Raw genomic sequence first — 226297 nt, forward strand, 5'->3', positions numbered from 1 at the left:
CGGCCGCGAGGGCGGCGAGCCTGTAGAAGCCATGTGCCATCTTTGTGAAGGGCATCAGCAGGAAGAAGGCCAGCACCGCACCCAGATGGATCGCAAGAAGTGCCGGCATGGCCGCGGTCTGGCCCATCGCATAAAGCACCAGCCCGCTCAGGCCGACGAAGCCCAGCAGCCCGACAAAGGCGATCTCGCCGCCGAAGGCACCGCTCGCGCCAAGCTTGCGCTCGGAGCGCAGCTTGAGCCTGACCATCTCGAAACACCCAACCACCAGCAGCAGCCCGCCGGTCAGGCCCAGCAGTTTCGGCAGCGAAAACAGGCCGTAAGGCGCGGGCATGTTCAGCGCATAATGCATCACGGTGGCCACGCTGGTCGAGGCGAAGCACAGCAGGAAGCCGTACATCACCGCCTGGTGCACAGCGCGGCGGGCGTGGGTGAAACGGTCTTCGTCCTCGAAGTTGCAGCCGTCGCCGTGGCCGCCCTTGAGGTTCTTCATGTTGGCGGCCTCCCGGACCGCCTGCACCAGATGCGCCAGCTTCAAGGGGCGCGCCTCGACCCGGTGCCAGTAGCGTCTCAGGCTGACCCCGATGCTGAGCAGCGGGAACAGGAAGGCGGGCAGGAAGATGGCCACCATCGCGTTGTGCGAGAGCACCGCGTAGAAGCCTTCGCCGCCCTGGCTCGCCAGAGCCTTCGCCGCCCAGAACAGCAGCGCAAAGCCGATCGCCGTCGCAAGCGCGATCAGCAGGCCGTTCTTCTGGAAGGCCTTGCCCGCAGCCCTCGGGAAAGCAAGCTCTTCCCAGCTGTCCTGGCGCACGTTGGCCAGCGCCTGCGGCAGATTCAGGTCGAACTCGTGCGGGGCGGTATACTGGCAGGCGTAATAGCATCCCCGGCAGTTGTGGCACAGGTTGGCCAGCTGCGTCAGGTCGCCGTCGGAAAAGGCGCGTTCCGCGTGCAGCGCCGGGAAGACCGAGCAGTAGCCCTCGCAATAGCGGCAGGCGTTGCAGATTTCGGCCTGGCGGCGCGCCTCCTGGAGCAGATCAGTTTGCATTTGCATATGCCGCGGCCTCCTTGCCTGCGATGCGTCCGAAGACGGTGCCGATGGTCATGCCGAAACCGGCGAGGTAGCCTTGGCCGAGGATCGACCCGGCCATGGTTTCGCCCGCTGCCCAAAGGTTGGACACGGGGCGGTTGCCGATGGAGCATTGCGCATTCTCGTCGACCTTCAGCCCGAGATAGGTGAAGGTCACGCCGGTGCGCAGCGAGTAGCCGTAGAACGGCGCTTCGGTGATCGGACGGGCCCAGTTGGTTTTGGGCGGGGTGAGGCCAGTGGTGCTGACGCCGTCGAGTTCGGTGGGGTGGAAGTTCGAGGTGTCGCCGCAGGCCGCGTTGAACTCGGCCACGGTCTTCGCCAGCGCGTCGGCGGGCAGCCCCATCTTGCCGGCCAGCTCCTCGAGCGTGTCGGCCTTGATCGGCGGGAAGACCGAGGGCATGAACAGATTGAGCGACTTGGCGTCGATGATCACATAGCCCACCTGGTCCGGCTGGGCTGCGACGAGGCGCCCCCAGATCGCGTAACGTTTGGGCCAGACATCCTCGCCTTCGTCATAGAACCGCTGGGCGTCCTTGTTGACCACGATCGAGAAGGGCACGCAGTCAAGGCGGGTGACGATGCCGCCGTCGAACTTGGGCGCGCGCCCGTCGATGGCCACCGCGTGACATTGCGTCGGGTCGCCCACCTGCTCGATGTCCTGATCCAGCAGGTCGGCCAGCACGACGCCGCGATTGTAGCGGGTGCCGCGAATGAGGAAGTTCTTCGCCGCCGGGCCCCAGGCGCGGGCAAGCCAGTCGGTATCGGCCTGAAAGCCGCCCGAGGCCACGACGACCGATTTCGGCGTCAGGCGGTGGGTCTCGCCGCCCTGGCTGTACTCGACATATTCGATCCGCCCGTCGACCAGCTCCAGATGGGTGACGGCCGCCTCGTATTTCACCTCGACGCCAAGGGCCTTGGCGGTGCGGTAATAGGCGTTCACCAGGCTCTTGCCGCCGCCGAGGAAGAAGGCATTGGTGCGGGCCAGCGACAGCGTGCCCGACAGCGACGGCTGAAAGCGCACGCCATGCGCCTCCATCCAGGGCAGGCATTCCTCGGAGGTGCGGATCGCCAGCCGGGCGAGCCCTTCATTGGTCTTGCCGCCGGTGACCTTCAGCAGGTCGGCGAGGTATTCCTCTTCGGTATAGCTGTCGACCAGCGGCCCCAGGGGGCCGTGGTGCATGCACCGGAAGTTGCGCGTGTGGCGGGAATTGCCACCCCGATAGGGCTTCGGCGCAGTTTCCAGGATCAGGACGCGGGCACCCGCCTCTGCGGCGGTAATGGCCGCGCAGAGCGCCGCATTGCCGCCGCCGACGACGAGTATGTCGGGGCTTGAAACAGGGAGGGTCACAGGAGATCTCCGTCATATCCAGGGGAACGTGTCGGCAGGGCACGCAGGGCGCGGACGCGCACGCGCTGTGCCGCTTCGATATGGGCGCGCATGGCGGCTTCGGCGAGCGCGCCGTCCCGCGCTTTGATGGCGTCGAGCACGCCGAAATGTTCCTCGACCGCCTTCGCGGCGCGGTCCGGTTCGGTCAGCGTGGTCGGGCCGAGGATCATCAGCGCCTTTTGCAGAACGTGGATCGACCGGGCGAGGAACCGGTTCTTGGCCGCGTCCAGCAGCGCGGCATGGAACTGCCGGTTCAGCACAAAGGCATCCGGCGCGTCGCCAAGCTGCGCCATCTGCTGGTTCATGTCCGCCAGTTCTTCGATCTCGATGTCCGAAGCGGCCCGCGCGGCCAGCCGCGCGGCTGTCCCTTCGAGCACGGCGCGCATCTCGTAAAGCTCCATCACCTCGGCATAATCCAGCGTGCGGATACAGGCGCCCTGGCGGGGAACGTGGGTGACGACGCCATCCGCCTCGAGCTGGCGGATCGCCTCGCGGATCGGGGTGCGGGACATGCCGAGCCGTTCCGCAAGGTCGGTCTCGCGCAAGCGGTCGCCCGGGTTCAGACGCCCGTCGCGCAGTTCGGCAATCAGGCGCGCATAGGCCGCGTTGCCCTGCGGGGTGCTGTCATCTTCGGTCGTCACGCGATTCTCCGTTGCTATTGTATCCACGTGGATACAAGAGTATTCATGAAGGCGTCAAGGGAGGCAGGAGGCAGGTTTGCGCAAACATTTATTCACTCGAACGGCAGGGCAGCGGGGTCTGACATTCGCCCTCGCGGCGGCGGGGACGGGCCTGTTCTGGCTGCTCGGGCTGCCGCTGCCCTTCCTGTTCGGGCCGATGACGTTCTGCCTCGCGGGGGCGCTCGCGCATGTCCCGCTCAGAGGATTCGGGCAGGTGTCCGTCGCGGCGCGCACCATCCTCGGGGTGGCGGTCGGGGCGTCGATCACGCCGGCGGTCATCGCCGAGTTGCCGCGCATGGCGGCGTCCGTCGCGCTGATCCCGCTTTTCATCGCGGCCATCGCGCTGATCGGCGTGCCGTTCTTTCGCAGGCTCTGGGGCTTCGACGGACCCACCGCCTACTATGCGGCGATGCCGGGGGGGCTTCAGGATATGGTGATCTTCGGCACCGAGGCCGGAGCCAACCCCAGGGTGCTGTCGCTGGTGCACGCGACACGGGTGCTGATCATCGTGACGCTGGCGCCCTTCATCCTGGGCCATTTCTATGGCGCGCCGCTGACCAACCCGATCGGCAGTCCTGTCGCGGATCTGCCGTGGCACGAGCTGCTGATCATGGTCGCCGCCGCGTGGATCGGCTGGAAGGGCGGAGAGCGCATCGGCCTTTTCGGCGCGTCGATCCTGGGGCCGATGATCGTCACGGCGGCGCTGTCGCTGTCCGGGGTGATCCACTTCCGCCCGCCGGCCGAGGCGATCCTCGCGGCGCAGTTCTTCATCGGCTGCGGCATCGGGGTGCACTTTCTCGGCGTGACCCTGCGCGAGCTGACCCGTGTCGTGGCGGCGGGCATCGCCTATGTGGTGGTTCTGGCGGTGCTGGCGGCGGTGTTCTCGGGCATCGTCTCGTGGATGGGGCTGGGCGATCCGGTGGCCGCCTACCTGGCCTTCGCGCCGGGCGGTCAGGCCGAGATGACGGTCCTGGCCATCGTGACGGGCGCCGATCTGGGCTTTGTCATCACCCACCATCTGACGCGCATCGTCATCGTGATCGTCGGCGCCCCGATCGTGGCCGGGCTCATCGCCGGCAGACGGAAGGATTGACCATGTGGATCGGCGCACCCGAGGTGCAGGCGTCGCCCGCCACCGCCCGGCCGATCCGCCCGTAACCGCAAAGCCCCACCGCAAAGCCCCAGCGTCCGGCCGCGGAGCGTGCGCCCGACGCCTGTCTGCAACTTGCCCGCCGTGGCGCTGGCCATCTGCTGCGCTCGCTGGCGCATGGCGGCAAGGATCAGGGCAAAGGTCTGCTCTGCCGTGGCATTAGTCGCGCCGTGCGCGCCGGTGTTGGACCACAGCAGCACGCCCCCGTCGGTGCAGGCCGCGACATCCACATGCGGCCAGACGCTGCGCTGCGGGATCAGCCGCAGATCCGGCAGCCGCTATAGCAGGCCGGGCGTGAGGCGCGTGCGCTCGCGGAAGAGCACGACGCAATCGGCCCCGGCAAGACGCGCCGCAAGCGTCGCCTCGCCGGGGGCGGCATCGGTCCGGACCGTCTCCTGATGGCCGTCGAGCAGGCGGAAGCAGGGCACCCCGCGCAGCGTGTCGAACCAGTCGTCAGGGATAGGCACCGTCATGCAGCGGGCTCAGCCGTGCGGGGACAGCGCCTTGATCGCCCGGCTCACGCGGTCGTGCAGGATCGCACGGTCGGCCTCGGTGATCTGCTCGGAGGGGTTGGGCTGCGTAAGCTCCCTGCGGATCTCTTCCAGGTCGCGGCGCATCTGGGCCAGTTTCTCGAAAGCGTTCATGACGGGTTCCTCAATGGGACAGCAGGACGGGGATGTCGATCTGGGACAGCACCTCGGAGGTAACACCGCCCAGCAGATCCTCGCGGAACTTGGAATGTTCGAACGCCCCCAGAACCAGCAGCGACGGGCGGTGCTTCTTGCACCAGCTCAGCAAGGTGGGGGCCACGGGATGCGAGGTGGGCCATTCCTCGTGAACGGCGTCGACCCCGTGCCGGGAAAGGTGGGTCATCAGGTCCTCGATCGGCCAACTCGCTCGCGGCCCCACGGTCAGCACGCTGACCCGTCCTGCGTCCTCGAGCAGGCGCAGGCTGTCGGACAGGGCGCGCGCGGCGGCGCGCCCGCCGTCCCAGGCAAGGGCCGCGTGGGTCAGGCGGCCATCGCCCTCGTAGCCAGCCGGGACCACGATCACCGGGCGCCCCGACATCAGCGCGATGCGGTCGGGGTGCAGGGTCACGTGTTCGTCGTCGGTCTCCGCGTGGTTGCCGACAATGAGCATGTCGTAATGCCGGGCCGCCTCGGACAGAACGGTATCGACGCGCCCTTTCACCTCCCTCAGCTGAAGCGTGTTGGTCAGCCCCAGGGCAGTGCGTTCGGTTTCGAACGTGGCCTCGATCTCGCGCAGGACGTTGGCGCCGACCTCGTCGAGCAGCGCGCGCGCTTCCTTGGGAATCCAGCGCGAGCGCTTGTCGATGACATCGTGGGCGGTGTGCGCCAGCATCGCGGTGACATGCGCGCCGAGCCGGTCGGCCAGCACGGCGGCATAGCGCAGCGCGGCAACCGAGCCTTCGGAGCCGTTAAAGGCGACGAGCAGGTTCATCATCGGCATGTTACTGGCCTTTCCAGACAGAGGCGGGCACGTAGACATGCCCGTCCGCCAGCTTGCGCGCGGTGCGCAGCAGCCCGGCGGAATTGAGAGTGAAGTGGTTGTTCATCTCGAAATCCACCAGTACCTCGATGGTGCCGGAGGCGTGTTCCAAGACCACATTCGCCGGGCTTTCGGTGGGCCGCTCCAGCAGCCCGTCCGCGACCGTGCCCGGCGTCAGCGCGCAGGAGGCGAGGCATTGCGATCCCGTGACCGCCATCGACGGATGCGTGGTCCAGGGCATGAAATAGCGCGTGCAGATCGTGCCGCCGTCCCGCGCCGGGGCCAGCAGGCCGAACTTCGGCGTGACCGATTTCGACACGTCGCCCATGCCCATGGCGGCGCCCGCCTGAAGGCGCACCGCCTCCATGCGGGCGAAGAAATCGCGGTTCTCGTCCAGTTCCTGCACGGTCTCGTAGCCCGAGAGGCCGAAATCGGCGGCGCGGGCGATGACCATGGGCATCGCCACGTCCATGCAGGTGACGTCGATGCCGTCGAAGCGGTCGCGCAGGTTGCCGGTGGGCAGGAACGCCCCGGTCGAGGACCCGACCACGCCCATGAAGCTGAGCGCGATGGGGGCGGCGGTGCCCGGCACGCCGGCGATGGACGTGTCGCCGTCATAGCGCAGCGCGCCACCCGGGGTCTGCACCCGCGCCAGCACCCGCGCCCCGGTGTTCACGGCCCGGATGCGGATCTCGGTCTCGTCGCCGCTGGGGGTGACGAGACCCATCTCGATCGCCGCCGGGCCGACGCCCGACAGGATGTTGCCGCAGGTCGGCTTGAAGTCGACCAGCCGATCCTCGACCGAAACCTGGGCGAAGAAATAGTCGATGTCCGCCCAGTCGTCGTCGGAGCGCGACAGCATCGCGACCTTGGTGGTCACGGCGACACCGCCGCCGATGCCGTCGATGTTGATCGCGTGGCCCGCGCCAAGCGCCGCCATCAGCACCTCGGCCAGAGACTCGCGGTCCTCGGGCAGGTCGGCTCGATTGAAGTACGGCCCGCGAGAGGTGCCGCCGCGCATGAAGACAAAGGGAATGCCGGTCTGTGTCATGTCAGTGTCTCCGGACGGTCAGTGCAGCGGCCAGGGCAGATCGACCGCGTGCTGCAGAAGACCCGGCGGGAAGTCGCGGTTGAGGGCACCCGCCATCACGCACATCAGCGCGAGGCCGCAGGCCGTGAGGATCAGCGTCTTGGGCCAGGGGGCCTGGGCGCGCACCCTCAGGAAGATGACGAGGAAGCCCGCCAGCGCGAGGATGAAGCCGACGAAATACGTCGCCGCGATCAGACCCGCGAACCAGGCCAGCGTACCCCACAGCCCGTAGGGCGCATCGGCATCCTCGCCCGAGGATTCCTTGTCGGCGAAGATCGTGTCGCCCTCGGGGCGCAAGATCATCTGCACCAGCAGGATCAGCAGGGCGGCCAGCGTAATGCCTCCGATCACCAGCGGCACGATCTTGTCCGTCATGTTGTAATCGGGGATCGCGTTGGCGTTGATCAGAGCGGCCAGGACATAGGCCATGATGACCATCAGGAAGACAATCGGTGCGCGCTTGGAGCCCGACTGCACGTCGCCCTCGGCCATGATGGTCTTGGCCTGCCGAAGACCCAGCACCACCGAGACGACCGTGATGATCAGCAGGGCGATGACGATCGGCGAGAAGATGTAGTCCATCCCGTCCTCGAACGACTTCCGGAAGCGGAACGACGCGATCTGGAAGGCCTGGTTCGAGAATTTCTCGACCGGGTTGGACAGCACGAAGCCGATCAGGAAGGCCGGACGCGACCAGTCGAAGCGGCGCAGGAAGATGCCGATCAGGCCGATGGCGAAGAGGGCGAGGATGTCCTCGAAGTTCTGCCCCGACTGGAAGGCCGCGAAGGCGATCAGCATGAACAGGAACGGCGCGAGGTAGGTGAAGCGGATGGTGGTCAGCTTGGCGATGCCGCCCGAGACGCCGATGCACAGAAGCGTGCCGACGACATTGGCCAGCGCCAGCAGCCAGACGATGGAATAGGTGATGTCGAGGTTGTCACGCAGCATGGCGGGGCCGACCTCGATGTCGCCCGATCCCAGCAGGGCGATGGCACCGATGAAGATCGCCATCGAGCCCGAACCGGGAATGCCGAACAGCAGCGTCGGAACCAGCCCGCCGCCCTCCTTGGCGTTGTTCGAGCTTTCCGGCCCGATCACGCCGCGGATCTCGCCCTTGCCGAATTGCGACTTGTCCTTCGTGGTCTGGACAGCGTGGCCGTAGGCGATCCAGTCCACGACCGAGCCGCCGAGGCCGGGGATCACCCCCACCACGACGCCGATCAGCGAGCAGCGCACCGACAGCCACTTGTTGGCGAACCAATCGCGTACGCCGTCCATCCAGCCGGCCCCGAGGGCGGCATCCTTGGCGATGGAACGGTCCTGCCTCAGCAGGGACACGATCTCGGGCACGGCAAAGATACCCAGGCCCACGATCACCAGCTGCAGCCCGTCCGTCAGGTAGGGGAAGTCATAGCTGGCCATGCGCAACGAGCCGCCCGCATCGGCCACGCCGATGGTGCCGATCAGCATCCCGAGACCCGCCGCCGCGAGACCCTTCAGCGCAACGCGCCCTGCAAGCACGGCCACCATGGACAGGCCGAGGATCGAGATCATCAGCATTTCCGGCAGGCCGAAGGCCAGAACCAGAGGGCGCGCGACCACGATGAACAATGTCAGGAACACCGCGCCGACGAGACCGCCGAAAAGCGAGGCGGTGAAGGCCGCCGACAGCGCCCGCGCCGCCTGACCCTTGCGCGCCAGCGGAAAGCCGTCGAGCACGGTGGCCTGGGATGCGGACGAGCCCGGAATGCCCATGAGCACGGAAGAGAACGTGTCCGAGGTCGGCACCACGGCCACCATGCCGATCATCAGCGCAAGACCCAGTACGGGTTCCATGCCGAACATGAAGGGCAGCAGCAGCGACAGCCCGGCGATGCCGCCGAGGCCGGGGAAAACGCCGACCGCAAGCCCCATGACCACGCCCAGGACCAGATAGCCCAGGACCAAAGGTTGCAGGATAAGCGCCCATGCGTCGGCAAGCGCCGGCAGGGCGGTCGCGAAGAGATCCATCGCACCGTTCTTTCGGTTGAATGTTCAGAAAAGAAGAAAGGTTGCGGGCCCCCGGGGGAGGAGAAGAGGGCCCGCTGGCGCGTCGATTACTTGATCGTCACGCCGTAGGAGTCCTTGAGCCAGTCGATGACATAGGCCTTGGCCTCGGGGGTCACCGTGGTCGCCTCCTTGGTGGCCTTCGCCGCGCCCTCGCCGACGAACATCGGGTATTCACCGACTTCGTTCGACGAGATCTCGGCAAAGTCGGGGCGTGCGCGCACGGCTTCGAAGGCCGCGACATAGGTGTCGATCACGTCCTGCGGGCTGCCCTTGGGCAGGAAGGCGATCTTCTGCGACGGGTAGCCCGAGATGAAGAAGGCCTTCCACGCTTCCCAGGCCACGCCTTCGGTCTCGCAGCCATCGGTGGCGGCGCAGACCTCCTTGAAGGACGGCATGTCCGGGAAGGTAGGATCGCGCACGATGTTGCCATCCTCGTCCAGCGCGCCCCAGCTCATCATCGGCACGGCGGTTCCGGCCGCGACCAGATCGGCGGCGCCGGACAGGTAGCCGGACGAGGTCTGGTAGTCGATGGTCGCCTCGCCGCGCTCGAACATCAGGCGGCCGTCACCGCGGCCCTTGATGCCGAACACCGGCTCCACGTTCATGCCCAGCAGTTTCCATGCCAGCAGCGGCACCAGGTCGAGCCCGGTGGCCCCCTGCGAGCCGAAGATCAGGTCGACATCCTGAAGCCCGTTCGCCGAACCGTCGAACTTTGCCCCGTCTTCCGGGTTCAGGTAGGCGACGCCGCCGGTGCCGGTCGCCATGACCGGGATCCAGTCGTTGTAGTCGTAGCGCACGCGCGGATCGTCGAGCAGATAGGGGAACTGGGTCGAGCCGGACGAGCCGAACAGCATCGTGCCGTCCTTGTGCTCCTGCTCCTGGAACCAGTTGGCCCCTTTGGTCGATCCCGCACCGGGCATGAATTTCACCACGACGGTCGGGTTGCCGGGCAGCTCCTGGGACAGAAGCGGAGCGAAGAAGTTCGCCCACTTGGCCGATCCGCCGGTTTCCGAGAACGGGATCACCCATTCGATCGTCTTTCCGGAAAAGTCGACTTCGGCCAGCGCCGGGCCGCTCAGAAGGGCGAGGGCTGCAGCCGAGGCGGCAAGGGTCTTGATGGTCATTGGTATCCTCCCGTAGACCTTTTTACGCCGGACAGGCGCCCGACGCTGAAAGCGTTACTTGTGCAAGGGAATGATTCCCTCCTCCAACGGCAGCAACATGCTGTACAAACCTTGCGTGAAACTTGCGCATCCCGATAAAGGCATCTCATGCGAATTGCCGTCATCGAAGACAACGAGGCCCTGGCGCACGGGATCGCGTTCCGTTTGCGGGATCGTGGCCACTCCGTCGATCTGCTGAATGACGGCGCCGAGGCGGATGCCTTCCTTGCGCAGGAGGGGGCAGATCTGGTGGTACTTGATCTGAACCTGCCGCACATGGACGGCCTTGCCGTTCTGCGCGCCATGCGTCGCCGCGGCGACGGCACCCCGGTGATCCTTTTGACCGCGCGGTCCGAGACGGCGGAACGTGTGGCGGGGCTGGATGCGGGGGCGGACGATTACCTGACCAAGCCGTTCGAGATGGACGAGCTCGAGGCCCGCCTGCGCGCCATGGCCCGGCGCAAGGACCTGGAATTTGCGGCGCGCGAGAGGCTGGGGGCGCTGATCTTCGACCGCAACGCCCGGCAGCTCTTCCAGGACGGGACGCCGCTCGACATCCCCCGAAAGGAGATCGCGACGCTGGAATGCCTGCTGGAACGCAGCGGACGCATCGTGTCCAAGGCGCAGCTGATCAGCCATGTCTACGGCACGGGGTCGGACACCGACGAAACCGCGATCGAGCCGCATGTCTCGCGGCTGCGCAAGCGGCTCGAACCGTTCGGCATCCGGATCAAGACGGCGCGCGGGCTGGGTTACATGCTGGACGTCAATGTCGGCTAGTCGGCGCAGGACGACGCCGCGAAGGGCGATCTCGCTGCGGCTCAGGCTGTTCCTGGTGATCCTGCCGCCGTTGTTCGCCGTATCCATCCTGCTGGGGATCTGGCGGTTCCATGCCGCGCAGGAAACCTCTGAAGAACTGTTCGACCGCAGCCTCCTGGCCGCGGCGCTGGCCATTTCGCGGGACGTGGCGATTTCGGACGGCGATGCCCTGTCGCCCAGCACCCGCAGCTTCATCTCGGATGCCGGGGGCGGGGAAATCTTTTATCACGTCACCGGGCCGGGGGGGTATTACGTCACGGGCTATGCCTATCCTCCGCGCGCCGGCGCCGCCCTGCAAAGCGATCTTCCCAGCTACTATATGGCCGATTACCGGGGCGAAAAGATGCGCGTGCTGCGGATGACCGAGACCCGCACCATCGCCAACCTCTCGGGCGAAACCGTGGTGACCGTCTGGCAGCGCGTGAGCGACCGCCAGGGGTTCGCGCAGGAGCTGGCTCTGCGGGCCATCGGCCTGATGGCCGGGCTGATGGCGGCGCTGGCGCTGTTGATCTGGTTCGGGGTTCAGGTCGGGCTGCGGCCTCTCAACGACCTGCAGGAGGCGATCCGCAGACGCTCGCCGGACGATCTGGGCCGGATCCGGCGCCCGGTGCCCAAGGAGGTCGCAGGGGTGGTCGCCACGCTCAACCGCCTGTTCGGGCAGGTGCAGGACAGCATCGAGGCGCACCAGGTCTTCATCTCGGATGCCGCGCACCAGCTGCGCAATCCCGCGGCCGCCCTGATGGCGCTGGCAGAGACCCTTCCGGATGTCACCGACGAGACCGAGCGCGCCGCCCGGCAGGCAGAGCTGATCGCGGCGGCGCGTTCCTCGGCCCGTCTGACCAACCAGCTGCTCCAGCTCGAACGCCTGCGCTACGGCGACACCGACACATGGCAGCGGTTCGACCTGAACGATGTCATCGAAGAGGCGTGTCAGGCGCTGGCGCCCGCCGCCCTGATGCGCGACCTCGACTTTTCGCTGGAGCGCTCCGCCGAGCCTCTTCCGGTCGAGGCAGACCCGGTCCTGATCGGCGAGGCGATGACCAATCTCGTGGACAACGCGCTGCGCCATGGCGGCGACGGGATGACCCGGATCACCGTCAGGACCGCGCTGAGCGATGCGGGCGTCGCGGTCACCGTGCAGGACGACGGGATCGGCATTCCCGCAGACCAGTCAGAGGCCGCGTTCCGCCGGTTCTCGCAGCTACGCAACGGCGAGGGCACCGGCCTGGGCCTGTCCATCGTCGAACAGGTCGTGCGCAGACATCACGGCAGCGTGCAACTGCTGGAGTGCGACGCAGGCACGACCATCCGCATCGAATTGCCGCGAGCGTAACGGGCGCGGGTCCATTCTCAACGGCGCCTGATCGTGGAAACGGCGGTACAAGACTGGTCCGCAGCGGCGGCGGGATCAGCCTGCTTGCGATCGTGGTCAGGCCACAAGGTGTTCAGCGCTGCATCCCACCCCATCGCAGCGCCCGGCCGGCAGCCGCGATGGGGCTCAAGTGGCAGATCGGAGACACACCCGACTCGGACGGGGTGGATGCCCCCGCCCGACGGCATCTAGATGTGCCAAGAGGGTGATGCTGACGTCACCACAGGGAGAGGAGGCCTCCATGGATGAGACCAGAACCGTCGGCGTCGACCTGGCAAAGCAGGTCTTCCTGAGTCTTGGCGCGACGTCGGACGGGCGCGCGGGTTTCCGCAAGAAGCTGTCCGGGTCACAATCCGCGAAGGTCAGGTCAGCGCTGCCGCCCTGCATCGTGGCCGTGGAGGCCTGCGCGGCAGCGCACTATTCGGACCGGGAACTCGCCCGGCTCGGCGATGACATACGGCTCATCCCGCCCGTCTGTTTCAGACCCTTCGTGAGGCGTCGAAACTCCACCTCAGACCTGCCCCCCGATGGCCACGGGGGATCACCCCGTCAGCGGCGTCGAAATGACACCAGATCCTCGGACACGAACGATCGCTCCGGGTAAGGGCAACGCCAACGTCGAGCGCCCTGCCCTTCGCCCGGAAGAAGATTACCAGTACGTTGTCCGACACCTGAGGCGGCTCTGTCTTAACCGGATCGCGCGACTGGGAGCCGAGATCGAAAAGCTGGACAAGCGCATCATCGCCGCCACGAAGGAAAACGGGGTGGCCCGCAGGCGTCAGACCATGCCTGTGATCGGCCCGGTCTGCGCGATGGCGATTACCGGCTTCGCATCGGACATGCATGAGTTCCGACGAGAGCGCGACATGCCGGCCTTCGCGGCCGAGCGGATCATGGACGTGGAGATAGACGCCCGAGCCGGTGCCGCGAAGGGCGTTCCCTCTCCACTGCGGGAGGATCAGGGGGACGGTTACCGGGACACTCGTGCCGGGCGGATCGCGCTGGAAATCCCGAAGCTTGGAAAGGGGAGCTGACTGCCCAGCTTCCCGGCACCACGACGGACGGCTGAGAAGGCGCTGGTGGCGGTGATCCAGGAGGCCTGCGCCCACGGGGTCTTTCCGCCCTTTGTAGGCGATCTGGTGAAGGCGGTGGGGTGAGGAGGATCAGAGGATCGTCCGGTGGACGGTCCCCCCGACGAACGCGGCTTGTGGCAGAGCCAGGTCAGTCGCCTTTGTGGCGCAATCGACGAGCGGGTGAATGCACTCGTCTCCCGCCCGCCCGAAGGCGCCCGGCCCTGCCTCCGGCTCGACGCGACCTGCGTGGAACTGCGCAAGAGTGGGCGGATCATCACCCGCGCCGCGATCATGGCGGTAGCTGTGAACGGGGACGGCAAGCGCGAAGGTCTCGGCATCGCGACCGGCCCATCCGAAGCGTGCGAGGGGAAAACGGCCCCCGGACCGATTTCCTCGCGGCGTTGTTGCAGAACTCTGTCTGCGAAGGCCTCACATCGTGAATCCATGCGGTTAGACGAGGTGCATGAGCAAGCCTGCAGCCGCCCGATAGCGCATGACGAACTGGTCGAGCTACACGGCTTCGCTTCGCAATCGCGGGTCGCTACGGATCTGGCTGGACAAGGAGTTGACTTGGCTCGCGGCGCATGACGGCAACCCCGGCCGCCCCGCGTTGTTCTCGGATGCGGCGATCCGGTTTTGTCTGTCCACTGCCCGGCATCAGGTTTCTCGGCGATGGAGAGTGACAGGCGCGGCAATCAGGACGCTTGCGGATTCGCGCATCGCTGGTATGCAGGTCCGGCCATGCAGGTTTCGATGCGGTTCATCCCCTTCTGCGCGCTGATCGCGCTGCTGTTCGTCGCCCTCGCGACGTCAGGCTTCGCGCATCGTTTCGCATCTCCGGGAGAGCAGGCCGCGCTGGTCTACGCGCAGACCTTCGGGCTCGATGCGGAAGACATCTGCGGTGGAGCGGACATGGATGCGGGCAAGACCTGCGACGCCTGCCGCCTGCACGCGGCGATGAGCCTGCAGGAACCCTCCGTCACGCTGATCCTTGCCGAACTATCGCTCGATCCGGCCGAGTGGACGTCACCGCCGCCGGTGCTTCATGATGTTGCGGCGGTCCCGCTGCGTCCTTCGAGGGCACCTCCGGTCGCCTGACCCCGGCGGCAGGATGCGCTTCCGCGTCGCTGCCTGACGGTGTCCCCCAGCAAACCGGCTTTCGCGCCGGCTTCTGCAGTCGTCACCCCCCTTTTCCGCCTTGTCGCACCGCGCGTCCTGCACCGCGGGGCTCCAATCGACCGGCTCTGCCGGCCACTCCAGACGAGGACCGCCATGAAACGCGCCCTGACCCTGATCTTCCTTGCCCTGGCCACACCCCTGGCCGCTCATGACACCACTGCGGGAAGCCTGCACATCGACCATCCCTGGATACCGGTGCCGACCGCCACGGCGAAATCCGCCGCCGGTTACATGGTCATCACCAACCGAGGCCACGAGGCCGACGAACTGGTCGAAGTCCACTCCGCATTTGCCGATCAGACCATGCTGCACACCACCGAACATGCGGATGGCGTTGCGAAGATGACCCACATCATGAGCCTTCCCATCGCCCCGGGCGAAACCGTGACCCTGGAGCCCGATGGCCTGCATGTCATGTTCATGGGCCTTCAGGGCAAGACCGCCGAGGGCGACTTGATCCCGGCCACGCTGGTCTTCCGCAACGCGGGCGAGGTCGCGGTCGAGTTTGCCGTGGATGCAATGGACGATCATCCGGACCATTCCGGCCACTGATCCTTGCGGCTCCTCGGGATCATCACACGGGCGCTTTTGCTTCTGGCGCTGATCGGTACGGGCATCGTGCCGACCGGTTTCATGCGCGTGTCCGGTCCCGAGGGGATGCGCCTCGTGCTCTGCACCGGGGATGGCCCGCGGGAGATCTTCGTCGATGCCAGCGGTGCGCCAATCCCGGAGGAGGCCCCGGACGATGATCACCGGACGGCCTCCTGCATCCTGTCGGGGCTGGTGCCGCCCCTGTCTCCCGATCTCGTCGTCGCCCCGCCGGAGGAGACGGCACGCCGGCTCGTTCTCTGGCGCAGGGAACACCAGATCCTTGCCCGCGGCCCGCCCCTGCGCATCGCCGCAGCCCGCGCGCCGCCACGCCCTGTCTGACTTCGAAAGCTCTCGGCTCTTTCCGTCAGACAAGGACATCCCGTCATGACAACCTCCATCGACGCGGCAAGCACGCAGACGCGTGACCGCGCCTTTTATTTCGCCGCGTGGCGCTGGCATTTCTATGCCGGTCTCTACGTCATTCCCTTTCTTCTGATGCTGGCCGTGACTGGCTTCATCATGCTCTGGATCGCGTTTTTCCAGGGCATCGGCGACGAAAAGCGAAGCGTCGTTCCCGGCCACGCGCCGCTGCCCGTCAGCGCCCTGCAATCCGCTGCCGAGGCCGCCGTTCCGGGCAGCACCGCCAGCCAGTATGTCTCTCCCCTCAGCCCTGAACATGCCGCCGTCTTCCGGGTGAGCGCCGACGGCGTCGCCACCGGCGTCACCCTCGACCCATATACCGGAAAGGTGATGCACAGCTTCCCGTGGCGGGCGGGCTGGTACGATCTGGCCAATGACATCCACGGCACGCTGCTCATCGGCACCGCCGGAGACCTTCTGATCGAGGCCGCGGCCAGCCTCGGGCTGCTGCTGGTGATCACCGGGCTCTACCTGCACTGGCCCCGCAACGGATCGGGCCTGCGCGAGATGCTGGTGCCGGCGCTCAACAAGCGCGGGCGGGCGCTCTGGAAGTCCCTGCACGGGGTGACGGCCTTCTGGTTCTCGATCGTGCTGGTGCTCTTCCTGATCTCGGGGCTCAGCTGGGCCGGGATCTGGGGCGAGAAGATGGTACAGGCGTGGAACACCTTCCCGGCCGAGAAATGGGGCGCGCCGCTGTCGGACGAGACCCATGCCAGCATGAACCACGAAGGCTCCCACGAGGTGCCGTGGACGCTGGAACAGACGCCGCTGCCGCTCTCGGGCTCGCTTGCCGGGACGCAGGCCATCGCAGGGCCGGTGAGCATCGACAGCGTTGCCGCCTTTGCCGATGGGCTGGGCTTTGACCGGCGCTACAACCTGAACCTGCCCGACGGATCGACCGGCGTCTGGACGATCAGCCATGACAGCATGTCGAACGACGGACCGGACCCGTCGGCGGACCGGACGATCCATATCGACCGCTACACCGGCAACGTGCTCGCCGACGTGCGCTACGCCGAATATTCCACCTATGCCAAGGCGATGGCCTGGGGCATCGCGCTGCACGAAGGCGACCTCGGGCTGTGGAACTTCGCCCTGAACACCGCCTTCATCGCGGCGATGATCTTCGTCAGCGTCTCAGGGCTGGTGCTGTGGTGGAAACGTCGCCCTGCCGGGGCAGGACGGATCGCCGCGCCGCCGGTGCCTGCGGACATGCCGATGTGGAAAGGCGCGGTGCTGGTGGCGCTGGTGCTGGCGATGGCCTTCCCGATGGCAGGGGTGGCGCTGCTGTCGGTGATCGCCGTGGACCTGCTGGTGCTGTCCAACGCGCCGCGCCTCAAACGCGCATTGTCCTGAGGGGGTGCCCATGCAGATCGCACCGCATTCCCACGCGGGGGGGCATCCTCCGGCGACACGGCGCCTGCGCCCGGCGCTGTTCCAGGGGCTGACCACACCTGAGATGCGGCTTGTCCGCCGCGTCTTCACCGAAGACCTCTATGACGACGCTGAGGCGGTGCCCCGTGATCCGGCGCGGGCGCCCTTCGTGGGCCTTCTGCTGGACGGGTGCCTGCGCGAGGACGCCGTCTTGCAGGGCGGCGAACGTCTCTTTGCGCTGACCTTTCCCGGCGAGACGCTCTCGCCTCTCGGCCCGCGCCGACGCAGGGGGCGGCTCAGCGCCATCGGCGCGGTGCAGCTGCTGACCTGTGACCGGGACGGGTTCGAGCGGATCGCGCAGGAAGTGCCGCGCCTGCGGCTCAACCTGCTCGGGCTGGTGCAGGAGCATCTGACCGAAGCGCAACGCTGGCAGGTCCTGCTGGGCCGCAAAAGCGCATCCGAGCGGGTCGCCTCCATGCTGAACTGGTTTCACGCCCGGCAGGGCGCCCCCGCCGAGCTGCATCTGCCGGTGACCCGAACCGAACTGGGGCAGATGGCGGGCCTCACCATGGAAACCGTGTCGCGGCAGGTCCGCGCGCTCGAGAAAGCCGGCGTCATCGACCTGCCGCTGCCAAGCCGTGTCCGGGTGATCGACCCGGGCGCGCTGCACTCCCTGTCCGGCGATGCCCAACCTCAGCGCCTTCATTGATCAAAGGAAACACCATGAAACACCTGACCATTCCCGCCCTCGCCCTGCTGTCGCTGAGCGCGCCTGCCTGGGCCGAGATCACCATCACCGACCTGCGCGGCCGCGAGGTGACGCTCGAGGCCCCCGCGCAGGAAGTGCTGCTGGGCTTCTACTACGAGGATTTCCTTGCCGTGACGGGGACCGGCGCAGTGGACCGGATCGTCGGCCTGTCGCGCGGGCCCTGGGCCGAGTGGCGCCCGAAGCAGTGGGAGATCTACACCGCCGCCTTCCCGCAGCTGGCCGATCTGCCCGACGTCGGCGACACCGAAAGCAGCACCTTCTCCATCGAGACGGCGCTGGCGACGGACCCGGACCTCGTGATCCTCGCCGGCTGGCAATACGACTCCCTTGGCGAGTCGGCGCAGCAGTTCGACACGGCGGGCATCCCCGTTCTGGTACTCGACTACAACGCGCAGACGCTGGACGCGCATCTTGCCTCGACCCGCGCGCTGGGAAAGGCAATGGGCACCGAGGACCGGGCCGAGGCGCTCGCAACCCTCTATGAGGACATGACCGCCGACACCGCCGCCCGCGTCGAGACCGCGACAAGCGCCCCGAAGGTCTATGTCGAGCTGGCGCAGAAGGGCCCGGACGAGGTCGGCAACACCTACGCGGGCGGCATGTGGGGCGGCGTGATCGACCGGCTTGGCGGGACCAACATCGCCAATGGCCAGATCGAGAACTGGGGGCCGCTGTCGCCCGAATACGTGCTGGCCGAGGCGCCCGAGGTGATCTTCCTGTCGGGCTCCGAGTGGCTGAACCGGCCTGCCGCCGTGCCGCTGGGCTTTGCCGCCGACCCGGCGCTCGCGCAGGAGCGCATGGCCGCCTATCTCGCGCGTCCGGGCTGGTCCGATCTGCCCGCCGTGCAGGACGGCGAGGTCTACGGCATCTACCATGGCGGATCGCGCACCCTGTCGGACTTCGCCTACTTCCGCTTCATCGGCAAAGCGCTGCACCCCGAGGCGTTCGCTGACGTGGACCCGCAGGCAGAGCTGGCACAGTTCTACGCCGACTGGCTGCCGATCACGCTGGACGGCACCTTCATGATGCACGCGGAATGAGCCTTGTCGCGACGGAACGGAGCGGTTTCGGCCGCTCCGGCCTGACCCGGGCGGCGGCGGTGATGGCCGCCTTCGCCGTTCTGAGCGCGCTGATGGTGGCGGATCTCGTAACCGGTCCGGCGGGGCTGTCCCTGGACGAGGTGCTGCGCGGCTTGCAGGACGGTCCCGCCGGAAGTGACCGCCGTCTCGCCACGATCCTGTGGCACCTGCGCATGCCGCAGACTCTGATGGCGGCGCTGGTGGGCTCTGCGCTGGGGATCGCGGGGCTGCTGATGCAGACCATCCTCGCGAACCCTCTGGCCAGCCCCTACACGCTGGGGTTTTCCGCCGCGGCGGGCTTCGGCGCGGCGCTGGTGATCCTGTTCGGCACCGCGCTGCCGGTCGCCACCTGGATCGGCATTCCCGTCGCCGCCTTTGCCGCGACGCTCATCGCTGCCGGGTTGGTACAGCTGGTGGCGCGCTACCGGGGCGCCTCGCCCGAGATGCTGGTGCTGGCGGGCATCGCCGTGCTGTTCTTCTTCCAGTCGCTGCAATCGCTGCTGCAATTCATGGCCGCGCCCGAGGTGTTGCAACAGATCGTCTTCTGGCTCTTCGGCAGCCTGCTGAAGGCGACATGGACCAGCGTCAAGGTGCTCACGGCGATCCTGCTGCTGACGCTGCCCTTCGTGCTGCGCGAGGTCTGGAGCCTGACCGCGCTGCGCCTCGGGGATGGCAACGCGGCGAGCCTCGGGCTCGATGTCGCTGCGCTGCGCCGCCGGGTGCTGGTAATGGTGGCGCTGCTGACCGCAGGCGCGGTGAGCTTCACCGGCACCATCGGCTTTGTCGGGCTGATCGCGCCGCATGTGGGCCGGGCGCTGGTCGGCGAGGATCACCGTTTCGGCCTGCCGATGGCGGGGATCATGGGGTCCATCGTCCTCGTCGCGGCCTCGGTGACCGGCAAGATCCTGTCGCCCGGCGCGGTCATTCCCGTCGGCATCATCACCGCCGTCGCGGGCATACCCATGCTGCTGGGCGTCATCCTGATGAAAGGCCGGACATGATCCTCAGGGAGTTTCGCGTCTGGGCGGGCCGTCGCTGTCTGCTGGACATCCCCGGGCTCGAGTTGCCGTCACGCGGGCTCGTCGCTGTGATCGGACCGAACGGCGCCGGCAAGTCGACGCTGTTGAAGGCGCTGGCGGGGGTGATCCCGCATGACGGCGACAAGTTGCTGGACGAAGGCTGGCCGGTCCCTTCGAGGATCGGCTACCTGCCGCAGGATTTCACCGTCAGCGCCGCCATGACGGTTGCGGAATGCGTGCTTCTCGGTCGCCGCGAGAGGCTCGGCTGGTGGATCACCGCCCACGACAGGGCCGAGGTTGCCCGTGTCCTCGCCCGTATGGACTTGTCGGAGCTTGCGGGCGCGCGCATGGACCGCCTGTCCGGCGGTCAGCAACAGCGCGTCCTGCTGGCACAGCGGCTGCTGCGCGACCCACGCCTGCTGATCCTCGACGAGCCGACGAGTGCGCTCGACCTGCACCACCAACTCAAGGTGCTCTCGCATCTGCGGCAGCTTTCGAAGGAACGGCTGGTCATCGCCGCACTGCACGACCTGACGCTCGCGGGGCGCTTCGCCGAACGGATCGTGCTGATCGAGGGTGGCACCCTCGGCGTTGCGGGCGCGCCGGGAGACGTGCTGCAGTCGGTCCACCTCGACCACGTCTATTCGATCGACAGCCAGATCATGGCAGACCGCTGCGGCGCGCCCGTCGTGATCGCGCACCATGCGGAAGAGCACCAGCCAGTTCTGAGCGATCGGGGCGCAAAGCGGGGGACCGAACCGGTCAGAGAAGGCAGCCCGGACAGAACCTGAAGCCCGGAAGTCAGCCCTTGCCGCGGCTCAATTGGGCCTGGCTCCGGTCCTCCGCTGCGTCCGGTACGAAGGTCTGCCATGAGCCGGGAGTGCCTCTGCGCCCGGGACGAAAACGCGTATGGCGCTAATGCATCGCGGCATCTTCGTCGCGACGCATCTGCGCTGTCGCGTTCACTGGATGAGAAACGCGGTTGCCCATGCTCCGGCCAAGCGGCGCCGGGCCGTGGCCGCAATGCTGAAGACGATCTACGCGCAGGAAAACAAGGCGGATACCCAAGTCCGGTGGGAGGTTGTGGCCGACGCGCTGCGCGGGAAGCAGGCGAGGCTCGGCGCCCTGGACCTCTCCGAAGGTCGGCGCTCTTGCACCATCTCTCGGGGCACCTCCCCATGAGCGCAAGCGAACTCTCCATCGAGACCGACAGCCCTTGCAGGCAGAGAATCACTTAACTCGGTTGGGTTGTCGCTGGTGGTCCCGGGGAAAGGTGGCAGGCCGTCCTTTCAAAAGAGTTTTGGGCTCGGAAGTCAGCCTTATCGGGCAAATATTGAAGACTTGTCACGCTCGAAAGCGGGTGATTGATTTAATGGACGGATTGGTCTAATAAAGGGCATGACCACGACCGGCTCGCCCCTCACTTCCACCGACAAGCCCCGGCGCGGACGTCCGCGCGGTGCGCCGGAGGCGTCGGAGGCGCGGCAAAAGCTGATCCGCGCCGGGCTCGAGCACCTGACCGAAAAGGGCTACTCTGCGGTCGGCGTGGACGAGCTCCTCAAGGCCGCGGGCGTGCCGAAGGGCAGCTTCTATCACCACTTCAAGAGCAAGGCCGACTTTGGCCTCACGCTTGTCACTGCCTATAACGACTACTTCGTGGAGCTGCTCGACCGCGCCTTCCTCGATGAGGCGCGCGCGCCGCTCGACAGGCTCCGGGTCTTCACCGACGCGGCCGCGGAGGGAATGGCCCGACACGGCTTCCGCCGCGGCTGTCTCGTCGGCAATCTCGGGCAAGAGATGGGCGCGCTGCCGGATGACTTCCGCGCCGCCCTGACCGGCGTGCTCGAGGGCTGGCAGACCCGCACCACGCGCCTGCTGCGCGAGGCGCAGGCGCAGGGGCAAATCGGGCCGGACCTCGACCCGGAAGCCCTCGCAGAGACCTTCTGGATCGGCTGGGAGGGCGCGGTCCTGCGCGCCAAGCTCGAGCTGCGCCCCGAGCCGCTGCACCGCTTCGCCGCCACCTTCTTCTGTCTCATCGAAAACCGATCCCCCACGATCACCCAGAAAGCTGAAAGGACCCAACCATGAAGGCCATCCTGATCGAAAAGCCTGACGACACGCAGACCGTCTCGGTAAGCGAGGTCTCTGAGACGCAGCTGCCCGAGGGCGATGTGCTGGTCGACGTCGCCTACTCGACGCTGAACTACAAGGACGCGCTGGCGATCACCGGCGCCGCGCCGGTGGTGCGCAGCTTCCCGATGGTACCTGGCATCGACTTTACCGGCACCGTCGCCGAGAGCAGCCATCCCGATTTCAAGCCCGGCGACCGCGTCGTGCTGAACGGCTGGGGCGTGGGCGAGGTGCATTGGGGCGGTTTGGCCGAACGTGCCCGGGTCAAGGGCGACTGGCTGGTGCCGCTGCCCGAGGCAATCGACCTGCGGCAGGCGGCGGCGATCGGCACGGCGGGCTATACCGCGATGCTCTGCGTGCTGGCTCTGGAGCGGCAGGGGGTGACCCCCGACAAGGGCGAGATCGTCGTCAGCGGCGCCGCAGGGGGCGTCGGCAGCGTCGCCACGGCGCTTCTGGCAGCGAAGGGCTACGAAGTGGCGGCGGTCACCGGCCGTGCCTCCGAAGCGGACTACCTGCGCGGCCTTGGTGCCGCCTCGGTGATCGACCGCGCCGAGCTGACCGGCAAGACCCGTGCGCTGGCCAAGGAACGCTGGGCCGGGGGGATCGACGTGGCGGGCAGCACCGTTCTCGCCAACATGCTCTCGATGATGAAATACCGCGGTGTCGTCGCAGCCTGCGGGCTGGCGGCGGGCATGGACCTGCCGGCCTCGGTCGCGCCGTTCATCCTGCGCGGCGTGACGCTGGCCGGTGTGGACAGCGTGATGTGTCCCAAGCCCGACCGGCTCGAAGCATGGTCGCGCCTGTCCTCCGACCTCGACCTCGGCAAGCTTGAGGAGATGAGCACCGAGCTGCCTTTTGACAAGGTCGTTGAGACCGCGCAGAGGTTCCTCAAGGGGGAAGTCCGTGGGCGCATCATAGTTCCCGTAACCGCCTGATCCTTGCCGGGCGCAGGCTCAGATGAGGTATCTGGCTTGCGCCCGACTTCCAACGTCAGGCCCTAGACCGGATGACCGGGGTACCAGCTGACTGGGCTGGCGGTCTAGGGCCGAGCGTCGCGCCGCCCTGCTGCGCGGGCTGCCGCAGCTGGGGGCGCCGCTGCTGGTGTTTGTGCCAAGGTGCCGGGCATCGCCACCCCCACCGACACCGCCGGCATGGTGGTGCTCTACACCGCCGTGCCCGGCGCGCTGGTCTACCGCGAGCTGACGCCCCGCGCCGTCCTCGACGCCGCCATCGGCGCTGTGCTGACACCGGGCGCGATCATGATGACCGGCGCTACCAGCCAGGCCTTCTGCTCGCTGGTGATCATGGGCGGTGCCGGGCGAATGATCCAGGAGCTGCTGCTGTCGATCAGTCAGAACCGCTACGTGCTGCCGATGGTGATCAACGTCGCGCTGCTGATCCTCGGCACCTCGATGGACCCGCTGCCGGTGATGCTGATCCTGTCGGCAATCCTCTTCCCGCTGATGTCGGGGCTGGGGGTGGACCCGGAGCAACTTGGCGACGTCACGGTGTTCATTCCCGACCAACTCTTGCAAAACTGCAGGAGACGACCCCATGCGCCTGACCCACAGTCCCGCGGTCGCCGGCAAGTTCAACACGTGGCGCATTACGTGGTGACCGCCGATTTCGGGCTCGCGCTCGACAAGGAAGGGATTTCCGAAGCCGCCTGGGATGCGCTGCCCACCGAGCAGCAGGAGCTACTGCAGACCACCTTCGACGAGATGGAAGAGACCGCCTATTCCGCGGCCGGCAACTCGGGCAAGGAAAAGGACCTCGCCGCCCGGGCCGAGGCCAACGGCCCGGACCCGGTCATCGACTCGACGCCTCGTCGCTGGCGGAACGACTGGCGCCGCTGAACGCGCGGCTTGCCAACGAGGTCTTCCGTGACGGCGCCTGGGCGACGATCCAGTCGCCGGGCGCCGTCCGAGCCGTCCCCGCACCGACCCGACCAATCGCGGGGCCCCGTCACCCGCGCCCCGCCCGGCCTCAGCGCAGCGTCAGCACCGCGGCGGCGCCGTCCGAGAACCACGGATCCCCCGCCACCGATTGCCCGAGCCTCGGCTCCGAAAGCCGGATCCGGTCGGACCTCGCCACCTGCCCCGACGCCTCGAGATCCGCGACCAGCCCGTCGCGCTCTGCATCCACGTTGGGGTCGATGTGGTGCCGGAAACCCCACGCGCTCCAGCCGTCGAGCCCGTCGTCGTAACTTGCCGCGCCGACGAAAAGCCGCAATCCGTCCGCGCTGACGAAATCCGTCCGCCAGAGCCTTATGTGATGGCGCTTGCGCAGGGTCGCGTCCGGGGTCTGCTTCTGGAAGGCGACATCGTTGGGCTGGGTCTTCCAGAAATAGGGCGTCACCGGCGCGGTCGCGTCGGGCTGGTTGCTCCACGCGGCCAGTGCCGCCCGCCCGAGGCTCATGACGCCGGGCGCCGCCGCCCGTTTCCAGCCGACCTGCGCCAGCGCGTTCTCGACCGCGGCCTCGTCGCGCGCCAGCACGAGGACGTTGACCGGCTCCAGCGGCGTCCCCGCCACGGATTCCGTGCCGCCGGGAAGCGCCCCAGAGGCAACCAGCGCCTCGACCGTCCCGAAGACCGCGTCCGCCTCGCGCGTTGCCACGACGTTGCGCGCCTTGTCATAGGTCGCGACCTGCAACGCCGCGCCAGTCACGCAGAGCGCCGCCAGCGCCACCGCCGCACCCCGCACCAGCCCGGAGCGCTCGGGCCGGGGTGGCCGGGGCCGGCTGTCGAGCCACCATTCCGACGCCGCCACCCCGGCGAGCAGCCAGATCGCCCCCACAAGCCAGCCGTTCAGCACGTCCGACAGGTAGTGCTCGAGCAGGTAGACCCGGCTCAACCCGACGAAGAAGGCCAGCGTCGCGGCGCCCACAAGCGCTGCGGGCGCGCGCAGCACCCGGAGCCGCCAGAGGATGAAGAACAGGAAGCCGTAGAAGGCGACCGAAAGCGCCGCATGGCCCGAGGGGAAGCTGCCCGAGGTCTCGGCGAAGAAGCGGAGCTCGGGGCGGGTGCGGTGGAACAGCCGCTTGAGCAGGAACACCGAGCCGAGATCGCCCGCCAGCGCGACGCCAAGACCCAGCAGCAGGTCGGGGCGCCAGCGCACGAGCAGGATGGCGACCACCGCCACGCTCAGCAGCGTGACCACGCGCCAGTCCCCGAGCGCCGTAACGTGTCCCGCGAGACGCAGGACCTCGGGCGACCAGAAGGCGTGGATCAGCGCGGCGAGACGTGTGTCCACCTGCACGATAGGATCGGCCATGAGGAAGTCGAAGACCGACCCGAACCAGACCCAGAGGATATAGGCCGCGGCGCAGGCCAGCAGCGTCGCCGTGGCGCCCGAGAACCGGGTCCGGTCGAAGCGGTGCGACAGGAAGGCGGCGCTGCGCGGGTGGCTCTCGGCCCACTGCCGCACGTCGGGGTTGTCGCGGATCCCCTGCGCAACCGAGCGCAGCACCGAGACGAGGAAGGGCATCAGCCTCAGCACCCTCAGGAGCAGCCACCAGAGCAGCAGCAGCGCCGCCAGCACCGCGGCGGCGAAGAGCCCGAGCCGCGTCGCATAGGGACCGAGGCTGGTGGCGAAATGGCCGATGAGGACGCCGAGCCCGACATGCGCCAGCGCGTAGGGCACGCCGCTGATCGCGTTCCAGAGCAGGAACCGCCGGCGCGGCATCCCCGCCGCCGCCGCCGCCAGCGGCACCAGCCCCGAGACGGGACCGAGGAAGCGGCCCAGCACCAGCGCGAAACCGCCGTAGCGTTCGAAGAGGCGGATGGCGCGGCGATAGCTTGACGTGTCCTCGAGCGAGCGGCGTTTCGAGACCCGCGCCCGCAGGAGGCGCCCCAGCCGGTAGCTGATCTCGCCGCCCAGCACCGAGCCGATGGCCACGAACCAGACGAGGTCGAGGAAGTCCAGCGCGCCCTGCTGCACGAGGATCCCGCCGGCATCGACCACCAGCGTTCCGGGCAGGACGACGCCGGTCACGAAGACCGCCTCGAGCAGCGAGGCAAAGCCAATGATCCAGTAGGACCAGAGCCCGAAGCTCTCGAGAGACGGCAGGATCTGATCGAGCGAAAACACCATGCCGTAGCAGTACGATCATCCGCAGCCGGTGTCATGCCCCTCCGCGCAGCGCGGGCCGCTTCGGGGTCATCCGGACGGCGCAGGTTGCAGCGGGGTAACATGCTGAGCAAAGGGTGGCCCAGCAGCGCGGGTGCGGACCGCGACCGGGCACTCTGCGCGACGCGCGGAGCAAAGAGGCATGGCCGCCGCGGGTTGCCCTGCGCCGCGCGGACCGCGCAACATCAGGCGTGCGGCGGCAGCTCCACCCCGTCGCGGCGGGCGGCCATGTTGTCCTGGAAGCCGTACCAGCGCAGCACCAGCCCCGGCGCCATGGACATGTAGGCGGGTGCCGAATGCAGGCGCTCGACCGGCAACGGCAGGTCCTTCTCGGGCGTGCCCTCGGCCCAGTCCGCGAGGATGCCGCCAAGCATGGTGCCCGTGGGCACCCCCCGCCCCGAGAGCCCGGTGCAGGCCAGCACCCCCGGCCCCAGACCGTAGAGCCTCGGGATCGTGTGGCGCTGCATGTCGAGCTCGCCGGTCCAGTAGTAATCCCACGTCGTGGCCTCGGGCACCTGCGGATGCAGCCAGCGCAGCCGGTCCATCAGCATCTGGCGGGTGTACTCGAGGTCCCTGCCCCGGCGGCCGACCGGGAACATCGAGGCCACGATCCGGCCCTCGCGGTTGTACTTGTAGACGAAGATGTCGCCCCGACCGTCGTGCATCGTGCCGTCGAAGGGAATGACCTGCGCGCGCACGTCCTCGGGCAGCGGGCTGGTCGCCGCGAGGATGACCTTCTTGATCCGGAAGGTCTTGTCGAGTCCCTTCCAGCCGCCGTCGGTGTAGGCCCCGGTCGCCATGATGACCTTGTCGGCGACGACCTCGCCGCCGTCGGTCTTCACGTGCCAGCGCTGGCCCATCCTCTCGACCTTCGTGACCTTGGAGCGGGTGAAGATCCGGGCGCCCTCCTGAAGGGCGGCGCGGGCGAGGCCGCGGGAATAGCTCAGCGGGTTCAGGTGGCCGCCGGAGCGCAGCAGCCAGCCGCCGAAGAACCGTTCCGACCCGGTCAGCCGCTTCGCCTCTTCCGCGTCGACAAGCCCCGAGGGACAGCCGACCGAGGCGTAGCTCTCGGCCTTCTTGCGGATCCGGGCGATGCGCGACGGGCTCAGCGCGCCCTGGAAATAGCCGTTCTGCTTCCACTCGCAGGAGATCTGAAAGTCGCGGATGTACTCCGCCGCCATGTCGGCGCCGCTGGTCTGGCGGCGGATCAGGCGGTTGGCGCGCTCGGTCCCGAGGTGAGAGCGCAGATCGTCCAGCGTCAGGTAGGAGAAGGTCGGCGTGCAATGGCCCGCGTTGCGCCCGGAGCCACCGAAGCCCGCCTCCTGCGCCTCGAGCAGCACCACCTCGTGGCCGCGACGGCGCAGCTCGATGGCCGTGGTCAGCCCGCTGTAGCCGCCGCCCACCACGCAGATGTCGGTGCGCACCGTGCCCTCGAGCGGCCCGGTGTCCGGGGCGTCCACCGCCGTGGCATGCCACAGGGTTTCGTCGAACGGAGAGAACTTGGTCATGACATGCGCTTTCTGGCTTGGTCGGGCCGCGCTTCGGCGACGCCGGGAACGAGGGAGAGGTCGTCGCGGATGCAGGCGCTGAGATGCCCCGGCCCCCGCGGCCGCAGCACCGGGCGGGCCACGGCGCATTCCGCCTGCGCATGGGCGCAGCGGGTGCGGAAGACGCAGCCCGAGGGCGGCGCCAGCGGGCTCGGCGGTTCACCCTTCATGGCGATGCGTTGGCGGCGCGCGCCCACCGCCGGCTGCGGCGCGGCCGAGAGCAGCGTCTCGGTGTAGGGGTGCCGGGGCGAGGTGAAAAGCGCGCGGGTGGGCGCGATCTCCATCACCTGCCCGAGATACATCACCGCCACCCGGTCGGCGATGTGGCCCACCACCGCCAGGTCATGGGTGACGAACAGGATCGTCAGGCCCAGCGTCTCGCGGATCGAGGAGAAGAGGTTCAGCACCTGCGCCTGCACCGACACGTCGAGCGCCGAGACCGGCTCGTCGGCCACGATGAACTCGGGCTTGACCATCAGCGCCCGGGCGATGCCGATGCGCTGCCGCTGCCCGCCGGAGAACTCGTGCGGGTAGCGCGAGATCATCGAGCGCGGCAGGCCCACCCGTTCCAGCGTCTCCGCCGCCTCGTCGCGGCGCTGGCGCGCGCTGAGCGCGGGCTGGTGGAAGCGCAGGGGCATGGTCAGGCTGTCCTCGACCGTCATGCGCGGGTTGAGCGACGAGAACGGATCCTGGAACACCATCTGCATCCGGCGCCGGTACGGGTGCAGCGCCGTGTGCGAGCGCCCCGCCAGCTCGACCCCGTTGTAGAGCACCGAGCCCGAGGTCGGCTGCTCCATCATCATCAGCGTGCGGCCGAAGGTGGACTTGCCGGACCCGGACTCACCCACGAGACCCAGCACCTCGCCGCGCTGGATGCGCAGGTTGATGCCGTCCACCGCCCGGACCGTGGCGCTCGGCCGCCCGAGAAGGCCCTGCCGGATCGGGTAATGCTGCTTGAGGTCGATGGTTTCGATGAGAGTGGACATCAGGAGACCTCCGCCGGTTCGGCGCCGAACGCCGGCTCGTCCGAGCGGGCGCAGCGCACGAGATGCGCCCCCGCGCCATGCGCCGCGAGCTCGGGCAGCGCGCCATCGCAGATGCCCGGTCGCGCGTGCGGGCAGCGCGGGTGGAAGCTGCAGCCCGCGGGCAGGTTGTCGGGGCTCGGGACGAAACCCTCGATGGTGCCGAGCGGGCCGGTCTTCAGGCCCGCGTCCTCGAAGCGAGGCACCGAGGCCAGCAGGCCCCGGGTGTAGGGCATCCGCGGGTTCGACAGCACGTCGGCAAGGCTACCCTGTTCGACGATGCGGCCCGCGTACATCACCATCACGCGCTCGGCGATCTCGGCCACGACGCCGAAATCATGGGTGATGAACAGCATCGCCATGTTGGTGGCGCGCTGGATCTGCCGCAGCAGCTCGAGGATCTGCGCCTGCACCGTGACGTCGAGCGCGGTGGTCGGCTCGTCGGCGATCAGCAGGTCGGGCTCGAGCGCCAGCGCCATGGCGATCACCACCCGCTGCCGCATCCCGCCCGACATCTCGCCGGGATAGGCGTGCATGCGCCGCGCCGGGTCGGGGATACCCACCAGCGTCAGCAGCTCGATGACCCGGGCCCGGATGTCGGCCTTGCTCATCTTGCGGTGAAAGCGGATGGCCTCGGCGATCTGGTCGCCGACCCGGTGCACCGGGTTGAGCGAGGTCAGCGGCTCCTGGAAGATCATCGCGATCCTCGGCCCCCGGACCTGCGCCATGCGGCGCTCGGAGAGCTCGAGCAGGTTCACCCCGCCCATCGAGACGCTGCCCTCGATGGTGCAGCGCGGCGCCTCGGGCAGGAGCCGCATCAGCGCGAACGAGGTCACCGACTTGCCCGAACCGGACTCGCCGACCAGCGCCAGCGTCTCGCCGCCGCGGATGTCGAAATCGACGCCATGGACCACCTGCGTCTCGCGCCCGCCGCTGCGGAAGCGGATGCGCAGGTCGCGCACGGAAAGGACCGGATCCGTCATCGCCCGCCCTCCTATTGAACCGACCGGGCGTCGAGCGCGTCGCGCAGCCCGTCGCCGATGAAGTTGAAGGACGTCACCGCGAGGGTGATCGCGACGCCGGGCACGATGGCGAGCCAGGGCGCGCTGTCGAGATATTGCTGGGCGTTGTTGAGCATGTTGCCCCAGCTCGGCAGCGGCGGCTGGATGCCGTAGCCGAGGAACGAGATATAGGCCTCGAGCAGGATGGCACGCGCCACGGTCAGGGTCGCCGCCACGATGATCGGCCCGATGACGTTGGGCAGGATCTCGCGCCCCATGATCCACCAGTGCGGCGCGCCGACCATGCGTGCGGCGGCGGTGAAATCGCGCGAGGACTGGCCGCGGACCTCGGCCTCGACGATGCGCGCGACCTCCATCCACGAGGTGACGGCGATGATCAGCGTGATCATCGTGGGCGATGGCTTGAGGAAGGCCGCGAGCGTCAGCATCAGGAAAATCGACGGGAAGGACAGGAAGGCGTCGACGATGCGCATCAGGCCGATGCGGCTCCAGCCGCCGAAGTAGCCCGCCACCACGCCGATGACCGTGCCGATGAGCGTCGACAGCACCATCGCCGTGAACCCGACGGTGAGCGAGATCTGTCCGGCCGAGAACAGCCTTGCCGCGATGTCCCGGCCGAGCGGGTCGGTGCCGAGGATGTGGCTTCCGGTGAGCGGCGGCGAGAAGCGCGCGCGCAGGTCGATGTAGAGCTCGTCGTAGGGCAGCAGGTAGGGCCCGAAGAAGCAGGCGAGCGTCAGGAAGATGATGGTGAGCAGTCCGATCATGGCCAGCCGGTGGCGCATGAACTTGCGCACGCGGGGGCCGCGGAAGATGGCGAAGCGGGTCCTGGTCGCCGGGTCGGGGATTGCGGTCATTCGATCGCTCCTTTCGGTCAGCCGAGGCGGATGCGCGGATCGGCCAGCGCGACGCCGATATCCGCGAGGAAGTTGCCGATCACGGTCAGGATGGCCGAGAACATCAGCAGCCCCATGATCACCGGGTAGTCGTTGTAGCCGAGGCTATCGATGAAGAGCCGCCCGAGCCCCGGCCAGGTGAACACGGTCTCGGTGACCAGCGCGCCGCCGATGATGGTGGGCAGCTGCAGGCCGGCGAGCGTGATCATCGGGATCAGCGCGTTGCGCACGATGTGGGCCGAGACGATGCGCCAGCGCGGCAGGCCCTTGGCGCGGGCGGTGCGCACGTAGTCCTGGTCCATCACGTCGAGCGTCGAGGCGCGCATGTAGCGGCTCCAGATCGCCACGTTGACCAGCGCCAGCACGATGGAAGGCATGATCAGGTGAATGGCGTAGTCGGAAAAGCTCTGGTCGCCCACGGTGTACATGTTGCCGGCGGGCAGCCAGCCGAGCTCGAGCGAGAAGAAGAAGATCGCCACCAGTCCGAACCAGAAGGTCGGGATCGAGAGCGCGATCATCGCGCCCACCGTCGCCATGTAGTCGAAGACCGAGTAGCGCTTCAGGGCGCCCAGCACGCCGATCAGCGTGCCCAGGGCCACGGCGATGGCCGTCGAGGTGCCCATCAGCAGAAGCGTCGCCCACATGTGGCGCCACACGACGTCCAGCACGGGGCTCTGGTCGCGGTAGCTCTTGCCCCAGTCGCCCGAGACCATGTTGACCAGCCAGTCGAGGTACTGGACCGGGATCGGCCGGTCGAGCCCCATCTGGTGGGCGATGCGGTCGAGGTCCTGCTGGCTCATGCCGGGCGTCATTGCGTATTGCGAAAGCGGCCCGCCGGGCGCGAGGTTGATCACGGTGAACCCGATCATCGAGACGATCAGGATCAGCACGATCCCCTGCAGCGTGCGGTGGGTAAGGAAGCGGATCATGGCGCGGCCTCCGGTCGGAAGGTGAACGTCTGGCACTGCCCCGGAGCACGTGGCTCCGGGACCGCCGGTCGTCGTCGCGGGGTCAGGCGGTTACGCCCAGCTCCAGTCCTGCATGTTCCAGAAGGTGATCCGGACGTTGATGTTGGGCTCGTAGCCCTGAAGCCCCTCGAGATGGCCACGCACCTCGTTGCGCTGGAACAGCGGCAGGAAGGGCAGCTCCTCGCGGATCATCGACTGGATCTCGGCGTAGATCGGCTTGCGGGCCTCGGGCGATACGGTGGTCGCGCCCTTCTTCAGCAGCTCGTCGAGCTCGGGGATCGAGACCTGGAAGGTGTTCTGCCCTGCCCCGCCCTGCGCGTTGATCGAGTCCGTCGACATGTAGTTGGTGGTGTCCGGGTCCGGCCCGGTGAGGAAGATGATCCCCGCCACCGCCATGTCGAACTGCGACTGCATCCAGTGGTCGGCCCACATCACCGCCGGCGGCAGGTTCGAGATTTCCATCTCGATGCCCATCTCCTTCCAGCTCTGCTGCAGGAACTGCTGCATCTGCTCGCGCACGTGGTTGCCCGCGGTGGTCGAGCAGATGAAGCTCAGGCGCTGGCCGTCCTTCTCGCGGATGCCGTCGCCGCCGGGCACCCAGCCCGCCTCGTCGAGCAGTGCCTTGCCGGCCTCGGGGTCGTAGACATGCCCGGGCAGGTCCGGATTGTAGTAGAAGCTCTGCTGCGGCATGTAGGTTTCGGTCGGCGTCGGCAGACCGTAGTACAGCGCCTCGAGGATCGTCGTCTTGTCGACGCCGAGATAGAGCGCCTCGCGCACCGCCTTGTCCGCCAGCACCGGGTTGCCGAGGTTCAGCGACAGCGTCTCGACGGTGCCCACCGGCACCAGCTGCACGGTCTTGCCCTCCAGCGTCGAGGCCTCGGCATAGTGGTCGGGCGAGATGCCCTGCAGCGCGATCACGTCGATGTCGCCGGTCTTGAACTGGGTGTAGAGCACCGTGAGATCGGGCACGTACTTGACCACGATGCGCTCGATCGAGGCGCCGTCGCCGTGGTAGTCGGGGTACGCGACGAGTTGGATGTTGTCGCCCGGCGCGCGGCTGTCCCATTTGTAGGGCCCGGTGCCGATGGGGCTCTGGTTGAAGGGCGCCTCGTTCGGGTCCACGCCGTCGAAGGCGTGCTTGGGCACGATGAAGGTCCAGCTCAGGATCGCCATGTAGGGCGCGAAGGCCGAGGACATCTTCCACGTGAGCTCGGTGTCCGAGACCACGGTGATCTCTTCGATGAGCTCGTGCCCGGTGCGGCGGGCGGCGCGGAAATCGGGGTCCTTCTGCAGCTCGAGCGTGAATTTCACGTCCTCCGCCGTCAGCGGCGTGCCGTCGTGCCAGGTCACGCCCTCTTTCAGCGTGATCTTCCACTCGGTGCCGTCTTCCGAGATGCCGCCGTTCTCGATGCTGGGCACCTCGGTCACCAGCCGCGGCGCGAAGGAGCCGTCGGGCTCGACCGAGAACAGCGGGTCGAAGATCGCCCAGTGGATGCCCTCGTCCACCTCGATGTGCAGCAGGTGCGGGTTGAAGACGGTGGGCTCCTGGCTGATGCCCACGATCACCTGACCGGTGGCCTGCGCGCGGGCGGCACCCGGCAGGCCCGAAAGCCCGAGACCGGCGGCGGTCAGCATCGTCATCCCGAGGAAGCCGCGGCGCGACGGGTGGGTCAGGTCCTTGAACGGCGTATTGGTCATGCTTTCTACTCCTGTTGGCTGTTGGGTCGGTCTTGATGTGCTGCCAGCGCTTCTTGTGGCGCTTGGTCAGGGGCTCCCGCGCCCGGTCGTCCGGCCGCGAAGAAAGGGGTTCAGAACCCGTCGTCGGGTCGCAGCTTCGTTCCGTCGGAGAAGCGCGAGAACCGGAAGTGGTGCGGGTCGACGCAAGGCGCGCGGCCGGTGACCAGCTCGGACATCAGCCGCCCCGCGGCGGGACCGATGCCGAAGCCGTGCCCCGAGAAGCCCGAGGCCATGAAGAAGCCGGGCTGGCCGTCGACCGCCGAGATCACCGGCACCGCGTCGGGGGTGACGTCGATGTAGCCGGCCCAGGTCTGGGCGATCTTTGCCTTCTCGAAGACCGGGAAGTACTTCGCCGCCGCCTTGAGCGTCTTTTTGATGATGCGCGGATGCGGCTTGGGGTCGAGCACGCGGGTGTATTCGAACGGCGAGGCCTCGTCGTTGCGCCACTTGCGGGCATAGCCGGCCTCCTGTCCGAACCGGGGCCCGACGCGGAAGTTGAGGTCGCGCCACTGGTGCTGCAGCGCCGGGAGATAGCGCAGCGCAAGGCGGAAGCTGTCGGGCACGATGTCGACCACGTTGGTCGAGCCCGAGGCGATGGTGTAACCGCCGTCCTTGCGCCTGCGGAAGGCGTATTCGCTGGTCCAGTAGGCCGCCTCCGGCCCGCCCTCGAGCGGCTCGGTGCGCAGCACGGTGTTCATCACCTTGAGCTGCGGGAAGTCGATGCCGAGGTTGCCCGCGAACAGCCGCGACCACGCCCCGCCCGCCAGCACCACCGCGTCGCAGCCGATGCGGCCCCGCTCGGTCACCACGCCCGAGACCGCGCCGGCGCTGGTCTCGATGCCGCGCACCGCGGTCTCGGTAAGGATGGCGGCACCCCGGTCGCGCGCCGCCTCGGCGATGGCAGGCGCCGCGAGCTGCGGCTCGGCGCGCCCGTCGACCGAGGTGTAGAGCCCGCCCTTCACCGGCTCCTCGCAGCCGGGCATGACCTCGGCGAATTCGGCGCCCGAGACCATCCGGCTGTCGAGCTGGTAGGGCTTGAGATGCTCGGACCAGCGCTCGTAACGGGCCATATCCTCGTCGGTGCGGCACGAGAACATGATGCCCGTGCGTTTGTAGCCAAGCTCGCGCCCCGTGCGGTCGTTCATCCCCGGCCAGATGCGCAGCGCCTCGGCCATCAGCGGGATCTCGCGCGGATCGCGACGCGAGATCCGCACCCAGCCCCAGTTGCGCGAGCTCTGTTCCTGCCCGATGCCGCCCTTCTCGCAAAGCGCCACACGCAGCCCCTTTTCGCTGAGCTCCAGCGCCGTGGAGGTGCCGATGATCCCGCCGCCGATCACGACGACATCGACCTTGTCGGGCAGGGTTTCGTCCCCGTGGACCGGGGTTACGCGTGGACCGGGCATCAGTGGATTCCGTCAGGCTGGCAGTTGAAGGCGATTTCCGCCTGGCAAAGCGTGCCGGGCAGTTCGAGGGTGTTGAGCGTGAGCGTCGCGACATCCCCGACCTGGGTCATCGCCTCGGGCGGGAAGCCGCCGTTGGCGGCGGATTCGCCCATGTCCGTGCGCACGAGCCCCGGACAGATCGCCGTGGCGCGGATGCCGAGATCCCAGCCCTCGTGGCGCAGGGCGTGGGCCAGCCCCACGGCGGCGAACTTGGAAAACGAATAGAGCCCCGAGCGCTTGCTCTTGACCCGCTTGCCCGAGAGCGAGGCCATGACGATGATCCGTCCGTCGCCGGTCTCGGCCAGCGCGTCCCACGCGGCGGCGGCAAGGCGCCGGGGCGCGTGCACGTTGACCTCGAAGAGCCGCTGCACGGTGTCCTCGTCCTCGGTGACGATGCGGTCGTGCTCGAGGATGCCGGCGCAGGCGACCACGGCGTCGATGCGCCCGCGCCGCTCCAGCACGCCCTTTACCCAGTCCCGCTCGCCACCGGCCGCGGCATCGTAGGGCACCGCCTCCGCCGTCTCCGGGCTCAGCCCCGTCGGCAGCGCCGAGGCGTCGCGCAGCCCCAGAGAGACGAACCAGCCGCGCTTCGCGGCCTCGATGGCGATGGCGTGGCCGATCCCTCGGGATCCGCCGGTGAGCAGCATGGTCTTGGTCGTCATGTCTTCTTCCGTTTCCAATCGAGCCCGTTGTGGCGTTCGACATACGCCGCGGCGATCTTGCGAAGCAGCGCGACGGTCTGCGCGTGCTCCTTCTTCGACAGCATCCAGAACGCGTCCTCGGGTTCGCGCTCGACGATCTCGCGCACCCGGTCGAGCACCTCGCGCCCGGCCGCCGTGATGAAAAGCTGCTGGCGCCGCCGCACGTCCGGGTCGGGACGACGCTCGAGCAGCCCGTCCGCGATCAGCTTCTCGACGAGCCGGGTCATCGCCGGCGCGTCCTTGCCGGCGAAGCTCATGATTTCCGAGGCGGTGATGCCCGGCTGGTGCAGCACCATGAACAGGGTCGAGATCTTGCCCGTACCCCCCGCGACCGGAAGGCTCGCCAGCTTCTTCTCGAGATCGCGCGAGATCCACAGGTTCAGCACCCGGATGTAGTAGCTGACCGCGCCGGTCAGGCAGTCGAGCTCGATCTCGTCGAAACCGTCCTGCACGTCCGTCACTCCCCGGCCTCTGCCCCGCGTCTCTTCATTCATCTCTGGTCACTCCAAACAGTTGTCGATGACAATTGTGTCTGACAACCGTTAATGTCAAAACTTTTGCGAAAAACTCAGCTTCGGCGCGGAGTGTGTGTGTTTGGGGAAATTCCGGGCAACGGGCGTGACCGTTCGCCCAATGGTTGATCGAAACGGGCCCGAACGCCGTCTTTGCCAGCGTCCGGCCCATGGCGCGCGGTGCGCCGGTCCCGGCCCCTCGCCCGCCTCAAGCCCCCCGGCGGGACGAATCGTCGCGCACGCCGGAGCATCCGTGCCCCGCGCATGACGCCGCGGCAGACAGGCGCCCGGCCCCGGCGCCCGCGCTTGCCTGACCGGTCCCGGGCTGCTATCGCCTGCCCCCACGTCCGGTCGCAGCCTACCCGGATATCAAAACAAGGGCCCCAACATGAAAACACTCGTCATCTGCTCGGGCGGACTCGATTCCGTGTCGCTCGCGCATATCATCGCCGACCAGCAGCAGCTGACCCGGCTCGTCTCCTTCGACTACGGCCAGCGCCACCGCAAGGAACTCGACTTCGCCGCCGCCGCCGCGCGGCGCCTGAACGTCCCACACCACCTCATCGACATGCGCGGCATCGGCGCCTCCCTCTCCGGGTCGGCACTGACCGATGACATCGACGTCCCCGATGGCCACTACGCCGAGGAGACCATGCGCATCACCGTCGTGCCCAACCGCAACGCCATCATGCTGGCGATCGGCTTCGGGGTCGCAGCGGCCAATGGCGACGAGGCCGTCGCCACCGCGGTGCATGGCGGCGATCACTTCATCTATCCCGACTGCCGCCCGGCCTTCACGCAGGCCTTCGACGCGATGCAGCAGGCGGCGCTCGACGGCTATGCCTCGGTACGGCTGCACACGCCCTTCGTCGAGCGCAGCAAGGCCGACATCGTGCGCGCAGGCGCGGCCCACGGCACGCCCTTCGCCGAGACATGGTCCTGCTACAAGGGCGGCGAGCTGCATTGTGGCCGCTGCGGCACCTGCGTCGAACGGCGCGAGGCCTTCCACCTCGCCGGGGTCGGAGACCCCACGGCCTATGCCGACCCCGACTACTGGGCGCAGGCCGTGGCCGCGCGGGGGACCGCCTGATGTTCCGCATCCGCAAGGAGTTCCACTTCTCCGCCTCGCACCGGCTCGAGCACCTGCCGCCCGACCACCAGTGCGCGCGGCTGCACGGGCACAATTACGTCGTGGTGGTCGAGCTCTCCGCCGAGACGCTCAACACCGACGGCTTCGTGCGCGACTACCACGATCTCGCCGATCTCAAGACCTACATCGACGGGCAGTTCGACCATCGCCACCTGAACGACGTGCTCGAGGTGCCCTCGACCGCCGAGCACATGGCGCGGCACTTCTTCGACTGGTGCCGGGCCCGCTGGCCCGAGACCAGCGCCGTGCTGGTGAGCGAGACCCCCAAGACCTGGGCCGAGTACCGGCCATGAGCCTGCGCATCGCCGAGATCTTCGGGCCGACGATCCAGGGCGAAGGCGCCCTGATCGGCGAGCCCACCGTCTTTGTCCGCACCGGCGGCTGCGACTACCGCTGCAGCTGGTGCGACAGCCTGCACGCGGTCGAGAGCCGCTACCGCGACACATGGGCCGCGATGAGCGACGAGGCGGTCTGGGACGAGGTGCTGCGCCTCTCCGGGGGCCAGCCCCTGACAGTGTCGCTCAGCGGCGGCAATCCCGCGATCCAGGACTTCGCGCCGGTGATCGCGCGCGGACGGGCGGCGGGCTACCGCTTTGCCTGCGAGACGCAGGGCTCGGTCGCGCGGCCCTGGTTCGCCGAACTCGACACGCTGGTGCTCTCGCCGAAGCCCCCGTCGAGCGGCGAGACCGTCGACTGGGACGCCTTCGCCGCCTGCGTCCGCGCCGGCAGCGCCGCCCGCCAGACGGTGATGAAGATCGTCATCTTCGACGGCACCGACTACGCCTGGGCCAGGGACGCCCACGCCCGCCACCCGGAGCTTCCGCTCTATCTCCAGCCCGGCAACCCCGAGGTCGATCCCGAGACGCCCGTCGATCCGCAGGCGCTGGCGGACCGGCTCGGCTGGCTCGTCGAGCGCACCATGGCCGACACCTGGTTCACCCCCCGTATCCTGCCGCAGCTGCATGTCCTGATCTGGGGCAACAAGCGCGGCGTCTGACCGCAGGAGACCTGCATGACCGACAGCATCTACAGCAACCTCAGGCAACTCGGCGGCGAGACCCGCATCCCCGCCAGCCCCGAAGAGGCCGAGCTCGAACGCGTCGCCAACCCGCAGGCGGACGTGACCTACAACGTGCGCTTCACCGCGCCGGAGTTCACCTCGCTCTGCCCGATGACCGGCCAGCCCGACTTTGCGCATCTCGTCATCGACTACGCGCCGGGCAAGTGGCTGGTGGAATCGAAGTCGCTGAAGCTCTACCTCACCTCGTTCCGCAACCACGGCGCCTTCCACGAGGATTGCACGATCTCGATCGCGCGGCGGCTGGTCGGTTTCCTCGCGCCGCAATGGCTGCGCATCGGTGGCTACTGGTATCCGCGCGGCGGCATCCCGATCGACGTGTTCTGGCAGACAGGGCCGCTGCCCGAGGGGCTCTGGCTTCCCGACCAGGGCGTGCCGCCCTACCGCGGCCGGGGCTGAAAACGCAGACGACGGCACCCGCGGGGCGCCGTCGTCTTCTTGTTTACGTAAGCTCAGATTACGCGTCGTGGCGCCCGTGCCGGACCGGCGCCATGCAGCGCCAGATGCCATGCACGCGCCTGCTCTAGGGCACGGACAGGAACAGCGTCATCACCACGCCCCGATGCAGCGCCAGCATCGCGGGCGTCGCGCACAGCGCCAGAAGGAGGCCGGGTGAGCCCGGTGGCTATATCGGCACAGACCGCGGCATTGCCGCCGCCGCCACCAGCACCTCGGGGCTTCGGCCGGAAAGGCTCAGTCCACGGCCCCGTTCGGCACCAGCAGCACCCGGCCCCGCGCGCGACGCTCCAGCAGATCGTCGAGCGCGGTGGCGAACTCGGCCAGTGCGTAGGTCTTGCGCGGCCCAGGCAAGATGCGCCCCTCGGAGGCCAGCGCCAGGATCTCGCGGAAGGCGGCGTCGAGGATGTCGGGACGGCGCTTGCGGTAGTCGCTGACCTGCAGGCCGCTGACCTCGATGTTCTTGAGCATCAGGTAGTTGGCCTTGATGGTCGGGATGCGCCCGGCGGCAAACCCCACCACCACGACGCGCCCGCGCCAGGCCACCGCGCGCAGCGCCGCGTCGAAGATGTCGCCGCCCAGCGGATCGATCACCACGTCGGCGCCGCGGCCCCCGGTCTGGGCGTAGACCTGCTCGCGCAGGCTGTCGCGCAGGTTCGGCTGCGACAGGTCGACGATGGCGTCGGCGCCGTAGCGCTTCACCTCATCGGCCCGGTCGGGCGAGGAGACGGCGGCGAGCACCTTGGCGCCCTTGATCTTGGCAAGCTGCATCGCGGCGTTGCCCACGGCCCCGGTCGCGCCCAGCACCAGCACGGTGTCGCCGGGCTGCATCCGGCCCTGCTCGAAAAGCGCCGTCCACGCGGTGTCGAAGGCGAGCGACAGGACGCCGGCGTCCTCGCTGCTGACGTTCTCGGGCAACACATAGGCGTCCTTGGCGGGCACCAGCGCCGCCTCGGCATAGCCGCCGTGCTCGGCCATGGCGAGCACACGCTGCCCGACCTCGAAGCCCTCGACCCCTTCTCCGATGGCGACGATCTTGCCCGCGGGACCCTTGCCCGGGGTGAAGGGCCGCTCGGGCAGGAACTGGTACTTGCCGGTGAAGACGAGGCTGTCGACGAAATTGACCGGCGCCGCCTCGACCGCGATGAGAAGCTGGCCCGCGCCCGGCTCGGGCATGGGCAGGTCCTGGAGGGTGGCCTGCGAGGGCGCTCCGAAGTCTTCGATCACGACCGCTTTCATGGTCTCTCCTCGGGAATGGCAAAGGTGTTGCGGGACAGCGCGACAAGCCTGTCCCCGGCGAAGATCTCCACATCCACACGCGCGAGCGTCCGGCCCAGCTTGCGCAGGATACCGACAGCGCGCAGATCCACGCCCGGCGCGGCGCGCAGGTAGTCGACCCCCAGCGTCACCGTGGGTACGGGCGTGCCCGCGGCGCAGGCCGCCGCCGCGTGGGCGGTCAGGTCGCAGAGCGCCGCGACGATGCCGCCATGGATGAAGACCGGATCGGTCCCGCCAGCAAACTCGGGCCTGAACGGCAGCCGCACCTCGACCTCGGAGCCGTCGGCCCGGATCGCCTGCGGGCGCAGCCAGCCGTGCAGCGGCGGGCGGCGCATCTCTTCCTCGAGCCGGGCGAGATAATCGGCCATCAGGCGGGCGCCTTGAACCGGATCGGCTGCGGCACCAGCTTGCCCTGCTCGATGTCGGGCAGCAGCGCGCGCTTGAGCATCTTGCCCGAGGCCGAGAGCGGGATCTCGTCCACCTGCAGGAAGAACTCCGGCATGTCGTATTTCGACAGGCCCGTCTCGTCGAGGTGGCGCAGCACGTCCTGCGGATCGACCGCCACGCCGTTGCGCGGCATCACCACAAGGCAGACCTTCTCGCCCAGACGCTCGTCCTTCACGCCCACCGCGGCGGCGCGTGCCACGTCCGGGTGGCGGCTGGCCAGCGACTCGATCCGGGCGGGGTGGATGTTGTGGCCGCCGCGGATGATGATCTCCTTGAGGCGCCCGGTCAGGGTCAGGTAGCCGTGCTCGTCCATGCGCCCGAGGTCGCCTGTCATGAACCAGCCGTCCTTGTTGAACGCCTTCTCGGTCGCCGCCTGATCGTCGAAGTAGCCCATCATCAGGCTCGCGCCGCGGCCGCCGATATGCCCGACCTCGCCGGTGGCGAGCGGGCGGTCGGGATCGGCGGGGTCGAAGATCCTCACCTCGTAGCCCGGGCAGGCGCGGCCGCTGGTGCCGGTGATGCGCTCGGCGGGATCGTCGGGAAGCGTGTAGTGGTGCGAACAGGCCTCGGTCATGCCATAGCCGCTCTGGGCCTTGATGCCGTGGGCCGAGAGCCGCTCGACCACCCAGGACGGGGCAGCGGCACCGGAGATGCGGAAGCCCTGCAGCCCGGCCAGCGGCGTGCCGCCTGCCTCGGCTGCGGCGTCGAGCTCGATCAAAAGGTCCATGGCGTGGGCCGGCACCCCGAAGAGGAAGGTCGCGCCGACCTCTTCCAGCCGCTCGAGCAGGCTCTTGCCGCGCGGCATGTCGTGCACGATCAGCTCGCCCCCCGCCAGCAGCGTCAGGATCAGCGCGCCGAAGCCGAGGTTATGGCTGAGCGGCCCCATGGTGTAGGTCACCGTCTGGGGCCCGATGTTCCAGTCGCCGGCGATGGCGCGGGCGTTGGCGAGCAGCGTGTTGGACGAGTGCATCACACCCTTGGGCTCGCCCGTGGTGCCAGAGGTGAAGGCGAGGTAGACGATGTCGCAGCCGTTGCGCCCGGGCGGCTCGGCCTCGCCGGTGCCAAGCGCGGCCGCGAGATCCGCGACGCTGCGCGGCTTCGGCGCCTCGAGCGAGACGGTCAGCCTGAGGTCGGTGACCTCGGCGGCGGTCCTGGTGATGTCCAGCCGGTCGGCATCGGCGCCGAAGCCGGTCTCGGTGACCAGCGCGCTGGCGCGCATCCGCTTCACCAGCCCGGTGATCTCGCCCACCGTATGGTTGCGGTGCAGCGACGGGCAAAGCACGAAACCCTCGCGCGCGCAGGCCAGCAGCAGCACCGCCAGTTCGCAGCGGCTCGACATCCACGCGGCGACCCGGTCGCCCGGGCGCAGGCCCGCCGCCACCAGCCGCGCGGCAAAGCCGTCGGCCAGCGTCACCAGGTCACCATAGGCCAGCGCCAGCCCGGCGTCGCGGATGGCGATCTGCGCGGGCGCGCGCGCGGCCGAAGCGCGGGCGCAGTCATAGATGGTGTCGTCCGACCAGAACCCGGCCTCGGTGAAGGTGGCGACCATCTCGGGGGTCAGCCGCGTCAGCATATTCTGGAAAGCCCGGGTCATCTGGTCCTCTCTATCCATGGTCCTGTGCGCATCGCGACAGGCCATGCAGCGTCTTTTTCATTGGCGGGGCGCGTCTCGGAGGGCGTCCGGCTGTTCCATTTTTGGTATTCTACTCTTTTCTGGGTTTCAATAATAAAATAGCCAAGGGGTGACGAACCAAAATTGAAACAGTCGAGGTGCCCAATCATGCAGCTTTCCGAAGAATACACCCTCCCCGCCCCGCGCTCCGAAGTCTGGGCCGCACTCCATGACACCGACGTGCTGCGCGACTGCATCCCCGGCTGCACCGAGCTCGAGGCCGAGGGCGACGACACCTTCCATGCCAGCGTCACCACCAAGATCGGCCCGGTGAAGGCTACCTTCAAAGGCACTGTCACCATGAGCGAAGAGCAACCGCCCGAGAGCTTCGTGCTGAGCGGCGAGGGCAAGGGCGGCGTTGCGGGCTTTGCCAAGGGCCACGCCCGCATCTTCCTTGACGAACACCCCGAGGGCACGCTGCTGCGCTACGAGGTCGAGGTGAAGCTCGGCGGCAAGCTGGCGCAGCTGGGCTCGCGGCTCATCGCCTCGACCTCGCGCAAGCTCTCGGCGCAGTTCTTCGACAATTTCGCCGCGCGCTTCGAGACCGCCGAGGGCTGATCAGCCCTCGCGTAGCGCCTCGAGCTGCCGCGCGACATCGAGCAGAAGCGCGTCCTCGTTGGGGCGCGCCACCAGCTGCACCGAGAGCGGCAGCCCCGAGGGCGCATGGCCGAAGGGCACCGCGATCGAGGGGCAGCGCAGCGTGCTCCAGAGCTCCTGCAGGCGCGGATCGCCGGTCTTTTCCAGCCCGGACGGTGCCACGTCCGGCACTGTCGCCGTCAGCAGCACGCCCGCCTCGCCGAAAAGCGTGTCGACCGCGGCGCGCGCGACATCCAGCGCCCGGCGCGAGACCAGGTAAGTCTCGCCGTCGATGCTTTCGCCGCGGCTGAAGACCTCGCGCGATTCGGGGCGGATCCGGTCGAGCTCCGCCCCGAAGCAGGCGGTGTTTCCGCTGCGTTCAAAGGCATTTACGATGGCGCGGTGCTGCGTCAGCTCGGCAAACCCCGGCGCCAGCGGCAGGTCGATGACCTGCGCGCCCGCGCGCGACAACAGCTCCCGCGCCGCCTCTACCGCGCCGGCGCTGAGCGCGGACAGGGTGTCCCAAAGGTGGGTGCGGCAGAGCCCGATCACCGGCAGATCGCCGGTCGCGCCCGGCGCCGGCAGCCGCATCATCGCCGCATGGACCCAGGCCAGATCCTCGGCGCTGCGGGCGATGGCGCCCACCGTGTCGAAGGACTGCGCGGCGGGCAGCATCCCCGACACCGGCCAGGCACCGAAGGTCGGCTTGAACCCCGCGACGCCGCAGAAGGCCGCCGGGCGCAGCACCGATCCGCCGGTCTGGGTGCCAAGCGCGAAGACCGCCATGCCGGCCGCCACCGCGGCACCCGAGCCGCTCGACGAGCCGCCCGGCGTGCGCGCCGTGTCCAGCGGGTTGACCGTCGCCGCGGGCGCGGTACCGGCGAATTCCGCCGTCGCCGTCTTGCCCAGCACGATGGCGCCCTGCTGCTTCAGCATCGCCACGCTGCCCGCATCGAAGGGCGGCACTTGCCCCTTGTAGATCACGCTGCCCTGTTCGCAGGGCATGCCCGCCACGTCGAGCACGTCCTTCACCCCGAATGGAATGCCGCCGAGCAGCCCCGCCACCGGCGCGGTTGCCGCCGCCCGGGCACCGTCCGCGTCTACATGGACATAGGCCCCGATCTCGCCGTCGCGCTCGGCGATGCGCGCAAGATGGGCCTCGACCAGCGCCCCCTGCGTGACCTGCCCCGCGTCCAGAGCCTTGCGCAGCGTCGCGATCGAGCTGTTGAGCCAGTCCATGTCGGCCTCCATACCTTTTGTGTGCAAAATCCCACTTTTTTAACAGAACGGCAAGGCCGTCGCAGAACCGGGCCTTTTTCGTTGCCCCTGCGCGGAAACGGTGGTTCCGTTCCCAAAACTGGAGAAAGGGACCAGATGACGCTGCGATACGACGAAATCGGCCAGAGGCTGCGGGCATTTCGACTTGGCTCGGGGATGAGCGCCGAGGAAGTCGCCAATCGCATCGGAATCTCGCGCACCGCGGTCTACCGCTTCGAAAAGGGCGAAGTGGTCAAGATCGAGACCCTGATCGGGCTGGCGGAACTGCTGAACGTGTCGCTGCCCACCCTGCTCGGGGTCGAGATCGAGTACATCTCGTCCGCCGTCACCTATTTCGAACGTCTCCGCCAGCTCGAGACCGAGGCCAACCAGATCATCGTCCTGGCCGGTCCGATCTCGTACCTGCTGGCCTCGGACGACTTCCATGAATCGCTGGAACGGCTGCTCAAGGAGAGCGTCCCCGAGACCGCCGACCACCGCGACCAGACGCTTGCGGACATCGAGCGGATCATCGAGATCCTCAAGGAACGCAAGGCGAATTACCTGTCGCGGCGGCCCACCATCGTCAACCTGATGTCCGCCCACGATATCGTGCGCCTGCTGCGCTCGGGCTTCGTCGGACAGCCCTTCCTGCCGCCGGACGATCTCAGCGAACGCCGCGCCCGCGCCCGCCGCGAGGTGCAGCATTTCATCGACCTGATCGAGGGCGAGCCCATCGGCGTGCAGGTCGGTCTCGTTACCGGCACCCTGCCCCACAGCGCCTTCCAGATTTTCCGCAAGGGCGACGTGAAGACCCTGTCGATCAGCCCGTTCCGCCTTGGCGAGCAGCCCAACGTGCGGCTTGGCGTGGCGATGATCACCAACACCGACGAGGCCATCGCGCTGCACGAGCGCACCATCGACCAGATGTGGCGCGAGTCGCTGAAGGGCCGCGAGGCCGCCGATTACCTCCGCAAGCTGCTCGAAACCGTCGACCGCGAGAACGGTATCACCCCGGACGGGCAATAACCGCCCCCGACGCAACCGCCGCCCGCGCGCCCGCTTCCAAAACAGGCAGCGGGTGCCGCCGACCGCCATTCTCATTTTGAATTTTGTTCCATTTTTGGAATTTCCCTTGCGATTCGCGTCATTTTTAGGTCACGCTCGACCCAGGACGGAACAACGTCCGGGACCGGCAGCGTCATCGCCCGGTCACGTTCAACAAAAACCGAACAGGGTAGGACCATGAACATTCTCAAGATTTCGGCGGCAGCCGGCCTCGCTCTCGGGCTGGCGCTCCCCGCCCAGGCCCAGACGGTCAACGAGTCGGTCTGCGGCGCAAGCCCGGGCGGACTGTGGTCGCTGGTGGGCGCCGGTCTCGATGCGGCGGTCAAGGCCGAGGCGCCCGGCTCGACCATCACCTACCAGACCTCCTCGGGCGGTCTCGCCAACGTGGTGCAGGTGCAGACCGGCGCCTGCGCGCTCGGCATGGCCAACGACGGCGACCTCGCCTTTGCCAAGGCCGGCACCGACCCCTTCAAGGCGCCCGTCGAAGGCCTGACCGCGCTTGCCGTGCTCTATGACTGGGCGCCGGTGTGGTGGATCGCCCGCGCCGATTTCGCCGAGGAGTACGGGCTCGAAAGCCTCGCCGACCTCGCGGAGAAGAAGCCGCCGGTCCGCCTCGTGTTCAACCGCAAGGGCCTGCTGACCTCGGCCATCACCGAAGAGACGCTGGCCGCGCTCGGCGTCAGCATCGAGGACATCGAGGACTGGGGCGGCTCGGTGCAGTTCCAGGCCTCGGGCGAGCAGACCACGCTCATGCGCGACGGCCGCGTCGACCTGCTGGCCAACACGCTCTTCGAGGGCCACAGTTCGCTCACGCAGATGTCCGAGGCGACCCCGCTCAAGCTGCTCTCGGTGCCCGATGACGCGGCCGAGGCGGTGATCGAGAAGTTCTCGCTCAAGCCCTGGACGATTTCGGCCGACGCCAACCCCGGCGAGGGCGGCGACGTGAAGACGGTGACCACCTCGATCATCCTCTTCGCCACCGAGGAACTCGACGAAGAGACCGCCTATACCGTGACCAAGGCGATGCTCGACCATCCCGACGCCATGGCCGCCGTCTCTGCCGCCATGTCGCGCTTCACGCCCGAGGGCATGAAGGAACAGGCCGTCGTGCCGTTCCACCCGGGCGCCATCCGCGCCTATGAAGAAGCAGGCCTGATGTAAGGGCACGCGCGGGGCCGCCCACCGGCCCCGCCGACCTCTTCCGGATGCAAAGTGACCGCATGATCCAGCCCCCCTCCCCCACCTACGCGCAGCGCCTCGTCGGCGCAGCACTCGGCACCGGCCCGCGCCGGCGGCTCGACGGGCCGCTCGGCCACGCGATCAAGGGCTTTGCGGTCCTGACAGCGCTGTTCACCGTCTATGCCGCCACCATGTCCACCTGGGACGTGCTGGCCCGCACCATCGTCTTCCTGTCGATGATGCTGACGCTGCTGTTCCTGCTGGTGGGCGCCACGCCCGCTGCCCGCACCGACCGGCCCAGCATCCCCGACTTCATCCTCTCGGGCCTCAGCCTTGCCTGCCTCGTCTTCTTCAGCATCGAGATGCAGGCCATCGCCGAGCGCATCACGCTCTTCGATCCGCTGACGCCCGCCTACTGGATCTTCGGCTACGGCATCCTGCTGCTCTCGCTCGAGGCCGCCCGGCGGACCGTCGGCATGGGGCTTACGGGGATCGTGCTGATCTTCATGGCCTACAACCTCTGGGGACACAACTTCGAGGGCCCGCTGCGCCACGGCTATATCAGCTTCGCGCATTTCCTCGACATCACCGTCTTCACCACCGACGGCATCTTCGGCGCCCCGGTGCAGGTGACCGCGACCTACGCCTTCCTCTTCGTGCTCTTCGGCACGCTGCTGGAAAAAGCCGGCGGCGGGCAGTTCTTCTTCGGCCTCGCCGCGGCGCTCACCGGGAAGTACAACGGCGGGCCCGCAAAGGTCGCCGTCATGTCCTCGGGGCTCTTCGGCATGCTCTCGGGCAGCCCGACCGCCGACGTGGTCACCACCGGCTCGGTCACCATCCCGGTGATGCAGAAGCTCGGCTACTCGCCACGCCTTGCCGGCGCCATCGAGGTCGCGGCCTCGACCGGCGGCTCGATCCTGCCGCCCGTCATGGGCGCCGCGGTCTTCATCATGGCCGAGTTCACCGGCATCTCCTATCTCGAGATCGTCTTCGCGGCGCTGATCTCGGCCATCCTCTACTACGTCTCGGTGTTCCTGCAGGTCGACCTGCGCTCGCGCCGGATGGGGGCGGGCAACCTCAACCCCGACGAGCTGCCAAAGGCCCGACAGGTGCTGCGCGACGGCTGGCCCTTCATCGTGCCGCTCGTGGTGCTGACCGGCTCTCTGGTGATGCATTTCAGCCCGACCTACGTGGCGCTCTACGGCACCATCGCCCTGCTCGGCACCTGGATCTTCCGCTGGAAGAGCTTCTCGCTGAAGGCGCTCTACGAGGGCGTCGCCCAGACCACCATAAGCATGGTCGCGGTGACCGGCGCCTGTGCCGCCGCGGGCATGGTCATCGGCGGCATCACCATGACCGGCCTCGCCGGCAAGGTCTCGGAGCTGCTGGTGCTGATCGCGGGCTCGAACGACCTGCTGACGCTGGTCATCGCCGCCGCCATGACCATCCTGCTCGGCATGGGCATGCCCACCCCCGCAGCCTACGCGCTGGCCGCCGCCCTCGTGGCGCCGACGCTGGTCGGGGATTACGGCTACTCGCTGCTGCAGGCCCACATGTTCCTGCTCTACTTCGCGGTGCTCTCGGCGATGACGCCCCCGGTCGCCGTCGCTGCCTACGCCGCCGCCGCGATCGCCGACGCCAACCCGATCTCGATCGCGGGCATGGCCTGCAAGCTGGCCGTCGCCGCCTTCGTTCTGCCCTTCACCTTCATGTATGCGCCCGGCATTCTCCTGCAGGGCAGCATCCCGGCAATCGCCTTCGATGCGCTCCGCGTTCTGGTCGTCGTGCTGGCCATCGCCATCGCCTCGGAAGGCTACTGGCGCGGCCCGCTCGGGGCCCCGACCCGGCTGGCGCTCGCCATCGGAGCCTTGCTCATGATCTCGCCCAACCTCATCGCGCTGGCTGTCGGCGCCGTCCTCGTGGCCTTCGGGCTGTGGACGCTCCGCAGCAGCCGCGCGCCCCTCACGGAACTTCGCAAAGACCTCTGAACGTGCAAGACCAGACCACTCCCCCGCTGCCGCAGGACCACAACAAACCGCCGAGGAAATCGGCCTACATCGGCCGGGCCGTCACCCGGCTCGAGGACCGGCCGCTTGTCAGCGGCACCGGGCGCTTCGTGGGGGACATGGACATGCCCCACCAGCTCTGGGCCCGGGTCGTGCGCTCGGCCCATGCCACGGGGCGCATCACCGGCATCGACATCTCCGAGGCGCTCGAGATGCCGGGGGTGGTCGCGGTCTGGACCTCAAAGGACCTGGGCGACCTGCCCGACATCCCGTTCAGGGCCACCAGGATCGAGGGACTCGGACCCTACACCCAGCCCTGCCTTGCCAAGGGCCGGGTGCGCTACGTGGGCGAGCCCGTGGCCATCGTCTTCGCCGAGGATCCCTACCTCGCCGAGGACGCCGCCGAGACGGTCTTCGCCGACATTGACGAGGACGTGGATCCGATCCTCGACGCCCGCGCCGAGCCGGGCGAATTCGCCCCCGGCATCAGCACCGCGCCGCTGACCCTCACCAAGGGCTACGGCGACACCGAGGCCGCCTTTGCGGAGGCCGCGCATGTGGTCGAGCTCGACCTCGCCATCGGACGGCACTCGGGGATTCCGATGGAGACCCGCGGCGCGCTGGCGGCGTGGGACAAGGGGCGCGAACGGCTCGACCTCTGGGGCGCCACCAAGCGGCCGCACTGGAACCGCGACCGCCTCGCCGAGATGTTCGGCCTTTCCCCGAGCCAGGTCGCGCTGCACGAGCCGCATGTCGGCGGTGGCTTCGGCATCCGGGGCGAGCTCTACCCTGAGGACATCCTCGTCTGTCTCGCCGCCATGCGCCTCGAGCGGCCGGTGAAGTGGATCGAGGACCGGCGCGAGCACATGATGGCCGCCAACCAGTCGCGCGAGCAGCAGCACCTGATCCGCGCCGCGGTCGACGCCGAGGGCAGGCTCCTGGCCATCGACGAGACGCTGCACCACGATCAGGGCGCCTATGTCCGCACCCACGGCGCGCGGGTCGCGGACATGTCGATCGGTCTCCTGCTCGGGCCCTACCGCGTGCCCGCCTATGCGGCGCGCGCCCATTACCGGCTGACCGCCAAGACCCCCGCCGCCACCTACCGCGCGCCCTCGCGGTTCGAGAGCACCTTCGTGCGCGAGCGCCTGATCGACGCGATTGCCGCCAGGACCGGAATCGACGCGCTCGAGCTGCGCCGGCGCAACTTCATCGCCTCCGATGAGATGCCCTTCGACCGCCAGATGACGGCGCTTGAATCGGACGTGATCCTCGACAGCGGCGATTATGTCGGGCTGCTCGGCAAGGCCGAGGCCTTCTGCGGGCTCGACGCGCTGCGTACCGAGGCCGCCGGGCGGCGCGCCAGGGGCGAATGCGTCGGCGTGGGTCTTGCCTATTTCGTCGAGAAAAGCGGCCTCGGGCCCTCCGAGCTGGTGCGCCTGACCGTGCAGCCCGACGGCAGCATCGAGATCGTGACCGGCGCCGCCTCGCTCGGTCAGGGGATGGAGACCGCCGTCGCCCAGATCGCCGCCGACACGCTGGGCGCCGACTACCGCGCCTGCCGCGTCATCCATGGCGACACCGACCGCATCGCGCACGGCTGGGGCGCCCACGCCAGCCGCGTCACGGTGATGACCGGCGAGGCCACCCGCCGCGCCGCCGAGACCGTGCGCGAAAAGGCCCGCGAGATGGCCGCCGCCCTGCTCGATTGCGCCCCCGAGGGCATCGAGATCGACGGCGGCGTCGCCACCTGCCGCACCTCCGGCGCCAGCCTCACGCTGGCCGAGATCGCCGCCGCACTCGACCCCGTCTCGCCCAGGCGAGGCGACCGCGAGCCCGGCCTCGCCGCCGAGGCTTGGTACCACAACAAGCACATGAACTACCCCTACGGCGCCCATATCGCGCTGGTGGTCGTCGATGCCGAGACCGGGCGCACCAAGCTCGACCGCTACTGGATCAGCTACGACGTGGGCCGCGCCGTGAACCCGGCGATGATCGAGGGCCAGATCGTCGGCGGCCTCGCGCAGGGGCTCGGCGGCGCGCTGCTCGAGGAGTTCCGCTTCGACGATCAGGGCCAGCCGCTTTCGGTCACCTTCGCCGACTACCTGATGCCGACCTCGGCCGAGATGCCCGACTGCCAGGTGCAGATCCTGCAGGACGCGCCCTCGCCGCTGAACCCGCTCGGGGTCAAGGGCTCGGGCGAGGCGGGCGTGACCGGCTCGGGTGCCGCCATCGCCTCGGCCATCGACGACGCGCTGCAAAGGCCCGGGCTCGTCACCCGCCTGCCGGTGACGCCGCAATACCTCAAGGCGCGCATCGCCGAATACGACGCGGCGCGGGCGGAGGGTTCGGAATGACGCCCGACGACACCACCCTCGTCGGCCGCTCGGTGCCCCGGCGCGAGGACCGCGCGCTGGTCGCGGGCCAGGGGCGTTACCTCGACGACATCGCAAGCCCCGGCGGGCTGCACGCGGCCTTCCTGCGCAGCCCCTACGCCCACGCCACCATCGGCGGGGCCGATCTCGACGATATCCGCGCCATGCCCGGGGTCGTCGCCGTCTACACCGCGAAGGAGCTGGCCGCCCTGCTCCCCGGCGGGCAGCGGCTGGCGACGGGCCTGCCCTCCTCGTCCATCGCCTTCGCGCTCGACCGCCCGATCCTCCCCGAGGCAGAGGCCGTCTACGTGGGCGAGGCGCTCGCCATGGTCGTGGCCGTGACCCGCGCCGAGGCCGAGGACGCCGCCGAGGCCATCGACCTCGATCTCGACCCGCTCGACCCGGTGGCCGACCTCGAAAGCGCCGCGCGGGACGATGCGCCCAAGGCCCACGCCCACCTGCCGCACAACCGGCTTGCCAGCTTCGGCTTCGACTACGGCGACATCGGGGCGGCCTTCGACGGCGCCGCGCATGTGGTCTCGCGCCGGTTCCGCATCGACCGGGGCGGCGCGCATTCCATGGAAGGGCGCGGCGTGCTGGCGGCGCCCGACGCGATGACCGGGCGGCTCTCGGTCTGGTCCTCGACCCAGACCCCGCACGCGCTCAAGCGCCACATCTGCACGCTGCTCGCCCGCGACGAGGGTGACGTCGACGTCACCGCCCCCGACCTCGGCGGCGGCTTCGGTCCCAAGCTCGTCACCTACCCCGAGGAAATCGCCGTCGCCGCCGCGGCGCAGGCGCTCGGCCGCCCGGTGCGCTGGGTCGAGGACCGGCGCGAGCATTTCCTCGCCGCCTGCCAGGAGCGCGAGCAGCTCTGGACCGTCGAAATGGCCTTCGACGCCGGCGGCCGCATCCTCGGCCTGCGCGGCACGCTGCTGCACGACCACGGCGCGTGGACCGCGCGCGGGCTCAACGTGCCCTACGCCTCGGGCATGATGCTGCCGCTGATGTACGACGTGCCCGCCTATGACCTGAACATCGTCGTCACCGTCACCAACAAGACGCCCGTCACCCCGGTGCGCGGTGCCGGCCAGCCGCAGGCGACCTACGTGATGGAGCGCCTGCTCGACGCCGGCGCCCGCGTCTGCGGGCTCGACCGCGCCGAGATCCGCCGCCGCAACCTCGTGACACCGGACCGGATGCCCTGCCCGCGCCCGCTCAAGCTGCGCTCGGGCGAGCCCGTCGTGCTCGACAGCGGCGACTACCCCGAGACCCAGCGCAAGGCGCTCGACGGTATCGGCTGGGACGGGTTCGAAACCCGCCGCGCCGAGGCCCGCAGCCGCGGCAAGCGGCTTGGGGTCGGCCTTGCCAACTACGTCGAGGGCACCGGCCGCGGACCGTATGAAACGGTGAGCGTGCGCATCGCGCGCGACGGCCGCGTCAAGGTCAACACCGGCGCCGCCGCCATGGGACAGGGCGTCGGCACGGCGCTGGCGCAGATCGTCGCCGACCACCTCGGGCGCGCGCCCGCCACCATCGACCTGACGCTGGGCGACACACGCGAGCCCTACGGCTTCGGCGGCTTCAACAGCCGCCAGACCGTGGTCGCCGGCGCCTCTGCCGATGCCGCCGCACGGATCGTGCGCGGCAAGGTGCTGCAGGTCGCGTCGCACCTGCTCGGCCTGCCCGGGGACGCGCTCGACATCGAGGCCGACCGGGTGGTCGTGAGGGGCAGCAACAGCGGCCAGAGCCTGTCGCTTGCCGAGATCGCCACCGCCTCCGAGGGCCTGCCCGGCTACCGCCTGCCCGGGATCGAGACCCCTGGCCTGCAGGCCACCGAGCGCGTGCTGGTCGAGGGCATGGCCTTTGCCAACGGCGCGCTCGCCGCCGAGGTCGAGGTCGACGAGGCCACCGGCGCGGTGCGGGTGGCGAGGCTCTTCCTCGCCCATGACTGCGGCCGCATGGTCAACCCGCAGATGGTCGACGGCCAGATCATGGGCGGCCTCGCCCACGGACTCGGCAATGCGCTCTATGAGAAGATGAGCTTTGACGACGAGGCCCAGCCCCTGACCGGCAGCCTCGCCGACTACCTTCTGGTCAGCAGCGCCGAGATGCCGGTGATCGAGATCGCGCACAGCGAAAGCCTCAGCCCGCAGAACGCGCTCGGCGTAAAGGGCGTAGGCGAAAGCGGCGTGATCCCCACCGCCGCCGCCATCGCCTCGGCGGTGGAACACGCGCTCGAGGATCTCGGCGTCGAGATCGCCGAGGCCCCGCTGACGCCGCAGGCCCTGCATGCCGCGATCCGCGCGGCGAAGGCCGCGAAAGGAGACACGACATGACCATCCCCCGTCCGCAGGCGCTGCTCGACCAGCTTGTCACCGCCACGCGCATCCTCGTGCACGAGGGCGTCATGGATGTCTTCGGTCATGTCGCCCTGCGCGATCCCTCGGACCCGGGCGTGTTCTGGCTCGCCCGCGCCGGGGCGCCCGCGCGGCTGACCGCCGGTGACCTCCTGCCCTTCGACCTCGACGGCGCCCCGCTCGAACCCACCGATGCCGCGCTCTTCTCCGAGCGCTTCATCCACGCCGCCGTGTTCCGCGCCGATGCCACCGCGCAGGCCAGCGTCCACCACCATGCGGCCGCCCTCATGCCCTATTGCATGGGCGGCCGCCCGCTGGTGGCGCTCAGCCAGACCGGTGCCTGGATGGGTGCCGAGGTGCCGCTCTGGGACAGCCGCGCGTCCTTCGGCGACACCAACATGCTGGTGACCGACATGGCGCAGGCGACCGACCTCGCCGCCGCCCTCACCCCGGGCCGCATCGTGCTGATGCGCGGCCATGGCGTGCTGGTGACGGGCACGGGCCCCGAGGACGTGGTGTTCCGCTGCATCCACGCCTGCCGCGAGGCCGAAACCCTGACCGCGGCCCTGACCCTTGGCCCGGTGACCCCGCTGTCCGAGGGCGAGATCGCCCTTGCCGGAACCCCCGCCCCTGCGGCGGTCCGGCGCGGCTGGGACCACTGGACCGCCCGCCTTCCCGGCGACACGACCTATCGAAAAGGAGCGCAGTGATGAAACCCGCGCCGTTCACCTATTACCGACCGACCAGCCTCGGGGATGCCGCGCAGCGCCTGCGCGACGGCGCCGACGAGGGCGCGCTGGTCATCGCCGGCGGCCAGAGCCTCGTTCCCATGATGGCGCTCCGGGTGGCCTACGCGACCGAGCTCATCGACCTGAACGCGCTGGACGGGCTCGGCACGCCGCGGGTCGAGGGCGACAGCTTCGTGATCCCGACCCTCACCCGCCACGCCACCTTCCATGACACCGAAGCCGCGCCCGCGCCGCTCGGCGCGCTGCTGCACGGGGTGGCCGAGCACATCGCCCACTACCCGATCCGCCAGCGCGGCACCTTCGGCGGCTCGCTCAGCCACGCCGACCCCTCGTCGGAATGGTGCCTGGTGACCGCAACCCTGGACGGCACCATCCACCTGCTCTCGGCGGACGGGCCCCGCACCGTGGAGGCCGCCGACTGGAGCGATGGCCCCATGAGCACCACGCGCGAGCCCGACGAGATCCTCACCGAAGTGCACCTGCCGCTGCTGCCCGGGAACACGCTCTGGGGCTTCTACGAGTTCAACCGCCGCGCCGGCGACTTCGCGCTCGGCATGGCCCTCTGCGTGCTCGAGATGGACGGCGACAGCGTCGTCGCCGCCCGCATCGGCCTCGGCGGCATCGAGGACCACCCCCGCCGCATCCCCGAGGCCGAGGACGCACTCGTGGGCCAGCCCCTTGACGCGGCCAGCATCGGTGCCGCCGCCTCCGCCGCAATGCAGGCCGTCGACCCGATGGAAGACACCACAACCTCTGCCGGGTACCGCCGCGACCTGACCGGCACCGTGATCACCCGCGCGCTCGAGGCCGCCCGCAACCGGGCGCCCGCACCGGCCGAAACCGCCTGAGGACCCCGATATGTCAGACAAGACCGACATCACCCTGACCGTCAACGGAACCGAGCGCACGATCTCCTGCGTGCCGCGCAAGACCCTTGCCGATGCCCTGCGCGAGGATTGCCGCCTGACCGGCACCCACGTCGGCTGCGAGCACGGCGTGTGCGGCGCCTGCACCGTCATGGTCAACGGCGCGCCGGTGCGCTCGTGCCTGATGTTCGCCGTGCAGGCCGAGGGCGCCGAGGTGCGCACCGTCGAGGGGCTCGCCCCCGAGGGCGGGCTCTCCGAACTGCAGCAGGCCTTCATCGACAACCACGCACTGCAATGCGGCTTCTGCACGCCGGGCTTCCTCATGCTGATCACCGGCGCGCTCGAGAAGGACCCCGGGATGAGCGACGAAGACCTGACCGAGGTGCTCTCGTCCAACCTCTGCCGCTGCACCGGCTACCGCAACATCGTGCGCGCCGCGCTGGCGGCCGCACCCGCCATCCGCGCCCGGGCCAGGGAGGCCGCCGCATGAGCCTGATCACCCTCAAGACCCACGACCGCTACGACTACAGCCCCCTGCCCCAGCGCCCGGATTTCGCCTGGCCCGGGGGCAAGCGCCTGTCGGTGGCGATCTGCAACAACATCGAGGTGTTCAGCTTCCGCGACGGGCTCGGCAGCGACAGCGCCCAGGTCGGCGCGCCGCAGACCTCGCGAAACTACGCGTGGCGCGACTACGGCAACCGCGTCGGCCAGTGGTACCTCTTCGACCTGCTCGACGAGATGGGCCTGCCCGCCTCGCACAACTTCAACTCGCTGCTCTTCGATCACTGCCCGGCCATCGCCGACCGCATGATCGCCCGCGGCGACGAGTTCATCGGCCACGGCCGCAGCAACGCCGAACGGCAGGACGTGCTGCCCCCCGCCGAGGAAGAGGCGCTGATCCGCGAAGCCTACGACGCGATCACGGCCTATACCGGCAAGGCCCCCGCGGGCTGGCTCGGGCCCTATCTGGCGCAGACCGACATCACGCTCGACCTGCTGCGCGAGGTGGGCTTCTCCTACGTGCTCGACTGGCCGGCGGACGACCAGCCGTTCTGGATGCGCACCCGCACACGGCCGATCCTCTCGGTGCCCTACTCCATCGAGGTCAACGACAGCCCGGTCATGGCCTTCCGGCAGGAGGGCCCGGCGAGCTTTGAGCGCATGATGATCGACCAGTTCGACGAGATGCTTCTGCAAAGCGCCAGGTACCCGCTCTGCTACACCATCGTGCTGCACCCCTTCGTGATCGGCCACCCCTACCGCCTGCGTGCCCTGCGCCGGGCGCTCGCGCATATCATGGAACACCGCGACGACATCTGGATCACCACGCCGGGCGCCGTCGCCGAGCATTACGCAACCCTCTTCCCCGCAGGCTCCGCATGACCGGCAAGATTTGGGACGACTTCATCACCGAGCGTGACCGCAAGGTCTTTGCCGCGGCGGGTTACGGCGTGCGCGGCACCCTGCCCGCCCGCCCCGCGCTGCTGCTCGTGGGCTTCAACCAGGGCAACCTCGACACCATCCCCTCGGCGCAGGCGGCGCTCGACGCGGTGCGGCCGCTGGTGACCGCGGCCCGCGCGCAGGGCCTGCCGGTGATCCACGCCACCGGCGCCACCCGCCCCGACGCATGGGACCGCCCGCAGGAGGACGGCCGCGCGGCGGGTGCCGACCCGCTGGCCGAGACCGCCTTAGCAGAGGCGCTGCAACCCGCGCCCACCGACATCGTGATCCGCCGTCAGGCGCCGTCGGCCTTCTTCGACAGCGACCTCATGAGCCTGCTGAACCTGCTCGGCGCCGACGGCATCGTCATCGCGGGCGGCGCCACCGCCGGGGCCATGCGCGCCACGGTGATCGACGCGTTCAGCCTCAACCTGCGCGTCGCCATCGCCGAGGACGCCTGCTTCGACGCCTGGGAGGCCAGCCACGCCATGGCGCTCTGCGACCTGCAGGCGAAATACGCCGACCCGCTGAGCGCGGCCGGGCTCGCCGACTGGGTCGCCACCCTGCCCGGCGACATGTTCGCCCTGCCGAAGGGCTGCGCCGACAAGCGGCTCGACCTCATGCCCGCCTACGGAAAGATCCCCCGATGATCTGGGACGACTACCTCTCTGCCGCAGATCGCGACCGCCTTGCCACGACCGGGCTCACCGGGCCTGCGGGCCTTGGCCAGCGCCCCGCGCTTCTGGTCATCGACGTGTCCTGGGGCTTTGCGGGCGACCGGCCCGGCGAGGACATCCTCGACAGCATCCGCCGCTGGCCCAACTCCTGCGGGGCCGAGAGCTGGGACGCGGTCGACCGCATCGCCGCGCTCTGCACCGCCGCCCGCGCCCGCGGGATCCCGGTGCTCTACACCACCGGCCGCGCCCGCGGCGACGCCTGGGACGTGGGCAGCTGGTCGTGGAAGAACTCGCGCACCGGCGAGCAGGTGCCCGCGACGCCGCAGGACCGCGACGCCAACGAGATCGTCTCGGCGCTGACGCCCGAGGCGCGCGACCTGCTGGTCTACAAGCGCAAGCCCTCGGCCTTCTTCTCGGCCCCCACCGCCACCCATCTGCGCCGCCTCGGCTGCGACAGCGTGCTGCTGACCGGGACCACCACCTCGGGCTGTGTGCGGGCCAGCGCGGTCGACGCCTACAGCCACGGCTTCAAGGTCGCCGCCATCGAGGACGGCTGCTTCGACCGCGCCCAGTCGAGCCACGCGGTGGCGCTCTTCGATATCGCCATGCGCTACGGCGCGGTGATCGACAGCACCGCGGCGCTCGGCCACATGGCGGCGCTCGCGGCCCCCTCGGCCCCCGCCCTGCCGGGCTGACCACGACCCCCGCGACAAACGGAAACGGCGCCCGCGAGGGCGCCGTCTTTCGTTTTGCAGACGTGGTTTTCCGGTGCTGACCCTCAGCGGGTCAGCGACGGCAGGAAGGTCACCAGCGGCGGGAAGGCCGCCATGATCACCATGCCGAGGATGAAGATCCACACGAAGGGCCATGCCGAGCGGAAGATCGCGGTCATCGGCTCGTTCGGGGCAGACCCCTGCAACGCGAAGAGCACGTAGCCGAAGGGCGGCGTGATGCCCCCGACGGTGATGTTCACGAGGAAGATCAGCCAGAACCACAGCGGATCGAAGCCGTAATGCGCCACGATGGGCGAATAGATCGGCACAACGATCAGCATCAGCGCGGTCTGGTCGATGAACATGCACATGATGAAGGGGAAAGCCATCAGCACCAGCAGCATCGCCCAGCCCGGCAGGTCCATGGCGCTGATCATCGAGGTCATGGCCGAGATCCCGCCGCTCATCGCGAGCAGCTGGCTGAACATCTTCGACGACGCCATGATCAGCAGGATCATCGCCGAGATCCTGGTGGCCGAGAGCACCGACTCCTTCAGCACCGAGAAGCTCAGCCGCTCGTAAATCATCGTCGTCGCCAGCGCGCCCAGCACGCCGGTCGCCGCCGCCTCGGAGGGCGTGGCGATGCCGGCCATGATGAAGCCCATGATCGAGCCCACGATGATGGTGAAGGGCGCAAGCGACAGCAGCGCCTTCAGCACGTCGCCGGGGCCGCGCTCGGGCGGCACGTCCTCGGCGTCGGTGTCGAGCGACGGGTCGAGCCGGATGCGGATCAGGATGTAGGAGACGAAGAGCACCGCCAGCATCAGACCCGGCACGATGCCCCCCACCAGCATGTCGCCGATCGAGACCCCCGCCAGCGTGCCCACGATGATCGCCAGCAGCGACGGCGGGATGATCGGCGCCAGCGACGCGCCTGAGACGATGGCGCCCATGGCCAGCGTCGACGAGCCGCCGCGCTCCTTGATGCCCGGCAGCAGGGTCTTGCCCAGCATCGCCGCCACCCCCATGGCCGCGCCCGAGAGCGCGCCGAAGACGGTCGAGAGCACCACCGCCAGCACGAACTGGCGGCCGCGCACCCGGCCCACCAGCACCTCGATGGAGCGGAACATGACGGTCAGCGCCCGGCCCCGGAACAGCAGCTCTCCCAGCAGGATGAACAGCGGGATCGCGGTGAGCGATCCGGTGGTGGCGGTGTCGTAGATCGAGTTCGCCAGCAGCTTGAAGCCGTTGGCGCCGAGCAGCAGGAAAGTGCCGCCGACGTTGACGATCAGGAAGGTGACGAAGATCGGCAGCCCGGTGCCGAAGAGCAGCAGCAGCGCGCCGGTCAGCGCGAAGACGGCAGTGATCCCGGTGATCATTGCGCCCCCTCCGCGACCCTGTGGTCAGCCCGCACGAGCTGCGCCAGCAGCACCAGTCCCGACATCAGGAACCCGTAGGCGATGGGCGCCGCGACGATCCACTTGGGGATCGCGATGAGCGACATGGTGTCGATGCCGCGCTCGTAGTTGTAGAGCGTCTGCTGCAGCGCGAGCCAGCCCACCATCAAACAGACCACGGCCGAGATCAGCAGCCCGAGCCGCACCGCCATGGCCTCGATCCCGGCGGGCAGCCTGCCCTTGAACACCGTGACCGAGACATGCGCGCCGTCGCGCGTCAGCAGCGGCATGGCCAGGAAGACGGCGCCGCAGAGGAAGTACTTCACGAAGTCGCTTGCCCAGGCGGTCGGGGCGTTCAGCAGGTAGCGCATGAACACCTCGATCGAATAGCTGGCAAGGATCCCCACCACGCAGAGCGCCCCGGCCCAGGCGCCCAGCCCGACCACCAGGTCCAATGCGCGCCACGGCCCCGAGGGTCCGGGCGTTCGGGGTTCAGTCGTCATCTTGGGGCGCCTCCTTCGCGGGGTCCTTGGTCGTGTCATTGGCCCGCATAACCGGGAAAGGCCGCCCCCGGAGAGCTCCGGAAGCGGCAATGGGTCCCTCGGAGGATCCGGTTCAGAAGTTGATGCCCGCGTCGTCCACGGTGGCCTTCAGGGCCTCGACCGTGGCGCCGCCCTTCTCGATGCCAAGCGCCCAGACGCCCTCGGCCCAGTCGTGCTCCATGGTGGCGGCCGCATCGCCGCACATCTCGGTGGCTTCCATGCCGTTTTCCTCGAGCGCGGTCTGCTCGGCCGCGGCGACGTCGGCGAGCGTGTCGATGGAGCTCACCTCAAGCGCCTTGCCCTGCTCGAGCAGCAGCGCCTGCTCGGCCTCGTCGAGGCCGTTCCAGGTGTCGAGGTTCATCAGGATCATGTAGGTCGCGGTGCCAAAGGCGGGACGGAGGAAGTACTTCGCCACCTCGTACCAGCCATAGTCCAGCGCGCCGATCACCGGCCACGCCGCGCCGTCCACCACGCCCTTCTCCAGCGCCGAGTAGATCTCGGCCGGCGGCAGCACCACCGGCTGGCCGCCCAGCGACTGGATCAGCGAGGTGTAGGTCGCGCTGCCGCGGATCTTGAGGCCCGCGAAGTCGCAGCTTTCGCCGATCGGGTCGCGCAGGAAGACGTTGTAACCGTTCGGCAGGGTCGGCAGCGCGATGAGCTTGAGCCCGATCTCCTGATAGGCCGCGTCGACCGCATCCCATGCGCCCGAGTCGCGGCGCGCCGCCGGATCGGCCTGGATCGCGTCGGTCACCATGCCCACGGCGATCTCGTTCGAATGGTAGGCGCCCGAGGTGAAGAGCATGTCGAAGACGCCCGCCGCCACCGGCTGCAGTTGCTCGAAGGGCGGCACGGCTTCGGGGCCGGTCATCGCGATGGTGCTCTCGCCGCCCGAGGCCTCGGAGACCATCTCGGCGAAGACGTCGGCGACCTTGGGGACGATGGGATAGGAGCTGTCCCAGCTCGCGAGCATGCGGAAGTCCTCGGCCGCGGCGGCGGTCGCGAAGCTGCCGGCGGTGATGGCGACGGCGACGGAAGCCTTCAGCGACTTGTTGATTTTTGAGATCACGGGACGGATCCTCTCCATTTTGAAAATCTGTACCAATATTGGCACTACGAATCCGAACCGGGCAACAGTTCTGTGCCAAATCTCTGAAATTTCCCCCAACCGCGCTGAATTAATAGACATTCGCTCCGATCAACCCGCCGCGGCGCCCGCATAGCGTGCAGATATGTCCGGAAATCGGATCGGTAGCGCTGTCCCATTTTCTACACTAAAGGCGTCTGACCGGGACGGTGCCGGGCCGAACCGGCGCCCTCACGCGGCAACCGCCCGTGCCGGAGCCCGGGTGGCGAGATCGTCAGACCTCTGCCAGCTGCGCCGCGCAGGGGCACGAGCAGATGTCGCCGACCTCGGCACGGCCCACCCCGAGGGTCTCGCCCAGGGTCGTGCCCTCGCAGCCGGTCTGCACCAGCGCACGCGTGACGCAACGGCACCGGTCGGGACAAAAGAGGCGAGATTCCCGCCCTGAGAGCCGCCTGGCGGGGTGTTTCGGGCAGAAAACCACTTGCGCGACTCGTGGTTGGTCGGCAATAGTCACGAAAAACATCCGGAACACGCCAAAAACCGTGAACACGGATAACAAAATCCGGCGAGGCACCGGGACCAAGAGACAAGCCATCGGGGGACGTTCGTCACCACGGGGCCAGACAGTGAGCAGGATACCGCGCGAATGCAGGATATCACCGAAGACGAAGACCTGAATACGGTCATTCGTCAACATTCCGAACGGCTGACCGCGCAGCTCCATGCGCAGGCCGAGAGCCTGTTCCCGCCGGACGCCTCCAAGGAGATGCGCAAGTTCACCTCGGGCGAGGCCGCGGCCCTGCTCGGCGTCAACGATTCCTACCTGCGCAAGCTGCATCTCGACGGCAAGGGCCCCTCGCCCGAGCTCACCTCCGGCAACCGCCGGCATTATTCCGTCTACGACATCCACGAGCTCCGTACCCTGCTCGAGAAGACCGCCCGCAAGCCCGGCGACTATCTGCCCGGGCGGCGCCTCGCTCCGGAGGGCAGCGAGAACAAGTATCTCGACCACCTGCAGGTCATCGGCGTGATGAACTTCAAGGGCGGCTCGGGCAAGACCACGAGCTCGGCCCATCTCGCGCAGCGCCTTGCCCTGCTGGGCTACCGCGTGCTTGCCATCGACCTCGACCCGCAGGCCTCGCTCACCGCGCTGCACGGGGTCCAGCCCGAGTTCGACCTGCCCGACGGCGGCACGCTCTACGACGCCATCCGCTACGACGACCCGGTGCCGGTCACCGACGTCATCCGCCCGACCTACATTCCCGGCCTCGACCTCATCCCCGGCAACCTCGAGCTCATGGAATTCGAGCACGAGACCCCCCGCGCGCTGGCGCAGGGCAATGCCGGGCTGTTCTTCTTCCGGGTCAAGGACGTGCTCTCGCAGGTCGACGACCGTTACGACGTCGTGGTCATCGACTGCCCGCCGCAGCTGGGCTTCCTGACCATGTCGGCGCTCTCGGCCGCCACCGGCGTGCTGGTCACCATCCACCCCGAGATGCTCGACGTCATGTCGATGTCGCAGTTCCTGCGCATGACCGCCGACCTCATGGACGTGATCGCCGAATCCGGCGCCGACATGAAGCACGACTGGATGCGCTACCTGCTGACCCGCTACGAGCCCACCGACGCGCCCCAGAACCGCATCGTCGCCTTCCTGCGCACCATGTACGCCGAAAAGGTGCTGAACGCGCCGATGCTGAAATCCACCGCCATTTCCGACGCCGGCCTGACCAAGCAGACGCTCTACGAGGTCGACCGCAGCGCCTTCACCCGCGCCACCTACGACCGCGCTCTCGAAAGCCTCAACGCGGTCAACGACGAGATCGCCGCCCTGATCCAGAAGACATGGGGGCGCTGAGCGGGACCATGGGCGCGACGAAGAGGAGCCAGACGCGATGAGCGACACCCGCAAGAAACGCATGTCGATGCTCGACAGCCTCGCCGCCGCCGGAACCACCGGCGGCGCAGGCGCACCCATGATGGCCAGCAACCGCGCCCTGCGCTCGGCCCGCGACGCGGTCGACAGCCACCGCGTGTGGGAGCTCGACCCGGGACAGATCGACGACAACCGCACCCGCGACCGTCTCGACCCCTCCGACGTGGTCGACCTGCGCGACGCCATCGAGGCCAACGGCCAGACCGTGCCGATCCTGGTGCGCCGCAACCCCGAACAGGACGGGCGCTACCTGCTGGTCTACGGCCGCCGCCGGCTCGAGGCGATCCGCGGCTCGGACAAGGTCACCAAGGTGCGCGCGCTGGTCGCCTCGCTCGACGAGCGCGACGCGATGACCGCGCAGATCTCCGAGAACATGGCCCGGCGCGATCTCTCCTTCATCGAGAAGGCGCTTTTCGCCCGCGAGCTCGTCGACACCGGCTTCGGCAACCAGAGCCAGGTGGCCGAGGTGCTGACCGTGACCAAGTCCTCGATCTCCATGGCGCTGACCGTGGCCGAGCTGATCGGGCGCGATCTCGCGCTCGCCATCGGCGCCGCCCACGGCATCGGCCGCCCCCGGTGGGAGGCCATGGCCCGCGCCATCGAGGAGAACCGCGCCGACCGGGACGAGCTGGCCCGCATCGCCGAGGACGTCCACACCCAGGCGCAGGTCGCCATGGTCCGTGGCGAAGCGGTCCCCGAGGATGCCTCCGTCGCCGCCTTCGAGGCGGTGATGAAGCATCTCGCCCCCTCCCCTGCCCGCTCCGCGAGCGCCAAGACCCCTGTGGCGCCAAAGCCACGGCGGCAGGCGCTGGTGGTGGACGGTCGTAAGGCAGGTGTCCTGAAACGCACCGCCAAGGGGCTGGCCATCGACCTCGACGACCCCCGGTTCGCCGACTGGATCGAGTCCGAGGCACAGGCCGTCATCGCAGAGCTTCACGCGCGCTGGAAAACCCGCGCGGAAGATTGAGCAGTCAACGATAACAAAGAGATAGGAGGCACGAGCCCGACAAAGAAAGAGCCCCGCAAAGCTTACGCTCCACGAGACCCTGACTTGTTCTTAGCACCCTCAAGGTAGTGTCCGGAGCCTTTGACCGCAAGTCGAATTCGATTCGCGGCGCGGGATTTTTTTGTCTTCGTGAATGAAAACATGGGTTATCACCCCATCACGCCTTTTGGGCGAACGGCCAAGGCTGTCCTCACCTCATTGCAGGTCCGGCAGCCGGTCGCCGCTCCCCCCTGCCCGCTCGACAAATGGCAGATCCTGCGCGACCTCACCGCCGCCCGTGCCCGGTTCGGTCTCTCCGACCGCGACATCACGCTTCTGCAGGCGCTGCTGAGCTTCCATCCCGGCGCCCGGCTCGATGCCTCCGAGCCGCTGGTGGTCCACCCGTCGAACGAGACGATCTGTGCCCGCGCCAACGGCATGCCCTGCTCGACCATGCGCCGCCATCTGGCGCGGCTGGTCGAGGCAGGCCTTCTGGTCCGTCGCGACAGCCCCAACGGAAAGCGCTACGCCCGCCGCATCGCCGGGACCAAGATCGCCTTCGGCTTCGACCTGAGCCCCCTGCTCCACCGTGCCGCCGAGATCGCCGACGAGGCCGCTGCCGCCCGCGCCCTCGAGCAGCAGCGCAAGGCCCTCCGCGAGACCGCCAGCCTCCTGCGCCGGGATCTCGCCGCCCTGGTCGAGTTCGGTGCCGCCGAGCAATCCGACCCGCTCTGGGACGCCTTCTCCGACCTCGCCCGCCTCACCGCGCGCCAACTGCGCCGCAAGCTCGACCTCGACGCCCTGCGCGACATGGTGCTCGAACTCCACGACGCGGTGGCCCGCGCCACCGCTCTCTTCGCCTCTATTACACCTGAAATGAGCGGCAACGCCGCCCGGAATGAGCAGCACAAACAGAGTTCACATAAAGATAATTTAGATTCTGAACAGACCGCACGATGCGAAGATGCTTTCGTCACGGATGCGCTTTATTGCTCAACCGTCGAGGCGCTTGGCCTGCATGCTGAGAAAGCTGAGGGTGGCGTCAAGGCTGTACCTGTCAACGACGCTGAAGAAATTGATGACGTCGCAACAGCCGTTCACGAGACAAACGTCGAAAAGCGTGGAGCCTGTTCGGAGACAGGCACGCTCCAGAAGACCACCCCCATCGCTACGGGGAACGAAGGAATCGAAGCCGCTCAGGAGATCGCGTCGAAGCCGGCCGACAAGCGCACCGGCGCATCCACCCCTGACGCGCAGACAGCCGCGGAAAGCGGTGCGAAGACCGGTCGCTCCGAGGCCAGCGCGGCCGAGACCGAAGGCCATCAAGGACAAGCGATCAAACGCGCGGGCGCCAACGCTGAGGTCGCAGAGACGAATGCTCCCGTCGCTTTCGCGTCCGTGGCGTCGAATCTCGCAGCGTTGCGCCCGCTGGGAGCGGCCCTCGACGTGACCGGAACCGAGCCGGGCCACTCCTCAAAATCGTGCATCAAGTCCGATGGCCAAGACACCCGCGTGCCCGAAGCGACGGCCCCGTTGACCCCGTCCTCCACGGTCGACAACGCGGCGAAACGGCCAGCACCTCCGCCGCTGCGCCTCGTCCTTGGCACGTGTTCCGAGATCGCCGTCTTCACTCCGGATCCGATCCACGACTGGCCGGGCCTGATCCGGGCGGCCGACAAGATCCGCCCGATGACCGGAATCTCCGACTCGGCCTGGCAGGACGCGAAGTCCGCGATGGGCGCTGAACAAGCCTCTGCGACCCTCTGCGCCATGCTCCAGCGCTTCTCCGAGATCCGCAATCCCGGCGGCTACCTGCGCCACCTCGCGAAGAAGGCCCGCGAAGGAACCTTCTCGCCGACGCGCATGGTCATGGCCCTCGAACACCGCGCCGCCTGAGGAGTTCACAGCTGTGAACCGGCTGAGACCTCCTCGCGGCCTGGTCGTGGCCCTGGACGAGAGCCCGACCAGCCGTTCCTTCTGGACCGTGCCCCGGGCCCGGACGCTGAGCGGTCAGCTTTAAGGATGAAAAGGGCAGCCCTCTCGGCTTCCGGAGCAGACCGAAGGGGAATGCCCATGACGCCGAGTGCGATCACCTGAGCCCTGCGCAAATTCAAAGCCCGGTCGCCGTCGTCAGGTTGACCCGAAACCGATCCCTTCGTCGCTGATACCGGCGGGTCACCTCCACCGAAGCATGTCCCAGATGCGACTGCAACGACCGCTCATCGGTCTCCGCGAAGCTCGCCAGACCCGCCCGCAGACTGTGGCCCGAGAACAGCGCAAGCCGTTCCGCTTCGGGCAGGTCGCTCCGGATCCCGGCATCGAGCACCGTCCGCTTGATCAGCCGCGCCACGTGACGGTCATTGAGGCGTCGTCCCAGAGCCCGCGTCCCATCCCGAGAGGTCGCCACGAAGACAGGCCCCGAGTCGATCCGCGCGAAGTGCAGCCACTGCTCCAGCGCATGCACCGGACAGCTCCGGTCCGAGGACCCACGACCGACTTCGACCTCCCGCAGGCCGGTCCTGGTAGCGAGCAGCAGCAGCGCACCCGCCGGCATGATCTCGACCCAGCCACCGCTCTCCGGCGCGTCATCCCGGTGCCGGTCGAGGCCCACGATCTCGGACCGCCGCAGCCCTCCGGCGTAGCCCAGCAGCAGCATCGCCCGGTCGCGGAGGCCGCGCAGGTCGTGGGGCAGGGTGGCCACCATGGCAAGGATCTCCCCGGCCCGGATCGCCGTCTTTTGCGCCGGAGGCCGCGCGTGATGACGTCGTAGGTCGGCCAGCACAGAGATGATCTGGCGGTTCCTCCGATCCAGCTCCAGCCCGCGCTGCGCGTAGTTCCAGACGAGGCCGGAGAGACGGCGCTCGATGGTGGTCACGGCGAGGGGACGCCTGCCGGTGTGGTCATCTCCGTCAGCTAGCGAGGCCAGGTAGCGCCCCACGATCTCAGGGGCGGGGCAGGGGACGGAGCTCAGGGGATCGAGGCCGTGACGGCGGCACCAGCGGGTGAAGTCGGTCCAGTCCGTGCGGTAGGCGGCAAGGGTGTTGCCCGAGGCAGTCGCGGGATTGGCGCGCCGATCAGGGGCGTGCGTCCCGGCGCTTTGGGAGGGCAGGGACGTGTTGGATGCAGTCTCCGGGACCAAGGGTTGGGTGGCATCGCCCGGGGAGGGACTGTTCGGCTTGTCGGGGTCCTGGGCGGCCATGTTCCGGTAAATCCGCGTCATTCGAGATTGAGGGACAGCTTGATCCATTGTGTCTGATAATGCAAAATTATTGGACATGACTGCGCCATCAAAAGCGCGGCGCTTTTAGTGCTATTCTGTAGGTGAAAGCGCCGTCTTGGGGTCGGCTCACCGCCATGACCTTTGAGCCCGCCAGACTCCCCGACGACACCGACAGCCTACCGCAGCTGCCGGGGTGGGTCACCTCGGGCGCGGCGCTTCTGGTGGTCGACCAGCTGCTGGGCGATCCGGGGCAGGGGGTGCCGGTGCGGCTGCTGGCGAACCGGCTCGCGCTGAGCGCGGCCACGGCAACCTCGCGGATCGTTCTTGCGGCCTTCCGGGCCTCACCGTCGCGGCGCTGATCCTCGCGACGTGGGCCGGCCGGGGCCGGGCGCAGCGGTCGCTGGTATCGACGGGCTCCCCGGTCCCGGGGGCATCGCGGGTCAGGCGTCCGGCAGGTGGGACATGACGTGGTGGAACTTCTCGCCCTGCACGGCGACGTGGTCGCGGAGCAGTTCGGCGGCGCGGGGGGCGTCGCCGGCGGCGATGGCTTCGACGATGGCCTCGTGCTCGTCCATCGACTGCTTCAGGCGGCCGCGCAGGAACAGCTGCATCCGGCGGTAGGGCTTCAGCCGGCGGTGCAGGCGGGCGGCCTCCTGTTCTAGGAAGCGGTTGCCGGACTGGGCATAGAGCAGGTGATGGAAGACGCCGTTCTTCTGGTAGTAGAGATCGACGTCGTTGGCCTCGCGCGCGGCCCGGCATTCCGCGTTGATGGCCCGCAGTTCCGCGATGGCGGCATCGGTGGCGCGCCGGGCGGCGAGCCGGCCGCACACCGACTCGAGCTCTGCCATGACCTCGAACATCTCGAGGATCTCGACCGCCGAGCTGGTGCGGACGAAAACCCCGCGGCGGGGCTGCTGCACCACCAGTCCGGACTGCGCAAGCCTTTGGAATGCCTCGCGTATGGGCGTTCTGGAAACCCTGTGCTCTTCCGCCAGGCTGGCCTCGTCCAGCCGCGCCCCCGGGGCGAAGCGGCCGGTGAGGATCTGGTCCTCGAGGATCTGGGCGATCTGGTCGGACCGGCTGCGGTCGTCGCTGGGGTTCATATTCAGGGTCATGATTTTTGTATACGATAAGGTTGACAAGGTACGCAATCCCCTGCCTGATGGGCCACATTGGCGCCCGGAGGAGAAGCGGTGCCTTGGGAGGAAACATGATGACCAGACGTAGAATCGCGGCGAGCGCGCTCGCCGTTGTCGTCGCCATGGGGGCCGGTGGCGCCTGGGCGGAAACCCTGAAGCTGTCGCACCAGTGGTCCGAGGGCGACGTGCGCCACCAGGTGGCGCAGATGGTGGCCGACGAGGTGAAGGCGGCGGACGTGGATCTCGAGATCCAGATTTTCCCGAACCAGACCCTGTTCAAGGCGCGCGAGCAATACACGCCTCTGTCGCGCGGGCAGCTCGACATGACGATCTTCCCGCTGTCCTACGCGGGGGGCCAGCAGCCGGCCTACAACCTCACGCTCATGCCCGGGCTGGTGAAGAACCACGATCACGCCGCGCGCCTCTCGGCCGCGCCCTTCATGGAGAAAATCGAGGAGGTCATGGCCGGCGACGACGTGAAGACGCTGGTGCACGGCTATCTCGCCGGTGGCTTCGGGTCCAACAAGGGCTGCATCACCAAGCCCGAGGACGTGCAGGGCGTGACCATCCGTGCGGCCGGCAAGTCCTTCGAGGAGATGCTGGCCGGGGCAGGGGCCTCGATCAGCTCGATGGCCTCGTCCGAGATCTACTCGGCGCTGCAGACCGGGGTGCTCGACGCGACCAACACCTCGTCCGAGAGCTTCCTGAGCTATCGGCTCTACGAGCAGCTGAAGTGCTACACCCCGGCGGGCGACACGGCGCTGTGGTTCATGTACCAGCCGCTGCTCATCAACAAGACCACCTTCGACGAGCTGACGCCCGAGCAGCAGCAGGCGCTGACCGATGCCTCGGCCAAGGCCGAAGCCTGGTACCTGGAGCAGGCCAAGGCCGGCGACGAGGTGACCACCAAGGCGTTTGCCGACGCCGGTGTCGAGATCGCCGAGATGACGCCGGAGGATTTCGACGCCTGGCGTGAACTGGCCAAGGAGACCGCCTATCCGGCCTTTGCCGCGTCGCTCGACGGCGGGCAGGAGCTGCTCGACATGGCGCTGTCGGTCGAATGAGCAACGCGCCCGCCGCTTCCGCGACGGCGGGCGCCGATTACCGGCCGCCCGTCGCCCTTCGCGCCCTTGGCGCCGTCTCGACCCTGTTCGGGGTCATCGCCGCGCTGATGATCCTCGCCTCGGTGCTGATCACCTGCCACATGATCTTCGTGCGCGGGGTTCTGGGCCAGTCGACGATCTGGCAGACCGAGGCGGTGATCTACCTGATGATCGGCGCGACGCTGCTCGGCCTGCCCTACGTGCAGAAGCTGCGCGGCCACGTGGGCGTCGACCTGCTGCCGCACATGCTGCCGAGATCGCTGCGCCGGCCGCTTGCCGTGCTCGTCATGGTGGCGACGATCGTCATGGTCGCCGCGATGGTCTGGTACGGGTGGGAGATGTTCCACCAGGCCTGGCGGCGCGGCTGGAAATCCGAGTCGGTCTGGGCTTTCCCGCTCTGGATCACCTACCTGTCGGTGCCGCTCGGCTTCGGTCTCTACCTGCTGCAGCTGCTGGCGGATCTCTGGCTGGCCGTCTTCGGACCCGACACCACGCTTCCCGAACCCCATCCCGAACGGAGCCCTGACTGATGGATCCCCTGACGCTCGGTCTTCTGGTGGCGCTGGCCACCGTGATCGTCCTGTTTTCCGGCGTGTCCGTGGCCGTGGGCCTGCTGATCGTCGCGACCCTGTTCCTCTGGATCTTCGACGGCAGCCGCTCGCTCGAAGCCCTGCCGGAGCTCTTCTACGCGGAGCTCAACAGCTTCGCCCTGCTGTCGATCCCGATGTTCATCATCATGGGGGCCGCCATCGCCTCGACCCGCGCGGGGCCGGACCTCTACGAGGCGCTGGAGCGCTGGCTGACGAAGGTGCCGGGCGGGCTCGTGGTTTCGAACCTCGGCGCCTGCGCGCTCTTCGCGGCGATGTCGGGCTCGAGCCCGGCGACCTGCGCGGCGATCGGCAAGATGGGCATCCCCGAGATGCGCCGCCGGGGCTATCCCGCCGAGGTCGCCTCGGGGTCCATCGCCGCCGGCGGCACGCTGGGCATCCTGATCCCGCCCTCGGTCACGATGATCGTCTACGGCATCGCGACCGAGACCTCGATCGGGCGCCTGTTCCTCGCCGGTGTGATCCCCGGCATCCTGCTGACGCTGCTCTTCATCGCCTGGGCCATCTTCGACACCTGGCGCCGCGGGGCGGCCAGCGCGGCGCTGGTCTCGGCGCGCTACACCTGGCGGCAGCGCTTCGAGATCCTGCCGCGGGTGCTGCCCTTCCTCGCGATCATCGCCGGCGTGCTCTACGCGCTCTACGGCGGGGTGGCGACACCGTCCGAGACGGCGGCCGTGGGCGCGCTGCTCTGCATCGTCGCGGCGGTGCTGATATACCGGATGTACAGCCGCCGCGACCTGTGGGTCGTCCTGCGAGACAGCACCCGGGAAAGCGTGATGATCCTCTTCATCATCGGCGCGGCGGGGGTGTTCAGCTTCATGCTGTCGTCGCTCTTCGTCACCCAGTCGGTCGCGCAGTGGATCGCCGCGCTCGAGGTGAACCGCTGGGTGCTGATGGCGGTGATCAACGTGTTCCTGCTGGTGGCCGGGTTCTTCCTGCCGCCGGTCGCGGTGATCCTGATGTCGGCGCCGATCCTCCTGCCGATCATCACCGCGGCGGGGTTCGACCCCTACTGGTTCGCGGTGATCGTGACGATCAACATGGAGATCGGCCTGATCACGCCGCCGGTCGGCCTGAACCTCTACGTCATCAACGGCATCGCGCCGGACATCTCGCTGCGCCAGGTGCTGGTGGGCTCCATGCCCTTCGTGGGCTGCATGATCCTGGCCATCATCCTCATGTGCCTGTTCCCGGGGCTGGCCACATGGTTGCCCGACGCCGTCATGGGGGCCGCGCTATGAGCCTGCTGTCCGATGTCCTTGCGACGCTGTTCTCGCGCACCAACCGCAACCGGCTGCAGGCCGGCCCCGATGCCCGGAGCACCGAGGCGCTGATCGCGGACCTGCTGTCGGGCCGCGGCGAGATCTCGGGCATGACCACGGCGGCGCAGATCCTCGACCGCTATGACGAGCTCGACGACGCCGGCAAGCTCGCGTTCTTCGACCATCTGGCGGGGGATCTGGGGATCGACACCGATGCGGTCCGGAGCGCCCTCGACGCCTTCGAGATGGAGCAGAGCCAGTCGACCTACGGCGCCTTCCTGAGGGCCGCCGAGCCCCGGCGACAGGAGCTTGCGCGGCGGCTCAACCGGGTGCCGGGCGCGACGCCGCAGCTCGTGGCGATGCGCGGCGACCTGCTGCGGCTGATCCCGCGCAAGGATCCGCGGGCCCGGATCGACCTCGACTTCCAGCACCTCTTCGCCTCGTGGTTCAACCGGGGCTTCCTGGTGCTGCGCCGGATCAACTGGGAGAGCCCGGCCCATATCCTCGAGAGGATCATCGCCTACGAGGCGGTGCATGCGATCGATTCCTGGGAGGACCTGCGTCGCCGGGTCGAACCCTCGGACCGGCGCTGCTTTGCCTTCTTCCACCCGGCGATGCCGGACGAGCCGCTGGTGTTCGTCGAGGTGGCCCTGACCAAGGGCATTCCCAATTCGGTGCAGGGGCTGCTGAAGGACACGCGCGCATCGATGGAAGCGGTCGAGGCCGACACGGCGGTGTTCTACTCGATCTCGAACTGCCAGGCCGGGCTTGCCGGGATCTCGTTCGGCAACTCGCTGATCAAGCAGGTGACCGAGGATCTTTCGGCCGAGCTGCCCAACCTCAAGACCTTCGTAACCCTGTCGCCCATCCCGACCCTGACGCGGTGGATGGCCGAGCAGGGGATCGACCCGAACGGGCTGGACGACGACGGGCTGAAGGCGGCGGCGGCGCAGTTCCTGCTGACCGCCAAGCGCGACGACGGCATGCCCTACGACCCGGTGGCGCGTTTCCATCTCGGGAACGGGGCCTATGTCCATGCGGTGCACGCCGGGGCGGACATGTCGTCCAAGGGGCTGTCCGAAAGCGCCGGGGCGATGGTGAACTATCGCTACGAGGCCGAGAGTTTCGCCGAGAACCACGAACGGTTCGTCGGCCAGAAGGAAGTGGTGGCCAGCAAGGCGGTGCGCGCGCTGGTCAAGGCGCCGGTTGCGGCGTGAAGGGAGATATGACTTTGGCAAACCCGCTCTATGACCGTCTGATCGCGCCGCTCGACGGGCGCGCATCCGATTTCCTGATCCTGCCCGACGGGAGCACCCTCTCCGGGGACGCGTTCCACCGCCTTGCCGCGCAGCAGGCGGGCGCATTGGCCGAGGCGGGCCTTCGCCCCGGCGACCGGCTGGCGGTGCAGGTGGGCAAGTCGCCCGAGGCGCTGGCGCTCTATGCCGCCTGCGTGATGTCGGGCGTGGTCTTCCTGCCGCTCAACACCGGCTACAAGGCCGACGAGCTCGAGTACTTCATCTCCGACAGCGCGGCGAGCGCGGTGATCTGCGATCCCGCCGACGCCGATATCGTGCGCGGCATCGCGGGCTCGGCCCGGGTGCTGACGCTGGACGGGGCCGGGCAGGGGACCTTGTCGGACGCGGCCGCCGCCCAGCCCGAGCGCTTCGCGCCACTCGAGCGCTCGGGCGACGACCTCGCGGCGCTGCTCTACACCTCCGGCACGACCGGGCGTTCGAAGGGGGCGATGCTGAGCCAGTCGAACCTGCTCTCGAACGCGCTGACGCTGGTCGAGGAATGGCGCTTCACCGCCGATGACGTGCTGCTGCACGCGCTGCCGATCTTCCACACCCATGGCCTTTTCGTCGCCTCCAACGTGATGCTCGCCGCCGGAGGTGCGATGATCTTCCTGCCCAAATTCGACGTGGAGACGGTGCTGCGCTTCCTGCCCCGTGCGACCTCGATGATGGGGGTGCCGACCTTCTACACCCGGCTGCTCGACGATCCGCGCTTCGAGCGCGGGCTCTGCCGGGACATGCGGCTCTTCACCTCGGGCTCGGCGCCGCTGCTGGCCGAGACCCACCGCGCCTTCGAGGCCCGGACCGGGCACCGCATCCTCGAGCGCTACGGCATGACCGAGACCAACATGAACACCTCCAACCCCTATGACGGCGAGCGGCGCGCGGGCACCGTGGGTTACCCGCTGCCGGGCGTGGAGCTGAAGATCACCGACGCCGAGACCGGCGCCACCCTGCCGGACGGAGAGGCCGGGATCATCGAGGTCCGCGGGCCCAACGTGTTCCAGGGCTACTGGCAGATGCCCGAGAAGACCCGGGCCGAGCTGCGCGACGACGGGTTCTTCATCACCGGCGACATCGGGGTCATCGACCCGGACGGCTATGTCCAGATCGTCGGCCGCGCCAAGGACCTGATCATCTCGGGCGGCTACAACATTTATCCCAAGGAGGTCGAGCTGGTGCTCGACGACCAGCCCGCCGTGCTCGAAAGCGCGGTGATCGGCGTGCCCCACCCGGATTTCGGCGAAGGCGTGGTCGGGGTGCTCGTGGCAGAACCAGGCACCACGCCCGACCTGACCGCCATCCAGGCGGCGGTGGGCGAGAAGCTGGCGAAGTTCAAGCACCCCAAGCGGCTGGAGGTGGTCTCGGAACTGCCCCGGAACACCATGGGGAAGGTCCAGAAGAACATGCTGCGGGACCGCTTTGCGGAGGTGTTCAAGGGAAAGGGCTGAACGGCGCCCGGGAGGACGGTCACCTGCCGGAGCGCCGTTCCGGACGGGCCGGGTCCGGTCCGCCGTCGAAGATCACGCCCCGGACGCGCGCGCGGCCTCCCGGACGATGACGTCGGTCATCGGCTGCGACAGCATCGGTGCGAGGATCCCGGTCACCTCGGACCAGAAGGCATCGTCGCGGGCGACGGCGGGGGGGAGGATCTCGGTTCCGCGCAGGCCCGCCACGATGTCCGCCGCGTCCTGTCCCGCCGCGATGGCGTGGAGCCGGTCCGCGATGGGGTCGCGCAGGTCGTAGGGGGCGCAGTCATGCGTGCGGCCCGAGACGTGGCGCAGCCAGGCGGCGGCGGCGAAGGCGAAGGCGCGCACCGGCAGGTCGGCGCGCCGTGCGTCGGGGATGGCCGCGAAGATGCGCTGCGGCATCTTCTCGGAGCCGTCCATGGCGATCTGGAAGGTCTCGTGCGCGATGGCGGGGTTCTCGAACCGGCGCAGCAGCGCCTCGGCATAGGCGCCGGTGTCGATGCCCTCGATCGGGGGCAGCGTCGCGGCGGCGGCGGCGAGATGGCGGCGGACAAGTGTTGCGAGGGGGGCGTCGGCCATGACGTCGCGCACATAGGCGTCGCCCGCATGGAACCCGGCATAGGCCAGCATCGAATGGGTGCCGTTGAGCATCCGCAGCTTCATCGCCTCGAAGGCCGATACGTCATCGGTGAAGATCACGCCGGCGGCCTCCCAGTCCGGGCGGCCGAGCGGGAAGCTGTCTTCGACGACCCACTGGAAGAAGCGCTCGGTCTCGACCGCGGCAAGGTCGTCGCAGCCGAGGAGCGTCGCGGCCTCGGCGCGCGTGGCCCCGGTCGCGGCGGGGGTGATGCGGTCGACCATGGTCGAGGGGAAGGCGACCTCGCCGGCGATCCAGGCCGACAGCGCAGGATCGAGGCGGCGGGCGAAATCGACCACGGCGCCGCGCAGCAGCACGCCGTTTTCCGGCAGGTTGTCGCAGCAGAGCACGGTGAAGGGCGCGAAACCCGCCTCGTGGCGCCGGCGCAGCGCCTCGGTCAGCAGGCCGAGCACGCCCTGCGGCGCGCGGGGCGTGGCGAGGTCGGCCGCCACCGCCGGGTGCGACGGGTCGCAGCCCTGCGCGGCGCGGTCGAGCCCATAGGCCTTTTCGGTGACCGTGAGCGAGACGATCCGCGTCGCCTCTGACGCCATCGCGGCGAGCACCGGCTCGGGGTCGCCGGCGGAACAGACCGCATCGGCGACGGCGCCGACGACCCGGGCCGTGGTGCCCTCGGCGCCTTTCTCGATCAGCGTGTAGAGCCCGTTCTGGGGGTGCAGCTCGCCAGACGCCCTGGGCGAGCGCAGCGACACCCCGAGGATGCGCCAGTCGCCGCCCGAGGCCGCCAGCGCGAGATCGGTCAGCGCCGCCTGATGCGCCTTGTGAAAGGCGCCGAGGCCGAGATGCAGGATGCCGACCCCGTGCGCCGCCGGATCGTAGCCCGGGCGCAGACCGGCGGGCACCTGCCCGAGAGAGGTCAGCCGCATGTCAGGCCTCCGCGACGAGGGGGTGCTGGAAGGCGTGGTAGAGGCCGCGCAGCTCGGCCAGCCCCTTGAGGCGCCCGATGGCCGGGTAGCCGGGCTGGGCCTCGCGGCCGATGTCGTCGAGGATGTCCTGCCCGTGATCGGGGCGGAACGGGATCGACCAGTCGGCGCGGCCCTCGGCCTTGCGGCGGGCTTCCTCGGCGACGATGGCGCGCACCATGGCGACCATGTCGGTGTGACCGCTCAGGTGCTCGTCCTCGTAGAACGAGTTCATCACCGCATCGCCCTCGATGGCGACGTTGCGCAGGTGCAGGAAGTGTACCCGGTCGGCCAGCGCCCGGAAGATCGCGACGGTGTCGTTGTCGGGCCGTGCGCCGAGCGAGCCGGTGCAGAGCGTGACGCCGTTGGCGGGCGTGTCCACCGCGTCGAGGATCTTGCGGTAATGCGCCTCGGAGGACATGATCCGCGGCAGTCCGAGCAGCGGGAAGGGCGGGTCGTCCGGGTGGCAGCAGAGCCGCACGCCGAGCTCTTTGGCCAGCGGGGCGACCTCGGCGAGGAAGTCGATCATGTGCCCCTGCAGGCGTTCTTCCGAGATGCTGTCGTACTCGGCGAGATGCGCGCGCACGTCCTCGAGGGTGAATGTCTCGGCGGCCCCGGGCAGGCCGAAGACGACGTTGCCGGCGAGCTGCTCGCGGCGGGCGTCGTCCATCGCGGCGAAGCGCTCGGCCGCGGCAGAGACCACGTCATCGGGGAACTGCCCGGCGGCACCGGCGCGCTGCAGGATGTGGATGTCGAAGGCGGCGAAGTCGATCAGGTCGAAGCGCATGCAGCGCGCGCCGTTGGGCCGTTCCCAGGCGAGATCGGTGCGGGTCCAGTCGAGCACCGGCATGAAGTTGTAGCAGATCACCTCGATCCCGGCCTCGGAGAGGTGGCGCATCGAGATCTTCCAGTTCTCGATGTGGGTCTTCCAGTCGCCCTTCTGCTTCTTGATGTCCTCGGAGACCGGCAGCGATTCGACCACATCCCAGCTCAGGGTGGAGGGCCGGCCGTCCTTGCGGGTGCCGATCTCGCGCTGGCGTTGCGCGATCTCGTCGGGGGTCCAGACCACGCCCGTAGGCACATGGTGCAGCGCGGAAACCACGCCTTCGACGCCTGCCTGCATCATGTCGTCGATGCTCACACGGTCCCGCGGACCGAACCAACGCCAAGTCTGACGCATCGCTAATTCCTCCCTCGGAAGTCATGGCCGGAGCTCGGCCCGCCTTGCTGCCAATCCATAGCAGATCAGAATTCTGTTGACTAGTATGGTAGTATGCAGCACGGTGCGGTGGCAAGGGAGGACTGCAATGGGTATCGAGTCGCTCGACATCGGAAATCTGGACCTGTCGGCACCGGTCGGGCCGCAGCTCACCGCTGCCCTGCGCCAGTCCATCATCCGCAACCAGCTCAAGCCCGGCGTGCGTCTCTCCGAGGCCGAGATCGGCGCCCGTTTCGGCATCTCGCGTCAGCCCGTGCGCGAGGCCTTCATCAAGCTTGCCGAAGAGGGCCTGCTCGAGATCCGCCCGCAGCGCGGGTCGTTCGTGCGCAAGATTTCCCTCGAGGCGGTGATGGATGCGCGCTTCGTCCGCGAGGCGGTCGAGGCGGATATCGTCAAGGCCTGCGCCGCCGATCCCGCCCCCGGGCTGGTCGAGGAGCTGCGCGACCAGATCCAGGCGCAGCAGCGGCTCGTCGACGACCGCCCGGCGGCCTTCGTGCCGCTCGACGACATGTTCCACCGCACGCTGGCGCAGGCCGCCGGCCGGCCCAATGCCTGGGCGGTGATCGAGGGCATGAAGACACAGATGGACCGGGTCCGGCAGATGACGTCGATCAACTTCCCGCTGGCCCATCTCATCACGCAGCACAACGCGGTGGTCGACGCCATCGAGGCGCATGACCCGCAGGCTGCGGAACAGGCGATGCGCGGGCACCTGCAGATGATCCTGCAGGACCTGCCCGCGATCCGTGAAGACTTTCCCGACTATTTCGACCCCTCAGGGGAATAGTCGCGAAAACTCCAAGGCGAATGAAAGGGAGGAAACCATGTTCGTCACCAAGTCTCTCAAGACCCTCATGCTCACCGGGATCGCGACCGTCGCGCTGACCGCGTCGGCGATGGCCGCCGACATGACCCTCAAGCTCGGTCACCCGGCCAACGAGGACAACATCTGGCACAAGGCCTCGATGAAATTCGCCGAGGAGGTCGCCGCCCTGACCGACGGCCGGATCGAGGTTGAGGTCTATCCGAACGAGACGCTCGGCAAGGAGATGGACGTCATCAACGGCATGCAGCTCGGCACCGCGGACATGACCATCACCGGCGAGTCGCTGCAGAACTACGCGCCCATGGCGGCGCTGCTGGCGATCCCCTACGGCTACAAGACGCTCGAGGACATGGACGCGGTGGCCGGCGGCGAGCTTGGCGACAAGATCGAGCAGCAGATCATCGAGAAGGTCGGCATCCGCCCGATCGCCTATTTCGCCCGCGGCCCGCGCAACCTGACCTCGAACCGGCCGATCACCTCGCCCGACGACCTGAACGGGCTGAAGATGCGCGTGCCCAACGTGCCGCTGTTCCTCAACGTCTGGAAGGCGCTTGGCGCGAACCCGACGCCGATGGCCTTCTCCGAGGTCTTCACCTCGCTGCAGAACGGCACCATCGAGGCGCAGGAGAACCCGCTGGCGCTGATCAAGTCGGCCAACTTCAACGAGGTGCAGGACTACGTGAACCTGACCCAGCACGTGCGGTCGTGGATCTACCTGACGCTGTCGGACATGGCGTGGCAGCAGATGTCGGAAGAGGATCAGGCCGCGGTGATGGAAGCCGCCTCGCGGACACAGGCCTGGGAGCGTGAGCAGTTCCTCGCGGACGAGGAGCAGCTCCAGACGCAGCTCGAGGAGCTTGGCATGGAGTTCGTCGAGGTCGACAGCGCGGCCTTCGCCGCCGCCGCCAGGGAAGCGGTGCTGAGCTCGGTCGCCGAAGAGATCCGTCCCGACGTGGAGCAGCTCTTCGCCGAGTGACCGGCCGGGGATCCGTTCCCGATCTTCCGGCGGGCCCGCACCCTGTTGCAGGGCCCGCCTCCCCTCCGGTCCGGTGCTGCGCGCCGCGGCCACAGATCCCTCTCCCCCTCCCGACGAGGACGACCATGGAAAAGTTCACCGCGGTCCTGACCGTCATCGCCCGAGCCGCGACCGGCGTCTCCTTCATGGTCATCATCGTGGCCGTGGTGGTGCAGCTTCTGGGCCGTTCGGGCGTTATCAGCTCGGTCGTCTGGACCGAGGAGCTGACCCGCTTCGCGCTGCTCTACCTCGCCGCCTTCGGGGTCGGCCTGAGCTACCGCTCGGGCAACCTCGTCAACGTCGACATCGTCTGCGAGGCGCTGCCCGGGAAGCTGGCATGGCTGCTGCGGCTGCTCTGCGCCGTCATCACCTGCGCCTTCGGCCTCGTGCTGGTCAACGCGACCTGGCTCTACGTTTCGATCGGCGCGCGCCAGACCGCGCCCTCGCTGGGCGTGCGGATGGACTGGATCCACGCATCGGTGCTGGTGGCGCTGCTGTCGCTGAGCCTCTTTGCCGCGCTGCGCCTGGTCGGAATGCTCACCGGAACGACCGACGGCAAACCCGACCGTCTCGAAGAGGACGCCTGACATGGAACTCGCCATCCTTCTGACCTGCTTCCTCGCGGGTCTCGTCATCGGCCTGCCGGTCGCGGTGACGCTGGGCGTCTCGTCGCTCGCCTACCTGTCGTTCAAGGGCATGCCGCTCGTGGTGATTCCGCAGAAGATGTACGCCGGCATGGACACCTTCGTGCTGCTCTGCATCCCGGGCTTCATCCTTGCCGGCAACCTGATGAACGCCGGCGGCATCACCGGGCGCATCGTCCGCCTGGCGCAGGCCATGGTCGGCTGGATGCGCGGCGGGCTGGGCCTGACCAACGTCGCCGCCTCGATGCTGTTCGGCGGCATCTCGGGCACCGCCGCCGCCGACGCCGCCTCGATCGGGGGCATGATGATCCCCGGCATGAAGAAGGCCGGCTACCCGGCGGATTTCTCCGCCGCGATCACCGCTGCCTCCTCGACCGTGGGGCCGATCATCCCGCCCTCGGTGCCGATGATCATCGTGGGCACGCTGTCGGGCATCTCGGTCGGCAAGATGTTCATCGCCGGCGCGCTGCCGGGCATCCTGATGGGGGTGGCGATGATGATCACCGCCTGGATCATCGCCCGCCGCCGCAACTTCCCGCGCCAGCCGTGGCAGGGCTTCGGAGAACTCGGAAAGGCCTTCCTCGGCGCGTTCTGGGCCGTCGCCATGACCGCCTTCATCGTCGGCGGCCTGCTGATCGGCTTCGCCACCCCCACCGAGACCGCCGTGGTCGCCTCGATCTACGCCTTCGTCGTCGGCGCCTTCGTCTACCGCGGGCTCGAGCTGCGCGACGTGCCGCGCATCGTCATCGACAGCGCCGTTTCCGCCGCGGCCATCCTCGTGCTGGTGGGCCTCGCCAACGTGTTCGGCTGGATCCTCGTCTCCGAGCGCATCCCGCAGATGATCGCGGATTCGGTGCTCAGCGTCACCGACAACAAGTTCCTCGTCATCCTGCTGATCAACCTCGTGCTGCTCTTCGTCGGCATGTTCATGGAGACCATCGCCGCGCTGATCATCCTCTTCGGCCCGCTGCTGGCGCTGGCCACCGGGGTCGGGGTCGATCCGCTGCACTTCGCGGTCTTCGCGGTGCTCAACCTGATGATCGGCCTGACCACGCCGCCGGTCGGCGTCTGCCTGTTCATCTGCGCCGACATCGGCCGGGTGTCGCTGTGGCAGGTGACCCGCGCCATCGGGCCGTTCATCCTGACCAACATCATCGTGCTGCTGCTGGTGTCCTACATCCCGTTCTTCAGCACCTGGCTTCCATCGCTTCTCAGCAACTAGGACGGTTCCCATGACGATCCGCATCGCTCGCCTGCACGGCCGGAAGGACCTGCGCGTCGAAACCCTCGAAGACCCGACCGCCGGCCCCGGCGAGGTCATCGTCGCGATCGGCGCCGGAGGGATCTGCGGCTCCGACATCCACTACTACACCGATGGCGGCATCGGTACGATCCGGGTGCGCGAGCCGATCATCATCGGCCACGAGGCCGCCGGCACGGTGGTCAGGCTGGGCGAGGGCGTCGAGGGGCTTTCGGTGGGCGACCGGGTGGCGGTGAACCCGTCGCATCCCTGCGGCGCCTGCCGGTTCTGTCGCGAGGGCGCGCACCAGCACTGCATGAACATGCGCTTCAAGGGCTCGGCGATGTTCCTGCCGCACGAGCAGGGCTTCTTCCGCGACCGGATCGCCATCGGCGCCGCGCAGTGTCACCCGATCGCCGAGGGCGTGCCCATGGCCGAGGCGGCGCTGGCCGAGCCGCTGGCCGTCTGCTGCCGCGCCGTGACCCGGGCGATGCAGATCGCGGGCCCGCTCGAGGGCAAGCGCGTGCTGGTGACCGGCGCGGGCCCCATCGGCGCGCTCTGCGTGGCGCTGGCGAAGCATTTCGGCGCTGCCGAGATCGTGGTGACCGACCTGCAGGACGCGACGCTGGAGGTGGCGAAGGCAGCGGGCGCAACCCGTGCCATCAACGTCGCCACCGACGGCGGGGCGCTGACCGGGTACGAGGCCGACAAGGGGCAGTTCGACCTGTGCTTCGAATGCTCCGCCGCGGGCCCCGCGATCCGCTCGGCCATCGCCTGCACCCGCCCGCTGGGCACCATCGTGCAGGTGGGCGTGATGGGCGATACGCCGGTGCCGTTCAACATGCTGGTGGCCAAGGAGCTGAACCTCGTCGGCACCCACCGCTTCGATGCCGAGTTCGGGCAGGCCGTCGAGCTCATCAACAGCCGCACCCTCACCCTCGCACCGATCGTCACCCACAGCCTGCCGGTCGATCAGGTGCAGGCGGCGATGGATCTGGCGCTCGACCGGGGCAAGGCGGTGAAGGTGCAGGTGGTGTTCTGAAGGCGGCGCTGGCCGTCAGGGGCGGGCGGTGGCGTAGAGCTTCGCCTGACCGCTGATCCAGGTCCGGAAGGCCTTGATGACGGGAAGCTGCCACTGGTGTTCGCGACACAGCAGGTAGTAGGCCCCGGCGCTTGGCACCGGGTCGCCCTGAAGCGTGACGAGGCGGCCGGAGGCGAGGTCGTCCTCGACCAGGACCTTGGGCACGACGGCGATCCCGTCGCCACGGCGGGCGGCCTCGATCACCATGAAGTAATGGCCGAACCGCGGGCCCTCGTTGGCGACCTCGTGCGGGATGCCCGTGGCGCCGAGATAGTCCGCCCAGGCATTGGCGCGGGTGGCCATGTGCAGGAGCCGGCGCGTCAGCAGATCGGCGGGAGAATTCACCCCGCGCATCACCCTGGCGGTGCCGACGGGCACGAGTTCGTCCGCCATGAGACGGTGGGCGCGCCAGCCCTCCTGCCGCTCGGTCATCTTCAGGTCGATGCGCGCCGAATTCGCCGGGGCGTCGCCATCGCCGAGGGTGCCGACGCGGATCGCGAGGTCGGTATCCTCGCGCGAGAAATCCACGGCGCCGATGCCGGTCAGAAGGTGGACCTCGATTGCGGGGTTGGTCTGGGAGAAATCCTCGAGCCGGGGCATCAGCCAGTTCATCGCGAAGGTCGGCAGGGCGCTGATCGTCAGCACGCCGCCGGCGGTCCGGCGGTCGACCCGCCCGACGCTCTGCTCGAGCTGGTCCAGCGCGCTGCGCACCCCGCGGAACAGCACGTGCCCCTCGTGGGTGAGGTCGATGCGGCGCACGCTGCGGACGAAGAGCGCAACGCCGATCTCGGCTTCCAGCGCCCGCACGTGGCGCGAGATCGCGCCTTGCGTGACATTGAGTTCGGCGGCGGCTGCGGTGAAGCTCAGGGTGCGCGCAGAGGCTTCGAATGCCCTCAGGGCATTGAGGGAAGGAAGTCTGCGCCGCATCGGAAAGCCCCTGTCCACCGTTGGTTGGCGAACGCTACGGAGCGGCGGCGGAGAGCTCAAGGCGCGGGCGCGAAGTGCGTCGCGACGGGGGACGCGACGCTGAAGAAAGCGTCAGTGCGGTCCGGAGGGGACGCTCAGTAGCCGCGCGCGCCGTCGACGGCCTCGGGCAGGGTGCCGTCCCGGAAGTAGGCCGCGAGGTTGGCGGCGACGATGGCGCTGGCGGTGTCGCGGTTGGTGGGGGCGGCCACGTGGGGCAGCACGGTGACCGACGGGTGCGACCAAAGCGGATCGCCCTGCGGCAGGGGTTCGGTGTCGAAGACGTCGAGCACGGCGTGCGACAGCGCGCCTCGACCGAGTGCGTCTAGCAGGGCGGCGGTGTCGACGATGGGACCGCGTGCGACGTTGACGAGCGCGGCGCCGGGCTTGCAGTGCGCCAGCATCGGCGCATCCAGAAGGCCGCGCGTCGCGTCGGTCAGCGGCAGCAGCACGGTGACGATGTCGGCGCGGGCAAGCACCCCGGGCAGAGTCCCGGTGCCGCCGAAGGTCTCGACGCCGGCCACGGTCTTGCGGGTTCGCGACCAGCCCAGCACCTCGAATCCGACAGCCCGGAGCGCACGTGCCGCATGCTGTCCGAGATGCCCCATCCCGAGCACCGCCACGCAGCGCCGGGACGCTGCGACCTGCTCGAGCTGGCGCCACGTCTCCGCCCGCTGCTGGGCAAGATACTCGGGGATGCGGCGGTGGAGGTACAGCACGTGACCCAGCACGCCTTCGGACATGACCTGCGCGAGGTCGGGATCGACCAGCCGGACGATGCGGATCTGCGGGTCCAGCGTGCCGACCAGCCGCTCGACCCCAGCCCAGACGCTGTGCACCCACTCGAGCGCGGGAAACGCGGCAAGCGCGGCGGGCTCGGGGTTGGCGACGACGGCAACCCTCACGGCGGCGCGCTCGGCGGCATCAAGCTCCTCCGGCGCGCAGATCCGGTGTCCGGGCAGGGCGGCGCCGAGCGCCCGTCGCCAGTCGGCGGCGGGCTCGGCCGCAAGCGAGGTCACGAAGGGGACGGGCGTGCTCATGCTGCCCAGACGGCCTCTTCGCTGGCAAAGCCCTTGAGCTCGATGGGGTTGCCGGCGGGGTCGCGGAAGAACATCGTCCATTGCTCCCCCGGCTGGCCCTCGAAACGGACCGAGGGCGGGATGATGAATTCCGTCCCGGCCTCGGTCAGCCGTTCCGAAAGCTCGCGCCAGAGCGGCAGCGGAAGCACGGCGCCGAGATGCGGCATCGGCACCATGTGATCGCCGACCTTGCCGGTGGCGGCGTTCGCGAAGGGCGTGCCCCGGTGCAGCGAGACCTGGTGGCCGAAGAAGTCGTAGTCGATCCACGTCTCGGTGCTGCGGCCGCGCCTGCACCCCAGCGTCTCTTCGTAGAACTGCGCGGCGGCGTCGAGATCGTCGACATGATAGGCAAGGTGGAACAGGGGCTTGAAGGTCATGCGGGGCCTCTTTGGGTGAGTACGGGCAGGGCGGAGCCTACCATTTGACGAAACGGCGCTGCGCCAGTCGCATCAGCTGTTCCGCGATCAGCAGCACGAAGATGAACAGCATCAGCCACGCGAGCAGCAGCTGGATGTTGTAGATGTCATAGCCGGTCTTGACCTGCCAGCCGATGCCGTTCGGGAAGCCGAAGATCTCGGACAGGAAGGCGACCTTCCAGGCAAGGGTGAAGGCGACCCGGCCCGCCGCCAGCAGCGGCGGCATGAGGAAGGGCAGGTACATCCCGGTCACCCGTTCGCGCAGGCCGATCTTGAAGGAGTCTGCCATCTCGGTCAGCTCGTCCTCGAAATCGCCCATGGCGTCGCGGATGTAGGTGCCGACCACCGGCATCACCACGAGCCCGACCAGCACGATCACCGTGAGGTTGGTCCGCCCCAGCGAGATCAGGAACAGGAAGATCAGGATCAGCGTGGGTGTGAAGATCGAGATCTGCAGCAGCCACAGCGTCAGCTCGCGGAAGGTGCGCGACAGCGCCGCCGCGATGCCGTAGCCGGTGCCGAGCACCATGCCGAGGGCAAAGCCCGCGAGGGTGCGCCCCAGCGTCTCGCCAAGCGGGGCGAAGGCCTGTCCGCTGACGATGAGCTCTCCCAGCGTGGCGAAGACCAGCCACGGTGCGGGCAGCGCCCGCATGTCGACGATGATGGCGGCGGCGGCCCAGAGCGCGAGGAGGACCACGATGGAGGCGATCTGCGCCAATGCGGCGGAGGTGTCGAAGCGGACCATCTGCTTCAGAACCCGATGCCGGCGCGTTCGGCGAAGGCGTGGCGGAGTTCCTTTTCGACAGCGATCACCTCGTCGCTGTCCATCCGGCGCGGCCACGGCAGGTCGACCTTGCGGCGCAGGCAGATCTTGGACGGCGCCGGGGTCAGCATGATGATGTCGGTGGCAAGCTGCGCCGCCTCCGAGATGTCATGCGTGACGAAGACGATGGTCCGGCGCTCTTCCTCGGAGGTCCAGAGGTTGGTGAGGATCCGGCGCATCTCGGCGGCGGTGATCTCGTCGAGGTGGCTGAAGGGCTCGTCCATCAGCAGGATCTGCGGCTCGTTCACCCAGGCCCGCACGATGGAGGCGCGCTGGCGCATCCCGCCCGAAACCTGATGCGGGTAGAGGTGCTGCGCATCGCCAAGTCCCACGGCGCGGAAGTACTTGTCGATGAGGTCGCGCCACTTTTCCCGGGGCTGGACACCCAGACCGCGCAGGCCGAACTCGGCGTTCTCGGCCAGCGTCTTCCAGCGCAGCAGCCGCGGGCCCTGGAACACGTAGGCCATCTGCCGCGACAGGTCCGGCTCGGAGCGCAGGTCGGTGCCGTCGATGACGATGCCCCTGGCGGTGTTGGGCTTGAGCAGACCGTTGATGATGTTGAGCAGGGTGGACTTGCCGCAGCCGGAGGGGCCGAGCAGGACGGTGAAGCTGCCCTTCTCGATCTGCAGCGAGAAGTCCTCGTAGATCACCTTGCGCCCGTCGGGGCGGCTGGCGTCGGGGAAGGACAGGTCGATGTTGTCGAGGGATACCTTGGGGATCATTCAGCGATACCTTGCGTTGCGCGGGCTCATCGGGAGAGCTCGCTTTCCTGTCGGATCCGGCGCTGGAGCGGGCCGAAGACCAGCAGGTCGACCGCCATGCCGACGGCGGTGAGCAGGATGCCCCACGCCACGATGGGGGCCATGAACAGAGTGTCCGACCAGTAGGCCACGAGGATCCCGACGCCGTTCGGCAGGCCGATCACCTCGGCGATCAGCACGATGCGGATGCCATAGGCGAACGAGACGCGGGCGTTGGCCACCATGTAGGAGGCGATGGAGGGCAGGTAGAACCCGGTCAGGCGCTGCCAGCCCCGGACGTGGTAGCTGTCGCACATCTCGAGCAGGTCCTTCGAGATCGCCCGCACGCCCTCGGCGGTGCCGAGGAAGACCGGCGCGGTGAGCAGCAGCACGAGCGCCGAGACCGGCACGATGTTCTCGATGCCGAAGAGCACCAGCAGGATGAAGACCCAGACCACCGAGGGAACGGACATGGCGATCCACACCGGGTTGGCCATGAAGTCGAAGACCAGCCGCCTGCGCCCGGCCAGCACGCCGAGCAGCGTGCCGATGACGAAGGCGATGGACCAGGCGGTCAGAAGCCGCAGGAGGGTGGCACCGGCATGGGCATAGGTCGGGCCGAGCGGGCCGTCGTTCGACAGGATGCGCAGCAGTTCGGCCAGCACGTCCTGGGGTGGCGGGAACAGCCGGGGCTGGACGAGCACGAAGGTCGTGATCGTCCACCACAGACCGATGCCCACCACGACGGGCGCGGCATTGAGCATCAGTCTCCGGGAACGCGTGAGGTCGGTCATGTCGCGTGCCCGCTTGGTCCGGCCCGCCTCACTCGGACGCCGTCAGCGTGCCGGGCGCGAGGAAGGCGGCGTCCTGCTCGGGCAGTTCCTCGACGAACTGGCCGTCGGCGAGCAGGGTCATGATCGCACCGATCCACTCCTGCGTGTAGTCCTCTGAGCTGAGGTACCACTTGCCTTCCTCGATCAGGCTCAGCACCGAGTCCACGGTCTCGGGACCGGCGAGCCAGCCCGCGTCCTGTGCAAGCTGCTCGTACTCGCCGCCCGACGCGAAGGCCGAGGGGTTGGCCTCGATCCAGGCCGTGGCCTCGTCGAGACCGGCGACGACGGCGGCGGCGGTCTCGGGGTTCTCGTCGAGCCAGGTGCCGGTTGCCACGGCGCCATTGATCACCAGCGGCTGGCCGGTCGCGGCTTCCATGGCCTCGGTGAACGAGAACACCGTCCTGAACTCGGGAAGGGCGCGGGCGGCCGCCGACGATCCCGAGAACAGCAGTGCCGCATCGACGCGGCCCTGTTCGACCAGCGCCAGAAGCGCGCCGGAGGAGGCGGTCACCACGTCGAAATACTCGGTCGGGTCCTCGATGTCGTAGAAGGCGCGGGTAAAGGCGCGGAAGCTGGCCCAGGTGCCGGTGCCAAAGCCCGGGATGCCGAGCTGCTTGCCCTCGAGGCTCAGCACGTCGGGATATTGGTCCGCCTCCTCGGCGCGCACCACGATGCCGTTGTACATGTTCTGCGCACCGGCGGTCGAGAAGTAGCGGAAGTCCGAGCCCTCGGTGACGAACTGCACGGTCTCGATCGGCGACATCCAGGCAATGTCGGTGTCGCCGGCGACCAGAAGCGCCTGCACCTGGTCATAGCCCACCTTCGAGACCTCGACCTCGAGCGCGCCGAAAAAGCCGCGGTCGGCGGCGACGAAGGCGGGGATGGCGCTTGCCTCGACGGTCATCGAGACGGATTGCGCTGCCAGCGGCGATGCGCCGAGGGCAAGGAGCCCGGCAAGGGCGGTGGTTCCGGGGAAGAGGGGGGAGAAATGGGTCATGGTCTGGGGGTCCCTGTTGGTCTCAAGTCTTTGCTTGTTGTCCCTGATCGTGTTGCCCGCCGGGCGTCAGGTGCCCATGCGCAGCGGGGCGGTCATCTTGCGCAGCGTGGCGATCACCGACAGCGCGGTGATGCGGCCGGTCTTGGGGTTTTCGCTGGGCACGTTCTCGATCGACATGGAGAAGCTGGCGCTGTCGGCCACCACCTCGATGGCGTGGGTATTGCGGGTGAGGGCCGGATCGGCCCAGATCTCGATGGTGGTGCGGTCCGGGCCGATGCCCGAAAGCGCCAGCGCGGCGCCGACGTTGAGGTTTGCGGGAAAGCCCCGCGCGGCCTCGCGGGCGCTGCCGCTGAAAACACGGATCGGCGCGGTGGCGCTGGCGATGTCGATGCCGTGCTCGTCGAGGTAGGGCGCGCCCAGCAATCCGGTGACGGGCTTGCGGGTGATCATCCGGACCGACTCGATGCTGCCCTCGGCCGCGGCGGTGACCGCATCGAGCGCCAGCAGCGCGCCGGAGGGGGCGATGATCTGCCCGCCGTTCTCGGCCGCGAGCTTCACGAGATGCTCGGAGCTCAGGATGGCCCCGACCGACAGCACCACCGCTTTCTTGCCGGCGCGAACGAAGGGACCGACGATCTCGGGGAAGAGCGCGGCGGGCGCGCATTCGACCACGAGATCGGCATAGGGCTCGAGTTCTCCGACAGCGACCACCGGGACGTCCGGTGCGATTTCTGCAAGGCGCTCCCGCGCGGCGTCACGGTCGCGGGCCGACACGGCCCCGATTTCGAAGCCGGGAAGGCGGCCCGACTGGACCGCGGCGACGACGCCGAATCCAATGGCGCCGAGCCCCGCGACGGCGAGGCGGATCGGCTTGGGGGTGGGGATGTCTTGCGGCACGATCCGCGGCTCCTTCCGGTCTGCGAGGTCCAGCCCCGACCCGTCTCCGGCGGGCCGGGCGGTCGGGTGTCGAAGGGAGCGTAGAAAGGGGGAGGAAAGCCGACAAACGACAAAAACGCCGCCATGCGTGAGCTTAGCTCATGCGGAGGCGATGGGCGGTGGGCGTGTTCCTGAAGCGCGTTGTGCGGGGGGTCATCTTCCCCAAGGGTCACCGGACGAGGGCGCGTTCGTTCCGCATGAGCGGTCGATTGCGCCTCAGAACAACGCGATCACGAAGCGGATCGCGACGATGGCCAGGAACAGCCCGAACAGGCGGGTGAGCGTCTCGCGCGAGAGGGCGTGGGCCAGCCGTGCGCCGCGTCGTGTCGTCAGGAGCGCGGTCGGCAGCGTGAGCACCAGCGCCGCCAGCGAGACGAAGCCCACGGCGTCGGGCGGCAGGTCGGGCTTGCCCCAGCCCGCGATGACGTAGCCGATGGCGCCGGGGATCGCGATCAGAAGGCCGACGCCGGCAGAGGTCGCGACGGCGCGGTGCATGGTCCAGCCGTGCAGCGTCAGGATCAGGTTGGAGATCGCCCCGCCTCCGATGCCCATCAGCGCCGAGAGCAGCCCGACGATGGCGCCGTAGAGGCCTCGGAGGGGCTCGCCCGGCAGGCCGTCTCGGATCAGCCACGGCTTCTTGACGAAGAGCATCTTGAAGGCGTTGAAGCCCGCGACCGCCGCGAAGACGATCTGGAACACCTCAGCCGGGGCGTATCGGGCAACGGCGCTGCCGATCAGCACGCCGGCGGTGACGGGCAGCGCCCAGGCCCGGAGGTGCGGCATGTCCAGCGCCCCTTTCTCGGCGTGGGTCCTCGCCGAGAGGATCGAGGTCGGTATGATCATCGCGAGCGACGTCCCCACCGCGAGCGGCATGGCGATGTCGGCGGGGGCGTCCATGAAGAGGAAGGTCTCGTAGAACACCGGCACGCTGATCGCGCCGCCGCCGACGCCGAAGAGGCCGGCAAGAAGCCCGATCAGCGCTCCGGCGACGATCAGCCCGAGGCACAGGAGCGTCAGGGTTCCGGGATCTGCGAGGAGGGCGTTCAACCTTCGTGCCCCGAGAGCAGGAAGCGCGTCAGGCTGGAGCCGTCCATGCCGCCCAGCCCCGCTGCGATCGCCGCGTCGTAGAGCGCCACCGTGGCCTCCGAGAGCGGCATCCCTGCCGGGCCCTCCGCGTGCGGGGCCCACGCGAGCGCAAGCCCGAGGTCCTTGCGCAGGCCGTTCAGGTCGAAGGTGCCGGGCTGGTCGGCGCCCTGCAGCGTGGTCTTGACGACCTCCAGGCGGTTCTTCAGCACGGCCGGTCCCGCGGAGCTGTCCGCCATGAGATCCGCCGCGCGCGCCGCATCGACGCCGCTGCCCTGCAGGAGCGCGAGCGCCTCGGCCATGCCCGCCCAGTAGAGCGCCAGCGGCAGGTTCACCGCGAGCTTCATCGCCGAGCCCGCGCCGACCGGGCCCAGGTGATCGACCCGTTTGCACAGGCTCTCCAGAACGGGCTTGCCGCGTGCCCAGGCGGCGTCGGAGCCTCCGGCCATGCCGAGCAGCGCCCCTTTCAGGGCCGGGCCGACGGTGCCGCCCACGGGGCATTCGAGGTAGAGCGCCCCCGCCTCTTCCGCCGCCCCGGCGCAGCGCCGCTGGTCGTCGGGCGTGAGGGTGCTCATCTCGATCCAGAGCTTGCCGTCGAGGCCGCGGCGGATGGCCTCGTCGAGGGCGGCAGAGACCGCGGTGGCGTCGGTCAGCGACGAGATCAGCGTCCCGCAGTCCGCGACGAGATCCGCGAGAGATGCGGCGTTCTGCGCTCCGGCGGCCTCGGCGTCTGCGGTCCTCCCGGGGCTTCGGTTCCAGACGCTCACGTCATGGCCGGTCTCGATCAGTCTCTTGGCGATGGCCGTGCCCATCCGCCCGGTTCCGATGATGCCAACTCGGGCTGTCATTGGTCTTCCTCCCTGTTGTCCTGACTCAGGCAAATCCGAAGATCTGGCAAGTCGTCTCTCCCTGGCGCAGGCGGTCCATGACCTCGGCCTCCCTGACGGCGCGCCGCTCCCCCTTGGCGAGGGCATCGCCGACGGTCCCGGGGTCGAGGATGACGATGGCATCGCGGTCCGCGATCACGAGGTCACCGGTCCGGATCTCGACCTCGCCGATGGTGCAGGCGGTGCCGATCTCGCCGCGACAGGACTTCGTCGTGCCGGGGATGGCCGTGCCCCGGCAGAAGACCGGGAAGCGGCTCTCGACGATCTGGGCGCTGTCCCGGACGCAGCCGTCGATGACGAGACCCGTGATCCCGGCCGCCCGGGCGGCGGTTGCCATGATTTCGCCGAACGGGCCGGTGGTCAGGTCGCCGCCGTAGCCGACGACGAGAATGTCCCCGGGTCGGGCCTGGGCCAGTGAGAGATGGAGCGCGAGATTGTCGCCCGGGGTGCAGCGCACCGTGAGCGCTGCGCCCGCCACGCACTCCTGCGCCGGGTCGAGGGCGCGCAGATCCCCCGGGACGATGCGCACCGCTGCCACCTCGCCAAGCGTGGCGGTGCCGAGCCCGGCCAGAGCAGACATCGCCGTCTGGCCGGGCCGGGGTGTCATGCGGCGCGGGCGCCGATGGTGACCTTGAGCGGCTCGAGCCCGTCACAGGTGACCTCGAGCGTGTCGCCGCTCTTGACCGCGCCGACCCCGGCCGGGGTTCCGGTCATGATGATGTCGCCGGCCTTCAGCTCGTACTGCTCGGAGATCTTCGAGATGATCTCCTTGGTCTTCCAGATCATCAGGTCGACGTTGGCTTCCTGCTTTGTCTCGCCGTTGACGATGGTCTTCAGGACGTGGTGGTCGATATGACCGGTGTCCTCGACACTGCTGATCGGGCCGATCGGGCAGGACTTGTCGAAGGCCTTGGTGATCTCCCACGGCATGCCCTTTTCCATGACGCCGACCTGATGGTCCCGCCGGGTCATGTCGAGACCGACGCCATAGCCGAAGATGTGGGAATAGGCCTCGTCCTCGGGGATGTTGTAGCCGCCGGATTTCAGCGCGACGACGAGTTCGCCTTCGTAGTGGAAGTTCTCGGTGAAGACCGGATAGGGGATCTCGCCCCCGCCCGGGACCACCGCGTCCACGGGCTTCATGAAGATCACCGGGGGGTCACGCTCGTCGGCATTCATCTCTTGGATGTGCGCGACGTAGTTCTTGCCGATGCAGTAGATCCGCCGGACCGGAAAACTCTGTTTGGAACTAACGATTTCGAGTTCGGGCCTCTCGGGCGCCGCCACGGCGAGTTCGGACATGTCTACCTCCCTGGTGATGTCGCCTTCACGCTAATATATTTTTTATGAACCGGCTATATCGAAGATAATTTACTTAAAACAACAGATTGGTCCAAATACTGGCGGATTGCAGTTCATACAAAATATATAAAACTACCAAAAAACCGAGAATCGCATACACTCTGCCCATGGCTTTCGTCGGGAGGGCGCGGGCCATGACTTGGGAGGAGACAAGAAACATGAAAACAAATCAGCGATTTACCCGCCGAACAACGCTGGGGGCCATGGCGGCGTCGGCGATGGTCCTGGGTCTTGCGGTCCCGGCCGCGGCGCAGACCAGCATAACGGTTGCGGTGCCGAACCCCTCGGCTGTCACTTGGGCGCCCATGTGGGCCGCCATCGGCGAGGGCTATTTCGGGGAGGAGGGCCTCAGCCTCGAGGTGCAGGCGGTGGACGGCTCGTCCTCGGTCCTGCAGGCCATGTCGGCGGGTCAGGCCCAGATCGGTGCGCCGGGGCCGGGGCCGGTGCTGAACGCCCGCGAGCGCGGGCTCGACGTGGTGTTCATCTACAACCTCTATCCGAAGAGCGTCTTCGGCCTGCTGGTGAAGGCGGAGTCCGACTACACCGACCCTGCCGGGCTCAAGGGCGAGATCATCGGCGTCGGCACCGCCGATGGCGCCGAGGTCTCCTTTGCCCGCGCCATCCTCAGCGACGCGAACATGAAGGAAGGCACCGATTACGAGTTCCTGCCGGTCGGGGACGGTGGCACCGCGGCGGTCGCCTTCATGCGCGGCGATGTCGATGCCTATGTCGGGGCTGTCAGCGACGCCGCCATCCTCGCCAACCGGGGGATGGAGCTGAACGAGATCACGCCCGACGATTACCTCGCCTTCTTCGGCAACGGCTACGCGGTGCTCCGCGATTACGCCGATGCCAACCCCGAGGTCGTCGAGGGCTTCGGCCGCGCGCTCGTCCGCGGCATGCGCTTCGTGTCGGATCCCGCCAACGAGGACGCCGCGCTGGACCACATGGCGGCGGGCAACCCGAGCGAGGGCGAGGACCGCGCGTTCGCATCGGCGCTCCTTGCCGCGGCGGTCGAGCGCATGACGCCCACAGACGCCTATATCGAGAAGGGCTACGGCTTCCAGCCGCCCGAGCACTGGGAAGCCTGGGAGAAGAGCCTTCTCGCGGCGGGCGATCTGGAGGCGCCGCTCGAGGATCTCAAGGCGGCCTACAGCAACGATTGGATCGACGCCTGGAACGCGGAATGAGTCAGGTCGTGAAGATGGACAGCAGACGAGAGGGACCGGCCGTCACACGGCCGGTCTACCAGATCGAGCGCATGTCCAAGTCCTTCGGCGCGTTCAGGGCGCTGCAGGGCGTCAACCTGACGCTCAACAAGGGCGAGTTCGGCGCGGTGATCGGGTCCTCGGGCTGCGGGAAGTCGACCCTGCTGAAGATCATGGCGGGGCTGATGCCGCCCAGCTCGGGCCGGGTGGTGCTGGCCGGCAAGCCGGTGCTTGGTCCGCGCCGCGACATCGGCATGATGTTCCAGCAGGCGACGCTGCTGCCGTGGAAGACCACGCTCGAGAACGTCCTGCTGCCCATCGAGATCCGCGACGGCAAGGGCGCGGCGCGGGCCGCGGCGGGCCGGGCGCGCGACCTGCTCGAGCTGGTGGGCATCGGTCGCGCCGAAAAGGTCTATCCCGGCGAGCTCTCGGGCGGCATGGCGCAGCGCGCGTCGATCTGCCGGATGCTCATTTCCGAGCCCGAGGTGCTGCTGCTCGACGAGCCGTTCTCGGCGCTGGACGAGCTTACCCGCGATTTCATGAACATGGAGCTGCAGCGGATCTGCCTTGAACGGCACGCGACGGCCTTCCTCGTGACCCATTCCATCCCCGAGGCGGTCATCCTCGCCGACCGGATCTACATCATGCAGGCAAACCCGGGCCACGTCGCCGAGATCGTCGACATCGACCTGCCGCGGCCGCGCAACCTCGACATGATCAACACTCCGAAATTCGGCGAGATCGTCCATTACATTCGCGAGAAGCTCGGGCAGGAGGCCTTTGGCACATGACGGATCAGGGCTACACCGCCGCCAAGGCAGAGCACCCGGCCTACGAGGGCGACACGATCTGGACCGAGCAGGAGCCGCTGATCGACCGCATCCCGCGCTGGCTCGCCATGACCGGGCTGATGGTGCTTATCCTCGGCATCTGGTTCGGGCTGACCGCCACGGGGCTGGTCTCGCCGATCATCCTGCCGGGGCCCGGCGAGACGTGGGACGACATCGTCTTCGTGGGCAGGAACATGGTGACGGGCGGCTACGTGCTCGAGGCCATGTGGACCACCAGCCGCACCGTGCTTTATGCCTTCGCGCAGGCGACGACGCTCGGCTTCTCGCTGGGGGTGCTCGTGGGCGAGACCAAGTTCGGCGAGCGCGCCGTGATGCCCTATCTCGTGGCCATCGACACCATGCCCAAGGTCGCCTTCGCGCCGCTCTTCATCGCGTGGCTGGGCTTCGGCATCTCGTCCAAGGTGGCGCTGGCGACCTTCATCGCGACCTTCCCCATCGTCGTCTCCACCGCCGCGGGGCTCTACGCGGCTTCCGAGAACGAGCGGATGCTCTTCAAGTCGATCGGGGCGACGCGGATGCAGACGCTCCTGCGGCTGAAACTGCCGACCGGGCTGCCTTATTTCTTCACGGGCTTGAAGATTGCCGCCGTCGGCGTCATGGCAGGGGCGATAACCGGCGAATTCCTCGGCGGAGGCGAAGGGGTCGGCGCGCTCATCCGCGTGTCGGCGTCGCAGCTCAACACGCCGCGGGTGTTCTCGCTGATCATCTACCTGAGCTTCCTCGGGCTGGCGCTCTTCCTTATGGTCGTGTGGCTCGAACGGACGCTGGTATTCTGGAGAAAGTCCGACAAGCCGAGCGGAATGGGGTGATGGTGAAGGCAAAGTCCGATCCGAGAATGGGTGCGATCCTGTCCGATCGCGCCCATGACTGCGTGAAGAGTGATATCCTGCTGGGGGCGCTCGAGCCCGGTGAGAAGCTGCAGCTCGAGGCGATCTCCGAGCGCTACGGCATCGGCACCGCGCCGATGCGCGAGGCGCTGAACCGGCTGTCGTCCGAGGGCTGGGTCGAGCGCCGCAGTCAGCGCGGCTTCTTCGTGTCGCCGCTGTCCTTCGCCGAGCTCGAGGAGCTGGTGAAGACGCGGATCTGGCTCGAGACGCTGTCCTTGCGGGAATCCATCGCCCACGGCGATCAGGACTGGGAGGACGCCGCGATCCTCTCGTATCACCGGCTTGCCCGGACCGAGCGGGTGCTCGACACCGGCGGCGGCGCGATGCGGTTCAACCCGGACTGGGAAACGCGGCACCACGATTTCCACCTTGCGCTGCTCTCGGCCTGCGGATCGCAGCTGATGCTGGGCTTCTGCGTCCAGATGATGGAGCGCTCGATCCGCTACCGGAACCTGTCGGTGAAATTCAACATGTTGCGACGCGGCGATGCCCTGGCCGAGCACGAGGCCATCCTGAACGCCTCGCTCGACCGGAACGCCGACGAGGCGGTGACGCTGCTGGCCGCGCATTACCGGCTGACGCTGGACGGGCTGCGCGAGCGGCTGTTTCCGGACGCCAGCGAAGGGTAGGGGCAGGGGCAGGGCACGTGTCGCGCCCTGCGGCACTTGGTTTCGGCCTCTGATCGAGGGCGGCGCCTGCGTCGCGGCCATGGGTCGTTGCAGGGGATATGTGCGGGGCACAGACCCGACGGGCGACAGGTCCCTCTGGCTTTGGGGGCCGCCGCGTCGGGAATGTGCGCAGGGACCGAAGCAACGGCCGGACAAGAGAGAGCGCCCGGGGGCGCCCTCTGAATCCCTCCGGACCGGGCCGGCTCAGAAACCGACGGCGTCGGCGCCCTTGAGGGCGAGAAGCTCGCGGGCCTCGTCGGGGGTGGCGATCTCGAGTCCCAGGCCCTCGATGATCTGACGCGCCGCCAACACCTGCTCGGCGTTGGTCTGCGCCAGCTTGCCCGGGCCCGCCCAGAGCGAATCCTCTAGCCCCACGCGGACGTGCCCGCCGAGCGCCGCCGCGATGGCCGCGATGGGGAGCTGGTTCTTGCCTGCGCCAAGCACGGACCAGCGGTACTGGTCGCCGAACAGCCGGTCGGCGGTGCGCTTCATGTGCATGACGTCGTCGTAATGCGCGCCGATGCCGCCCATCAGGCCGAAGACGGTCTGGATGAACAGCGGACCCTTCACCAGACCGGCATCGAAGAAATGCTTGAGGTTGTAGAGGTGGGCCGTGTCGTAGCACTCGAACTCGAAGCGGGTGCCGTTCGCGGAGAGCGTGGTGAGGATGTGCTCGATGTCCTCGAAGGTGTTTTGGAACAGGATGCCCTTGTTGCCGAGGTAGTCACGCTCCCACTGGTGCTTGAGCTGGGCGTCGTAGCGGGCCAGCATCGGGAACAGGCCGAAGTTCATCGAGCCCATGTTGAGCGAGGCCAGCTCGGGCTGCCAGGTGGCAGCGGGGCGCACGCGGTCCTGGATCGTCATGGTGGGCGCGCCGCCGGTGGTGATGTTCACCACGCAGCCCGAGCGCTGCTTGATCACCTTGAGGAACGGGTCGAAGGCCTCGGGGGTCTGGTCGGGGCGGCCGTCCTGCGGATCACGCGCATGCAGGTGCACGACCGCGGCGCCCGCTTCGGCGGCGCCGATGGCGGCCTCGGCGATCTCGGAGGCGGTGACGGGAAGGTATTCCGACATCGAGGGCGTGTGGATCGCGCCGGTGACGGCGCAGGTGATGATGACCTTGCGTTTGGGGGCCATGGGCTGGGTCCTTTCAGGAAAGGGTTTTCAGGAAGTTCGAAAGCGCCGTCAGATCGCGGTCGCGCTTCGCGGAAAGCTCGGCCACGCGGGCCGGGGCGGGCAGGGTGGCGGCAAGCTTGGCCGCGACCCCGGGTGTGAAGGCCTCGCCGCGGGCGGCACCGTCCGACAGCCGTGCCATGGTCGGGCCGTAGCGGTCGAGGTAGTCGGCCACGCCGCCGGGTGCGTTGAGGTTGATGGTCTCGAGCGCGCCGAGCAGCACCCAGCGCCGCGCGAGGCCGTGACGCAGCGTGTCGTCCACGCCCTCGGCGGTGACGATGCCGCTCTCCACCAGCCGCAGGCTCTCGGCCAGAAGCACGGCCTGCAGGCGGTTGAGCACGAAGCCGTCGATCTCGGCGGTCATCCGCACGGGAACCTGGCGCACCTCGCGCATCAGCGTCTCGGCCCGGTCCATGGTCTCGGGCGTGGTGTCGGGCGAGGGGCAGAGTTCGACCACCGGCACGACGTGCGGCGGGTTCACCGGATGCGCCACGAGGATGCGGCCGCGCCCGGCCAGCCCTTCGGCGAACTGCGAGGACACCAGCGCCGAGCTCGACGAGGCGAGGATGGTCTCGGGCGATGCGAGCCGGTCGAGCTCGGCGTAGATCGCGCGCTTGATGTCGAGCTTCTCGGGGCCGTTTTCCTGCACCCAGAGCGCGCCGTCGAGCGCCTCGGCCATGCTGGCGTGGGTGGTGACACGATCGAGGATCGCCGGGTCCTCGCCTGCCTCGTCGCACATGGCCCGCAGCCTGCCCGGGATGCTCTCCAGCACCTCGGGCGCGGCATCCCACAGGCGCACCGGGCAGCCGGCGCGGGCAAAGACGATCGTCCAGGCGCGGCCGATCAGGCCGCAGCCGATGACGGCAACGGGTGTGGTCATTGGGGTCTCCTCCTTGCGCGGCGGCTCAGTCGCCGCGCTCCTCGTAGTTCTTCAACGTGGTCCCGAGATCCGCCGCGGCATCCGAGATGTCCTTGAGGATCGCGTCGCGCAGCGCCCCGGCATCGCGGTCGCGCAGCGCCTGTTCGGCCTTGTCGTGGCTCTCCATCGAGCGCTCGAAATGGTTGGGCGAGGTCACCGCATGGCGGATCAGCGGGCCGACCCGCAGCCACATGCCCTCGATCACGCCCATCAGCACCGGTCGCCCGGCGGCCTGGTAGATCAGCTTGTGAAAGCGCCAGTTGCTCTCGAGATAGCGGTCTGCGTTGCCCTCTTCGGCGGCGCGGCGCATCACCGCGCAGGCGTTGGCGATGAGCCGGATCTGCGCTGCGGTCACCTTTTCGATGGCCAGCGTGGCGGCGAAGCCCTCGAGCTCGAGCCGGATGTCGCGGATGTCGTCGAGCTCGGCGCTGGTCAGGACCGGCACACGCAGCACGCGGTTGCCGCCCCAGACCTCGAGCCCGCCGTCCGATTCGAGCTGCCGCAGCGCCTCGCGCACCGGCGTCACGCTGGTGCCGAGAACCGAGGCGGTGCGGCGCAGGCTGATCTCTTCGCCCGGACGGAAATAGCCGGAAATCAAGGCTTCGCGCAGGCAGGCATAGATCTGCGCCTGCGCGGTCTCTCCCTCGCGCAGGGTCAGCGGACCAAGCCGCGACCAGCCATCCAGTTCCAGTGATTCCGTCATGCGTTTTCGGTCTAACTGTGATCTCGGTTTTTCATATCTGTGCTTCAGTGTGGCCAAAAACCGCATAAAAACAAGAGAAATATTCTGATTGACCATTCCGAGTGAATCGCAATACCGTAAAGTGAGATCACACTTTGATCCCGAGGAGAGAGGGTTGGGAGGCCTTCGCTGATGAAACATTTCGTACTGACCGCCACCGCCACGCTGCTGCTGGGCACCGCCGCTATGGCGCAGGAAACCCGGACCTTCGACGTCAGCCTGCCGCTGGGCGCGGAATCCCACCAGGCGGTGGGCGTGCTCAAGTTCGGCGAGGAGCTTGAACGCCTGTCCGAGGGCCGTCTCACCATCCGCCCGCATTACGACAACGCGCTCGGCGCCGAGCGTGAGGTGGTCGAGGGCATGGGCTTCGGGCTCATCGACATGGGCATCACATCGACCGGCCCGATGGGTGGCTTCACGCCCGAGTTCCTGCTGTTCGACCTGCCCTACATCTTCAGCGATCACACCCACGCCCAGGCGTTTCTCGACAGCGAGTACGGCGACCAGCTCGCCAGCGCCATCGAGACCGCGGCAGGCGTGAAGATCCTGGCCTGGATGGAGAACGGCTTCCGCCACGAGACCAACTCGGTGCGTCCGATCAACGAGATCGGCGACCTGAAGGGCATCAAGCACCGCACGCAGGAAAGCTCGGTGCAGGTGGACACCTGGACGGCGCTCGGCACCAATGCCTCGCCCATGGCGTGGACCGAGGTCTTCACCGCGCTGCAGCAGGGCGTGATGGAAAGCCAGGAGAACCCGATCCCGACGATCTACGACGTCCGCTTCTACGAGGTGCAGGATTACCTGACCATCTCGCAGCACGTCTATTCGCCGGCGCCGCTGATGATCGGCGCGCAGCTCTTCGGATCGCTGTCGGAAGCGGACCAGGCCATCATGCTCGAGGCCGCCGAACTGGCGCTGCCGGTGCAGCGCGAGGCGTCGCTGGCGCTGGAAGAGAAGTACATCGACGAGTTGCAGGAGCTGGGCATGGAAGTGACGCGCCCGGATCTCGCGCCGTTCCGCGAGGCGGTCGCCCCGGTGATCGACAAGTGGAAGGATCAGGTCGGTGCCGATCTCGTGGACGCTGCCCTGAACTTCGAGCCCGCGTCCAACTGATCGCGCAGGCCCATCGGCGCCGGGGGATGCGTTTCCCCGGCGCGTGCCATGATACCGGAGAGTGACGATGCAAGGCGCCCTGCGCATGACCGTTCGTGTGGTGGACGGCATCAACTGGCTTGTCGGCTGGCTTCTGGCCGCGCTGATGCTGGTGATGACGGTGCTCATCAGCTGGCAGGTCTTCGCCCGCTACGTGATGGGCAACTCCCTGAGCTTCTCCGAAGAGGTGTCGCGCTTCTCGATGGTCTGGATGACCATGCTGGGGGCGGCCTACGCCTATCGCTACGGCTCGCTGATCTCGGTCGATCTGTTCGAGAGCCTGTCCGGACCCAGAGTGTCGCGGTTGCTTCGCATCGTGGTGGCGGTGGCCTCGTGCATCTTCGCCTGGGTGCTGCTGACCCAGGGCCTCGACATCACCCAGCGTGTCGCGATGCAGGTCGCGCCGAGCACCCGGATCTCGATGGGCTGGCTCTACGCGGCGATGCCCGCCGGGGCGGGGCTCGTGCTGCTGAACGCGATCGGCATCCTGGCCGAGGATTTCGCCGGGCTGCGCGAGCGTTTCACCGATCCGCAAGATGACCCGCACCGGACTCCGCTGCACGAGGGAGGTTCCACATGATCGCGCTGCTCTTCGGCTCGCTCCTGCTGTTCCTTCTGGTTGGCGTGCCGGTCACCTTCGCGCTCGGTCTGGCCGCGGTCACGACGATCTGGGAGGGCTCGATCATGCCCCTGATGATCGTCCCGCAGGAGATGATCCGCTCGGTCAACTCCTTCCCGCTGCTGGCCATCCCGTTCTTCATCCTCGCCGGCAACCTGATGCAGGAGGGCGGGATCTCGGCCCGCCTCGTGACCTTCTCCAAGACCCTCGTGGGCGCCATGACCGGCGGGCTCGCGATGGTGGCCATCGTGACCTCGGCCTTCTTTGCGGCGATCTCGGGTTCGGGCGCGGCGACCACCGCCGCCGTCGGTGCCATCCTGATCCCGGCCATGGTCACGCAGGGCTATTCCAAGCCCTACGCGGCGTCGAACCAGGCAGCCTCGGGGGCGCTCGGGGTGATCATCCCGCCGTCGATCCCGCTGATCCTCTACGCGATTTCGGCCAACCAGTCGGTGGGCGCGATGTTCGTGGCGGGGGTGCTGCCGGGGCTTCTGGTGGTGGTGTCGCTGCTGATCTACGCCTACGTGCATGCCCGCGGCATGCAGACCACGCCGGGCGAGCCCTCGTCGCTGCGCGAGGTGGCGCTGGCCGGGTGGAAGGCGCTGCTGGCGCTCGCCATGCCGGCGCTGATCCTTGGCGGCATCTACGGCGGCATCGTGACGCCGACCGAGGCCGCGGTGGTGGCGGTCGTCTACGCGCTGCTGGTCGGCGCCGTGATCTATCGCGAGCTTCCGCTGTCGGCGATCCCCCGCATCCTGCGCAGCAGCGCCGTGACCGCGGCCATCGTGCTGTCGATCATCGCCGCGGCGGGGCTCTACGGCCGGATCATCCTGCAGCTGCAGGTCCCGGCGGTGATCTCGGATTTCGTCGTCGGCGCGATCCAGAGCCCGTGGGTTTTCATCATCCTGGTCAACGTGCTGTTGCTTCTCGTGGGCATGTTCCTCGAGGCCGCGGCCGCGATCCTGATCTTCACGCCGATCCTGCTGCCCATCGCCACCACCTTCGGGTTCGATCCGGTGCATTTCGGGGTGATCATGGTGGTGAACCTCGCCATGGGGATGTTCACGCCGCCCGTCGGTCTGAACCTCTTCATCGCCTCGGGGATCGCCCGCATCGGTGTCCCGCAGATCGCGCGCGGGGTCGTGCCCTTCGTGCTGATCCTGCTGGTCGACCTGCTCATCATCAGCTTCCTGCCCTGGCTGTCGCTGGTCTTCACTCAATGACGGAGGTTCCATGGACCTGACCCTGAAAGGTGCCCGCGTGATCGTGACCGCGGGCGCAGGCGGCATCGGCCGCGCCATCGTGGAGGGCTTCCTTGCGGAGGGCGCCTCGGTCGCCACCTGCGACATCGACGAGGCCGCGCTGGCCACCCTTCCGGACGCGGTCTTCCGGGCGCGCGTGGACGTGTCGGACAGCGAGGCGCTGGTCGGCTTCATGGATGCGGCGATGGCGCATCTCGGCGGGCTGGACTGCCTCGTGAACAACGCGGGCATCGCCGGGCCCACCGGTCGCATCGAAGAGCTCGACCCCTCGGACGTGCGCCAGACGCTCGACATCTGCCTGACGAGCCAGTTCGTCACCATCGCCCGCGCGGTGCCGCAGCTGCGCGCGTCCGGCAATGCCTCGATCGTCAACGTCTCCTCGCTCGCCGGGCGGCTTGGCTTCCGCCTGCGCAGCCCCTACGCGGCGGCGAAATGGGGGGTGATCGGCCTGTCGAAATCCATGGCCATCGAGCTTGGCCCCGACGGCATCCGCGTCAACGCGCTGCTTCCTGGATTGGTCGCCGGCGACCGCCAGCGCCGCGTGCTCGAGGCGCGGGCACAGGCGCAGGGGGTCAGCTTCGAGGAGGCCGAGCGCGACGCCTTCTCGAGGACGTCGATCAAGGAATACGTGACCCCGCAGCAGCTGGCCGACCAGGTCCTGTTCCTGGCGAGCCCGCGCGGACGCACGATCTCGGGGCAGGCGCTGTCGGTCTGCGGAGACACGGGGATGCTGGGATGAGCGGCCTGTTCAGTCTCGAGGGGCGCCGCGCGCTGGTCACAGGTGCGGGCAGGGGCATCGGGCGCGGCATCGCGCTGGCCCTCGCCGAGCACGGCGCCGAGGTCACGCTCTGTGCCCGGAGTGCCGACGAGATCGGCGCGGTGGCCGAGGAGATTGCCGCCGCCGGCGGCAAGGCCGATGCGCTGGTGCTCGACGTCACCGACAGCGCGGCCTTCGCGCGCGAGATCGCTGCCCGGCCGCCCTACCACGTCTTCGTCAACAACGCGGGGACCAACCGGCCCAACCTTCTCGCCGATCTCACGCCCGACGACTACGACCTGATCCTCGGCCTCAACCTTCGGGCCGCGATCTTCGCGGTGCAGGCGGTGGCCGGGCGCATGACCGAGACCGGCACCCGGGGGTCGATCATCAACATGTCGTCGCAGATGGGCCACGTGGGCGCGGCGAAGCGCAGTCTCTACTGCGCCTCGAAATGGGCGCTCGAGGGGTTCACCAAGTCGGTCGCCATCGAGCTGGGCCCGCGGGGCATCCGGGTCAACACGGTCTGCCCCACCTTCATCGAGACCCCGCTCACCAAGCCCTATTTCGAGGACCCCGCCTTCGCGACCGAGGTTCTGGCCAAGATCAAGCTGGGTCGCGTGGGGCAGGTGCAGGACGTGGTCGGCGCGGCGGTCTTCCTCGCCTCCGACGCCTCGAGCATGACCACCGGCTCGGCGATCATGGTCGATGGAGGCTGGACGGCGGAATAGCCCTGCCCGGCGGCTGCGGGCGCGCTGTCAGTGCGACGGGATGGCAACGCCCGGCGAGAGCGCCACAGCTTCCGTCCGCCTGCCTGACGCTAGCCGTCCGCGATATCCAGATCGCGGACGTAGCCGAGCGCCACGCGTTTGATCAGCGCCTTGCGGGCATCGAGCGTCTTGGCATCGAGCACGTCGACATCGAAGGTGAAGCCGAAGGTGTAGGACGTGGCGACGGCGTACCAGCATTGCGCCGACACCACCGTATAAAGGTCGACCGGGTCCAGCCCCTTGCGGAAGACGCCCTTGCGCTCGCCGTCTTCGATGATCCCCCGGTAGCGGTCGATCAGGTCCGGGACGCGCAGGCTGCGGCGGTCGAGGGTCTTCAGGTGCTCGCCCTGATGCAGGTTCTCGATGCCCACGAGGATCAGGAACTCGGGGTTCTCGACATAGTAGGAGAGCGTGAAGCAGACGATCTGCTCGATCGCCGCGATGGGATCGGCCGAGAGGGTGAGCTCGCTCTCGCTCTCGCGCATCCGGGCATAGGCGGCGTTCAGCACGTCGCGATAGAGCTGCTCGCGGCTGCCGAAATGGCGGTAGACCAGCGCCTTGTTGACGCCGGCCTCGGTGGCGATGGCCTCCATCCGGGTGCCCTCGAGCCCGTTCGCCACGAACTGCGAGCGCGCCGCCTCGAGGATGCGCGCACGGGTGGCCTCGCTGCGCTCGCGGTGCGAGAGCGCGGCGGTTTCGCTGCCCGGATCCCTGGTGTTCGCCTCTGTGCTCATGCGCTGGCCTCTCTGGATGCTGAAACCTTAGCCGTCCTGATCCGCCGAGACCATATCGCCCCGCGATTTCGGCACCAATGATCCTCTGGGGAAAATTTTGTTCTTGACGAGAATCGTATTTCCTTACTTCTATAACTGTAACGTTATCGTTACAGGGAAGTGCCATGTCTGTCGAGCAAAGGATACGGGTGGCGTCGGACGTTGGGGGCACCTTCACCGACAGCATCGCCTACGATTCCACCAGCCGCCGCATCACCGTCTCGAAGGTGTCGACCACGCCGGAGAACCGCGCGCTGGGAACCGCCGAAGGGCTGAAGAAGGCACTTGCGCTGCAGGGCGCGACCGGGCGCGACGTGTCCTACATCGGGCATGGCATGACCACCGCGACCAACGCGGTGATCCAGCGCAACGGCGCGCGGACGGCCTTCCTGACCAACCGCGGCTTCCGCGACCTGCTGCTGATCGGGCGCCAGAACCGCCCGACGCTCTTCGACATCACCGTGGTCCGGCCCGAGCAGCTTGTCCCGCGCGAGCTCTGCTTCACCGCAGGTGGCCGGCTCGACTATGCCGGGCAGGAGATCGAGCCTCTTGACGAGGGCGATGTGCGGGCCGCGGCGCGCGACATGGCCGCCGCCGGGGTCGAGGCGGTGGGGATCCTGTTCCTCCATGCCTACGCCAACCCGGTGCACGAGCAGCGCGCCCGCGAGATCCTCGAGCAGGAGCTGCCCGGCGTCGCGATCTGCGCCTCGACCGAGATCAACTCGGAGTTCCGCGAATACGAACGCGCCAGCACCACGGTGTTGAACGCCTACCTGCGCCCGGTGATGGAAACCTACCTGCGCACGCTCTCGAGCATCCTGCAGGACCCCGAGAAGGGGCTCGGCATGGGCGAGGACCGTCCGGTGATGGTGATGGACGCCGCGGGCGGGCTCATGAGCCTCGACAGTGCCCGCGAAAAGCCGGTGCATACAGTGCTCTCCGGGCCCGCGGGCGGGGTGGTCGCCGCGGCCCACGTGGCGGGCGAGGCGGGCCTTCCCGACATCATCACCATGGACATCGGCGGGACTTCGACCGACATCAGCCTGATCCGCGACGGCGTGCCCGAGATCACCCGCAGCGCCTCGCTCGAGACCGTGCCGATCCAGTTGCCGGTGATCGACATCAACGCCATCGGGGCCGGGGGCGGCTCGATCGCCTGGATCGACGAGGGCGGCGCGCTGCGCGTGGGTCCGATGAGCGCCGAGGCGGTGCCGGGGCCGGTGTGCTATGGCCGTGGAGGCGACCGCCCCACGGTGACCGATGCCAACATCGTGCTGGGCCGCTTCGACGGCAGCTCGCGGCTTGGCGGCACGCTAGAGCTTGACGTGACCGGCGCCGCGCGCGTGATCGAACGGGACATCGCGGGGCCGCTGGGGCTGAGCCTCGAAGAGGCGGCGGCTGGCATCCTGCGGGTGGCGCATGCCAACATCGTGCGCGGCATCCGCGTCGTCTCGGTCGAGCGCGGCTACGACCCGCGCGACTTCGCGCTGGTGCCCTTCGGCGGCGCGGGGCCGATGCACGGCAGCCCGGTGGCGCGCGATCTCAAGATGCCGAGCGTCATGGTGCCGCCGACGCCGGGCATCCTTTGTGCGCTCGGTCAGCTGATCTCGGACCTGCGGCACGATTTCGTCGAGACCCACGTGGCGCGCTTCGCCGATCTCGGCGAGGCCGGGGCCGGAGCGCTGATCGAACGGCTGGTGCAGCGTGCGACCGAGCACCTTGCCGCCGATGGTGTGCCCGAGGACCGGCGGGTCTTCGAGATCCGGCTCGACCTGCGCTACGAAGGCCAGAGTTTCGCCCTGCCCATCGCCGCCGATCCGGCGCAACCGGGCTGGTGGGACGCGCTGCCCGAAGCCTTCAACGCGGCGCATCTGGCCCGCTTCGGCCACGCCGACCCGAGCGCCCCGCTCGAGGTGGTGGGCGTCAACGTCACCGGCATCGGCCGCATCGACAAGCCCGCGCTGCCCGAACTGCCCGAGGGCAGCGGTTCGCCTGCCGAGGACGCCCTGCGCGGCACCCGGCGGATCTATTTCGAACCGGGCGACGGCGGCGGCGAGGGCGCCTGGCACGAGGCCCGGGTCTGGGCACGCGACGGCCTCAGGGCCGGCGACGTGATCGCGGGACCCGCGGCCATCGAGGAGGTCTCCTCCACCACCATCCTTTATCCCGGCGACCGCGCGACGGTCCACAAGTCGGGAAGCATTCTCGTGGAGGTCGCGGAATGAGCGGTTTCGATCCGATCCGGCTGGAAGTGCTGCGCAACGCGCTCGAGGCGACGGCGCAGGAAATGGGCTCGGTGCTGAAGCTCACCTCGTTCTCGCCCAACATCAAGGAGCGTATGGACGCCTCCTGCGCGATCTTCACCGCCGATGCCGAGCTGGTGGCGCAGGCCGAGCACGTGCCGGTGCATCTGGGCTCGATGCTGCGCGCGGTGGGGCCGACGCTGGAGCGCACGGGCGCGCTGGCCGATGGCGACGTGGTCATCGTCAACGACCCCTATGTCGGCGGCGCGCACTTGCCGGACATCACGCTCATCGCGCCGGTGTTCATCGACGGGCGGCGGGTGGCCCACGTGGCGACGCGGGCGCACCATTCCGATGTGGGCGGGATGGAGCCGGGCTCGATGCCCGGGCGCTCGACCGAAATCTTCCAGGAAGGCCTGATCATTCCGCCGGTGCGTCTCTACCGGGCCGGCGCGCTGCAGGAGGACATCCTCGAGATGGTGCTGGCCAACGTCCGCACCCCTGAAGAGCGGCGGGGCGATCTCAACGCCCAGCTTGCGGCGCTCCGGATCGGGGCGCGGCGCATGGGCGAGCTGGCGGAGCGCTTCGGCGCCGAGACGCTCGAGCAGGGGCTGGGGGCGATCCTCGACTACACCGAGCGCCGGATGCGGGCACGGATGGCCGAGCTGCCCAAGGGCGTGTGGTACGCCGAGGACTGCCTCGACAGCGACGGCTCCTCGGACGAGCCGGTGCGGATCAAGGTCCGGGTCGAGCTGACCGGCGACCGCTTCCTGTTCGACTTCGCGGGCACTTCGCCGCAGGTCCGCGGCAACGTCAACGCGGTGGCACCGATGTGCTGGTCGGCGACCTTCTACTGCCTCAAGCTCTTGACCGACGCGAGCCTCCCGCCCAACGCGGGCGTGCTGCGGCCGGTGACGGTCGACATCCCCAGGGGCAGCTTCCTTGACGCGCAGCGCCCGGCGGCGGTCTGCGCGGGCAACACCGAGACCACCCAGCGGCTTGCCGACACCATCCTGCGCGCCTTCGCCCAGATCGCGCCCGAGCGCATCGCGGCGGCCTCGAACGGCACCATGAACCTCATCGGCATCGGCGGTACCGACCCGCGCAACGGCCGGCCCTACACCTATATCGAGACCTCGGGCGGCGGGCAGGGCGGGCGTCCCATGGGCGCGGGCATGTCGGGCGTGCACGCCAACATGTCCAACACGCTCAACACCCCCATCGAGGCGCTCGAGATCAGCTACCCGCTGCGCTGCCTGCGCTACGAGCTGCGCGAGGGCACCGGCGGCGAGGGCCGGAACCGCGGCGGCGACGGCGTGGTGCGCACCATCCAGATCGTCGGCCACGACGCGCGGGTCTCGTTGCAGACCGACCGCAGGGCCTTTGCGCCCTACGGGCTGCACGGCGGGGGCGATGGTGCGAAGGGGCGCAACTCCACCATTGCCCGCGACGGCGCGGTCCAGACGCAGCCCGCCAAGGGCTCGCTCACGCTCGGCGACGGCGAGGCGGTGATGCTCGAGACGCCGGGAGGCGGCGGCTGGGGCACGCCCTGACGACCGACCGACAGGACGACAGCACAGAGAGGCGGGGCCACCGCCCGGGACACCACGACACAACAAAGGACCAACAGGAATGACAGACCATCAAACGTATCGCGGCCGGATGCTCCTGGCATCGCTGGCCCTTCTCGGGGTCACCGCGGGTGCGGCGCAGGCCGAGACCTGGCGCTTCGCCCACAAGCAGCCCGCCGACAGCCCCGAGGGCGTCGTCTACCAGTTCTTCGCCGACCGCGTGGCCGAGCTCACCGATGGCGATCTCGAGATCCAGGTGTTCCCGGCGGAGCAGCTCGGCAAGGAAGACTCGATCCTTGAACAGCTCGAGCTCGGCACCGTGAACTTCTACGCCGAGGACGCCTTCTTCCTTCAGAAATGGGTGCCCGAGATCAAGTGGGTCGCCCCGCACTTCCTGTTCCAGAGCCGCGAGGAGTGGGTCGAGTTCACCAACTCCGACCTCGTGAAGGGCTGGTTCGAGACCGCCGAAGAGGTGGCGGGCGTGCGGGCGCTCGGCGAGCCGATGGCGATGGTGCGCGGGCCGTACCGGGTGCTGATCTCGGATCGTCCGATCGAGCGCTACGAGGACATCGAGGGGCTCAAGCTGCGCATGTACCCCGACGAGCTGGCCATCGAAGTGTGGCGCAGCCTTGGCGCCGACCTGCAGATGCTGGCCTGGACCGAGACCTACCAGGCGCTGCAGTCGGGTGTGGCCGAGGCCGTCACCAGCCCCGCGGCGCTGGTCGAGGCGATGAAGTTCTACGAACAGGCGCCCTACATCACCCGCACCAACGAGTTCTGGCAGGGCCTGCCCTACATGATGAACGCCGCCGCCTTCGACGCCCTTCCAGAGAAGGACCAGCAGGCGCTGCTTCAGGCCCATGCCGAGGCCGGTGACTACTCGATGAAGCTGATGACCGAGAACGCCGAGGCGATGCGCGCCGCGGTCGAGGCGCAGGGCGTGACCTTCACCGAGATGCCGCTCGAGCCGCTGTTTGCGCGCATGGCCGACTGGTACCGCGAGCGCGACGCTGCGGGCGAGTTGCCCAAGGGGCTGATCGACGCCGCTCTCGGCGGCTCGGAAGACTGATCCGGGACCGACATGACCACACACCGCCCGCCCAATTGCGGACCGGCATGGTTCCGCGGCGCCAACCGTCTGCTCGACGGCGCCGCGGGGCTGTTCCAGACCGCTGCCGAACTCCTGCTGACCGTCATGCTGGTGATCAACTTTGCCAACATCGTGCTGCGCAACACCGGACAGCCGAGCCTGCTGTGGGTCTCGCCCTGGACGCTCGTGCTGATGGTCTGGGCGGTGTTTCTCGGCTTTTTCGTCATGTACCGCCGCCATCTCGACATCGTGCTCGGGCTGGTGATCGACCGGCTGGGGCCGTTCGGGCGGCGCATGGCGCGGGTCCTGACCGCCTTGGCGGGGCTCGCGTTCACGCTGATCCTGCTGGCCGAGACGCCGCAGATCCTGGCCCGCCAGCGCGGCACGATGGAGCTCATCGGCCTGACCCGCTACTGGCTGTCGCTGCCGCTGCTGGCCTCGGCGGCGATGCTGACGCTGCATTTCCTGACCGATCTCATCGGCGTGCTGGCCGGCTGGGCCGACGATGACGCGCCCGGCAGCGAGGAGGCCGCGCAATGGTAGCCATCACCATCTTCGGCCTGTTCTTCGTGCTGATGACGCTGGGGGTTCCGGTGGTCGTGGCACTGGCCGCGGGCACCCTTGCTGGGTTCTGGCAGATCGGCCTCGCCGACAACCTGCGGGTGCTCTACACCTTCCCGCTCAACATCCTCGAAGGCGTACACACGCCCGCGCTGACGGCGGTGCCCTTCTTCATCCTCGCCGGTCACCTGATGGGCGCCATCGGTCTGACCGAGCGCATCTTCAGCCTCGCCAACGCGCTGGTGGGCCACCTGCGGGCGGGCCTCGCGCAGGTCAACGTCATGTGCTCGCTGCTCTTCGGCGGCGTCACCGGCTCGGCCATCGCCGACGTCGCGGGTATCGGCAATCTCGTCATCGCCCAGATGGAGCGCCACGGCTACCCGCGCGCCTTCTCGGCGGCGCTCACCTGCGCCAGCTCGGTGATCGGGCCGACCATGTGGCCGTCGGTGCCGCTGCTGATCTACGCGTTCGGCGCGCAGGTCTCGGTCGAGCGCATGTTCCTTGCGGGGATCGGGCCGGGGCTGGTGCTGGTCATCGCGCTGATGGTCTACAACCGCTGGGTCGCGGGCCGCTTCGACGTGCCGCTGTCGCCGCGTCCGACCCGCAAGGTGCTGGTCTCCGAGGTCTCGCGTTCCGGCTGGGCGCTGCTGGCGCCGCTCATCATCATCGGATCGGTCACCGGCGGCTTCGCCACGCCGGTCGAGGCGGGCGTCATCGCCTGCGCCTACACGCTGATCCTGGGCCTCGGCTACCGGACGCTGGCCTTCGGCAAGCTGCGCCGCGCCGTGGGAGAGACCATCATCCTGTTCGGCTCGATCCTGATGATCATCGGCGTGACCCACGCCATGGGCTTCGTGCTCACCTACGACCGGGTGCCGCAGACCATCGCCGAGGCGGTGCTGGGCCTCACCGAGAACAAGTACCTGTTCCTGCTGCTGGTGATCGTCTTCTTCCTGCTGCTGGGCATGATCCTCGAGAACATCCCGGCGATGATCATCCTGATCCCGATCATGATGCCGCTGGTCGATCACTTCGGCATCGACCGGGTGCATTTCGGACTGATCATGGTCTACGGCCTGCTGATCGGCATCGTCACCCCGCCCGTGGGTGTGGCACTCTTCATCGTGACGCGGATCGCGGACATCTCGTTCGAGCGCGTGTGCTGGGCGGCGGCACCCTTCCTCGTGCCGCTGATCCTCGTGCTCTTCATCATCACTTACGCGCCGGGGGTCGTTCTCTTCCTCCCGGACCTGCTGCTTGGGAACTGATACCATGACCGGAAAGCTGCGCATCGCCGCGGACATCGGAGGCACCTTCACCGATGTCGCACTCATCCGCGCCGACAGCACCATCGCCACGCGCAAGGTCTCGTCGACACCCGACGACTACGCCCGCGGCGTAGCCGAAGGCATCCTCGAGCTGGTCGAGGTCGAGGCTTTGTCGCCCGACGAGATCGGCGAGGTCATGCACGCCTGCACCGTGGCCACCAACGCCATTCTCGAGGGCAAGGGCGCGAAGACCGCGCTGATCACCACCGAGGGCTTCCGCGACGTGCTCGAGATGCGCCGCATCCGGGTGCCGCGGCTTTACGATCCGCTCTACGAGAAGCCCCCCGCACTGTCCCCGCGCAAGTGGCGCTACGAGGTCACAGAGCGGCTCGACCACAAGGGCAACGTGCTGACCGCGCTCGACGAGGCCAGCGTGCTCGAGGCGATCGGCCGGATCCGCGACAGCGGCGTCGAGGCGGTGGCGGTGTGCCTGCTGCACTCCTACGCCAACCCCGCGCACGAGCGGCGCATCGGCCAACTGCTCGCCGAGCACCTGCCGGGGATGTATGTCTCGCTCTCGGTCGACGTGCTGCCCGAGATCCGCGAGTACGAGCGGACCTCGACCACCGTGATCAACTCCTTCGTCGGCCCGCCGGTGAAGACCTACCTCGACTCGCTGCGCGACCGGCTGGCGGCGGCCAGGCTGCCCTCGCAATTCTTCATGATGCACTCGGCGGGCGGGATCGTGGACAGCCGTACCGTGGTCGCCAAGCCCGCGCAGATCGTCGAATGCGGCCCGGCGGCGGGCGTGATCGGGGCACGGGCGGTGATGCTCGAGGCCGGCTTCACCGACGCCATCACCTTCGACATGGGCGGCACCACCGCCAAGGCCTCGCTGATCGAGGGCGGCGCGCTGATCCGGGCCGACGACTACGAGGTCGGCGGCGGCATCTCGCTGTCGTCGAAGCTCGCCAAGGGCGGCGGCTACGCGCTGAAACTGCCGGTGATCGACATTTCCGAGGTCGGCGCCGGCGGCGGCTCCATCGTCTGGCAGGACCGGGCGGGGGCGCTCAAGGTCGGGCCGCACAGCGCGGGCGCCTATCCGGGCCCCGCCTGCTACGGCACCGGCGGCACCGAGCCCACGGTCACCGACGCCAACATGGTTCTGGGCTTCCTCAACCCCGAGGCGCTGGCCGGCGGCGCCGTGCCGGTGGACCCCGAACTCAGCCGCGCGGCGCTCGAGCGTGTGGTGGCGGGCCCGATGGGGATCGAGCTCGACCGTGCCGCGCATGGCGTGCACGAGCTGGTGTCGACAGTGATGACCCGCGCTGTGAAGTCGGTGACGACCTTTCGGGGCCTCGACCCGCGCGACTTCGCGATGATCGCCTTCGGCGGCAACGGCGGCATTCACTCGGTCTCGCTCGCCCGCTCGCTGGGAGTGCGCACGGTGATCGTGCCGCCGGGTGCGGGCGTGCTGTCGGCGCTGGGGCTGCTCTACGCCGATATCGAGACCTCGGCCTCCGCGGCGCTTCTCAGGAGGCTCGACGCGGTGGCGCCCGAGGCGGTGGCCGAGGGCTTTGCGGCGCTGGCCGCGCAGACCGCCGCCGAGCTTGGCCGCGAGATCGACACCGTCGAGCTGATCCACGAGGCCGACTTCCGCTATCGTGGGCAGGCCTTCGAGCTGACGCTGCCCTTCGCGGGCGGGCTGGCGCTGACCCCCGAGGCCACCGCCACGGCGCGCGAGGAGTTCGACGCCGCGCATGAACGCTCGTACGGCTACCGTCTGGCCGAGACCCCGGTCGAGATCGTCAGCCTGCGGGTCACCGCGCGGGTGCAGAAGGGGGCGGGCAGCCTGCCCGAGTACCGCCGCCGCGAGGCCGCGCCCGAGCGTCGTCGCAGTGTCTACTTCGGCCCCGAGTGGGGCCGCGTGGACACCGCCGTGATCAACCGCGCCGCCCTTCTGGCGGGCACCCGTCAGGGTCCTGCGATCATCGAGGAATACGAGGGCACCACCATCGTGCCGCCCGATTGCACCGCGGCGCTCGACGCCAAGGGCAACATCATCGTCACCCTGCCGGTGGCGGCAGAGATCACCGAAAAGGAGGCCGCCGAATGAGCCGGATCGACCCCATCCGCCTGGAGGTGATGAAGAACGCCTTCGACGCCATTGCCGACGAAATGGCCCTGATGCTGATGCGCGCGGCCTATTCGCCCATCGTGCGCGACAGCATGGACTACTCGACCGCGCTCTGCGACGCCGACGGCCAGACGCTGGCGCAGGGCGTGACCACGCCGATGCACCTCGGCAGCTTCTACGACGCGATGCAGCACCTGATGCAGCGCTACGAGGGCGACATCCACCCGGGCGACGTCTTCATCGGCAACGACCCCTACGTGGCGGCGGGCCAGCACCTGCCCGACATCTACATCGTCGAGCCGATCTTCCACGAAGGCAGGCTCGTCGCCTGGACCACGACGCTTGCGCACCACGCCGACGTGGGCGGCATCGTGCCCGGCTCGAACGCGCTCGGGGCCGAGGAGATCTACCAGGAAGGGCTGCGGCTGCCGTTCCTCAAGCTCTACGATCAGGGCGTGATGAACGCCGCGATCTGGGAGATCATCGGCCTCAACGTCCGCGTCCCCGAGATGGTGTACGGTGACCTGCGCGCGCAGATGGCGGCCAGCCACGCCGGGCGGCGGTCGTTCCTCGAGCTGGTGGCGCGGCACGGCATCGAAGACGTGCTGGCCTGCGCGCACGAGCTCCACGATTACGCCGAGCGCCTCGGCCGGGCCGAGATCCGCGACCTGCCGAACGGGACCTACCATTTCACCGACCACCTCGACGGGCTGGGCGAGAACCCCGAGCCCATCGTCATCCAGATCGCGCTGACCATCCACGACGACACCATCAGCGTCGATTTCGCGGGCTCCTCGCCGCAGGTGAAGGGGGGCGTCAACACGCCGATCCCGTTCACCAAGGCCTCGGTCTACACGGCGCTGCGCTCGGTCATGCTGTCGGACGTGCCGAACTGCCACGGCTTCGAGCGTGTCGTGACGGTCACCGCGCCCAAGGGCACGGTGGTGAACTCGGTACACCCGGCGCCCTGCGGCGCGCGGGGCATCACCGGCTACCGCATCATCGACGCCATGTTCGGCGCGCTGGCACAGGCGCTGCCTGACCGGGTGACGGCGGACGGCATGGGCGGCTCGACGGTGCCGACCTTCGCGGGCTACGAGGACGGGCGCGCCTTCGTCTTCTCGGAAACCGTGATGGGCACATGGGGCGCGACCTCGGCCCATGACGGGCAGGTGGGCGTCCCGCACATGGGCGCCAACCAGGCCAACGTGCCGGTCGAGATGATCGAGGCCTCCTACCCGCTGCGCATCCGCCGCTACGGCATCGTGCAGGACACCGGCGGCGCCGGGCGTCACCGAGGCGGGCCGTCGTTCATCCGCGAATACGAGTACCTCGGCGAGACCGAGGGCGTGATGTCGCTGCGCTCGGACAAGCGGGATTTCCTGCCACACGGGCTTTACGGCGGGTCCGAGGGCACCGGGCCGGTCAACATCCTGATCCGCGACGGCATCGAGACGATGCTGCCGGTGCTGGTAACCCAGCCCTACGCGATGAAGAAGGGCGACGTGTTCCGCCATATCTCGCCCTCGGGCGGCGGCTTCGGCCCGGCGGCGGAGCGCCCCGAAGCCGAGGTGCGCAGCGATCTCGAGGCGGGGCTGATCTCGGAAGAGGTCGCACGGCGGGACTTCGGCCTGGTCTGAGCTCCGCGCCGGGCCCCTGTCGGGCCCGGTGTCGCGACCCCTGCGGGGCGCGTGCAGAATGGAGAGCGGGACATCGGCCTTCAGCTTCGGGGCCGGACCGCCCGGTCACGGTGAACTGCATCGCGCCGGGGCGTCTCGAGAGCCCAGATCCACGAGCGCCTGCATCCGAGCCAGGCCTCGCGCGAGGCCTGTATTGCGGCGCATATCGCCGCGGGCCGCTTCGGTGCGGCGGACGAGGGGACGAGGGCGCGGCGGTGATCTGCTTCCTTGCCTGCGCGCCCGTGCGCTGCGTCACGGGCGTCACCCTCCGGGTGGACGGCGGCACCATGCGGACGTCGTCCTGAGGCGACTGGGCCGTCAGCGCCGGTTGAAGATCACCGCCGCCAGCCAGCCCGCGAGCAGCGCGATCAGCGACGCCGCGATGCCGTAAAGCAGACCGTAATCCTGCGCGGCCCGGTAGATCAGCCGCTGTACCGAACTCTTGCGCACTGGCAGGTCCACGTCGGAGCGGCTGAGCACCAGCCCGTCCTTCAGCAGGAACACCCGCACGTCGTAGGTGCCGGGCACGAGGCTCACCGGCAGCGGGATCCGCGCCTCGAAGAGCACGCCCTCGGTGAGCTCGACGATGCCTTCCTCGAGCGTGATGCGGTGGCTGTCAGCCGTGATCCGGTGCATCGCGTCGATGTAGAGCTGGGTTTCCTCCTCGGTTCCGAGACCGGTGGGGGCGGGGATGTAGGTGCTGGGCGCGATGCCGTGGCGCAGGTTCTCGACCGGGTCGACGATCTCGTCCAGCGGGCCGGAACTGGCGACGGTGTAGAAGCTGGGCATCCACGCGAACTGGGCTTCGCCGGTGAACACCCAGATGCCCGCGACCTGCTCCTTCTGGCGAAGGGTGGCGCGGCCGGGCGGACCGGTGACGGTGATCACCACGTCGTAGTCGCCGGGCGTGCCGCCGGCGGGGGCGCCGAAGATCAGCAGCTCGGCGCCGTGGAAGCCGGTGTTGATCTCGACCTCGTCAAGGCTGAGCGCGAAGGTGGCGCGGGGCGGCTCGGGCGCGTCGTCGGCGGCGATAGCGGGCACGGGCGAAAGCGCCAGCGCGAGGAGAAGCGCCGCGGCGCGCCTCACCGCGTTGCCTCCCAGAAGAGCGCGAAGGGCTCGGACGGCATGCGGATCAGGTCGACCGCGACCTTGGCGCTGACCGCGAGCACGAGGATCGAGAGCAGGATGCGCACCTGCTCGCCGCGCAGCCGGGCGCCGAAGCGGGTGCCGATCTGTGCGCCCACCACGCCGCCCACCAGCAGCAGCAGCGCCAGCACGATGTCGACCGTGTGGTTGGTAGCCGAGTGCATCACGGTGGTGAAGACCGACACGAAGGTGATCTGGAAGAGCGAGGTGCCGACCACGACCTTGGTGGGCATCTTCAGCAGGTAGATCATCGCGGGCAGCATGATGAAGCCGCCGCCGACGCCCATGATCGCCGCGAGCACCCCGCAGAGCACCCCCACCAGCAGCGGCGGGATGGCCGAGATGTAGAGCCCCGAGGTGCGGAACTTCATCTTGAGCGGCCAGCCCTGTCCCCAGCCGTGGCGGCGCCTGCGGGGCTTGCGGGTGCCGCGCAGGGCGTTGAGGCTCTCGAAGAACATCATCGCGCCGATGAAACCGAGGAAGACCACGTAGAAGAGCTGCACCGCGAGGTCGATCTGCCCCAGCGAGCGCAGGAAGGCGAAGAGCCAGACCCCCAGCGTCGATCCCGCGAGGCCCCCCAGCAAGAGCACCGTCCCCATCCGGATGTCGAGCGTCTTGCGGCGCCAGTGGGCCAGCGCTCCGGAACAGGACGAGGCGACGATCTGCACCGCCTGCGTCGAGACTGCCACTGCGGGCGGAATGCCGATGAAGAACAGCAGTGGGGTCAGGATGAAGCCGCCGCCGACTCCGAACAGGCCCGACATGATCCCGACGACTCCGCCCAGTCCCACGATGAGGAACAGGTTCACCGGAATTTCGGCTACGGGGAGATAAATGTGCATCCTGCCCTTGCCTGAGTGGTCACATCTTCCTGGAGAGGACCATTACCAGCAGGCCCACGATGCACAACCCGAGAAAGGCCGCAGAGATTGGGGATGTGACGAAGGTGCTGAAGTCTCCGCGCGAGAGCAGCAGCGCGCGGCGGAAGTTCTCTTCCATCATCGGCGACAGGATGAAGGCCAGCACCAGCGGCGCCGGCGGAAAGCCGAGCCGCGCCATGATCAGGCCGAAGATCCCGAAACCCAGCACCAGGTAGATGTCGACCACCGAGGAGTTGATCGAGTAGACGCCGATCGACACGAGCACCAGGATGATCGGGAAGAGCGCGTTGTAGGGCACCTGCAGAAGCCGGGTCCAGATCCCCACGAAGGGGATGTTGAGCAGCACCAGCAGCAGGTTGCCGACGAAGAAGCTGACCACGAGCCCCCAGAACATCGTCGGGTTCTCGGCGATGAAGGTGGGTCCCGGCGTGATGCCGTGGATCATCAGCGCGCCGATCATCACCGCCATCACCGCGTCGCCGGGCACGCCCAGCGTCAGCGTCGGGATGAAGGCCGCCTGCGCGGTGGCGTTGTTGGCGCTTTCCGGCGCGGTCAGCCCCTCGATCCTGCCCTTGCCGAAGAGCTGCGGCACGCGGCTCAGGCGCAGCTCGACCGCGTAGGCCATGAACGAGGCCATGGCGGCGCCGGCGCCGGGCAGGATGCCCGCCACCGCGCCGATGGCCGAACCGCGGCCCATGGCGGGGACGGACCGGCGCCATTCCTCGCGGGTGGGCAGCATGGTGGAGAAGGTGAAGCGCTCGAAGCTGGTCGAGTGGCTGCGCATCGCGATGGTCGAGATGATCTCGGAGACGCCGAAGACGCCCATTGCGACCGCCACGATGTTGAGCCCGTCGGCAACCGCGGGCAGGCCGAAGGTGAAGCGGAAGATGCCCGAGGTGACGTCCTGCCCGACGATGCCGAGGATCAGCCCGATCACCACCATCGAGAGCGATTTCAGCATGTCGGAGCCGCCCACGGCGGCGGCGGCAAAGAGCGCGAAGACCATGAGCGAGAAATACTCGGCTGCGCCGAACTCGAGCGCGAAGCGGGCCAGCACCGGCGCAAAGGCCGCGACGAGCACGATGCCCACCATCGAGCCCACCAGCGAGGCGATGGCGGTCATGAAGAGTGCCACCGAGGCGCGGCCGTTCCTGGCCATCGGGTAGCCCTCGAGGCAGGTGACGGCGGCGGCGGGCGTGCCCGGCAGGTTCAGCAGGATCGAGGCGGTCGAGCCGCCGTATTGCCCGCCGTAGTAGATCCCCGCGAGCATGATGATCGCCTCGGAGGGCTCGATGTAGAAGGTCAGCGGCAGCAGCATGGCGATGGCGGGCAGCGGCCCGATGCCGGGCAGCACGCCCACGACCATGCCGAGGCTGACGCCGATGAAGCAGTAAAAGATGGCCGACCAGCTCAGCGCGATGCTGGCGCCGTCCGCGAGGTTTGAGAGAAGTTCCATGACGCCTGTCTCAGTCCTGTCTCAGTAGAGCTTGAAGGGAAGGCCGAAGCCGAGCACGAAGATCACCCAGGCGCCGACCGGCGCCAGCAGCGCGATCACCACGAGCCGCCTGAGGTCGGGCTTTTCCGCCGCAAGTCCCGAGATCAGCACCAGCGCGAAGGTCGCGATCAGCAGGCCGGCGGTCTCGAGCAGCGCCGCGAAGGCCGCGATGCCGAGCGGCACCAGCAGCATCGGCCGCAGCCGGTGCCAGCGCTCGGCCCAGTCGAGGGTCTCGGGCACGGGCGTCTCGGCCTCGTCGCTGCGCACCGGGAACAGCCCCTGCAGCAGCGTGATCGCCAGCCCCAGCAGGATCGCGCCGGCGCCGAGGAGCATCGGGAAGAAGCCCGCGTCCATGCGGCGCAACGACCCGATGCCGTAGCCGAGCGAGGTCACGGTGACGGCGATGCCGATGGCCAGCATGATGGCACCGGAGATCAGCCCGCCCGGATCCGGGGCAAAGGTCCTGCGTGTCATGTCGTTCCTCCCGTGGTCGTGCTCAGGCCGATCCCACCGCGACCGCCGGGTCGCTGGCCGGAACCTGCGGATAGTGAAAGCCGCGCTGCCCGGACAGCCCGCGATTGTCGGGGGTGGTGTCAGCGGGTTCGGGCAGACCCACGAAGCGGTCGCCGTCCACCATCTCGAGATCGCTGCCGTAGAGATGGCCGCGCAGCAGCGCCTTGAGCCGGTCCAGCGTCTCGGCCTGCGCCGGGTCGGCGGCAAGGTCATGGCCTTCGCGCGGGTCCTCCATCATGTCGAAGAGCTGGAAGCGGTTGCCGGCGGGGTACCAGATCAGCTTGTGCTGGCGGTCCCGGATCATCCGCGTCGCCTTTGCGCCGGACTGGCTCTCGCCGTAGAGGTGGTCGCGGGTGTCGGGCGCCAGCAGCGAGCAGCCCTCGACGCCCTCGGGGATGGCCACCCCCGCCATATCGAGCATCGTGGGCATGAGGTCATGCAGCGCCACGAGCCTGTCGCTGGTGGCATTGCGCCCGATGCGGTCGTGCGTGCGGGTGTCGATGACCAGGAGCGGCACGTTGGCCGAGGCGTCGTACATCAGCCGCTTGCCGAACATGCCGTGGTCTCCCAGCATGTCGCCGTGATCCGAGCAGAAGACGATGATCGTGTTGTCGAGGATGCCCTCCTCGCGCAGCGTGCCGATCAGCAGCCGGATCTGGTGGTCGATGTGGGTGCAGAGCGCGTAGAACGCCCGACGGGTGTCGGCGAGCTGCTCGGGCGGCAGCGTCGCGTAGTAGCCCCGGACCGAGCGCAGGAGCGCCGGCATCGCCGCGGTCTCTGCCGACCAGTCGCTCTCCAGCGGCGCGGCGACGCTGCGCCTTGCGTAGCGGTCGAAGTAGCGCTGCAGCGGCACCAGCGGCGGGTGCGGGTGGGTGTAGGAGACGTGCCAGAAGCCGGGCCGCGTGGGGTCGCGGCGCCGGATCTGCCGCGCGGCGGTGCGCGTGGTCCAGTTGGTCACGTGCAGGTCGTCGGCAAGGTGCCAGGTGTTCCAGCCGTATTCGTTGTTGCTCATGCCGTGGGCGAATTGCTCGCCCGGGTGGCCGGCGTCGGCGAGGGACATCTCGTAATCGTCGGGACCGCCGAGGTGGCCACGGCCTTCCTCGGCCAGCAGCGCGTCGTCAAAGCCGATGCGGTCGCGGGGCGGGTAGACGTGCAGCTTGCCGATGGCGCCGGTCTGGTAGCCCGCGGCAGAGAAGGTCCCGGCCAGCGTCCGGGCCTTGGCGGGCATGCGCAGCGCAGGCTGGAAATCGCGGTCGCCGTGGCCGCGCGCGGTGAGGCCTGTCATCATCGAGCGGCGCGAGGGGATGCAGATCGGCGTTTCGGCATAGCAGTTGCGGTAGAGCGTGCCGGAACGCGCCAGCATGTCGAGCGTCGGGGTCTCTATGTCGGGATGGCCCATGCAGCCCAGCAGGTGTGCGGGCCACTGGTCCACGGTGACGAAAAGGACATGCGGTTGATCGGACATCATCCACCTCGGGTAATCGGTACGTTCTTGGAAGGCGGGCGCCGGATCGTCCGGCGCCCGCGGGGCGGGCTCAGTTGCGGCTGGCGCCCGACATCTCGACCAGCTCGCCGAGTGTGCCGGCCTGCTCGGTCACGAAGGCGGTGAAGTCCTCGGGGCTGCCGCCGACAAGGCCGATGTTCAGCGCTTCGAAGCGTTCCCGGATGTCGGGGCGGCCGAGGATCTCGTCCAGCGCGCCGTTGACCGTCTCGATGATCTCGGGGTCGGTGCCCTTGGGCGCCATGATCCCGTGCCACGATGTGTAGACCATGTCGACGCCCTGTTCCCTGACCGTGGGCACGTCGGGCAGGGCGGCGACCCGCTCTTCCGAGGTGACCGCGAGCGCGCGCAGGGTGCCGTCCTTGATCATCGGCACCACCGTGCCGTCGATCATCACGCCGACCTCGCCGCTCATCAGCGCGGTGCGTGCGGGGGCCGAGCCCTGGTAGGGAATGTGCAGCGCCTCGATGCCCGCGAGCGAGCGGAAGAGCTCGAAGGCGAGGTGCTGCGCGGTACCGACACCGGCGGAGGCGTAGTCGATATACTCGGGGTCCTCCTTGGCGCGGGCAATCAGGTCGGGCAGGTCCGCGACCTCTTCCAGACGGGGGCCGACCGCCATCACCAGCGGGATCGAGGTGATCTGGATCACCGGGTCGAAATCCTCGAGCGGGTCGTAGACGAGGTTGTCGTAGACGTGCGGGTTGATGCCCATGGTGGCGATGTCGCCGACCACGAGCGTATAGCCGTCGGGCTCGGCGCGCGAGGCTTCGCCCACGCCTACGGTGCCACCGGCGCCGCCGCGGTTCTCGATCACCACGGGCTGGCCCAGCACTTCGGAGAGCGGCTCTGCGAGGGTGCGCGCGATCAGGTCGGTGTTCCCGCCCGGCGGGTAGGGCACGATGATGTTGACGGGCTGTTGCGGCCAGCCGTCCTGCGCGAGGGCGGGCGCGGCGGACAGGCCGAACGCGGCGGTTCCGGCCAGCATCAGGGCACGACGGGTGATGGTGAGCATTCGGGTCAAGGGGTCCTCCTCCTTCGGTCGACGGTCCAGAGTGTGGGTCTGGATGGAACTGATAAGTGTTGTCAGGGATACCTAATTGGGAAATAAGCGATGCTTATCATTCGGCGGAGGCACCATGGACACGGGACAGATGCGGGCGATCGTCGTGCTGGCCGAAGAGCTGCACTTCGCCCGCGCCGCGCGCATTCTCGGGATCAGCCAGCCGGCGCTGTCGCAGAAGATCCAGCGCGTCGAGACCGAGATCGGCATGACGCTGTTCGACCGGGGCCAGCGGCACGTGTCGCTGACCCCCGCGGGCAGGGCGCTGGTGGCCGACCTGCCCGAGCTTCTGACCCGTATCGACACGGTGCTGGCACGGGCCGGGCGCATCGCCCGTGGTGACGAGGGCTTCCTGCGCGTGGGCTTCATCGAGAATGCCAGCTTCCACCTCGTTCCCCATGTCATCACCCGGCTGCGGCGGCGCTTTTCCAATGCGCAGGTCGAGCTGGTCGAGATGATCTCGCCCGACATTCCCGACGCGCTGGCACGCGGTGACATCGACGTGGCGCTGACCCGGCCTTTGCCCACCGACACACTGCGCGCACACGAGGTGATGCGCGAGCGGTACTACGTGGCGCTGTCGGACGGCGACCCGCTGGTACGGCAGGAGACGGTGCCGGTGCGGGCGCTCTGCGAGATGACCTTCATCGCTGCGGCGGGGCGCAAGTCGTCCTACCTGCGCGGCCAGTTCGCAGCACTGTTCGAGCGCCACGGCTTCCGGCTCGGTATCGGGCAGGAGGTCAACCAGCTGCCGGCGATCATCGCGCTGGTGGCGGCGGGGGGCGGCTTCACCATCCTGCCGCGCTCGGCCACCGGGCTGTCGATCCCCGGCGTCTGCTACCGCCCGATCCGCGACGCGGACGCGCCCGAGGCAGTGCTGCACGCCTGCAGTCGCGAGCATGACACCAACCCGCTGGTGCAGGCTTTCTTCGCCTTCGCGCTTGAGCTGCGCGGCCAGGGATAGGGCCCGGCTCAGCGGGCCTTGCGCGGGCGCAGCGTGGTGACGGTCACGTAGACCAGCATCACCGCCGCGATGGCGAGGATCGTCGCGCTGATCGGGCGCTCGAGGAAGATCATCGGCCCGTCGCGCGACAGCAACAGCGCCCGGCGGAAGTTATTCTCGAGCACCGGCCCGAGGATCATGCCGATGATGATCGGAGCCAGCGGGTAGCTGGCCTTGCGCAGCACGTAGCCGATGCACCCGAAGGCCAGCATCACCCAGAGGTCGAAGACCGAGTTTTGCAGCGCGTAGGTGCCCATGGTCGAGAGCAGCAGCACCAGCGGCAGCAGCCAGGCCTTTGGCACCTTGAGCACGGTGCCGAAGAACGGCACCAGCAGGATGCCCAGCACGATCAGCACCACGTTGCTGGCGAGGTAGGCGAGGAAGATCCCGCCCGCCACGTCGGCGTGGTACTGGAAGAGCTCGGGGCCGGGGAAGAAGCCGAGCAGGAACAGCGCACCCAGCAGCACCGCGGTCGAGGCGTCGCCCGGGATGCCCAGCGACAGCGTCGGGATCAGCGCGCCGCCGCAGGTGCCGTTGTTGGCGGCCTCGGTGGCCACGACCCCGCCCTCGGCACCCTCACCATAGCCGTCCTCTTCCGCAGCGAGACGCTTGGCCACCGCGTAGGAGACAAAGGCGCTGACGTCGCCGCCGGCGCCGGGAATGGCGCCGAGCCCGGTGCCCAGAAGGGCCGAGCGCACCACGTTCCAGCGGTGGTTCACGATCAGGCGCAGGGCGCGGAACGAGATCCGCAGCTTCTGGATCTGCGGCCGGTCACGGAAGTTGCCGCCCTCGACCTGCACGAAAAGCTCGGAAAGGGCGAAGAGCCCCACCACCACCGCGACGAGGTTGGGCCCCGAGGTCAGGTTGATGGTGCCGAAGGTGTAGCGGTAGGCTTGGGTGAACTCGTCGGTGCCGACGGTCGCCACCGCCAGCCCGAGCCCGCCCGCGAGCATGCCCTTGATGGCCGAGCCCTCGGAGACCACGGCGATGGTCAGCAGGCCGAGCAGCGCCATGGCGGCATATTCCGGCGGGGCGAATTTCAGCGCGAAATCGGCCAGCACCGGCGAGAAGAAGATCAGCACGATGCCCGCGACCAGACCGCCCAGAGACGAGGCGGTGATCGAGAGGCCGATGGCGTCCTGGCTGCGGCCCTTCTGGGCCAGCGGGTAGCCGTCGAAGAGCGTCGCCGCCGCCAGCGGCGTGCCGGGGATGCGCAGCAGGATCGCCGAGATCGAGCCACCGGCGGAGCCTCCGACATAGACGGCGATCAGCATGGCCATGGCGGGGATCGGCTCGAGGTGGAAGGCCACCGGCAGCAGCAGCACGATGCCCATGAGCGGCCCCAGCCCGGGCAGCACGCCGATGACGAGGCCGCCGATGATGCCGAGCACGGTCAGCAGGACCGAGGCGGCGGAAAAGTAGAGGGGTGCCCCCTCGAGCAGCAGGTCGAACACGGAAGCAGGCCTATCCGAAGAGGGTGAAGCTGAAGATGCCGAGCGGCAGGACCACGTTCAGCAGCCCTTCGAATACGGCCGCCACGAGCAGCGTGGCGGCGATGGCACCGGCGATGGCGGCAAGCGGGCTCAGCCCCAGCATCGCGAAGAGAACCGCCAGCAGGACCGGTGTCGTGAGATAGTAGCCGAGCCAGCCGAGGCACAGCAGGTAGACCACGAAGAGCCCCGTCGCGATCAGCGCGAGCCGCGTGGTCGCGGTGGGATCGAGCGGGGAGCGCTGCGAGATCTGGCCCGCGACGATGCGCAACGCATTGATCAGGCTCAGCGCCAGCAGGATCCACGCGATGATCGAGGGATAGGCCGCGGCGTTGGACATCGGCCCGCCCGAGGCCACGCCCTGATCGCTGAGCGAGGTCGCATTCTGCCAGAAGATCAGCAGCGGCACCGCGCCGATCAGGATCCAGGCAAGCCAGTCATAGGCATGTTCACGCAGCTTCATGACACTCTTCCGGTTGCGGCCAGGGCAGGACGGGCGGCGGCCGCAGCGTGCCGCCCGAATGCGCGTGCCGGGTGACGGGTCAGAGCCCGTTCAGGCGCTCGGTTTCCCAGTCGATGGCGGCCTGGCCGTGCTCGAGTTCGCCCGCGACGGCGCCGACGATCTCTTCGTACTGGTCAGGCGAGAAGCCGGTGGGCACGTAGCCCATGTCGAGCAGGCGCTGGCGCACGTCGTCCCGCTTGAGGGCTGCTTCCATGGCATCGCGCAGCTTGGTGACGACATCCTCGGGGGTGTCCTTGCGCACCAGCCACCAGTTCCAGCCCGAGGGGCTGAGGTTGGCCATGCCGATGTCGATGTCGAACGAGCCGACCAGCGGCGCGCCGCCGTAGGTGGCCGAGGCGTCCTCCATATCCGAGAGCACCGCAAGCACTTTCATGTCGTCCTTGTTGACGTTGTAGACGCCGGGGTTGGTGATCATGAAGTCGAGGATGCCGCCGCGCATGTCGCGCACCGCGATGTCGATCTCGGGGTAGGGCACGAGCTGGGCGATGGTGTCTGTGGCCATCAGCGTCGCGGCGCCGACCATGTGCGGGATGCCTCCGGCGACGCCGGGGGAGTAACGCAGGTCTCCCGGATTCTCCTTCATGTAGGCGATCAGGTCGGAGAGGTCGTTGAACCGGTCGTCATCCGCGCGCACGGCGATGGCGAAGCTGTTCGAGGTGGCGGACCACAGCGGGGTGAAGTCCTGGTAGGTCCAGTCGGCGTTGCCCTTCATCGGCTGGATCACCAGCGGGGCCACGTAGCCGTCGAACAGGGTATAGCCGTCGGCGTCGCGCGACATGGCGGTCTCGAAGGCCTTCACGCCGCCGGCGCCGGGGGTCGAGACCACCGAGATGTTCACGCCGAGCTCGTCGCCCATGGCGTCGGCGATCACCTGGCTCGCGGCCATGGTGGCCCCCGGTGCCCAGGGGTAGATGCTCTCGATGTTGCGCTCGGGGAATTCGGCCAGCGCGGGACCGGCCAGAACGGCGAGCCCAAGGGCCGCCGCGACGAGGCGAGATGTCAGGGTCATGAGGTTCCTCCCAATCATGCGGTTACTTCCAGTGCGATCCCGTACCAGCCATAGGTCTCTTCGGGGGCGTCATGCGCGCGGAATGCGGCTTCGGCCTCTGCCACGAGCCGGGCCTGAACCTCCGGATCGGTGACCGGCGCTTTCTGCGCCGGGTCGGTTCGGAGGTCGTAGAGCCGGGTCTCGGCGTCGTCGAACCCGAGACCGTCGTTCATCGGCACCCGCTTGGCATCGGGCAGGGCGTCGATCGCCATCAGCGGCACGCCCTTGGTAAAGTCGAAGCCCGGCACCATGGCGGCGGTCTTCAGCTCGGTGGTGGTGAAGGGCCCGGTCATGTGCTGCGGCGCGAGCGTGTATTCCCTGAGCCCCGGCGCGCGCCAGTCCACCGGGTAATGGTAGAGCGCATAACGGCCGTCGGCGATGCCCACCGGCCCGCCGAAGATCCCGAAGATGGCACTGTCGCGCACCTTCTCGGCCGTGCCCGCCAGCAGCGGCGCCAGGTCATGGGCGCGCACCTCGGGCGGCAGCTCGGCGCCGTGCAGCCCCAGCAGCGTCGGCATGATGTCCGGCGTCTGGGTGACGGCGCCGCAACGGCTGCCCGCCGCCTGCGGGTTGCGCGGGTCGTGGATCATCAGCGGGATGTGGCTGACTTCCTCGTAATACGGCATCCGGCATTTGCCCCACCAGCCGTGCTCGGACAGCAGGAAGCCGTGATCGGTCGACACCACGAGCGCGGTGTCCTTCCACATGTCATGGGCATCGAAATAGTCGAGCAGCCGGCCGAGATACTCGTCGCACATCGCCACGAGCGCGGCATAGTTGGCGCGGATCTCGTCGAGTTCGGTCGGACTCTCGGTGGCGCGGGCGTAGTAGGGCCAGTCCAGAGCGCCGCCCTCGTAGTCGGTCGGGAAGGCGTCGCGGAAGCGTTCGGGCGCGTGAAACGGCTCGTGCGGGTCGAAGCATTCGAGCATCAGCAGCCAGTCGTCGGCCGCGCGGTTGCGCTCGAGGAAGTCGAAACCCGCGGCAAAGCACTTGGGACCGGGGAAGTCGGCCTCGTCTTGCATCACCTCGCGGTTCACCATGTGCTGGAAGCGCTTGCTCGAGCGGTCGAGCGGGTAGTGCTTGTCCGAGAATTCCGCGCGGAACCTGTCGAGCGGCGGCGCGACCATCGGCACCCAGGGGTCGTATTCCTGCCCGCGGATGAATTCCCAGCTGTCGAAGCGGGTGTGGTAGCCGGCGCCGCCATCCTCGAAGTAATGCACGTGGTCTGTGATGAGGTGCGAGTAGACCCCCTTGTCGCGCAGCACGTCGGCAAAGGAGTTGTCGAAGGCTTCGAGCGGTCCCCATGACCGGTGCATGAAGTTCAGCCGGCCGGTGTGCAAATCGCGCCGCGCGGGCATGCAGGGCAGCGAACCGGCGTAATGTTGATCGAAGGTCACGGACCGTGCCGCAAGCCGGTCGAAGTTCGGCGTGGCAATGGCGTCGCCGCCATAGGCCCCGAGCGCCGTCCGGTTCAGGCTGTCGAAAAGTACGAAAACTGTGCGCATTGCCCCTCCAGTCCGCAGGAGAGCATGGACGAAGTGCGGTGATAGTGTAAAATAGATAAACCGCTGCCAAAGATAAATCTAATCTATCGAACTGGCCCTCATGTCGCCCTACGATGCCTTTCTGAGCCGCCGGCTGCTGCACTTTCTCGCCGCGGCGGACGCGGGCAACCTCCACCGCGCCGCCGAGACGCTGGGCCTGTCGCAGCCGGCGCTGACCGTGAGCCTGCGCAACCTCGAGCAGGAGATCGACGCCACGCTCTTCGAGCGCTCGGTGAAGGGGGTCACGCTGACCCCGGCGGGAGAGCTGTTCTACCGCCACGCCGGTGCCCTGCGCACCGCCTCGCGGCAGGCGCAGGATGAGCTGAAGGCGCTGCGCACCGGCGAGGCGGGCACGCTGCGGATCGGCGCCGGGGTGGCGTGGTCCGCGACGGTGCTGCCCGAGGTGCTGCGCGACATGCGGCGGGACTACCCGGGCCTCTCCATCGACCTGCTGACCGGGGTCGGAGACCAGCTGGCCATGCAATTCGCCGAGGGTCGGATCGACCTCTTGCTGGTGGCGGGCGGGTTGGCCGGGCAGCCGCTGGAGGATGCGCGGCGCGAGCAGCTGGTGACCCTGCCGATGGAACTGGTGGTGGCGCGCGATCACCCGCTGGTCGGGCAGGGGCCGGTCGGCGTGCGACAGATCGCGGGCTACGACTGGGTCGGCTTCGCCGATGACGACAGTTTCCTGCATCTTTCGGCGCTGCTGACCGCGCGCCACGGCCTCGCGCCGCCGCGGATGGCGATGCGGGCCAATTCGGTCGCCGCCCTCGGCACCTTCGTGCGCGGCACCGATGCGGTCATGGTGGTGATCTCGTCGCTGGCTTCGGCGATGTGCGACGAGACCCTCGTGACCCTGCCGCTGCAGGAGCCGCTCTGGGACATGCCGGTGAGCCTCTTCTGCCGCGAGCTGGTGGCGGGCCGCCCGGTGACGCTGGATTTCACCGAACGGCTGCGCCGTGCCATCGAGACCGTGGTCGCGCAGGGCCATGCCTGATTCCGTAAGCGCCCCCATGGGCGGCGCTCGGGCGCTCTCGGCGTGATCCGCGCGGGGCGCGTCTTGGTTGGTATATCCCGGCCTGCGACAAGGGTTCGGTCCGGACAGGTAAGGGTCGCGTTGCTCGGAGACTGTCGTTCTCAGCGGTCCTCGGGCACGGAGCCGCCTGTGATGGTCTGATGGACGGCGCCGGGCGGCCAGTTGCCGGAGGAGGCTCGGGCGGGGCCAGAGGTGCTTCAGCCGACATGATCGAAGGCCCGAGCAAACAGCCGCGGCACGTCGCGGAGAGGTCGATGCCGCATCAGAGGAGGGGAGGAGCGCGGCGACCCTCAGGGAGGAGGAGAGAGGGTCGCCGCTGATTTCCGGGGTTCAGGGAGGAGGAGAGAACCCCAGGAAACTTTGTGGCGCATCGCTGCGCCGTTGAGATCAAACTAGCCAATGCTGCATTGCAGAACAATGGTCAGGATCGCAGACCTGATTTGCGGTGAGCGCATGGCAAGGGACCTCGAGCCCTGCCGGGCGGCATCTGTTCCGGGAAAGGCGCCCTCAGCGCAGCTGACAGGTCGCAGGAGGACGATTCAGACTGACCGTTTTCGTCGACGCTGCCGCCCCGCAGATTCTTGCGGCGTTCAGGACTTCCATCGGCGGAGCCGAGATCTGCCGCAACATCGCGTCTGATGGGCTGCACAGGAAGTCTCTCAGCGGCCCGCCAAAGCCGGTCTCTCGTGCCGGACCAGCGGCCAAGGGGAGGCGGTGCAAAAGGCGCGGACACGGGGCCTTGCGGCATGGGGCTGACGGCCCAGAGCATCTGCCCAGATGTCCCGGGCCGGTTCACAAGGCCGCCTCTGCGCTCCCCACGCTCCCCCTCGGCAGCCTGTCACCGGCCCGGTTCCTCACCTGGGCGCGGTCTGTCTCGTGCATCGGCGCGCGCGGCGCCTTGATCTGGATCATGAAAACAGCCGAAGGCGAGAGCGCATTGCCTCGGCGGGGCGTCTGATGCGCGGGCGGTGCGGTCGCAGTGCGCCGAACAGTTTTCGTACAGCCTCCGTGAGGTGCGCGCATACGCACAGAACTTATGAATGAATGCGAACCGCTGTGTAAAAGGTCATCTGTTCACGAACATTCAGCGGATTTGCGATCACACTGCGCCAGCGCTTCCCAGCATTCCCTGGCCCTGGGCATGCGCTGGTGCGCGAAGACTCACTTTCAAGGCCACGAGTTCGCGAGCGGCAGTGAGGTTCGGCGTGATTTGAAAGCCGCCGCGGCGGGGACGATATCAGCCTCATTCGACAGACGCCGAACACGAGAAACGATCGCGCTTCGGCGCACCGCAAACCGAAATCGAAAAGGAACGCATCATGAAAAACGTTGCACTCATCGCCGCCGCCGCCCTGACCGCCGCCACCACCTTTGCTGGCGTCGCATCGGCGCAGACCTTCAAAACCGGCGACTTCGCCCGCTCGGCTCTGGAGCGTATCGCACCCGACGCCGACGTGGCTGCTCTGAGCAATGCGCAGGCGGTTGCCGTGTACCAGGTGGTTCAGGACGAAACCGGCGCAGCCAACCAGAAGGCCCGCGCCGAGTCGATGATCCGCTCCTATCAGTAATCGCGGCCTTCCCGGTTTCGCCCCGCGCGATGACCGAGGAGATCCGGGGATCTGACGAAAAAGGGGTGTCCGTGAGGACACCCCTTTTTTGCGTGTGAGAGGGCAGCGCAGTCATTCACGAGACAACGGCAGCATACCTCTCATCAACCGAAGGTGATTGGCCCTCGACCCGCTTTCGGGAGACGTACGGACCGATGCACAGCGCCACGCCGTTCCGCGGCCCAGCTTCGTCGTGTCCATCAATTACCCATTGCCCTGTCGATCCAAACCCGCCAACGGGCCCGGAGCCATGTTCCCCATGTTTGACCGCACCGTGAAAATCGAAACGCCGGATGCGCAGGACAACGCCGCGCCAGATCCGGCCTCCGCGCCCGCGTCCGAGAGCAAGGCGGCGCGGAAGAAGAGAAGGTCGCAGAAGTCCCGGCAGCGCATCCGGGCGCTCATTCTGTCGAGCCTCCGGTCGCAGTCGAAGACCTACATCATCGCCATCCTCGCCATGGTCGTCGGTGCCTCGGGTGCTGCGCTGACCGCGTGGGTGATGGAGGGCATCGTCGACGCGATGAACGACAGCGGCAACATGCGGCGGGTGTTCTCGGTCTCGGTCACGGTGGCGGCGATCTTCACGGTCAAGGGCCTCGCGAGCTACGTGCAGGCGGTGTTCATGACCCGGGCCGGAAACCGCATCGTGGCGATGCTGCAGATCCGGTTCTACGAGCAGTTGTTGCGGCAGGGCGTCGCCTTCTTCAACGTCAACGAATCCTCGAGCATCCTGCTGCACAGCTCGCGCAGCGCCCAGAAGGCGCGGCAGATCATCGACCTCGTCGTGACCTCCTTCGTTCGCGACATCCTCACGCTCTGCGGGCTGATCTTCGTGATGTTCTGGCAGCAGCCGGTGCTGACCCTCGTGGCGCTGGTGATCGGGCCGATCCTGATGGTCGTCGTCCGGGTGATCATCAAGCGGGTGCGCGCCATCGTCGAAAAGGAGACGAGCTCGCTCACCGAAATCCTGAAGGTCACGCAGGAGACCGCCGCGGGCTTTGCGGTGATCAAGCTCTTCGGGCTCGAGGACCGGATGGCCGCGCGCATGAACACCGCCGTGCGACAGGTCGAGGAGCGTTCCAACGCCGTCGCACGGATGCAGGCCATCACCTCGCCGCTGGTCGAGACGCTCTCGGGCCTCGTCATCGCGGCGGTGGTGATGATCAGCGCCATCGACCTCTTCGACGGCCAGCCCACCACGCCGGGTCAGCTCATGTCCTTCATCACCGCGCTGCTCATGGCCTACGAGCCGGCGAAGCGGCTGACCCGGCTGCGCGTGCGGCTCGAGGCGCTGATCAAGCCGGTGCACATGATGTTCGATCTGATCGAGACGCCGCCCGCCATCGGGACCGAGGACGAGACGCGCGACCTCGTCCCGGGGCCGGGCGAAATCGAGATGCGCGGGGTGTCGTTCGGCTATCGCGAGGGGCAGGACGTGCTTCGCGCGCTTGACCTGCGCTTCGAGGCGGGCAAGACCACGGCGCTCGTCGGACCGTCGGGCAGCGGCAAGTCCACCATCCTTCAACTGCTCATGCGGCTCTATGATCCGACCTCGGGCGAGGTGGTGGTCGACGGGCAGGACCTGCGCCGGATCGCGCCGAAATCGCTGCATCGCACGCTGTCCTATGTCGGGCAGGAGACCTTCCTCTTCTCGACCACGGTGATGGACAACCTGCGGGTCGCCCGCCCCGATGCGAGCGACGAGGAGGTGATCGCCGCGGCGCGGAACGCCAATGCGCATGACTTCATCTCGGCGCTGCCACAGGGCTATCAGACCGAGGTTGGCGAGAACGGCGCGCTGCTGTCCGGCGGCCAGCGCCAGCGCCTCGCGATTGCGCGCGCCTTCCTGCGCAGCGGCCGGATTCTGCTGCTCGACGAGGCCACCAGCGCGCTCGATGCGGACTCCGAGCGGCTGATCCGCGAGGCGATGCAGCGGGTGAGCAGGGAGACGACGACCGTGGTCATCGCCCACCGCCTGTCGACGGTGATGGACGCCCATCGCATCCACTTCATCGAGGACGGGCAGGTGATCCAGTCGGGCAGCCCCTCCGAGCTGCTGCAGGCAGACGGGCCCTTCCGGGTGCTCTTCGAGCAGCAATTCGGCGGGATGGTGCAGGAGGCCTGAGCGGGCTCCGTGCGGCCGTCAGCGGCCGACGCTGCGTTCAGTCCCGGCGGCCCGAGCGTCGGGCGGCGAAGCGCGCCAGCGGCGGGCCGAAGAACAGCACGATCAGGAAGCGCATGGTCTGCAGCGCCATGACGAAGGGCAGGTCGACCTGCGTCGAGGCGGCGATGATGGCGACGGAATCCATGCCTCCGGGGCTGGTCGCGAGATAGGCGGTCACCGGGTCGATGCCGAGCCAGAAATGCAGCATCGCCGCGAGGCAGCCGCTGAAGGCCAGCAGCGCGAGGATCGAGCCGATGATCTTCGGAAGCGCCCGCCACGCATAGGCCAGAACGGCGGTGCTGAAGCCTAGTCCGATGCGCCAGCCGAGCATCGCGTAGGCCAGCGCGAGGAACCATTCCGGCAGTTGGAAATGACCGAGCCCGCTGACGTTGAGGACGATGCCCACCAGCATCGGCACCAGCATCTGGCCCGCGGGGATGCGCGACAGGCGCCCCAGCCAGCTTCCGCCCAAGATCAGCGCCGCGGTCACCGCCAGCGCCGACCAGTCGGGGGCGGGGAACCAGACCGTCTCGCCCGTGGCGCTGCCGCTGCCGTCGCCCCAGAGCCCGGCCAGCAGCGAGGCCGCGAGCGCCACGAAGAGCACCCGCAGGTACTGCATGAACGCCACGAGCCGCACGTCGGCGCCGAAGGCCTCGGCCATGAGCGTCATCGCCGTCGCGGCCCCGGGCCACGAGCCCCAGATCGCGGTGGTGCCGGGCAGCACGTTCCAGTGGCTCAGCATCAGTCCGAGCGCGGCGCTGGCCATCAGGATCAGGATCACCACGCCCAGATAGATCGGCCAGTCCTCCGCGAGGTTGCTGAGCACCTCCATCGAGATCGACGAGGCCACGAGCACGCCCACGGTCGCCTGTGCCAGCTGGAAGGGGATCACCGGCACCCTCAGGCCGAAGCCCCGCGCGCCGCAGATGACGCCCGCAATCATCGGCCCTAGAAGCAGCGCCGCCGGGACCCCGACCAACTCCATTCCGACGCCGAAGATGAGCGACAGCGCAACGAGGACGCCCCATTTCTGTCCCGCTCTCATCGTCATCCGCTGCATTCCTTCCGATCTCGCCGGATATCTCCGACATAGGCCGGAGATGTGCAATCGACATGCCGGGGTATTATTTGCCAGATCCGTGTGGCGCGGGGGCCGATCGGGGGCGGAGCCACGGCGATCCGCACACCTGCCACCTCCGGCCAGAGCGGGCGGAGGTGGCAGGCCCGGTGAAGATGCTGTCTGCCGCCGACGACCCCAAGGACGTCGCAGGACCCGACGCCTACATCGTCACGCAGATCTTGCCGAAATGCGCGCCGCTTTCCTGATGGCGGAAGGCCTCGGCCAGGTCGGCGAGCGGGAAGCTGCGGTCGATGACGGGGCGGAGTTCCAGCGCCTCGAGGCCCCTGACAAAATCGAGCTGGTGCTGCCGCGAGCCGACGATCAGGCCCTGAAGGCGCTGTTGCCGGGCCATCAGCAGCGCGGTGGGGATCTCGCCCGAGCGGCCGGTCAGCACGCCGATCAGCGCAATATGGGCGCCCGGGCGGCCGGCGACGATCGACTGCGCCAGCGTCGCCGGCCCGCCGACCTCGACCACGATGTCGACGCCGCGCCCGCCGGTGAGACGGCGCATCTCCTCGCCCCATTCCGGCGTGGTGCGGTAGTTCATGACGTGATCGGCGCCGAGCGTGCGCAGACGGTCGAGCTTGGCATCCGAGGACGAGGTGGCGATCACCGTCGCCCCCATCGCCTTGGCCAGTTGCAGCGCGTAGATCGACACGCCGCCGGTGCCCAGCACGGCCACCGTGTCGCCAGCCTTGATCCCGGCATCGACCACCAGCGCGCGCCACGCGGTGAGGCCCGCGGTGGTGATCGTCGCGGCCTCTTCGTGGGTCCAGCCCTCCGGCGCGCGGGTGAACCACGAGGCGGGCAGGGTGACGCGCTCGCGGGCGTAGCCGTCGCGGCCGTCGCCGGGGGTGGTCGAGAAATCGCTGGGCCGGTCGTCGCCGGTCTGCCAGTCGGGGAAGAAGCAGGACACCACGCTGTCGCCCACTGCAAGACCGTCGACGCCCTCGCCCACGGCCTCGACCACGCCGGCCCCGTCGGCCATCGGGATGCGCCCGTCGGGCAGTGCGCCCTCGACCGCGCAGACGCGGTAGTCGTGGTAGTTGAGCGAGCTGGCGTGGATCCGAACGGTGATCTCGCCGGGACCGGGGGCGGCCGGGTCGCTCATGTCGCTCATCACGAGGTTGTCGAGCCCGCCGGGGGCCTTGATCGCCACCTGTTTCATGGGGAATGCCTTTCGTCTTGTGCCTTGCCTGCCCGCCTCGGGGCGGGCGCTGGGGCTAAGCTAGCCCCGGGACGCGGCGCTTCCATCCCGGAGCGTCCCTTGCAGGTGTCAGGCGCGGTAGTCGCGGCCCAGCCCGTCGATGGAGCGCAGATGTGGGTCCCATTCGAGCAGCAGGTCGCCGTCTTCCTCGTTCATCTGCACGTATTGCTGGTGCACCCGCGCGGCGATGTCGTCGCCGACCAGCCGCAGCGTCTGGCCCGAGGAGGTCGCCGCGACCTGGATCTCGCAGGCGCGCTCGAGGTAGAACATGTTGTTGAACATCTCCGCCGCGCTGCGGCCGGTGGCGATGAGCCCGTGGTTGCGCAGCACCAGCACCGGGTGGGTGCCAAAATCCGCCACGATGCGCTCACGCTCTTCCAGATCGAGCGCGATGCCCTCGAAATCGTGGTAGGCGATGCGGTTGTGGAACTGCAGCGAGATCTGGTTGAGCGGCAGCAGCCCCTCCTCCATGCAGGACACGGCCACGCCCGCGCGGGTGTGGGTGTGCATGATCCATGCCGCATCGTGCCGGTTCATGTGCACCGCCGAGTGAATGGTGAAGCCCGCCGGGTTCACCCGGTGCGGGCTGCCGTCGACCTTGTTGCCGTCGACGTCGATCTTGACCAGCGACGAGGCGGTGATCTCTTCCCAGCGCCAGCCGTAAGGGTTGATCAGGAAATGCCCGTCCTCGCCCGGCACACGCGCGGTGATGTGGGTGTAGATCAGGTCGGTGAACTTGTGCAGCGCCGCAAGGCGGTAGCAGGCGGCAAGCTCTTCGCGGGTCTGTTTCTCTTCGGGGGACATGGTCTCTCTCAGCGTTGGCCGACCGACCCGCCGGCGCCCGGGGCAGGGCGTCCGGCATGGGCGGCGGCAAGGGTTTCAAGTGCCGCCTGCACCTGCGGCTCGGGCGGGCAGCTCGGGCGCGCCCGAGATCTCGGCCAGCGGCAGCAGGTAGACCGGGTTGAACGGGTGCACGACCACGACCGGCGCGTCCCCGGCGGCGAGATCCGAGGCCTTGAAGCCGGACGTCGACGAGGCGATGAAGCCACCTTCCGGCAGGGCGCCGGCAATTTGGGCATAGACCTTGTGCTGCAGATCGAGCAGTTCCGACACGCTTTCCTGCACCCAGTCAGCACCCGCTTCGAGGCTGTCGCAATAGCTCAGCCGGCCCTGGGGCGGCAGCGCTCGGTCGGAGAACGCCGGCAGCGAGGCGCGGGCCCGGTCGAGCACCGCGCCGATCTTGCGCGCTGCCTGCGGATCGGGATCGAACACCGCGACGTTCCAGCCGTTGAGCAGGAAGCGTGCCGCCCAACCGCCGCCGATCACGCCGCCGCCGACGATGGCGGCCTTCAGCTGGGGTGCGCTCATGCGGGCACCGGCATGTCGCGCTTCACGAGGCCGAGCTGGTCGCGCACCTCTTGGGGTGTCTTCAGCGACGCGCCCATGTTCGAAAGGATGGCCGCGGCCTTCTCGACCAGCTGCGCATTGGTCGCGAAAACGCCACGGTCGAGGTAGAGGTTGTCCTCGAGTCCGACCCGCACGTTGCCCCCGGCAAGGGCTGCTGCGGCCACATAGGGCATCTCGTCCCGACCGAGGCTGAACGCCGACCAGGTCCAGCCGGCGGGCACGTTGTTGACCATCGCCATGAAGGTGTTCATGTCCCCCGGCGCGCCCCACGGGATGCCCATGCAGAGCTGCACCAGCGCAGGATCGTCCAGCACGCCTTCCTTCACCAGCTGCTTGGCGAACCACAGGTGCCCGGTGTCGAAGGCCTCGATCTCGGGCTTCACGCCAAGCTCGGTCATCATCCGGCCCATGGCGCGCAGCATCTCGGTGGTGTTGGTCATCACGTAGGTGCCATCCCCGAAATTCATCGACCCGCAATCGAGCGTGCAGATTTCGGGAAGGCACTCGCGGATATGCGCCATGCGCTCGCTGGCGCCCGCCATGTCGGTATTGGCGGTGTCGAGTTGCATCGGGGTCTCGACATCGCCGAAGGTCAGGTCGCCGCCGGTGCCTGCGGTGAGGTTCAGTACCAAGTCGGTGTCGGACAACCGGATGCGGTCGGTAGAGCCATTCGTTCACCACCCAGTCGCCGCCGTCGCGCACGGCCTGACATTTCATGCCGCGCACATCCGAGCCGGCATCGGGCTCGGTCATCGCCAGAGCATCCATCTTCTCGCCGCGCACCGCGGGCATCAGGTACTTCTCGACCTGTTCCCCCTCGCAGGCCATCAGGATGTTCTGCGGCCGTCCGAAGAAATGCGTCAGCGCCATCGAGCCGCGGCCAAGCTCGCGCTCGACCAGCGCGAAATCGACATGGGACAGGCCCGGGCCGCCGACGCTCTCGGGGAAGTTCGAGGCGTAAAAGCCCAGATCGAGGCACTTTTGCTTGATGTTCTGCGCAATCTCGGCGGGCACCTCGCCGCTGCGCTCGACGAGCGCCTCGTGCGGCTGGATCTCGTTCTCGACGAAGCTGCGCACGGTGGAGACGATCATCTCCTGTTCTTCGGTCAGTCCAAAATCCATGGGTCACCCCTTTCTTTGGGTCGGGAATGTGGGGGGTGCAGGTGGGAGGGGCCGCGCCGCCGGGGGCCGCACGGGGTCAGGTGAGGGTCAGCGGGCCTGTCGTTCCTTGTGCAGGAGCATGGCGGCGCGGATCACCACCAGCACCGTGACCACGAGGATCAGCAGCACCGAGAGCGTGGCGATGGCCGGGTTGACGTTGTCGCGCAGGCCCATTCACATGCGGCAGGGCAGGGTGATCGTCTCGACCGAGGTGACGAAAAGCTTCACGCCGAGACTCTGTCGCACAAATCGGCTGATGATCAGGCTCCCCCCTTTCCCCGGACGGAATTATCCCACGGCCACAGGAACGGGTATGCCGAACGCGGTGTAACCGTTCATGACGGCGATTCTTACTTGGACTTCCGCAACCTCACGGTCGCAATCCCGTGCCATAAGCCGCTGGCCCGTCAGTTTCGCGCAATGCATCCACTGACCGGCAGGGTCATGCGCAGCATGATCCCGGCAGGTTTCGTCCCGACACGGCTCCGGCGGTGGTATCCGCTCCATCCACTGCCCGGCAGGCGCATCCGCAGGAGGCTGCCGAGAGGGGTCGCCAGATGGCGCGACCTAGGTATTTCGACGCGCGAAACGCCTCGTTGCGCGCGATTGCGCCTGCTGTCGTGGGGTTCCAGGGCTTTGCGTTCCTGCGGGGGTGAAGGGCGGCCCGGAATTGATCCGGTGGATCAATTCAGCCCTGAACGGGCGGAGCCCCGGGGGGATGACAGCATGTGCGCCGCGATCAGCGATAGCGTCGTTGCACTTGCGCGCGTCATAGGCACCGTCGGCGATGACGCTGCCGATCTGCTCATCCGCCGGGATCTGGCCGAGCAGATCGGGCAGAACAGGTGCGTCGCCGATATGGTTTCCTATGATTTCAACGGCTCGGACGTCCAGTGTTTGCTCGTCAATCCCGAGATGGATCTTGCGCCAGACCCGCCTTTTGGGGCCTCCATGCTTGCGGGCGTGCCACTCGCCTTCGCCCTCAATCCTGATCCCGGTGCTGTCCGCTGCCCGGCAGGGCATTGCGCAGCAATGTCCCGAGAGGGATCAGCAGGTGCAGCGCCCCCCTGGAGCCGCGACGGGGGATGTTCACGGCAAGGGTCTGCTGGCGCCGGGACAGGGTGCTGAAGTCGGGCACCGTCCAGTTGAGGCCAACCAGCCGCAGCAGGCTCTCGACGAAACCGGTCGTCTGCCGCAAAGCCATGCCGAACAGCACCTTCATCGTCAGGCAAGTTTGAATGGCGGTATCGCCGCAGCTCTGTTGTCGGCCACGCCTGCCAGTCGGCGTGGCATCCCAAATCATCTCGGGGTCAAACCAACCTCTCGTGACATTGCTGCGCAATGCACTGACGGTCAGTAGATCGTCAGAGAGCCACGGCGCTTGAGCGCTTCATTGCAGGCCGGCCAGTTCCTGGTCTTGTAGGCTGGGGGCGTAGGTTGGCTCATGCAACCCAGATACCATATTGGATTCACAAAATGAATCGCTCACGCGATTTGTGCAGCAGAGCCTCGCTCATGTGCAGAAGCGTCGCTTCCTTGAGGATCCCGGGGTCGTTGAAGTTCTCGAACCGGCCGAGATAGGCGGGGCTGCAAAGCGGGGTGAACTCGACTGCGAACAGCGGTTCGGTCTTCAGGTGGGCGCGCGGCTCCTGCCCGAAGGCGATGAAAGTGTCGGTCTCGGGGTTGCCCGAGTTCTACGCCGCGCATCCGGAGATGACGGTGAACGTGCAGGCCCCCGCGACGGGACTGCCGCATCTTTCGCCCGGTATCGGCATCGCCATCCGCTACGGCACCGGCGGCTGGCGCGAGGGCAGGACGCTCCAGCTCTTCGACGAGCGGGTCTGTCCGGTGGCCGCGCCCGCCCTGCTGGAGCGGTTGCAGGCCGAGGGCGTGGGTCTCGACCGGGCGCCGCTCTTCCATGTGCGAAGCCCGCACAACCAGCACTGGGCGGGGTGGGAGGATTACCTGCGCGCCCGGGGCATCCCACGGGCGCGTCTCTCGGGGCAGATCTTCAACAACTACGTGCAGGCGGCGCAGGCGGCGCTCGACGGGCGCGGGGTCATGCCGGGCTGGCGCTCCATCGCGAGCCGCGCGGTGCGCGACGGGGCGCTGCGGATGTGGCAGGACGGGGAACTCGACCTCGGCACGTCCTATTTCGTCACCGGGGCGCGGCGTCTCTCCGGCCCCGGGCGGGTGTTCCCCGACTGGATCACGGCGGTTGATCGGGCGCCCGCCTGATGGGCCGTGTCTTGCCATGCGCTGAGGGCAGGGCAGGTCTGCAGTGCTGACCATTGCGCTGCGTCGCAGCAATTGCTAGTTTAGCGTTAACGGCGCAGCGATGTGCCAGAGAGTTTCCTGGGGTTCTCTCCTCCTCCCTGAACCCCGGAAATCAGCGGCGACCCTCTCTCCTCCTCCCTGAGGGTCGCCGCGCTCCCCTCTTCCTTTACAGATCCGGTGGACGAGGCCGTTCCGTTTTCCGTCACACCTCTGACCGTGGCCGGCGTCTTTCGCGTCCGGTCTCTCGCGGTCCCGCGCGATGAGGACTCGCTTGTACAAGGCTGCGAGTCGCCGCCGCGCTGTGGGCTGTCAAACCGGCATGGGCTCGCCATGGTTGGGCCTTCCTTTGCGGGAAAGGGCTTGTTTCATGGATAATCCGTGATTGTGGCCTTGTATCGTCATATCGGTGCGATTTTGCACAGTCATGTGCGGATTTTTGAAACCGACCGGTTTTGCAACCCTGAGATCACGGAAACTCCCACCCGCGAGATTGCAGGAACCGGTCGAAATATCATATTTCCGCAGGATTATGAGACGCATATTGCGCCCGTTGATCCCATCTTCACACAATCGCGAGAGCGTTCGTGAGCCATTCGGTGATTTGCAAACGTCGGATCAAAGGATCAGATATCTCTCATCCGAAACACACGGAAGTTCGTGACGCACCTGAATGTGCGTCAGCACACTGAAAGGGACCAAAATGAAAAACGTCGCACTCTTCACCGCCGCCGCTCTTGCAGCATCGACCCTCTTCTCCGGCGCCGCTTCGGCCCAGAGCTCCTACAACACCGGCGATTTCGCCCGTGCCGCTCTCGAGAAGATCGCTCCGAACGCTGACGTGTCGGCCCTGAGCAACGCCGAGGCTGTCGCCGTGTTCCAGGCCGTCCAGTCCGAAAACAGCGCCGGTAACCGCGCAGCTCGCGCCGAGTCGATGATCAACGACTTCAACTGAGCCCGTCGGACCACCGACACCCCGATCCGTTCAGGATCCCACAGGGGCGCCATTCGTGGCGCCCCTTTATGAGTCTGCCCCCATAGGACCACCCGTCCCGAGCCCCGCCGGGAAACCTCCGGTCGTCGCGGACAGCCCCCGGATCCGACCGTCCCGGGCACAGATGCACTCACTTTTTTTACGTGTGATAGCGCATTCCATTCAATCTTGAAGCGAATCCGTTCGCGTGAGACGATCCTTGGATACTCGCGAACCATTTGAAATTCAGATTGAGGACCCGATTTGCCATGCGCTCTCAGCTCATTCGTCGATCGACGCGGCACGCCGTTTCCGGACTCGTCGTCTTTGTTTCCCTGACCGCGAGCGGTGCCACCGCACAGGACATCGCCACGCTGCCCCGCGCCGCCGCCATGGCCCGGACCTCGACGCCGGACTGGCTGGTGCCCACCGGCGGGATGGAGCTCGCGCCGCCCGCGCAGGCCGAAGCGATGATCGAGACCGACGACTGCCTCGGGGCGGATGTCTGTTACGACCTCTCCCTGCGCTATGTCGACGGCACCTTCCGCAACCCGTCCTTCCCCGAGGACGACCCCCGAGGCTTCGACGATGTGCGCCTGCGCGCCTACGCGGGGCTGGTACTCGACGACACCGGCGCGCCGGTCGCGCAGAACACCCCCTTCGTCGCACCGGTGGTCGAGATCGCGCCCGGTGACACGTTCCGCCTGACCTTCGAGAACGAGCTGCCGCGCCCGGGGGACATGGTGCTTCCGGGCGAGGCGGCGAACGGCGGGCCGCTGCGCTGCAGCGGGGAGCCCGCCGATCACAACACCCCGCATTGCTCGAGCTTCAACCTCACCAACGTGCACACCCACGGGCTCTGGGTCAGCCCCCTGGGGAACAGCGACAACGTGCTGCTGACGGTGAACCCGGGCATCAAGTTCACCTATGAGTACAACATTCCCAACGACCACCCGACGGGCACCTTCTGGTACCACGCCCACCGTCACGGCTCGACCGCCCCGCAGGTGTCGAGCGGCATGGCGGGCATCCTGCTCATCCGCGGCAACCGGCAGCCGGTGCTCGGGGCCGGGGGCTGGGCGCTGCCGGGGGATCTCGACGTGGTGCTGCCGCGCCCGGGGGTCGGCTCCTACAACGTGACCTTCCCAGAGCGCACCATGCTGTTCCAGCAGATCGCCTATGCCTGCCGCTGGACGCGCGCGCAGTTGAACGCGCTGGCCGATGGCGGAACGGCACCGGACGCGCTGCCCGCGGTGGGCTCGATCAAGACCGACCCGGCCACGGGCAACTGGATCTGCGACGAGGGCGACGTGGGCGGGGTCGAGCCCGGCCCGGTCAGCGCCTTCGACCAGCTCACGCCCGCCGCATGGCCCGCCTCGGGACGCTACACCGCGATCAACGGCGGCATCCAGCAGGAGCAGCCCGGCGCCGTCGCCGGGCGGGTCGAGCGCTGGCGGCTCATCCACGGCGGGGTCCGCGAGACCATCGGCCTGCAGATCCGCAAGGTCGAATCCCAGCCCGCAGAGGCGCTGCGCACCCGGCTGGCCGACAGTGCCGAGGGCCGCGAGAGGGCGGGCGAGACCGTGGACCAGTTTTGCTCGGGCGAGCCCATCGAGCTCGTGCGCGTGGCGACCGACGGGCTGACGCGGCCCGACATTCTTACCGGCTCCGAGGTCATCCTGCAGCCCGCCTATCGCGAGGACATCCTCGTGAGCTTCCCCTCGGAAGGCACCTACTGCATCGTCGATGCCGAGAGCGCGGCGCAGGCGGACATCAACGTCAACGACAATGACAGTGCCATCCTCGGCTTCATCGAGGTGGCGCCCGCGGAGGCCCCGCTCGAGGGCGGGGGCGGCGCGGACCACGTGCTGGCGATGCTCGGGCAGTCGATCTCGGAGACGATCACCGACCCGGCCGCGCGCGATGCCGCGCTCTCGGATCTCGCCGACGGCCGGCTCGACGCCTTCGTCAAGCACCGCGATATCGCGGATCCCGAGGTCTCGGGGCATCAGACCGTGGGCTTCGCGCTCAACCTCAACCCCACGGGGGTCGCCTTCGAGATCGGGACCTTCGTGCCGACCCATGTCAGCAACGGTGCCCCCTTCGCGCTGGTCAATGCGGCCTCCTATGAGGCGACGCGGATCGACCGGGTGCTGCCGCTCGGCGGGGTCGACGAGTGGACGCTGTCCTCCTTCGGCAGCATCCCCGTGGGTCACCCGTTCCATATCCACGTGAACCCGTTCCAGATCGTCGAGGTGCTGAAGTACCGGCCCGATCCCGGCTGCCCCTCGGCCGAGGGCGCGCAAGGCTGCGACATCGATCCGAACGATCCCTCGACCTACATCGACGTGAGCGGCCCGGACGGGATCGAGCCACAGTACGCGGGTTTCAAGGGCGCGTGGAAGGACACGCTCTTCATCCTGCCGGGCTACCTCGTGAAGACGCGGACCCGCTACGAGCGCTACATCGGCGACTTCGTGATGCACTGCCACATCCTCGACCACGAGGATCAGGGGATGATGCAGAACATCCGCATCGCGCTCCCCGACGGCAAGGGCGGTTTCGACCGGCCGATGACGGAACACGGCGCGCATTCCGGCGGGTGAGATGGCGAGGCGCTGCGCGCGGCTGGGGTGCGGCGCGCCGTTTGCGGAGGCATATCGGTTGAGGCGGGGTTGAGGGTTGCATGGCCGTTGGCGATGGCATCCTCTGCCTCTGCCTCTGCCTCTGCCTCTGCCTCTGCCTCTGCCTCTGCCTCTGCCTCTGCCTCTGCCGCCCGGCGCGGGCTGTCGGGCCGCTCAACGCGCTCCGACCGAACCGGTGAGCAGGAGCGTTGCAGGCCAAAAGCGGCGGAACCGCCGACGCGTCCAGGGACTTCGCCTCGGTGCTGCCGATCGAGCTCACGCTGACCGATTGCCACGGCATCGAGAAGGTGGCGGACCTGCCCCGTCGGCTCGACGACCGCGGAAGCCCGCGTGCCTGTGTGCCGACGACCGGCCACATCGCGCAGTCCCGCCCGTCGAGCGACATTGCCATCTTCTCGCCCTCTGCCGGGTTGTTGCGGCTGAGGCGCTTCGACGGCGAGATGGGGACCATGGGCCGGAGCGGCGCGGTGCCGGTGCGGATCGAACGCGCCGAGTGATCCTGAGCGCTTCGCCGACAGGGTGCCGCCCCGCAGCCGCGGGCTATCGTTGAGCGCAATCGACGTACGGCGGACGGGCCCGGTCGATGACCTCAGGCATTTGGGGCGGGGGCTTCGAACGATCATCCTGCCCTCACCTCTCGACCAGCCCAGGCTCGCGCACTATCTCGGTTCTGAGATGGGTCGCGCTGCGGCCCGGCTGTTGAGCAAGATGGACAATGGCCAGCGTCCCGCAGCGCCGCCATTTCATGTTCCGAACCGAGTCCCCGATCCCGGGGGCCTGGATCTTTCCGCGTTTGTATCGAGGGATCCGTGATGAGCCGCCGTCCCGCCTTTCGCTCTGCCGCCGCGACCCTTGGGCTTGGCGCCGTGGGTGGGCTCTTTGCCGCCTGTGCGCGCGGGCCGCGCAACCCCTATTACAGCGGGCCGGTGAGCGATCACTTCGATGGCACGCGCTTCTTCAATCCCGACGGCGCGCCGCCCCGCGGCTTTCGCGACCTCCTGCGCTGGCGGTTCGGCGACAAGCCCGACGAGTGGCCCGCGACGGTGCCGCTTCAGGCGCAGGTCCGTCCCGCCGAGCGCGTCGATGACCTGACCGTCACGATGGTCGGCCATGCCACCATGCTGATCCAGACCGCCGGGCTCAACATCCTCACCGATCCGGTCTGGTCGGACCGGGCCTCGCCGGTCTCCTTTGCCGGGCCGAAGCGGGTGATCGCGCCGGGGATCGCCTTCGACGACCTGCCGCCCATCGACGTCGTGCTGCTGTCGCACAACCATTACGACCACCTCGACCTGGCCACGCTCGGGCGCCTGAAGGCCGCGCATGACCCGCGGGTCATCACGCCTCTCGGCAATGATACGTTGATCGCCGGGACGGGCCTGCGCTGCGAGACGCTGGACTGGGGAGACCAGACCACGGCGGCGCATCTGGGCGTGCATTGCGTGCCCTCGCACCACTGGTCCGCGCGCGGGGTCGGGGATCGGTCGATGGCGCTCTGGGGCGGGTTCGTGCTGACCGGAGGGGCGGGGCCGCTGCTCTTCATCGGCGACACCGGCTTCGATCAGGGCCGCCCCTACAGCGCCATCCCGGACCGCTTCGGCCCGCTGCGCGCGGCGCTGCTGCCCATCGGGGCCTACGATCCGGAATGGTTCTTGGCCGACCAGCACCAGAACCCGGACGAGGCGGTGCGGGGGCTCATGCTGAGCGGGGCAGCCTATGGCATCGGTCACCACTGGGGCGCCATCCAGCTCACCAACGAGTCCCGCGAGGCGCCGTTCGAGGCGCTTGAGACCGCCAAGCAGACCCATGGCATGGCCCCGGATCGCTTCCGCGCGCTGCGCCCGGGCGAGGCCTGGGCGATTCCCGCCGTCTGAAAAGGGTCCCGGCTCATTGATGGGCGGCGCTCATGCCTGCCTGTAGTCTTCCACAGATTTTCATGGAGCGGAGGCGCCGCTACATCGTGGGCCAGAGGCGGCCACCCTTGCCGCCGAGCGACCCAGCCGGCCCCAGGACGGGCCGCAAGATGAAAAGAGCTTCGGGGTGCTTCAGGAAATCCAGACCCTCCCCAACGGTGTCGCCAATCCGAAACCCGGCCTCGGCACATGGATGATCGACGACGACAAGGTTGCCGATGCCGTCAAGGCCGCCGGCGAACGTCTCGCGGCGGGGCTTCCTTGCAGGGTCCGGTACGCTGGTGCTTGCAACCGTGCTTCCGCTGCGCCCGAAGCGTGGGCAGGAGGCTGCTGTTGTCGAGGCCTGTCTCGAGCTGCGTCCGGATGCCACGGCGCTGCTGCGCAGCCCGTTCATCGAGGGCGGGCAGGTCATCTTCACAGCCTTGGCGCAGATCGTCGGCGAGGAGCGCGACCTCGCGCCCGAGAGCTTCTCGGTCTAGATCGCGCCCGCGGGCGGCCCCTTCGCCATCATGGGCGGCGACGGCCTGACCGGCGGCAGCATGTCGACCCGCACCGGCTACCGGGTGATGCGCAGGCCCTGCGCCGCCGCGGGGACGATGCTGTCGAGGCCTCAGAGCTGACCACCGAGCCCGGCACCGTGGTGTATGAGGCCTCGGGCCGTCGCGCCGCCCATGGCGATCTGGCCGCCGCCGCGATGGACACTCCCGCGCCTGCCGAGCCCGTGCTCAAGGATCCGGCCGGCTTCCGCTGGATCGGTTCGGACCTGCGGCTCTTCGGCGTGCGGGCGAAGTCGACCGACCGTCAGTCATATGCCATCGACGTCGCGGTCGACTGCATGCTGCTGGCCGCGCCTCGGCCTCACGCCACCCTCGTTCACCAACCGGGCCGGGACTGAGGCGATGCGCGGCGTGCACTCGGTGTAGATGCTCGACGGCACCGCCCGGGCCCGCGGCGTCGCCATGGCTCCCCCCTTCGCCGCATCGGGGCCATGGCTCCCGGTCAGGGATAGTCTTCGCGGGTGAGCGGCGGGCGGAAGGTCAGGATGTCGCCTCGGTGCATCGCGATGTTCATGCGAAACGCCTCTGCCACGCGCTCGGAGCGCGCGATGAAGAGCGCGGCGGTGCGCTCGGGGCAGAGGTCGGTCACCGTGTGCCGGAAGATCGCGAGCCAGCGCCGGAAATGCGCGTCGCCCAGCTCCTCGATGGCGAGGTGCTTCGGCATCGGCTTGCCGGTGTAACTGCGCGTGCCCAGCAGGGCGGAGCTCCAGAAGGCGGTGATCTTCTCGAGGTGTTCCGGCCAGTGATCGTCGGCGATGCGGGCGTGGAACACCGGTCCGATGAGGGGGTCCGCGCGCACGAGGTCGTAGAAGCGGTGCACGACGCGGCGGACCATGGCCTCGTCGAGACCTTCGGCGATGGCCTCGTCGGTGGTCGGCTCGTGCCGGCGTTTGCGGGCCGGGATCATGCCACCGTCTCCCGCACAACGTAGGTGCAGCGGCGCCCGCCGCTCACGATGTGCTCGTCGCGCTCGATGGTGGCGCCGCCGCCGAGCGCGTTCTGGAACACCGCCTTCTCGGCGCGGCAGAAGCCCTGGCAGAAGCTGGCGGCGGCGCAGATCGGGCAGTGGTTCTCGACCAGCAGCAGCGCGCCGTCCTCGCCCTCTTCCACCTGCGCCATGTAGCCCTCGGCATTGCGCAGCTCGGCCAGTTTCTCCAGCCGCTCCCGGGTGCCGGTGCAGCCCGACAGGGCGTCGAGGTAATGCGCCAGCGTCGTCGCCTCGCGCTCGGCAATCACCCGGTCGAGCGCCTCGGCGCCCAGCACCTCGGAGATGCTGCGCAGGATGTCCACTGTCAGCGCCGCGTGGGTGTCGGGAAAGCGCGCCTGTCCCTTTTCCGAAAGATGCCAATAGGTTGAAGGCCGTCCGCGACCTGAGCTGCGGCGCTCTTCGGTAACCAGCCCGTCCTCGTGCAGCTTCAGGAGCTGCTGGCGCGCGGCCTCGCCGGTGATGCCGTGCCGGCGCCCGACCTCGGCCGAGGTCTGGGCGCCCTGCATCTTGAGCGTCATCAGCAGCCGCTCGGACGGGGCCCGCGGCGACCACGCCTTATTTTCCAAGTCATTGCTTGACATATTGTTCTCGATGTTTATCAAAGCTCTTGCTTGTTTAATTAACCAAACGGGCCGCGACGTGCAAGCGTCGGCTCGAAAGGAGACCAGAGATGACCTTTGACCTTCCCGCCCTGAGCTATTCCCACGCAGCCCTTGCCGAGCGCGGCATGAGCCAGGAAACGCTCGAGCTGCATCACGACAAGCACCACCAGGCCTATGTCACCGCGCTGAACGGCTTCGTCGAGGGCAACGCCGCCCTGCAGGGCAAGAGCCTCGAGGAGATCATCGCGCTGTCCTACGGCGACGAGGCGCTGGCGGGCGTCTTCAACCAGGCGGGCCAGCACTGGAACCACATTCACTTCTGGAACGCACTGTCGCCCAACGGTGGCGGCATCCCCGGCGCGCTTGAGGCCGGGCTGGTCGAGTCCTTCGGCTCGGTCGACGACTTCAAGGCCGCCTTCAAGACCGCGGCCACCACGCAGTTCGGCTCGGGCTGGGCGTGGCTGATCCAGAAGGCCGACGGCAGCCTCGGCGTCACCAAGACCCCGAACGGCGTCAACCCGCTGGCCACAGGCGAGGGCACCGCGCTGCTGGGTCTCGATGTGTGGGAGCACAGCTACTACGTCGATTTCCGCAACCGCCGGCCCGACTACGTGAGCAACTTCCTCGACAACCTCGCGAACTACGAGTTCGCCGAAGCCAACCTCGCCTGACCGGCTGCCACCGGCCCTGTCCGGACACGGGCGGGGCCGGTCGTCCGGTGCTGGAGGGGGGGGAGCGCGCTAAGGTATCTCCGGGCCCCGAGGGCTGGGTGTCGCGGGTGGCCCCCCATGACGAGGGCGGGGCGATTGCCATTGCGCCGCCCTCGCGCGGAAGCCGGGAGGAGACGGCGGCCCCGCGCCGGTCAGCGGCGGCGGCCGATGCGGGGGACGGCTTCGAGCAGCGATTGCGTGTAGGGATCCTGCGGGGCCGAGATGATCTGCCGGGTCGTGCCCTGCTCGACCAGCCGGCCCTTGTGCATCACCGCGATGCGGTCGCAGAACTTCGCCACCGCCGCCATGTCGTGCGAGATGAAGAGATAGGAGGTCGTGCCCTTCAACTCGGCCATCAGGTCGAGGATCTGCTCGCGGATCGACACGTCGAGCGCCGAGACCGCCTCATCGGCCACGATCACCGAGGGCCCGGTCGAGATCGCGCGTGCAATGGCGATGCGCTGGCGCTGCCCGCCGGAGAATTCGTGCGGGTAGCGCCCCGCCGCGTCCTGCGGCAGGCCCACCCGTTCCAGCAGCACCGCCGCCGTGGCGAGGTTATGCGCCAGCTGACGGCTGCCGTGGGCGCGCAGGGTCTCGTGGATCTGCCGCCCGATGGTCATGCGCGGATTGAGCGAGGCGTAGGGGTCCTGGAAGATCATCTGGCATTTCGCCAGCCGCGCGTTGCGCTCGGCCCGCCCGACCCCGGAGATCGCGGTGCCCTCGTGAAGGATCTCTCCCGAGCTCATGGTCTCGAGCCCCACCACGATGCGCCCGAGCGTGGACTTGCCCGAACCGCTCTCTCCGACGATGCCCAGCGTCTCGGCATGCCCCACCGCGAGGCTCACCCCGTTCAGGGCGTGCACATCGCGGCCGTTGACGCGGAAGCTCTTGGTCAGGTCGCGGACCTCGATGGCCGGCGCCGGCGTCTGGTCAGCCATGCAGACCTCCGTCCGTGAGAGCCTCTTCGAGGCTCATGTGGGCGCCGATCAGCGCCTTGGTGTAGGCCTCGCGCGGGGCGCGGATGACCTGCTCCCACGGGCCGTGCTCGACCACGTGGCCGCCCTGCATGACAACGACGCGGTCGGCGACCTCGGCCACCACGCCAATGTCATGGGTGATGAGCAGCACACCGTCGCCGGTGCGGTTGCGGATCTCGACCAGCAGGTCCAGCACCTGCGCCTGCACCGTGACATCAAGCGCCGTCGTCGGCTCGTCGGCGATCAGCAGCGACGGCTCGAGCGTCAGCGCCGCTGCGATCATCACCCGCTGGCGCATGCCGCCCGAAAGCTCGTGCGGGAAGGAATTCATCACCCGCTCGGGCTCGGGGATGCCCACGTCGGCCAGCGCCTGCAGCGCGCGACGACGGGCGGCGCTGCGCGACATGGCGCGGTGGCGCACCAGCCCTTCGGTCATCTGGCGTGCAATCGAGAGCACCGGGTTGAGGCAGGTCATCGGCTCCTGGAAGATCATGCCGATGCGGTTGCCGCGGATGTTCTCCATCTCGCGCCGCCCGCAGGCTGCAAGGTCGCGGCCCTCGAAGAGAATGCTCCCCCCCACATGTGCGCTGTCGGGCAAGAGCGACATCACGGCGAGCGAGACGCTGCTCTTGCCGCTGCCGGACTCGCCCACGAGCGCCACGATCTCGCCGGGGTTGACGTCGAAGCTGACGCCGTCGACGGCGGCGGGAGCGTCCGGGCCGCCGTAGCGGATCGACAGGTCGCGGACGGAGATCAGGGCCCCGGTCATGAGCGCCTCCTGCGGCTCTTGGGATCGGTCAGATCGCGGATGCCGTCGCCGATCAGGTTGAAGCTCAGCACCGTGAGGCAGATGGCGAGGCCGGGGAAGATCAGGATCCACGGCGCGCGGCTGATGTAGTTGCGCCCCGAGGCGAGAATCGATCCCCATTCCGGCGAGGGCGGCTGCACGCCCAGCCCGAGGAACGACAGGCCCGCCGCCGACAGGATCGCCGAGGAGAACCCGATGCTGCCGATGACGATGAGGCTCTGGAGGATGTTGGGCAGCACCTGGATGCGCATGATGCGGGCGGGGGCGGCCTGGGCGATCTGCGCCGCCTCGACATAGGGCTTGGCGCGCTCGACGGCGGCGAGCCCATAGGTCACGCGGGCGTAGAACGGAATCAGGCTGATCGCGATGGCGATGGTCGCGTTCTCGACCCCGGGCCCCATGAAGGCCACGAGCGCCAGCGCCAGCAACGTGTCGGGAAAGGAATAGACCACATCGACGATGCGCAGCAGCAGCGCCTTCACCCGCTCGGGGCAGAAGGCGATGATCATGCCGAAGGTCACCCCGAAGAGCAGCCCCACGGCCACCGCGGCGAACCCGATGCCGAGCGACAGGCGGGCGCCCAGCAGCACGCGGCTGAAGAGGTCGCGGCCCAGCTCGTCGGTGCCGAACCAATGCGCGGCGGAGGGGCCGGTGAGGCGCGGGCCCGAGGCCATCTTGAAGGGATCGTAGGGCGCGATCCACGGCGCGAGAATGGCGGCCAGCACGACGATGCCGAGGATCAGCGCGCCCACGGCGATATTCCACTGGCGCAGCGCGGCGGGCAGGCGCCGGGGGCGGTGGTTGGTGGTGGTGTCGGTCATCGGCGGCGGACCCTCGGATCGAGCAGCCCGTACAGCAGGTCGAGCGCGGTGGTGACGAGCACGATGGACGTGGCGAAGATCACGATGAACCCCTGCACCAGCGGGTAGTCGCGCTGCAGCATCGCCTGGATGGCGAGCCGCCCGATGCCGTTCCACGAGAACACGTTCTCGGTGATCACCTGGCCGCCCAGCAGGTGGGCGAAGACCAGCCCGACCACCGTCACGACCGAGATCATCGCGGGCCGCATGGCGTGGACGAGAAGCACCTGATGCTCGCGCAGGCCACGGGCGCGCGCGGTGCGGATGTAGTCCTCGTTGAGGATGTCGACCAGTGCCGAGCGCGTCATCCGGGCCACCAGCGCGCTGTGCACGACGCCCAGCGTCAGCGCGGGCAGGACGATGTTGCGGGCGCTGGTGCCGGCGACGGGGAACCAGCCAAGGTGCAGCGAGAACACCTGGATGAAGGTGAGCCCCATCCAGAAGCCGGGGATCGAGACTCCGAGGATGGCAATCAGCATCACCGCGAAATCGGCGGCCCGTCCGCGGTTCACCGCGGCGATGAAGCCCATCGGGATGCCCAGCACCAGCGCGGTGCCAAGCCCTGCCACCGCCAGCGCGATGGTGTTGGGCAGGCGGTCGAGCAGCAGCTCGGCCACCGGCTCGCCGCCCCGGATCGTGGTGCCGAGATCGCCCTGCAGCGCGTTGCCGGCATAGAGCAGCGCCTGTTTCCAGACCGGTTGGTCGAGCCCGTACTGGGCGGTGAGGCGGGCGATGTCGTCCGCATCGGCGCTGCCCGACTGCGCCAGCATGGCGGTGATCGGGTCGCCGGGCACGACATGGATCAGGACGCCCGCGAGGATCACCACCACGAGGATGGTGATGAAGGCGGTCAGCAGGCGTCTGGCGACGTAAAACAGCATGGGCGGGTCCGGTCGGGGAATGCGGGGAGCCGGCGCAGGATGTCCCGCGCCGGCCCGGCCTCAGGTGCGCGGGGCGCTCACTCGGCGATCTTCACGTCGTTGAAGAGGATCGAGGCGACGAAGCCGGTCTTGAAGCCGTCGATCTTGTCGGACGAGGCCCAGAGCCAGTTCCAGCCCGGCGACACCAGCGGCACGGCATAGCCCTCTTCCAGCAGGATCTTCTGGATCTCCTGCAGCTTCTCGACGCGGGCATCGCCGGTCAGGGTGCGCTGCTCGTCGAGCATCGCGTCCATCTCGCCGCCGAGGCCCATGTTCACGAAGCCCGGGGTCTTCCACATGGTGGTCATGTAGTCCGAGTCGACGCCCGAGTAGCCCATGGTCCAGACCACCGGGGTGCCCTCGGTGCGCATGTTCTCCTGCGACATGTGGTCGAAGAAGGCGGCGACCTCACGGGTCTCCAGCTCGGCCTGCACCCCGATCTCGGCGAGGTTCTGCTGCATCATCTGGTGCATCTGGTCGAAGCCCGGCAGCGCGTGGACCGAGAGCTTGACCTCGAGCGGGCTGTCCTGCGTGTAGCCGAGCCCCTCGAGGATCGCGCGGGCGGCGTCGGGGTCATAGCTCACGCCCCACTCGGCGCATTTCTCGAGGTCGACACCAATCAGCCCGGGCGCGGCGGGGCAGGTGGTCGGGCTCACGAGGCCTTCGTAGGCGATCATCGCGTAGGAGTCGCGGTCGAGCCCCATGCCGATGGCACGGCGCACGTCGGGGTTGTCGAGCGGCGGGATCTTCCAGGTGAAGGCGGTGAGCACCTGCTGGCCCGAGAGGTCGGCCGAGTAGACCTTGAACGCCGGGTCGCTGTCGAGCAGCGCCGCCTCTTCCAGCGAGGGCTCGGCGAGGTCGACCTCGCCCGAGCGCAGCGCCGCCATGCGGGCGACGGCCTCGGGGATCACCACGAGTTTCAGCTCGTCGACATAGGGGCGGCCCGGGTTCTCGATCAGCGGATTGAAGTTCTGGTACGCGTCGTTGGCCGCCAGCGTGATGTGGTCGTTGCGCGACCATTCCACCAGCTTGAAGGGGCCGGTGCCAACGGGCTCGAAGCCGCCATCCGCGGTGACCGAGCCCTGGCACATCATCGGGATCGAGAACGAGCCGAGGTAGGACATGAGCGGGCCGTAGGGCTCGGTCATGGTGACGGTCACCACGTTGCCCTCGGTGGTGACGCTCTCGATCGGACCATACTGCGCGAGGCGCGGGTTCTTGGTCTCGGGGTCGCGGGCGCGGTCGAAGGTGAAGACCACGTCCTCGGGGGTGAAGGCCGAGCCGTCGTGGCAGGTGAGACCCTCGCGGATGGTGAAGGCGTAGCTCAGGTTGTCGTCCGAGATCTCCCAGCTTTCGGCAAGGCCCGGATGCGCCTCGCCCGACGCGTCGAGGGTGACCAGCGTGTCGAACATCAGGTTGGTGATCTGGCTCGACTGGGTCGTCGAGACCTGCTGCGGGTCGAGCCCGTCAGCATCGACGCCGCGCGCCACGGTCAGGGTCGCGGCCATGGCGGGCAGGGCCGTCAGGGCGGTCGCGCCGGTCAGCAGCGCGAACAGGGTATTCGAGGCTTTTGTCATCGGTTCGGTTCCTGTTGGAGGAGGGACTGCAGGCTGAGCCTGTCGTTCTGGCGTCTAGGCGCCGTAATGGATCGGAGGCCGGCTATCGGCCCACGGCCGTGCGGCCTCGAGCTGGCCGGCAAGGCGGAAGAGCAGCGCCTCGGCGGCGGGGCGGGCGGCGAACTGGCAACCGATGGGCAGCCCGTCGGCATCGTGCATCCCCGGCACCGACATCGCGGGCGAGCCCGAGATGTTGAAGAGATGGGTGTAGGGCATCCACGTGAGGTAGTTGGTGTAGTGCTGCTCGGGCGTGACGCTCAGGTCGAAGCTGCCGAGCCGCACCGGCGGCTTGGCCAGCGTCGGCGACAGGAACACGTCGTAGTCGTCGAAGAGCGACAGCACCGCCTGCGCCACCTTGTGCGTCCCCGCGAGACACTGCGCGTAGTCGGTGGCCTTGATGGTGCGGCCGCGCTGGATGATGTCCCAGATCACCGGGGCGAAATCCCCGGGGCCGACAGGACGGCCGAGGATCTTTTCCTCGATCTCCATGTCGGTGGCGTACTCGGCGTTGATCATCATGTTGAAGTCGCGCCAGCCGCTCTCGGGCAGGTCGATGTCGCGCCATTCGCAGCTGTGGCCGAGCTCTTCGAGCAACTTCACCTGCGCCTCGACGGCGCGGATGCAGTCGGGGTGGGTCGGCGCGCCGTAGGGCGCCCTGGTCGAGACGGCGATGCGCAGCTTGCCCGGCGTCCGGCCTACCTCGGCGGCGAAATTGCCGCCCGCGGGGGAGTTGTAGAACTGGTGCGGATGCGGGCCCGCGGTGGCATCGAGCAGCGCCGCGCTGTCGCGCACGGTCCAGGTCAGCGCGTGCTCGCACAGCATCCCCATCCAGCGGTCGCCGTCGGGCGCCGCCGGGTTGCGCCCGCGCGAGGGCTTCATGCCGAAGACCCCGCAGCACGAGGCCGGCACCCGGATCGAGCCGCCGCCGTCGTTGCCATGCGCCATCGGCACGATCCCCGCCGCCACCGCCGCGGCGCTGCCGCCCGACGAGGTGCCGGTGGTGTGGCCCGGGTTCCACGGGTTGTGCGAGGCGCCGTGGGCGCGGGACTCGGTGCTCCAGTCCATCGCGAGCTCGGGCACGGTGGTCTTGCCGAAGATCACCAGCCCCGCGTCCTTGTAGCGCTTCACCAGCTCGGTATCCGCCTCGGCGGGCCGGTTCAGCCGCGGGCCCCAGGCCGAGCCGGTGGGCTGGCCCGCGTAATGGGCCGTCAGGTCCTTGAGCAGGAAGGGCACGCCCCTGAAGGGCCCGTCCGGCAGGCCCGCCCGAATGGCGGCGCGGGCGGCGTCCTCGAAGGTCGAGACCACGACGTTCAGCGCGCCGTTCACCGCAGCGGTCGCGGCCATGGCGGCGTCGAGCAGGTCGTCGGGCGTGGTTTCGCCACGCCGCACGAGATCGGCAAGCCCCACGGCATCGTGGGCCAGGTACTCTTCGGGCGTCATTGTCTGTCTCCGTTGCCGACCGGGAGCGCCGTGTCGGCGCTCACCGGTCCTGTTCCGCAGGGTAACGCCAACGGCGCGTAGCGATAGCTATCGGAACTGATAGGGTCAGGCGTCGTCACGGCTGCGCAGGTAGGCGCTCACCTCTGCCATGCAGGCTTCGCGCTCCTCGTAGTGGGGCATGTGGCTGGACTCCTCAAAGACGACCCAGCGGTTGTCGGGGATATTCTCGACGAAGGGCTTCACCACCAGCGGCGTCGCCTCGTCGTGGCGACCCGAAATCACCAGCGTCGGTACATCGATCTGCGAGAGCCGCTCCTCGACGGTCCAGTCCTTGAGCGTGCCGATGACGTGGAACTCGGTCGGGCCGTTCATCGCGCCATAGACGGTGGGATCCTCGGCCATGGCATCGAAGGTGCGCTGCACCTCGGCGGGCCAGGGGTCACAGCGGCAGACGTGCGCGCGGTAGAAGACATCCGTCGCCGCGAGGTACTCGGGGTCGTCCATGGTGCCGGCCTGCTCGTGCTTGAGCAGCGTCTCGTGGATGCCGCCGGGCAGCGCCTTGCGCAGGCGGTTGGCTTCGGCCACCCAGGTTTTCATCGAAGCGGGCGAGTCCGCGATCACCAGCGCCTTGAGACCCTCGGGCTGCCGAACCGCGTGCTCCGAGCCCAGCATCCCGCCCCAGGACTGGCCAAGATAGGCGTAGCGGTCGGCGATGCCCAGCGTCTTCAGCAGGTTGTCGAGTTCTGCGAGGAACAGTTCGACCGTCCAGAACTCGGCGCCCTTCTCGGGCAGCCGGGTCGAGGCGCCGCAGCCGAGCTGGTCGTAGTGGATCACCGCCCGGCCATCGAGGGCGGCGAGGTCCTTGAAACTGTCGACGTAGGAATGGGTGCAGCCCGGCCCCCCATGGGCCACCACCAGCGGCAGCGGCCCCGCGTCGAGATCGCCCGTCACCCGATACCAGGTCTTCCACTCTCCGAATTCGGCAAAGCCTTCGCGCACCGATATGGTCTCCGACGCCATGTCCCTGTCCCTTCTGGTCGTTCGGGGACAAGGCTACCCGGCGCGGGACGGCGCGGCCTAGCTCTCAGAAATGAGGTATCCGGGTGGAGGGGGTCAGATCAGCCGCCGCCGCGTGGCGATGGTCACCGCGTGGGTGCGGTTGCGGGCGCCGAGCTTCCGCATCGCGGCGTTGAGGTGCATGACCACGGTCGGCACCGAGCGGTCGATGATCCGGGCGGTCTCCTTGGCGGAGTTCCCGAGGGAGGCATAGGTCAGGCACTCGCGCTCGCGCGGGGTCAGCCGGACCTCCTGCGTGCCGTCTTCGTGGTCGAAGCCCAGCAGCTCGACCGCCGACTGGTTGAAGAGATGCGCGATGAGCGACAGGTCGGCGATGGCGCGCGAGGTGCTGCCCGACCAGTTCTGCCGACGCCCGAGGCTTACCCCGGTCACCGTGGCGAAATCGCCGTTGGGCAGGTGGATCGGCACCGTCACCCCGGAAAACACCTCGCGCTCGCGCAGGTAGGACATGACCGGCTCGATGTCGGGGGTCAGCATCGGGCGGATGATGCTGTCGATGTCGGAATCGTAGCTCCAGCAGAACGGCGCCGCGCTGCGCATCGCCACCCGCTGCACCGGGTCGAGGCGGATGTACTCGTCCTCGGACCAGTGCTGGCGCATCTCGTCGCCGAGGTTGCGTTGTTCGAAGACCGAGGGGATCGGCACGTCGGCGCCAAGGCCGCTGACCATCGGCGTGTAGTCATAGATCATCCCGTCGAAGCCGACGCCCTGCATCTGGCGGAAGGCGGCATCGACCCGCTGCCCGAGATGGCTGCCCTCGGACAGGCGGTTGCGGATGGACTCTATGGTGTCGTGCATCTGGTGATCCGATTGGTCCCGATCTTGCGCTGTCCAGTCTCCATAAGCGGGGGCCCGAGGGCGACCTGTCAACTCTGATAGGTGGCGCGGGCATGGGGGGCGCGCGTAAGTTCGGCAGGAACTGTCCGCATTCCGGTACGCTGCCGAATTCCCGGGCGTCCCGGAAGACACGGAGCCTCCGCCCATGCCCGCCCTCCATGCCCCGCCTTCGAGATCTGGCGCGAGTCTGTCGGCATCCCGCACATCCGGGCCAAGAGCGATGCCGCCGCGTGGGAGGGACTCGGCTGCATGCATGTCCGCGACCGGGTGATCCAGATGGACCTCACCCGGCGCCGCGCCTATGGCCGGGTGGCCGAATGGGCCGGACCCGAGGCGCTGGGTCGGAAGAACCACGCCGCACATGACGACGAGGCGCGCGCCATGCTCGACGCCTACGCGCGCGGCGCCAATGCCGAGATCGCGCGGTTGCGTGAGGCTGGCCAACTGGCAAGGGAATACGCGCATCTCTCCCGGCACGCGCGGCGATCCGCCGAGACCGCGGCACTCTGCCGGCGGCTGCTCGACTGGGACGGCGTGATGGCGCGGGCGGCGACGCGGCGCAGCCCCACGGGCAGGACCAGCACGGCCTCTGGTCCGAGGGCGAGATGATCCCGATGCTCTACGACTGGACGCTGATCGAGGCGCGGGCCCAGCTAGAGACGGCCGGGGCGTAGTCAGGCGCTGGCCCGGACATCACCGCGGTCGGTTGCCAGAGCCGCCCTGTGCCAGTGCAGGGGCGCCAACGGCCCCCGGGTCTATGGCTCTGCAGCCCGGTGCCACTGGCGCCAGCGTCCCGGTGATTGTCCTTCGTGCCGCCGGAATATGCGGGTGAAATGGCTCTGGTCCGAAAATTCGCGCGACCACGCCGAATGCTCCTCGCGCCCCTGTCTTGCGGAACGCTGCCGCGGGGCCCGAGCAGGGCGTCTTTCACAGGGTCGGAGAAGATACACCGGGGGGAAGGTCCGAGCGGCCCGCCCCGGACAACGCATCTGGTGTTGGTCCGGTCATCTCTCCCTCGCGCCTGTTCGGCAGTGCGGGCGCGCGCTGCGGAAAACGTTTCGGATGGCATCGTCATGCAGCTGTGCGTTGACACCTCCACGGTGACCGTCATCGCCACCTCGATCCGCTCGGCCTGGTCGCACCACAGGCGCGGCGCGGTCGAGGTTGGACTCCTCAGGGCCCGGGCGCCCTGCCTGGCGGTAAGAGCGGTCTTCGGCGTCATCACCGCGACCTCGCTGAAGTCGGACACGCTGATGCTCGTCTCCGGGACGCTGGCTGCGGTGACGGGCCTCTGCATGCTGTTCGGAAACCCGAACTGGCGCCTCGCGGGCGAGCATCCCGGTCCGGTGGTCCATGTGCCGTACTCCGGAGCGCCGCAGAAGATCGCCACGACGGACGGAGGGATGATCGGCCCGATGACGGACGGGGCCGCGGTGACCGCTCCCGCGTATTGCACCGGCTAGCCCGCCTTGCGCTTCGTCGGACGAGCGTGTTCGAGACCGCGGCGGCATCTGCCATGGCCGAGCCCGGTCGGCGGCAACGAAGGAAAGGATCGGGGCCCCGCCGATCAGGTGGGCAAGGACGCGCCGCCCATGAGCCGGGCGGCCGAGCCGATCAGGATCGGCGGTGCCGTCATTTTGGCCCCATTCATCAGGTCCGAGGGTTTCCGGGACCGGCGTGTGGCCAAGCGTGTCGTATTTCTAATTGAACGATGTGCTATAAATGCAAAGCCAACTCGGCCGGGCTGTCGCCGGAAAATTCTGCGTGTTTTTTGACCGGAAAACCTATCCGTGACGATTATAAGCGATGACAAAAGGCAAATCGCCGCACGGACGCGCCGCAGCGATCGGTTTGACCATGGGTCAGGTGGTCTCGGCGGCGGTCGCCCAGATCGACGAAAAGGGTCTCGCGGCCTTCTGCCTGCGCGCGCTGGCGCGCAATCTGGGGTCTCGCCGGCGGTCGTCTACTGGCATGTGGGCGGCGCAAAGGAAGATCGCTTCGCCGAGCGTGTTGCGCAGATTGATCCCGAACTCCGTCCCCTGACGGCGGCAGCCCTGCCGGGCATCCCCAACCGGATCTTCGTGCTGCGCTGGCAGAACGGCGCGGACGTCTCCTGCGGCGAAAGCTCCGAGCGTCTTCTCGATCTGCTGGTCGAGGGGCTCAAGGCGCGCGCCCCCGCCAAGCCCTCCTGATCCCTCACAATCCGCCTTCAGAACGACAAGGAACCTCTGATGAACCTCCCCTCATCCAAGACCCGCCGCACCGATAGCACCCTGTCCCTCTCCGGTGAGATCGGCCTGGCCGCCGACGGCACCGTGCCCGCGGGTATCGAGGCGCAGCCCCGCAATACCTTCGACCGAAACAAGGCGACGCTCGAGTCCGAGGGCCCGACGCTTGCAAGCGTGGTTTCGGCGACCTGCCACCTGGCCGACGTCAGCGATTTCGCCGGGTTCAACCGCGTCTACACGGAATTCTTCTCGGATCCGCTGCCGCTGCGTACCACCGTTCAGAGCGGCCTGACGATCGACGCGAAGGTCGAGATCACCGTCATCGCAGAGGCGTGACGCCAGCTCGTGGTGCGCCGTCAGCAGGGCACCACCATGCTCCGGCCCACCCGGAGCCTTCGGCACTACCTCTTACTGGGGTATCGCCAGACCCCTGAATTTTTCGGAGTTTCCCATGGCCGACTTTCTCGTTCTTGGTGCCGGCATGGTCGGCGTATCCACCGCGCTTGCTCTGCAGGAGCAGGGCCACGCGGTCACCCTCGTCGACCGAAAGGCGCCGGGGCGCGAAACCTCCTTCGGCAATGCCGGGATCATCCAGGCCGAGGCGGCCGAACCCTACGCGCTGCCCCGCGATCCCCTGACGCTGCTGCGCTTCGCGCTTGGCGGGACCAACGACGTGACCTGGTCGATGGGCGGCGTGACCGAGATGCTGCCCGCGCTGTGGCGCTATTTCCTCAACTCCACGCCCGCCCGCCACGCCGAGATCTCGCGCACCTACGTGAAGCTGACCGAGCGCTCGACACGGGATCACAGGCCGCTGATCGAGGCCGCGGGGATGGAGAACCTGATCGCGCGCGATGGCATGGGTCTCCTCTACCGCGACCGTGCCGCCTATGAAGACGCCGTCGCAGATGCCGAACGTGTGGGCCGGACCTACGGCACCGCTTCCGAGCCGTCGACGGTGCCGACTATGCACGTGAGGATCCGGCTTTGCTCAAGGCGCCCGCCGGGGTGATCCACTGGCTCGACAGCTGGAGCTGCGCCTCGCCCGGTGGGCTGACGGCGGGTTATGCCGAGCTTCTCGTCCGACGTGGCGGACGGCTGCTGACCGGCGACGCGGCGAGCCTGCGGCAGGCGGACAAGGGCTGGCAAGTCGACACTGTGGAAGGCCTCGTGAGCGCCGAGCAGGCCGTCATCGCCCTTGGTCCGTGGTCTCCGCGCCTGCTGTCGCGGTTCGGCTACCGCATTCCGATGGTCTACAAGCGCGGCTACCACGGCCATTTCAAGGCGCCGCGCCCGCCCGTGCGGCCCTTCCTGGACGTCGCCAACGGCATCGTCGTCGCGCCGATGACCAGCGGGCTGCGTCTTGCCACCGGTGCCGCGCTGGTGACACGAGAGAGCGCCCCCGACACACGCCAGCTCGAGCGCGGCAAGGACGGGATTTCCGACCTGATCGAGATCGGCGCGCGGGTGGATGAGCCGCAATGGTCCGGTGCGCGGCCCTGCCTGCCCGACATGCTCCCGCTCGTGGGGGCCGCGCCGCGTCATGCGGGGCTCTGGATGAATTTCGGCCACGGCCATCAGGGCTTTACCCTCGGGCCGACCACCGGCGCCCTGCTTGCGCAGATGGTCGCGGGGCAGCCGGAAGACGGGTTCGGCGCCCTTCTGCCAGCGAAGCGGGTGGCGTGATGAGCGTCCACTCCGACACCCTAGCCGCCGAGTTGGCCTCTGCTGAAGGCATCTGACGCGCCCGCACCCCGCGAAGCGCGGCGGCCCTCGTCCATGCCGCGCAGGAACGCCTTGGCCTCACGCCCGACATGACGACGCTGGGCAAGATCTTCGGCGGGCGTGCTCTTTCTGCTGGTCAGCCTGCCGTTCTTCCGGCTGTCCCGCGTGCGGCGCGGACCGCGCTTTACCTGCGCACCGTCGCCGCCGTGCCGGGGATTGCCGTGGCATCGCCGCAGCCCGGCCCGCCGATCCGCTTCGAGCCGCTTTCGCCGCTGCTGGCCGCCGTTCTGGCGGGCGCCTGCTGCGCCGTGGGGCTGATCGCGCTGTTCCCCCATGGCGCCCGGGCCAGTGCCGGGCGGAGCGAGTCTGTCGTCCGGTCGAAGAGCCGGGGGCCAAGCGCATCCTCGAGCTTGAGAATGCGCCGCATGAGCGCCGGTTGCGACAGCGCGAGATGCCGCGCGGTGGCCCGAAGGCGCCGGTTTCGAACAGCGCCAGAAAGGCCTCGAGAGCGACGAAATCGAAACTGGTGTCAACGGCGAAGCAAAACCAGCCACAGGGCGCAACGATCGGGGGACATGCCGCCAGGGTCGGGATCCCGCGGCGTCGGGACCGGCGAACTTGGGATCCCTGCAATCCCGCCGGACCCGCACGGGAATGCTGGACAGCGAGCCTCGTCGCGGCTTAGCATCTTAAAGTTGATAGACGAACCCATTGAGTCACGCTTTCTCATAGGTGGTCCCATGCGATTGATGTCCGGCATTCTTGCAACCTTCTGCATCGCGGGCGGCGTGGCTGCCGCGGAAGATCCTCCGATAGACCCCACGGCCGACCAGGGCTGGTCTGCGGACATCCGCGAGCTCTTCTACCATGCGCCACAGGGGTCGCAGATGATCCCGGCGCCGTTCTTCCTCGCGCTTGAACGTGCCGACGGGCAGGGGCCGTTTTCCGACCCAGAGTATCTCGCAAGCTTCGGGTTCCTGCCCGCCGATGCCGCCTCCGAGGTGAACCCGCGCACGCTGCCGGTGGGCTTTGCGCTCGATCCGCAGACCCAGCAGGTCGGGCTGACCTGTGCCGCCTGCCACACTGCCGACGCCACCGTCGAGGGCCGCACGCTGCGGATCGAGGGGGCGCCGTCGCATCTCGACTTCGACACCTTCTACGCCGCGCTCAACCTCTCGGTGCAGCTCTCGCGTCCCGCCCCGCTGGGGGTGCCGGGACGGTTCGAGCGGCTCGCCGCCGCGCTCGGCAAGACCGATCCGGCCGAGGTCCAGCAGCTTGGCGGGCAGTTCACCGGTTTCGCAGCCCAGCTTGGCGGTGACGCGCAGTTGCGGCGGCCCGTCCTACCCTCGGGGCCCGGGCGGGTCGATGCGCTGACCCAGATCGTCAACGCGCTGGCGGTGCGGGATCAGATGATCCCCGCCAACCTCTACCCGGTCGCCTCGCCCACGAGCTACCCGGCGCTCTGGCTCACGCCGCATCTCGAGTTCGTGCAGTGGAACCCGATCGCGGCGAGCCCCATCGCGCGCAATGGCGGGCAGGTGCTGGGCGTCTTCGGCCACGGCAACCTGCGCGCCGATGCGGGGGCCGCGGCCTTTGCCTCGACGATCCGGCTCGACGACCTCGCCGCACTCGAGGAATGGCTCAAGGATCTCGCCCCGCCCAAGTGGGACGAAGAGGTCATGGGGGCGCTCGACCAGGTGCTTGTGACGGAGGGCGAGACGCTCTTCGAGGCAAACTGCAAGGGCTGTCACGGGATGTATCCCTATGACCGCACCGCTCCTGCCGCGAACATCATGGGCAAGACCTTCATCAAGATCACGCCGGTGGGCTATAGGGCCGTCGGCACCGATCCGGCCTACGTCGAGAACCTGCTCGGCCGGATGATCTTCACCAACCCGGTCACCTCCGCGCTCTTCGACGGCGCGCCGCTCGTGCCCGCCATCAGGTTCTTCGGCGGCACGGTGCAGGCGGTGCTGCGTCGCTCGATGACCGACGCGGGCAAGACCGAGGAGGAGCAGCTCGCGCTTCACGGCTTCCGCTTCCATCTCGACGAGGCTGGCAACCTGGTGCCCGACGGGCCCGAGCATCCGGACCGGCTCAAGGCCGGGCCGCTGGCGGGGATCTGGGCCACGGGCCCCTACCTGCACAATGGCTCGGTGCCCACGGTCTACGAGCTGCTCTCCCCGCCCGAGGAGCGGCGCGCGGTGTTCTGGACCGGCGGGCACGAGCTTGACCTCATGCGCCTCGGCTACCAGTCCGGTGACGTGCCCGGCCGTTTCCGCTTCGACACCTCGCTGCGTGGCAACGGCAACCAGGGCCACGCCTTCCCGCCCGAGGGCCTGTCGCACGACCAGCGCATGGCGATCATCGAATACCTCAAGACGAAGTGAGCCGCGCCATGAGCTATCTCGCGAAGATCGAAACCCTGCCCGAGGGCGCGCGCTGGCCTCAGCTGCGCGACTGGATGAAGACGGAGCCGCTGCCGCTTTTTGCCGAGCTGCGCGCCCACCGCCCGGTGCTGGTCCTGCCCGAGCTGACGCTGGTGACCCGGCATTCGGACTGCGTCGACATCCTTGCCCGGCACGACCTCTACAGCGTCGCGCCCTATGCGCCGAAGCAGGGCAGCTACTGGATGGCGCAGGACGACACCGCCCGGCACTGGCGCGAGAAGTCGATCATGCGCGCGCTGCTCGACCGCGAGCGCATCCCCGAGATGCGCGCCTGGGCCGAGGCCGAGGCGACGCGGCTTCTCAGCGAAAGCTGCGACGCGGTGGACGCGGTGAGGACGCTCACGCGCGGTGTGCCCATCGCCTTCGTCCAGCACTGGTTCGGCTTCGAGGACGCCGACCCCGAGGCGCTGCTGAAATGGTCCTACTGGAACCAGATGGATGCGTTCTGGAACCAGCCTTTCGATGCGCCGGCCTTCGCCACGGCGGACGAGATCGTGGCCAGCCGCGAGGCCTCGAACGACGAGATGCGGGGCTATCTGGTGGGGCTCTTCCAGAAGAAGGGCGGCCAGTTGCAGGCGGGCGGGGCGCCGACCGACATGATCTCTCGGCTCATCGTGATGGCACGGGCCGGGGTGCTGGAGTTCAACGCCGAGCTTGCGGTGCTCAACGCGGGCGGGCTGCTGATCGGGGCGGTCGAGACCACCTCTCACGCGGCGGTGAACGCGGCCCGGGTGATCTGCGAGGATCCGGTCCGGCTGGAGGCCGCCCGCGCGGCGGCACGCTCGGGGGATGAGCGGGCCTTCGACGGTTTCGTCTTCGAGGCGCTGCGCTTCCGGCCCGCCTTCCCCTATTTCTTCCGCATCGCCGAAGACGACACCGCGCTTGCCCGGGGCACCGACCACGAGACGGCGATCCCCAGGGGCGCCATGGTGCTGGCGGTGACGCATTCCGCGATGTTCGACCCCACGGCAGTCTCCGCGCCCGAGACCTTCGACCCCAGGCGGCGGCTTCAGGACACCTTCACCTTCGGCTACGGGGTGCACGAATGCCTCGGCCGCGCGGTGGGGGCGGCGCTGATCCCGGCCATCGTGAAGGTGCTGCTGCTCGACGCGACTCGCAGCCCCTGCGACGTCGACTACCGCAACGGCCCGGTGCCCGAGGCGTGGCGCTGGCAGCCGGTCTGAGCGGCGCCCCGGACACGGCCCGGGGCGCACTTGCCGGGAGGGGTCACCCGTCCCGGCGGACGTGGCGCGCTCAGCGCCCGGTCTTCTCGCGCCAGGCTTCGAACTTCTTCTGGTTCTCGTCCTTGGTGCAGGGGTAGAGCCCGATGATCGGCGTCCCGGCCAGCACCTCCTCGAGCACGAAGTCCTCGAAGGCCTCCATGCCGGCGCAGACCACGGCGATCTCGTCCGCCAGATGCGCGGGGATCACCATCACACTGTCACGGTCGCCCACCAGCACGTCGCCGGGGAACACCGCCACGCCGCCGCACCCGATCGGCAGGTTGATGTCGAGCGCCTCGTGCTTGGTGAGGTTGATGGGCGCCGAGGGTCCGGCGTAGAAGGCGGGCATGTCGAGTTCGCCGATCCCCTCGGCGTCGCGGAAGCCGCCGTCCGAAACCACGCCCGCGCAGCCCCGCACCGCCATGCATTGCCACCGCCGCATCCCCGCCGCCATCCGCGCCCGTTACCCCGCCTATTTCTGACCCCGTGCGCCGCCGCGTGGGCCGTGCGCTTATCCCGGCAAGTCGCCGTAGGCGAAGAGGTTGGGAAAGAGCCGTTCGCGGTAATCCAGCGGGAAGGCCAGCCGCACCGGGGTCTTCGGCGAGGCGGATCTCAGGAAGCCCGCCGCGGTGAGCTTGCTCAGCGTGTTGCGCGCCGTGCGCTCCGAGGTCTTGAGCACCATCTGCGCCTCGCCCCGCTCGAGCGCCCCGTGCCGCAGCACCGCCGAGATCAGCTCGGGTGCGCGCTTGTCCTCGACCGTGTCCTCGACGAGCCGCCTGTAGCGCCGCTCCAGCCCCCCGAGGTCGAAGAGCCTGGCCGAGAAGGTGATCTGGTCGAGCGTGACCTCGAGAAACCAGTCGCAGAAGGTCTTCAGCGCGGCCTCGGAGAGATTGCCGCGCCCGTCCCGGTCGCCGCGCCGCGGGCTGTCGGCAAGGTCCATCATCCGCTTGTACTCGCCCGGGTCCGAGAGCCCCCGCGCCAGCCCGCGCGACACCGACCAGAGCCCATGCCCGCCGATCCCCGCGGTCAGCGCCATGGCGTGCGACATCAGGCGGCTGACCCGCCCGTTGCCGTCGGGGAACGGGTGGATGTAGTTCAGCCGGTGATGCGCCGAGGCGATGGCGATGATCCTGCCGCTCGAGGACCGGGCGGCGATCTGGAAGCGCTTGTCGAAATGCTCCATGAAGGCCGCAACCCGCGACGAGGACGGCGGCAGGTGCCGTCCGACGGCCACCTCCTTGTCGCCCTCCTGCCGCAGGCGGCCGGGCACGATGGGCTCCTGGCTGCCGTCCGGCAGTTCGATCACCCGGAACTCGTCCGGCATCTCGTCGTAGAAGGTCTTGTGCACCCAGATCAGGAAGTCGACCGACGTCGGCCGCGGCAGGGTGCCGGCCCGGTGCATCTCGTCTATCTCGCGCTGCACGATCACATGCGCGCGCGCCTCGAGCGCCAGGGGGCGCGTCTCGTCCTCGAGCTCGGCGCCGGCGAGCGCCCGCTCGATGTCGCGCGGCCGCGTGTTGTGGCCCTCGATCAGGTTGGAGTAGTAGCAGTTCATCACCCGCACGAGATCCGCGAGCTCGGCGGCGCTGTCGGGATGCAGCCCCTGTCCCAGCAGCGTGGCTTCGCGCTGGATGTCGATTGAGAGATCGGCCAGCGTGGCAGGGATGTGCTCCTCGAAGAAGCAGGGTTCGATCCGGCCCGGCGTTTCCAGCATTCTTGCCGATCCTGAAGGTGGGTGAAGCCCATACTTTATAGAGCATTAGTCCCCATCGGTGCAAGCTTTTGCCGATGTTCCTTGCCGATGTTCGCGGCGGGCTGGGCGCGGTGCGTTCATCCGGCGAAAGCGGCGGGGCGGGGACAGGCGCACGGGGGCTGCAGTTACGCGGAGAAACTGCAGCTCGACATGGTGACCAAGCGCGACGCCGCCTCAGCCTCGGGCGGAGACCTTGCCGCGCGCGATGATGTGCTCCATCAGAGCGGTGACGTGCGACGTCAGCCGCGCGACAGCGCCCCCGGTGTTCCTGTTGAGCACGAGACCGCGCATGTTCGTCGGCAGCGAGGCGCGACAAACCGTGGCGTATGATCTGATCGGGTGGATCAGGTCACACACACGTGTCTTCGTCAAATACAGCGGCAGATGGTCAAACAATCGTGCGCGGGGCTGGGGCGCCCGCCCATCGGGCAACGGAGCCCTGGCGGACTGATCCCGGAGCTGATCCCGGAGCGCCATCCTCGCTGCCGTCCGGGCGGCGGGGTCAGTCCTTGCGTAGCGCCGTGGTGCTGTCGCGGATCACCAGTTCGACCGGCAGGATGATCTCGGTGTCCGGCGAGGGCGTCTCGCGATGCGCCAGCAGCATCTCGGCGGCGCGGCGGCCGAGATGCGCGCGCTTCTGCCGGACCGTGGTCAGCGGCACGCTCACGTAGGCCGACATCTCGATGTTGTCGAAACCGACGATCGAGATGTCCTCCGGCGTGCGGATCTTCGCGGCCCGAAGCCCTGCCATCAGGCCAATGGCCATCTCGTCGTTGTCGCAAAAGACGGCAGTCGGTCGTTCCGGCAGGGAGAGCACCCCGGCGCTCGCGGTGTGGCCCGAGCCGAGCGAGAACGCGCCCTCGATGCGGGGGGCGGGGGGCAGGCCTGCGGCCTCAAGTGCCTCCGCGACACCGGCCGCACGGGACACCGACAGCGAGTTCGACGCCGGGCCGGTCAGATGCAGGATGCGCCGGTGGCCGAGGGCCAGAAGATGCTCGACCGCCAGCCGGGCCCCGGTCTGGTTGTCGGCCAGCACCCTCGGCCCGTGCAGCCCGTCGATCCACTCGCAGGCTTGCACCACCGGCGGACAGGCGGCGTGTTCGAAGAGGCTCCGGTCGAGGCTGCCGTCCAGCACGATCACCCCATCCGCGCGCGAGCGGTTGAGGTAGGCCTGCAGACCGCGCCCGGCGGCGCCGGGATCGGTCTGGCGCGTGTCGAGCACGAGCAGGCTCAGCCCCTCGGCGCGCAGGGTCTCGGAAATGCCGGCGAGGATCTCGGAGAAGAACGGGTTGGCAAGGTTCGGCACCAGAGCCAGCACCGCCCCGACTTGCTGCTGCCGCAGGTTCCGGGCTGTCAGGTTGATGGTGTAGCCGGTCTCTTCCACCGCCTTCTCGACCGCCGCGCGGGTGCGCTCCGACACGATCGAGGGATTGGACAGCACCCGGCTGACGGTGGCGGGAGAGACCCCCGCGAGCCTCGCCACATCATGGATTCGGGGTGTGGCAACCGGGTCTTTCACGGGGCGGTCTCTCCTTGTGTCGATGCGGCAGAATAGGCTGCGAAACTCCTGTTGAAAACCTTTTCATCCTGTGCAAGAGATAATGAAACCGATTTCATCGACAATCGGCCCAACGGGAGGACATATGCGGACATTGAAGGGCCCCGGCCTGTTCCTTGCGCAGTTCGTGGGCGGCAAGCCGCCCTTCGACAGCTTCGAGGGCATCACCCGCTGGGCGGCCTCCTGTGGCTATCTCGGCGTGCAGGTGCCCACCGGCGAGGCGTCGCTGATGGACCTCGATCTGGCGGCCGGCTCGAAGGACTACTGTGACACGCTGCGCGGCACCGCCGCCGCGAACGGCGTCGAAATCACCGAGCTTTCGGCGCATATCCAGGGCCAGCTCGTGGCCGTGCATCCGGCCTATGACCTCGCTTTCGACGGCTTTGCCCCGGCCTCGCTGCACGGCAATCCCGCCGCGCGGCAGGCCTGGGCGGTGGAGCAGGTTCTCAAGACCATCGACGCCTCGGCCAATCTTGGCATCGACCGGATGGCGGCGTTCTCGGGCGCGCTGGCGTGGCCCTATCTCTACCCGTGGCCGCAGCGGCCCGCGGGGCTGGTCGAGGCGGCCTTCGACGAGCTGGCCAAACGCTGGCGCCCGATCCTCGACCACGCGGCGGAAAAGGGCGTGAAGATCTGCTACGAGATCCACCCCGGCGAGGACCTGCACGACGGCGCGAGCTTCGAGATGTTCCTCGACCGCGTCGACCAGCACCCCGCGGCGATGATGCTCTATGATCCCAGCCATTACGTGCTGCAGCAGCTCGACTACATCGCGCATCTCGACATCTATGCCGAGCGCATCGGCATGTTCCACGTCAAGGACGCCGAGTTCCGTCCCGACGGGCGTCAGGGGGTCTATGGCGGCTTCCAGTCCTGGGTGGACCGGGCAGGGCGCTTCCGCAGCCCCGGCGACGGGCAGGTTGATTTCAAGGCGATCTTCGCCAAGCTCACGGCGATGGATTTCGACGGCTGGGCGGTCGTGGAATGGGAATGCGCGCTCAAGCACCCCGAGGACGGGGCCCGCGAGGGGGCGCAGTTCGTCAAGGACCACATCATCCGCGTGACCGAGCACGCCTTCGACGATTTCGCTTCGGCGGGCACCGATCAGGCGGCGAACCTGCGGATGCTGGGACTGGGGAGCCGGGCGTCATGACCCACACGCCCATCCGGCTCGGCATGGTTGGCGGCGGCAAGGGCGCCATGATCGGCGAGGTCCACCGCATCGCCGCCCGGCTCGACAACCGCTTCGCGCTGGTCGCGGGGGCGCTTTCGACCACGCCCGAACGCAACGCCGAGAGCGCCGCCGCCTGCGGCATCGCCCCTAACCGCACCTACGACGACTTCGCCGAGATGGCCCGGGCCGAGGCCGCCCGGCCCGACGGCATCGAGGCGGTGTCGATCTGCACCCCCAACCACATGCACTTCCCCGCCGCTCGCGCGTTTCTCGAGGCCGGGATCCACGTCATCTGCGACAAGCCGATGACCTCGACGCTCGAGGACGCCCACGCCCTGGCACAGATCGCCGAGGCCTCGGACGCGCTTTTCGTGCTGACCCACAACTACTCGGCCTATCCGCAGCTGCGGCTGGCGCGCGAGATGGTGGCGCGCGGCGACCTTGGCCCGCTGCGGCTCGTGCAGGTGGAATACGCGCAGGATTGGCTGACCGAGCCTTCGGACAGCAAGCAGGCAAGCTGGCGTGGCGATCCCGCGAAGGCCGGGGCAGGGGGCTCGATCGGAGACATCGGCACTCATGCCTACCAACTGGCGCGCTTCGTGACGGGCATGGCTCCGGACCGGCTGGCCGCCGATCTCACCAGCTTCGTGCCCGGCCGGGCGGTGGACGACAACGCGCAGATCATGCTGCGCTACGCCTCGGGCGCGAAGGGCTCCCTCTGGTGCAGCCAGGTTGCCTCGGGCACCGAGAACGCGCTGCGGCTGCGGATCTACGGCGAAAAGGCCGGGATCGAATGGCTGCACGAGGCGCCCGAGACGCTGTGGTTCACGCCTTTTGGCGCGCCTGCGCAGAAGCTGCGGCGCGGGGCCGCGACCATGGCGGGCAGCCGTGTGCCGCCGGGCCACCCGGAGGGCTATCTCGAGGGGTTCGCCAATATCTACGCCGAGGCTGCCGACGCGATCCGCGCCCATCAGGCGGGCACGCCGCACGAGACCCTGCTGCCGGGCATCCGCGACGGCATAGAGGGGCTCGAGTTCATCGACGCCTGCATCCGCTCCGCCAGGGCGGACAGCGCCTGGGTGGAGACCGGCCATGGCTGATCCGATCCTGTCCCTCAACGGCGTGAGCAAGTCCTTCGGTCCCATCGAGGTGCTGCACGGCGTCGATTTCGAGCTGCGCCCGGGCGAGATCCACGCTCTGATCGGAGAGAACGGCGCGGGCAAGTCGACCACGATGAAAATCCTCGGCGGCTACATCGACGCGAGCGACGGCGACATCCGCTGGCAGGGCGCGCCGGTAACCTTCGGCAGCTCCGACGAGGCCGAGGCACGGGGGATCGTGATGATCCACCAGGAATTCAACCTCGCCGAACACCTTGGCGTCGATCAGAACGTCTTTCTCGGGCGCGAGATCAAGCGCGGCTGGCGACTCGACCACAAGGCGATGCGGGCGCGCACCGCAGAGCTGCTGGCGCAGCTCGAATGCCCGGTCGACCCTTCGGCCAGGGTGTCGGGCCTTTCGGTGCCGGCCAAGCAGATGGTCGAGATCGCCAAGGCGCTCTCGCGCGATCTGCGGGTGCTGATCATGGACGAGCCCACGGCCGTGCTGACCGAGCGCGACTGCGAGATCCTGTTCCGCCAGATCGACCGGCTGCGCGCGCAGGGCGTGGCGATCCTCTATACCTCGCACAAGCTCTCGGAGGTTAAGCGCATCTGCGACCGGGTGACGGTGCTGCGCGACGGGGCGATGGTGCGCTCGGCGCCGGTGTCCGAGATCACCGAGGACGAGATGGCCGCCGCCATGGTGGGGCGCGAGCTCTCCGACCTCTACCCCGCCAAGGCGGTGCCGCAGGACGAGGTGATGCTCGAGGTCGAGGGGCTGTCCGTCCCGGGCCTCATCGAGACCGCCAGTCTGACGCTCCGTCGCGGCGAGGTGCTGGGCATCGGCGGCCTTGTCGGCGCCGGCCGCACCGAGCTGGCCGAGGCCATCGCCGGGCTGCGCCCCCGCGGCGGTCGGGTCCGGCTGATGGGCGAGACGCTTCCCGCAGGACAGGTGAAGACGGCCATGGAACGCGGCCTCGTCTACCTGACCGAGGATCGCAAGAGCGCCGGGCTGCTGCTCGACAAGGGGCTGCGCGAGAACCTCACGCTGCCGCTGCTGGATCGCTTCGGCACCGTGCTGATCGACCGCAAGGCCGAGGAGGCGGCGCTCGACAAGGCCATCGCCGATTTCGCCATCCGCGCGCCGGAGCGCGACATGCCGGTCGGCAACCTGTCTGGGGGCAACCAGCAGAAGCTGCTTCTGGCCAAGACCCTGCTCAGCGATCCGCAGGTGATCCTGATCGACGAGCCCACGCGCGGCATCGACATCGGCACCAAGCAGCAGATCTACACGCTCATCTCCGGGCTGGCCGCAGCGGGGCACGCGATCATCGTGATCTCCTCCGAGATGCCCGAACTGATCGGGCTCGCCTCGCGGGTGCTGGTGATGCACGCGGGCCGCATCGTCGGCGGGCTCGAGGGCGACGACGTGAACGAGGGGGCCATCGTCCGGCTGGCGATGGGCCTTGAAGAGACCAGCGAAGAGGCGGCTGCATGACCATGGCCACGACACAGAAATCCACCGGGCGTCCGGGCCGCAGGATCGACCTGCAGGTGATCGGTCCGATCCTTGCGCTGATCGCGCTTCTGCTGATCGGCATGGCGCTGAATTCGAACTTCCTGAGTTATGCCAACATCACCAATGTCCTGGCGCGCTCGGCCTTCATCGGCATCATCGCGGTTGGCATGACCTTCGTGATCACCGCCGGCGGGCTCGACCTGTCGGTGGGTTCGATGGCCGCCTTCGTGGCGGGGCTGATGATCCTGGTGATGAACCTGCTTACCGAGAGCATGGGCGTCACGCTTCCGGTGATCCTCATCGGCATCGCGGTGGCGCTGTTGGCCGGGCTGGTCGCGGGCGTCATCAACGGCATCCTGATCACAAGGGTCGGCATCGAGGCCTTCATCGTCACGCTCGGCACCATGGGCATCTACCGCTCGCTGATCACCTGGCTCGCGGATGGCGGCACCCTGTCGCTCGGCTTCGAAATGCGCGAGCTCTACCGCCCGGTCTATTACGGCGGCATCGCCGGGGTCAGCTGGCCGATCATCGCCTTCGTGGTGGTGGCGGTGCTGGGCGAGATCGTCATGCGCCATACCGCCTTCGGCCGCCACTGCGCCGCCATCGGCTCGAACGAGAAGGTCGCGCGCTACTCGTCGATCTCGGTGCTGAAGGTGCGGCTCGCCACCTATGTGCTGCTCGGCCTGCTGGTCGGCTTCGCCGTGGTCATGTACGTGCCGCGTCTCGGTTCGGCCTCTGCCTCGACCGGCCTCTTGTGGGAGCTCGAGGCGATTGCCGCGGTGATCATCGGCGGCACCCTGCTGAAGGGCGGTTTCGGCCGGGTCTGGGGCACCGTCGTCGGCGTCCTGATCCTCAGCCTGATCGGCAACATCCTCAACCTGACCGATTTCGTGAGCCCCTACCTCAACGGAGCCATCCAGGGGGCCGTGATCATCCTTGCCGTGGTCCTGCAGCGCAAGGGAGCCACCGAGCGCTGAGCGGCCACTGACACCCATGTCGTCTTTCTTTGGGAGGAACACCAGATGACGAAGACCCTGATCGCAACCACCGCGCTGGTCGGCGCCCTTGTCGGGCCGATGTCGGGCATGGCGCTGGCCGAGACCATCGGCGTCTCGATCCCCGCCGCCACGCACGGCTGGGCCGGAGCGCTGAATTTCCACGCCGAGCGCACCATCGAACGGCTGAAGGAGGTCTACCCCGAGCACGAGTTCGTGCTTGCCACGACGCCCGACAGCGCCACGCAGGTCTCTGACCTCGAGGACATGGTGGCCACCCGCGGCATCGACGCCCTGGTCGTGCTGCCGTTCGAATCCGAGCCGCTCACCGGTCCGATCCAGCGCATTGCCGACAGCGGCACCTGGGTTACCGTGGTGGACCGCGGGCTCGCGGTCGAGGGCATCGAGACGCTCTACGTCGCCGGTGACAACGACAGCTTCGGGCGCACGGCGGGTCAGTATTTCGCCGACACGCTCGACGAGGGCGCCAAGGTCGTGGCCATGCGCGGCATCCCCTCGACGGTGGACAACGAGCGGGTCGAGGGTTTCGAGGCCGCGCTCGACGGCTCGGGCATCGAGGTTCTGGCGATGGATCACGGCAACTGGAACCGCGACACCGCCTTCACGCTGATGCAGGACTGGCTGTCGCGCTTCCCCGAGATCGACGCGGTCTGGGCGGCGGACGACGACATGGCCGTGGGCGCGCTGGCCGCCATCGAGCAGGCCGGGCGGACGGGCGAGATGATCGTCGTCGGTGGCGCCGGCATGAAGGAAATGGTCGACCGGATCCGGAGCGGCGACAGCACCGTGCCGGTGGACGTCACCTATCCGCCTTCGATGATCTCGACCGCCATCGAGATGACCGTGGTGGGCGTCACCGGCGCGGCACCGATGAGCGGCGAGTTCATCATCGCCTCCGAGCTGATCACGCCTGAGAATGCGGACGACTTCTACTTCGAAGACAGCCCCTACTGAGGCATCTTGCGGGCGCGCGCCTTCCGCGCGCCCGCCCCTTGCGGCGACGGGTGCGCGGAAGGCGCGCCGTGCGTGACCGGCCGATCCTTCCCTGCGGACGTTCCCCTGCCGCTCCGCCGGATTGCCGGTCGGCGCTGCTCGAGGCCGATACGTGGACCGCGTCCCCGGCCTCCCCCCGCGCAGCTTCAGAGCCCCCGCGTGCTTTCACAGCCCAACATTTCGCCACTGGTCCCGATGGCCAACTCCGCCCGACGCCCTCGATGGCCGGATCAAAGCCCGGACGATTCCCTGTTCACGGGCGTTTTCAGCGCTAGATACCGTGACGTCACGGCCATAGGGAGCTGTCTCGCACCCGCCAGGACATGCTTGGCGGGTTGAGTTTTCACAAAAGCTTCACTAAACGAGGCCGGTCCATTCGACAGGAGCCGATACCGGCATGCTTGGCACGATCTGGAAACGTTACATCTCTCCCATGCTGCACCGCCCCCTGCGCGTGCAGATTGCGGCGCTGTGCTATCGTTATGCCGAGACCGGTCCCGAGATCCTGCTGATCACGTCGCGTTCCACCAAGCGCTGGATCATTCCCAAGGGCTGGCCGATGCACGGCACCGACGGCGCGGGCACCGCGCTGCAGGAGGCCTGGGAAGAGGCGGGCGTCAAGGCCCGCGGTCCGCGCCGCCCGGTGCGCATCGGCCGCTACCACTACGACAAGGTGCTGGACGGCGGCCTGCCGGTTGCGACCAGCGTGGACGTCTACGCCATCGAGGTCGAGAAACTGCTCGACGACTTCCCCGAGATGCAGGACCGCGAACGGCACTGGATGACACCCGAGCGTGCCGCGGCGGCGGTGCACGAAGAGCAGCTCAAAGCGCTGCTGGCCGATCTTCGCGGCTATCTGGACGACGCGGCCAGGGGCTGAGGCCCGTGCCAGATCCAGCCAGGCTGCGAGACTTCAAGGAACATACCCACGTGCCCGACACCCCCCCCGCCACCCAGTGGAAGACACTGGACCAGGACCTCAATCGCCTGTCGCGACTCGAGGACGCGACGATGTACACGGCGCGCCCCCTCGTGGGGGTCGGCATCAGCCTCGTCTTCGTGACCCTCGCCGCGGTGGCGGCGGCGATTTTCACCGGCGGTGAGCCGCAGGGCCTCGCGGTGGTCGTGGCGGCGGCCTTCGGCGCCTACATGGCGCTCAACATCGGCGCCAACGACGTGGCGAACAACATGGGCCCCGCGGTGGGCGCCAAGGCGCTGTCGATGCTGGGCGCCATCGCCATCGCCGCGGTGTTCGAGAGCGCCGGCGCCCTGCTCGCGGGCGGGGATGTGGTCTCGACCATCTCCAAGGGGATCATCGACCCGGCGAGTCTCGCCGACACCAGGGTCTTCGTCCGGGCGATGATGGCGGCGCTGCTCGCCGCCTCGATCTGGGTGAACACCGCGACATGGATCGGGGCGCCGGTCTCGACCACGCACTCGGTGGTGGGCGGCGTCATGGGCGCGGGGATCGTGGCCGCAGGCGTGGGCGCCGTGAGCTGGTCGACCATGGGCGCGATCGCCGCGAGCTGGGTCATCTCGCCGCTGCTGGGCGGCATCATCGCCGCCGCCATGCTCGCCTTCATCAAGTGGCGCGTCATCTACGTCGAGGACAAGATCGCCGCCGCCCGCACCTGGGTTCCGGTGCTGATCGGCCTGATGAGCGCCGCCTTCGCCGCCTATCTTGCGCTGAAGGGGCTGAGCCACGTGGTGAAGATCGGCCTCGGCACCGCGCTTCTGATCGGCGGGGCGACCGGCGCGCTGCTGGGGGCGCTGTCGGTGCCCTTCATCAAGCGCCAGTCCGAGGGGCTGGAGAACCGCAACCGCTCGCTCAAGACGCTGTTCCGCCTGCCGCTGGTGGTTTCGGCGGCGCTGCTCTCCTTTGCTCATGGCGCCAACGATGTCGCCAACGCGGTGGGTCCGCTCGCCGCGGTGGTCTACGTGCAGCAATCCTCGGCGGTGGCCGGAGAGGTGTCGATCCCGCTCTGGGTCATGCTGCTGGGGGCACTCGGGATCTCGTTCGGCCTCGTGCTCTTCGGGCCCAAGCTGATCGGGATGGTCGGCAGCCAGATCACCAAGCTGAACCCGATGCGGGCCTATTGCGTCGCGCTTTCCGCGGCGGTCACGGTGATCGCCGCGTCATGGCTCGGGCTGCCCGTCAGCTCGACCCACATCGCGGTGGGCGGCGTTTTCGGCGTCGGATTCTTCCGCGAGTGGTACATGGAGCGCCGCTTTCGCCGCATGCACAACGCCCGCCCGGCGCCCGAGCGGCTGGCACGGCAGGAACGCACCCGCCGCAAGCTTGTTCGGCGCTCGCATTTCATGACCATCGTTGCCGCCTGGGTCATCACCGTCCCCGCCGCTGCGCTGCTCTCGGCGGGCTGTTTCCTCATGCTGAAGACGCTGGGGTTCTGAGGCCCGGTCACGGGCGAGCGCGCAACGCCTTCCGGACGGCTTGCAGGCTTGGCGCGGTAGCCGTTCCGGCAGGGCCGTCCTCAAGCGAAGCGCGCCAAGGCGCTTTTTTCAGGGATGAACGGCCATGCGCCGCGAGACGTCGTGAAGGGTCCGGGGCGTCTGCCAGGGTCGCCCGGTCCCAATCGGCGCCCGGGTCGCGTCAAGCGTCCGGGCCTGTCACCGGGCGCGGTCCCGACCCCGCTCACGCACCGCAGCCGAGGCTTTCCGCACGCCCGGCGAGGTCGGTCCTGTCACTTAGGTCACGCCATGATGCGAGCGTTGGAAACACCCTGAACCGCCGGGGCCCAAGATCGCGGCGGAGCTTGTCCGGAAGCGGCTAGAGAGGCGTTTTCCCCTGCTCGCCATTCGCAGAATGATCAAGTCGGATCACGCCCGCCGAAAGGAGCACTGTTCCCATCACATGGAGGCGGCATTGCCCTTTTCGGGAAATCATACTCATTCAGGCGCCAACGCTCCCTCTCGGACCATGGACCCGTCATGTCTCGTTTGACCCTCTCCCGCACCCGGTGTCTGCGTCTCATCCCACGCAGCCTCGAGAAGGGCGTGTTCGTGGCGCTTCTGGGGCCGTCCGGCTGGGGCAGGACGACGCTTCTGAACATCGTGGCGGGGCTGGCCCACGCGGGCAGGGGCCGCCTCGTGTTCGACGGCGAGGACATCACCCGCCAGCCAGCCGGCCAACGCCGTTTCGGCATGGTGTTCCAGAGCTACGCGCTGTTCCGCCACATGACCGTGGCGCAGAACATCGGCTTTGACCTGAAGGGGATGAAGAACGGACCGGATCGCGCGGGCATTGCGCAGCGGGTCGGGGACCTGCCCGGGATGATCGAGCTGCCGGGGCTCGGCGACCGCTACCCGGCGCAGCTCTCGGGCGGGCAGCGCCAGCGGGTCGCCATGGCGCGGGCGCTGGCGATCCGGCCGCGGCTCCTGCTGAGGGACGAGCCCTTCAGCGCGCTCGACGCGCAGGTGCGGGAGTCGCAGCGCAGCGAGGTCCGGGCGCTGCAGCGCAAGGCCGGGGTGGGGGCGATCATGGTCACCCACGACCGCGGTGAGGCCGAGGCGCTGGCCGACCGCATCGCCATCATGGACCACGGCCGTATCCTGTGCATCGACCGGCCCGCCGCCGCTGCGGCCTAGCGCCGTCCGGCGCCCGGTCGGGGCGGCGAGAGCCGGCGTTCGAGCTGCACCAGCCCGTCGTGCAGCAGCACCGCGAAGAGCCCGACCACGAGCCCGCCCTGCACCACGAAGGCGGTGTTGCTGGTGAGCAGGCCCGCGATGATGACCTCGCCAAGGGTGCGGGCGGCGACCGTGGAGCCGATGGTGGCCGTCCCCAGCGCGATCACCACCGAGAGGCGCACTCCGGCAAGGATCACCGGCAGTGCCAGCGGCAGCTCGACCAGCCGCAGCCGCTGCCACCGTCCCATGCCGATGCCGCGCGCCGCCTCGAGCGTGGCGGGCGGTAGGTTGCCGAGCCCGGTCATGGCGTTCTCGAAGACCGGCAGCAGCCCGTAAAGGAACAGCGCCAGCAGGGTCGGACCCGCGCCGAAGCCCATCATCGGCACGGCAAGTGCCAGCACCGCCACTGGCGGAAAGGTCTGGCCGAGGTTGGTGACGCTGCGGGCCAGCGGACGGAACGAGGCGCCGAAGGGCCGCGTCACCAGCACCGCCAGCGTCACCGCGACCACGGTCGCCGCCAGCGAGGCAACGGCAACGAGGCCGAGATGGCTCAGCGAGAGCGACAGCAGCGAGGCGCGGTCGTAGATCACCGGCCCGCCCTCGGGCGCGAGCGGCGCCAGCAGCGGCGCGACCCAGCCCGGCGCCAGCACGAGCACCAGCAGCACCGCGACCAACCCCGCCCGCAGCAGCCCGCCGATCACACCAGCTCTCCCCGCCGGCGGATGGCGTCGAGCGTCACGCGGCCTGGCGCGCCGTCGTCTGTCGTCACCGCGACCGCCTCGCGGCCCGAGGCGAGGCAGGCCGACAGCGCGTCGCGCAGGCTGGAACCGGCGGGCAGCGCCTCACCCTCGGCGGGGCCGGGCTCGGCGATCTCGGCGGCAGGGATCAGCGACAACAGGCGTAGCGGCCGGTCGGCCTCGCCCACCATATCGGCCACGAAGCCGGTCGCGGGGCGCGCGATGATCTCGGCCGGTGTGCCGAGCTGCACAAGCCGGCCCGCGTCCATCACGGCGATGCGGTCGGCCAGCCGGATGGCCTCGTCCATGTCGTGGGTCACCAGCAGGATGGTCGAGCCGAGCGCGCGCTGGATGCGCCGCAGGTCCTCCTGCGCGCGGGCGCGGATGATCGGATCGAGCGCGCCGAAGGGCTCGTCCATCAGCAGCAGGTCCGGCCGCGATGCCAGCGCCCGCGCCACGCCCACCCGCTGCTGCTGCCCGCCAGACAGATCCGCCGGGTAGCGGTCGCGGAAGGCCTCGGGCTCCATCGAGAACAGCGTCAGCAGCTCGTCGACCCGCGACCGGATCTTCTCGCGCGGCCAGCCGAGCAGCTCGGGCACCGCGCCGATGTTGCGCGCGACCGTGTGATGCGGGAAGAGCCCGTGGCCCTGGATCGCGTAGCCGATGCGGCGCCGCAGCAGGTGGGGGGCGATGGCCTCGGTGCTCTCGCCGTTGATGCGGACCTCGCCCGAGGTCGGCTCGACCAGCCGGTTGATCATCCGCAGCAGCGTCGTCTTGCCCGAGCCGGAGGTGCCGACGATGGCGGTGATCGTGCCGGTCTCGGCGGTCATCGAGACCGCGTCGACCGCGGTGGTGCTGCCGTAGACCTTGGTGATGCGGTCGATCTCGATCATGCCGCGGTCCTTTCCGTGCTGTCCCTGCGGGCGACGTCGACGAGGATGTCCATCACGATGGCCGCCACCATGGCCAGCAGCACCGTCGGCAGGGCGCCGAGCAGGATCAGGTCCGTCGCCGTCTGGTTCAACCCCTGGAAGACGAAGCTGCCGTAGCCGCCTCCGCCGATGAGGCCCGCGATGACCGCGAGACCGATGTTCTGCACGAGCACGATGCGCAGCCCCGCCAGCAGCACCGGGAGCCCCAGCGGAAGCTCGACCCTCAGCAGCCGCTGCCAGCCGGTCATGCCCATGCCGCGCGCCGCCTCACGCACCGGGGCGGGCACGGAGTCGAGGCCTGCCACGGTGTTTCCCACCACCGGCAGCAGCGAATAGAGCACCAGGGCGATGAAGGCGGGGGCAAAGCCGATGCCCGCGATGCCGATGGTCTGCGCCGCGGGCCACGTGGCGGCGATCCACGACAAGAGCGGGATCATGATGCCGAACATGGCGAGCGAAGGGATGGTCTGCAGGAAGCTGAGCATCGGCAGCAGGCTGCCGCGCAACGCCGCCTGACGGTGACAGAGGATGCCGAGCGGAAACCCGATCAGCGCCGCGGCCCCGAGCGAGCCGAGGGCCAGCTCGAGATGCCGGAGCGTCGCGCGCCAGAAGGCATCGGCGCGCCCGGCGAACTCCTGCGCGACCGAGAGGTCCGAGAGCGCGCCCGACGAGAGCAGCGCGGCGAGCAACCCGAGCGCGCCCGCCAGCAGCCCCGCGCGCAGGATCGGCCCGGGTGCGAGCTGTGCCAGCGCGTCGGCCATCAGCAGCAGGAACACCGACAAGAGCCCCCAGAACCCCGCCGCCGGAGACACCCGCGCATAGGTCCCGGCCTCGGCCAGTAGCGAAGGCGCACCGACCGCAAGCAGGCCGGTGGCGCCGCCGAGCCCCAGCAGCGCGCCGCCGAGCCGGAGCTTCGGCAGCGCCGCGGGCAGGCCCATGACGAGCCCCGCGATCATGCAGCCAAGCGCGGGCAGCGACTGCGCAACGGGCGCCACGGCCCAGGCTGCGACGCCCTCACCGGCGACGATGCGGTTCGCCGCCAGTGTCATGTAGGGGACGGCCAGCAGCGCGAGTCCCAGGACGGCGAAGACCAGCCCGGGCGCCGAGAGCGCGGCTTCGGTGCGGCGTGCGATCAGTCCAGAACTCCGACAGAGGTGAGATACTCGCGGGCCACCGCCTCGGCCGGCTCGCCGCCGACCTGGATGCGGCCGTTGAGCTCCTGCAGGGTCTCCATGTCGAGCCCCTCGAAGATCGGGTTCAGGACCTCGGGGATGGAGGGGTATTCCTCGAGCACCGCGTTGCGGACGATCGGTGTCGGCTCGTAGACCGGCTGCACCCCCTTGTCGTCGGTCATGACCTTGAGCCCGGTCGCGCCGACGCCGCCGTCGGTGCCGTAGACCATCGCGGCGTTCACCCCCGAGGTGCCCCGCGCCGCCGCCTGGATCGTCGCGGCGGTGTCGCCGCCCGAGAGGATCACGGTCTGGTCCTGGGTGAGCTCGAAGCCATAGGTCGTCTCCATCGCCGGCAGCACCGCGGGCGAGGACACGAACTCGGTCGAGGCGGCGAGCTTGATGTCGCCGCCGCCGGCGATCCAGGCCCCGAAGTCGGACATGGTCGCAAGCCCGTTCTCCTCGGCGACCGGACCGGTCACCGCGATGGCCCAGGTGTTGTTGGCGGGCGCCGAGGACAGCCAGGTGATCTCGTTCTGCACGTCGAGCTCGGCCGCGCGCTCATGGGCGGCGACGGCGTCCTTCCAGACGTCGCTGTCGGCCTCGTTGAAGAAGAACGCGGCGTTGCCGGTGTATTCGGGATAGATGTCGATCTGACCGGCGAGGATGGCCTCGCGCACCACCTGCGTGCCGCCCAGCTGCAGTCGCCGTTCCACCGGCAGGCCCGCGTCCTCGAGCGACAGCGCGATGATGTTGCCGAGCAGGCCTCCCTCGGTGTCGATCTTCGAGGAGACGGTGATGTCGGCATGGGCTGCGGTGGCCATGACGGCGCTGGCGGCAAGGATCTGGAGCTTCATGGGATCTGGGCCTTCCTCTGGAGGGGTTTTCGTCTTCGCCGTTGTGGCCTCCAAGGTAGCCTGTAATCTCGTTCCGGAAAGGGTTTTGTCGGTTCGGGTCGTGGTGCCGGCTCCGCGGGTGCTGTCCTGTCGCCAGTCCTGCAGATCGTGCGAGCCTGCCAGGGTCGGGTCGGGTCGGAGCGGGGCGCCGGCGCCGGTCGGGCGCGCGGGTCGGGACTGTCTGGCGCACAGCGGCGCGGTCGGTCCTGGCCACGGTGTCCGCCGTGGCGGGCGCTCAGACCGCCTGCAGCAGGCCGGTCTCGAGCGCGAACCAGACGAGCTGGGCGTCGGTCTCCATGCCGAGGATGCTCTTGATCTGGTAGTGGTTGTTGCGCACCGTCTTCTGGCTGATCGCCAGCTCCTCGGCGATGCGCTCGGCCGGCCAGCCACGGGCCAGCAGGCAGAGGATCTCGGTCTGGCGCGGGCTGAGATCCGAGAGGCCGGTGCCCATGCCCGAGATGCGGTCGCGGGCGATGGCCTCGATCACGTCCGGAGAGATCACCGTGCGGCCGTGCAGCGCGCCGAAGATCGCCTCGATCAGGGTCTTGGGGTCGCTCGACTTGGTGATGTAGCTGGTGGCGCCCGCCTTGATGGCCTTGAGCGCGAAGGCGGCGCTCAGGTGCATGGTGAAGACCACGATCCGGGCGCTGTCGTCGTATTGCCGGATGTGGCGCACGGCCTCGACGCCGCTGGCGCCGGGCAGGGTGACGTCCATCACCACCACGTCGGGTTGCAGGTCGCGGAACTGCGCATAGGCGCTGCGGGCGTCCTCGGCCTCGCCGACGATCTTCAGACCCGGCTGCAGATCGATGAGCCGCCGGTAGCCCTCGCGCACCACCGGGTGGTCGTCGACGATGATGACGCTGTACTCCTTCATGCCGCGCAGCGCCGCCGCGCGTCGGGCAGGGTCACGCGGATGCGCACGCCCCGGCCGGTGTCCTGCAGGCGCAGCGTCCCGCCCATGGCCTCGGTCCGCTCGGACATCCCCAGCAGCCCGTGCCCCGGCGCGCCGTCCTCCGCCCGCCCGCCGCCGTCGTCCTCGACGGTGAGCGCGATGCCGTCGCCCTCGGGGTGCAGCGTCACGTCCACCTGCGAGGGAGCGCCGTGGCGCATGGCGTTGGTCACGCATTCCTGCACGATGCGGTAGAGATCCAGCAGCACCGCGCCGCTCATCTCCGCCTCGTCGAGCGTGCTGTCGAGGGTCAGCCGGGCGCTGCTCTGGGCCTGCCAGCCCGAGAGCATCCCGCGCAGGCTTGCAATCAGCCCCACCTCGTCGAGATCCGGCGGACGCAGCCGGGCGAAGGCGCCGCGCAGGCAGGTCATCATGGCGCGGATGTTGGCGCCGATGGCGTCCGCATCCCGCGCCAGACCCGGGCTCCCCGGCGGCGCGGCGAGGCGGATCGAGGCCGCGAGCGCCGCGGTCGCGGTCAGCATCTGGCCGAACTCGTCGTGCAGGTCGCGGGCGAGCTGCCGGCGCTCCACGTCCTCGACCTCGATCAGGCGGCGGGTCAGGGCCCGGCGCGCCTCGGTGCCTGTGCGGAGCTGTTGCGCGAGCCGGTTGACCGCGTTGGCGATGAGCCGGAACTCCGCCGCGCCCGAGGCCGTCACCCGCGTGTCGAGATCGCCCTTGCTCAGCCGGTCGAGCCCGCGGACGATGCCGTCTACCGGCTTCAGCCGCGAATAGATCGCGATGGTCCCCAGCAGAAGCACCCCCGCGGCCATGCCCACCGTCTGCCAGAGCGCCAGCCGCACCCGCTGCCAGGCAAGCGTCGCGGCGGCGACCGGGTCGAAGCTCACCTCGATGCCGTAGACGCCGTCATGCGAGGCGCTGCCCGCGCCCGTTGCGCGCTCGGTCTCGCCGAAGATCCGCGTGACCGCCTTGCGGAAACCCTCGGGCGCGACCGGCCCGAAGACCTTCCAGCTGGCGCAGAGGCGGCGTTCGGTGATGAGCCGCTGCTCGAAGCGGATGCAGGTGCCCGGGGCCATCAGCCCCAGCAGCTTGATCGACGTCATCTCGGCATAGAGCGGCTCACCGGCGCGGGGCTCCATGTGGTAGTTGCGCTCGAGCACGTAGCCCGCGCGCGTCAGCGTGTTGCGGGTCATGCGGTCGGCGGTCTCATAGGCCCCGGCGGCGGCGAAGCCGATGGTGATCGCCCCCGCCACCAGCGTCACCAGCCAGAGCGTCAGAACCAGTCTCAGCCTGAGACTCATCGCAAGTCCTCCCCGGAACTTCCCCGCGTCCCGAGGATCGGGTAATCCGGCCGGTCTGTCTCGGGCAAATTGCCCGAGATTTCCGTATTTTCCGCGAAATCCTTTGCCTGACCGCACAGGCATGGCTTCATGGGGCGGGCAGAACGGGAGGAACGTATGGAGGATCTGTCACCCGCGGGGCCGCTGGCCGAGGCGGCGCAGCGCCTTGTCCGCAGCCTGGAGAGTGGGCTGATCGGCCAGTCCCTGCTGGTCGAGCGGCTGGTGATCAGCCTGCTGACCGGTGGGCACGTGCTGATCGAGGGCGCGCCGGGGCTGGCCAAGACGCGCTCGGTCCGGCGGCTCTCGGACGCGGTCGAGGGCAGCTTTGCCCGCATCCAGTGCACCCCCGATCTCATGCCCTCGGACGTGACGGGGACGCAGGTCTGGCGGCAGGACAGCGGCACGATGGAGTTCCTGCACGGTCCGGTCTTCCATTCCCTCGTGCTGGTCGACGAGATCAACCGCGCGCCGCCCAAGGTGCAGTCGGCGCTGCTCGAGGCGATGGCCGAGGGGCAGGTGACCAGCGGCGGCCTAGCGCGGCCGCTGCCCGAGCCCTTCATGGTGGTGGCGACACAGAACCCGCTCGAGCAGGAGGGCACCTTCCCGCTGCCCGAGGCCCAGCTCGACCGTTTCCTGTTCCACGTCCTGCTCGACCTTCCGGACGAGCAGACCGAGCTCGCGATCCTCGACCTCGTCGAGGGCGAGCTGCGCAGCCACACCGGCCACGCCGAGCCAAGCCTTACCCACGCGACACTGGCCGCCATGAAGGAAGAGGTGGTGCAGGTGCATCTCTCGCCCGCCTTGCGGCGCTACATCGTCGCGCTGGTGATGATGACGCGCACCGGGGGCAACGGCGTCGAGGTGACCGACCGCATCCGCCACGCGGTGAGCCCGCGCGGGACGCTGTCGCTGGCCGCGGCGGCGCGGGCGCGGGCCTGGCTCAACGGCCGCGATTACGCGGTGCCCGAGGACGTAAAGGCGCTGGCCTCGGACATCCTCTGCCACCGCATGGCGCCGACGTGGCGCGCGCAGGCGGCGGGAGAGACCTCGCGCGGGATCATGGCCGAGATCCTGTCGGCGGTGGAGCCGCTGTGAAAAGTGCCGCGCCGTCCGGGGCGCATCTGTCGCTCGACCGGCTGGTGGCGCTGGCCTCGGTCGCCGTGCCGATGGCGCATCACGGCCTGTCGCGGGGCAGGGTGGCCGGGCTTTCGGGCCCGCGCCGGGGCGAGGGCGGCGATCTCTACGACCTTCGGCCCTTCGTCGACGGCGACGACCGCCGCCAGATGGACCCCGCCGCCACCGCGCGCAGCGGGCGGCCGCAGCTGCGGCGCCGTCACGAGGAGGTCGAGCGCAGCCTGATGCTCGTGGTCGACATGCGCACGCCGATGCTCTGGGGCACGCGCGGGCGGTTCCGCTCGGTCGCGGCGGCGGAGGCGGCGGCGCTGGAGGGTTGGCGCTGGGTGCGCGCCAGTGGCCGCTGCGGCCTCGCGATCCTGCGCGAGGGCGGCATGGAGTGGCTGCCCGCGCGACCGCGGGAAGCGTCGATGCTGGAGATCGCGGGCGCGCTCGCCCGCACCCATGCCGAGATCCTGGCAGAGCCCGCAAACGCAGCGCGCACGCAGGTCGGGTCCGCAGATGTGCCGCGCCCGCTGGTGGAGACGCTGCCCGGGATCGCCGCGCGCCTCGCCTCGGGCACCGCGATCCTGCTCGCCACCGGGCTCGACACGCCCGGCGAGCGCTTCGGTCCCACCGTGACCGCGCTGGCCCGGCGCAACCCGCTGGAGATCCTGCTGGTGCAGGATGCGGTCGAAACCGCGCCCCCGCCCGGCACCTTCACCGCGCGCATCGGCGCGGCCCTGTCGCGGGGTCGGTTCGGGGCCTCGCCCTCGGCGGAGATGCTGTCAGAGCACGACATTCCATTCCGTCCCGTGCGGTGCGACCAGCCGGAGGAGCTGACCGCATGACCCCCGAAGAGCTCGTGTCACGGCTGGCACCGGTGCGCGTGCCCGAGGCCTTCGCCCGGTTCGGGGTGCAGGATGCGCTGGCCGTCGTGGCGCTGGGTCTGCTGGCGGGCGTACTGCTCTCGCTCGTGCTGCGCGCACTGACCCGGCCACGGCCCCGTGCCATCCACCGCGCCCGCGCCCGGATCGCGGTCTTGCAGGAGCTGTCGCCGCAGGACCGCATGGCGGGGCTCGCCCTGCTTTTGCGCGAGTTCGGCGAGGACGTCCCGCCTCAGGCCCGGGACGCCCTCTACGACCCGGCTGCCCCCGCTGATCCCGCCCCGCTCGAGGCCGCGATCCTTGTCGCTGCCCGGAGGCGGGGAGGATGAGTTTCGCCGTGCCATGGGTCTTCTGCCTGCTGCCGTTGCCGCTTCTGCTGCTGCGCCTCCTGCCGGCGCGCGCCGCCGCCAGTGGCGCGCTCACCCTGCCCCCGGCGCTCGCCATGGCTTTTCACCCGACCGCCGCAAACCCGGTACACCGCCACGCGCGGCTGATCGCGCTGGCCTGCGCCTGGGTCGCGCTCGTCGTGGCGCTTACGGGCCCACGGCAGGAACAGGTGCTCGACGTCGTGCCCGCCTCGGGCCGTGACATTGTCCTGGCGCTGGATCTCTCCGGGTCGATGGAGCGCGAGGATTTCGTGCTGGACGGCCGGACGGTGTCGCGCCTTGCCGCCGTGCAGGACGTCGCCGCGCAGTTCGTTCGCGGCCGCACCGGCGACCGCGTCGGGCTCGTGGTCTTCGGTGACCGTGCTTATGTTGCGGCGGCCCCGACCCACGATGTGGGCGCCGTTGCGCAGGTCATCGGAACCCTGCAGATCGGCGTCTCGGGCAAGGCCACGGCGATCGCCGACGGGCTCGGGCTCGCCATCCGCCGCCTGCGCGGGCGCGAGGCCGAGAGCCGCGTCATCATCCTGCTCTCGGACGGGCAGGACACCACCGGCGCGGTCGATCCGGTGGCCGCCGCGCAGGCCGCGCAGGAGCTGGGGATGCGGGTCTACACCATCGCGCTCGGGCCCGCCGATCTGGCCAGCAGCCCCGATGCGCGCGACGCGGTCGACAGCGAAACCCTGAGCCGCATCGCCGAGGCGGCGGGGGGCGAGACCTTCCGCGTGCGTTCGACCGAGGATCTCGAGGCCGTGACCCGCGCCATGGACCGTTTGGAGCCCAGCCTTGCGGACATGCCGCCGGTGCGGACATGGCGGCTTTACTGGCCATGGTGCGCGGCACTGGCGGTGGCCGCGCTCGCCGCGGCGCTGGTGCTGCACCTGCGGGAGACGGCATGACGCTGCCCGAGCTCATCCTGCTGCGGCCGCTCTGGCTGCTGGGCCTTCCGCTGGCGCTGGCCGCGGGCGTGGTCGTGGCGCGGCGGGCGGACGGTATGGCCGCGTGGCGCGCGGTGATCGACCCCGACCTGCTCGAGGCGATGCGGCACAGGGGGCAGGTCTCGCCGCCGCGCAGCGGACCCGATCCGTGGCTCATGGCGCTGTCGCTGGCTTTGCTCTGTACCGGGCTCGCGGGGCCCGCCAGCCGCGATCCCGACGCGCCGGTGCTGCGCAACCGCGACGCGCTGATGGTCCTTTTCGATCTCTCGCCCTCGATGACCGGGGGCGGCGGTCTCGACGATGCGCAGGCCGCGGTCTCGCTGCTGATCGACCGGGGCGAGGCGCGTCCCACTGGGCTCATCGTCTATGGTGGCGAGAGCTTTCTCGCCAGCGTGCCTTCCGAGGATCCGCAGATGCTGCAGGGCATGATCGCCGTGGCGGATGCCGAGACCCTGCCGGTGGGCGGCAGCCGTCCCGACCGGGCGCTGACCATGGCGCGGGGCATCCTGCGCGATGCCGCGTCGCTGGCGCCCGACGTGGTGCTGGTTTCGGATGGCGGCGGCATGGGGCCGGTTGCGGAGGATGTCGCGCGACAGATGGCGACGGACGGCGTGCGGATCTCGGGCATCTTCGTGCCGCAGGAGGCGCCGGCCTACGGTCTCCCCGACGCGCGCCCGGGGGCCTTGCAGGCCGTGGTCGCGGCGGGTGGCGGTGCTATGGTGAGCGCGTCCGAGGTTGCCGCCATCGACGCGCTGCTCCCCGCCCGGCGCGGGCCCGAGCGCGACGCGGCAGACCTGCGCGCATTGCAGTACCGCGACCTCGGGCCGTGGCTGGCGGCGCTGGCGCTTCTGCCGCTGGCGCTGCTGTTCCGGCGGAGGCAGGCATGAGGTTGCGTCTCGTCACCCTCGCGGCGCTCGCCTGTGCGCTGGCTGCCGGCCCGCAGGCGTGGGGCAAGCTCGCGTGGCAGGCGGGGTTTCCCGCCCTCGCGGTGCCGCTGATCAGCGACCCGGCGGCGCGGGCGGCGGTACTCTATGACGCCGGGCGCTATGCCGAGGCCGACGCGGCCTTCGCCGCCGTGGGGCGCAGCGCCACCTATGACCGCGGGTTGTCGCTTGCCGCGACCGGGGAGCACGCGCTTTCGGTCGCTTATTTCGACGCAGTGCTCTTCGCCAACCGCTACGACGCCGAGGCCCGCCACAACCGCGACACGGTGGCGGCGCTGGTGCCGCCGGTGGTGGGCGAGGCGATGGGGCATGGCCGCATCGAGGCGATGCTCTCGGAGGCGGGTGTCCATACTGTGGCCTTCGACCCGGACGCGCCGGACAAGCGGATCGTCGAGACCGAGCTCGACCCGCAGCGGGAGTCGAACCGGCGCCCGGTGACCGGGGATCGCTCTGCCGCCGCCGACGGCGCGTGGATCGACTCGCTCGACGACACGCCGGGCGCCTACCTCAAGGCCCGGATCGCCGCCGAGATGGAGCGCCGCCGCACCACGGGCGAGGCCCACAAGGAGGAGACGGACCCGTGGTGAGACTTCTGCTGCTCCTGCTGGTGCTCGCCGGGTCCGCTGCGGCACAGGACCGAGACAAGGCGCGGCTGGAGCTTGTGCTCGACCCGCGTGAGGCCGCGCCGCTCGCGGGCGAGATGGTGCTCGCGACCCTGCGCGGCATCTACCGGCAGAACATCACCCGCGAGGAGGTGAAGCTGCGCCCGATGACGGATTTCGACTGGGTTCGGCTCGGGCTTGACAGCTGGACCGAAGAGCGCATCGACGGGTTGCCCGCGCGGGTGTTCGAGCGGCGCCTCGCCTTCTACCCGCGCCGGGACGGCACGCTCGAGATCCTGCCCATCGCGCATCGGCTCGAGGTGCTGGGCGCGGGCGGAAAGCGCGAGACGGTCATCGTGCGCTCCGACCCGGTCACCCTGACCGTGGCGCCGGGCCCTGCCGCTGCGGGGCAGCCATGGTTGCCGCTGCGCGCGCTCGAGCTGTCGGAGAGCTGGGACACCGACCCCGCGAGGTTGGCAGACGGCCAGAGCGCCACACGGCGGATCGTGTTGCGCGCCTTCGGCGCGACGCCCGAGATGATGCCGCAGCAGCCGGTCCTGCGGCAGCCGTGGCTCATCAGCTTCGCGCCGCCGGAGGAGCGGAATTTTCAGGTGACGCCGGAGGGGCCGGTCTCGACCGTGGTCTGGACGTGGAAACTGCGTCCGATCACCGGCGAGCCGGGGGTGATCCCGCCGGTGACGATCCCGTGGTTCGACACAGGGTCCCGGACGCCCGAGACCGCGACGATCTCCTCCGCCTCCATCGGCTACGCCAGTTTCTCGGACAACGCCGCCGCGCGCTGGCAGAGCCTCGGGGGCGGGGGTTGGCCGGTGTGGGCGCTGTCGGGCCTCGCGGCGCTGGTCGTCGTCGCGCTGTCGCTCCGCGACCGCGTCCCCGAGACCGGTTTGCGCCGGAGATGGCAGCGGCGCAGGCTGCTCCGCCGCCTGCGTGGGCACGTCCGTGCCCGGGACGCTGCGGGTGCGCGGCGGACCGCCTCGCGCCTGTTGGAGGGGATGCCGCCGGTTGGCGAACGACAGCGGCTGAGGCTTCTACGCCCGGCGGACGACCTGCTCTATCGCGAGGGCACGGGCGGGAGCCTCGAGCTCATGTACCGCGAGACCCGTGACGCGGTTCTGCGCCGGCCGCCCGGTCAGTCGGTCGGCTCATAGGGCAGGGCGGCGCGGCGCAGGCTGATCAGGGCGCTGAGCGCCGAGGCCCCGGCTGCGAAGGCAAGGCCCAGCCGGGGCACGCTCTCGTCGGGCAGCAGGGCGAACATGATCGACATGGCGAGCCCGCCGATGGTCTGCCCCAGCAGCCGGGCGGTGCCCTGGCTGCCCCCGGCGGCTCCGGCGCGCGCCCGCGGCACCGCCAGCAGCATGTTGCGGTTGTTGGGCACCTGAACGAAGCCGAAGCCCGCGCCCGCCAGCATCAGGCAGGCCAGCACCGGCACAAGCTCGGTGGCCCAGACGGCGGCCAGCCCCAGCCCCACGGCCATCGCGATGCCGCCGAGCGTGCAGAGCCGCGCCGTATCCACCTGGTCCGCGAATCGCCCGGCGATGGGACCCGCCAGCGCCAGCGTCAGCGGCCAGGCGGTCATCGCCAGCCCGACCGACATCGCCGGCAGCCCGAAGCCGTGCTGGAACAGGAACGGGAGGGCGACGAAGCTCGACATCTGGGCCGCGAAGATCGAGGTCGAGGCCATGGTCGAGAGCCGGAACGAGGGTTTGCGCAGCAGGTCGAGCGGGATCACCGGCGTCTCGCTGTGCCATTCGCGGCGGATCAGCACGGCAAAGGTCAGCACGCTCAGCGCCACCATGGACCAGCCCTGAAGCGCGTCGGTGGCGACCCGGCCCGCGCCCAGTACCAGCAGCGCGAAGGCCAGCGCGTTCAGCCCCATGGCGATCACGTCGGCCTTGCGGCCATTGCCGCTCGGCCCGATCAGCGCCACCGAGGCGGCGAGCACCACGAGCCCCACCGGCACGTTCACGGCAAAGAGCCACGGCCAGCTTCCGACCGAGAGGATGGCGGCACCGATGGCCGGTCCGAGCGCCGAGGCCAGCGCCACCACCATAGAGTTGAAGCCGATGATCGTGCCGACCATCCGCGCCGGCAGGCTGTGGCGCAAGAGCGCGATGGTCAGCGACATGATCGGCGCGGCGCCGAGCCCCTGCAGCACCCGCGCGGCGATCAGCCAGTTGATCGTGGGCGCCAGCGCGCAGAGCGCCGAGGCCAGCGTGAAGACCGTGACGCCGATGGTGAAGAGCCGCTTCGGCCCGACGGCCTCGCCGAGGAACGCCATCGGCAGCAGCGCCATGACGAGCACCAGCTGGTAGGCCGTCACCACCCAGACCGTCTGCGACGTGGGAGCATCCAGCTCTGCGGTGATCGTCGGCAGGGCGACATTGGCGATGGCGCCGTCGAGCACCACCAGCAGCAGGGTCACGAGCAGCGCGAAGATCGCGAAATAGCGGCGGGGGGCGGGCAGGCCGTCCTCGAAGCGAGCCACGTCCTGCGCCGTCGGATCGGCATGTGTCATGGGAAATCCTTCACGTCCTGCCGCAGATCTATCACGCCCACGACCATGCGGAAGACGCGTGCATTACATTGAATTGCTGCACGGGACGCCATGTCCCGTCTGGCGGCAGAGGAGCTACGGGGCTAGGCTTGGGCCATGGATGGACGCGATCTGAACCTTCTGCGGGCGCTCGACGCCCTGCTGGACGAGGGCAGCGTGGTCGATGCCGCGCGGCGGCTCGGCCTCTCGGCCTCGGCCATGAGCCGGACGCTTGCACGGCTGCGCGACGCCACCGGCGATCCGCTGCTGGTGCGGGCAGGGCGGGGGATGGTGCTCACCCCGCACGCCGAGGCGCTGCGCGAGCGCGTCCCCCACCTTGCCGCCGAGGTCGAGGCGGTGCTGCGCCCGGCCGAGACCACGCTCGACCCGGAGAGCCTGCAGCGCGATTTCGTCATCCGCGCCAACGACGGGTTCATCGCGGCCTACGGCGCGACGCTGCTGAGGCTGGTGCGCGAGCGGGCGCCCGCGGTGCGCATCCTCTTCGTCCAGAAGGACGCGAGCCCGGCCCGCGCCCTGCGCGACGGGCTCTGCGACCTCGAGCTCGGCATCCTGCGTGACACCGCGCCCGAGCTGAAGGTGCAGCGCCTGCTGACCGATCACTTCGTGGGCGTCGTCCGCGCCGGACACCCGCTCGCGGGGCAGGACATCACCGCCCGCGATTTCGCCGAGAGCGACAGCATCGTCTCGATCCTGCACCAGCCCGCCGATTTCACCCATGTGGTCGACCGGGCGCTGGCCGGGATCGGCCTCAAGCGGCGGCGGACCTTCCAGGTGCCGTCCTTCCTCGTGGCGCTGTCGATGGCGCAGCAGAGCGACCTCGTGGCGGTGGTGCCGCAATCCTACGCCCGGATGGAGCGCCGCCGCATGGCAGCGCTCGGCCTGCCGGGCCCGGAGATCTTCGAACTGCCCTTCGACACGGGCGAGATCGTGATCTCGCTGATCTGGCATCCGCGCATGGACAGCGACCCGGCCAACCGCTGGCTGCGCGAGCTGGTCCGCGAATGCACTCGGCTGGTGGGGCAGGACGAGATCGCCGCATAGAGCGCGCGCGTCGGGGGCTCGTTCGGCCCGCCACGAACATCGGCACAAAGCTTGCGCCGGTGTGGGCGAGATCATTCTGACAAATGACGGGTTAAGAGCCTGACAGACGTGATGTCAACGAAACCGAGGAAGCCCTCTGCGGTCTTGTCGCAGCGGCTGGCGACACGGAGGCGGTTCTTCAACTTGTTGAATCACCGTTCAACCAGGTTGGGTAGGTGTTAAGTCCCGGCATCTGGTGGATCGATTCATCTTGAACCCGATCCACCAGATGCCGGGACTGAGCAATTGCTAGGGCGCGAAAATGCGGACCCCGCCCGCGGAAAGATATGTCGCAAGCCCGCGGTCCGGAGCTCGGTCACTGACCAGGGTATCCATCTCGTCAAATCGTGCCACGACGTCCAGCTGCGTGAGCCCGAACTTGCTCGCGTCGATGAGGAAACGGCAGGCCGCCGATTGCCGCATCATCGTGCGCTTGACGGCGGCAAACCCCTCGACGGCCTCGGTCGCCCCCACTTCGCTGAGGCCTGCCGCCCCGAGGAAACAGGCGTCCACGTGGTAGCGGGAGAGGTAGTCACAGGTGTCGATGCCAACGACGGCGGCTTCCTTGGGCAGATATTGGCCCGGCGCGAGGATCACGCGCACGCCGGCGCTCTGGCCGAGGATCATGCCGATCTGCAGGCTGTTGGTGATCGCGGTGACGCGGGTCTCGGCAAAGGCGAGCAGCCGGGCGAAGACCATGGTCGTCGACCCCGCGTCGATCATGATCGTCTCGCCGTCGCGCACCAGCGACGCGGCAAGGCCGGCGAGGCGTTCGCGCTCCACGACACGCTCCTGTCGGCGTTCGTCGAGGTCGCGATGCGCGCCGGGATGGGTTGCCGAGGCCCCGCCATGGGCGCGCTCCAGCAAGCCCCGGCGCTCCAGATCGCCCATGTCGCGGCGCACGGTTTCCGTGGTCACGCCGAAGAGCGTCGCGAGCTCGGCAACCCGGACATGGGGCCGGAGCTTGAGCTGCAGCAGGATCTGCTCGTGCCGCTCGTGCTTCTTCAGGCGATGTTGTGCGCCCGGCTGCTCCATCCCTGATCGGGCCCCGCTTGTTGCATCCTGAAGTTTGAATATCGCAGACAATTACGACAGATTTGTTGCATAACCAACATAAAGGTGATGTGATCCCGCTGGACTGGCCGGAGGACGAAGGGGCCAGACGCACATAATGCCCTTTGGGAGGAGGACATCACCATGCTTAGGCACACCACGAGTCTGCTCGTGTCGCTGGCCCTGTCGGTCGGTGCGGCATTCGCTCAGGAAGAAACCGCGGCGCTCGACAGCCAGTACACCGACGCCGACGGTGACCTGGTCGCCGACGCGCCGACGGAGGCGGGCGACCTGAAGGATCCCGACACCCTGGTCTTTGCCTATACCCCCGTCGAGGACCCGGCCATCTACGAGGACATCTGGGAGCCGTTCATCTCGCATCTCGAAGAGGTCACCGGCAAGGACGTGCAATTCTTCGCGGTGCAGTCCAACTCGGCCGAGGTCGAGGCGATGCGCTCGGGCCGCCTGCACATTGCGGGCTTCTCGACCGGGCCCACGCCTTTCGCGGTGAACCTCGCAGGGGCGGTGCCCTTCGCGATCATGGGGGCCGACGACGGGCAGTTCGGCTACAAGCTGCAGATCTATACCCAGGCCGACAGCGACATCAAGGAAGTGCCCGATCTTGCCGGCAAGCGCATCGCGCATACCTCGCCGACCTCGAATTCGGGCAACCTCGCGCCGCGGGCGCTGTTCCCGGATCTCGGCGTGGTGCCCGACGAGGATTACGAGGTGGTCTATTCGGGCAGCCATGACCAGTCGATGCTGGGGGTTGTCGCCGGCGACTACGACGCCGCGCCCGTCGCTTCGGAAGTGGTCGATCGCATGGCCGAGCGCGGGCTCTACGATCCCGCCGAGGTGCGCATCGTCTGGGAGAGCGATCCCTTCCCGACGACATCCTATGCCTATGCCCATGACCTGACGCCGGAACTGAAGGAAAAGATCGAGGAGGCGTTCTTCAGCTTCGACTTCGCCGGCACCGCTCTTGGCGAGGAGTTCACCGGGGTCAGCAAGTTCATCCCGATCACCTACAAGGATCAGTGGAAGGTCATCCGCCAGATCCAGAAGGCGAACGGCGTCGAGTATACACCGGCCGGCCTTGCTGCAGAGTGACCTGCAAAGACCGGAGCCGGTGCCTCGTGCCCGGCTCCGGCATGGAGTCTCCACATGTTGAAGATCACCGACCTGGTCAAAAGCTACGGCGGCGGCGCGCCGGTGCTGAAGAACCTCGACCTGACCATCGAGGGGGAAAGCGTGGTGTCGATCATCGGCTCCTCAGGGGCCGGGAAATCCACCCTGCTGCGCTGCATCAACCGCCTGGTCGAGCCTACCTCGGGCAGCATCGTGCTGAACGGCACCGAGCTCACCTCTCTCAAGGGCCGCCAGCTGCGCGCCGCGCGGCGCAAGATCGGCATGGTCTTCCAGGGGTTCAACCTCGTCGACCGGCTGACGGTGATGGAGAACGTGCAGTCCGGGCGACTGGGGTACATCTCGACCTGGGCGGCGATCATGCGGCGCTACCCCAAGGAGGACATCCGCCGCGCCTACGAGCTGATGGAGCGCGTCGGCATCGCGCAATACGCCAACACGCGCGCCGACCAGCTGTCGGGCGGCGAGCGTCAGCGCGTCGGCGTGGTCCGGGCGCTGATGCAGGAACCCGAGATCCTGCTGGCAGACGAGCCCACCGCCTCGCTCGATCCCAAGACGTCCGAGCAGATCATGGGGCTGCTGCGCGACCTCGCGGGCGAGTTGAAGCTGCCGGTGCTGATCAACATCCACAACGTCACCGAAGCCAGGAAATACACCGACCGCATCGTCGGCATGCGCTTCGGACGGATCATCTTCGATGACCTTCCAGATGCGCTCGACGAGGAGGCGATGGAACGGATCTATTCCGGCAGCCCCCATGCCGACCGCGGCGGCGACCTGCGGGAGGCGTCATGAGCCAGCATCCCGACACCTGGCGCAAGCCGCCCTTCATCGCCAACGCGCTGCTTCGCTGGGCGGTCTACCTTGGCGCACTGGCCTATTTCGGCTGGGTCGCGGCCACCATGCCGATCGACTGGGCGCGGGTCGCCCAAGGCATCGAGCGGGCCGGGCGCATCTTCGGCGGGGCCTTTCCCCCGAGCTTCGAGCGCGGCGGCCTGCTGATCGACGGCTTCCTGGAAAGCCTGAAGATCGCCATCCTCGCCACCGTCGGCGGCGTCGCCCTGTCGATCCCCATCGCCTTCATGGCCGCGCGCAACGTCGCGCCACTGCCGGTTTTCTACGCCGGACGGGCGATCATCATCATCGCCCGCAGCTTTCATCCGGTCATCGTTGCGATCATCTTCGTCAAGGCGGTCGGCTTCGGACCCTTCGCCGGCGTGCTGACACTGGTGGTCTATTCCATCGGCTTCGTCGCCAAGATGCTGGCCGAACGGATCGAGGAGATCGACTTCGGCCAGGTGGAGGCGATGCGCGCCGCCGGGGCGCCCTACCTCTCGACGCTGGTCTACGCGATCTTCCCGCAGATCATGCCGCGGCAGATCGGGCTGACCATCTATCAACTCGACTCGAACCTGCGGGCCTCGGCGGTGGTCGGCATCGTCGGCGCCGGCGGCATCGGTGCGACACTGGCCAATGCCTTCGGGCGCTACGACTATGATTTCGCGCTCGCCATCACCATCGTCATCGTGGCCGTGATCCTCGTCTCCGAGGCGATCAGCGGCCAGATCAGGAAGCGCATCGCATGACCGGCATCTCCGAGCAGTTCGGGCGCGAAGACTGGTCGCGCCATACGCCGAAGGAGAAGGCCCGGCGCTTCGGCATCTTCGCGGTCTGTGCCCTGGCGGTGTTCTGGGCGCTTGGCTCGATCGAGATCATCTGGGCCTGGGTCTGGGATTCTCCGAGCCAGATGGCCGATCTCTTCGGACGCATGTATCCGCCCGACACCAGCAATCTCGGGTCCATCCTGCGGGTGCTGTGGGAGACTGTGAACATTGCCACCTTCGCCACCGCGCTGGCGGTGATCGTCTCGCTGCCGGTTGCCTATATCGCGGCGCAGAACACCACGCCCAATCGCGGTACACTCTGGCTCGGGCGGCTGATCCTCGTCAGCTCGCGGTCGGTCAACACGATCATCTGGGCGCTGCTCTTCGTCGCGATCTTCGGGCCCGGCATCGTCGCCGGTGTCGTGGCGATCATGTTCCGGTCCATCGGTTTCATCGGCAAGCTGCTGGGCGAGGCGATCGAGGAAATCGACACGCGCCCCGTTGAGGCGCTGGAAGCGACGGGCGCATCGCGCTTCAAGGTCATCGCCTATGCCATCGTGCCGCAGGTCATGCCGACCTTCTGGGCCGTGGCGATCCTGCGCTGGGACATCAACCTGCGCGAGTCGACAGTGCTGGGACTTGTCGGTGCGGGCGGCATCGGGATCATTCTGCAAGGGGCCATCGACACGTTCAACTGGCCCGAGGCGGCGACCGTCCTGCTCGCCATCCTCGCGCTTGTGGTGCTGGGCGAGATCGTCTCGGCCTTCCTGCGTCGCCGCATCCTGTGAGCGGGGGGCGCGGCAGGGAGGCGGCGGCCGCCTTCGAGGCCTATCTCGGCGTGCGGTCCCGCCTCCCTGCTGCCGGGTTCGGCAGAGGTTGGCAATCGGCGGAAAGCCTGGCCGAGATCGCCGGGCCCTTCGATCTCGTGCTGCTCGATGCATACGGGGTACTGAACGTTGGTGACTCTCCGATCCCGGGCGCGGCGGAGGCCATCGCCGCGCTCCGGGCGGCTGGAAAGTCGGTGGCGGTGGTGTCCAATTCCGCCGCCTATCCAAAGCGGGTGATGATGCAGCGCTACGCCAGGCTCGGCTTTGACTTCGCGCCAGAGGAAGTGGTGACCAGCCGCGAAGCGCTCCTGGCGCATCTGGCGCGCGCGCCGCGCCTGCGATGGGGCGCGATGATGAACCCCGACTATGGAATGGAGGACTTCGAGAGCATCGACGTGAGCTTCCTGGGTGACGATCCCGCGGCCTACGCCGCGGCTGAGGGGTTCCTGCTGGTCGGAACGGATGGATGGACAGAGACCCGCCAGAGCCTGCTGGAGGCCGCGTTGCGCGCTCATCCGCGCCCGGTCGTGGTCGGTAACCCTGACATCGTCGCCCCGCGCGAGACCGGCCTGTCGCTCGAACCGGGGCATTTCGCACATCTCCTCGCCGATGCTGCCGGTATCGCACCGGTCTTTCTCGGCAAGCCTTTCGCCGAGATCTACAGGCTCGCCCTGCATCAACTCGCGCCGAAGCCCGCGCCCGAGCGGGTGCTGATGGTCGGGGACACCTTGCACACGGACATTCTCGGCGGCCGCCAGATGGGCTTCGCGACCTCGCTGGTCACCGGGCACGGCGCGCTTGTCGGGCTCGATCCGGCAGAGGCGATCCGACGATCGGGCATCGTTCCGGATTTCGTCATCCGAAGCATCGGGACAGCACCCTGCCCTGGCTGAGCTCGATCAGATCCCGCCGGTCGCAACAAATGCCGCGCCAAACGATACCTGATTTGAGGCCATCCGCTTCAAGGGGCCTGGTGGAGCGTTGCTGTAGAGGCTCCTGCCGCGTGTTGGCCTGAGCCATACGTTGCGCTCCCTGACCGGGGGCATCCCGATCTCGATCCAGAGGGGCGGGGAGATCGGCGTGATGGAGGCCTGCGGTACCGACATGCCCTTCGAAGCAGATCTGGCGGAGGGACACCTTCCTCGCGAAGGTGAGCCGCTTGTGCTTGCCCTATGAGGTGCCAAAGATGGCGATTCAGCCGACGCATCGCGGTGAGATCATCGCCACGGTCCAATGCGGGTGTCACAGGTCCGGGGTCTGTGACCCCGACGCCTTCAAAGGCGATACGGCTCAGCCGCCCATCTTCGCGCCACGGTACCAGGTGACGATCTGCCGGCGGGCGTCTTCGTCCATCTGGATAGCGTTGGGGGGCGGCATCGAATGGGTCCGGCCCGCCTGCATGTAGATCTGCTCGGCGTGGCGCGCGACGTCGGCCTCGGTTTCCAGCACCACGCCCTTTGGAGGCCAGTGCAGACCTTCCCAGGACGGCTCGCGCCCGTGGCACATCGAGCAGTTGCCGACCACCGCGAAATAGGCGTCCTCGAAGCCCTCGGCCGATGCGAATTTCTCCTCGATCGGCGTCAGGGCGCGGGCTTCGCTCTCTTCGTAGCTGTCGATGCCGGGCACGGTGGACAGCCAGGCGATCAGCACCATGATCACGGCGGTCACGGGCCAGGTCCAGGTCGGTCCCTTGCCGGTGCGGTGCATGGTGTTGAAGTAGTGGCGGATCGTCACGCCGGTCAGGAAGATCAGGCAGGCGATGATCCAGGCGAACTGCGTGCCGAAGGCCAGCGGATAGTGGTTCGACAGCATCAGGAAGACCACCGGCAGCGTCAGGTAGTTGTTATGGGTCGACCGCAGCTTGGCAATCTTGCCGTATTTCGCGTCGGGCTTGCGCCCGGCCTTGAGATCCGCGACCACGATGCGCTGGTTGGGCATGATCTGGAAGAATACGTTGCCGGTCATGATCGTCGCGGTGAAGGCCCCGAGATGCAGCAGCGCCGCGCGGCCGGTGAAGATCTGGTTGTAGCCCCAGCTCATCGCCACGAGGATGGCGAAGAGCAGCAGCATCAGCAGCGTCGGGCGCTCGCCGAGGCTGGATTTGCACATGAAATCATAGGCCAGCCAGCCGATGGTCAGCGAGCCTCCGGAAATCAGGATGGCCTGCCACAGCGCGAGATCCGCCTTGGTCGGGTCGATCAGGAAGAGCTCGCCTCCCACCCAGTAGACGATCATCAGCAGCGCCGCGCCCGACAGCCAGGTCGTGTAGCTCTGCCATTTGTGCCAAGTCAGGTGTTCGGGCATCTGCGCGGGCGCCACGAGGTATTTGACCGTGTGGTAGAAGCCGCCGCCGTGGACTTCCCATTCCTCGCCATAGGCGCCGTCGGGCAGGGCCTTGCCGGGCTTGAGCATCAGGTCGAGCGCGATGAAGTAGAACGATGCGCCGATCCAGGCCATTGCGGTGATGACGTGCAGCCAGCGGACGCAGAAGGCGATCCAGTCCCAGATAATGGCCATGTCGTACATGTAGATGCTCCCTCAGGTGGCGTTCGAGATACCCTATCGCAGCCGAGTTTGTTCTGGTATTTCTGGAATTCCCAAACAGTATCAAATAAAGTCGAATAATGTCCTATTTCGACAACATCCGCACCTTCGTCCGTGTCTACGAACTGGGCAGCATGTCTGCGGCGGGGCGGGACCTGCGCATTTCCTCGGCGGTGACCTCGTCGCGAATCTCGCAATTGGAAGAGCGGCTCGGCGTGCGGCTGTTCCAGCGCACCACGCGCAGCCTGTCGCCCACCGAACATGGCAAGAGCTTCTATCGTGGCGCGACCGAAATCCTCGAAGCGGTGGAAAGCGCCGAGGCGAAGATCGTCAATGTCACCGAGAAGCTGAAGGGCTCGCTATACGTGGCGGCACCGCTGGGGGTGGGGCGGCGGCTGATCGCGCCACAGGTGCCCGATTTTCTTGCGGAATACCCCGAGGTCAGCGTGCGTCTGCGGCTGACCGACCGCAAGGTCGACCTGACGACCGAGGGGCTGGACCTGTCCTTCTTCCTTGGCCAGCCCGAGGACAGCACGCTGCGGATCCGCAAGATCGCCGATGTGGAGCGGCTGCTCTGCGCCGCACCCTCCTATATCGCCCGTCGCGGCATGCCCGCGGATGGCGACGCGCTGATACGGGACGGGCATGAGTGTCTGAACCTGCGGTTTCCAGGCGCTCAGGAATTCCAGTGGCGGCTCGAGACACCGGAGGGGCCGCGCCGCTTCGCCGTCACCGGTCGCTACGAGAGCGACGATGGCGACGTGCTGACCGATTGGGCGCTGTCGGGGCAGGGGATCGTGATGAAGCCGCGTTTCGAGGTCGCCGAGCACCTCGCCTCGGGCGCGCTGGTCGAGGTCGCTCAGGCAAGCCCGCCGGAACCGATCCAGATGGCCTGCCTGTTCAGTCACCGGCGGCAGCAGGATCCGAAGGCGCGCATCTTCATGGAGTTCATGATTTCGCGCATCTCGGACGCCTTTGCCGGGACGAGCCCGGTTCAGGAACCGCGGTAGGTCGAATAGCCGAACGGTGAGAGCAGCAGCGGCACGTGGTAGTGCGCGTCGGGATCTGACATGCCGAAACGGATCGGCACCTGGTCGAGGAAGAGCGTGTCGCCCTCGGCCTGACCTGTCGCGCGCAGGTAGTCGCCGGTCTGGAAGACCAGCTCGTAGGTGCCGGTCCTGAACTGCTCGGCGGCGAGGATCGGGGCATCGGTGCGCCCGTCCGCGTTGGTCATGCTCTCGGCGATCTTGTCGCGCGAGCTTCCCGAGACCCGGTAGAGCAGGATCGTGATGCCCTCGGCGGGCGTCCCGCGGGCGGTGTCGAGAACGTGGGTGGTGAGGTATCCGGTCATGCTGGGCTCCTGCGTTGCTGCCAGTCGTGTCGCCGTTTTTCTACCCCCGACAGTCGCGTGCTCGCAAAGCGACAGTTGCCGAAGGCTCTTTCGTATTCTTTTTGACAATGGTTCCGCATTTTATCGCTTACCAATAGGCCAAAGCGGAGGTTTGGATTTGCAACGCTATCCCAGAGACATGGCCGGTCACGGCCCCGACATGCCCGATGCCCGCTGGCCCAACGGCGCGAAGATCGCGGTTCAGATCGTGGTGAACTACGAAGAGGGCGGCGAGAACAACATCCTGCACGGCGACGCCGCGTCCGAGGCATTCCTGTCCGAGATTACCGGCGCCCAGCCCTGGCCGGGCCAGCGGCACTGGAACATGGAGACGATCTACGAGTACGGAAGCCGGGCCGGGTTCTGGCGGCTGCAGGGTCTTCTGACCGACATCCTCGGCAAGGGCGGCGTGACCGTCTACGGCGTCGCCACCGCACTGGCGCGCGCGCCGCAGCAGGTGAAGGCGATGCGGGAGGCCGGCTGGGAGATCGCCAGCCACGGCCTCAAGTGGGTCGAGCACAAGGACATGTCCCCCGAGGAGGAGCGCGTCCAGATCCGCGAGGCGATCCGCCTGCACACCGAGGTGACGGGCAGCACACCGCGCGGCTGGTACACCGGCCGCTGCTCGATGAACACCGTCGATCTGGCCGCCGCGGAGGGGGATTTCGCCTATATTGCGGACAGTTACGCCGATGATCTGCCCTATTGGGTGAAGGCGGGAGGCAGGGACCAGCTGATCGTGCCCTACACGATGGATTGCAACGACATGCGCTTCGCGATCCAGGCGGGCTTTACCGATGGCGCGCAGTTCGAGGGTTACCTGAAGGACAGCTTCGACATGCTCTACGCCGAAGGCCAGCGGGGCAGGCCGAAGATGCTGTCCATCGGGCTGCATTGCCGCCTGGCGGGCCGCCCGGGCCGGGCCATCGCGCTGAGGCGGGCGCTGGAGCATATGGCCGGGCACGAGGGTGTCTGGTTCGCAACCCGCGAGGAGATCGCCGATCATTGGGCGAAGGCCCATCCGCCCAAGGCCGGCCCGCGCCCGTCGCAGATGGATCGCGGGAGCTTCGTCGAGGCCTTCGGCGGTGTGTTCGAACATTCGCCGTGGATCGCCGAAGGCGCGCATGCGCTCGAACTGGGGCCGCATCACGACAGCGCCACGGGTGTCCACAACGCGCTGGCGCGGGTGTTCCGCGCGGCCACGGACGAGCAGCGCCTTGGCGTGCTGACCGCGCACCCCGATCTTGCCGGCAAGCTTGCCGCCGCCGGGCGGTTGACTGCCGAATCCACCGCCGAGCAGGCGGGGGCGGGGCTCGACATGCTCACCGACGAGGAACGCGCGAACTTCCAGCAGCTCAACGCGGAGTACGTCGCCCGCCACGGCTTCCCCTTCATTATCGCGGTGAAGGACAACACCAAGGCCTCGATCCTCGAAGCGTTCCACCGCCGCATCGGCAACGACCGCGCCACCGAGTTCGCCGAGGCCTGCCGTCAGGTGGAGCGCATCGCCGAGCTGCGCCTGGCCGAGAAGCTGGACGCATGACGATCCGCATCCAGCCGCTGACCGCCGACGTCTTCGCCTCCTTCGGCGAGGTGCTCGACACCGCAGGTGCGCCGGACAAGGTGATCAACCAGGGGCTGTGCGGGCGCTACCACGACCGCGCCACGCTGGACTTCCCCGAAGGCGGCCGCGCCGGGATCAGCCTGTTTCAGGCCGAGCTGCGCGCGCTGCCGTACCGGCTCGAGATGATGGAACGCCACCCGCTGGGCAGCCAGGCCTTCCTGCCGATGTCGATGGACGGCTTTCTGGTCATCGTGGCGCCCGATGAGGATGGCCGGCCGGGAACGCCGCGCGCCTTCGCGTCCCGGCCGGGGCAGGGCATCAATTTCCACCGCAGTACCTGGCACGGCGTCCTGACGCCGCTCTCAGGCTCCGGCCTCTTTGCCGTGATCGACCGGATCGGCGACGGGGACAACCTGCAGGAGCACTGGTTCAAGAAGCCTTACACGATCGAATGAAAAAGGGCGGTCGGAAAAGGAGCCGGCACCCGCATCCATAGGGAGACGACAATGGCTGACACATCTCTTGGCACACCCGAGCAGTTGCGAGACCCGAACTACACCCCCCCTCTGATCCAGGCGGTGCCACTGGGCATCCAGCATGTGCTGGCCATGTTCGTATCCAACGTGACGCCGGCGATCATCGTTTGCGGGGCGGCGGGCTTCGGCTTCGGCTCCAACAGCCCGGACTTTCCGCAGATGATCTACATGATCCAGATGTCGATGTTCTTCGCCGGCATCGCGACGCTGTTCCAGTCCATCGGCTTCGGCCCGGTGGGTGCCCGGCTGCCGATCGTGCAGGGCACCAGCTTTGCCTTCATCCCGATCATGATCCCGCTGGTGGCGGGCAAGGGTGTCGACGCGGTCGCGGTGCTGATGGGCGGCATCGTCGTGGGAGGGCTGTTCCACGCGACGCTTGGCCTCTTCATCGGGAAGCTGCGCTTTGCGCTGCCGCCGCTGGTCACCGGCCTTGTTGTGACGATGATCGGTCTCGCGCTGGTCAAGGTCGGCATCCAGTATGCGGCGGGCGGCGTGCCGGCCATCGGCACGGCGGAATACGGCTCGGGCCTCAACTGGCTGATGGCCGGGACGGTGATCATCGTCACGCTGGGGCTGAAGTTCTTCGCCCGCGGGATGCTCTCGGTCTCGGCGGTGCTGGTCGGCCTGCTGGCGGGCTACGTGCTGGCCTTCGCGCTGGGGCAGGTCAGCCTTGGCAATGTCGGCACAGCCGCGCCCTTCGCGCTCCCGAACCCGCTGCATTTCGGGATCGAGTTCTCGACGGCTGCGATCATCGGCTTCTGCGCCATGTCCTTCGTGTCGGCGGTCGAGACCGTGGGCGACGTCTCGGGCATCACCAAGGGCGGTGCGGGCCGCGAGGCCACCGACCGCGAGATCCAGGGCGCGACCTTCGCGGACGGTCTCGGCACCGCGGTCTCGGGCCTGTTCGGCGCGCTGCCCAACACCTCGTTTTCGCAGAACGTCGGGCTGATCGCCATGACCGGGGTGATGAGCCGCACCGTCGTGACCATCGGGGCGCTGTTCCTGATCCTCTGCGGGCTGGTGCCGAAGATCGGCGCGGTGATCTCGTCGGTGCCGATCGAGGTGCTGGGAGGCGGTGTCATCGTGATGTTCGGCATGGTGGTCGCCGCGGGCATCTCGATGCTGTCGGATGTGCACTGGAATCGCCGCAACATGGTGATCTTCGCCATTGCACTGTCGCTTGGCCTCGGTCTGCAGCTTGAGCCGGACGCGCTGCAATATCTGCCCGGGACGATGAAGGTCCTGGCCACCAGCGGCATCCTGCCGGCCGCGCTGATCGCGATCATCCTCAACCTCGTGCTGCCCGAGGAACTGGCCGCCGAGAGCACCGAGGAAGTCTCGGGCGGCATGTCCGGCAACAAACGGGGCAGCCTGCCCGGCGAGTGATCGCCCGCGCTGCGCCTCTGCAGACCCCCGGCCGTCGCGCCGGGGGTCTTTTTGTGTCGCCCGCGCATAAAACATTACCCGCCGGTACGGGTTCTCGTGACGTCGCGCCCTGTGTTCGGGTCCGGGTCGGCCCCGGGCGCCGGATGGCCTGCGCGCCGAGGGCCGGCCTAGCGCGGAGAAATGGCCACGCGACGAAACGGCCGGGGGCACGACATCCTTTGGCTCGTGTCCTGCGCGACCCATGGTCCCGCCTCGGGAGGGAGGCTGCACGGTCGCAGCGCCGCGTCCGCGGGTCGGTGTTGCCTGCCGCAGGACGCATCGGGATCGCCAGCGCCCGCACATGCCAAGGCCCCGGGCAGCGTGTCCGGGGCCTTGGCGTCGATAGGGTCCGTGTCCGCCTTCAGCCTGAAGCGCGGCGTGGCGCTGCGCGGATGATCACTCGCCGGGCAGGCCGCCCTCGGGCGGGGCGGCGCATCCTTCTTGCGCCGCGGTGTGCCAGTTCGGCGGTCAGAAATCCACCTCGATGGCGATGCCCTTCTCGACCGCCAGATCGACCACGGCGGCAGCGACCGCGAGGTCCTGCAGGCCGACGCCGGTGCCGTCGAAAAGGGTGATCTCCTCGGCGGAACGGCGCCCGGGGTGTGCGCCGTTGATCACCGCGCCGAGCTGCGCAATGTCCGCCTCGCGGATGAGCCCCTGCGCCACCGCATGCTGCGCCTCGCCGATGGAAACCGATTGCGAGACCTCGTCGGTGAACACCGCTGCCTTCGCCAGCAGCGCAGGCGCGACCTCCTGCTTGCCCTTGGTGTCGGTGCCCATGCAGGCGATGTGGGTGCCGGGTGCGACATGCTCTTCCATGAGGATCGCGTCGAAGGAGGAGGTGATCGAGATGATCACATCCGCAGCGCGCATCCCCTCCAGCTCGACCGCCTCGAAGGGCAGGCCCGCCTCGGCCGCGACCTTCTCGAGGTTGGGCAGCATCTCGGGGTGCAGGTTCCAGCCGATCACCTTGTCGAAATCGCGCTGCTCGAGCGCGGCGCGCAGCTGGAAGGTCGCCTGGTGGCCAGCGCCGACCATGCCGATCACCTTTGCATCCTCGCGCGCGAGGTGCCGGATCGACACGGACGAGGCAGCGGCGGTACGCAGCGCTGTCAGAAGATTGCCGCCGACCATGGCCTTTGCCTTGCCGGTGTCCGGATCGAACAGGAACACCGTGGACTGGTGGTTGATCATCCCGCGCTTCTCGAGGTTGTGCGGCCAGTAGCCGCCGGCCTTGAGCCCCAGCGTCAGGCCAGCGCGGTCGAAGCCGCCCTTGAACCCGTAGAGCGCATCCTCGTGGCCGATGGCCTCGCGCACGACGGGGAAGTTGTAGGCGTCACCGGCGGCCATGGAGGCGAACACCTGTTCTACAGCGGAAAAGGCGGCCTCGCGGGTCATCAGGTCGGCGATCTCGCGTTCGGGAACGATGAGCATGGGCTCTCCTTGCAAAGAAAAGACACCCGCGCGCCGGGTGGTCAGTGGAGCGCGCGGGCGAGCCTGCCGGGACGGTCGGACCGGGCAGCGTCAACGTGGGGGAGGGGGCTCAGTAGGCCTTGCCGCGTGCCGAGACCGGCCACAGCGTCTCGACCTTGCCGCCGCGCACCCCGACGTACCAGTCGTGGACATTGGCGGTGGGATCGCAATGGCCCGGCACCAGCTTCAGCTTGTCGCCGACCTTGAGCACGCCCTGCGGGTCCGAGATCACGCCGTGCTCGTCCGAGCACTTGACGTATTCGACATCGGTGCGCCCGAAGATCACCGGCAGTCCGCTGTCGACCGACTGTGCCTTGAGACCGGCGTCGCAGATCGCCTTGTCCGCCTTGGCGTGGCTCATCACCTGGGTGAGGATCAAGAAGGCATTCTCCCACTCGCCGTTGTCGATGCGGTTGCCATCCTTGTCGCGGATACGGCCGTAATCGGCATCCATGAAGGCGTAGGAGCCACATTGCAGCTCGTTGTAGACGCCCGAGTTGCTCTCGAAATAGTAGCTTCCGGTGCCACCGCCAGAGACCAGCTCGGGCTTCAGCCCGACCGCCTCCAGCCCCGCGACGGCCTCCTTCACCTGCGCGATGGCCGCGTTCAGCTTGTCGCGCCGCGCCTCGTAGCTGTCGAGATGCTGCATCGCGCCCTGATAGGCCTGGATGCCGGTGAACCGGAGCCCCTCGGCGGCGTCGATGGCCTGCGCGATCTCGACCACCGCCTCGGCCGTGGTCACGCCGCAGCGTCCGGCGCCGCAGTCGATCTCGACGAAGCACTCGAGCGTGGTGCCGTGGCGCTGCGCCGCCTGCGACAGCTCGGCGACATTTGCGAGGTCGTCGACGCAGACAATGATCTTCGCGCCGAGCTTCGGCAGCCGCGCCAGCCGGTCGATCTTCTGCGGATCGCGCACCTGGTTGGACACGAGCACGTCCTTGATGCCGCCGCGCACGAAGACCTCGGCCTCCGAGACCTTCTGGCAGCACACGCCGATGGCGCCGCCAAGCCGCATCTGCAGCTTCGCCACGTCCACGGACTTGTGCATCTTGCCGTGCACGCGGTGGCGCATGCCATGGGCGCGGGCGTAGTCGCCCATCTTGCGGATGTTGCGCTCGAGCGCGTCGAGATCGAGCACCAGGCAGGGGGTCTGGATCTCTGCGGCATCCATCCCGGGCAGCGCCGGCACGTCATAGCCGACCTCGAGTTTGTCGAAAGTCACGGGTGCATTCATGGCTCAGGCTCCTTTGGTCCAGGGCAGGCGGTCGAGATCGACATTGCCGCCGGTGATGATGAGACCGACACGCTTGCCGGCGAAACGGTCACGGTTCTTGAGGATGGTGGCCAGCGGTACGGCGCTCGAGGGCTCCATCACGATCTTCATGCGCTTCCAGATCAGCTTCATCGCCTCGACGATCTCGTCCTCGGAGGCGGTGAGGATGTCGCTGACGTGGTTCGAGACGAAGTGCCAGGTCAGATCCTTGAGCGGCACCTTCAGCCCGTCGGCCACGGTCTCAGGGGCGTCATCGGCGATGATGTGCCCGGCCTTGAAGCTGCGGTAGGCATCATCGGCCTGCTCGGGTTCGGCGGCGATGACCTGCACTTCGGGGGCGAGCGTGGAGAGTGTCAGGCAGGTGCCCGAGATCATCCCGCCACCGCCGATCGGCGCCACGACCATGTCGAGCCCGTCGGTCTGTTCCATGAACTCGCGCGAGCAGGTGCCCTGGCCCGCGATCACCCGCGGGTCGTTGTAGGGGTGGACGAAATCGCCGCCCGTGGCCGCCTGTACTTCGGCAAAGACCGCTTCGCGCGACGAGGTCGAGGGCTCGCACTCGGTGATGATCCCGCCATAGCCGCGCACGGCGTCCTTCTTGGCCTGCGGCGCGGTGCGCGGCATCACCACGTTGCAGGGGATGCCGCGCCGACCTGCGGCGTAGCTCAGCGACAGTGCGTGGTTGCCGGAGCTGTGGGTGCAGACGCCGCTGGCCGCCTCGGCCTCCGAGAGGCCGAAGACCGCGTTGGAGGCTCCGCGCACCTTGAAAGCACCGGCCTTCTGGAAGTTCTCGCACTTGAAGTAGAGCTGCGCGCCCGAGAGCTCGTTCAGGAAGGACGAGGTCAGGACCGGGGTGCGGTGGATGTGCGGCGCGATGCGGACGTGGGCCGCCAGCATATCGTCATAGGTGGGGATGTTCAGCTCAATGTCCTTCATCACGCGGCCGCCTTCCGGGCGAGCGCGGGGGTCGCGCGGTAGAATTCCTGCGCCGCCGCGACGCCCGAGCCGAGCGTGATGTCGAGCCCGAGGTCCTTCATGCACATCTCGGCCGTCGCCAGCCCCGAGAGGGTCATCACGTCGGTCAGGCTGCCGAGATGGCCGATACGGAACACCTTGCCGGCGACTTCGCCAAGCCCGGTGCCGAAGGCGACGCCATAGGTCTGCGCTGCGTGGCTGACGATATCCGTCGCGTTGAACCCATCGGGTGTGCGGATCGCGCTGACCGTGTCCGAGTAGACCTCGGGCGAGGCGGCGCAAAGCTCCAGCCCCCAGGCGCGGACCGCGCAGCGCACGCCTTCCGCGATGCGGTGGTGACGGGCGAAGACGTTCTCCAGCCCCTCGTCGAGCAGCATGCGGCAGGCCTCGTTCAGCCCGTTCAGCAGGCCGACGGCGGGGGTGTAGGGGTAGGCGTTGTTGGCGTAACCCTTCGCCATGTCCTGCACGTCGAAGAAGGTGCGCGGCAGCCTGGCGGTTTGGGTCGCCGCCATGGCCTTGTCGCTGAAACCCACGATGGCGAGGCCGGGCGGCAGCATGAAGCCCTTCTGCGAGCCGGCGACGGCGCAGTCGACGCCCCACTCGTCAAAGCGGAAATCCATCGAGGCGATGGAGCTCACGCCGTCGACAAACAGCAGCGCCGGGTGGCCCGCGTCATCGAGCGCGCGGCGCACTGCGGCGATGTCCGAGCGCACGCCGGTGGCGGTCTCGTTGTGGGTGGCGAGAACGGCCTTGATGCGGTGCTGCTTGTCGGCGGCAAGGATCTCGGCGTAGCGGTGCGCGGGCAGGCCCTCGCCCCAGGGGGTTTCGACGATTTCGACGCTCAGCCCGTGGCGCTGGCACATGTCGATCCAGCGGTGGCTGAACATGCCGTTGCGCGCCGCCAGAACGGTGTCGCCGGGCGAGAGCGTGTTGCTGAGCGCCGTTTCCCAGCCGCCGGTGCCGGTCGAAGGGAAGATGAAGACCTCGGCGGCGTCGCTCTTCAGCACCTTGCGCACGCCCTCGCGCGCCGGGTGAAGGATCTGCCCGAACAGCGGCGAGCGATGGTCGATCGTCGGCATGTCGCAGGCCTTGCGAAGGCTCTCGGGGATATTGGTCGGGCCCGGGATGAAAACGGGGTTCTGGAAGCTCATGGCCACCTCCTCTGGTCTCTAGAGAACACCTTAACCGGGCGGCGCGCGCAGTGAAATTTTTTTGAAATCATTTTTCAAAAATGAAAGAAGGGAGAAAGTATCGCATTGTCAGAGAGTTAATTTTTTCATATCGTGAATGTGGCTTTCAATAAAAATGAAAGGGATTTCATGGATTCTCCGAAAGATGCCGAAATCAGCCCTCGCCGTGCCCGTGGACGGCCGCGCGGCTGGGAAGACAACAGCGCGCAGAACACCATCAAGTCGCTCGACAGGGCGATGGAGGTTCTGGAGTATCTGAGCAGCCGCCCCGGCCTCACGCTGTCGGAACTGGCGGGCGATCTTGATCAGTCCCCGGCCACGGTCTACCGCATCCTCGTCACCCTCGAGGGACGGCGGCTGGTCGAGTTCGATCCGACCGAACAGCTCTGGCACATCGGCCCGCAGGCCTTTGTCATCGGCGCGCGCTTCCTGCGCCGCACCAGTCTTGTCGAGCGGGCGCGGCCGATCCTGCGCGGGCTGATGGAAGAGACCGGGGAAACCGCCAACCTCGGCATCGTGCGCGAGGCCTCGGTGCTGTTCGTCAGCCAGGTCGAGACCCACGAAAGCATCCGCGCGTTCTTTCCGCCGGGCACGCTGTCGCCGCTGCATGCCTCGGGCATTGGCAAGGCGCTGCTGGCCGAGATGCCGGGCGAGCGGCTGGAGAAGCTGCGGGCGCGGCCGATGGAACGGTTCACCCCGCACACGCTGGCCTCGCCAGAGGCGCTGCTCAACGATCTCGCGGCGATCCGGGAGCGTGGCTATTCCATTGATGCGGAAGAGAGAAACCTCGGTATGCGCTGCATCGCGGCGGCGGTCTTCGATGCCTCGGGCGAGGCGGTGGCGGGCATCTCGGTGTCGGGCCCGACCATCCGGATGGGCGAGGAGAGCACGCACGAAGCGAGCCGCGCGGTGATGCGCGCGGCCCGGGAGCTTACAGCGGCGATCGGCGGGGTCAGGCCGCCGGTGCGCTGACTTTGCGGGGCGCGGGCATGGGCTGTGCCGTGCCCGACGGACGCAACGCCATGTGCCGGTTCACGTCTTTGTAGAGCAGGTAGCGGAAGCGGCCGGGCCCGCCGGCGTAGCAGGCCTGCGGGCAGAAGGCGCGCAGCCACATGTAATCGCCGGCCTCGACCTCGACCCAGTCCTGGTTGAGCCGATAGACCGCCTTGCCTTCGAGCACGTAGAGCCCGTGTTCCATCACATGCGTCTCGGCGAAGGGGATCACCGCGCCGGGCTCGAAGGTCACCACGGTGACGTGCATGTCGTGGCGCAGGTCGCTCGGGTCGACAAAGCGGGTGGTCGCCCATTTGCCGTCGGTGCCGGGCATCGGGGTGGGGGCGATGTCCTGCTCGTTGGCGATGATCACCTCGGGATGGGGCAGGCCGGGCACCGCCTCGTAGGCCTTTCGGATCCAGTGGAAGCGCAGCGCCTTGCTGCCGGTGTTGCGCAGCGTCCAGAGCGTGGCGGGCGGCAGGAAGGCATAGCCGCCCTCGCGCAGAACGTGGGTCTCGCCCTCGACGGTGAGCGTGGCTTCGCCGTCGACGACGAACAGCACGCCCTCGGCGCCTGCGTCGGTCTCGGGGTGGTCCGAACCGCCGCCCGGCTGCACCTCCATGATGTACTGCGAGAAGGTCTCGGCAAATCCGCTGAGCGGGCGCGACAGCACCCAGAGCCGGGTGCGCTCCCAGAACGGCAGGAAGCTGGTCACGATGTCGCGCATCGTGCCCTTGGGGATCACCGCGTAGGCGTCGGTGAACACCGCGCGGTCGGTCAGCAACTGGCTCTGCGGCGGGTGGCCGCCTTCGGGGGCGTAGTAGCTGGTCTGGGGGGCAGTCATGGTCTTGGCTCCGAGGCGAAGGAATTTGACGAGAGTATGGGCGCTGTGCGACGCGCGGGCGACCGGGCCCGGGACGAAAGGTCCTTTCGGAAAAAAATGATAATCGCGATGGATTTCCCGATATCGCGGAACAGCACCTTGTCCTCTCCCGGCCACCTGGCCCGGCGGGCAGGGGAGGCGCAGGGCTCAGGCCGGCTGCAAGTCCGGCTGGCGGACCCGGGCCGCCCCGCGCTTTTGCGGCACGCCCGCGACATAGGTCTCGGCCACGGCGCGGTCGTCCCCCAGCATCTGCAGCACGAAAAGCTCCTCGCTCAGGGTTCCGGCGCGCAGCATGCGCAGCGCCATCGGCTCGGTCGCCGAGGAGTCGAGCACGACGATGTCGGCCTCGGTCCCCGGCTCGAGCGTGCCGATCCTGTCCTCGAGTCCCAGCGCCAGCGCATTGCCGCGGGTGATCCAGTGGAAGGCGCGCAGCGGGTGCAGCTTCTGGCCCTGCAGCTGCAGCACCTTGTAGGCCTCGTTCAGGGTCTGCAGCATCGAGTAGCTGGTGCCCGCGCCGACATCGGTGGCGATGGCGTTGCAGATCCCGCGCGCCCGCAGCCCGGCGTCGTCGAAGAGCCCGCTGCCGAGGAAGAGGTTCGAGGTCGGGCAGAACACCGGCTTCGCGCCGGTCTCGGCCAGCAGGTCGATCTCGCGCGGCGTGAGGTGGATCGAATGGCCGAGCAGTGCCTTGGGCCCGAGCAGCCCGTAGCGCTCGTAGACCCCGAGGTAGTCGGGGGCGTCGGGGTAGAGGCTGAGGGTATAGGCGATCTCGTCACGGTTCTCCGAAAGGTGGGTCTGCACGTGGCATCCCGGATGCTCGGCCGCGAGCGCACCCGCCGCCTCCAGCTGCTCGGGCGTCGAGGTGATGGCGAAGCGCGGGGTGATGGCATAGCCCGCGCGGCCCTTGCCGTGCCAGCGCGCGATCAGCCGTTTGCTGGCGTCGTAGCCCGCCTGCGGCGTGTCGCACAGCGCCTCGGGGGCGTTGCGGTCCATCATCACCTTGCCGGTGATCATCCGCATGTCACGGCGCGCGGCGGCGGCAAAGAGCGCTTCGGCCGAGGCCTCGTGTACGGACGCATAGGCGACGGCGGTGGTGGTGCCATGGGCGCAGAGCTGGCCGAGCAGCCAGTCGGCCATCATTTCGGCATGGGCCGGATCGGCAAAGCGGGTCTCTTCGGGGAAGGTGTAGGCGTTCAGCCAGTCCAGAAGCTGCGCGCCCCACGACGCGATGACCTGCACCTGCGGGTAGTGGATGTGGGTGTCGATGAAACCGGGCATCAGCAGGTGCGGGCGGTGGTCGACCACCGGCACCGCCGGTGCCTGCCGCGACAGCTTGTCGTAGCTGCCGGTGGCGCGGATCAGCCCGCCGCCGATCAGGATCGCGCCATCCTCGATGTAGCTGTAGGCGGCATGGTCCTCGGGGCCCTGCGGCTCGGCGGTGAAACTCAGGATGCGTCCGCGCATCAGCACTTGGTCGGTCTTCAAGGGGTCACCTTTCGGCAGGCAGGGAGAGGGGTTGAAAGGGCGGGGGCCGCAGTGCGGCCCGCGCCGGTGGTGTGCGGATGGCTCTGCCCGGTTCACTCCGCGGGCGTGGCAGGCGGCTCCTCGAGCACCACGTTCTGATTCTGCGCCGCGCCCTCGCGGTGGAACAGCGGGTAGATGTAAAGGAACGCGGCGGCGATCAGGTATCCGGCCGAGACCGGGCCGAGCTGCGGCCAATGCAGGCTGGCGCCGTGGATGATCCCCACCAGCGACATCAGCGCCGCGGCCAGCGCGAAGCCGCCGGCGTTGCGGAACCGCCCGTCGATCACGCTGGCGACGATGGCGCCCCAGATCAGCCCTGTCAGGATCGCACCCTGGCTCAGCGACTGGTGGCCGGCGAAATGTGCGCCCTGCTGCAGCAGCGCCGCCGTCAGCGCCTCGTCTCCGAGCCGCGGCAGGCCCTCCACGCCGGTCGCCTGCAGAGCACCCATCAGCGCCCCCCACTTGATCATCAGGAAGGACGACACATGCGGCATCATGGCGATGGTCACGGCCGCCATGTGTTCGGTGCGGACGCAATGCGCGGTGTTGGTGATCAGGCTCAGCGCCACGAAGACCAGCACCGGCGCGGCGGCGGCCTCGGGGATCAGGTTGTTCAGGAAGGCCAGCAGCCCGAGGAAGGCGGCGGCCGGGATCACCAGCCCGACGCCGATGATGTAGCCCGCATGTGCCCCCATGCGCTTGTAGGCCGGGTGGCCGATATAGGCGGTGGTCGGGAAGGGCGAGCCGAAGACCGCGCCGATCATCGTGCCGAGCCCGTCGGTGATCTGGCACACGCCGACCGGGTAGTGGTCGCCGGCGCTTTCGGCGCTCTCGACGTTGTTCATCGTCTCGATGAAGTTGTAAATCTGTACCGGCACCAGCACGAGGAAGAGCTCGGGGTTGGCGAAGAGGTGCCGGATCCCGGCGATCAGGTCGCCGACGTAGGGCAGCGGCGGGTAAAATCCGGTGCCCTCGAGGCTGATCCGCGCCTCGCCGATGCTGAATGCCACCAAGGTGCCGACGATCAGCGCCAGCAGGCCTGCGGGGATGTTGAACGGCAGGCGGAATCGCCCGACGAGACCCCAGAGGATGATGATCATCGAGGCAAAGCCGATATAGGGTTGCTCGAAGACCGTCGCCAGCGGCACGGTGCCGATGAACACCAGCGCGATGCCGCAAAGTGTGCCAAGCATGCCGGCGCGCGGCGTGACCCGCTTCAGCCACGGCCCGACGAGCGCGCCCATGCCGGCGACAATGCCGCCCATGAAGCCGGCGCCGATGCCGACCTGCCAGGCGAGCATGGGATCGTTGGTGGCCCAGTAGATCGGCCCGATGACCCCGAACAGATAGACGAACATCACCGGCGTCGAGATGCCGTAGGGCAGTGCCGTGACGTCACGCCCGTGCCGGGCGGCGGCGCGTTTCGCCAGCACCACATAGGCCGCGACACCCGACAGGATCGCCACCGCGGCACCGGGCAGGATGCGGCCGTAGACGATCTCCGCGGGCATGCCGAATACGAACTGGCAGACGCCTGCCAGCACCATAAGATTGATCAGGTTGTCGGTGAACAGTGCCCAGAAGGCACTGAAATCGCTGCGTGAGAACAGCTTGTAGGTGTAGCTCCCTTCCCGCATGTGGGATCTCCTCGGGTTGCGTGCGGTTGTTCCGCGGCGCCCGCTCCTCTTCGGGCGGCCGCGGGGGTTACTCGGCGGCGAAGGCCACGGGCTGCGCCGCGCCCTTCGCGTGGGTGAGGGTGGCCATCACCTCGGCGACGACGAAGGCGGCGATCACCTCGGGGCGCTTGTCGCGGCTGCCCTGCGCGCCGATCGGGCAGGTCAGGGCGTGGGTCTCGAGCCCGTCGCACTGGTCGCGGGCGAAGCGACGGAACTTTTCGCGCTTGGTGGCCGAGCCGATCAGCCCGACATAGCGCGCATCGTTCCGCTGCAGCGCCGCCGCGGCGCAGAGATAGTCGAGCGCATGGTCATGGGTCAGCACGATGAAGGCGCTGTCCGGCGGGGCCGTGGCGATCTCGAGCTCGGGCAGCGGGGTGAGCCGGGTCTCGACCCGGGCGGCGCAGAGCGCCAGCTCCGCGGCGCGGCTGTCGACCAGAACGCAACGCACCGGAAGGTGCTGCAGAAGATCCGCCAGTGCCCGGCCGACATGGCCCGCGCCGTGGATCTGCACCATCGGCTGCGCGGCGGCCGCCTCCGCCGCCCGCGCCAGTGCCGCCTGCCGGTCCTGTGCGCCCATGCGGCTGAGCGCGATCTCGACCCGCCCGCCGCAGCATTGCCCGATCTCGGGGCCGAGCGGCAGGTCCAGCGTCTCGGCCAGATCGCCGCGCGCCAGCAGGGCCCGCGCGGCGGCGATTGCCCGGTGTTCGAGCTGGCCGCCGCCGATGGTGCCATGGAGCGCGCGCTCCGAGACATACATCTCGCAGCCGGCCTCGCGCGGCGAGGAGCCGCGCACCCGGCGCAGCCGGAGCCGCGCCACCGGACCGGGGCCGCTCAGCAGGCGGTCGAGCGCGATCATGCCGCCCGGCCCGCCAGCCGCTCGACCGCCAGCAGAACACGCTCGGGCGTGGCGGGGGCGTCGAGCCGGGGGAATTCGCGGTAATCGGCGACGCTGGCCACGGCCATCGAGAGCGCCTCGAAGACCGAGATGCCCAGCATGAAGGGCGGTTCGCCCACGGCCTTGCTGCGCTTAATCGTGCGCTCGCGGTTCTCGGACCATTCGGCAAGGCTCACGTTGAACACGCGCGGGCGGTCCGAGGCGAGGGGGATCTTGTAGGTCGAGGGGGCATGGGTGCGCAGCGCGCCCTTCTGGTCCCACCACAGCTCCTCGGTGGTGAGCCAGCCCATGCCCTGCACGAAGGCGCCCTCGACCTGCCCGCGGTCGAGCACCGGGTTCAGCGAGCGCCCGACGTCGTGCAGGATATCGGTGCGCTCCACCCGGTATTCGCCGGTCAGCGTGTCGATTGTGACCTCCGAGCAGGAGGCGCCGTAGGCGTAATAGTAGAACGGCCGGCCCTTGCCCGCCGCGCGGTCCCAGTGGATGTCCGGCGTCTTGTAGAAGCCCGCCGCCGACAGATGCACCCGGGCCATGTAGGCGGCTTTGATGACCTGCTCCCACGACAGCAGCTGCGCACCCACCTGCACATGGCCCGGCACGAAGCGCACCTCTTCAGGCCTCACACCCCAGTGCCCGGCGGCGAACGCCACCAGCCGCGTCTTGATCTGCTCGGCGGCGTCGAGCGCGGCCATGCCATTGAGGTCCGAGCCCGACGAGGCGGCGGTGGCCGAGGTGTTGGGCACTTTCTCGGTGGTGGTTCGGGTGATCTTGATGCGCTCGAAGTCGATCTGGAACGCGTCGGCCACCACCTGCGCCACCTTGGTGTTGAGCCCCTGGCCCATCTCCGTGCCGCCGTGGTTGAGATGCACGGATCCGTCCGAGTAGACGTGGATCAGCGCGCCCGCCTGGTTGTAGTGCGTGGCGGTGAAAGAGATGCCGAATTTCACCGGCGTGAGCGCGATGCCTTTGCGCAGCACGCCGCCCTCTGCGTTGAACGCGAGGATGTCGCGGCGGCGCTGCTGGTAGCCGCAGCTTTCCTCCAGTTCCGATACGACGCGGCCGATGATGTTGTCGGTGACCTCCTGATGGTAAGGGGTCAGGTTCCGGCCATCCTCCGCATCGCCGTAGAAGTTGGCCTTGCGCACCTCCAGAGGGTCCTTGCCGAGGGCATATGCGATCTCCTCGATCATCCGCTCGGCGGCGACCACGCCCTGCGGTCCGCCGAAGCCGCGGAAGGCGGTATTCGAGACGGTGTTGGTCTTCAACGGGCGGCTCTGCAGCCGGACATGCGGGTAGAAATAGGCGTTGTCGGCATGGAACAGCGCGCGGTCGGTGACCGGCCCCGACAGGTCCGAGGACCAGCCGCAGCGCGCCGCGAAGCTGCCGTCGACCGCGCGAATGCGGCCGGCACCGTCGAACCCCACGTCGTAGTCGATGACGAAGTCGTGGCGCTTGCCCGTGGCGGTCATGTCCTGGTCGCGGTCGGGGCGGATTTTCACCGGGCGGTTCAGACGCTTCGCGGCCATGGCGGCAACCACGGCAAAGAGGTTCATCTGGCTTTCCTTGCCGCCGAAGCCGCCGCCCATGCGCCGCACGTTCACCACGACGGCGTTCGAGGGCAAGCCAAGGACATGCGCCACCATGTGCTGCGCCTCGCTCGGGTGCTGGGTCGAGCAATGCACGATCACATCCTCGTCCTCGCCGGGCAGGGCAAAGGCGATCTGCCCCTCGAGGTACATGTGATCCTGCCCACCGACGACGAGCCGCCCCTGAAGCCGGTGCGGCGCCGAGGCCATCGCGGTCCCGACCTCGCCGCGCTCCAGCTTCAGCGGGTCGGTCACGAGCGGATAGCCCGCCGCCTGCGCCGCGATCGGGTCCAGCGCATGCGGAAGCACGTCGGTCTCCACCTTGGCGAGCGCGGCAGCCCGGCGGGCGGCGTCGCGAGTCTCGGCGATCACGGCAAAGAGCGGCTGGCCGTGGAACTCGATCTTCTCGGTCGGGAAGACCGGCTCGTCGCCGCGCCCGGTGGGGCTGATGTCGTTGTGGCCGGGGATGTCGGCGGCGGTCAGCACATCGATCACGCCGGGTGCAACGCGCACGGCGGAAAGGTCGATGCCCTTCAGCGTGGCGTGGGCGACGGAGGACACGCCGAGATAGGCGTGCAGCGTGCCGGCCGGCTCGGCGATGTCGTCGGTATACTCGGCAAGGCCGCGGACGTGCTTGATCGCGCTGTCATGCTGGCGGTCCTGGTGGACGGCGCCGCGGATGTTGGACTGGTGTTTCATGTCTCTGCTCCTTCAGGCGCTCAGGCGGACGGGCGCGCCATCCTGTTCGAGAAAAAACCGCCGCAGCAGGTTCTGCGCGACGCGCATCCGGTACTCGGCGCTGGCCCGCCAGTCGCTGAGCGGGGCGAAGTCCCCGGACATGGCGCGGGCGGCGGCGGCGAAGCTGGCTTCGTTCCACGGCTGGCCCAGCAGCGCGGCCTCGGCCGCTGCGGCGCGTTTCGGGGTGGCGGCCATGCCACCGAGCGCGATGCGGGCGCTTCGGATGATCCCGGCCTCGACGGTGACGCTGATCCCGGCGGCGACCGCCGAGATGTCCTCATCGCGGCGCTTCGAGATCTTGTAGGCGGCGCAGCGGGTTGCGGAGGAGGGCAGGGGAATGCGGATGCTCTCGACGAACTCGCCGGGGCGACGGTCCTGCTTGCCGTAGTCGACGAAGAACTTCTCCAGCGGCAGGTTCCGGCGCGAATTGCCATGGCGCAGGGTGACCTCGGCGCCGAGCGCGATCAGCACCGGCGGCGTGTCACCGATGGGCGAGCCATTGGCGATATTGCCGCCGATGGTGCCCATGTTGCGCACCTGCCAGCCGGCGATGCGGTCCCAGTATTCGGCAAGGTGCGGCAGGTGCTGCGTGATCAGCGGCTTGAGCTCGGAATAGCTGACACCGGCGCCGAGGGTGATGGCCCCGGGGCTGACCTCGATCGCCTTCAGCTCGGCCAGGTGCGCGATGAAGATGGCGGGCGAGATCGGGCGCAGGAACTTGGTCACCCAGAGCCCGACGTCGGTGGCGCCGGCGATCACCGTCGCCTGCGGGTGCTCGGCATAGGCGGCGGCAAAATCATCGAGATCGGCGGGAAGGATGGCGCGGTTGTCCTCGGGGCCGGTCTCGACCCGGCGCGCGTCCTTCAGCGCCAGAAGCTCGGCGGTGATGCGGCCGCGCTCCAGTGTCAGGTGGTCTGCCTCCGGGGTGCCGTACTGGCTGACCGCGACGGCGGCACGGATGATCGGGGCGTAACCGGTGCACCGGCAGAGGTTGCCCTGCAGCGCGGTTTCCACCTGCGTTTCGGTTGGCTCGGGTGTCTGCATCCAGAGCGCGTAAAGCGACATCACGATGCCCGGCGTGCAGAAGCCGCATTGCGCGCCGTGGTGTTCGACCATCGCCCGCTGCACCGGGTGCAGCGCGCCATCCGGGCCGGACAGGTGCTCGACCGTCACCACGTGGCAGCCATCGAGCGAGGCCACGAAGCGGATGCAGGCGTTGACCGCCTCGTAGCGCAGCGCCCCGGCGTGCAGGCGTCCGACGAGCACGGTGCAGGCGCCGCAGTCGCCCTCGGCGCAGCCCTCCTTGGTGCCGGTGAGGCGGCGGTCGAGCCGCAGGAAGTCGAGCAGGGTCTGCGTGGCGGGAACCGTGGGCAGGTTCACCGTCCGTCCGTTGAGCAGAAAGCGGATCTCGCTCCGGTGCGTCATGCATCCCTCCGTGGCTGAGCATGTGGCTGGGTGATCGGAGGGGACGCTAGCGGAAGGCACTCTCAATGAATACGCGCCGTTTCGCCAAGGACTTTATACAGATTGTTGATAATAGTTTGTCGCGCCGCGTGCTATTCCGGGGCAGGCCCGAGGGCCCGAGAGGAGAGGCGCGATGCAATACGTTGAATGCCTGCGGGTTTTTGTCCGGGTGGTCGAACTCGGCAGCATCACCTCGGGCGGGCGCGACCTGCGGCTGACGCCCGCGGTGGCCAGCAAGCGGATCAAGGAACTGGAAAGCCGGCTTGGGGTGCGCCTCTTCAACCGCACCACGCGCTCGATCACCCCGACCGAGGTCGGGGGGGTGTTCTACGAGCAGGCCAAGGCGGTGCTCGCCTCGCTCGACGAGGCCGAGGCGGTCGTGGCGAACTTCTCCGAGACGCCGCGCGGCGCGCTGCGGGTCACGGCGCCGCTGGGGATCGGGCGGCGGATCATCGCGCCGCTGGTGCCCGAGTTCACCGAAAGATACCCGGAGGTGCAGGTCCAGATGCGCCTGTCGGACCGGCTGGTGGACATGATGGGAGAGCGGCTCGACGTGGCGTTCTTCCTTGGCGTTCCGAGGGATTCCAACCTGAAGCTGCGCCACATCTGCGACTGCCCGGGGGTTCTCTGCGCCGCGCCGGGCTATCTCGAACGTCACGGCACCCCGGCGTCGCCCGAGGATCTGCTTGGCGGGAAGCACAATTGCTTGCTGCTGCGCTATCCGCGCTCGCCCGAGTATTTCTGGCAACTGCGGACCGAGAGCGGGCTGCGGCGGCTCGAGGTGGCGGGGCGCTTCGACGCCGACGACGGCGACGTGCTGACAAGGTGGGCGCTGGATGGTCACGGCATCGCCAACCGTCCGCGGCTCGAAGTGGCGCAGCACCTGCGCAGCGGCGCTCTTGTCGAGGTGCTGCCGCAGACACCGCCGCTGCCCGCGACCTTCGGCTGTCTCTTCCCGCACCGCAAACTGCAGGATCCGAAGATCAGGCTCTTCGTCGACTACATGGCGGAAGCGGTGAAAGCGGCGGTCGGGGACCTGCAGAGCGGGTGAGGGCTGGTACTCTCCCCATGGGGCCAATCATAGAGGGACCGCCCCGGCATTCGACCTGACATCCGGACCGACACCGCGCAATCCGCCGCAGCCAGAGCTCTGGCGGAGGTTCTCGGGCCGAAGAGACTGCTGACCGGGTTGGAGGATTGCCCGCGACAAACCTCGGACATGTGCGGTCTGCGCAGCCAGTCTCGAGTTGCCGTCCCGCACACGACGGTCGAGCTCTGTTCAGTCGTCGCCTTCCCCCCATCCGAGCCTTCTCTCGAGCAACCGCAGCACGATCAGGACCACAAGGACTATGGCGGTCGTCATGGCCGCCAGGGGCATTTGCCCGGCACCGCATCCCAGCCCAATGGCTCCTGCAAGCCAGAGGGATGTGCCCGTCGTGATGTTGCGAACCCGTCCGCCTGACGTGAATATCAGACCAGCCGCGAGAAATGCGACGCCAGCGGTCACGGCCTCGATCATGCGAAGGGGGTCGTTCCGCTGCTCCGACGCGCCTCCGAAGTCCATAGCTGCGAGTTCGAGGCCAAGTATGACAAACAGGCAGGCTGCAACCGAAACAAGGATGTGAGTTCTTAGACCCGCGGGCTTCTCCCGGCGCTCACGTTCGAGGCCTATCAGGCCTGCCAAGACGATCGCGGCCAAGAGGCGTGCCAAGGCAGCGGGCGCCGGAACCACTGAGAAGGTACTGTTGAACTCGTTGATGATTTCGGTCAGCACGACGGTTTCACCTGCCTCTGGATGTTACCGAGGTGAACGTCTTTCTCCAATGTTGTGTTCCTCGGCACGCTCCGTCCGCTGCTTCCACACCACGTGGCAGGCATTGCCCGAGCAGTCCTGAGGTCGCCACAAGGATGCCGGACCCGCTGTGTGAGATCGGCACGATACGTCGCAGGCGGCTCGGGACAGGTGCTGTTCGGCGATCGCATGAGGCGAGGTTGAGAAAGCCTGCTCCGTGCAGGAGCGCGACCGCCATCGAGCGTGACCGCCATCGAATGGAGCAGGCTTTCGGAAACGGGATGGAGCCCAGCTGAGCGCCGAACCTTCAAGGGGAGCGGCAGCCGCGTCTCGGGATCCGACTGCTCGCACGCCTCCCGCCAAGCTCTCATACCTCCCGCTAATCATGGAGTGGAGCGGGGCCGACAATCCGTCATTCGGCACACGCAAAAGGGTCGCCGGCGGACGCCGAAGTGCAAGAAGCATCTGAAAACGCAGATATATTGCCGGCGGAATTCGACATGGAGACGGCACTATTTTCGGAACAAGCGGCGGTCCTGGAGGTTGTGCGTGCGGATCGTCCGGCCGGCCAGATCACAAGCTCCGCCATCGCGACAAGATGTTCGACACATCTTCCGCCTGGAATTTTGGTTTCCTGACAAGGCCATGATCGATGAACATTCCCCAAAACGTCTCGAGGACGTCGCGGTGCCTGCCTTTTCTTCTGGCAGGAGGGCGCGGGTCTCGACTGCACGAGCTTACGAACCTGCAATGCAAGCCTGCGCTGAGCTTCGGCTCGGGAGAGGGGCGCATCGTCGACTTCATCCTGGCCGCTGCCGCGACGGCCCGGTTCGAGAACCTGTTTGTCGCGACGCAGTACCGCCCCAATGATCTTTGTCGGCATCTCAATCGGCACTGGGCCCACAGTTTCGAGAAGGGCATCACGATCCGCGACGGCGAATTCCTGAGCCCCTATGGCTATCGCGGCACCGCCGATGCGGTGCGCTGCAACGCGACGGCGATCGATGCCTACGCGCCGCGAGAAATCATGGTGCTGGCCGGTGACCACGTGGTCGATATCGACCTCGAAACGCTGCTCGACCACCACCGCTCCCAGTCCCGACCGGTCACGGTTGCCGCCACGGCGGTTCCCCTGACGCAGGCCTCCGACTTCGGGATCTTCGATCTCGGCGCAGATGGCGAGCTGCTCGGGTTTGCCGAGAAGCCGGCGCACCCCACGCCCATGATCGGCGAGCGCGACCGTGCGCTCGCCTCGACCGGGATCTACGTCTTCGACTGGATCTGGCTGAAGGCGGCGCTGCGGCTCGAGCCCGCGCGCCCGTCGACGCTGCATGATTTCGGGCATGACATCCTTCCCATCGCCCTCGCCGAGGACGCGCTCTCGGTCTATCGGCTCCCGGACGGAGGCTCCGGAGCCGGGGGATACTGGCGCGACGTGGGCTCGCTCGATGCCTACCGTCTTGCCCAGCTGGGTTTCTCCGGAGCGGAGACGCCGGTCGCACTGCCGAAGACCATGGACCGTCCGATCACCCAGGCCATCGACTGCCTCTCGGAGGGAACCGTGTTCCTGCCCGGCAGCAGTGCCGGCCGCCGCTGCCAGGTGAGGAACGCGATCGTGGCACCGGGTGTCCGGCTGCCGGACGGGTTTCGCGCGGGCTACGACAGCGAGGAGGATCGGCGCTGGTTCAGATGTTCGGCGGGCGGCACGCTGCTGATCACCGCAGAGATGGTTGCGCGGCGCGAGGCGGCTCTGAGGCCGACGTCTGCGCGTCCGTTCGTCAGCCGACCGCCCCGGATGACCGCGCTCTCCGGATTGGAGGGCTGACATGATCGCTCCGTTCGGCCGTGTCGCGGTGACGCCGCGCCAGATGCGAAAACGGCCTGGCGCATTTCTGGGCGGTGCGGGCGGCAAAAGCCGTCGGTGCGGAGCCCGGAAGCGACACCTCTCCGGGTCCGCAACGAAGGCCCGGATCGGGGCATCATGCGAAGGTGCTGCAGTCTGGTCCGTCGGGGGCCTTCGGACGCACGCGCACGGGACAGAGGCGCACGGCGGATGACAGCGCCCTCGCCATGGGGAGCCCGCCCGCTCGGCGACGGGTCTTGGCGGTTCTCGATCTGGGCTCCGGCGGCACGGTATGTCGCCTTGTTGCTTGAAGGGCGCGAGCTTGCCATGGAGCCGGGCAGGGCGGGCGACTGGAGCTGTCGCATTCCGGCGCGTCCGGGCATGGCCTACCTCTTCCGCATCGATGGCAGGGACCTGCCCGACCCGGCCTCGCGCGCTCAGATCGGCGGTGTCGAGGGGCCTTCTCTGACGGTGGATCCCGAGGCGTTCGACTGGGCGCGGACGTGGTCCGGCAGGTCTCTCGAAGAGGCGGTCTTCTTCGAGCTCCATGTCGGCACCTTCACCCGCGAGGGCACCTTTGCCGCGGCCGCGCGCAGGCTGCCGGATCTGGCGGCGCTGGGGGTCACGGCGATCCAGCTCATGCCCGTCGCGCAGTTCATGGGCCGGCGCGGCTGGGGTTACGATGGCGTTCTGATCCGCGCGCCCCATCCCGCTTATGGCACGCCCGACGAGCTGCGGGCCTTCGTGGCCGAGGCGCAGGGCCATGGCATGATGGTGCTGCTCGATCTTGTGATGAACCACTTCGGTCCCTTCGGGAACTTCCTTCCGGACTATGCCCCCGACTTCTTCACCGACCAGCCCACGCCCTGGGGAGACGGCATCGCGTTCCACCGCCCCGAGGTGCAGGCGTTCTTCCGGGATGCCGCGCTCGGCTGGCTGTGCGAGTACCGGCTGGACGGGTTCCGCCTCGATGCCGTGCACGAGATCCGCGACGGGCAGGACCAGCGCTTTCTGCGCGCGCTGTCGGACGAGATCCGCACGCTTGACCTCGGCCGTCCGGTCCACCTGATCTGCGAGGACGAGCGCAATCTGACGCACCTGCGCGAGGCGGGGTTCGATGCCGAGTGGAACGACGACTGGCACAACGTCCTGCACGTGGCCCTGACCGGAGAGACGCAGGGTTACTACAGCCGCTACGCCCGGGACCCGTTCGCCGATCTCGCCCGGGCGCTGGAACGCGGTCAGGCGGACGAAGGCCAGCCGCATCCCGAAGGTCCCCGTGGCACAGAGGCCGCGCATCTTTCCTGGACCGCCTTCGTCAACGCCAACCAGACCCACGACCAGATCGGCAATCGCGCCCATGGCGAGCGGTTCATCTCGCTGATCGGAGAGGAGGCCGCACGGGTGACGCACGCGGTCCTGCTGTGCATGCCGTTCCTGCCGCTGCTCTTCATGGGTGAGGAAGAGGGCAGCGAAGCGCCCTTCCTCTTCTTCTGCGACCCGCCGGACGAGGCCATGCGGAGGGCTGTGCGCGACGGTCGCCGGGCCGAGCTCGGGCGCATCGGCTACGACGCCGAGCACATGCCCGACCCCACCGGACTCGAGGCCTTCGAGGCCTCGCGCCCCTATCCTGCCCGCGACCCCGCCCGTGCGGAAAGCTGGCGCGCCCTGACCCGCGACCTGCTTGATCTTCGAGCCCGCCGCATTGTGCCGCTGCTCAAATCCGGCAAGAGCGGCATCGGAGACGTCACCCGGCACGGGCCCCGCGCCTTCGCCGTGCGCTGGCCCTTCGAGGCGGGCGAGATCCGCATGCTGATGTCGCTGGGAACGCCCGCCACCGGAGCCGCGTCTTTGCCCGCCTGCGCCTTTCGCCTCGGCGATCCGACCCATGATGCCTTTGGAATGGAAGTGGAGATCACCGCGTGACACCGCTCGTTGCCACCTACCGCCTGCAGCTCCGCCAGGGCGTCGACTTCGACCGTGCGACAGAGCTCCTGCCGCATATCGCCGAGCTTGGCGTGAGCCACCTCTACCTCTCGCCGATCTTCACTGCCGAGGGCGGTTCCACGCACGGCTATGACGTGGCCAACCCGGCCGAGATCGACCCTGTGCTTGGCGGGCGCTCCGGCTACGAGCGGCTCGCCGCCGCAGCCCGGTCGCAACGCCTCGGGATCGTGCTGGACCTGGTGCCGAACCACACCGTGCTCAGCCCCGAAAACCCGTGGCTGCATGACGCGCTGGTCCATGGCGCCGCCAGCCCCTACGCCAGATATTTCGACGTGGACTGGACGGCGGGGCTGATCCTGCCGATCCTGCCTGAACCGATCGACGAGATGATCCGCGGTGGCGCATTCGAAATCGACCGTGACGCCATGCGCCTGCACTGGGATGGCGGCTGGCTGCCGCTCGCGCCGGAAAGCGCCGGGGCGCATGGCATTGCCGATACCCTCGAACGCCAGCACTGGCAGCTTCGGCACTGGGAGCGTGAGCGCAAGCGGCTGACGCACCGACGGTTCTTCAATGTGACGACCCTGATCGGCATGCGCATCGAAAAGCGCGAGGTCTTTGACGCGATGATGGCCCTGCCTCTGCAACTGGTCCGCGGCGGCCTCGCCGACGGATTGCGGATCGATCACGTGGACGGGCTCGCCGACCCGAAGCAATACCTGCAGCGGCTGCGCGCGGCGGTGGGTCCCGATGTGCCGGTCTGGATCGAGAAGATCCTCACAGGCGAGGAAGAGCTGCGGGACTGGCCGGTGACCGGTACCACCGGCTACGAGGCCAATGACCGGATCACCCGTCTGCTGATGGACGGGACCGGGCTCGACCTGCTGGACTCGATCTGGCGCGGGGCAACCGGGGCGCGGGGCGATTATGCCGCCGCCTGCCGGGAGGCGCGCGAGCAGATCCTGTCCCACGAACTGTCCGCGGAGCTGGGCGAGATGACCCGCCGGGTGGAGGCCGCGCTCGCAGAGCAGGGGATGGCGGTCGCGGAGGACGGCCTGCGCGCCACGTTGCGGGCGCTGCTCGTGGCTTTCCCGCGCTACCGCAGCTACCTCGACGACGAGGGTGCCACCGCCGAAGACGAGGCGCTGTTGGCGCAGACGGTTGCAGAGGCCGGTGCCCGGCTTGACGACACCCGGATCCTCGACGCAGTCCACCGCCTGCTCCTGTCGCCGGCCGGTCCGGCGGGTGAGGCGGTCCTCAGGCGCTTCCAGCAGGTGACCGGCGCGGTGGTGGCGAAGGCCCAGGAGGACACCGCCTTCTACCGCCATACACGCTGCCTTGCCGAGGCCGAGGTCGGCTCTGAACCCGACGCGCCGCCGCTCTCGCCCGGCGAGTTCGAGGCGTGGTGCAATGATCGCCTGCAGCATTGGCCGGGGGCGCTTGCGCTCGGGTCAAGCCATGACACCAAGCGCGCCGAAGATGCCCGGGCCCGCCTCATCGCGCTGACCCATCGGCCCGAATGCGCGGCCATCCTCTGGCAGGATGCCGAGGCGCTCGACGCGCCGCATCCGCCGGACACGTCGACGCGCTGGTACGTGCTGCAATCGGCGCTCGCCCTCTGGGAGCCCGATCGAGACGACCTCGAAGAGCGGTTGGCAGCGCATCTGGAAAAGGCCCTGCGCGAGGCGAAGGAGGTGACCCAGTGGCACGACCCAGACGAGGCGGCAGAGGCGCAGGCGGGTGATTCCGCCCGGGCGCTGCTGGCGGACTGGCGGACACATGCCCCCGACGCTCTGCGCGAGCTGGTTCGGGTGGGAGAGAGCCTCTCGCTCACCCAGCTTGCGCTGCGCTGCATGATCCCGGGCGTGCCGGACATCTACCAGGGCACCGAGACCGGCCTCTTCGCGCTCACCGATCCGGACAACCGGGCGCCGCTCGATCCCGCCGCCCCGGTCAACATCTTCGGAGCGCGCAAACGCGAATTGCTCCGGGAGTTGCTGTCGTTGCGCCGTCAGCACCGTGAGGTCTTCGCGCAAGGTGCATGTCGGCTCGAACAGGACGGCGACGCGCTGCGACTGATCCGCGAGCACCGGGACGATGCGGTGGTTCTGCGCTTTGCCCGCGACGGCTCGATCCTGCCCGAAGCGCTCGCGACGCGCCGCACGGCGGATGCACGGCACAACGGGTGATGACCCCGGATCTCGGAACTTCCCGCCCAGCCGGCGGTTGACCTCACCCTGGACACGCAGATCGCGCGGTCCAACGCCACCTTCAAGCGAGAGAGACACATGCGGACACGACTAACGGTGAACGGAGAGCCGCGCGAGATCGAACACGACACGCGGACCACCCTCCTCGACGCGCTGCGCGACCATCTCGGCCTGACCGGGAGCAAGAAGGGCTGCGACCACGGCCAATGCGGTGCCTGCACGGTCCTGCTAAACGGCAAGCGGGTCAACTCCTGCCTCTGTCTTGCCGCGATGCACGAGGGTGACGAGGTGACAACCATCGAAGGACTTGGCAGCCCGGAGGCCCTGAACGCGCTGCAGAAGGCCTTCGTTGCGAAAGATGGCTTCCAGTGCGGTTTCTGCACCCCGGGTCAGATCATGTCGGCGACGGCCATGCTCGAGGAGTTGAGGGCGGGCGAGCCGTCCTACGCCTCGGCCTCGCTCGAGGGCGACATGCCGCTTGACGACGCCGAGATCGCCGAGCGCATGAGCGGCAACCTCTGCCGTTGCTCGGCCTACCCGCTGATACGCGAGGCGATCGCCATGGCCGCCGAGGTGAAGTCATGAGGGATTTCGAATACAGCCGGGCCGAGAGCCTCGACGGTGCCGCAGGGCAGCTTGGCGACGGCGCGAGCATCATCGCCGGCGGCACCAACCTTCTCGACCTGATGAAGATCCAGGTGATGGTCCCGGGGCGGCTGGTGGACATCTCGCGGCTCGAGGACCTGAAGGGCATCTCCGAACACGGTGACGGGTTGCGCATCGGCGCGCTGGTCACCAATTCCGAGCTTGCGGCGGATGCCCGCGTCCGCAGCGGCTGGCCCTTGCTCTCGCGCGCCATCCTCGCCGGTGCGTCGGCGCAGATCCGCAACAAGGCGACGACTGGCGGCAACCTGCTGCAGCGCACCCGCTGTCCGTATTTCTACGACACCGCGATGGCGTGCAACAAGCGCACCCCGGGCGAAGGCTGTGCGGCGCAGGGCGGGGTAGGGCGGATGCTGGCCATCTTCGGCACCTCCGAGCACTGCCTCGCGGCGCATCCCTCGGACATGGCCGTGGCCCTGACCGCCCTGGCGGCCGAGGTCGAGATCCGTGCGGCAGACGGGGGCATACGCCTTGTCCCGGTGCGCGAGCTTTACCGCCTTCCGGGGGACCGGCCGGATCTCGAAACTGTGCTCGGGGCAGGCGAGATCATCACCGCCGTGCGGCTGCCTGCGCCGCGCCCCCAGACGCGGCAGGTCTACAAGAAGGTGCGGGACCGCGCTTCATATGCCTTCGCGCTGGTCTCTGTGGCGGTGGCGGTCGAGATGAAGGATGAGCGCATTGCCTCGGTCTCGCTGGCCTGCGGCGGGGTTGCACCTTGCCCCTGGACGAATCCCGAGGCGGAGCAGGCGCTCATCGGCGCCGCCCCCGGCGACGACGCCTTCGCCACGGCCGCAGACGCGCTGGTCGCGCAGGCCAGCTGCCATCCCGACACTGAGTTCAAGATTCCGCTGCTGCGGCGCACCCTGATTGCCGCGCTGCGTGAGGCCACCGGCCTGGCCGACTCCGCGGCCGCCAACCCGACGACGAGGACCCCGGCATGACCAAGACCTTCCGCATGGACGAGGCGCAGCCGCGCCTTCTCGACGAAACCGGTCAGGGCATTATCGGCGCTCCCCTGGATCGGCCGGAGGGGCCCAAGAAGGTCTCCGGGCGCGCCGCCTACGCGGCTGACGGGATGCCGGACAACGCGGCGCATGGCGTTCTGGTGCGCGCAACGATTCCGCGGGGGCGGATCACCGGCATAGACACCGCGTCCGTGGCCGAGACCCCTGGGCTTCTGGGGGTTTTCCATGGTCCTCGGTTCATTCGAAACCCGGCGCAGGGCATGGCCGGTGAGGCGCCCGTGCAGCCCGGCGACGAAGTCCATTACCACGGCCAGCCCATCGCGCTCGTGGTGGCCGAGAGCTTCGAGGCAGCGCGTGACGCGGCGCAGCGGCTCGTGGTGAGCTACGATGCGGACGCCAATGTCGATACCGACCCTGCGAAGACGGATGCGCTGGAAAAGGGTGACCCGGAAACTGCGGGCGATTTCGAGGCGGCGTTCAGCAAGGCTGATGTTACGCTCGATCGTGCCTATTCCACCCCACCCCATGCGGCGGCGGCGATGGAGCCGCACGCGGCCCTTGCCGAATGGGAGGGAGAGACGCTCACCCTGCGCGGTGCGCAGCAGATGCTCAAGACCAACCGGTTGGAACTGGCGGATGCCGTTGGCATCGACCCCGAGAACGTGCGCATTCTGTCGCCCTACATCGGCGGCGGGTTCGGCTCCAAGCTGGGCATCGGCCCCGAAGCGGTCTCGGCCGCGCTCGCGGCACGTGAGTTGCGGCGCCCGGTGCGTGTCGTCATGGCCCGACAGA

Annotated in this window: 206 protein-coding genes and 10 pseudogenes (2 of these 216 running past the window's edge); 116 read left to right on the forward strand and 100 right to left on the reverse strand. The window is 68.4% G+C overall.

Annotated elements, in window-relative coordinates:
- The 3 genes in view from tcuB to BLQ77_RS11755 are tightly spaced (each overlapping or abutting the next) and all read right to left on the reverse strand, a layout consistent with a single transcriptional unit that may run on beyond the window.
- Positions 1-1042, reverse strand: the 5' portion of a protein-coding gene (tcuB, locus tag BLQ77_RS11745; RefSeq protein ID WP_089959239.1) for a tricarballylate utilization 4Fe-4S protein TcuB. The gene continues 20 nt to the left of window position 1, outside the view; 1042 of the gene's 1062 nt are visible here — the first part of the coding sequence; the start codon lies at positions 1040-1042; the stop codon falls past the left edge of the window.
- Positions 1032-2432 (reverse strand): FAD-dependent tricarballylate dehydrogenase TcuA, encoded by a 1401-nt coding sequence (gene tcuA, locus BLQ77_RS11750; RefSeq protein ID WP_089959242.1) that lies wholly within the window; start codon positions 2430-2432, stop codon positions 1032-1034. The genes tcuB and tcuA overlap by 11 nt, the downstream gene beginning before the upstream one ends.
- Positions 2429-3112, reverse strand: coding sequence for a GntR family transcriptional regulator (locus tag BLQ77_RS11755; protein ID WP_089959244.1), 684 nt, complete (start codon positions 3110-3112; stop codon positions 2429-2431). The genes tcuA and BLQ77_RS11755 overlap by 4 nt, the downstream gene beginning before the upstream one ends.
- A gap of 76 nt (positions 3113-3188) precedes the next feature.
- Here BLQ77_RS11755 and BLQ77_RS11760 point away from each other — a divergent pair, with 76 nt between their 5' ends.
- Positions 3189-4244, forward strand: coding sequence for an AbrB family protein (locus BLQ77_RS11760; protein WP_008888304.1), 1056 nt, complete (start codon positions 3189-3191; stop codon positions 4242-4244).
- Between the two features lie 335 nt (positions 4245-4579).
- Here the strand turns inward: BLQ77_RS11760 and BLQ77_RS29330 are convergent, their stop codons facing one another.
- The 6 genes from BLQ77_RS29330 to BLQ77_RS11785 all read right to left on the reverse strand — a co-directional run bounded on the left by BLQ77_RS29330 (position 4580) and on the right by BLQ77_RS11785 (position 10073).
- Positions 4580-4774 (reverse strand): hypothetical protein, encoded by a 195-nt coding sequence (locus tag BLQ77_RS29330; protein WP_242661697.1) that lies wholly within the window; start codon positions 4772-4774, stop codon positions 4580-4582.
- A gap of 9 nt (positions 4775-4783) precedes the next feature.
- Positions 4784-4945: a hypothetical protein gene (locus BLQ77_RS28735; protein ID WP_008888049.1), complete on the reverse strand. Its 162-nt coding sequence runs from the start codon at positions 4943-4945 to the stop codon at positions 4784-4786.
- 10 nt (positions 4946-4955) lie between these two features.
- Complete coding sequence (locus BLQ77_RS11770; protein ID WP_008888275.1) at positions 4956-5771, reverse strand: universal stress protein; 816 nt, start codon at positions 5769-5771, stop codon at positions 4956-4958.
- Position 5772: 1 nt separating this feature from the next.
- Positions 5773-6861: a 4-oxalomesaconate tautomerase gene (locus BLQ77_RS11775; protein WP_089959247.1), complete on the reverse strand. Its 1089-nt coding sequence runs from the start codon at positions 6859-6861 to the stop codon at positions 5773-5775.
- A gap of 18 nt (positions 6862-6879) precedes the next feature.
- Positions 6880-8910, reverse strand: coding sequence for a tripartite tricarboxylate transporter permease (locus tag BLQ77_RS11780; protein WP_089959249.1), 2031 nt, complete (start codon positions 8908-8910; stop codon positions 6880-6882).
- Between the two features lie 86 nt (positions 8911-8996).
- Positions 8997-10073 carry a type 2 periplasmic-binding domain-containing protein gene (locus BLQ77_RS11785; RefSeq protein ID WP_089959252.1) on the reverse strand — a complete coding sequence of 359 codons (1077 nt, stop codon included), beginning with the start codon at positions 10071-10073 and terminating at the stop codon, positions 8997-8999.
- Between the two features lie 147 nt (positions 10074-10220).
- Here BLQ77_RS11785 and BLQ77_RS11790 point away from each other — a divergent pair, with 147 nt between their 5' ends.
- The 16 genes and pseudogenes from BLQ77_RS11790 to BLQ77_RS11870 all read left to right on the forward strand — a co-directional run bounded on the left by BLQ77_RS11790 (position 10221) and on the right by BLQ77_RS11870 (position 23793).
- Positions 10221-10892 carry a response regulator transcription factor gene (locus BLQ77_RS11790; RefSeq protein WP_008888089.1) on the forward strand — a complete coding sequence of 224 codons (672 nt, stop codon included), beginning with the start codon at positions 10221-10223 and terminating at the stop codon, positions 10890-10892.
- A complete protein-coding gene (locus tag BLQ77_RS11795; protein WP_089959254.1) occupies positions 10882-12264 on the forward strand; it encodes a sensor histidine kinase in 1383 nt (460 codons plus the stop codon). The genes BLQ77_RS11790 and BLQ77_RS11795 overlap by 11 nt, the downstream gene beginning before the upstream one ends.
- Positions 12265-13163: 899 nt before the next feature.
- Positions 13164-13736: pseudogene (locus BLQ77_RS11805) on the forward strand (transposase); the annotation flags it as partial.
- A gap of 133 nt (positions 13737-13869) precedes the next feature.
- Positions 13870-14022 (forward strand): annotated as a pseudogene (locus tag BLQ77_RS11810) (transposase); the annotation flags it as partial.
- A gap of 26 nt (positions 14023-14048) precedes the next feature.
- Entirely contained in the window at positions 14049-14474 is a 426-nt protein-coding gene (locus tag BLQ77_RS11815; protein WP_242661698.1) for a polyketide synthase, read from the forward strand.
- A 174-nt stretch (positions 14475-14648) separates the two neighbouring features.
- The gene (locus BLQ77_RS11820; RefSeq protein ID WP_089959262.1) at positions 14649-15107 is read left to right on the forward strand and encodes a copper chaperone PCu(A)C; all 459 of its coding nucleotides are present in this window, start codon (positions 14649-14651) and stop codon (positions 15105-15107) included.
- A 36-nt stretch (positions 15108-15143) separates the two neighbouring features.
- Positions 15144-15485, forward strand: coding sequence for a hypothetical protein (locus BLQ77_RS11825; RefSeq protein ID WP_242661699.1), 342 nt, complete (start codon positions 15144-15146; stop codon positions 15483-15485).
- A gap of 45 nt (positions 15486-15530) precedes the next feature.
- Positions 15531-16922, forward strand: coding sequence for a PepSY-associated TM helix domain-containing protein (locus tag BLQ77_RS11830; RefSeq protein WP_089959267.1), 1392 nt, complete (start codon positions 15531-15533; stop codon positions 16920-16922).
- A 10-nt stretch (positions 16923-16932) separates the two neighbouring features.
- Positions 16933-17649 carry a Crp/Fnr family transcriptional regulator gene (locus BLQ77_RS11835; RefSeq protein ID WP_089959269.1) on the forward strand — a complete coding sequence of 239 codons (717 nt, stop codon included), beginning with the start codon at positions 16933-16935 and terminating at the stop codon, positions 17647-17649.
- Between the two features lie 14 nt (positions 17650-17663).
- Complete coding sequence (locus BLQ77_RS11840) at positions 17664-18749, forward strand: ABC transporter substrate-binding protein (protein ID WP_089959272.1); 1086 nt, start codon at positions 17664-17666, stop codon at positions 18747-18749.
- Complete coding sequence (locus BLQ77_RS11845) at positions 18746-19789, forward strand: FecCD family ABC transporter permease (RefSeq protein ID WP_089959276.1); 1044 nt, start codon at positions 18746-18748, stop codon at positions 19787-19789. Before BLQ77_RS11840 ends, BLQ77_RS11845 begins: the two co-directional genes overlap by 4 nt.
- Positions 19786-20598, forward strand: a complete 813-nt coding sequence (locus tag BLQ77_RS11850) for an ABC transporter ATP-binding protein (RefSeq protein WP_089959279.1) — start codon at positions 19786-19788, stop codon at positions 20596-20598. Before BLQ77_RS11845 ends, BLQ77_RS11850 begins: the two co-directional genes overlap by 4 nt.
- A gap of 133 nt (positions 20599-20731) precedes the next feature.
- Positions 20732-20935 (forward strand): annotated as a pseudogene (locus BLQ77_RS11855) (transposase); the annotation flags it as partial.
- A gap of 270 nt (positions 20936-21205) precedes the next feature.
- Complete coding sequence (acuR, locus tag BLQ77_RS11860) at positions 21206-21895, forward strand: acrylate utilization transcriptional regulator AcuR (protein ID WP_089959283.1); 690 nt, start codon at positions 21206-21208, stop codon at positions 21893-21895.
- Positions 21892-22872 carry an acrylyl-CoA reductase (NADPH) gene (gene acuI / locus BLQ77_RS11865; protein WP_008888061.1) on the forward strand — a complete coding sequence of 327 codons (981 nt, stop codon included), beginning with the start codon at positions 21892-21894 and terminating at the stop codon, positions 22870-22872. The genes acuR and acuI overlap by 4 nt, the downstream gene beginning before the upstream one ends.
- Before the next feature lie 180 nt (positions 22873-23052).
- Entirely contained in the window at positions 23053-23793 is a 741-nt protein-coding gene (locus BLQ77_RS11870) for a TRAP transporter large permease subunit (RefSeq protein ID WP_089959287.1), read from the forward strand.
- A gap of 130 nt (positions 23794-23923) precedes the next feature.
- Here BLQ77_RS11870 and BLQ77_RS11875 read toward each other — a convergent pair whose 3' ends face one another.
- The 10 genes from BLQ77_RS11875 to BLQ77_RS11920 form a co-directional block, all read right to left on the reverse strand.
- Complete coding sequence (locus tag BLQ77_RS11875; protein WP_089959291.1) at positions 23924-26029, reverse strand: LssY C-terminal domain-containing protein; 2106 nt, start codon at positions 26027-26029, stop codon at positions 23924-23926.
- Positions 26030-26250: 221 nt separating this feature from the next.
- Positions 26251-27573 (reverse strand): NAD(P)/FAD-dependent oxidoreductase, encoded by a 1323-nt coding sequence (locus BLQ77_RS11880; RefSeq protein ID WP_089959294.1) that lies wholly within the window; start codon positions 27571-27573, stop codon positions 26251-26253.
- Positions 27570-28598: an ABC transporter ATP-binding protein gene (locus BLQ77_RS11885; RefSeq protein ID WP_089959298.1), complete on the reverse strand. Its 1029-nt coding sequence runs from the start codon at positions 28596-28598 to the stop codon at positions 27570-27572. Before BLQ77_RS11885 ends, BLQ77_RS11880 begins: the two co-directional genes overlap by 4 nt.
- Entirely contained in the window at positions 28598-29617 is a 1020-nt protein-coding gene (locus tag BLQ77_RS11890; RefSeq protein ID WP_008888257.1) for an ABC transporter ATP-binding protein, read from the reverse strand. The genes BLQ77_RS11885 and BLQ77_RS11890 overlap by 1 nt, the downstream gene beginning before the upstream one ends.
- An 11-nt stretch (positions 29618-29628) precedes the next feature.
- Positions 29629-30510 (reverse strand): ABC transporter permease, encoded by an 882-nt coding sequence (locus BLQ77_RS11895; protein ID WP_089959302.1) that lies wholly within the window; start codon positions 30508-30510, stop codon positions 29629-29631.
- A gap of 17 nt (positions 30511-30527) precedes the next feature.
- Positions 30528-31478, reverse strand: coding sequence for an ABC transporter permease (locus tag BLQ77_RS11900; protein ID WP_008888184.1), 951 nt, complete (start codon positions 31476-31478; stop codon positions 30528-30530).
- Positions 31479-31568: 90 nt separating this feature from the next.
- Complete coding sequence (locus tag BLQ77_RS11905; protein ID WP_089959305.1) at positions 31569-33215, reverse strand: peptide ABC transporter substrate-binding protein; 1647 nt, start codon at positions 33213-33215, stop codon at positions 31569-31571.
- 110 nt (positions 33216-33325) lie between these two features.
- Positions 33326-34657 (reverse strand): NAD(P)/FAD-dependent oxidoreductase, encoded by a 1332-nt coding sequence (locus tag BLQ77_RS11910; RefSeq protein WP_089959309.1) that lies wholly within the window; start codon positions 34655-34657, stop codon positions 33326-33328.
- On the reverse strand, positions 34657-35358 hold the full coding sequence (locus tag BLQ77_RS11915; RefSeq protein ID WP_165617079.1) for an SDR family NAD(P)-dependent oxidoreductase: 702 nt from the start codon (positions 35356-35358) through the stop codon (positions 34657-34659). Before BLQ77_RS11915 ends, BLQ77_RS11910 begins: the two co-directional genes overlap by 1 nt.
- Positions 35355-35858, reverse strand: coding sequence for a MarR family winged helix-turn-helix transcriptional regulator (locus BLQ77_RS11920; protein WP_008888293.1), 504 nt, complete (start codon positions 35856-35858; stop codon positions 35355-35357). Before BLQ77_RS11920 ends, BLQ77_RS11915 begins: the two co-directional genes overlap by 4 nt.
- 439 nt (positions 35859-36297) lie before the next feature.
- Here BLQ77_RS11920 and queC point away from each other — a divergent pair, with 439 nt between their 5' ends.
- From queC to queF, 4 genes are read left to right on the forward strand one after another with little or no spacing between them, the layout of a single operon-like run.
- Positions 36298-36999, forward strand: a complete 702-nt coding sequence (gene queC / locus BLQ77_RS11925; protein ID WP_089959318.1) for a 7-cyano-7-deazaguanine synthase QueC — start codon at positions 36298-36300, stop codon at positions 36997-36999.
- A complete protein-coding gene (gene queD / locus BLQ77_RS11930; protein ID WP_089959322.1) occupies positions 36999-37352 on the forward strand; it encodes a 6-carboxytetrahydropterin synthase QueD in 354 nt (117 codons plus the stop codon). Before queC ends, queD begins: the two co-directional genes overlap by 1 nt.
- Positions 37349-38056 (forward strand): 7-carboxy-7-deazaguanine synthase QueE, encoded by a 708-nt coding sequence (gene queE / locus BLQ77_RS11935; protein ID WP_089959326.1) that lies wholly within the window; start codon positions 37349-37351, stop codon positions 38054-38056. Before queD ends, queE begins: the two co-directional genes overlap by 4 nt.
- Before the next feature lie 15 nt (positions 38057-38071).
- Positions 38072-38536, forward strand: a complete 465-nt coding sequence (gene queF / locus BLQ77_RS11940; RefSeq protein WP_089959329.1) for a preQ(1) synthase — start codon at positions 38072-38074, stop codon at positions 38534-38536.
- A 294-nt stretch (positions 38537-38830) separates the two neighbouring features.
- Here queF and BLQ77_RS11945 read toward each other — a convergent pair whose 3' ends face one another.
- The 3 genes from BLQ77_RS11945 to BLQ77_RS11955 are packed head-to-tail and all read right to left on the reverse strand — an operon-like array spanning position 38831 to position 41912.
- On the reverse strand, positions 38831-39832 hold the full coding sequence (locus BLQ77_RS11945) for an NADPH:quinone oxidoreductase family protein (RefSeq protein WP_089959332.1): 1002 nt from the start codon (positions 39830-39832) through the stop codon (positions 38831-38833).
- Positions 39829-40239 carry a PaaI family thioesterase gene (locus BLQ77_RS11950; protein ID WP_008888166.1) on the reverse strand — a complete coding sequence of 137 codons (411 nt, stop codon included), beginning with the start codon at positions 40237-40239 and terminating at the stop codon, positions 39829-39831. The genes BLQ77_RS11945 and BLQ77_RS11950 overlap by 4 nt, the downstream gene beginning before the upstream one ends.
- Complete coding sequence (locus BLQ77_RS11955) at positions 40239-41912, reverse strand: class I adenylate-forming enzyme family protein (RefSeq protein ID WP_165617080.1); 1674 nt, start codon at positions 41910-41912, stop codon at positions 40239-40241. The genes BLQ77_RS11950 and BLQ77_RS11955 overlap by 1 nt, the downstream gene beginning before the upstream one ends.
- 186 nt (positions 41913-42098) lie before the next feature.
- Between BLQ77_RS11955 and BLQ77_RS11960 the strand changes: the two genes are divergently transcribed.
- A complete protein-coding gene (locus BLQ77_RS11960) occupies positions 42099-42548 on the forward strand; it encodes an SRPBCC family protein (RefSeq protein WP_089959339.1) in 450 nt (149 codons plus the stop codon).
- Here the strand turns inward: BLQ77_RS11960 and BLQ77_RS11965 are convergent, their stop codons facing one another.
- Complete coding sequence (locus tag BLQ77_RS11965; RefSeq protein ID WP_165617081.1) at positions 42549-43805, reverse strand: amidase; 1257 nt, start codon at positions 43803-43805, stop codon at positions 42549-42551.
- 135 nt (positions 43806-43940) lie between these two features.
- Here BLQ77_RS11965 and BLQ77_RS11970 point away from each other — a divergent pair, with 135 nt between their 5' ends.
- The 11 genes from BLQ77_RS11970 to BLQ77_RS12020 all read left to right on the forward strand — a co-directional run bounded on the left by BLQ77_RS11970 (position 43941) and on the right by BLQ77_RS12020 (position 57238).
- A complete protein-coding gene (locus tag BLQ77_RS11970) occupies positions 43941-44852 on the forward strand; it encodes a helix-turn-helix domain-containing protein (protein WP_008888033.1) in 912 nt (303 codons plus the stop codon).
- 216 nt (positions 44853-45068) lie between these two features.
- The gene (locus BLQ77_RS11975; protein WP_089959346.1) at positions 45069-46052 is read left to right on the forward strand and encodes a TAXI family TRAP transporter solute-binding subunit; all 984 of its coding nucleotides are present in this window, start codon (positions 45069-45071) and stop codon (positions 46050-46052) included.
- Positions 46053-46111: 59 nt separating this feature from the next.
- Positions 46112-48058, forward strand: a complete 1947-nt coding sequence (locus BLQ77_RS11980; protein WP_089959348.1) for a TRAP transporter permease — start codon at positions 46112-46114, stop codon at positions 48056-48058.
- A gap of 2 nt (positions 48059-48060) precedes the next feature.
- Positions 48061-50433 (forward strand): xanthine dehydrogenase family protein molybdopterin-binding subunit, encoded by a 2373-nt coding sequence (locus BLQ77_RS11985; protein WP_089959351.1) that lies wholly within the window; start codon positions 48061-48063, stop codon positions 50431-50433.
- On the forward strand, positions 50430-52790 hold the full coding sequence (locus BLQ77_RS11990) for a xanthine dehydrogenase family protein molybdopterin-binding subunit (RefSeq protein WP_089959354.1): 2361 nt from the start codon (positions 50430-50432) through the stop codon (positions 52788-52790). Before BLQ77_RS11985 ends, BLQ77_RS11990 begins: the two co-directional genes overlap by 4 nt.
- Positions 52787-53521 (forward strand): class II aldolase/adducin family protein, encoded by a 735-nt coding sequence (locus BLQ77_RS11995; RefSeq protein ID WP_089959359.1) that lies wholly within the window; start codon positions 52787-52789, stop codon positions 53519-53521. The genes BLQ77_RS11990 and BLQ77_RS11995 overlap by 4 nt, the downstream gene beginning before the upstream one ends.
- Entirely contained in the window at positions 53521-54408 is an 888-nt protein-coding gene (locus BLQ77_RS12000; protein WP_089959361.1) for an FAD binding domain-containing protein, read from the forward strand. Before BLQ77_RS11995 ends, BLQ77_RS12000 begins: the two co-directional genes overlap by 1 nt.
- 10 nt (positions 54409-54418) lie before the next feature.
- Positions 54419-54916, forward strand: a complete 498-nt coding sequence (locus BLQ77_RS12005; protein WP_089959364.1) for a (2Fe-2S)-binding protein — start codon at positions 54419-54421, stop codon at positions 54914-54916.
- Positions 54913-55809 carry a polysaccharide deacetylase family protein gene (locus BLQ77_RS12010; protein WP_089959367.1) on the forward strand — a complete coding sequence of 299 codons (897 nt, stop codon included), beginning with the start codon at positions 54913-54915 and terminating at the stop codon, positions 55807-55809. Before BLQ77_RS12005 ends, BLQ77_RS12010 begins: the two co-directional genes overlap by 4 nt.
- Positions 55806-56516 (forward strand): cysteine hydrolase family protein, encoded by a 711-nt coding sequence (locus BLQ77_RS12015; protein WP_089959369.1) that lies wholly within the window; start codon positions 55806-55808, stop codon positions 56514-56516. Before BLQ77_RS12010 ends, BLQ77_RS12015 begins: the two co-directional genes overlap by 4 nt.
- Entirely contained in the window at positions 56513-57238 is a 726-nt protein-coding gene (locus tag BLQ77_RS12020; RefSeq protein ID WP_089959372.1) for an isochorismatase family protein, read from the forward strand. Before BLQ77_RS12015 ends, BLQ77_RS12020 begins: the two co-directional genes overlap by 4 nt.
- A gap of 83 nt (positions 57239-57321) precedes the next feature.
- Here BLQ77_RS12020 and BLQ77_RS12025 read toward each other — a convergent pair whose 3' ends face one another.
- The 3 genes from BLQ77_RS12025 to dctP (BLQ77_RS12035) form a co-directional block, all read right to left on the reverse strand.
- The gene (locus BLQ77_RS12025; protein ID WP_008888072.1) at positions 57322-58635 is read right to left on the reverse strand and encodes a TRAP transporter large permease; all 1314 of its coding nucleotides are present in this window, start codon (positions 58633-58635) and stop codon (positions 57322-57324) included.
- The gene (locus BLQ77_RS12030; RefSeq protein WP_165617082.1) at positions 58632-59156 is read right to left on the reverse strand and encodes a TRAP transporter small permease; all 525 of its coding nucleotides are present in this window, start codon (positions 59154-59156) and stop codon (positions 58632-58634) included. The genes BLQ77_RS12025 and BLQ77_RS12030 overlap by 4 nt, the downstream gene beginning before the upstream one ends.
- A gap of 112 nt (positions 59157-59268) precedes the next feature.
- Positions 59269-60261: a TRAP transporter substrate-binding protein DctP gene (dctP, locus tag BLQ77_RS12035; protein WP_165617083.1), complete on the reverse strand. Its 993-nt coding sequence runs from the start codon at positions 60259-60261 to the stop codon at positions 59269-59271.
- Positions 60262-60925: 664 nt separating this feature from the next.
- Between dctP (BLQ77_RS12035) and repA the strand changes: the two genes are divergently transcribed.
- From repA to repC, 3 genes are all read left to right on the forward strand, one after another.
- Positions 60926-62137: a plasmid partitioning protein RepA gene (repA, locus tag BLQ77_RS12045; protein ID WP_089959383.1), complete on the forward strand. Its 1212-nt coding sequence runs from the start codon at positions 60926-60928 to the stop codon at positions 62135-62137.
- Positions 62138-62174: 37 nt separating this feature from the next.
- Positions 62175-63182, forward strand: coding sequence for a plasmid partitioning protein RepB (gene repB / locus BLQ77_RS12050; RefSeq protein WP_089959385.1), 1008 nt, complete (start codon positions 62175-62177; stop codon positions 63180-63182).
- A 168-nt stretch (positions 63183-63350) separates the two neighbouring features.
- Positions 63351-65096: a plasmid replication protein RepC gene (gene repC / locus BLQ77_RS28740; RefSeq protein WP_165617084.1), complete on the forward strand. Its 1746-nt coding sequence runs from the start codon at positions 63351-63353 to the stop codon at positions 65094-65096.
- Positions 65097-65310: 214 nt separating this feature from the next.
- Here repC and BLQ77_RS12060 read toward each other — a convergent pair whose 3' ends face one another.
- Positions 65311-66420, reverse strand: a complete 1110-nt coding sequence (locus BLQ77_RS12060) for a tyrosine-type recombinase/integrase (protein WP_089959388.1) — start codon at positions 66418-66420, stop codon at positions 65311-65313.
- 134 nt (positions 66421-66554) lie between these two features.
- Between BLQ77_RS12060 and BLQ77_RS12065 the strand changes: the two genes are divergently transcribed.
- Complete coding sequence (locus BLQ77_RS12065; protein ID WP_089959391.1) at positions 66555-66779, forward strand: DUF1403 family protein; 225 nt, start codon at positions 66555-66557, stop codon at positions 66777-66779.
- Positions 66780-66860: 81 nt separating this feature from the next.
- Here BLQ77_RS12065 and BLQ77_RS12070 read toward each other — a convergent pair whose 3' ends face one another.
- On the reverse strand, positions 66861-67535 hold the full coding sequence (locus BLQ77_RS12070) for a GntR family transcriptional regulator (protein ID WP_242661700.1): 675 nt from the start codon (positions 67533-67535) through the stop codon (positions 66861-66863).
- A 95-nt stretch (positions 67536-67630) separates the two neighbouring features.
- Here BLQ77_RS12070 and dctP (BLQ77_RS12075) point away from each other — a divergent pair, with 95 nt between their 5' ends.
- The 5 genes from dctP (BLQ77_RS12075) to BLQ77_RS12095 are packed head-to-tail and all read left to right on the forward strand — an operon-like array spanning position 67631 to position 73278.
- The gene (gene dctP / locus BLQ77_RS12075) at positions 67631-68623 is read left to right on the forward strand and encodes a TRAP transporter substrate-binding protein DctP (protein ID WP_040385029.1); all 993 of its coding nucleotides are present in this window, start codon (positions 67631-67633) and stop codon (positions 68621-68623) included.
- A complete protein-coding gene (locus BLQ77_RS12080) occupies positions 68620-69192 on the forward strand; it encodes a TRAP transporter small permease (protein WP_008888216.1) in 573 nt (190 codons plus the stop codon). Before dctP (BLQ77_RS12075) ends, BLQ77_RS12080 begins: the two co-directional genes overlap by 4 nt.
- Positions 69192-70511 (forward strand): TRAP transporter large permease, encoded by a 1320-nt coding sequence (locus tag BLQ77_RS12085; protein ID WP_008888165.1) that lies wholly within the window; start codon positions 69192-69194, stop codon positions 70509-70511. The genes BLQ77_RS12080 and BLQ77_RS12085 overlap by 1 nt, the downstream gene beginning before the upstream one ends.
- Positions 70508-71749, forward strand: coding sequence for a malonyl-CoA decarboxylase (locus BLQ77_RS12090; protein ID WP_008888115.1), 1242 nt, complete (start codon positions 70508-70510; stop codon positions 71747-71749). Before BLQ77_RS12085 ends, BLQ77_RS12090 begins: the two co-directional genes overlap by 4 nt.
- Positions 71750-71763: 14 nt before the next feature.
- Positions 71764-73278: a malonate--CoA ligase gene (locus BLQ77_RS12095; protein WP_089959393.1), complete on the forward strand. Its 1515-nt coding sequence runs from the start codon at positions 71764-71766 to the stop codon at positions 73276-73278.
- A 72-nt stretch (positions 73279-73350) separates the two neighbouring features.
- Here the strand turns inward: BLQ77_RS12095 and BLQ77_RS12100 are convergent, their stop codons facing one another.
- Positions 73351-74817, reverse strand: coding sequence for a mannitol dehydrogenase family protein (locus BLQ77_RS12100; RefSeq protein ID WP_089959396.1), 1467 nt, complete (start codon positions 74815-74817; stop codon positions 73351-73353).
- A 1-nt stretch (position 74818) separates the two neighbouring features.
- Positions 74819-76033, reverse strand: a complete 1215-nt coding sequence (gene uxuA, locus BLQ77_RS12105; RefSeq protein ID WP_089959399.1) for a mannonate dehydratase — start codon at positions 76031-76033, stop codon at positions 74819-74821.
- Between the two features lie 127 nt (positions 76034-76160).
- Here uxuA and BLQ77_RS12110 point away from each other — a divergent pair, with 127 nt between their 5' ends.
- From BLQ77_RS12110 to BLQ77_RS12130, 5 genes are all read left to right on the forward strand, one after another.
- Positions 76161-76859: a GntR family transcriptional regulator gene (locus BLQ77_RS12110; protein ID WP_089959401.1), complete on the forward strand. Its 699-nt coding sequence runs from the start codon at positions 76161-76163 to the stop codon at positions 76857-76859.
- A gap of 37 nt (positions 76860-76896) precedes the next feature.
- Positions 76897-77874, forward strand: coding sequence for a TRAP transporter substrate-binding protein (locus BLQ77_RS12115; protein WP_008888148.1), 978 nt, complete (start codon positions 76897-76899; stop codon positions 77872-77874).
- A 125-nt stretch (positions 77875-77999) separates the two neighbouring features.
- The gene (locus BLQ77_RS12120) at positions 78000-78500 is read left to right on the forward strand and encodes a TRAP transporter small permease (RefSeq protein ID WP_089959404.1); all 501 of its coding nucleotides are present in this window, start codon (positions 78000-78002) and stop codon (positions 78498-78500) included.
- Position 78501: 1 nt separating this feature from the next.
- Positions 78502-79779 carry a TRAP transporter large permease gene (locus tag BLQ77_RS12125; protein ID WP_089959407.1) on the forward strand — a complete coding sequence of 426 codons (1278 nt, stop codon included), beginning with the start codon at positions 78502-78504 and terminating at the stop codon, positions 79777-79779.
- 10 nt (positions 79780-79789) lie between these two features.
- The gene (locus BLQ77_RS12130; RefSeq protein WP_089959409.1) at positions 79790-80839 is read left to right on the forward strand and encodes an L-idonate 5-dehydrogenase; all 1050 of its coding nucleotides are present in this window, start codon (positions 79790-79792) and stop codon (positions 80837-80839) included.
- Positions 80840-80854: 15 nt separating this feature from the next.
- Here the strand turns inward: BLQ77_RS12130 and BLQ77_RS12135 are convergent, their stop codons facing one another.
- From BLQ77_RS12135 to BLQ77_RS12190, 12 genes are all read right to left on the reverse strand, one after another.
- Positions 80855-81805: a LysR substrate-binding domain-containing protein gene (locus BLQ77_RS12135; RefSeq protein WP_008888055.1), complete on the reverse strand. Its 951-nt coding sequence runs from the start codon at positions 81803-81805 to the stop codon at positions 80855-80857.
- A 134-nt stretch (positions 81806-81939) separates the two neighbouring features.
- Entirely contained in the window at positions 81940-82881 is a 942-nt protein-coding gene (locus BLQ77_RS12140; RefSeq protein ID WP_089959412.1) for a 2-hydroxyacid dehydrogenase, read from the reverse strand.
- The gene (locus BLQ77_RS12145) at positions 82878-83297 is read right to left on the reverse strand and encodes a VOC family protein (RefSeq protein WP_008888214.1); all 420 of its coding nucleotides are present in this window, start codon (positions 83295-83297) and stop codon (positions 82878-82880) included. The genes BLQ77_RS12140 and BLQ77_RS12145 overlap by 4 nt, the downstream gene beginning before the upstream one ends.
- A 37-nt stretch (positions 83298-83334) precedes the next feature.
- Positions 83335-84081: an ABC transporter permease gene (locus BLQ77_RS12150; protein WP_089959415.1), complete on the reverse strand. Its 747-nt coding sequence runs from the start codon at positions 84079-84081 to the stop codon at positions 83335-83337.
- 5 nt (positions 84082-84086) lie between these two features.
- The gene (locus BLQ77_RS12155; protein WP_089959417.1) at positions 84087-84881 is read right to left on the reverse strand and encodes an ABC transporter ATP-binding protein; all 795 of its coding nucleotides are present in this window, start codon (positions 84879-84881) and stop codon (positions 84087-84089) included.
- Between the two features lie 26 nt (positions 84882-84907).
- On the reverse strand, positions 84908-85693 hold the full coding sequence (locus BLQ77_RS12160) for an ABC transporter permease (RefSeq protein ID WP_089959420.1): 786 nt from the start codon (positions 85691-85693) through the stop codon (positions 84908-84910).
- A 28-nt stretch (positions 85694-85721) separates the two neighbouring features.
- Positions 85722-86729: an ABC transporter substrate-binding protein gene (locus BLQ77_RS12165; protein WP_089959422.1), complete on the reverse strand. Its 1008-nt coding sequence runs from the start codon at positions 86727-86729 to the stop codon at positions 85722-85724.
- Between the two features lie 66 nt (positions 86730-86795).
- Complete coding sequence (locus tag BLQ77_RS12170; protein ID WP_008888032.1) at positions 86796-87626, reverse strand: aspartate dehydrogenase; 831 nt, start codon at positions 87624-87626, stop codon at positions 86796-86798.
- 255 nt (positions 87627-87881) lie between these two features.
- Complete coding sequence (locus BLQ77_RS12175; RefSeq protein ID WP_089959425.1) at positions 87882-88712, reverse strand: sulfite exporter TauE/SafE family protein; 831 nt, start codon at positions 88710-88712, stop codon at positions 87882-87884.
- Positions 88709-89722, reverse strand: coding sequence for an NAD(P)-dependent oxidoreductase (locus BLQ77_RS12180; RefSeq protein ID WP_278184695.1), 1014 nt, complete (start codon positions 89720-89722; stop codon positions 88709-88711). Before BLQ77_RS12180 ends, BLQ77_RS12175 begins: the two co-directional genes overlap by 4 nt.
- Positions 89622-90242 carry an RraA family protein gene (locus BLQ77_RS12185; protein WP_242661701.1) on the reverse strand — a complete coding sequence of 207 codons (621 nt, stop codon included), beginning with the start codon at positions 90240-90242 and terminating at the stop codon, positions 89622-89624. Before BLQ77_RS12185 ends, BLQ77_RS12180 begins: the two co-directional genes overlap by 101 nt.
- Positions 90239-90937, reverse strand: coding sequence for a fumarylacetoacetate hydrolase family protein (locus tag BLQ77_RS12190; RefSeq protein ID WP_089959436.1), 699 nt, complete (start codon positions 90935-90937; stop codon positions 90239-90241). The genes BLQ77_RS12185 and BLQ77_RS12190 overlap by 4 nt, the downstream gene beginning before the upstream one ends.
- Positions 90938-91155: 218 nt before the next feature.
- On the opposite strand from BLQ77_RS12190, the gene BLQ77_RS12195 reads away from it, so the two are divergent.
- The 4 genes from BLQ77_RS12195 to BLQ77_RS12210 are packed head-to-tail and all read left to right on the forward strand — an operon-like array spanning position 91156 to position 94572.
- The gene (locus BLQ77_RS12195; protein ID WP_008888263.1) at positions 91156-92187 is read left to right on the forward strand and encodes an ABC transporter substrate-binding protein; all 1032 of its coding nucleotides are present in this window, start codon (positions 91156-91158) and stop codon (positions 92185-92187) included.
- On the forward strand, positions 92184-92996 hold the full coding sequence (locus tag BLQ77_RS12200) for an ABC transporter ATP-binding protein (protein ID WP_040385031.1): 813 nt from the start codon (positions 92184-92186) through the stop codon (positions 92994-92996). The genes BLQ77_RS12195 and BLQ77_RS12200 overlap by 4 nt, the downstream gene beginning before the upstream one ends.
- Positions 92993-93865, forward strand: a complete 873-nt coding sequence (locus tag BLQ77_RS12205; protein WP_089959440.1) for an ABC transporter permease — start codon at positions 92993-92995, stop codon at positions 93863-93865. Before BLQ77_RS12200 ends, BLQ77_RS12205 begins: the two co-directional genes overlap by 4 nt.
- Positions 93865-94572, forward strand: coding sequence for a GntR family transcriptional regulator (locus BLQ77_RS12210; protein ID WP_089959444.1), 708 nt, complete (start codon positions 93865-93867; stop codon positions 94570-94572). Before BLQ77_RS12205 ends, BLQ77_RS12210 begins: the two co-directional genes overlap by 1 nt.
- Positions 94573-94815: 243 nt before the next feature.
- Here BLQ77_RS12210 and kce read toward each other — a convergent pair whose 3' ends face one another.
- From kce to BLQ77_RS12225, 3 genes are read right to left on the reverse strand one after another with little or no spacing between them, the layout of a single operon-like run.
- Entirely contained in the window at positions 94816-95748 is a 933-nt protein-coding gene (gene kce / locus BLQ77_RS12215; protein ID WP_008888062.1) for a 3,5-dioxohexanoate:acetyl-CoA acetone transferase, read from the reverse strand.
- Positions 95749-95761: 13 nt separating this feature from the next.
- Positions 95762-96664 (reverse strand): 3-hydroxyacyl-CoA dehydrogenase NAD-binding domain-containing protein, encoded by a 903-nt coding sequence (locus BLQ77_RS12220; protein ID WP_089959449.1) that lies wholly within the window; start codon positions 96662-96664, stop codon positions 95762-95764.
- Between the two features lie 25 nt (positions 96665-96689).
- Entirely contained in the window at positions 96690-97406 is a 717-nt protein-coding gene (locus BLQ77_RS12225; RefSeq protein ID WP_008888188.1) for a GntR family transcriptional regulator, read from the reverse strand.
- 171 nt (positions 97407-97577) lie between these two features.
- Between BLQ77_RS12225 and BLQ77_RS12230 the strand changes: the two genes are divergently transcribed.
- The 5 genes from BLQ77_RS12230 (at position 97578) to BLQ77_RS12250 (ending at position 101969) form a co-directional block, all read left to right on the forward strand.
- On the forward strand, positions 97578-98561 hold the full coding sequence (locus BLQ77_RS12230; RefSeq protein WP_008888085.1) for a TRAP transporter substrate-binding protein: 984 nt from the start codon (positions 97578-97580) through the stop codon (positions 98559-98561).
- 67 nt (positions 98562-98628) lie between these two features.
- Entirely contained in the window at positions 98629-99180 is a 552-nt protein-coding gene (locus BLQ77_RS12235; protein ID WP_089959456.1) for a TRAP transporter small permease, read from the forward strand.
- Positions 99177-100442: a TRAP transporter large permease gene (locus BLQ77_RS12240; protein WP_008888211.1), complete on the forward strand. Its 1266-nt coding sequence runs from the start codon at positions 99177-99179 to the stop codon at positions 100440-100442. The genes BLQ77_RS12235 and BLQ77_RS12240 overlap by 4 nt, the downstream gene beginning before the upstream one ends.
- A gap of 10 nt (positions 100443-100452) precedes the next feature.
- Positions 100453-101220, forward strand: coding sequence for an SDR family oxidoreductase (locus tag BLQ77_RS12245; protein ID WP_008888040.1), 768 nt, complete (start codon positions 100453-100455; stop codon positions 101218-101220).
- Entirely contained in the window at positions 101217-101969 is a 753-nt protein-coding gene (locus BLQ77_RS12250; protein WP_089959460.1) for an SDR family NAD(P)-dependent oxidoreductase, read from the forward strand. The genes BLQ77_RS12245 and BLQ77_RS12250 overlap by 4 nt, the downstream gene beginning before the upstream one ends.
- An 89-nt stretch (positions 101970-102058) precedes the next feature.
- Here BLQ77_RS12250 and BLQ77_RS12255 read toward each other — a convergent pair whose 3' ends face one another.
- The gene (locus BLQ77_RS12255; RefSeq protein ID WP_089959463.1) at positions 102059-102742 is read right to left on the reverse strand and encodes a TetR/AcrR family transcriptional regulator; all 684 of its coding nucleotides are present in this window, start codon (positions 102740-102742) and stop codon (positions 102059-102061) included.
- Between the two features lie 164 nt (positions 102743-102906).
- On the opposite strand from BLQ77_RS12255, the gene BLQ77_RS12260 reads away from it, so the two are divergent.
- From BLQ77_RS12260 to BLQ77_RS12290, 7 genes are all read left to right on the forward strand, one after another.
- Positions 102907-105006, forward strand: a complete 2100-nt coding sequence (locus BLQ77_RS12260; RefSeq protein ID WP_089959465.1) for a hydantoinase/oxoprolinase family protein — start codon at positions 102907-102909, stop codon at positions 105004-105006.
- Positions 105003-106577, forward strand: coding sequence for a hydantoinase B/oxoprolinase family protein (locus tag BLQ77_RS12265; protein WP_008888277.1), 1575 nt, complete (start codon positions 105003-105005; stop codon positions 106575-106577). Before BLQ77_RS12260 ends, BLQ77_RS12265 begins: the two co-directional genes overlap by 4 nt.
- 79 nt (positions 106578-106656) lie before the next feature.
- Positions 106657-107664, forward strand: a complete 1008-nt coding sequence (locus BLQ77_RS12270) for a TRAP transporter substrate-binding protein (protein WP_089959467.1) — start codon at positions 106657-106659, stop codon at positions 107662-107664.
- Positions 107665-107676: 12 nt separating this feature from the next.
- Positions 107677-108228, forward strand: coding sequence for a TRAP transporter small permease (locus tag BLQ77_RS12275; protein WP_089959471.1), 552 nt, complete (start codon positions 107677-107679; stop codon positions 108226-108228).
- A complete protein-coding gene (locus BLQ77_RS12280; protein WP_089959474.1) occupies positions 108222-109514 on the forward strand; it encodes a TRAP transporter large permease in 1293 nt (430 codons plus the stop codon). The genes BLQ77_RS12275 and BLQ77_RS12280 overlap by 7 nt, the downstream gene beginning before the upstream one ends.
- 4 nt (positions 109515-109518) lie before the next feature.
- On the forward strand, positions 109519-111630 hold the full coding sequence (locus BLQ77_RS12285; protein WP_089959476.1) for a hydantoinase/oxoprolinase family protein: 2112 nt from the start codon (positions 109519-109521) through the stop codon (positions 111628-111630).
- Positions 111627-113291 carry a hydantoinase B/oxoprolinase family protein gene (locus BLQ77_RS12290; RefSeq protein WP_089959479.1) on the forward strand — a complete coding sequence of 555 codons (1665 nt, stop codon included), beginning with the start codon at positions 111627-111629 and terminating at the stop codon, positions 113289-113291. The genes BLQ77_RS12285 and BLQ77_RS12290 overlap by 4 nt, the downstream gene beginning before the upstream one ends.
- 357 nt (positions 113292-113648) lie before the next feature.
- Here the strand turns inward: BLQ77_RS12290 and BLQ77_RS12295 are convergent, their stop codons facing one another.
- The 6 genes from BLQ77_RS12295 to BLQ77_RS12320 form a co-directional block, all read right to left on the reverse strand.
- Positions 113649-114416: a TIGR02186 family protein gene (locus tag BLQ77_RS12295; RefSeq protein WP_165617085.1), complete on the reverse strand. Its 768-nt coding sequence runs from the start codon at positions 114414-114416 to the stop codon at positions 113649-113651.
- Positions 114413-115318: a sulfite exporter TauE/SafE family protein gene (locus BLQ77_RS12300; RefSeq protein WP_008888059.1), complete on the reverse strand. Its 906-nt coding sequence runs from the start codon at positions 115316-115318 to the stop codon at positions 114413-114415. The genes BLQ77_RS12295 and BLQ77_RS12300 overlap by 4 nt, the downstream gene beginning before the upstream one ends.
- A 19-nt stretch (positions 115319-115337) precedes the next feature.
- Complete coding sequence (locus BLQ77_RS12305) at positions 115338-116813, reverse strand: tripartite tricarboxylate transporter permease (protein WP_089959485.1); 1476 nt, start codon at positions 116811-116813, stop codon at positions 115338-115340.
- Between the two features lie 21 nt (positions 116814-116834).
- Positions 116835-117326: a tripartite tricarboxylate transporter TctB family protein gene (locus BLQ77_RS12310; protein ID WP_089959488.1), complete on the reverse strand. Its 492-nt coding sequence runs from the start codon at positions 117324-117326 to the stop codon at positions 116835-116837.
- A gap of 22 nt (positions 117327-117348) precedes the next feature.
- A complete protein-coding gene (locus BLQ77_RS12315; RefSeq protein WP_242661702.1) occupies positions 117349-118830 on the reverse strand; it encodes a sulfatase-like hydrolase/transferase in 1482 nt (493 codons plus the stop codon).
- Positions 118831-118900: 70 nt separating this feature from the next.
- Complete coding sequence (locus BLQ77_RS12320; RefSeq protein ID WP_089959492.1) at positions 118901-119878, reverse strand: Bug family tripartite tricarboxylate transporter substrate binding protein; 978 nt, start codon at positions 119876-119878, stop codon at positions 118901-118903.
- A 124-nt stretch (positions 119879-120002) separates the two neighbouring features.
- On the opposite strand from BLQ77_RS12320, the gene BLQ77_RS12325 reads away from it, so the two are divergent.
- Entirely contained in the window at positions 120003-120890 is an 888-nt protein-coding gene (locus tag BLQ77_RS12325) for a LysR family transcriptional regulator (protein WP_089959494.1), read from the forward strand.
- An 8-nt stretch (positions 120891-120898) separates the two neighbouring features.
- Here BLQ77_RS12325 and BLQ77_RS12330 read toward each other — a convergent pair whose 3' ends face one another.
- The 4 genes from BLQ77_RS12330 to BLQ77_RS12345 all read right to left on the reverse strand — a co-directional run bounded on the left by BLQ77_RS12330 (position 120899) and on the right by BLQ77_RS12345 (position 125495).
- Complete coding sequence (locus BLQ77_RS12330) at positions 120899-122383, reverse strand: tripartite tricarboxylate transporter permease (RefSeq protein WP_008888193.1); 1485 nt, start codon at positions 122381-122383, stop codon at positions 120899-120901.
- Positions 122384-122393: 10 nt separating this feature from the next.
- Positions 122394-122882: a tripartite tricarboxylate transporter TctB family protein gene (locus BLQ77_RS12335; protein WP_089959496.1), complete on the reverse strand. Its 489-nt coding sequence runs from the start codon at positions 122880-122882 to the stop codon at positions 122394-122396.
- Positions 122883-122961: 79 nt separating this feature from the next.
- Entirely contained in the window at positions 122962-123951 is a 990-nt protein-coding gene (locus BLQ77_RS12340) for a Bug family tripartite tricarboxylate transporter substrate binding protein (protein ID WP_008888057.1), read from the reverse strand.
- Between the two features lie 14 nt (positions 123952-123965).
- Complete coding sequence (locus BLQ77_RS12345; RefSeq protein ID WP_089959498.1) at positions 123966-125495, reverse strand: sulfatase; 1530 nt, start codon at positions 125493-125495, stop codon at positions 123966-123968.
- Between the two features lie 100 nt (positions 125496-125595).
- On the opposite strand from BLQ77_RS12345, the gene BLQ77_RS12350 reads away from it, so the two are divergent.
- The 3 genes from BLQ77_RS12350 to BLQ77_RS12360 all read left to right on the forward strand — a co-directional run bounded on the left by BLQ77_RS12350 (position 125596) and on the right by BLQ77_RS12360 (position 130302).
- Positions 125596-126531, forward strand: a complete 936-nt coding sequence (locus tag BLQ77_RS12350) for a LysR family transcriptional regulator (RefSeq protein ID WP_089959501.1) — start codon at positions 125596-125598, stop codon at positions 126529-126531.
- A gap of 1358 nt (positions 126532-127889) precedes the next feature.
- Positions 127890-128138: a hypothetical protein gene (locus tag BLQ77_RS12355; RefSeq protein WP_008888169.1), complete on the forward strand. Its 249-nt coding sequence runs from the start codon at positions 127890-127892 to the stop codon at positions 128136-128138.
- A gap of 298 nt (positions 128139-128436) precedes the next feature.
- Positions 128437-130302 (forward strand): ABC transporter ATP-binding protein, encoded by a 1866-nt coding sequence (locus tag BLQ77_RS12360; protein WP_089959718.1) that lies wholly within the window; start codon positions 128437-128439, stop codon positions 130300-130302.
- A 37-nt stretch (positions 130303-130339) separates the two neighbouring features.
- On the opposite strand, the gene BLQ77_RS12365 is transcribed toward BLQ77_RS12360, so the two are convergent.
- The 8 genes and pseudogenes from BLQ77_RS12365 to BLQ77_RS12400 form a co-directional block, all read right to left on the reverse strand.
- The gene (locus BLQ77_RS12365) at positions 130340-131392 is read right to left on the reverse strand and encodes an AbrB family protein (protein ID WP_089959504.1); all 1053 of its coding nucleotides are present in this window, start codon (positions 131390-131392) and stop codon (positions 130340-130342) included.
- 229 nt (positions 131393-131621) lie between these two features.
- Positions 131622-132629 carry a zinc-dependent alcohol dehydrogenase family protein gene (locus BLQ77_RS12370; protein ID WP_089959507.1) on the reverse strand — a complete coding sequence of 336 codons (1008 nt, stop codon included), beginning with the start codon at positions 132627-132629 and terminating at the stop codon, positions 131622-131624.
- 108 nt (positions 132630-132737) lie between these two features.
- Complete coding sequence (locus BLQ77_RS12375) at positions 132738-133472, reverse strand: class II aldolase/adducin family protein (RefSeq protein ID WP_089959511.1); 735 nt, start codon at positions 133470-133472, stop codon at positions 132738-132740.
- Between the two features lie 96 nt (positions 133473-133568).
- Positions 133569-134036: pseudogene (locus BLQ77_RS12380) on the reverse strand (3-hydroxyacyl-CoA dehydrogenase NAD-binding domain-containing protein); the annotation flags it as partial.
- Positions 134033-134737 (reverse strand): annotated as a pseudogene (bcoG, locus tag BLQ77_RS12385) (3-dehydrocarnitine:acetyl-CoA trimethylamine transferase BcoG); the annotation flags it as partial. The pseudogenes bcoG and BLQ77_RS12380, both read right to left, overlap by 4 nt.
- Before the next feature lie 10 nt (positions 134738-134747).
- Positions 134748-135197, reverse strand: a pseudogene (locus tag BLQ77_RS12390) (acyl-CoA dehydrogenase family protein); the annotation flags it as partial.
- An 87-nt stretch (positions 135198-135284) separates the two neighbouring features.
- Positions 135285-135410 carry a hypothetical protein gene (locus BLQ77_RS29640; protein WP_278184696.1) on the reverse strand — a complete coding sequence of 42 codons (126 nt, stop codon included), beginning with the start codon at positions 135408-135410 and terminating at the stop codon, positions 135285-135287.
- Positions 135411-135524: 114 nt separating this feature from the next.
- Positions 135525-136682 (reverse strand): annotated as a pseudogene (locus tag BLQ77_RS12400) (IS5 family transposase).
- A 216-nt stretch (positions 136683-136898) separates the two neighbouring features.
- Between BLQ77_RS12400 and BLQ77_RS12410 the strand changes: the two are divergent.
- From BLQ77_RS12410 to BLQ77_RS12445, 7 genes are all read left to right on the forward strand, one after another.
- Positions 136899-137474, forward strand: coding sequence for a LysR substrate-binding domain-containing protein (locus BLQ77_RS12410; protein WP_242661703.1), 576 nt, complete (start codon positions 136899-136901; stop codon positions 137472-137474).
- 739 nt (positions 137475-138213) lie between these two features.
- Positions 138214-138465, forward strand: coding sequence for a hypothetical protein (locus BLQ77_RS12415; RefSeq protein ID WP_008888196.1), 252 nt, complete (start codon positions 138214-138216; stop codon positions 138463-138465).
- A 287-nt stretch (positions 138466-138752) separates the two neighbouring features.
- Positions 138753-141089, forward strand: a complete 2337-nt coding sequence (locus BLQ77_RS12420) for a multicopper oxidase family protein (protein ID WP_089959514.1) — start codon at positions 138753-138755, stop codon at positions 141087-141089.
- 227 nt (positions 141090-141316) lie between these two features.
- On the forward strand, positions 141317-141625 hold the full coding sequence (locus BLQ77_RS28745; protein WP_089959517.1) for a cyclophilin-like fold protein: 309 nt from the start codon (positions 141317-141319) through the stop codon (positions 141623-141625).
- Between the two features lie 315 nt (positions 141626-141940).
- Positions 141941-143002 (forward strand): MBL fold metallo-hydrolase, encoded by a 1062-nt coding sequence (locus tag BLQ77_RS12435; protein ID WP_089959519.1) that lies wholly within the window; start codon positions 141941-141943, stop codon positions 143000-143002.
- Between the two features lie 257 nt (positions 143003-143259).
- A complete protein-coding gene (locus BLQ77_RS12440) occupies positions 143260-143520 on the forward strand; it encodes a hypothetical protein (RefSeq protein WP_089959521.1) in 261 nt (86 codons plus the stop codon).
- Positions 143521-143678: 158 nt separating this feature from the next.
- Positions 143679-143936 carry a hypothetical protein gene (locus BLQ77_RS12445; RefSeq protein ID WP_131822011.1) on the forward strand — a complete coding sequence of 86 codons (258 nt, stop codon included), beginning with the start codon at positions 143679-143681 and terminating at the stop codon, positions 143934-143936.
- A gap of 104 nt (positions 143937-144040) precedes the next feature.
- Here the strand turns inward: BLQ77_RS12445 and BLQ77_RS12450 are convergent, their stop codons facing one another.
- Both BLQ77_RS12450 and BLQ77_RS12455 read right to left on the reverse strand, forming a co-directional pair.
- Positions 144041-144505 carry a group III truncated hemoglobin gene (locus BLQ77_RS12450; RefSeq protein ID WP_089959526.1) on the reverse strand — a complete coding sequence of 155 codons (465 nt, stop codon included), beginning with the start codon at positions 144503-144505 and terminating at the stop codon, positions 144041-144043.
- Positions 144502-145104 carry a helix-turn-helix transcriptional regulator gene (locus BLQ77_RS12455; protein WP_242661704.1) on the reverse strand — a complete coding sequence of 201 codons (603 nt, stop codon included), beginning with the start codon at positions 145102-145104 and terminating at the stop codon, positions 144502-144504. Before BLQ77_RS12455 ends, BLQ77_RS12450 begins: the two co-directional genes overlap by 4 nt.
- Before the next feature lie 152 nt (positions 145105-145256).
- On the opposite strand from BLQ77_RS12455, the gene BLQ77_RS12460 reads away from it, so the two are divergent.
- Positions 145257-145859: a superoxide dismutase gene (locus BLQ77_RS12460; protein ID WP_089959530.1), complete on the forward strand. Its 603-nt coding sequence runs from the start codon at positions 145257-145259 to the stop codon at positions 145857-145859.
- Between the two features lie 191 nt (positions 145860-146050).
- On the opposite strand, the gene BLQ77_RS12465 is transcribed toward BLQ77_RS12460, so the two are convergent.
- From BLQ77_RS12465 to BLQ77_RS12500, 8 genes are all read right to left on the reverse strand, one after another.
- Positions 146051-146836, reverse strand: a complete 786-nt coding sequence (locus BLQ77_RS12465; protein ID WP_089959535.1) for an ABC transporter ATP-binding protein — start codon at positions 146834-146836, stop codon at positions 146051-146053.
- On the reverse strand, positions 146829-147644 hold the full coding sequence (locus BLQ77_RS12470) for an ATP-binding cassette domain-containing protein (RefSeq protein WP_089959537.1): 816 nt from the start codon (positions 147642-147644) through the stop codon (positions 146829-146831). The genes BLQ77_RS12465 and BLQ77_RS12470 overlap by 8 nt, the downstream gene beginning before the upstream one ends.
- Positions 147641-148504 carry an ABC transporter permease gene (locus BLQ77_RS12475; RefSeq protein ID WP_008888253.1) on the reverse strand — a complete coding sequence of 288 codons (864 nt, stop codon included), beginning with the start codon at positions 148502-148504 and terminating at the stop codon, positions 147641-147643. Before BLQ77_RS12475 ends, BLQ77_RS12470 begins: the two co-directional genes overlap by 4 nt.
- Positions 148501-149424: an ABC transporter permease gene (locus BLQ77_RS12480; protein ID WP_008888178.1), complete on the reverse strand. Its 924-nt coding sequence runs from the start codon at positions 149422-149424 to the stop codon at positions 148501-148503. The genes BLQ77_RS12475 and BLQ77_RS12480 overlap by 4 nt, the downstream gene beginning before the upstream one ends.
- Before the next feature lie 77 nt (positions 149425-149501).
- The gene (locus BLQ77_RS12485; protein WP_089959539.1) at positions 149502-151040 is read right to left on the reverse strand and encodes an ABC transporter substrate-binding protein; all 1539 of its coding nucleotides are present in this window, start codon (positions 151038-151040) and stop codon (positions 149502-149504) included.
- A gap of 54 nt (positions 151041-151094) precedes the next feature.
- Positions 151095-152519: an amidase gene (locus BLQ77_RS12490; protein ID WP_089959541.1), complete on the reverse strand. Its 1425-nt coding sequence runs from the start codon at positions 152517-152519 to the stop codon at positions 151095-151097.
- Between the two features lie 105 nt (positions 152520-152624).
- Complete coding sequence (locus BLQ77_RS12495) at positions 152625-153539, reverse strand: proline iminopeptidase-family hydrolase (RefSeq protein WP_089959544.1); 915 nt, start codon at positions 153537-153539, stop codon at positions 152625-152627.
- A 93-nt stretch (positions 153540-153632) separates the two neighbouring features.
- Positions 153633-154394, reverse strand: coding sequence for a helix-turn-helix transcriptional regulator (locus tag BLQ77_RS12500; protein ID WP_089959546.1), 762 nt, complete (start codon positions 154392-154394; stop codon positions 153633-153635).
- 81 nt (positions 154395-154475) lie between these two features.
- Between BLQ77_RS12500 and BLQ77_RS12505 the strand changes: the two genes are divergently transcribed.
- The 6 genes from BLQ77_RS12505 to BLQ77_RS29650 all read left to right on the forward strand — a co-directional run bounded on the left by BLQ77_RS12505 (position 154476) and on the right by BLQ77_RS29650 (position 158347).
- The gene (locus BLQ77_RS12505; protein WP_089959548.1) at positions 154476-155042 is read left to right on the forward strand and encodes a penicillin acylase family protein; all 567 of its coding nucleotides are present in this window, start codon (positions 154476-154478) and stop codon (positions 155040-155042) included.
- A gap of 464 nt (positions 155043-155506) precedes the next feature.
- Entirely contained in the window at positions 155507-155896 is a 390-nt protein-coding gene (locus BLQ77_RS12510; RefSeq protein WP_242661705.1) for a sulfite exporter TauE/SafE family protein, read from the forward strand.
- A 327-nt stretch (positions 155897-156223) separates the two neighbouring features.
- Positions 156224-156625, forward strand: coding sequence for a hypothetical protein (locus BLQ77_RS12515; protein ID WP_242661706.1), 402 nt, complete (start codon positions 156224-156226; stop codon positions 156623-156625).
- Between the two features lie 39 nt (positions 156626-156664).
- The gene (locus BLQ77_RS12520; protein ID WP_089959552.1) at positions 156665-156997 is read left to right on the forward strand and encodes a RidA family protein; all 333 of its coding nucleotides are present in this window, start codon (positions 156665-156667) and stop codon (positions 156995-156997) included.
- A 115-nt stretch (positions 156998-157112) separates the two neighbouring features.
- A complete protein-coding gene (locus BLQ77_RS29645) occupies positions 157113-157673 on the forward strand; it encodes an FAD-dependent oxidoreductase (RefSeq protein WP_278184697.1) in 561 nt (186 codons plus the stop codon).
- Positions 157649-158347, forward strand: a complete 699-nt coding sequence (locus BLQ77_RS29650; RefSeq protein WP_278184698.1) for an NAD(P)/FAD-dependent oxidoreductase — start codon at positions 157649-157651, stop codon at positions 158345-158347. The genes BLQ77_RS29645 and BLQ77_RS29650 overlap by 25 nt, the downstream gene beginning before the upstream one ends.
- 223 nt (positions 158348-158570) lie before the next feature.
- On the opposite strand, the pseudogene BLQ77_RS12530 reads toward BLQ77_RS29650, so the two are convergent.
- Positions 158571-158864 (reverse strand): annotated as a pseudogene (locus BLQ77_RS12530) (helix-turn-helix domain-containing protein); the annotation flags it as partial.
- A 262-nt stretch (positions 158865-159126) separates the two neighbouring features.
- Between BLQ77_RS12530 and BLQ77_RS12535 the strand changes: the two are divergent.
- Together BLQ77_RS12535 and BLQ77_RS12540 are read left to right on the forward strand one after the other, a co-directional pair.
- Entirely contained in the window at positions 159127-160776 is a 1650-nt protein-coding gene (locus BLQ77_RS12535; protein WP_131822012.1) for a di-heme-cytochrome C peroxidase, read from the forward strand.
- Positions 160777-160784: 8 nt separating this feature from the next.
- On the forward strand, positions 160785-162020 hold the full coding sequence (locus BLQ77_RS12540; protein ID WP_089959562.1) for a cytochrome P450: 1236 nt from the start codon (positions 160785-160787) through the stop codon (positions 162018-162020).
- Positions 162021-162090: 70 nt separating this feature from the next.
- Here the strand turns inward: BLQ77_RS12540 and BLQ77_RS12545 are convergent.
- From BLQ77_RS12545 to BLQ77_RS12560, 3 genes and pseudogenes are all read right to left on the reverse strand, one after another.
- A pseudogene (locus BLQ77_RS12545) lies at positions 162091-162483 on the reverse strand (RraA family protein); the annotation flags it as partial.
- An 87-nt stretch (positions 162484-162570) separates the two neighbouring features.
- A complete protein-coding gene (locus BLQ77_RS12550) occupies positions 162571-163773 on the reverse strand; it encodes a Fic family protein (protein ID WP_089959564.1) in 1203 nt (400 codons plus the stop codon).
- Between the two features lie 541 nt (positions 163774-164314).
- The gene (locus tag BLQ77_RS12560; protein ID WP_089959568.1) at positions 164315-165331 is read right to left on the reverse strand and encodes a LacI family DNA-binding transcriptional regulator; all 1017 of its coding nucleotides are present in this window, start codon (positions 165329-165331) and stop codon (positions 164315-164317) included.
- Between the two features lie 124 nt (positions 165332-165455).
- On the opposite strand from BLQ77_RS12560, the gene BLQ77_RS12565 reads away from it, so the two are divergent.
- The 8 genes from BLQ77_RS12565 to BLQ77_RS12600 all read left to right on the forward strand — a co-directional run bounded on the left by BLQ77_RS12565 (position 165456) and on the right by BLQ77_RS12600 (position 174781).
- The gene (locus BLQ77_RS12565; protein WP_008888286.1) at positions 165456-166523 is read left to right on the forward strand and encodes a sugar phosphate isomerase/epimerase family protein; all 1068 of its coding nucleotides are present in this window, start codon (positions 165456-165458) and stop codon (positions 166521-166523) included.
- Complete coding sequence (locus tag BLQ77_RS12570; RefSeq protein ID WP_089959571.1) at positions 166520-167644, forward strand: Gfo/Idh/MocA family protein; 1125 nt, start codon at positions 166520-166522, stop codon at positions 167642-167644. The genes BLQ77_RS12565 and BLQ77_RS12570 overlap by 4 nt, the downstream gene beginning before the upstream one ends.
- Positions 167637-169142 carry a sugar ABC transporter ATP-binding protein gene (locus BLQ77_RS12575; RefSeq protein WP_089959574.1) on the forward strand — a complete coding sequence of 502 codons (1506 nt, stop codon included), beginning with the start codon at positions 167637-167639 and terminating at the stop codon, positions 169140-169142. The genes BLQ77_RS12570 and BLQ77_RS12575 overlap by 8 nt, the downstream gene beginning before the upstream one ends.
- Positions 169139-170143, forward strand: coding sequence for an ABC transporter permease (locus tag BLQ77_RS12580; RefSeq protein ID WP_089959576.1), 1005 nt, complete (start codon positions 169139-169141; stop codon positions 170141-170143). The genes BLQ77_RS12575 and BLQ77_RS12580 overlap by 4 nt, the downstream gene beginning before the upstream one ends.
- 45 nt (positions 170144-170188) lie before the next feature.
- A complete protein-coding gene (locus BLQ77_RS12585) occupies positions 170189-171136 on the forward strand; it encodes an ABC transporter substrate-binding protein (RefSeq protein ID WP_089959578.1) in 948 nt (315 codons plus the stop codon).
- Between the two features lie 436 nt (positions 171137-171572).
- A complete protein-coding gene (locus tag BLQ77_RS12590; protein ID WP_089959582.1) occupies positions 171573-172055 on the forward strand; it encodes an NUDIX hydrolase in 483 nt (160 codons plus the stop codon).
- A 50-nt stretch (positions 172056-172105) separates the two neighbouring features.
- Positions 172106-173587, forward strand: coding sequence for an inorganic phosphate transporter (locus BLQ77_RS12595; RefSeq protein ID WP_089959585.1), 1482 nt, complete (start codon positions 172106-172108; stop codon positions 173585-173587).
- A gap of 537 nt (positions 173588-174124) precedes the next feature.
- Positions 174125-174781: an ABC transporter ATP-binding protein gene (locus BLQ77_RS12600; RefSeq protein ID WP_089959587.1), complete on the forward strand. Its 657-nt coding sequence runs from the start codon at positions 174125-174127 to the stop codon at positions 174779-174781.
- Here BLQ77_RS12600 and BLQ77_RS12605 read toward each other — a convergent pair.
- From BLQ77_RS12605 to BLQ77_RS12630, 6 genes are all read right to left on the reverse strand, one after another.
- The gene (locus BLQ77_RS12605; protein ID WP_008888075.1) at positions 174778-175521 is read right to left on the reverse strand and encodes an ABC transporter permease; all 744 of its coding nucleotides are present in this window, start codon (positions 175519-175521) and stop codon (positions 174778-174780) included. The genes BLQ77_RS12600 and BLQ77_RS12605 overlap by 4 nt on opposite strands.
- The gene (locus tag BLQ77_RS12610; protein ID WP_089959589.1) at positions 175518-176450 is read right to left on the reverse strand and encodes an ABC transporter ATP-binding protein; all 933 of its coding nucleotides are present in this window, start codon (positions 176448-176450) and stop codon (positions 175518-175520) included. Before BLQ77_RS12610 ends, BLQ77_RS12605 begins: the two co-directional genes overlap by 4 nt.
- Positions 176447-177625, reverse strand: coding sequence for an ABC transporter permease (locus BLQ77_RS12615; protein ID WP_089959591.1), 1179 nt, complete (start codon positions 177623-177625; stop codon positions 176447-176449). Before BLQ77_RS12615 ends, BLQ77_RS12610 begins: the two co-directional genes overlap by 4 nt.
- Positions 177622-178515 carry a glycine betaine ABC transporter substrate-binding protein OsmF gene (gene osmF, locus BLQ77_RS12620; RefSeq protein ID WP_089959592.1) on the reverse strand — a complete coding sequence of 298 codons (894 nt, stop codon included), beginning with the start codon at positions 178513-178515 and terminating at the stop codon, positions 177622-177624. Before osmF ends, BLQ77_RS12615 begins: the two co-directional genes overlap by 4 nt.
- 274 nt (positions 178516-178789) lie before the next feature.
- Positions 178790-179431, reverse strand: a complete 642-nt coding sequence (locus tag BLQ77_RS12625; protein WP_089959594.1) for a response regulator transcription factor — start codon at positions 179429-179431, stop codon at positions 178790-178792.
- The gene (locus BLQ77_RS12630) at positions 179428-180765 is read right to left on the reverse strand and encodes an ATP-binding protein (protein ID WP_089959596.1); all 1338 of its coding nucleotides are present in this window, start codon (positions 180763-180765) and stop codon (positions 179428-179430) included. Before BLQ77_RS12630 ends, BLQ77_RS12625 begins: the two co-directional genes overlap by 4 nt.
- Before the next feature lie 156 nt (positions 180766-180921).
- On the opposite strand from BLQ77_RS12630, the gene BLQ77_RS12635 reads away from it, so the two are divergent.
- From BLQ77_RS12635 to BLQ77_RS12665, 7 genes are read left to right on the forward strand one after another with little or no spacing between them, the layout of a single operon-like run.
- Positions 180922-181899, forward strand: coding sequence for an AAA family ATPase (locus tag BLQ77_RS12635; RefSeq protein ID WP_089959598.1), 978 nt, complete (start codon positions 180922-180924; stop codon positions 181897-181899).
- Positions 181896-182768: a DUF58 domain-containing protein gene (locus tag BLQ77_RS12640; protein WP_089959601.1), complete on the forward strand. Its 873-nt coding sequence runs from the start codon at positions 181896-181898 to the stop codon at positions 182766-182768. Before BLQ77_RS12635 ends, BLQ77_RS12640 begins: the two co-directional genes overlap by 4 nt.
- Entirely contained in the window at positions 182765-183133 is a 369-nt protein-coding gene (locus tag BLQ77_RS12645) for a hypothetical protein (protein ID WP_089959603.1), read from the forward strand. Before BLQ77_RS12640 ends, BLQ77_RS12645 begins: the two co-directional genes overlap by 4 nt.
- Positions 183130-184086, forward strand: coding sequence for a VWA domain-containing protein (locus BLQ77_RS12650; RefSeq protein ID WP_089959605.1), 957 nt, complete (start codon positions 183130-183132; stop codon positions 184084-184086). Before BLQ77_RS12645 ends, BLQ77_RS12650 begins: the two co-directional genes overlap by 4 nt.
- A complete protein-coding gene (locus tag BLQ77_RS12655; RefSeq protein ID WP_089959607.1) occupies positions 184083-185012 on the forward strand; it encodes a vWA domain-containing protein in 930 nt (309 codons plus the stop codon). The genes BLQ77_RS12650 and BLQ77_RS12655 overlap by 4 nt, the downstream gene beginning before the upstream one ends.
- Positions 185009-185656: a hypothetical protein gene (locus BLQ77_RS12660; RefSeq protein ID WP_089959611.1), complete on the forward strand. Its 648-nt coding sequence runs from the start codon at positions 185009-185011 to the stop codon at positions 185654-185656. The genes BLQ77_RS12655 and BLQ77_RS12660 overlap by 4 nt, the downstream gene beginning before the upstream one ends.
- Positions 185650-186840, forward strand: a complete 1191-nt coding sequence (locus BLQ77_RS12665) for a BatD family protein (protein ID WP_089959614.1) — start codon at positions 185650-185652, stop codon at positions 186838-186840. The genes BLQ77_RS12660 and BLQ77_RS12665 overlap by 7 nt, the downstream gene beginning before the upstream one ends.
- On the opposite strand, the gene BLQ77_RS12670 is transcribed toward BLQ77_RS12665, so the two are convergent.
- Positions 186822-188207: an MFS transporter gene (locus BLQ77_RS12670; protein ID WP_089959616.1), complete on the reverse strand. Its 1386-nt coding sequence runs from the start codon at positions 188205-188207 to the stop codon at positions 186822-186824. The two genes, BLQ77_RS12665 and BLQ77_RS12670, sit on opposite strands and share 19 nt — an antisense overlap.
- 135 nt (positions 188208-188342) lie before the next feature.
- On the opposite strand from BLQ77_RS12670, the gene BLQ77_RS12675 reads away from it, so the two are divergent.
- Complete coding sequence (locus BLQ77_RS12675) at positions 188343-189287, forward strand: LysR family transcriptional regulator (protein ID WP_008888259.1); 945 nt, start codon at positions 188343-188345, stop codon at positions 189285-189287.
- Positions 189288-189358: 71 nt separating this feature from the next.
- Here BLQ77_RS12675 and BLQ77_RS12680 read toward each other — a convergent pair.
- Positions 189359-189502, reverse strand: a pseudogene (locus tag BLQ77_RS12680) (IS5/IS1182 family transposase); the annotation flags it as partial.
- 73 nt (positions 189503-189575) lie between these two features.
- Positions 189576-190361, reverse strand: coding sequence for a DeoR/GlpR family DNA-binding transcription regulator (locus BLQ77_RS12685; protein ID WP_089959619.1), 786 nt, complete (start codon positions 190359-190361; stop codon positions 189576-189578).
- A gap of 162 nt (positions 190362-190523) precedes the next feature.
- Between BLQ77_RS12685 and phnD the strand changes: the two genes are divergently transcribed.
- The 5 genes from phnD to BLQ77_RS12710 are packed head-to-tail and all read left to right on the forward strand — an operon-like array spanning position 190524 to position 194849.
- Positions 190524-191489 (forward strand): phosphate/phosphite/phosphonate ABC transporter substrate-binding protein, encoded by a 966-nt coding sequence (gene phnD, locus BLQ77_RS12690; RefSeq protein ID WP_089959621.1) that lies wholly within the window; start codon positions 190524-190526, stop codon positions 191487-191489.
- A gap of 54 nt (positions 191490-191543) precedes the next feature.
- A complete protein-coding gene (gene phnC / locus BLQ77_RS12695; RefSeq protein WP_008888152.1) occupies positions 191544-192320 on the forward strand; it encodes a phosphonate ABC transporter ATP-binding protein in 777 nt (258 codons plus the stop codon).
- Positions 192317-193111, forward strand: a complete 795-nt coding sequence (phnE, locus tag BLQ77_RS12700; protein WP_089959623.1) for a phosphonate ABC transporter, permease protein PhnE — start codon at positions 192317-192319, stop codon at positions 193109-193111. Before phnC ends, phnE (BLQ77_RS12700) begins: the two co-directional genes overlap by 4 nt.
- Positions 193108-193917, forward strand: a complete 810-nt coding sequence (gene phnE / locus BLQ77_RS12705; RefSeq protein ID WP_089959625.1) for a phosphonate ABC transporter, permease protein PhnE — start codon at positions 193108-193110, stop codon at positions 193915-193917. The genes phnE (BLQ77_RS12700) and phnE (BLQ77_RS12705) overlap by 4 nt, the downstream gene beginning before the upstream one ends.
- Entirely contained in the window at positions 193914-194849 is a 936-nt protein-coding gene (locus BLQ77_RS12710; RefSeq protein WP_089959627.1) for an HAD-IIA family hydrolase, read from the forward strand. Before phnE (BLQ77_RS12705) ends, BLQ77_RS12710 begins: the two co-directional genes overlap by 4 nt.
- Before the next feature lie 397 nt (positions 194850-195246).
- Here BLQ77_RS12710 and BLQ77_RS12715 read toward each other — a convergent pair whose 3' ends face one another.
- Positions 195247-196482 carry a urate hydroxylase PuuD gene (locus BLQ77_RS12715; protein WP_089959629.1) on the reverse strand — a complete coding sequence of 412 codons (1236 nt, stop codon included), beginning with the start codon at positions 196480-196482 and terminating at the stop codon, positions 195247-195249.
- Positions 196483-196580: 98 nt separating this feature from the next.
- Between BLQ77_RS12715 and BLQ77_RS12720 the strand changes: the two genes are divergently transcribed.
- Complete coding sequence (locus BLQ77_RS12720; protein WP_089959631.1) at positions 196581-197510, forward strand: LysR family transcriptional regulator; 930 nt, start codon at positions 196581-196583, stop codon at positions 197508-197510.
- On the opposite strand, the gene uraH is transcribed toward BLQ77_RS12720, so the two are convergent.
- On the reverse strand, positions 197495-197851 hold the full coding sequence (gene uraH, locus BLQ77_RS12725; RefSeq protein WP_089959634.1) for a hydroxyisourate hydrolase: 357 nt from the start codon (positions 197849-197851) through the stop codon (positions 197495-197497). The genes BLQ77_RS12720 and uraH overlap by 16 nt on opposite strands.
- 157 nt (positions 197852-198008) lie before the next feature.
- On the opposite strand from uraH, the gene puuE reads away from it, so the two are divergent.
- The 3 genes from puuE to BLQ77_RS12740 are packed head-to-tail and all read left to right on the forward strand — an operon-like array spanning position 198009 to position 201376.
- On the forward strand, positions 198009-199433 hold the full coding sequence (gene puuE, locus BLQ77_RS12730; protein ID WP_089959636.1) for an allantoinase PuuE: 1425 nt from the start codon (positions 198009-198011) through the stop codon (positions 199431-199433).
- Positions 199430-199909, forward strand: coding sequence for an ureidoglycolate lyase (locus BLQ77_RS12735; RefSeq protein ID WP_089959639.1), 480 nt, complete (start codon positions 199430-199432; stop codon positions 199907-199909). The genes puuE and BLQ77_RS12735 overlap by 4 nt, the downstream gene beginning before the upstream one ends.
- A 51-nt stretch (positions 199910-199960) precedes the next feature.
- A complete protein-coding gene (locus BLQ77_RS12740; protein WP_089959640.1) occupies positions 199961-201376 on the forward strand; it encodes a uracil-xanthine permease family protein in 1416 nt (471 codons plus the stop codon).
- 507 nt (positions 201377-201883) lie between these two features.
- On the opposite strand, the gene bhcD is transcribed toward BLQ77_RS12740, so the two are convergent.
- From bhcD to bhcA, 4 genes are all read right to left on the reverse strand, one after another.
- A complete protein-coding gene (bhcD, locus tag BLQ77_RS12745; protein ID WP_089959643.1) occupies positions 201884-202849 on the reverse strand; it encodes an iminosuccinate reductase BhcD in 966 nt (321 codons plus the stop codon).
- A 109-nt stretch (positions 202850-202958) separates the two neighbouring features.
- A complete protein-coding gene (gene bhcC / locus BLQ77_RS12750) occupies positions 202959-204122 on the reverse strand; it encodes a 3-hydroxy-D-aspartate aldolase BhcC (RefSeq protein ID WP_089959645.1) in 1164 nt (387 codons plus the stop codon).
- A 3-nt stretch (positions 204123-204125) separates the two neighbouring features.
- Positions 204126-205097 (reverse strand): beta-hydroxyaspartate dehydratase BhcB, encoded by a 972-nt coding sequence (gene bhcB, locus BLQ77_RS12755; protein ID WP_089959648.1) that lies wholly within the window; start codon positions 205095-205097, stop codon positions 204126-204128.
- Positions 205097-206287: an L-aspartate--glyoxylate aminotransferase BhcA gene (gene bhcA / locus BLQ77_RS12760; protein WP_089959653.1), complete on the reverse strand. Its 1191-nt coding sequence runs from the start codon at positions 206285-206287 to the stop codon at positions 205097-205099. Before bhcA ends, bhcB begins: the two co-directional genes overlap by 1 nt.
- A gap of 168 nt (positions 206288-206455) precedes the next feature.
- On the opposite strand from bhcA, the gene bhcR reads away from it, so the two are divergent.
- Complete coding sequence (bhcR, locus tag BLQ77_RS12765) at positions 206456-207298, forward strand: HTH-type transcriptional regulator BhcR (protein ID WP_089959655.1); 843 nt, start codon at positions 206456-206458, stop codon at positions 207296-207298.
- On the opposite strand, the gene BLQ77_RS12770 is transcribed toward bhcR, so the two are convergent.
- The 6 genes from BLQ77_RS12770 to xdhA form a co-directional block, all read right to left on the reverse strand.
- Positions 207279-208163, reverse strand: a complete 885-nt coding sequence (locus BLQ77_RS12770; protein WP_089959657.1) for a bifunctional allantoicase/(S)-ureidoglycine aminohydrolase — start codon at positions 208161-208163, stop codon at positions 207279-207281. The two genes, bhcR and BLQ77_RS12770, sit on opposite strands and share 20 nt — an antisense overlap.
- Positions 208164-208349: 186 nt before the next feature.
- On the reverse strand, positions 208350-209666 hold the full coding sequence (gene guaD / locus BLQ77_RS12775) for a guanine deaminase (protein WP_375360202.1): 1317 nt from the start codon (positions 209664-209666) through the stop codon (positions 208350-208352).
- Between the two features lie 113 nt (positions 209667-209779).
- Positions 209780-211363, reverse strand: a complete 1584-nt coding sequence (locus BLQ77_RS12780; protein ID WP_008888187.1) for a permease family protein — start codon at positions 211361-211363, stop codon at positions 209780-209782.
- Positions 211364-211430: 67 nt separating this feature from the next.
- Positions 211431-212258, reverse strand: a complete 828-nt coding sequence (gene xdhC / locus BLQ77_RS12785) for a xanthine dehydrogenase accessory protein XdhC (RefSeq protein WP_089959661.1) — start codon at positions 212256-212258, stop codon at positions 211431-211433.
- Positions 212255-214582, reverse strand: coding sequence for a xanthine dehydrogenase molybdopterin binding subunit (xdhB, locus tag BLQ77_RS12790; protein ID WP_089959663.1), 2328 nt, complete (start codon positions 214580-214582; stop codon positions 212255-212257). The genes xdhC and xdhB overlap by 4 nt, the downstream gene beginning before the upstream one ends.
- A 12-nt stretch (positions 214583-214594) precedes the next feature.
- Positions 214595-216046: a xanthine dehydrogenase small subunit gene (xdhA, locus tag BLQ77_RS12795; protein ID WP_089959665.1), complete on the reverse strand. Its 1452-nt coding sequence runs from the start codon at positions 216044-216046 to the stop codon at positions 214595-214597.
- 172 nt (positions 216047-216218) lie between these two features.
- On the opposite strand from xdhA, the gene BLQ77_RS12800 reads away from it, so the two are divergent.
- Positions 216219-217136: a LysR family transcriptional regulator gene (locus BLQ77_RS12800; RefSeq protein ID WP_089959667.1), complete on the forward strand. Its 918-nt coding sequence runs from the start codon at positions 216219-216221 to the stop codon at positions 217134-217136.
- Between the two features lie 228 nt (positions 217137-217364).
- Here BLQ77_RS12800 and BLQ77_RS12805 read toward each other — a convergent pair whose 3' ends face one another.
- Positions 217365-217859: an MgtC/SapB family protein gene (locus BLQ77_RS12805; protein ID WP_040385056.1), complete on the reverse strand. Its 495-nt coding sequence runs from the start codon at positions 217857-217859 to the stop codon at positions 217365-217367.
- A gap of 670 nt (positions 217860-218529) precedes the next feature.
- Between BLQ77_RS12805 and BLQ77_RS12810 the strand changes: the two genes are divergently transcribed.
- The 6 genes from BLQ77_RS12810 to BLQ77_RS12835 all read left to right on the forward strand — a co-directional run.
- Positions 218530-219702 carry a sugar phosphate nucleotidyltransferase gene (locus BLQ77_RS12810; RefSeq protein ID WP_089959669.1) on the forward strand — a complete coding sequence of 391 codons (1173 nt, stop codon included), beginning with the start codon at positions 218530-218532 and terminating at the stop codon, positions 219700-219702.
- A 228-nt stretch (positions 219703-219930) separates the two neighbouring features.
- Complete coding sequence (treZ, locus tag BLQ77_RS12815) at positions 219931-221646, forward strand: malto-oligosyltrehalose trehalohydrolase (RefSeq protein ID WP_089959672.1); 1716 nt, start codon at positions 219931-219933, stop codon at positions 221644-221646.
- Complete coding sequence (gene treY, locus BLQ77_RS12820; RefSeq protein ID WP_089959675.1) at positions 221643-223856, forward strand: malto-oligosyltrehalose synthase; 2214 nt, start codon at positions 221643-221645, stop codon at positions 223854-223856. The genes treZ and treY overlap by 4 nt, the downstream gene beginning before the upstream one ends.
- Positions 223857-223955: 99 nt before the next feature.
- A complete protein-coding gene (locus BLQ77_RS12825; protein WP_089959678.1) occupies positions 223956-224462 on the forward strand; it encodes a 2Fe-2S iron-sulfur cluster-binding protein in 507 nt (168 codons plus the stop codon).
- Positions 224459-225481: an FAD binding domain-containing protein gene (locus tag BLQ77_RS12830; protein WP_089959681.1), complete on the forward strand. Its 1023-nt coding sequence runs from the start codon at positions 224459-224461 to the stop codon at positions 225479-225481. Before BLQ77_RS12825 ends, BLQ77_RS12830 begins: the two co-directional genes overlap by 4 nt.
- On the forward strand, positions 225478-226297 hold the start of the coding sequence (locus BLQ77_RS12835) for a xanthine dehydrogenase family protein molybdopterin-binding subunit (RefSeq protein WP_089959683.1). The gene runs 1376 nt beyond the window's last position; 820 of the gene's 2196 nt are visible here — the first part of the coding sequence; it begins with the start codon at positions 225478-225480; its stop codon lies beyond the right edge, outside the window. Before BLQ77_RS12830 ends, BLQ77_RS12835 begins: the two co-directional genes overlap by 4 nt.

Origin of the sequence: Salipiger thiooxidans (assembly GCF_900102075.1) — a bacterium.
In the GTDB taxonomy this organism is placed as follows: domain Bacteria; phylum Pseudomonadota; class Alphaproteobacteria; order Rhodobacterales; family Rhodobacteraceae; genus Salipiger; species Salipiger thiooxidans.

Coding starts and splice junctions, on each gene's coding strand:
- BLQ77_RS29330 (WP_242661697.1), bottom strand. CDS start 4,774: ATGACGGTGCCTATCCCTGACGACTGGTTCGACACGCTGCGCGGGGTG.
- BLQ77_RS28735 (WP_008888049.1), bottom strand. CDS start 4,945: ATGAACGCTTTCGAGAAACTGGCCCAGATGCGCCGCGACCTGGAAGAG.
- BLQ77_RS11770 (WP_008888275.1), bottom strand. CDS start 5,771: ATGCCGATGATGAACCTGCTCGTCGCCTTTAACGGCTCCGAAGGCTCG.
- BLQ77_RS11775 (WP_089959247.1), bottom strand. CDS start 6,861: ATGACACAGACCGGCATTCCCTTTGTCTTCATGCGCGGCGGCACCTCT.
- BLQ77_RS11780 (WP_089959249.1), bottom strand. CDS start 8,910: ATGGATCTCTTCGCGACCGCCCTGCCGGCGCTTGCCGACGCATGGGCG.
- BLQ77_RS11785 (WP_089959252.1), bottom strand. CDS start 10,073: ATGACCATCAAGACCCTTGCCGCCTCGGCTGCAGCCCTCGCCCTTCTG.
- BLQ77_RS11790 (WP_008888089.1), top strand. CDS start 10,221: ATGCGAATTGCCGTCATCGAAGACAACGAGGCCCTGGCGCACGGGATC.
- BLQ77_RS11795 (WP_089959254.1), top strand. CDS start 10,882: ATGTCGGCTAGTCGGCGCAGGACGACGCCGCGAAGGGCGATCTCGCTG.
- BLQ77_RS11815 (WP_242661698.1), top strand. CDS start 14,049: ATGGAGAGTGACAGGCGCGGCAATCAGGACGCTTGCGGATTCGCGCAT.
- BLQ77_RS11820 (WP_089959262.1), top strand. CDS start 14,649: ATGAAACGCGCCCTGACCCTGATCTTCCTTGCCCTGGCCACACCCCTG.
- BLQ77_RS11830 (WP_089959267.1), top strand. CDS start 15,531: ATGACAACCTCCATCGACGCGGCAAGCACGCAGACGCGTGACCGCGCC.
- BLQ77_RS11835 (WP_089959269.1), top strand. CDS start 16,933: ATGCAGATCGCACCGCATTCCCACGCGGGGGGGCATCCTCCGGCGACA.
- BLQ77_RS11840 (WP_089959272.1), top strand. CDS start 17,664: ATGAAACACCTGACCATTCCCGCCCTCGCCCTGCTGTCGCTGAGCGCG.
- BLQ77_RS11845 (WP_089959276.1), top strand. CDS start 18,746: ATGAGCCTTGTCGCGACGGAACGGAGCGGTTTCGGCCGCTCCGGCCTG.
- BLQ77_RS11850 (WP_089959279.1), top strand. CDS start 19,786: ATGATCCTCAGGGAGTTTCGCGTCTGGGCGGGCCGTCGCTGTCTGCTG.
- acuR (WP_089959283.1), top strand. CDS start 21,206: ATGACCACGACCGGCTCGCCCCTCACTTCCACCGACAAGCCCCGGCGC.
- acuI (WP_008888061.1), top strand. CDS start 21,892: ATGAAGGCCATCCTGATCGAAAAGCCTGACGACACGCAGACCGTCTCG.
- BLQ77_RS11875 (WP_089959291.1), bottom strand. CDS start 26,029: ATGGTGTTTTCGCTCGATCAGATCCTGCCGTCTCTCGAGAGCTTCGGG.
- BLQ77_RS11880 (WP_089959294.1), bottom strand. CDS start 27,573: ATGACCAAGTTCTCTCCGTTCGACGAAACCCTGTGGCATGCCACGGCG.
- BLQ77_RS11885 (WP_089959298.1), bottom strand. CDS start 28,598: ATGTCCACTCTCATCGAAACCATCGACCTCAAGCAGCATTACCCGATC.
- BLQ77_RS11890 (WP_008888257.1), bottom strand. CDS start 29,617: ATGACGGATCCGGTCCTTTCCGTGCGCGACCTGCGCATCCGCTTCCGC.
- BLQ77_RS11895 (WP_089959302.1), bottom strand. CDS start 30,510: ATGACCGCAATCCCCGACCCGGCGACCAGGACCCGCTTCGCCATCTTC.
- BLQ77_RS11900 (WP_008888184.1), bottom strand. CDS start 31,478: ATGATCCGCTTCCTTACCCACCGCACGCTGCAGGGGATCGTGCTGATC.
- BLQ77_RS11905 (WP_089959305.1), bottom strand. CDS start 33,215: ATGACCAATACGCCGTTCAAGGACCTGACCCACCCGTCGCGCCGCGGC.
- BLQ77_RS11910 (WP_089959309.1), bottom strand. CDS start 34,657: ATGCCCGGTCCACGCGTAACCCCGGTCCACGGGGACGAAACCCTGCCC.
- BLQ77_RS11915 (WP_165617079.1), bottom strand. CDS start 35,358: ATGACGACCAAGACCATGCTGCTCACCGGCGGATCCCGAGGGATCGGC.
- queC (WP_089959318.1), top strand. CDS start 36,298: ATGAAAACACTCGTCATCTGCTCGGGCGGACTCGATTCCGTGTCGCTC.
- queD (WP_089959322.1), top strand. CDS start 36,999: ATGTTCCGCATCCGCAAGGAGTTCCACTTCTCCGCCTCGCACCGGCTC.
- queE (WP_089959326.1), top strand. CDS start 37,349: ATGAGCCTGCGCATCGCCGAGATCTTCGGGCCGACGATCCAGGGCGAA.
- queF (WP_089959329.1), top strand. CDS start 38,072: ATGACCGACAGCATCTACAGCAACCTCAGGCAACTCGGCGGCGAGACC.
- BLQ77_RS11945 (WP_089959332.1), bottom strand. CDS start 39,832: ATGAAAGCGGTCGTGATCGAAGACTTCGGAGCGCCCTCGCAGGCCACC.
- BLQ77_RS11950 (WP_008888166.1), bottom strand. CDS start 40,239: ATGGCCGATTATCTCGCCCGGCTCGAGGAAGAGATGCGCCGCCCGCCG.
- BLQ77_RS11955 (WP_165617080.1), bottom strand. CDS start 41,912: ATGACCCGGGCTTTCCAGAATATGCTGACGCGGCTGACCCCCGAGATG.
- BLQ77_RS11960 (WP_089959339.1), top strand. CDS start 42,099: ATGCAGCTTTCCGAAGAATACACCCTCCCCGCCCCGCGCTCCGAAGTC.
- BLQ77_RS11965 (WP_165617081.1), bottom strand. CDS start 43,805: ATGGACTGGCTCAACAGCTCGATCGCGACGCTGCGCAAGGCTCTGGAC.
- BLQ77_RS11970 (WP_008888033.1), top strand. CDS start 43,941: ATGACGCTGCGATACGACGAAATCGGCCAGAGGCTGCGGGCATTTCGA.
- BLQ77_RS11975 (WP_089959346.1), top strand. CDS start 45,069: ATGAACATTCTCAAGATTTCGGCGGCAGCCGGCCTCGCTCTCGGGCTG.
- BLQ77_RS11980 (WP_089959348.1), top strand. CDS start 46,112: ATGATCCAGCCCCCCTCCCCCACCTACGCGCAGCGCCTCGTCGGCGCA.
- BLQ77_RS11990 (WP_089959354.1), top strand. CDS start 50,430: ATGACGCCCGACGACACCACCCTCGTCGGCCGCTCGGTGCCCCGGCGC.
- BLQ77_RS11995 (WP_089959359.1), top strand. CDS start 52,787: ATGACCATCCCCCGTCCGCAGGCGCTGCTCGACCAGCTTGTCACCGCC.
- BLQ77_RS12000 (WP_089959361.1), top strand. CDS start 53,521: ATGAAACCCGCGCCGTTCACCTATTACCGACCGACCAGCCTCGGGGAT.
- BLQ77_RS12005 (WP_089959364.1), top strand. CDS start 54,419: ATGTCAGACAAGACCGACATCACCCTGACCGTCAACGGAACCGAGCGC.
- BLQ77_RS12010 (WP_089959367.1), top strand. CDS start 54,913: ATGAGCCTGATCACCCTCAAGACCCACGACCGCTACGACTACAGCCCC.
- BLQ77_RS12015 (WP_089959369.1), top strand. CDS start 55,806: ATGACCGGCAAGATTTGGGACGACTTCATCACCGAGCGTGACCGCAAG.
- BLQ77_RS12020 (WP_089959372.1), top strand. CDS start 56,513: ATGATCTGGGACGACTACCTCTCTGCCGCAGATCGCGACCGCCTTGCC.
- BLQ77_RS12025 (WP_008888072.1), bottom strand. CDS start 58,635: ATGATCACCGGGATCACTGCCGTCTTCGCGCTGACCGGCGCGCTGCTG.
- BLQ77_RS12030 (WP_165617082.1), bottom strand. CDS start 59,156: ATGACGACTGAACCCCGAACGCCCGGACCCTCGGGGCCGTGGCGCGCA.
- repA (WP_089959383.1), top strand. CDS start 60,926: ATGCAGGATATCACCGAAGACGAAGACCTGAATACGGTCATTCGTCAA.
- repB (WP_089959385.1), top strand. CDS start 62,175: ATGAGCGACACCCGCAAGAAACGCATGTCGATGCTCGACAGCCTCGCC.
- BLQ77_RS12060 (WP_089959388.1), bottom strand. CDS start 66,420: ATGACGCGGATTTACCGGAACATGGCCGCCCAGGACCCCGACAAGCCG.
- BLQ77_RS12065 (WP_089959391.1), top strand. CDS start 66,555: ATGACCTTTGAGCCCGCCAGACTCCCCGACGACACCGACAGCCTACCG.
- BLQ77_RS12070 (WP_242661700.1), bottom strand. CDS start 67,535: ATGACCCTGAATATGAACCCCAGCGACGACCGCAGCCGGTCCGACCAG.
- dctP (WP_040385029.1), top strand. CDS start 67,631: ATGATGACCAGACGTAGAATCGCGGCGAGCGCGCTCGCCGTTGTCGTC.
- BLQ77_RS12080 (WP_008888216.1), top strand. CDS start 68,620: ATGAGCAACGCGCCCGCCGCTTCCGCGACGGCGGGCGCCGATTACCGG.
- BLQ77_RS12085 (WP_008888165.1), top strand. CDS start 69,192: ATGGATCCCCTGACGCTCGGTCTTCTGGTGGCGCTGGCCACCGTGATC.
- BLQ77_RS12090 (WP_008888115.1), top strand. CDS start 70,508: ATGAGCCTGCTGTCCGATGTCCTTGCGACGCTGTTCTCGCGCACCAAC.
- BLQ77_RS12100 (WP_089959396.1), bottom strand. CDS start 74,817: ATGCGGCTGACCTCTCTCGGGCAGGTGCCCGCCGGTCTGCGCCCGGGC.
- uxuA (WP_089959399.1), bottom strand. CDS start 76,033: ATGCGTCAGACTTGGCGTTGGTTCGGTCCGCGGGACCGTGTGAGCATC.
- BLQ77_RS12110 (WP_089959401.1), top strand. CDS start 76,161: ATGGGTATCGAGTCGCTCGACATCGGAAATCTGGACCTGTCGGCACCG.
- BLQ77_RS12115 (WP_008888148.1), top strand. CDS start 76,897: ATGTTCGTCACCAAGTCTCTCAAGACCCTCATGCTCACCGGGATCGCG.
- BLQ77_RS12120 (WP_089959404.1), top strand. CDS start 78,000: ATGGAAAAGTTCACCGCGGTCCTGACCGTCATCGCCCGAGCCGCGACC.
- BLQ77_RS12125 (WP_089959407.1), top strand. CDS start 78,502: ATGGAACTCGCCATCCTTCTGACCTGCTTCCTCGCGGGTCTCGTCATC.
- BLQ77_RS12130 (WP_089959409.1), top strand. CDS start 79,790: ATGACGATCCGCATCGCTCGCCTGCACGGCCGGAAGGACCTGCGCGTC.
- BLQ77_RS12135 (WP_008888055.1), bottom strand. CDS start 81,805: ATGCGGCGCAGACTTCCTTCCCTCAATGCCCTGAGGGCATTCGAAGCC.
- BLQ77_RS12140 (WP_089959412.1), bottom strand. CDS start 82,881: ATGAGCACGCCCGTCCCCTTCGTGACCTCGCTTGCGGCCGAGCCCGCC.
- BLQ77_RS12145 (WP_008888214.1), bottom strand. CDS start 83,297: ATGACCTTCAAGCCCCTGTTCCACCTTGCCTATCATGTCGACGATCTC.
- BLQ77_RS12150 (WP_089959415.1), bottom strand. CDS start 84,081: ATGGTCCGCTTCGACACCTCCGCCGCATTGGCGCAGATCGCCTCCATC.
- BLQ77_RS12155 (WP_089959417.1), bottom strand. CDS start 84,881: ATGATCCCCAAGGTATCCCTCGACAACATCGACCTGTCCTTCCCCGAC.
- BLQ77_RS12160 (WP_089959420.1), bottom strand. CDS start 85,693: ATGACCGACCTCACGCGTTCCCGGAGACTGATGCTCAATGCCGCGCCC.
- BLQ77_RS12165 (WP_089959422.1), bottom strand. CDS start 86,729: ATGACCCATTTCTCCCCCCTCTTCCCCGGAACCACCGCCCTTGCCGGG.
- BLQ77_RS12180 (WP_278184695.1), bottom strand. CDS start 89,722: ATGCCCTCGCCAAGGGGGAGCGGCGCGCCGTCAGGGAGGCCGAGGTCA.
- BLQ77_RS12185 (WP_242661701.1), bottom strand. CDS start 90,242: ATGACACCCCGGCCCGGCCAGACGGCGATGTCTGCTCTGGCCGGGCTC.
- BLQ77_RS12190 (WP_089959436.1), bottom strand. CDS start 90,937: ATGTCCGAACTCGCCGTGGCGGCGCCCGAGAGGCCCGAACTCGAAATC.
- BLQ77_RS12195 (WP_008888263.1), top strand. CDS start 91,156: ATGAAAACAAATCAGCGATTTACCCGCCGAACAACGCTGGGGGCCATG.
- BLQ77_RS12200 (WP_040385031.1), top strand. CDS start 92,184: ATGAGTCAGGTCGTGAAGATGGACAGCAGACGAGAGGGACCGGCCGTC.
- BLQ77_RS12205 (WP_089959440.1), top strand. CDS start 92,993: ATGACGGATCAGGGCTACACCGCCGCCAAGGCAGAGCACCCGGCCTAC.
- BLQ77_RS12210 (WP_089959444.1), top strand. CDS start 93,865: ATGGTGAAGGCAAAGTCCGATCCGAGAATGGGTGCGATCCTGTCCGAT.
- kce (WP_008888062.1), bottom strand. CDS start 95,748: ATGGCCCCCAAACGCAAGGTCATCATCACCTGCGCCGTCACCGGCGCG.
- BLQ77_RS12220 (WP_089959449.1), bottom strand. CDS start 96,664: ATGACCACACCCGTTGCCGTCATCGGCTGCGGCCTGATCGGCCGCGCC.
- BLQ77_RS12225 (WP_008888188.1), bottom strand. CDS start 97,406: ATGACGGAATCACTGGAACTGGATGGCTGGTCGCGGCTTGGTCCGCTG.
- BLQ77_RS12230 (WP_008888085.1), top strand. CDS start 97,578: ATGAAACATTTCGTACTGACCGCCACCGCCACGCTGCTGCTGGGCACC.
- BLQ77_RS12235 (WP_089959456.1), top strand. CDS start 98,629: ATGCAAGGCGCCCTGCGCATGACCGTTCGTGTGGTGGACGGCATCAAC.
- BLQ77_RS12240 (WP_008888211.1), top strand. CDS start 99,177: ATGATCGCGCTGCTCTTCGGCTCGCTCCTGCTGTTCCTTCTGGTTGGC.
- BLQ77_RS12245 (WP_008888040.1), top strand. CDS start 100,453: ATGGACCTGACCCTGAAAGGTGCCCGCGTGATCGTGACCGCGGGCGCA.
- BLQ77_RS12250 (WP_089959460.1), top strand. CDS start 101,217: ATGAGCGGCCTGTTCAGTCTCGAGGGGCGCCGCGCGCTGGTCACAGGT.
- BLQ77_RS12255 (WP_089959463.1), bottom strand. CDS start 102,742: ATGAGCACAGAGGCGAACACCAGGGATCCGGGCAGCGAAACCGCCGCG.
- BLQ77_RS12260 (WP_089959465.1), top strand. CDS start 102,907: ATGTCTGTCGAGCAAAGGATACGGGTGGCGTCGGACGTTGGGGGCACC.
- BLQ77_RS12265 (WP_008888277.1), top strand. CDS start 105,003: ATGAGCGGTTTCGATCCGATCCGGCTGGAAGTGCTGCGCAACGCGCTC.
- BLQ77_RS12270 (WP_089959467.1), top strand. CDS start 106,657: ATGACAGACCATCAAACGTATCGCGGCCGGATGCTCCTGGCATCGCTG.
- BLQ77_RS12275 (WP_089959471.1), top strand. CDS start 107,677: ATGACCACACACCGCCCGCCCAATTGCGGACCGGCATGGTTCCGCGGC.
- BLQ77_RS12280 (WP_089959474.1), top strand. CDS start 108,222: ATGGTAGCCATCACCATCTTCGGCCTGTTCTTCGTGCTGATGACGCTG.
- BLQ77_RS12285 (WP_089959476.1), top strand. CDS start 109,519: ATGACCGGAAAGCTGCGCATCGCCGCGGACATCGGAGGCACCTTCACC.
- BLQ77_RS12290 (WP_089959479.1), top strand. CDS start 111,627: ATGAGCCGGATCGACCCCATCCGCCTGGAGGTGATGAAGAACGCCTTC.
- BLQ77_RS12300 (WP_008888059.1), bottom strand. CDS start 115,318: ATGCACATTTATCTCCCCGTAGCCGAAATTCCGGTGAACCTGTTCCTC.
- BLQ77_RS12305 (WP_089959485.1), bottom strand. CDS start 116,813: ATGGAACTTCTCTCAAACCTCGCGGACGGCGCCAGCATCGCGCTGAGC.
- BLQ77_RS12310 (WP_089959488.1), bottom strand. CDS start 117,326: ATGACACGCAGGACCTTTGCCCCGGATCCGGGCGGGCTGATCTCCGGT.
- BLQ77_RS12315 (WP_242661702.1), bottom strand. CDS start 118,830: ATGTCCGATCAACCGCATGTCCTTTTCGTCACCGTGGACCAGTGGCCC.
- BLQ77_RS12320 (WP_089959492.1), bottom strand. CDS start 119,878: ATGCTCACCATCACCCGTCGTGCCCTGATGCTGGCCGGAACCGCCGCG.
- BLQ77_RS12325 (WP_089959494.1), top strand. CDS start 120,003: ATGGACACGGGACAGATGCGGGCGATCGTCGTGCTGGCCGAAGAGCTG.
- BLQ77_RS12335 (WP_089959496.1), bottom strand. CDS start 122,882: ATGAAGCTGCGTGAACATGCCTATGACTGGCTTGCCTGGATCCTGATC.
- BLQ77_RS12340 (WP_008888057.1), bottom strand. CDS start 123,951: ATGACCCTGACATCTCGCCTCGTCGCGGCGGCCCTTGGGCTCGCCGTT.
- BLQ77_RS12345 (WP_089959498.1), bottom strand. CDS start 125,495: ATGCGCACAGTTTTCGTACTTTTCGACAGCCTGAACCGGACGGCGCTC.
- BLQ77_RS12350 (WP_089959501.1), top strand. CDS start 125,596: ATGTCGCCCTACGATGCCTTTCTGAGCCGCCGGCTGCTGCACTTTCTC.
- BLQ77_RS12355 (WP_008888169.1), top strand. CDS start 127,890: ATGAAAAACGTTGCACTCATCGCCGCCGCCGCCCTGACCGCCGCCACC.
- BLQ77_RS12360 (WP_089959718.1), top strand. CDS start 128,437: ATGTTTGACCGCACCGTGAAAATCGAAACGCCGGATGCGCAGGACAAC.
- BLQ77_RS12365 (WP_089959504.1), bottom strand. CDS start 131,392: ATGACGATGAGAGCGGGACAGAAATGGGGCGTCCTCGTTGCGCTGTCG.
- BLQ77_RS12370 (WP_089959507.1), bottom strand. CDS start 132,629: ATGAAACAGGTGGCGATCAAGGCCCCCGGCGGGCTCGACAACCTCGTG.
- BLQ77_RS12375 (WP_089959511.1), bottom strand. CDS start 133,472: ATGTCCCCCGAAGAGAAACAGACCCGCGAAGAGCTTGCCGCCTGCTAC.
- BLQ77_RS29640 (WP_278184696.1), bottom strand. CDS start 135,410: ATGGGCCTGCGCGACAACGTCAACCCGGCCATCGCCACGCTCTCGGTG.
- BLQ77_RS12410 (WP_242661703.1), top strand. CDS start 136,899: ATGAAAGTGTCGGTCTCGGGGTTGCCCGAGTTCTACGCCGCGCATCCG.
- BLQ77_RS12415 (WP_008888196.1), top strand. CDS start 138,214: ATGAAAAACGTCGCACTCTTCACCGCCGCCGCTCTTGCAGCATCGACC.
- BLQ77_RS12420 (WP_089959514.1), top strand. CDS start 138,753: ATGCGCTCTCAGCTCATTCGTCGATCGACGCGGCACGCCGTTTCCGGA.
- BLQ77_RS12435 (WP_089959519.1), top strand. CDS start 141,941: ATGAGCCGCCGTCCCGCCTTTCGCTCTGCCGCCGCGACCCTTGGGCTT.
- BLQ77_RS12440 (WP_089959521.1), top strand. CDS start 143,260: ATGCCGTCAAGGCCGCCGGCGAACGTCTCGCGGCGGGGCTTCCTTGCA.
- BLQ77_RS12450 (WP_089959526.1), bottom strand. CDS start 144,505: ATGATCCCGGCCCGCAAACGCCGGCACGAGCCGACCACCGACGAGGCC.
- BLQ77_RS12455 (WP_242661704.1), bottom strand. CDS start 145,104: ATGACGCTCAAGATGCAGGGCGCCCAGACCTCGGCCGAGGTCGGGCGC.
- BLQ77_RS12460 (WP_089959530.1), top strand. CDS start 145,257: ATGACCTTTGACCTTCCCGCCCTGAGCTATTCCCACGCAGCCCTTGCC.
- BLQ77_RS12465 (WP_089959535.1), bottom strand. CDS start 146,836: ATGGCTGACCAGACGCCGGCGCCGGCCATCGAGGTCCGCGACCTGACC.
- BLQ77_RS12470 (WP_089959537.1), bottom strand. CDS start 147,644: ATGACCGGGGCCCTGATCTCCGTCCGCGACCTGTCGATCCGCTACGGC.
- BLQ77_RS12475 (WP_008888253.1), bottom strand. CDS start 148,504: ATGACCGACACCACCACCAACCACCGCCCCCGGCGCCTGCCCGCCGCG.
- BLQ77_RS12480 (WP_008888178.1), bottom strand. CDS start 149,424: ATGCTGTTTTACGTCGCCAGACGCCTGCTGACCGCCTTCATCACCATC.
- BLQ77_RS12485 (WP_089959539.1), bottom strand. CDS start 151,040: ATGACAAAAGCCTCGAATACCCTGTTCGCGCTGCTGACCGGCGCGACC.
- BLQ77_RS12490 (WP_089959541.1), bottom strand. CDS start 152,519: ATGACGCCCGAAGAGTACCTGGCCCACGATGCCGTGGGGCTTGCCGAT.
- BLQ77_RS12495 (WP_089959544.1), bottom strand. CDS start 153,539: ATGGCGTCGGAGACCATATCGGTGCGCGAAGGCTTTGCCGAATTCGGA.
- BLQ77_RS12500 (WP_089959546.1), bottom strand. CDS start 154,394: ATGCACGACACCATAGAGTCCATCCGCAACCGCCTGTCCGAGGGCAGC.
- BLQ77_RS12510 (WP_242661705.1), top strand. CDS start 155,507: ATGCAGCTGTGCGTTGACACCTCCACGGTGACCGTCATCGCCACCTCG.
- BLQ77_RS12520 (WP_089959552.1), top strand. CDS start 156,665: ATGAACCTCCCCTCATCCAAGACCCGCCGCACCGATAGCACCCTGTCC.
- BLQ77_RS29645 (WP_278184697.1), top strand. CDS start 157,113: ATGGCCGACTTTCTCGTTCTTGGTGCCGGCATGGTCGGCGTATCCACC.
- BLQ77_RS12535 (WP_131822012.1), top strand. CDS start 159,127: ATGCGATTGATGTCCGGCATTCTTGCAACCTTCTGCATCGCGGGCGGC.
- BLQ77_RS12540 (WP_089959562.1), top strand. CDS start 160,785: ATGAGCTATCTCGCGAAGATCGAAACCCTGCCCGAGGGCGCGCGCTGG.
- BLQ77_RS12550 (WP_089959564.1), bottom strand. CDS start 163,773: ATGCTGGAAACGCCGGGCCGGATCGAACCCTGCTTCTTCGAGGAGCAC.
- BLQ77_RS12565 (WP_008888286.1), top strand. CDS start 165,456: ATGCGGACATTGAAGGGCCCCGGCCTGTTCCTTGCGCAGTTCGTGGGC.
- BLQ77_RS12570 (WP_089959571.1), top strand. CDS start 166,520: ATGACCCACACGCCCATCCGGCTCGGCATGGTTGGCGGCGGCAAGGGC.
- BLQ77_RS12575 (WP_089959574.1), top strand. CDS start 167,637: ATGGCTGATCCGATCCTGTCCCTCAACGGCGTGAGCAAGTCCTTCGGT.
- BLQ77_RS12580 (WP_089959576.1), top strand. CDS start 169,139: ATGACCATGGCCACGACACAGAAATCCACCGGGCGTCCGGGCCGCAGG.
- BLQ77_RS12585 (WP_089959578.1), top strand. CDS start 170,189: ATGACGAAGACCCTGATCGCAACCACCGCGCTGGTCGGCGCCCTTGTC.
- BLQ77_RS12590 (WP_089959582.1), top strand. CDS start 171,573: ATGCTTGGCACGATCTGGAAACGTTACATCTCTCCCATGCTGCACCGC.
- BLQ77_RS12600 (WP_089959587.1), top strand. CDS start 174,125: ATGTCTCGTTTGACCCTCTCCCGCACCCGGTGTCTGCGTCTCATCCCA.
- BLQ77_RS12610 (WP_089959589.1), bottom strand. CDS start 176,450: ATGATCGAGATCGACCGCATCACCAAGGTCTACGGCAGCACCACCGCG.
- osmF (WP_089959592.1), bottom strand. CDS start 178,515: ATGAAGCTCCAGATCCTTGCCGCCAGCGCCGTCATGGCCACCGCAGCC.
- BLQ77_RS12625 (WP_089959594.1), bottom strand. CDS start 179,431: ATGAAGGAGTACAGCGTCATCATCGTCGACGACCACCCGGTGGTGCGC.
- BLQ77_RS12630 (WP_089959596.1), bottom strand. CDS start 180,765: ATGAGTCTCAGGCTGAGACTGGTTCTGACGCTCTGGCTGGTGACGCTG.
- BLQ77_RS12635 (WP_089959598.1), top strand. CDS start 180,922: ATGGAGGATCTGTCACCCGCGGGGCCGCTGGCCGAGGCGGCGCAGCGC.
- BLQ77_RS12645 (WP_089959603.1), top strand. CDS start 182,765: ATGACCCCCGAAGAGCTCGTGTCACGGCTGGCACCGGTGCGCGTGCCC.
- BLQ77_RS12650 (WP_089959605.1), top strand. CDS start 183,130: ATGAGTTTCGCCGTGCCATGGGTCTTCTGCCTGCTGCCGTTGCCGCTT.
- BLQ77_RS12655 (WP_089959607.1), top strand. CDS start 184,083: ATGACGCTGCCCGAGCTCATCCTGCTGCGGCCGCTCTGGCTGCTGGGC.
- BLQ77_RS12660 (WP_089959611.1), top strand. CDS start 185,009: ATGAGGTTGCGTCTCGTCACCCTCGCGGCGCTCGCCTGTGCGCTGGCT.
- BLQ77_RS12670 (WP_089959616.1), bottom strand. CDS start 188,207: ATGACACATGCCGATCCGACGGCGCAGGACGTGGCTCGCTTCGAGGAC.
- BLQ77_RS12675 (WP_008888259.1), top strand. CDS start 188,343: ATGGATGGACGCGATCTGAACCTTCTGCGGGCGCTCGACGCCCTGCTG.
- BLQ77_RS12685 (WP_089959619.1), bottom strand. CDS start 190,361: ATGGAGCAGCCGGGCGCACAACATCGCCTGAAGAAGCACGAGCGGCAC.
- phnD (WP_089959621.1), top strand. CDS start 190,524: ATGCTTAGGCACACCACGAGTCTGCTCGTGTCGCTGGCCCTGTCGGTC.
- phnC (WP_008888152.1), top strand. CDS start 191,544: ATGTTGAAGATCACCGACCTGGTCAAAAGCTACGGCGGCGGCGCGCCG.
- phnE (WP_089959623.1), top strand. CDS start 192,317: ATGAGCCAGCATCCCGACACCTGGCGCAAGCCGCCCTTCATCGCCAAC.
- phnE (WP_089959625.1), top strand. CDS start 193,108: ATGACCGGCATCTCCGAGCAGTTCGGGCGCGAAGACTGGTCGCGCCAT.
- BLQ77_RS12715 (WP_089959629.1), bottom strand. CDS start 196,482: ATGTACGACATGGCCATTATCTGGGACTGGATCGCCTTCTGCGTCCGC.
- BLQ77_RS12720 (WP_089959631.1), top strand. CDS start 196,581: ATGTCCTATTTCGACAACATCCGCACCTTCGTCCGTGTCTACGAACTG.
- uraH (WP_089959634.1), bottom strand. CDS start 197,851: ATGACCGGATACCTCACCACCCACGTTCTCGACACCGCCCGCGGGACG.
- BLQ77_RS12735 (WP_089959639.1), top strand. CDS start 199,430: ATGACGATCCGCATCCAGCCGCTGACCGCCGACGTCTTCGCCTCCTTC.
- BLQ77_RS12740 (WP_089959640.1), top strand. CDS start 199,961: ATGGCTGACACATCTCTTGGCACACCCGAGCAGTTGCGAGACCCGAAC.
- bhcD (WP_089959643.1), bottom strand. CDS start 202,849: ATGCTCATCGTTCCCGAACGCGAGATCGCCGACCTGATGACCCGCGAG.
- bhcC (WP_089959645.1), bottom strand. CDS start 204,122: ATGAATGCACCCGTGACTTTCGACAAACTCGAGGTCGGCTATGACGTG.
- bhcB (WP_089959648.1), bottom strand. CDS start 205,097: ATGAAGGACATTGAGCTGAACATCCCCACCTATGACGATATGCTGGCG.
- bhcA (WP_089959653.1), bottom strand. CDS start 206,287: ATGAGCTTCCAGAACCCCGTTTTCATCCCGGGCCCGACCAATATCCCC.
- bhcR (WP_089959655.1), top strand. CDS start 206,456: ATGGATTCTCCGAAAGATGCCGAAATCAGCCCTCGCCGTGCCCGTGGA.
- BLQ77_RS12770 (WP_089959657.1), bottom strand. CDS start 208,163: ATGACTGCCCCCCAGACCAGCTACTACGCCCCCGAAGGCGGCCACCCG.
- guaD (WP_375360202.1), bottom strand. CDS start 209,666: ATGCGCGGACGCATCCTGAGTTTCACCGCCGAGCCGCAGGGCCCCGAG.
- BLQ77_RS12780 (WP_008888187.1), bottom strand. CDS start 211,363: ATGCGGGAAGGGAGCTACACCTACAAGCTGTTCTCACGCAGCGATTTC.
- xdhC (WP_089959661.1), bottom strand. CDS start 212,258: ATGATCGCGCTCGACCGCCTGCTGAGCGGCCCCGGTCCGGTGGCGCGG.
- xdhB (WP_089959663.1), bottom strand. CDS start 214,582: ATGAAACACCAGTCCAACATCCGCGGCGCCGTCCACCAGGACCGCCAG.
- xdhA (WP_089959665.1), bottom strand. CDS start 216,046: ATGACGCACCGGAGCGAGATCCGCTTTCTGCTCAACGGACGGACGGTG.
- BLQ77_RS12800 (WP_089959667.1), top strand. CDS start 216,219: ATGCAATACGTTGAATGCCTGCGGGTTTTTGTCCGGGTGGTCGAACTC.
- BLQ77_RS12810 (WP_089959669.1), top strand. CDS start 218,530: ATGAACATTCCCCAAAACGTCTCGAGGACGTCGCGGTGCCTGCCTTTT.
- treZ (WP_089959672.1), top strand. CDS start 219,931: ATGACAGCGCCCTCGCCATGGGGAGCCCGCCCGCTCGGCGACGGGTCT.
- BLQ77_RS12825 (WP_089959678.1), top strand. CDS start 223,956: ATGCGGACACGACTAACGGTGAACGGAGAGCCGCGCGAGATCGAACAC.
- BLQ77_RS12830 (WP_089959681.1), top strand. CDS start 224,459: ATGAGGGATTTCGAATACAGCCGGGCCGAGAGCCTCGACGGTGCCGCA.